The 223157-nt window shown below is 59.1% G+C and carries 224 protein-coding genes, 4 tRNA genes and 1 riboswitch (2 of these 229 only partly in view); of the genes, 118 read left to right on the forward strand and 110 right to left on the reverse strand.

Features of this window, described 5'->3' with window-relative positions; translation table 11 throughout:
- Positions 1–815 carry the 3' portion of an FAD-binding oxidoreductase gene (locus tag ACR0NF_RS00800; RefSeq protein ID WP_480777607.1) on the forward strand. It extends 601 nt beyond the left edge of the window, so only the last 815 of its 1416 coding nucleotides appear in the window; its start codon lies off the left edge, out of view; it ends in the stop codon at positions 813–815.
- 36 nt (positions 816–851) lie between these two features.
- Here ACR0NF_RS00800 and ACR0NF_RS00805 read toward each other — a convergent pair whose 3' ends face one another.
- Both ACR0NF_RS00805 and ACR0NF_RS00810 read right to left on the reverse strand, forming a co-directional pair.
- On the reverse strand, positions 852–1334 hold the full coding sequence (locus ACR0NF_RS00805) for a fasciclin domain-containing protein (RefSeq protein ID WP_480469173.1): 483 nt from the start codon (positions 1332–1334) through the stop codon (positions 852–854).
- A gap of 170 nt (positions 1335–1504) precedes the next feature.
- Positions 1505–2044 carry an adenine phosphoribosyltransferase gene (locus ACR0NF_RS00810; RefSeq protein WP_480469174.1) on the reverse strand — a complete coding sequence of 180 codons (540 nt, stop codon included), beginning with the start codon at positions 2042–2044 and terminating at the stop codon, positions 1505–1507.
- A 323-nt stretch (positions 2045–2367) separates the two neighbouring features.
- On the opposite strand from ACR0NF_RS00810, the gene ACR0NF_RS00815 reads away from it, so the two are divergent.
- Positions 2368–2541: a hypothetical protein gene (locus tag ACR0NF_RS00815; RefSeq protein ID WP_480469175.1), complete on the forward strand. Its 174-nt coding sequence runs from the start codon at positions 2368–2370 to the stop codon at positions 2539–2541.
- Positions 2542–2543: 2 nt separating this feature from the next.
- On the opposite strand, the gene ACR0NF_RS00820 is transcribed toward ACR0NF_RS00815, so the two are convergent.
- Entirely contained in the window at positions 2544–3173 is a 630-nt protein-coding gene (locus tag ACR0NF_RS00820; protein WP_480777608.1) for a LysE family translocator, read from the reverse strand.
- Between the two features lie 52 nt (positions 3174–3225).
- Positions 3226–4242 (reverse strand): DUF418 domain-containing protein, encoded by a 1017-nt coding sequence (locus tag ACR0NF_RS00825; RefSeq protein WP_480469177.1) that lies wholly within the window; start codon positions 4240–4242, stop codon positions 3226–3228.
- A 223-nt stretch (positions 4243–4465) separates the two neighbouring features.
- On the opposite strand from ACR0NF_RS00825, the gene ACR0NF_RS00830 reads away from it, so the two are divergent.
- Complete coding sequence (locus ACR0NF_RS00830; RefSeq protein WP_480469178.1) at positions 4466–5323, forward strand: alpha/beta hydrolase; 858 nt, start codon at positions 4466–4468, stop codon at positions 5321–5323.
- Between the two features lie 2 nt (positions 5324–5325).
- On the opposite strand, the gene ACR0NF_RS00835 is transcribed toward ACR0NF_RS00830, so the two are convergent.
- The gene (locus ACR0NF_RS00835; protein ID WP_480666618.1) at positions 5326–6198 is read right to left on the reverse strand and encodes an S-methyl-5'-thioadenosine phosphorylase; all 873 of its coding nucleotides are present in this window, start codon (positions 6196–6198) and stop codon (positions 5326–5328) included.
- A gap of 205 nt (positions 6199–6403) precedes the next feature.
- On the opposite strand from ACR0NF_RS00835, the gene ACR0NF_RS00840 reads away from it, so the two are divergent.
- Positions 6404–8038, forward strand: coding sequence for a SulP family inorganic anion transporter (locus ACR0NF_RS00840; protein ID WP_480469180.1), 1635 nt, complete (start codon positions 6404–6406; stop codon positions 8036–8038).
- A gap of 141 nt (positions 8039–8179) precedes the next feature.
- On the opposite strand, the gene ACR0NF_RS00845 is transcribed toward ACR0NF_RS00840, so the two are convergent.
- Positions 8180–8785 (reverse strand): flavin reductase family protein, encoded by a 606-nt coding sequence (locus ACR0NF_RS00845; RefSeq protein WP_480777609.1) that lies wholly within the window; start codon positions 8783–8785, stop codon positions 8180–8182.
- A gap of 73 nt (positions 8786–8858) precedes the next feature.
- On the opposite strand from ACR0NF_RS00845, the gene ACR0NF_RS00850 reads away from it, so the two are divergent.
- The 5 genes from ACR0NF_RS00850 (at position 8859) to ACR0NF_RS00870 (ending at position 11905) form a co-directional block, all read left to right on the forward strand.
- Positions 8859–9353 (forward strand): GNAT family N-acetyltransferase, encoded by a 495-nt coding sequence (locus ACR0NF_RS00850; protein WP_480469182.1) that lies wholly within the window; start codon positions 8859–8861, stop codon positions 9351–9353.
- Between the two features lie 53 nt (positions 9354–9406).
- Complete coding sequence (locus ACR0NF_RS00855) at positions 9407–10156, forward strand: EcsC family protein (protein ID WP_480469183.1); 750 nt, start codon at positions 9407–9409, stop codon at positions 10154–10156.
- Positions 10157–10252: 96 nt separating this feature from the next.
- Positions 10253–10738: an NUDIX hydrolase gene (locus ACR0NF_RS00860; RefSeq protein WP_480657117.1), complete on the forward strand. Its 486-nt coding sequence runs from the start codon at positions 10253–10255 to the stop codon at positions 10736–10738.
- Between the two features lie 69 nt (positions 10739–10807).
- A complete protein-coding gene (locus ACR0NF_RS00865; protein ID WP_480777610.1) occupies positions 10808–11263 on the forward strand; it encodes a DUF1178 family protein in 456 nt (151 codons plus the stop codon).
- A 3-nt stretch (positions 11264–11266) separates the two neighbouring features.
- On the forward strand, positions 11267–11905 hold the full coding sequence (locus ACR0NF_RS00870; protein WP_480777611.1) for an SDR family NAD(P)-dependent oxidoreductase: 639 nt from the start codon (positions 11267–11269) through the stop codon (positions 11903–11905).
- Here the strand turns inward: ACR0NF_RS00870 and ACR0NF_RS00875 are convergent.
- Entirely contained in the window at positions 11899–12255 is a 357-nt protein-coding gene (locus ACR0NF_RS00875) for a hypothetical protein (protein ID WP_480469187.1), read from the reverse strand. The genes ACR0NF_RS00870 and ACR0NF_RS00875 overlap by 7 nt on opposite strands.
- A gap of 165 nt (positions 12256–12420) precedes the next feature.
- Between ACR0NF_RS00875 and ACR0NF_RS00880 the strand changes: the two genes are divergently transcribed.
- The 6 genes from ACR0NF_RS00880 to ACR0NF_RS00905 all read left to right on the forward strand — a co-directional run bounded on the left by ACR0NF_RS00880 (position 12421) and on the right by ACR0NF_RS00905 (position 21250).
- Positions 12421–13659: an aspartate kinase gene (locus ACR0NF_RS00880; RefSeq protein WP_480469188.1), complete on the forward strand. Its 1239-nt coding sequence runs from the start codon at positions 12421–12423 to the stop codon at positions 13657–13659.
- Between the two features lie 46 nt (positions 13660–13705).
- A complete protein-coding gene (gene ptsP, locus ACR0NF_RS00885; protein ID WP_480469189.1) occupies positions 13706–15949 on the forward strand; it encodes a phosphoenolpyruvate--protein phosphotransferase in 2244 nt (747 codons plus the stop codon).
- A gap of 162 nt (positions 15950–16111) precedes the next feature.
- A complete protein-coding gene (gene zwf / locus ACR0NF_RS00890; RefSeq protein ID WP_480657121.1) occupies positions 16112–17557 on the forward strand; it encodes a glucose-6-phosphate dehydrogenase in 1446 nt (481 codons plus the stop codon).
- A 2-nt stretch (positions 17558–17559) separates the two neighbouring features.
- Complete coding sequence (edd, locus tag ACR0NF_RS00895) at positions 17560–19365, forward strand: phosphogluconate dehydratase (RefSeq protein WP_480777612.1); 1806 nt, start codon at positions 17560–17562, stop codon at positions 19363–19365.
- A gap of 4 nt (positions 19366–19369) precedes the next feature.
- Entirely contained in the window at positions 19370–20002 is a 633-nt protein-coding gene (locus ACR0NF_RS00900) for a bifunctional 4-hydroxy-2-oxoglutarate aldolase/2-dehydro-3-deoxy-phosphogluconate aldolase (protein WP_480469192.1), read from the forward strand.
- Positions 20003–20053: 51 nt separating this feature from the next.
- Positions 20054–21250 (forward strand): pyridoxal-phosphate-dependent aminotransferase family protein, encoded by a 1197-nt coding sequence (locus ACR0NF_RS00905; protein ID WP_480777613.1) that lies wholly within the window; start codon positions 20054–20056, stop codon positions 21248–21250.
- A gap of 73 nt (positions 21251–21323) precedes the next feature.
- Here the strand turns inward: ACR0NF_RS00905 and ACR0NF_RS00910 are convergent, their stop codons facing one another.
- Positions 21324–22433, reverse strand: coding sequence for a pyridoxal phosphate-dependent aminotransferase (locus ACR0NF_RS00910; RefSeq protein ID WP_480469194.1), 1110 nt, complete (start codon positions 22431–22433; stop codon positions 21324–21326).
- 93 nt (positions 22434–22526) lie between these two features.
- Between ACR0NF_RS00910 and ACR0NF_RS00915 the strand changes: the two genes are divergently transcribed.
- Positions 22527–23597 carry an SMP-30/gluconolactonase/LRE family protein gene (locus ACR0NF_RS00915; protein WP_480777614.1) on the forward strand — a complete coding sequence of 357 codons (1071 nt, stop codon included), beginning with the start codon at positions 22527–22529 and terminating at the stop codon, positions 23595–23597.
- Between the two features lie 67 nt (positions 23598–23664).
- Positions 23665–24447 (forward strand): crotonase/enoyl-CoA hydratase family protein, encoded by a 783-nt coding sequence (locus ACR0NF_RS00920; protein WP_480469196.1) that lies wholly within the window; start codon positions 23665–23667, stop codon positions 24445–24447.
- Here the strand turns inward: ACR0NF_RS00920 and ACR0NF_RS00925 are convergent, their stop codons facing one another.
- The 3 genes from ACR0NF_RS00925 to ACR0NF_RS00935 all read right to left on the reverse strand — a co-directional run bounded on the left by ACR0NF_RS00925 (position 24448) and on the right by ACR0NF_RS00935 (position 29289).
- On the reverse strand, positions 24448–24780 hold the full coding sequence (locus ACR0NF_RS00925; RefSeq protein WP_480469197.1) for a DnaJ family domain-containing protein: 333 nt from the start codon (positions 24778–24780) through the stop codon (positions 24448–24450).
- A gap of 39 nt (positions 24781–24819) precedes the next feature.
- Positions 24820–25983, reverse strand: coding sequence for a benzoate/H(+) symporter BenE family transporter (locus ACR0NF_RS00930; protein ID WP_480469198.1), 1164 nt, complete (start codon positions 25981–25983; stop codon positions 24820–24822).
- 144 nt (positions 25984–26127) lie between these two features.
- The gene (locus ACR0NF_RS00935) at positions 26128–29289 is read right to left on the reverse strand and encodes a valine--tRNA ligase (protein WP_480777615.1); all 3162 of its coding nucleotides are present in this window, start codon (positions 29287–29289) and stop codon (positions 26128–26130) included.
- Positions 29290–29428: 139 nt separating this feature from the next.
- Between ACR0NF_RS00935 and ACR0NF_RS00940 the strand changes: the two genes are divergently transcribed.
- The 3 genes from ACR0NF_RS00940 to ACR0NF_RS00950 all read left to right on the forward strand — a co-directional run bounded on the left by ACR0NF_RS00940 (position 29429) and on the right by ACR0NF_RS00950 (position 33963).
- Positions 29429–31720: a xanthine dehydrogenase family protein molybdopterin-binding subunit gene (locus ACR0NF_RS00940; protein ID WP_480777616.1), complete on the forward strand. Its 2292-nt coding sequence runs from the start codon at positions 29429–29431 to the stop codon at positions 31718–31720.
- Positions 31698–32774 (forward strand): DUF2235 domain-containing protein, encoded by a 1077-nt coding sequence (locus ACR0NF_RS00945; protein WP_480777617.1) that lies wholly within the window; start codon positions 31698–31700, stop codon positions 32772–32774. Before ACR0NF_RS00940 ends, ACR0NF_RS00945 begins: the two co-directional genes overlap by 23 nt.
- Before the next feature lie 97 nt (positions 32775–32871).
- Complete coding sequence (locus ACR0NF_RS00950; RefSeq protein ID WP_480777618.1) at positions 32872–33963, forward strand: Hint domain-containing protein; 1092 nt, start codon at positions 32872–32874, stop codon at positions 33961–33963.
- 43 nt (positions 33964–34006) lie between these two features.
- On the opposite strand, the gene ACR0NF_RS00955 is transcribed toward ACR0NF_RS00950, so the two are convergent.
- On the reverse strand, positions 34007–34576 hold the full coding sequence (locus tag ACR0NF_RS00955; RefSeq protein ID WP_480657132.1) for a GcrA family cell cycle regulator: 570 nt from the start codon (positions 34574–34576) through the stop codon (positions 34007–34009).
- A 126-nt stretch (positions 34577–34702) separates the two neighbouring features.
- Here ACR0NF_RS00955 and ACR0NF_RS00960 point away from each other — a divergent pair, with 126 nt between their 5' ends.
- On the forward strand, positions 34703–35506 hold the full coding sequence (locus ACR0NF_RS00960) for an ABC transporter permease (protein ID WP_480657133.1): 804 nt from the start codon (positions 34703–34705) through the stop codon (positions 35504–35506).
- On the opposite strand, the gene ACR0NF_RS00965 is transcribed toward ACR0NF_RS00960, so the two are convergent.
- Together ACR0NF_RS00965 and ACR0NF_RS00970 are read right to left on the reverse strand one after the other, a co-directional pair.
- Positions 35503–36738 carry an MFS transporter gene (locus ACR0NF_RS00965; protein WP_480777619.1) on the reverse strand — a complete coding sequence of 412 codons (1236 nt, stop codon included), beginning with the start codon at positions 36736–36738 and terminating at the stop codon, positions 35503–35505. The genes ACR0NF_RS00960 and ACR0NF_RS00965 overlap by 4 nt on opposite strands.
- 111 nt (positions 36739–36849) lie before the next feature.
- Positions 36850–37731, reverse strand: a complete 882-nt coding sequence (locus ACR0NF_RS00970) for a DMT family transporter (protein WP_480469206.1) — start codon at positions 37729–37731, stop codon at positions 36850–36852.
- 294 nt (positions 37732–38025) lie between these two features.
- On the opposite strand from ACR0NF_RS00970, the gene ACR0NF_RS00975 reads away from it, so the two are divergent.
- The 3 genes from ACR0NF_RS00975 to ACR0NF_RS00985 are packed head-to-tail and all read left to right on the forward strand — an operon-like array spanning position 38026 to position 40568.
- The gene (locus ACR0NF_RS00975) at positions 38026–39213 is read left to right on the forward strand and encodes an acetylornithine transaminase (RefSeq protein WP_480666628.1); all 1188 of its coding nucleotides are present in this window, start codon (positions 38026–38028) and stop codon (positions 39211–39213) included.
- A 27-nt stretch (positions 39214–39240) separates the two neighbouring features.
- Positions 39241–40167 carry an ornithine carbamoyltransferase gene (gene argF, locus ACR0NF_RS00980; RefSeq protein WP_480469207.1) on the forward strand — a complete coding sequence of 309 codons (927 nt, stop codon included), beginning with the start codon at positions 39241–39243 and terminating at the stop codon, positions 40165–40167.
- Positions 40168–40223: 56 nt separating this feature from the next.
- Positions 40224–40568: a 5-carboxymethyl-2-hydroxymuconate Delta-isomerase gene (locus ACR0NF_RS00985; protein WP_480777620.1), complete on the forward strand. Its 345-nt coding sequence runs from the start codon at positions 40224–40226 to the stop codon at positions 40566–40568.
- 27 nt (positions 40569–40595) lie between these two features.
- Here the strand turns inward: ACR0NF_RS00985 and ACR0NF_RS00990 are convergent, their stop codons facing one another.
- Both ACR0NF_RS00990 and ACR0NF_RS00995 read right to left on the reverse strand, forming a co-directional pair.
- Complete coding sequence (locus tag ACR0NF_RS00990; RefSeq protein WP_480777959.1) at positions 40596–41192, reverse strand: ferric reductase-like transmembrane domain-containing protein; 597 nt, start codon at positions 41190–41192, stop codon at positions 40596–40598.
- A gap of 6 nt (positions 41193–41198) precedes the next feature.
- Positions 41199–41678 carry a twin-arginine translocation pathway signal gene (locus tag ACR0NF_RS00995; protein WP_480666629.1) on the reverse strand — a complete coding sequence of 160 codons (480 nt, stop codon included), beginning with the start codon at positions 41676–41678 and terminating at the stop codon, positions 41199–41201.
- 153 nt (positions 41679–41831) lie between these two features.
- Between ACR0NF_RS00995 and ACR0NF_RS01000 the strand changes: the two genes are divergently transcribed.
- The 3 genes from ACR0NF_RS01000 (at position 41832) to ACR0NF_RS01010 (ending at position 44805) form a co-directional block, all read left to right on the forward strand.
- A complete protein-coding gene (locus tag ACR0NF_RS01000) occupies positions 41832–42671 on the forward strand; it encodes a phytanoyl-CoA dioxygenase family protein (RefSeq protein WP_480777621.1) in 840 nt (279 codons plus the stop codon).
- Between the two features lie 129 nt (positions 42672–42800).
- Positions 42801–43766: a pirin family protein gene (locus ACR0NF_RS01005; protein WP_480777622.1), complete on the forward strand. Its 966-nt coding sequence runs from the start codon at positions 42801–42803 to the stop codon at positions 43764–43766.
- A 64-nt stretch (positions 43767–43830) separates the two neighbouring features.
- Positions 43831–44805 (forward strand): 2-dehydropantoate 2-reductase, encoded by a 975-nt coding sequence (locus ACR0NF_RS01010; protein WP_480777623.1) that lies wholly within the window; start codon positions 43831–43833, stop codon positions 44803–44805.
- Between the two features lie 65 nt (positions 44806–44870).
- On the opposite strand, the gene ACR0NF_RS01015 is transcribed toward ACR0NF_RS01010, so the two are convergent.
- From ACR0NF_RS01015 to hrpB, 3 genes are all read right to left on the reverse strand, one after another.
- Positions 44871–46349, reverse strand: coding sequence for an inorganic phosphate transporter (locus tag ACR0NF_RS01015; RefSeq protein ID WP_480777624.1), 1479 nt, complete (start codon positions 46347–46349; stop codon positions 44871–44873).
- A gap of 90 nt (positions 46350–46439) precedes the next feature.
- Positions 46440–46898 (reverse strand): NUDIX hydrolase, encoded by a 459-nt coding sequence (locus ACR0NF_RS01020; RefSeq protein ID WP_480777625.1) that lies wholly within the window; start codon positions 46896–46898, stop codon positions 46440–46442.
- A gap of 183 nt (positions 46899–47081) precedes the next feature.
- Positions 47082–49520: an ATP-dependent helicase HrpB gene (gene hrpB / locus ACR0NF_RS01025; protein ID WP_480777626.1), complete on the reverse strand. Its 2439-nt coding sequence runs from the start codon at positions 49518–49520 to the stop codon at positions 47082–47084.
- Between the two features lie 120 nt (positions 49521–49640).
- On the opposite strand from hrpB, the gene meaB reads away from it, so the two are divergent.
- The 6 genes from meaB (at position 49641) to ACR0NF_RS01055 (ending at position 53594) form a co-directional block, all read left to right on the forward strand.
- Entirely contained in the window at positions 49641–50624 is a 984-nt protein-coding gene (gene meaB / locus ACR0NF_RS01030; RefSeq protein WP_480777627.1) for a methylmalonyl Co-A mutase-associated GTPase MeaB, read from the forward strand.
- A 127-nt stretch (positions 50625–50751) separates the two neighbouring features.
- The gene (locus ACR0NF_RS01035; RefSeq protein ID WP_480777628.1) at positions 50752–51894 is read left to right on the forward strand and encodes a Hint domain-containing protein; all 1143 of its coding nucleotides are present in this window, start codon (positions 50752–50754) and stop codon (positions 51892–51894) included.
- A gap of 169 nt (positions 51895–52063) precedes the next feature.
- Positions 52064–52351, forward strand: coding sequence for a 50S ribosomal protein L28 (gene rpmB, locus ACR0NF_RS01040; protein ID WP_008756960.1), 288 nt, complete (start codon positions 52064–52066; stop codon positions 52349–52351).
- A gap of 185 nt (positions 52352–52536) precedes the next feature.
- Entirely contained in the window at positions 52537–52680 is a 144-nt protein-coding gene (locus ACR0NF_RS01045) for a hypothetical protein (protein ID WP_480469218.1), read from the forward strand.
- 74 nt (positions 52681–52754) lie between these two features.
- The gene (locus tag ACR0NF_RS01050) at positions 52755–53105 is read left to right on the forward strand and encodes a hypothetical protein (protein ID WP_480657149.1); all 351 of its coding nucleotides are present in this window, start codon (positions 52755–52757) and stop codon (positions 53103–53105) included.
- A gap of 48 nt (positions 53106–53153) precedes the next feature.
- Positions 53154–53594: a copper chaperone PCu(A)C gene (locus ACR0NF_RS01055; RefSeq protein WP_480777629.1), complete on the forward strand. Its 441-nt coding sequence runs from the start codon at positions 53154–53156 to the stop codon at positions 53592–53594.
- Positions 53595–53686: 92 nt separating this feature from the next.
- On the opposite strand, the gene ACR0NF_RS01060 is transcribed toward ACR0NF_RS01055, so the two are convergent.
- Positions 53687–54295, reverse strand: a complete 609-nt coding sequence (locus tag ACR0NF_RS01060; RefSeq protein ID WP_480777630.1) for an HdeD family acid-resistance protein — start codon at positions 54293–54295, stop codon at positions 53687–53689.
- 64 nt (positions 54296–54359) lie between these two features.
- Complete coding sequence (locus ACR0NF_RS01065) at positions 54360–55061, reverse strand: NAD-dependent deacylase (protein ID WP_480777631.1); 702 nt, start codon at positions 55059–55061, stop codon at positions 54360–54362.
- Between the two features lie 27 nt (positions 55062–55088).
- Between ACR0NF_RS01065 and ACR0NF_RS01070 the strand changes: the two genes are divergently transcribed.
- Positions 55089–55538 carry a low molecular weight protein-tyrosine-phosphatase gene (locus tag ACR0NF_RS01070; RefSeq protein ID WP_480777632.1) on the forward strand — a complete coding sequence of 150 codons (450 nt, stop codon included), beginning with the start codon at positions 55089–55091 and terminating at the stop codon, positions 55536–55538.
- A gap of 241 nt (positions 55539–55779) precedes the next feature.
- The gene (locus ACR0NF_RS01075) at positions 55780–56571 is read left to right on the forward strand and encodes an inositol monophosphatase family protein (protein ID WP_480777633.1); all 792 of its coding nucleotides are present in this window, start codon (positions 55780–55782) and stop codon (positions 56569–56571) included.
- A 3-nt stretch (positions 56572–56574) separates the two neighbouring features.
- Here the strand turns inward: ACR0NF_RS01075 and ACR0NF_RS01080 are convergent, their stop codons facing one another.
- From ACR0NF_RS01080 to ACR0NF_RS01100, 5 genes are read right to left on the reverse strand one after another with little or no spacing between them, the layout of a single operon-like run.
- Entirely contained in the window at positions 56575–57141 is a 567-nt protein-coding gene (locus ACR0NF_RS01080; RefSeq protein ID WP_480666641.1) for a histidine phosphatase family protein, read from the reverse strand.
- Positions 57142–58212, reverse strand: a complete 1071-nt coding sequence (locus tag ACR0NF_RS01085) for an ABC transporter ATP-binding protein (protein ID WP_480469226.1) — start codon at positions 58210–58212, stop codon at positions 57142–57144.
- Positions 58209–60425 (reverse strand): ABC transporter permease, encoded by a 2217-nt coding sequence (locus tag ACR0NF_RS01090; protein ID WP_480469227.1) that lies wholly within the window; start codon positions 60423–60425, stop codon positions 58209–58211. Before ACR0NF_RS01090 ends, ACR0NF_RS01085 begins: the two co-directional genes overlap by 4 nt.
- Positions 60426–61451 carry an ABC transporter substrate-binding protein gene (locus ACR0NF_RS01095; RefSeq protein ID WP_480469228.1) on the reverse strand — a complete coding sequence of 342 codons (1026 nt, stop codon included), beginning with the start codon at positions 61449–61451 and terminating at the stop codon, positions 60426–60428.
- A gap of 57 nt (positions 61452–61508) precedes the next feature.
- Positions 61509–61973: an NUDIX hydrolase gene (locus ACR0NF_RS01100; protein ID WP_480469229.1), complete on the reverse strand. Its 465-nt coding sequence runs from the start codon at positions 61971–61973 to the stop codon at positions 61509–61511.
- Positions 61974–62301: 328 nt separating this feature from the next.
- On the opposite strand from ACR0NF_RS01100, the gene ACR0NF_RS01105 reads away from it, so the two are divergent.
- Genes ACR0NF_RS01105 through ACR0NF_RS01130 form a run of 6 tightly spaced genes read left to right on the forward strand, consistent with a single transcriptional unit; the run spans position 62302 to position 67446 of the window.
- Positions 62302–63027 (forward strand): DeoR/GlpR family DNA-binding transcription regulator, encoded by a 726-nt coding sequence (locus ACR0NF_RS01105; protein WP_480484991.1) that lies wholly within the window; start codon positions 62302–62304, stop codon positions 63025–63027.
- Between the two features lie 60 nt (positions 63028–63087).
- Complete coding sequence (phnD, locus tag ACR0NF_RS01110; RefSeq protein WP_480469231.1) at positions 63088–64062, forward strand: phosphate/phosphite/phosphonate ABC transporter substrate-binding protein; 975 nt, start codon at positions 63088–63090, stop codon at positions 64060–64062.
- Between the two features lie 60 nt (positions 64063–64122).
- Positions 64123–64917 carry a phosphonate ABC transporter ATP-binding protein gene (phnC, locus tag ACR0NF_RS01115; protein WP_170352080.1) on the forward strand — a complete coding sequence of 265 codons (795 nt, stop codon included), beginning with the start codon at positions 64123–64125 and terminating at the stop codon, positions 64915–64917.
- Positions 64914–65729 carry a phosphonate ABC transporter, permease protein PhnE gene (gene phnE, locus ACR0NF_RS01120; RefSeq protein ID WP_480469232.1) on the forward strand — a complete coding sequence of 272 codons (816 nt, stop codon included), beginning with the start codon at positions 64914–64916 and terminating at the stop codon, positions 65727–65729. Before phnC ends, phnE (ACR0NF_RS01120) begins: the two co-directional genes overlap by 4 nt.
- Positions 65729–66544: a phosphonate ABC transporter, permease protein PhnE gene (gene phnE / locus ACR0NF_RS01125; RefSeq protein ID WP_480660912.1), complete on the forward strand. Its 816-nt coding sequence runs from the start codon at positions 65729–65731 to the stop codon at positions 66542–66544. The genes phnE (ACR0NF_RS01120) and phnE (ACR0NF_RS01125) overlap by 1 nt, the downstream gene beginning before the upstream one ends.
- Positions 66508–67446: an HAD-IIA family hydrolase gene (locus ACR0NF_RS01130; protein ID WP_480666644.1), complete on the forward strand. Its 939-nt coding sequence runs from the start codon at positions 66508–66510 to the stop codon at positions 67444–67446. The genes phnE (ACR0NF_RS01125) and ACR0NF_RS01130 overlap by 37 nt, the downstream gene beginning before the upstream one ends.
- Positions 67447–67560: 114 nt before the next feature.
- Here the strand turns inward: ACR0NF_RS01130 and ACR0NF_RS01135 are convergent, their stop codons facing one another.
- The 3 genes from ACR0NF_RS01135 to ACR0NF_RS01145 form a co-directional block, all read right to left on the reverse strand.
- Positions 67561–68502, reverse strand: a complete 942-nt coding sequence (locus tag ACR0NF_RS01135) for a LysR family transcriptional regulator (protein WP_480471884.1) — start codon at positions 68500–68502, stop codon at positions 67561–67563.
- Between the two features lie 66 nt (positions 68503–68568).
- Entirely contained in the window at positions 68569–68877 is a 309-nt protein-coding gene (locus ACR0NF_RS01140) for a hypothetical protein (protein WP_480777634.1), read from the reverse strand.
- 164 nt (positions 68878–69041) lie between these two features.
- Positions 69042–70184, reverse strand: coding sequence for a hypothetical protein (locus ACR0NF_RS01145; protein WP_480777635.1), 1143 nt, complete (start codon positions 70182–70184; stop codon positions 69042–69044).
- An 87-nt stretch (positions 70185–70271) separates the two neighbouring features.
- Here ACR0NF_RS01145 and lepA point away from each other — a divergent pair, with 87 nt between their 5' ends.
- The 5 genes from lepA (at position 70272) to ACR0NF_RS01170 (ending at position 74490) form a co-directional block, all read left to right on the forward strand.
- Complete coding sequence (lepA, locus tag ACR0NF_RS01150) at positions 70272–72071, forward strand: translation elongation factor 4 (protein WP_170466104.1); 1800 nt, start codon at positions 70272–70274, stop codon at positions 72069–72071.
- A gap of 283 nt (positions 72072–72354) precedes the next feature.
- Positions 72355–72684 (forward strand): DUF4258 domain-containing protein, encoded by a 330-nt coding sequence (locus tag ACR0NF_RS01155; protein WP_480777636.1) that lies wholly within the window; start codon positions 72355–72357, stop codon positions 72682–72684.
- Between the two features lie 70 nt (positions 72685–72754).
- Positions 72755–73144, forward strand: a complete 390-nt coding sequence (locus ACR0NF_RS01160) for a helix-turn-helix domain-containing protein (protein WP_480666650.1) — start codon at positions 72755–72757, stop codon at positions 73142–73144.
- A gap of 445 nt (positions 73145–73589) precedes the next feature.
- A complete protein-coding gene (locus tag ACR0NF_RS01165) occupies positions 73590–73910 on the forward strand; it encodes a hypothetical protein (RefSeq protein ID WP_480666651.1) in 321 nt (106 codons plus the stop codon).
- 130 nt (positions 73911–74040) lie between these two features.
- Positions 74041–74490 carry a hypothetical protein gene (locus tag ACR0NF_RS01170; protein ID WP_480535918.1) on the forward strand — a complete coding sequence of 150 codons (450 nt, stop codon included), beginning with the start codon at positions 74041–74043 and terminating at the stop codon, positions 74488–74490.
- Positions 74491–74572: 82 nt separating this feature from the next.
- Here the strand turns inward: ACR0NF_RS01170 and ACR0NF_RS01175 are convergent, their stop codons facing one another.
- The 3 genes from ACR0NF_RS01175 to ACR0NF_RS01185 all read right to left on the reverse strand — a co-directional run bounded on the left by ACR0NF_RS01175 (position 74573) and on the right by ACR0NF_RS01185 (position 76481).
- A complete protein-coding gene (locus ACR0NF_RS01175) occupies positions 74573–75001 on the reverse strand; it encodes a type II toxin-antitoxin system prevent-host-death family antitoxin (RefSeq protein ID WP_480469241.1) in 429 nt (142 codons plus the stop codon).
- Between the two features lie 833 nt (positions 75002–75834).
- Entirely contained in the window at positions 75835–75972 is a 138-nt protein-coding gene (locus tag ACR0NF_RS01180) for an entericidin A/B family lipoprotein (RefSeq protein WP_480469242.1), read from the reverse strand.
- A gap of 167 nt (positions 75973–76139) precedes the next feature.
- On the reverse strand, positions 76140–76481 hold the full coding sequence (locus ACR0NF_RS01185) for an ArsR/SmtB family transcription factor (RefSeq protein ID WP_480469243.1): 342 nt from the start codon (positions 76479–76481) through the stop codon (positions 76140–76142).
- A 285-nt stretch (positions 76482–76766) separates the two neighbouring features.
- Between ACR0NF_RS01185 and ACR0NF_RS01190 the strand changes: the two genes are divergently transcribed.
- The 6 genes from ACR0NF_RS01190 (at position 76767) to ACR0NF_RS01215 (ending at position 80659) form a co-directional block, all read left to right on the forward strand.
- A complete protein-coding gene (locus ACR0NF_RS01190; protein WP_480469244.1) occupies positions 76767–77399 on the forward strand; it encodes an ATP-dependent Clp protease proteolytic subunit in 633 nt (210 codons plus the stop codon).
- A gap of 137 nt (positions 77400–77536) precedes the next feature.
- Positions 77537–78802: an ATP-dependent Clp protease ATP-binding subunit ClpX gene (gene clpX, locus ACR0NF_RS01195; RefSeq protein WP_480469245.1), complete on the forward strand. Its 1266-nt coding sequence runs from the start codon at positions 77537–77539 to the stop codon at positions 78800–78802.
- Positions 78803–79014: 212 nt separating this feature from the next.
- A complete protein-coding gene (locus ACR0NF_RS01200) occupies positions 79015–79377 on the forward strand; it encodes a RidA family protein (RefSeq protein ID WP_480469246.1) in 363 nt (120 codons plus the stop codon).
- Between the two features lie 79 nt (positions 79378–79456).
- Positions 79457–79840 carry an NADH:ubiquinone oxidoreductase subunit NDUFA12 gene (locus ACR0NF_RS01205; RefSeq protein ID WP_480469247.1) on the forward strand — a complete coding sequence of 128 codons (384 nt, stop codon included), beginning with the start codon at positions 79457–79459 and terminating at the stop codon, positions 79838–79840.
- A gap of 10 nt (positions 79841–79850) precedes the next feature.
- Complete coding sequence (gene mlaD, locus ACR0NF_RS01210; RefSeq protein ID WP_480469248.1) at positions 79851–80303, forward strand: outer membrane lipid asymmetry maintenance protein MlaD; 453 nt, start codon at positions 79851–79853, stop codon at positions 80301–80303.
- The gene (locus ACR0NF_RS01215; RefSeq protein ID WP_480469249.1) at positions 80300–80659 is read left to right on the forward strand and encodes a DUF2155 domain-containing protein; all 360 of its coding nucleotides are present in this window, start codon (positions 80300–80302) and stop codon (positions 80657–80659) included. Before mlaD ends, ACR0NF_RS01215 begins: the two co-directional genes overlap by 4 nt.
- Here ACR0NF_RS01215 and aat read toward each other — a convergent pair.
- The 4 genes from aat to ACR0NF_RS01235 form a co-directional block, all read right to left on the reverse strand.
- Positions 80623–81255 (reverse strand): leucyl/phenylalanyl-tRNA--protein transferase, encoded by a 633-nt coding sequence (gene aat, locus ACR0NF_RS01220; protein ID WP_480469250.1) that lies wholly within the window; start codon positions 81253–81255, stop codon positions 80623–80625. The genes ACR0NF_RS01215 and aat overlap by 37 nt on opposite strands.
- A gap of 48 nt (positions 81256–81303) precedes the next feature.
- Positions 81304–82653, reverse strand: a complete 1350-nt coding sequence (gene accC / locus ACR0NF_RS01225) for an acetyl-CoA carboxylase biotin carboxylase subunit (RefSeq protein WP_480469251.1) — start codon at positions 82651–82653, stop codon at positions 81304–81306.
- Between the two features lie 9 nt (positions 82654–82662).
- On the reverse strand, positions 82663–83160 hold the full coding sequence (gene accB / locus ACR0NF_RS01230) for an acetyl-CoA carboxylase biotin carboxyl carrier protein (protein WP_480469252.1): 498 nt from the start codon (positions 83158–83160) through the stop codon (positions 82663–82665).
- 150 nt (positions 83161–83310) lie between these two features.
- Complete coding sequence (locus ACR0NF_RS01235) at positions 83311–83847, reverse strand: helix-turn-helix transcriptional regulator (protein ID WP_480469253.1); 537 nt, start codon at positions 83845–83847, stop codon at positions 83311–83313.
- A 175-nt stretch (positions 83848–84022) separates the two neighbouring features.
- On the opposite strand from ACR0NF_RS01235, the gene ACR0NF_RS01240 reads away from it, so the two are divergent.
- From ACR0NF_RS01240 to ACR0NF_RS01260, 5 genes are all read left to right on the forward strand, one after another.
- Entirely contained in the window at positions 84023–85318 is a 1296-nt protein-coding gene (locus ACR0NF_RS01240; RefSeq protein WP_480777637.1) for a short-chain fatty acyl-CoA regulator family protein, read from the forward strand.
- Positions 85319–85396: 78 nt separating this feature from the next.
- Positions 85397–85777, forward strand: coding sequence for a response regulator transcription factor (locus ACR0NF_RS01245; protein ID WP_480469255.1), 381 nt, complete (start codon positions 85397–85399; stop codon positions 85775–85777).
- Positions 85774–86094, forward strand: coding sequence for a hypothetical protein (locus tag ACR0NF_RS01250; RefSeq protein WP_480777638.1), 321 nt, complete (start codon positions 85774–85776; stop codon positions 86092–86094). Before ACR0NF_RS01245 ends, ACR0NF_RS01250 begins: the two co-directional genes overlap by 4 nt.
- On the forward strand, positions 86082–88763 hold the full coding sequence (locus ACR0NF_RS01255; RefSeq protein ID WP_480657167.1) for an ATP-binding protein: 2682 nt from the start codon (positions 86082–86084) through the stop codon (positions 88761–88763). The genes ACR0NF_RS01250 and ACR0NF_RS01255 overlap by 13 nt, the downstream gene beginning before the upstream one ends.
- A gap of 77 nt (positions 88764–88840) precedes the next feature.
- Positions 88841–89935 carry a FliM/FliN family flagellar motor switch protein gene (locus ACR0NF_RS01260; protein WP_480777639.1) on the forward strand — a complete coding sequence of 365 codons (1095 nt, stop codon included), beginning with the start codon at positions 88841–88843 and terminating at the stop codon, positions 89933–89935.
- 13 nt (positions 89936–89948) lie between these two features.
- On the opposite strand, the gene ACR0NF_RS01265 is transcribed toward ACR0NF_RS01260, so the two are convergent.
- The 4 genes from ACR0NF_RS01265 to ACR0NF_RS01280 are packed head-to-tail and all read right to left on the reverse strand — an operon-like array spanning position 89949 to position 92135.
- Complete coding sequence (locus ACR0NF_RS01265) at positions 89949–90377, reverse strand: protein tyrosine phosphatase family protein (RefSeq protein WP_480657169.1); 429 nt, start codon at positions 90375–90377, stop codon at positions 89949–89951.
- Positions 90378–90386: 9 nt separating this feature from the next.
- The gene (locus ACR0NF_RS01270) at positions 90387–90818 is read right to left on the reverse strand and encodes a DUF6691 family protein (RefSeq protein WP_480657170.1); all 432 of its coding nucleotides are present in this window, start codon (positions 90816–90818) and stop codon (positions 90387–90389) included.
- Positions 90818–91246 carry a YeeE/YedE family protein gene (locus ACR0NF_RS01275; protein ID WP_480657171.1) on the reverse strand — a complete coding sequence of 143 codons (429 nt, stop codon included), beginning with the start codon at positions 91244–91246 and terminating at the stop codon, positions 90818–90820. The genes ACR0NF_RS01270 and ACR0NF_RS01275 overlap by 1 nt, the downstream gene beginning before the upstream one ends.
- 25 nt (positions 91247–91271) lie before the next feature.
- Entirely contained in the window at positions 91272–92135 is an 864-nt protein-coding gene (locus ACR0NF_RS01280) for an MBL fold metallo-hydrolase (RefSeq protein WP_480469262.1), read from the reverse strand.
- Positions 92136–92377: 242 nt separating this feature from the next.
- Here ACR0NF_RS01280 and ACR0NF_RS01285 point away from each other — a divergent pair, with 242 nt between their 5' ends.
- Complete coding sequence (locus ACR0NF_RS01285; RefSeq protein ID WP_480469263.1) at positions 92378–92593, forward strand: hypothetical protein; 216 nt, start codon at positions 92378–92380, stop codon at positions 92591–92593.
- Positions 92594–92602: 9 nt separating this feature from the next.
- Here the strand turns inward: ACR0NF_RS01285 and ACR0NF_RS01290 are convergent, their stop codons facing one another.
- Positions 92603–92821: a hypothetical protein gene (locus ACR0NF_RS01290; protein WP_480469264.1), complete on the reverse strand. Its 219-nt coding sequence runs from the start codon at positions 92819–92821 to the stop codon at positions 92603–92605.
- A gap of 163 nt (positions 92822–92984) precedes the next feature.
- On the opposite strand from ACR0NF_RS01290, the gene ACR0NF_RS01295 reads away from it, so the two are divergent.
- The gene (locus ACR0NF_RS01295; protein WP_480469265.1) at positions 92985–93251 is read left to right on the forward strand and encodes a DUF2312 domain-containing protein; all 267 of its coding nucleotides are present in this window, start codon (positions 92985–92987) and stop codon (positions 93249–93251) included.
- Positions 93252–93260: 9 nt separating this feature from the next.
- Here the strand turns inward: ACR0NF_RS01295 and ACR0NF_RS01300 are convergent, their stop codons facing one another.
- A complete protein-coding gene (locus ACR0NF_RS01300; protein WP_480469266.1) occupies positions 93261–94136 on the reverse strand; it encodes a hypothetical protein in 876 nt (291 codons plus the stop codon).
- Between the two features lie 181 nt (positions 94137–94317).
- On the opposite strand from ACR0NF_RS01300, the gene ACR0NF_RS01305 reads away from it, so the two are divergent.
- A tRNA-Thr gene (locus ACR0NF_RS01305) sits at positions 94318–94393 on the forward strand.
- Between the two features lie 1117 nt (positions 94394–95510).
- Here the strand turns inward: ACR0NF_RS01305 and ACR0NF_RS01310 are convergent.
- Positions 95511–96017, reverse strand: a complete 507-nt coding sequence (locus tag ACR0NF_RS01310; RefSeq protein ID WP_480469275.1) for a hypothetical protein — start codon at positions 96015–96017, stop codon at positions 95511–95513.
- The gene (locus ACR0NF_RS01315; protein WP_480469276.1) at positions 96001–96762 is read right to left on the reverse strand and encodes a helix-turn-helix transcriptional regulator; all 762 of its coding nucleotides are present in this window, start codon (positions 96760–96762) and stop codon (positions 96001–96003) included. The genes ACR0NF_RS01310 and ACR0NF_RS01315 overlap by 17 nt, the downstream gene beginning before the upstream one ends.
- Positions 96763–97373: 611 nt before the next feature.
- On the opposite strand from ACR0NF_RS01315, the gene ACR0NF_RS01320 reads away from it, so the two are divergent.
- From ACR0NF_RS01320 to ACR0NF_RS01345, 6 genes are all read left to right on the forward strand, one after another.
- The gene (locus ACR0NF_RS01320) at positions 97374–99770 is read left to right on the forward strand and encodes a beta strand repeat-containing protein (protein WP_480777640.1); all 2397 of its coding nucleotides are present in this window, start codon (positions 97374–97376) and stop codon (positions 99768–99770) included.
- A 131-nt stretch (positions 99771–99901) separates the two neighbouring features.
- Positions 99902–101842, forward strand: coding sequence for a type I secretion protein (locus ACR0NF_RS01325; RefSeq protein WP_480777641.1), 1941 nt, complete (start codon positions 99902–99904; stop codon positions 101840–101842).
- A gap of 40 nt (positions 101843–101882) precedes the next feature.
- Positions 101883–104189, forward strand: coding sequence for a type I secretion system permease/ATPase (locus tag ACR0NF_RS01330; RefSeq protein ID WP_480469279.1), 2307 nt, complete (start codon positions 101883–101885; stop codon positions 104187–104189).
- A 3-nt stretch (positions 104190–104192) separates the two neighbouring features.
- Positions 104193–105536, forward strand: coding sequence for an HlyD family type I secretion periplasmic adaptor subunit (locus tag ACR0NF_RS01335; protein ID WP_480666661.1), 1344 nt, complete (start codon positions 104193–104195; stop codon positions 105534–105536).
- Positions 105537–105622: 86 nt separating this feature from the next.
- On the forward strand, positions 105623–106015 hold the full coding sequence (locus ACR0NF_RS01340) for a rhodanese-like domain-containing protein (protein WP_480469281.1): 393 nt from the start codon (positions 105623–105625) through the stop codon (positions 106013–106015).
- Positions 106016–106100: 85 nt separating this feature from the next.
- Entirely contained in the window at positions 106101–106286 is a 186-nt protein-coding gene (locus ACR0NF_RS01345) for a hypothetical protein (RefSeq protein WP_480469282.1), read from the forward strand.
- Here the strand turns inward: ACR0NF_RS01345 and ACR0NF_RS01350 are convergent, their stop codons facing one another.
- Complete coding sequence (locus ACR0NF_RS01350) at positions 106287–107087, reverse strand: alpha/beta fold hydrolase (RefSeq protein ID WP_480777642.1); 801 nt, start codon at positions 107085–107087, stop codon at positions 106287–106289.
- A gap of 47 nt (positions 107088–107134) precedes the next feature.
- Between ACR0NF_RS01350 and ACR0NF_RS01355 the strand changes: the two genes are divergently transcribed.
- Positions 107135–107509, forward strand: a complete 375-nt coding sequence (locus ACR0NF_RS01355) for a hypothetical protein (protein ID WP_480777643.1) — start codon at positions 107135–107137, stop codon at positions 107507–107509.
- A gap of 69 nt (positions 107510–107578) precedes the next feature.
- On the opposite strand, the gene glyA is transcribed toward ACR0NF_RS01355, so the two are convergent.
- The gene (glyA, locus tag ACR0NF_RS01360; protein WP_480777644.1) at positions 107579–108874 is read right to left on the reverse strand and encodes a serine hydroxymethyltransferase; all 1296 of its coding nucleotides are present in this window, start codon (positions 108872–108874) and stop codon (positions 107579–107581) included.
- Between the two features lie 168 nt (positions 108875–109042).
- Between glyA and ACR0NF_RS01365 the strand changes: the two genes are divergently transcribed.
- Positions 109043–109804, forward strand: coding sequence for an NAD kinase (locus ACR0NF_RS01365; protein WP_480469286.1), 762 nt, complete (start codon positions 109043–109045; stop codon positions 109802–109804).
- A gap of 261 nt (positions 109805–110065) precedes the next feature.
- Here the strand turns inward: ACR0NF_RS01365 and ACR0NF_RS01370 are convergent, their stop codons facing one another.
- The 3 genes from ACR0NF_RS01370 to ACR0NF_RS01380 form a co-directional block, all read right to left on the reverse strand.
- Positions 110066–111505 carry an amidase family protein gene (locus tag ACR0NF_RS01370; RefSeq protein ID WP_480777645.1) on the reverse strand — a complete coding sequence of 480 codons (1440 nt, stop codon included), beginning with the start codon at positions 111503–111505 and terminating at the stop codon, positions 110066–110068.
- Positions 111506–111683: 178 nt separating this feature from the next.
- Positions 111684–113573, reverse strand: a complete 1890-nt coding sequence (prpE, locus tag ACR0NF_RS01375) for a propionate-CoA ligase PrpE (protein ID WP_480469288.1) — start codon at positions 113571–113573, stop codon at positions 111684–111686.
- 286 nt (positions 113574–113859) lie between these two features.
- Positions 113860–116133, reverse strand: coding sequence for an NADP-dependent malic enzyme (locus ACR0NF_RS01380; protein WP_480469289.1), 2274 nt, complete (start codon positions 116131–116133; stop codon positions 113860–113862).
- 176 nt (positions 116134–116309) lie between these two features.
- Here ACR0NF_RS01380 and ACR0NF_RS01385 point away from each other — a divergent pair, with 176 nt between their 5' ends.
- From ACR0NF_RS01385 to upp, 7 genes are all read left to right on the forward strand, one after another.
- The gene (locus tag ACR0NF_RS01385) at positions 116310–117008 is read left to right on the forward strand and encodes a hypothetical protein (RefSeq protein ID WP_480666669.1); all 699 of its coding nucleotides are present in this window, start codon (positions 116310–116312) and stop codon (positions 117006–117008) included.
- The gene (locus ACR0NF_RS01390) at positions 116977–118074 is read left to right on the forward strand and encodes a cupin domain-containing protein (protein WP_480657203.1); all 1098 of its coding nucleotides are present in this window, start codon (positions 116977–116979) and stop codon (positions 118072–118074) included. The genes ACR0NF_RS01385 and ACR0NF_RS01390 overlap by 32 nt, the downstream gene beginning before the upstream one ends.
- 99 nt (positions 118075–118173) lie before the next feature.
- Entirely contained in the window at positions 118174–118566 is a 393-nt protein-coding gene (locus tag ACR0NF_RS01395) for a cytidine deaminase (protein ID WP_480777646.1), read from the forward strand.
- Positions 118567–119874 (forward strand): thymidine phosphorylase, encoded by a 1308-nt coding sequence (locus ACR0NF_RS01400; RefSeq protein WP_480469293.1) that lies wholly within the window; start codon positions 118567–118569, stop codon positions 119872–119874.
- Entirely contained in the window at positions 119871–121082 is a 1212-nt protein-coding gene (locus ACR0NF_RS01405) for a phosphopentomutase (protein WP_480777647.1), read from the forward strand. The genes ACR0NF_RS01400 and ACR0NF_RS01405 overlap by 4 nt, the downstream gene beginning before the upstream one ends.
- Complete coding sequence (locus ACR0NF_RS01410; protein ID WP_480469295.1) at positions 121079–122065, forward strand: adenosine deaminase; 987 nt, start codon at positions 121079–121081, stop codon at positions 122063–122065. Before ACR0NF_RS01405 ends, ACR0NF_RS01410 begins: the two co-directional genes overlap by 4 nt.
- On the forward strand, positions 122062–122694 hold the full coding sequence (gene upp, locus ACR0NF_RS01415; RefSeq protein WP_480469296.1) for a uracil phosphoribosyltransferase: 633 nt from the start codon (positions 122062–122064) through the stop codon (positions 122692–122694). Before ACR0NF_RS01410 ends, upp begins: the two co-directional genes overlap by 4 nt.
- Before the next feature lie 3 nt (positions 122695–122697).
- On the opposite strand, the gene ACR0NF_RS01420 is transcribed toward upp, so the two are convergent.
- Positions 122698–123711 carry a hypothetical protein gene (locus ACR0NF_RS01420; protein WP_480469297.1) on the reverse strand — a complete coding sequence of 338 codons (1014 nt, stop codon included), beginning with the start codon at positions 123709–123711 and terminating at the stop codon, positions 122698–122700.
- Between the two features lie 142 nt (positions 123712–123853).
- On the opposite strand from ACR0NF_RS01420, the gene ACR0NF_RS01425 reads away from it, so the two are divergent.
- On the forward strand, positions 123854–124786 hold the full coding sequence (locus ACR0NF_RS01425) for a DMT family transporter (protein ID WP_480469298.1): 933 nt from the start codon (positions 123854–123856) through the stop codon (positions 124784–124786).
- A 286-nt stretch (positions 124787–125072) separates the two neighbouring features.
- Positions 125073–125768, forward strand: a complete 696-nt coding sequence (locus tag ACR0NF_RS01430) for a Hint domain-containing protein (protein ID WP_480469299.1) — start codon at positions 125073–125075, stop codon at positions 125766–125768.
- Between the two features lie 58 nt (positions 125769–125826).
- On the opposite strand, the gene ACR0NF_RS01435 is transcribed toward ACR0NF_RS01430, so the two are convergent.
- The 8 genes from ACR0NF_RS01435 to ACR0NF_RS01470 all read right to left on the reverse strand — a co-directional run bounded on the left by ACR0NF_RS01435 (position 125827) and on the right by ACR0NF_RS01470 (position 133458).
- The gene (locus ACR0NF_RS01435; RefSeq protein WP_480777648.1) at positions 125827–128028 is read right to left on the reverse strand and encodes a 3-hydroxyacyl-CoA dehydrogenase NAD-binding domain-containing protein; all 2202 of its coding nucleotides are present in this window, start codon (positions 128026–128028) and stop codon (positions 125827–125829) included.
- Complete coding sequence (locus ACR0NF_RS01440) at positions 128021–128509, reverse strand: cupin domain-containing protein (RefSeq protein ID WP_480666675.1); 489 nt, start codon at positions 128507–128509, stop codon at positions 128021–128023. Before ACR0NF_RS01440 ends, ACR0NF_RS01435 begins: the two co-directional genes overlap by 8 nt.
- Positions 128509–129720, reverse strand: coding sequence for an acetyl-CoA C-acetyltransferase (locus tag ACR0NF_RS01445; RefSeq protein ID WP_480469302.1), 1212 nt, complete (start codon positions 129718–129720; stop codon positions 128509–128511). The genes ACR0NF_RS01440 and ACR0NF_RS01445 overlap by 1 nt, the downstream gene beginning before the upstream one ends.
- A 12-nt stretch (positions 129721–129732) precedes the next feature.
- A complete protein-coding gene (locus ACR0NF_RS01450) occupies positions 129733–130371 on the reverse strand; it encodes a glutathione S-transferase family protein (protein ID WP_480657213.1) in 639 nt (212 codons plus the stop codon).
- Between the two features lie 60 nt (positions 130372–130431).
- The gene (locus ACR0NF_RS01455; protein ID WP_480657214.1) at positions 130432–130644 is read right to left on the reverse strand and encodes a hypothetical protein; all 213 of its coding nucleotides are present in this window, start codon (positions 130642–130644) and stop codon (positions 130432–130434) included.
- Between the two features lie 53 nt (positions 130645–130697).
- On the reverse strand, positions 130698–132479 hold the full coding sequence (locus ACR0NF_RS01460) for an acyl-CoA dehydrogenase C-terminal domain-containing protein (protein WP_480777649.1): 1782 nt from the start codon (positions 132477–132479) through the stop codon (positions 130698–130700).
- 36 nt (positions 132480–132515) lie between these two features.
- Entirely contained in the window at positions 132516–132917 is a 402-nt protein-coding gene (locus ACR0NF_RS01465; RefSeq protein WP_039536426.1) for a MerR family transcriptional regulator, read from the reverse strand.
- 172 nt (positions 132918–133089) lie between these two features.
- Positions 133090–133458: a MerR family transcriptional regulator gene (locus tag ACR0NF_RS01470; RefSeq protein WP_480469305.1), complete on the reverse strand. Its 369-nt coding sequence runs from the start codon at positions 133456–133458 to the stop codon at positions 133090–133092.
- 116 nt (positions 133459–133574) lie between these two features.
- Between ACR0NF_RS01470 and ACR0NF_RS01475 the strand changes: the two genes are divergently transcribed.
- The 3 genes from ACR0NF_RS01475 to ACR0NF_RS01485 are packed head-to-tail and all read left to right on the forward strand — an operon-like array spanning position 133575 to position 135830.
- The gene (locus ACR0NF_RS01475) at positions 133575–133994 is read left to right on the forward strand and encodes a PaaI family thioesterase (protein ID WP_480469306.1); all 420 of its coding nucleotides are present in this window, start codon (positions 133575–133577) and stop codon (positions 133992–133994) included.
- A 1-nt stretch (position 133995) separates the two neighbouring features.
- Positions 133996–134511: a PaaI family thioesterase gene (locus ACR0NF_RS01480; protein ID WP_480469307.1), complete on the forward strand. Its 516-nt coding sequence runs from the start codon at positions 133996–133998 to the stop codon at positions 134509–134511.
- Between the two features lie 2 nt (positions 134512–134513).
- Complete coding sequence (locus ACR0NF_RS01485) at positions 134514–135830, forward strand: MATE family efflux transporter (protein ID WP_480777650.1); 1317 nt, start codon at positions 134514–134516, stop codon at positions 135828–135830.
- Here the strand turns inward: ACR0NF_RS01485 and arsC are convergent.
- From arsC to ACR0NF_RS01505, 4 genes are read right to left on the reverse strand one after another with little or no spacing between them, the layout of a single operon-like run.
- Positions 135827–136168, reverse strand: coding sequence for an arsenate reductase (glutaredoxin) (arsC, locus tag ACR0NF_RS01490; protein WP_480777651.1), 342 nt, complete (start codon positions 136166–136168; stop codon positions 135827–135829). The two genes, ACR0NF_RS01485 and arsC, sit on opposite strands and share 4 nt — an antisense overlap.
- Entirely contained in the window at positions 136165–137223 is a 1059-nt protein-coding gene (locus ACR0NF_RS01495) for a quinone-dependent dihydroorotate dehydrogenase (RefSeq protein WP_480777652.1), read from the reverse strand. Before ACR0NF_RS01495 ends, arsC begins: the two co-directional genes overlap by 4 nt.
- Complete coding sequence (locus ACR0NF_RS01500; RefSeq protein WP_480777653.1) at positions 137220–137651, reverse strand: DUF1330 domain-containing protein; 432 nt, start codon at positions 137649–137651, stop codon at positions 137220–137222. Before ACR0NF_RS01500 ends, ACR0NF_RS01495 begins: the two co-directional genes overlap by 4 nt.
- Positions 137648–137986, reverse strand: a complete 339-nt coding sequence (locus tag ACR0NF_RS01505; protein ID WP_480777654.1) for a DUF952 domain-containing protein — start codon at positions 137984–137986, stop codon at positions 137648–137650. The genes ACR0NF_RS01500 and ACR0NF_RS01505 overlap by 4 nt, the downstream gene beginning before the upstream one ends.
- A gap of 107 nt (positions 137987–138093) precedes the next feature.
- Here ACR0NF_RS01505 and ACR0NF_RS01510 point away from each other — a divergent pair, with 107 nt between their 5' ends.
- On the forward strand, positions 138094–139677 hold the full coding sequence (locus ACR0NF_RS01510) for a bifunctional metallophosphatase/5'-nucleotidase (protein WP_480777655.1): 1584 nt from the start codon (positions 138094–138096) through the stop codon (positions 139675–139677).
- Between the two features lie 49 nt (positions 139678–139726).
- Here ACR0NF_RS01510 and ACR0NF_RS01515 read toward each other — a convergent pair whose 3' ends face one another.
- The gene (locus ACR0NF_RS01515; protein ID WP_480777656.1) at positions 139727–141379 is read right to left on the reverse strand and encodes a tetratricopeptide repeat-containing sulfotransferase family protein; all 1653 of its coding nucleotides are present in this window, start codon (positions 141377–141379) and stop codon (positions 139727–139729) included.
- 143 nt (positions 141380–141522) lie between these two features.
- Here ACR0NF_RS01515 and mnmH point away from each other — a divergent pair, with 143 nt between their 5' ends.
- Entirely contained in the window at positions 141523–142575 is a 1053-nt protein-coding gene (gene mnmH / locus ACR0NF_RS01520) for a tRNA 2-selenouridine(34) synthase MnmH (RefSeq protein WP_480469315.1), read from the forward strand.
- Here the strand turns inward: mnmH and selD are convergent.
- The 7 genes from selD to ACR0NF_RS01555 are packed head-to-tail and all read right to left on the reverse strand — an operon-like array spanning position 142566 to position 150655.
- On the reverse strand, positions 142566–144725 hold the full coding sequence (selD, locus tag ACR0NF_RS01525) for a selenide, water dikinase SelD (RefSeq protein WP_480777657.1): 2160 nt from the start codon (positions 144723–144725) through the stop codon (positions 142566–142568). The two genes, mnmH and selD, sit on opposite strands and share 10 nt — an antisense overlap.
- 5 nt (positions 144726–144730) lie before the next feature.
- Entirely contained in the window at positions 144731–145117 is a 387-nt protein-coding gene (locus ACR0NF_RS01530) for a Na+/H+ antiporter subunit G (protein WP_480469317.1), read from the reverse strand.
- Positions 145118–145124: 7 nt separating this feature from the next.
- On the reverse strand, positions 145125–145394 hold the full coding sequence (locus ACR0NF_RS01535; RefSeq protein ID WP_480469318.1) for a K+/H+ antiporter subunit F: 270 nt from the start codon (positions 145392–145394) through the stop codon (positions 145125–145127).
- Entirely contained in the window at positions 145391–145888 is a 498-nt protein-coding gene (locus ACR0NF_RS01540; RefSeq protein WP_480471885.1) for a Na+/H+ antiporter subunit E, read from the reverse strand. Before ACR0NF_RS01540 ends, ACR0NF_RS01535 begins: the two co-directional genes overlap by 4 nt.
- Positions 145888–147429, reverse strand: a complete 1542-nt coding sequence (locus tag ACR0NF_RS01545; protein ID WP_480469319.1) for a monovalent cation/H+ antiporter subunit D — start codon at positions 147427–147429, stop codon at positions 145888–145890. The genes ACR0NF_RS01540 and ACR0NF_RS01545 overlap by 1 nt, the downstream gene beginning before the upstream one ends.
- Positions 147426–147785: a Na+/H+ antiporter subunit C gene (locus ACR0NF_RS01550; RefSeq protein WP_480469320.1), complete on the reverse strand. Its 360-nt coding sequence runs from the start codon at positions 147783–147785 to the stop codon at positions 147426–147428. The genes ACR0NF_RS01545 and ACR0NF_RS01550 overlap by 4 nt, the downstream gene beginning before the upstream one ends.
- Positions 147785–150655 (reverse strand): monovalent cation/H+ antiporter subunit A, encoded by a 2871-nt coding sequence (locus ACR0NF_RS01555; RefSeq protein WP_480469321.1) that lies wholly within the window; start codon positions 150653–150655, stop codon positions 147785–147787. Before ACR0NF_RS01555 ends, ACR0NF_RS01550 begins: the two co-directional genes overlap by 1 nt.
- Positions 150656–150874: 219 nt before the next feature.
- On the opposite strand from ACR0NF_RS01555, the gene ACR0NF_RS01560 reads away from it, so the two are divergent.
- Positions 150875–151345 carry a rhodanese-like domain-containing protein gene (locus tag ACR0NF_RS01560; RefSeq protein ID WP_480777658.1) on the forward strand — a complete coding sequence of 157 codons (471 nt, stop codon included), beginning with the start codon at positions 150875–150877 and terminating at the stop codon, positions 151343–151345.
- A complete protein-coding gene (locus ACR0NF_RS01565) occupies positions 151345–152169 on the forward strand; it encodes a CE1 family esterase (RefSeq protein WP_480777659.1) in 825 nt (274 codons plus the stop codon). The genes ACR0NF_RS01560 and ACR0NF_RS01565 overlap by 1 nt, the downstream gene beginning before the upstream one ends.
- Here the strand turns inward: ACR0NF_RS01565 and mdoH are convergent, their stop codons facing one another.
- The 13 genes from mdoH to cbiE all read right to left on the reverse strand — a co-directional run bounded on the left by mdoH (position 152170) and on the right by cbiE (position 166885).
- Complete coding sequence (gene mdoH / locus ACR0NF_RS01570; RefSeq protein WP_480469324.1) at positions 152170–154041, reverse strand: glucans biosynthesis glucosyltransferase MdoH; 1872 nt, start codon at positions 154039–154041, stop codon at positions 152170–152172.
- Complete coding sequence (locus tag ACR0NF_RS01575) at positions 154038–155537, reverse strand: OpgD/OpgG family glucan biosynthesis protein (RefSeq protein WP_480469325.1); 1500 nt, start codon at positions 155535–155537, stop codon at positions 154038–154040. The genes mdoH and ACR0NF_RS01575 overlap by 4 nt, the downstream gene beginning before the upstream one ends.
- Positions 155534–156751 (reverse strand): OpgC family protein, encoded by a 1218-nt coding sequence (locus ACR0NF_RS01580; protein WP_480469326.1) that lies wholly within the window; start codon positions 156749–156751, stop codon positions 155534–155536. Before ACR0NF_RS01580 ends, ACR0NF_RS01575 begins: the two co-directional genes overlap by 4 nt.
- 32 nt (positions 156752–156783) lie before the next feature.
- Positions 156784–158154, reverse strand: coding sequence for a tetratricopeptide repeat protein (locus tag ACR0NF_RS01585; protein ID WP_480469327.1), 1371 nt, complete (start codon positions 158152–158154; stop codon positions 156784–156786).
- A gap of 179 nt (positions 158155–158333) precedes the next feature.
- Positions 158334–159518 carry a CaiB/BaiF CoA transferase family protein gene (locus tag ACR0NF_RS01590; RefSeq protein WP_480469328.1) on the reverse strand — a complete coding sequence of 395 codons (1185 nt, stop codon included), beginning with the start codon at positions 159516–159518 and terminating at the stop codon, positions 158334–158336.
- Complete coding sequence (locus ACR0NF_RS01595) at positions 159505–161124, reverse strand: thiamine pyrophosphate-binding protein (protein WP_480777660.1); 1620 nt, start codon at positions 161122–161124, stop codon at positions 159505–159507. The genes ACR0NF_RS01590 and ACR0NF_RS01595 overlap by 14 nt, the downstream gene beginning before the upstream one ends.
- Positions 161125–161203: 79 nt before the next feature.
- Positions 161204–161668 carry a DUF302 domain-containing protein gene (locus tag ACR0NF_RS01600; RefSeq protein ID WP_480666688.1) on the reverse strand — a complete coding sequence of 155 codons (465 nt, stop codon included), beginning with the start codon at positions 161666–161668 and terminating at the stop codon, positions 161204–161206.
- 91 nt (positions 161669–161759) lie between these two features.
- Positions 161760–162503, reverse strand: coding sequence for a precorrin-6A synthase (deacetylating) (gene cobF / locus ACR0NF_RS01605; protein WP_480777661.1), 744 nt, complete (start codon positions 162501–162503; stop codon positions 161760–161762).
- A complete protein-coding gene (gene cobA, locus ACR0NF_RS01610) occupies positions 162496–163224 on the reverse strand; it encodes a uroporphyrinogen-III C-methyltransferase (RefSeq protein ID WP_480777662.1) in 729 nt (242 codons plus the stop codon). The genes cobF and cobA overlap by 8 nt, the downstream gene beginning before the upstream one ends.
- A complete protein-coding gene (locus tag ACR0NF_RS01615) occupies positions 163221–164543 on the reverse strand; it encodes a cobyrinic acid a,c-diamide synthase CobB (RefSeq protein ID WP_480777663.1) in 1323 nt (440 codons plus the stop codon). Before ACR0NF_RS01615 ends, cobA begins: the two co-directional genes overlap by 4 nt.
- Complete coding sequence (gene cobM, locus ACR0NF_RS01620) at positions 164530–165324, reverse strand: precorrin-4 C(11)-methyltransferase (protein WP_480666693.1); 795 nt, start codon at positions 165322–165324, stop codon at positions 164530–164532. The genes ACR0NF_RS01615 and cobM overlap by 14 nt, the downstream gene beginning before the upstream one ends.
- On the reverse strand, positions 165321–165689 hold the full coding sequence (locus ACR0NF_RS01625; RefSeq protein WP_480471886.1) for a cobalamin biosynthesis protein: 369 nt from the start codon (positions 165687–165689) through the stop codon (positions 165321–165323). The genes cobM and ACR0NF_RS01625 overlap by 4 nt, the downstream gene beginning before the upstream one ends.
- Positions 165686–166885 (reverse strand): precorrin-6y C5,15-methyltransferase (decarboxylating) subunit CbiE, encoded by a 1200-nt coding sequence (cbiE, locus tag ACR0NF_RS01630; RefSeq protein WP_480469335.1) that lies wholly within the window; start codon positions 166883–166885, stop codon positions 165686–165688. Before cbiE ends, ACR0NF_RS01625 begins: the two co-directional genes overlap by 4 nt.
- Between cbiE and ACR0NF_RS01635 the strand changes: the two genes are divergently transcribed.
- A complete protein-coding gene (locus ACR0NF_RS01635) occupies positions 166884–167615 on the forward strand; it encodes a cobalt-precorrin-6A reductase (RefSeq protein WP_480469336.1) in 732 nt (243 codons plus the stop codon). The two genes, cbiE and ACR0NF_RS01635, sit on opposite strands and share 2 nt — an antisense overlap.
- Here the strand turns inward: ACR0NF_RS01635 and cobJ are convergent.
- The 7 genes from cobJ to ACR0NF_RS01670 are packed head-to-tail and all read right to left on the reverse strand — an operon-like array spanning position 167606 to position 175575.
- Positions 167606–168370, reverse strand: a complete 765-nt coding sequence (gene cobJ / locus ACR0NF_RS01640) for a precorrin-3B C(17)-methyltransferase (RefSeq protein ID WP_480666694.1) — start codon at positions 168368–168370, stop codon at positions 167606–167608. The two genes, ACR0NF_RS01635 and cobJ, sit on opposite strands and share 10 nt — an antisense overlap.
- Complete coding sequence (locus ACR0NF_RS01645) at positions 168367–169095, reverse strand: precorrin-2 C(20)-methyltransferase (protein ID WP_480469338.1); 729 nt, start codon at positions 169093–169095, stop codon at positions 168367–168369. The genes cobJ and ACR0NF_RS01645 overlap by 4 nt, the downstream gene beginning before the upstream one ends.
- Positions 169092–169721, reverse strand: a complete 630-nt coding sequence (locus tag ACR0NF_RS01650) for a precorrin-8X methylmutase (RefSeq protein ID WP_480469339.1) — start codon at positions 169719–169721, stop codon at positions 169092–169094. Before ACR0NF_RS01650 ends, ACR0NF_RS01645 begins: the two co-directional genes overlap by 4 nt.
- A complete protein-coding gene (gene cobG, locus ACR0NF_RS01655) occupies positions 169721–170848 on the reverse strand; it encodes a precorrin-3B synthase (RefSeq protein ID WP_480469340.1) in 1128 nt (375 codons plus the stop codon). The genes ACR0NF_RS01650 and cobG overlap by 1 nt, the downstream gene beginning before the upstream one ends.
- Positions 170848–174138: a cobaltochelatase subunit CobN gene (cobN, locus tag ACR0NF_RS01660; protein ID WP_480777664.1), complete on the reverse strand. Its 3291-nt coding sequence runs from the start codon at positions 174136–174138 to the stop codon at positions 170848–170850. Before cobN ends, cobG begins: the two co-directional genes overlap by 1 nt.
- Before the next feature lie 4 nt (positions 174139–174142).
- Complete coding sequence (cobW, locus tag ACR0NF_RS01665) at positions 174143–175198, reverse strand: cobalamin biosynthesis protein CobW (RefSeq protein ID WP_480469342.1); 1056 nt, start codon at positions 175196–175198, stop codon at positions 174143–174145.
- Positions 175195–175575 carry a DUF1636 family protein gene (locus ACR0NF_RS01670; RefSeq protein ID WP_480469343.1) on the reverse strand — a complete coding sequence of 127 codons (381 nt, stop codon included), beginning with the start codon at positions 175573–175575 and terminating at the stop codon, positions 175195–175197. Before ACR0NF_RS01670 ends, cobW begins: the two co-directional genes overlap by 4 nt.
- 85 nt (positions 175576–175660) lie before the next feature.
- A riboswitch (cobalamin riboswitch) is annotated at positions 175661–175866 on the reverse strand.
- Positions 175867–175897: 31 nt separating this feature from the next.
- Here ACR0NF_RS01670 and ACR0NF_RS01675 point away from each other — a divergent pair.
- Together ACR0NF_RS01675 and ACR0NF_RS01680 are read left to right on the forward strand one after the other, a co-directional pair.
- The gene (locus ACR0NF_RS01675) at positions 175898–176968 is read left to right on the forward strand and encodes an NAD(P)-dependent oxidoreductase (RefSeq protein WP_480469344.1); all 1071 of its coding nucleotides are present in this window, start codon (positions 175898–175900) and stop codon (positions 176966–176968) included.
- A gap of 123 nt (positions 176969–177091) precedes the next feature.
- Positions 177092–177889, forward strand: coding sequence for a DeoR/GlpR family DNA-binding transcription regulator (locus ACR0NF_RS01680; RefSeq protein WP_480469345.1), 798 nt, complete (start codon positions 177092–177094; stop codon positions 177887–177889).
- Between the two features lie 63 nt (positions 177890–177952).
- On the opposite strand, the gene ACR0NF_RS01685 is transcribed toward ACR0NF_RS01680, so the two are convergent.
- From ACR0NF_RS01685 to ACR0NF_RS01710, 6 genes are all read right to left on the reverse strand, one after another.
- Positions 177953–178027: transfer RNA gene (locus ACR0NF_RS01685), tRNA-Glu, on the reverse strand.
- Between the two features lie 21 nt (positions 178028–178048).
- A tRNA-Glu gene (locus ACR0NF_RS01690) sits at positions 178049–178123 on the reverse strand.
- Positions 178124–178232: 109 nt separating this feature from the next.
- Positions 178233–179975 (reverse strand): single-stranded-DNA-specific exonuclease RecJ, encoded by a 1743-nt coding sequence (gene recJ, locus ACR0NF_RS01695; RefSeq protein WP_480657249.1) that lies wholly within the window; start codon positions 179973–179975, stop codon positions 178233–178235.
- Between the two features lie 90 nt (positions 179976–180065).
- The gene (gene glpX, locus ACR0NF_RS01700; RefSeq protein ID WP_480469347.1) at positions 180066–181049 is read right to left on the reverse strand and encodes a class II fructose-bisphosphatase; all 984 of its coding nucleotides are present in this window, start codon (positions 181047–181049) and stop codon (positions 180066–180068) included.
- A gap of 69 nt (positions 181050–181118) precedes the next feature.
- Positions 181119–182405, reverse strand: coding sequence for a homoserine dehydrogenase (locus tag ACR0NF_RS01705; RefSeq protein ID WP_480666699.1), 1287 nt, complete (start codon positions 182403–182405; stop codon positions 181119–181121).
- Positions 182406–182511: 106 nt separating this feature from the next.
- Positions 182512–182760: a hypothetical protein gene (locus tag ACR0NF_RS01710; protein WP_480777665.1), complete on the reverse strand. Its 249-nt coding sequence runs from the start codon at positions 182758–182760 to the stop codon at positions 182512–182514.
- Positions 182761–182860: 100 nt separating this feature from the next.
- Here ACR0NF_RS01710 and ACR0NF_RS01715 point away from each other — a divergent pair, with 100 nt between their 5' ends.
- Complete coding sequence (locus ACR0NF_RS01715; RefSeq protein WP_480777960.1) at positions 182861–183448, forward strand: TetR/AcrR family transcriptional regulator; 588 nt, start codon at positions 182861–182863, stop codon at positions 183446–183448.
- A 2-nt stretch (positions 183449–183450) separates the two neighbouring features.
- On the opposite strand, the gene ACR0NF_RS01720 is transcribed toward ACR0NF_RS01715, so the two are convergent.
- On the reverse strand, positions 183451–184362 hold the full coding sequence (locus ACR0NF_RS01720) for a pirin family protein (RefSeq protein ID WP_480777666.1): 912 nt from the start codon (positions 184360–184362) through the stop codon (positions 183451–183453).
- A 159-nt stretch (positions 184363–184521) separates the two neighbouring features.
- Between ACR0NF_RS01720 and ACR0NF_RS01725 the strand changes: the two genes are divergently transcribed.
- Positions 184522–184992: a hypothetical protein gene (locus tag ACR0NF_RS01725; protein WP_480469352.1), complete on the forward strand. Its 471-nt coding sequence runs from the start codon at positions 184522–184524 to the stop codon at positions 184990–184992.
- 10 nt (positions 184993–185002) lie between these two features.
- On the opposite strand, the gene ACR0NF_RS01730 is transcribed toward ACR0NF_RS01725, so the two are convergent.
- The 3 genes from ACR0NF_RS01730 to ACR0NF_RS01740 are packed head-to-tail and all read right to left on the reverse strand — an operon-like array spanning position 185003 to position 187845.
- On the reverse strand, positions 185003–185629 hold the full coding sequence (locus ACR0NF_RS01730; RefSeq protein WP_480469353.1) for a TadE/TadG family type IV pilus assembly protein: 627 nt from the start codon (positions 185627–185629) through the stop codon (positions 185003–185005).
- A 3-nt stretch (positions 185630–185632) separates the two neighbouring features.
- Positions 185633–186163, reverse strand: coding sequence for a TadE/TadG family type IV pilus assembly protein (locus ACR0NF_RS01735; protein WP_480469354.1), 531 nt, complete (start codon positions 186161–186163; stop codon positions 185633–185635).
- Positions 186163–187845 (reverse strand): TadE/TadG family type IV pilus assembly protein, encoded by a 1683-nt coding sequence (locus ACR0NF_RS01740; RefSeq protein WP_480777667.1) that lies wholly within the window; start codon positions 187843–187845, stop codon positions 186163–186165. Before ACR0NF_RS01740 ends, ACR0NF_RS01735 begins: the two co-directional genes overlap by 1 nt.
- Before the next feature lie 353 nt (positions 187846–188198).
- Between ACR0NF_RS01740 and ACR0NF_RS01745 the strand changes: the two genes are divergently transcribed.
- The 8 genes from ACR0NF_RS01745 (at position 188199) to rpoD (ending at position 199516) form a co-directional block, all read left to right on the forward strand.
- On the forward strand, positions 188199–189629 hold the full coding sequence (locus tag ACR0NF_RS01745; protein WP_480469356.1) for a Glu/Leu/Phe/Val family dehydrogenase: 1431 nt from the start codon (positions 188199–188201) through the stop codon (positions 189627–189629).
- A gap of 382 nt (positions 189630–190011) precedes the next feature.
- Positions 190012–191265, forward strand: coding sequence for a sarcosine oxidase subunit beta family protein (locus ACR0NF_RS01750; protein WP_480777668.1), 1254 nt, complete (start codon positions 190012–190014; stop codon positions 191263–191265).
- A gap of 55 nt (positions 191266–191320) precedes the next feature.
- Positions 191321–191584, forward strand: a complete 264-nt coding sequence (locus ACR0NF_RS01755; RefSeq protein WP_480666701.1) for a sarcosine oxidase subunit delta — start codon at positions 191321–191323, stop codon at positions 191582–191584.
- Positions 191581–194514: a sarcosine oxidase subunit alpha family protein gene (locus tag ACR0NF_RS01760; protein ID WP_480777669.1), complete on the forward strand. Its 2934-nt coding sequence runs from the start codon at positions 191581–191583 to the stop codon at positions 194512–194514. The genes ACR0NF_RS01755 and ACR0NF_RS01760 overlap by 4 nt, the downstream gene beginning before the upstream one ends.
- A complete protein-coding gene (locus tag ACR0NF_RS01765; RefSeq protein ID WP_480777670.1) occupies positions 194507–195052 on the forward strand; it encodes a sarcosine oxidase subunit gamma in 546 nt (181 codons plus the stop codon). The genes ACR0NF_RS01760 and ACR0NF_RS01765 overlap by 8 nt, the downstream gene beginning before the upstream one ends.
- Positions 195053–195086: 34 nt before the next feature.
- Positions 195087–195383: a hypothetical protein gene (locus ACR0NF_RS01770; RefSeq protein ID WP_480657258.1), complete on the forward strand. Its 297-nt coding sequence runs from the start codon at positions 195087–195089 to the stop codon at positions 195381–195383.
- Between the two features lie 80 nt (positions 195384–195463).
- Entirely contained in the window at positions 195464–197413 is a 1950-nt protein-coding gene (dnaG, locus tag ACR0NF_RS01775) for a DNA primase (protein ID WP_480777671.1), read from the forward strand.
- A gap of 114 nt (positions 197414–197527) precedes the next feature.
- Positions 197528–199516: an RNA polymerase sigma factor RpoD gene (gene rpoD / locus ACR0NF_RS01780; protein ID WP_480469363.1), complete on the forward strand. Its 1989-nt coding sequence runs from the start codon at positions 197528–197530 to the stop codon at positions 199514–199516.
- 171 nt (positions 199517–199687) lie between these two features.
- Here rpoD and ACR0NF_RS01785 read toward each other — a convergent pair whose 3' ends face one another.
- Entirely contained in the window at positions 199688–200707 is a 1020-nt protein-coding gene (locus ACR0NF_RS01785; RefSeq protein WP_480777672.1) for a helix-turn-helix domain-containing protein, read from the reverse strand.
- 317 nt (positions 200708–201024) lie between these two features.
- On the opposite strand from ACR0NF_RS01785, the gene ACR0NF_RS01790 reads away from it, so the two are divergent.
- The 6 genes from ACR0NF_RS01790 to ribD all read left to right on the forward strand — a co-directional run bounded on the left by ACR0NF_RS01790 (position 201025) and on the right by ribD (position 204573).
- Entirely contained in the window at positions 201025–201450 is a 426-nt protein-coding gene (locus ACR0NF_RS01790) for a thiol-disulfide oxidoreductase DCC family protein (RefSeq protein WP_480469365.1), read from the forward strand.
- Entirely contained in the window at positions 201440–201994 is a 555-nt protein-coding gene (locus ACR0NF_RS01795; protein ID WP_480777673.1) for a DUF4166 domain-containing protein, read from the forward strand. Before ACR0NF_RS01790 ends, ACR0NF_RS01795 begins: the two co-directional genes overlap by 11 nt.
- A 78-nt stretch (positions 201995–202072) precedes the next feature.
- Positions 202073–202468: a hypothetical protein gene (locus ACR0NF_RS01800; RefSeq protein ID WP_480469367.1), complete on the forward strand. Its 396-nt coding sequence runs from the start codon at positions 202073–202075 to the stop codon at positions 202466–202468.
- Positions 202469–202471: 3 nt separating this feature from the next.
- Positions 202472–202885 (forward strand): secondary thiamine-phosphate synthase enzyme YjbQ, encoded by a 414-nt coding sequence (locus ACR0NF_RS01805; protein WP_480777674.1) that lies wholly within the window; start codon positions 202472–202474, stop codon positions 202883–202885.
- A gap of 120 nt (positions 202886–203005) precedes the next feature.
- On the forward strand, positions 203006–203476 hold the full coding sequence (gene nrdR, locus ACR0NF_RS01810; RefSeq protein ID WP_480469369.1) for a transcriptional regulator NrdR: 471 nt from the start codon (positions 203006–203008) through the stop codon (positions 203474–203476).
- The gene (ribD, locus tag ACR0NF_RS01815; protein WP_480777675.1) at positions 203473–204573 is read left to right on the forward strand and encodes a bifunctional diaminohydroxyphosphoribosylaminopyrimidine deaminase/5-amino-6-(5-phosphoribosylamino)uracil reductase RibD; all 1101 of its coding nucleotides are present in this window, start codon (positions 203473–203475) and stop codon (positions 204571–204573) included. Before nrdR ends, ribD begins: the two co-directional genes overlap by 4 nt.
- A 3-nt stretch (positions 204574–204576) precedes the next feature.
- On the opposite strand, the gene ACR0NF_RS01820 is transcribed toward ribD, so the two are convergent.
- The 3 genes from ACR0NF_RS01820 to ACR0NF_RS01830 form a co-directional block, all read right to left on the reverse strand.
- Positions 204577–206577: a capsular polysaccharide biosynthesis protein gene (locus ACR0NF_RS01820; RefSeq protein WP_480777676.1), complete on the reverse strand. Its 2001-nt coding sequence runs from the start codon at positions 206575–206577 to the stop codon at positions 204577–204579.
- 3 nt (positions 206578–206580) lie between these two features.
- On the reverse strand, positions 206581–207714 hold the full coding sequence (locus ACR0NF_RS01825; RefSeq protein WP_480657267.1) for a polysaccharide biosynthesis/export family protein: 1134 nt from the start codon (positions 207712–207714) through the stop codon (positions 206581–206583).
- 79 nt (positions 207715–207793) lie between these two features.
- The gene (locus ACR0NF_RS01830) at positions 207794–209092 is read right to left on the reverse strand and encodes a capsule biosynthesis protein (protein WP_480777677.1); all 1299 of its coding nucleotides are present in this window, start codon (positions 209090–209092) and stop codon (positions 207794–207796) included.
- 141 nt (positions 209093–209233) lie between these two features.
- Between ACR0NF_RS01830 and ACR0NF_RS01835 the strand changes: the two genes are divergently transcribed.
- The 5 genes from ACR0NF_RS01835 (at position 209234) to ACR0NF_RS01855 (ending at position 212441) form a co-directional block, all read left to right on the forward strand.
- Positions 209234–209821 carry a riboflavin synthase gene (locus tag ACR0NF_RS01835; protein WP_480469374.1) on the forward strand — a complete coding sequence of 196 codons (588 nt, stop codon included), beginning with the start codon at positions 209234–209236 and terminating at the stop codon, positions 209819–209821.
- A 100-nt stretch (positions 209822–209921) separates the two neighbouring features.
- The gene (gene ribB, locus ACR0NF_RS01840) at positions 209922–211043 is read left to right on the forward strand and encodes a 3,4-dihydroxy-2-butanone-4-phosphate synthase (protein ID WP_480666710.1); all 1122 of its coding nucleotides are present in this window, start codon (positions 209922–209924) and stop codon (positions 211041–211043) included.
- Positions 211044–211045: 2 nt separating this feature from the next.
- Positions 211046–211597 carry a 6,7-dimethyl-8-ribityllumazine synthase gene (locus ACR0NF_RS01845; protein WP_480469376.1) on the forward strand — a complete coding sequence of 184 codons (552 nt, stop codon included), beginning with the start codon at positions 211046–211048 and terminating at the stop codon, positions 211595–211597.
- On the forward strand, positions 211594–212076 hold the full coding sequence (gene nusB / locus ACR0NF_RS01850; RefSeq protein ID WP_480657272.1) for a transcription antitermination factor NusB: 483 nt from the start codon (positions 211594–211596) through the stop codon (positions 212074–212076). The genes ACR0NF_RS01845 and nusB overlap by 4 nt, the downstream gene beginning before the upstream one ends.
- Positions 212077–212135: 59 nt before the next feature.
- Positions 212136–212441: a hypothetical protein gene (locus ACR0NF_RS01855; RefSeq protein WP_480657273.1), complete on the forward strand. Its 306-nt coding sequence runs from the start codon at positions 212136–212138 to the stop codon at positions 212439–212441.
- A gap of 215 nt (positions 212442–212656) precedes the next feature.
- Here ACR0NF_RS01855 and ACR0NF_RS01860 read toward each other — a convergent pair whose 3' ends face one another.
- Entirely contained in the window at positions 212657–213082 is a 426-nt protein-coding gene (locus ACR0NF_RS01860) for an SRPBCC family protein (protein ID WP_480777678.1), read from the reverse strand.
- Positions 213079–213399, reverse strand: a complete 321-nt coding sequence (locus tag ACR0NF_RS01865) for an ArsR/SmtB family transcription factor (RefSeq protein ID WP_480469380.1) — start codon at positions 213397–213399, stop codon at positions 213079–213081. The genes ACR0NF_RS01860 and ACR0NF_RS01865 overlap by 4 nt, the downstream gene beginning before the upstream one ends.
- Positions 213400–213504: 105 nt before the next feature.
- On the opposite strand from ACR0NF_RS01865, the gene ACR0NF_RS01870 reads away from it, so the two are divergent.
- Positions 213505–213936 carry an MmcB family DNA repair protein gene (locus tag ACR0NF_RS01870; RefSeq protein WP_480657275.1) on the forward strand — a complete coding sequence of 144 codons (432 nt, stop codon included), beginning with the start codon at positions 213505–213507 and terminating at the stop codon, positions 213934–213936.
- Here the strand turns inward: ACR0NF_RS01870 and ACR0NF_RS01875 are convergent.
- The gene (locus ACR0NF_RS01875) at positions 213933–214121 is read right to left on the reverse strand and encodes a DUF6324 family protein (RefSeq protein WP_480657276.1); all 189 of its coding nucleotides are present in this window, start codon (positions 214119–214121) and stop codon (positions 213933–213935) included. The genes ACR0NF_RS01870 and ACR0NF_RS01875 overlap by 4 nt on opposite strands.
- A gap of 78 nt (positions 214122–214199) precedes the next feature.
- Between ACR0NF_RS01875 and ACR0NF_RS01880 the strand changes: the two genes are divergently transcribed.
- The 6 genes from ACR0NF_RS01880 (at position 214200) to ACR0NF_RS01905 (ending at position 218315) form a co-directional block, all read left to right on the forward strand.
- A complete protein-coding gene (locus tag ACR0NF_RS01880; protein ID WP_480657277.1) occupies positions 214200–214682 on the forward strand; it encodes an N-acetyltransferase family protein in 483 nt (160 codons plus the stop codon).
- A gap of 47 nt (positions 214683–214729) precedes the next feature.
- A tRNA-His gene (locus tag ACR0NF_RS01885) sits at positions 214730–214806 on the forward strand.
- A gap of 92 nt (positions 214807–214898) precedes the next feature.
- A complete protein-coding gene (gene dusA / locus ACR0NF_RS01890; protein WP_480777679.1) occupies positions 214899–215918 on the forward strand; it encodes a tRNA dihydrouridine(20/20a) synthase DusA in 1020 nt (339 codons plus the stop codon).
- 28 nt (positions 215919–215946) lie between these two features.
- The gene (locus tag ACR0NF_RS01895) at positions 215947–216771 is read left to right on the forward strand and encodes a sulfite exporter TauE/SafE family protein (RefSeq protein ID WP_480777680.1); all 825 of its coding nucleotides are present in this window, start codon (positions 215947–215949) and stop codon (positions 216769–216771) included.
- 23 nt (positions 216772–216794) lie between these two features.
- Positions 216795–217550, forward strand: coding sequence for a hypothetical protein (locus ACR0NF_RS01900; RefSeq protein ID WP_480469386.1), 756 nt, complete (start codon positions 216795–216797; stop codon positions 217548–217550).
- A 36-nt stretch (positions 217551–217586) separates the two neighbouring features.
- The gene (locus ACR0NF_RS01905) at positions 217587–218315 is read left to right on the forward strand and encodes a SpoIIAA family protein (RefSeq protein ID WP_480777681.1); all 729 of its coding nucleotides are present in this window, start codon (positions 217587–217589) and stop codon (positions 218313–218315) included.
- A gap of 492 nt (positions 218316–218807) precedes the next feature.
- Here ACR0NF_RS01905 and ACR0NF_RS01910 read toward each other — a convergent pair whose 3' ends face one another.
- From ACR0NF_RS01910 to ccmI, 3 genes are read right to left on the reverse strand one after another with little or no spacing between them, the layout of a single operon-like run.
- Positions 218808–219041: a DUF1289 domain-containing protein gene (locus ACR0NF_RS01910; protein WP_480469389.1), complete on the reverse strand. Its 234-nt coding sequence runs from the start codon at positions 219039–219041 to the stop codon at positions 218808–218810.
- Positions 219042–219058: 17 nt separating this feature from the next.
- Entirely contained in the window at positions 219059–219523 is a 465-nt protein-coding gene (gene ruvX / locus ACR0NF_RS01915) for a Holliday junction resolvase RuvX (RefSeq protein WP_480469390.1), read from the reverse strand.
- Positions 219520–220740: a c-type cytochrome biogenesis protein CcmI gene (ccmI, locus tag ACR0NF_RS01920; RefSeq protein WP_480469391.1), complete on the reverse strand. Its 1221-nt coding sequence runs from the start codon at positions 220738–220740 to the stop codon at positions 219520–219522. The genes ruvX and ccmI overlap by 4 nt, the downstream gene beginning before the upstream one ends.
- Positions 220741–220916: 176 nt before the next feature.
- Between ccmI and ACR0NF_RS01925 the strand changes: the two genes are divergently transcribed.
- The 3 genes from ACR0NF_RS01925 to ACR0NF_RS01935 all read left to right on the forward strand — a co-directional run.
- The gene (locus tag ACR0NF_RS01925; protein WP_480469392.1) at positions 220917–222161 is read left to right on the forward strand and encodes a sarcosine oxidase subunit beta family protein; all 1245 of its coding nucleotides are present in this window, start codon (positions 220917–220919) and stop codon (positions 222159–222161) included.
- Positions 222162–222249: 88 nt separating this feature from the next.
- Positions 222250–222579 (forward strand): sarcosine oxidase subunit delta, encoded by a 330-nt coding sequence (locus ACR0NF_RS01930; RefSeq protein WP_480469393.1) that lies wholly within the window; start codon positions 222250–222252, stop codon positions 222577–222579.
- Positions 222580–222622: 43 nt separating this feature from the next.
- A protein-coding gene (locus ACR0NF_RS01935; RefSeq protein WP_480777682.1) for a sarcosine oxidase subunit alpha family protein crosses the window boundary here: on the forward strand, positions 222623–223157 show its start. The gene runs 2480 nt beyond the window's last position; the window shows 535 of its 3015 coding nt (coding positions 1–535); its start codon is at positions 222623–222625; the stop codon falls past the right edge of the window.

Genomic DNA, 223157 nt, shown 5'->3' on the forward strand with positions numbered 1-223157 from the left:
GGTCCGAGGGAACGCTGGGCATCATAACCGCAGCGGCGTTGAAGCTGTTCCCGCGACCTAATGCGGTCGGAACGGCGATGTTTCAGGTGGCATCACCCGAAGCGGCGATTGATCTGCTGTCACTGTCGCGCGATCGGGTGGGCGAGGCCGTCAGTACCTTCGAGCTGATCCACCGGCAAGGTTTGCAATTTCTGACCGAGGTTCTGCCTGATATCCGGCAACCCTTTACGGAGCAGCCCGAATGGTCCGTTCTGATCGAACTCGGCCTGTCAGAGGGACAGGCCCCTTCTGAGATCCTTGAGATGCTCTATGTGAATGCCGAGACACGCGGATTGGTCAATGATGGCGTGATTGCCCAGAGCGAGGCGCAACGTGCCGAGCTTTGGGCCGTGCGCGAGAATATACCGGAAGCCAATCGGTTGATCGGGTCCGTGTCCAGCCACGATATTTCGGTTCCGATCTCTGACATCCCCGAGTTCATTCGGCAGGGTGAAAAGGTCGTCGCCGCGCTGGGGTCTTTTCGCCTGAATTGTTTTGGGCATCTGGGGGACGGTAATCTGCATTATAACGTCTTTCCTATGCCGGGGCATGACCGGGCGGAATACGTTGGGCAAAGGGCCGCAATCAAACGCGCCGTGCATGACCTTGTGCATGCGTTTGGCGGTTCGGTCAGCGCGGAACACGGTATCGGGCGTCTGAAGACGGAAGATCTGGCGCGGTATGGCGATCCGGTCAGGTTGAGCGCGATGCGGGCCATCAAGGATGCATTGGACCCGCTCGGGATCATGAACCCCGGCGCCGTATTGCCGGGGTGACCGCGGCCCGGGACAGGGCCAGGCCGCGATCCTGCGTTAGGACGCTGGCAAAATGACTTTGTCGATCACATGGATCACGCCATTTTCAGCCTCGATATCGGCCTGGACGACGTTGGCGTCATTGATCATCACGCCGTTATCCAGATCCACCGTGATATCTCCGCCCTGAACGGTTGCAGCGGTCATATCGTCGGACAGATCGCCCGACATCACCTTACCCGGCACCACGTGATAGGTCAGAATGGCGACCAGCTGATCCTTGTTTTCCGGCTTCAGCAGGTTTTCCACCGTACCTTCGGGCAGGGCAGCGAACGCTTCATCGGTGGGGGCAAAGACAGTGAAAGGGCCTTCACCCTTCAGCGTATCGACCAGCTCGGCGGCCTGGACCGCAGCAACAAGTGTTTCAAAGCTGCCCGCGTTCACCGCAGTGTCGACGATATCTTTGGAGTGGCCGTCCGCGAGGGCTGCGGTGGACAACAGAATGCCAGCTACTCCGGCAACAGCGTATTTGCGCAACATGATAAGGTTCCCTGGTTGAGAATGCCCTAAGTGGCATCAATCAAGCTACGCAGTCGGGTCGCTGGGGGATCACAGATTTTGAACGCTTTTGTTTCTTGAATAAGGCGGCCTGCGCGCTAAGCCATCGGGCCGCTCAAATTCCAATCACAAGTTTGTGAAAAGCGTGACGGTCAGAGCCCTTCGAACTCGCACAGAACATGCACGTCCATGCCCAGATCTTCCAGAACTTTGCGCCCGCCCAATTCGGGCAGGTCAATGATGAACGCGCAGGAAATGATTTCTCCGCCCAGCCGTTCGATCAGTTTGATCCCGGCTGCAGCTGTGCCGCCGGTGGCCAGAAGATCGTCGACGACCAGAATCTTCTCGCCCGGCTGGATGGCGTCGTCGTGGATTTCCACGATGGCCTCGCCATATTCCAGCTTATAATCCTGACTGATCGTGGTGCCCGGCAGTTTGCCTTTCTTGCGGATCGGCACGAAACCAACGCTCAGTTGGTGCGCTATGGCGCCGCCCAGGATGAAGCCTCTCGCCTCAAGGCCCACAACCTTGTCGATCCGCTCGCCCGCATAGGGGTGCAGCATCTGGTCAATCGCCATGCGGAACCCGCGCGGGTCGGCAAACAGGGTGGTGACATCGCGGAACATGATCCCCTCATGCGGGAAATCGACGATGGTCCGAATGTAATCCTTGACCGTTTTGTTTCTGGACATGGGTCACCCTTTTGGCATCAAACACGCGGGGGTGTTTGGCCCATAAGGGACGGTCATGCAAGAGAACTTTGGGCCCTGCGGCTACTTGCGGCGGCGGCTGATGACGTTTGGCAGGCCATAGTACCGATACAAAGCGTCCGGCAGCCATGACAGGTGCGGTTTACGCCAGTTGCGTTGATCCCGAAGAAGAAAAGCCTGCGCGACATGAAGGTTCATTGCTTTAATCTCACTTTTGTTGTTATGTGCCCGATATCTACATTTTCTATGCTATGTATATACATTGCATCGCGATATGAATCAAGGTCTGAACGGGGTCAGGGCGCGTGGCTAAGAAAGACGGAAAGAAATCCACAAAGAAAAACAGTCAGTTGGTCCTGCGTCTCGATAAGGATGAGCGGGACGCATTTGTAGAGCTGTGTAAGGAACTGGACACGTCAGCCGCCCGCGAAATCCGCCGGTTCATCCGGGGATTCATGAAGGAAAACGCGGAAGAATAAGTTCAGGCCGGGCGACGCAGGACTGCGGTGGCGACGCCCATTCCGATCAAGGTCAATCCTCCGAACCGGGTCATGGCGGTGATGACGCTTGCGCGCCCGATCATGCAGCGCAACCGGTCCGCCAGCAGCGCATAGGCCAGCGCGTTCAGCCCAGCTAGGCCAACAAAAGTGGCAATCAGGATCGCGAACTGCGGGCCGAGCGGGTCCGCCGGGCGCAGAAACTGCGGCACGAACGCGATGAAGAACGCGATGGATTTCGGGTTCAATGCGGTTACCGCCGCGGCGTGGCCAAAAACGCTGCGGGCGGTGACATCGCGTTTGGTCTCGACAGCCTGCAACCCGCCCGAAGGTGCACTGCGCAGCAGCTTGATGCCCAGCCAAACCAGATAAACAGCACCAACCCATTTCAGCACAGTGAACAAAGTGGCTGAGGCCAGCACCAGCGCGCCCAATCCCAATAGCGACGCAGTCATCGCCACCAGATCACCCAGAGCCACGCCGGTCGCCGAGGCAACGGCGACGCTGCGCCCTTTCGACAACGCATAGCTGAGTACCAGCAACACGGTGGGGCCGGGGATCAGCAGCAGCGCTGTCGATGCGGCCACAAAAGCCAGCCAGAGTTCTAACGACATGGGTTATCCTATCGGTGCGTTTCCGACACCAAGCCCCGTTGCGACGGCAACGTCAACCCTTTGCGCGCTCGGTCACACGCCGCATCACCGCCTCTAACGGGCCGCGCTTGAATCTAAGGGACCAAAGTCGTGCAAAAACTGAAGACAGCGCGCAAAAAAGCAGCGCGAGTAGCGCAATCTGCGGTGCGCTCAGCGACCCGTCGAGCAACCCTAACCCTTCCAACAGGCCCATCCCGATCAGAATATGCGCCATGTAAAGCGTCAGGCTCTGCCGCCCCGGTGCGGTCAGGAACGGACCGATCCGGCTGCGCTCGACCACTGGCCAGAGTTTCAGCAGCAGACCGATCACGACGCAGGCTGTGCCGGTCCCCGCCACGATATAGAACGGTCCGGGTGGGATGGATGCGGTTCCCAGATAGGCGACCAATTCAGGGTCTGATGTCATCATCTGTGGAAACAGCGCCAGCACCGCAGCGCCAAAGCCCCACATGATCAACCGATGCTGAATGCAAAGCGTCCGGATATCGGATCGCGCAATCGCCATCCCGATCAGCAGAAAAGCGGCCCAAGGCAGCACCGGGTGCCAGCCGTTGAACATTGTGTTGCGCAGAAAACCGGGCAGGGTCCAGAGGTCGGTATAAACCAGTGCCTGCCAATCCCAGCCCCGGTCATAGTCAAGAACCAGATTGGCGATCACCGCGAGCATAACGATCCCCAGCGCGCCCAGCCATAACCCGCGTTGCGAGGCTGTCAGAAACATCGCCCCCACCACAAAATAGAGCGCGTAGAAATGGAGGATATCGGCATCAAACACTGTCATGTTGATCAGGCCGATTACAAACAGAAACGCAGCACGGCACAGCAGCACTCCCGCCGGGATGCGCGACAACCCGATGCCGATCCCCGCCAGAACAACAAATAAAGCCGCTGCGCGCCCTTCAAGTGCATTGATCAGGATCGAGGCCCAATCTGTGCCTGGTGCAACCTCAGCGGCGATGCGGAAATTCACCAAAACCATGCCGCAAAAGGCCAAAAACCGGGCCGCGTCCAACGCCTCTAATCGTTTCATCAGACCTCGCAAATCTGGTGGTGGGCGGCTAAGTGCCTGCTCTTTCTCTGATATTCAGCATCAACATGGCAAGGCATGAGGCCAATTCAACCTTTTACGAGCGCAATAGCCGGGTGTTCTGACACCAGCGCAATAGGCTTAAGACTGGATGAAGCTTGATTCATATATCTTGAAACCTCCCTATGAGCCCCCAGACTCGCAGTGCAACCCAAAGGAAGAGGCGATGGCAGAGACGCAGTATTCAGATGCGAGATTGGGCAACGTCCATTTCGGTGTCGGGCGCGCGAAACGCGTTTTGCTTGGCCTCCTGCTGGCCGGGGCCGTTATCTATGCCTCTGTCCTTGGCTATATGTATTTCAACCAGCAATCGCTGCTATACAAGCCCGATGGCGAGTTGCCTGATCCGGCTTCTGTCGGGTTGGCGGATGTCGATGCGTTGTCGCTGCCAATGGCCGATGGCACCGTGCTGACTGTCTGGGCTGCTCCTGCTGCAATCGCTGATGCGCCGACGGTTCTGTTCTTCCACGGTCAAAGCGGCAATCTGGGCGACCGGGCCGACCGGCTGCGTGAGATCCTCAACTCAGGATACGGACTGCTTGCGCCCAGCTATCGCGGATTTCCGGGTAGCGAGGGCGAACCCTTTGAACTGGCTCTGATCTCTGACGGTATTCAGCTTTACGATAGGCTGATCGGAGAAGGCGAGAAAGTGGTCCTGCATGGTCAGAGCCTCGGCACCGGCATTGCTGCTGCCGTAGCCCAGCAACGGCCCGGCGCAGAATTGTTAATACTTGAGGCTCCGTTCACCGCAACCGTCGACGTCGCGGCTGAACGTTACCCGCTGCTGCCGGTCTCAGCGCTGATGAAAGATCAATTTGCAACGCGCAATCTGATCGAAAAGATCACAGTGCCAACGCTGATCTTCCATGGCACCATGGACGAGACCATCCCTCTGCACCACGGACAAGCCCTGGCCGAGATGTCCGACACCGCGCAGCTTTATGTGATCCCCGGCGGCACCCATAACGACCTCTGGTCACATGGCCTGTGGGATAACGTACAGCAAACCCTATCGCAAAACTGAGGTTAGAGCACCCGCCCAGCCACCGCATCCAGCTTGGCCAGCAAAGCCGGGTCGCGTTTTTCAGGGGCGGTCAGGATGGCATATTCCAATGCCCGGTCACAGCCATGCGGGCAGGGCTCACGCTTGGCCCCCAGTAAGGCGGGCAGGCCCTTGACCAGCGCCCGGCCTTTCTCGGCATTGCCGGTCAGCGTGGCGATGATGGCGGCCACGTCGACCTCGCCGTGATCCGGGTGCCAACTGTCATAGTCGGTGACCATGGCGATTGAGGCATAACAAAGCTCGGCTTCGCGGGCCAACTTCGCTTCGGGCATGTTCGTCATGCCGATCACGTCACACCCCCATTGCTCGCGATACATCTTGGATTCCGCCAGCGAGGAAAACTGCGGCCCCTCCATCGCCAGATAAGTGCCACCGCGATGGATGGTAATGCCGGCGGCCTTGCCTGCGGTTTCGCAGGCATCAGACAGGCGCGGGCAGGTGGGATGCGCCACACTGACATGGGCAACGCAGCCGGTTCCAAAAAAGCTCTTTTCCCGCGCAAAGGTCCGGTCGATGAACTGATCCACAATCACGAAGTCGCCCGGTGCCATATGTTCGCGAAACGATCCGCAGGCCGAGACCGAGATCACATCCGTCATCCCCAACCGCTTCAGCGCGTCGATATTGGCGCGATAGGGCACCTCGGTAGGGGAGTGCACATGGCCGCGCCCGTGTCGCGGCAGGAACGCCATCTCGACCCCGCCCAGCGATCCGGTCAGGATCTGATCTGACGGCGCGCCCCAAGGCGTTTCCACCATAACCCATTCGGCATTTTCCAGACCATCGATGTCATAAATGCCCGATCCTCCGATGACGGCGATTTTTGTTTGGGTCACGATCATTCTCCGTTGAAAATTCCTGCTGAGAGAGTTCTGCGGGCCACAGCCGTTTTTGACAAGTGGCTTCAACGGTTTGCGCGCATTTCGCGCAAGCTATGCGCGCGACGCATGTCTGGGTCCCACCAGGCGCAGTATCTCAAGATGCTTTTGACCGCTAGAAGGCCCCTTTCGCGCGAACATAACCGACCGACAGGACTGATCCATGCCCCGAGCCTTGCTGGCAAGCTTTGCCAATCGCCTAGCCATACCCGATCTGCGCTGGGTGCCCGACGAAGGGCTGACCTTCTCCCGCCTGCGGATCGAGCTGCTGTCAGGTCTTACCGTTGCTCTGGCGCTCGTACCCGAAGCCGTGGCCTTCGCCTTTGTTGCAGGGGTGCACCCGCTGGTCGGCCTGTATGCCGCCTTTCTGGTAGGCCTGATCACGGCGCTGATCGGTGGTCGTCCGGGCATGATCTCAGGCGCAACCGGCGCGCTGGCTGTGGTCATGGTAGCGCTGGTCGCACAGCACGGGGTCGAATATCTGTTCGCGACTGTAGTGCTGATGGGGATCATGCAGATCATCGCGGGGGCGATGCATTGGGGCCGCTTCATACGCCTTGTTCCGCATCCGGTGATGCTGGGCTTTGTGAACGGCCTGGCGATTGTAATCTTTCTGGCGCAGTTGGGTCAGTTCAAAGTCCCCGGCACCATGGAAAACACGGGCCACGGTATGGGCGGCGGAGAATGGCTCTCGGGCATGCAGCTTTATACCATGCTGGGTCTGGTCGCGCTGACCATGGCAGTGATCTGGGTCATGCCCCGCATCACCCGCATCATCCCAGCGCCTCTGGCTGGCATTGTGGTCGTGGCCGCATTGGTCATCGGCGTCGGGCTGGACGTTCCGCGCGTTGGCGATCTGGCCTCGATCGAGGGTGGCTTGCCAAGTTTCCACATCCCGATGGTGCCGCTGAACTGGGAAACTTTCGAAATCATCCTGCCCTATGCCCTGATCCTCGCTGCCATTGGCCTGATCGAATCCCTGCTGACCCTGAACCTCGTGGGTGAGATTACCAACAAACGCGGAGGTGCCTCGCAGGAGTGCATCGCGCAGGGCACCGCCAATGTGGTTACCGGCTTCTTCGGAGGCATGGGCGGCTGCGCGATGATCGGTCAGTCGATGATCAACGTGAAATCGGGCGGGCGCACGCGTATCGCAGGCATCGCTGCGGCGCTATTCCTGCTGCTGTTCATCCTCGTTGGGTCATCCCTGATCGAACAGATCCCGCTGGCCGCGCTGGTGGGTGTGATGTTCATGGTTGTGATCGGAACCTTCGCCTGGAACTCTCTGAATATCCTGCGCAAAGTGCCTCTGACAGACGCGTTCGTGATCGTACTGGTGACTGTGGTGACGGTGATGGAAGACCTTGCTGTCGCCGTTGTGGTTGGTGTGATTGTCTCGGCCCTGGCCTATGCATGGAACAACGCCAAACGCATCCACGCCGTCACTCGGGACTCCGCTACCGAAGAGGGCGCAAAGGTTTACGAAATCCAGGGTCCGCTGTTCTTTGGCTCGTCCGAAGGGTTTGTGGAACTGTTTGACGTACCCAATGACCCTGAAACCGTGATCATCGACTTTGCAGCCAGCCGCGTGGTCGACCAATCCGCCCTTCAGGCCATCGAGAATATTGCCGCCAAATACGAGGCGGCCGGTAAGCGCGTCATGCTGCGGCACCTGAGCCGCGACTGTCATAAGCTGCTGAACAAGGCCGGCCACCTGATGGTCGACAGCGATGACGACCCGGATTACGAACTGGCTGTTGATTATTCTGTCCGAACCGGCATTTTGGGCGGCCATTGATGATATTTTGCGAGGCTCTGCCTCGCGCTCCGAGATATTTTGGGGCCAGATGAAGAACGGATCCCCCGCTTCATCTGGCTATAAATATCTCGGGGGAGACGCCCGAGGGGCGGCGGGGGCAGAGCCCCCATTTCCAACCTTTCAATCGTCGGGACGGTTGAGCGAGAACAATTGCGTCACAACTGAATAATCCCGATAGCCCAATCTGGCGACGGGGTTGAACGAGGTGACATCAAACTTTCCATCGATGATGTGATCGTCGTGCAGATGCACGCCGGTGACCTCTCCGAACACCACCCGGTTGGCCTCACCGGGAAGTGTGACGATCTGCGTGAGCTTGCATTCCAACGCCGCGGGTGCCCCTGCAACCCGCACGCAACTGATGGTTTCACATTCAATAGGTGTCAGCCCTGCATGGGCGAACTCATCGATATGCTTCGGCAGACCTTCCGAGCTGGCATTCATGGCGTCGCGATGCGCGTGCGCCACGATGTTGACGCAGAATACGCCCGTGGCCTCGATATTGGCGATACTGTCCTTGCCGCCATTCTGATCGTGTTTCGTGCCGGTTGAGGCAAACATCACCTGCGGCGGTGTATAGGCGACCCCGTTGAAGAAGGAATAGGGGGCCAGATTATTGATCCCTTCAGCATCGCGCGTTGAAATCCAGCCGATCGGCCGGGGCGTTATGATGGCGTTGAAAGGGTTGTGCGGCAGGCCGTGGCCGTCTTCGGGGCGATAGAACATCAAGGTCTCCAAGCATTTGCCCAAGGCGTATCGAAGTGCTAGGGCGAATTCCAGCAAGGAAAAGAGGGCGCGCGTGCAGCAATTCAGGATCAGGCCGGAGGCGCCGGATGATTGGTGGGAGGTCGAGGCTCTTTATGACCTGTGCTTTGCGCCCGGGCGCGAGGCGCTGTCGTCCTACCGTTTGCGCGATGATGTGCCGCCTGTTGCGGGCCTTTCGCAGGTCGCACGCGACGGTCAGGGTATTCTGGCGGGCGCAATCCGGTTCTGGCCTGTGCATGTGGGTGAACACGATGCTTTGTTGCTGGGCCCTGTCGCCGTGCATCCGACCCATCAGGGAGAGGGGTTGGGTGGTTATTTGATCCATCAGGGGGTCGAGGCCGGGCGCGCCAAGGGCTGGGATCGCGTCATGCTGGTGGGCGATGCACCCTATTATGCGCGGTTTGGTTTCTCTCGGCTCACAGGCGTTGAGATGCCGCCGCCTACAAACCCGGAACGGGTACTAGGGCTGGAACTCAACCCCGGGGTTTGGTCCGGAATTCAAGGGCTTGTCACTCGTTGGAGCCATTGACCCATTGAAAAACCTCTGCAAAGTGCCGATGTTTTTAAGACAGGAGGGCACTGATGCAGGACGTAGTTCTTGTCGAAAAACTTGATCCCGAGGCCGAGCTTGACCGCTTGGCGCAGCTTTACGCCTCTGCTGGAGGCTCCGGGGTTACTTTATTGAACAAGCTGGGCGGATCGGCGGAGTCTTTGCTGGAACAGCTGCCCGAACCGGTGCGGCTTGGTCTGACCGAGGCCACCGAACAGGCGCTTTGGCTTGCGATGCATGCCGCCGAGGGATCGCGTCGTGCCGTGCCGGATCAAAAACCTTGGATCAATACGGCGTTGACTACGGCGATGGGTGCTGCCGGGGGCCTTGGGGGCGTGTCGACTGCCTTGATCGAGTTGCCCGCCACCACGGCGATGATCCTGCGTGCGATACAGGGCGCTGCGGCGCGGGAAGGATTTGATCCGACGGCCGAGAATGTGAAATTCGACTCGATCCGGGTGCTGTCCGCCGCTGGGCCGCTAGAGAAGGATGATGGCGCTGATCTGGGGTTCTTTTCAATGCGTCTGACGCTGACTGGCCCCGCAATGCAACGCCTGATTGCCATGGTGGCGCCGCGCCTGTCCGTTGTTCTTGGGCAGAAACTTGCGGCACAGTCCGTTCCGCTTTTGGGCGCGCTGGCCGGAGGGGGCACGAACTTCATTTATACGCGATATTATCAGCAGATCGCGCATGTCCATTTTGGGCTGCGGCGCTTGGCAATCGACGCGGATATCCCGCATGATGATCTGGTGAGACGTCTTTCGGGGCGCATGACTGCGTGAGGTAAGCCGCGCAAAGAGCTTGGCTTATGTCCCCGTATGTGGTATTTTTCACTGTATAAACCGCAACATAAGCGGAGCGAGCAGTGAGTATGGACCGTGTTTGATGGGCGCAGTCGCGCGACGACAGATGGGCTTTCGACCGAAAGCCTCTCGCTTTCCGGGGCGCTGCCGATCTACTCTCAAGCGGCGGCCTTGTGTTATCGGGTCGATGCGGGCCAGCCTCAGATATTGCTGGTAACGACACGCAGGGCGCGGCGTTGGATCATTCCCAAAGGGTGGTTGATCAACGGGATCAGCCCGTCACAGACAGCCGCCCGCGAGGCCTGGGAAGAGGCTGGTGTGCTGGGCGTTTGCGGCACCGAGAGGCTAGGGCGTTTCGCCTATGTCAAGAACAGGCCCAACAAGGCGTCGGCGTTGTGTCTGGTTGATGTGTTTCCGCTGCATGTGCGGCAGATGGCGACACATTTCCCCGAGGCCGGGGAACGCAGGCGCAAATGGCTGTCGCCCAAAAAGGCCGCACAGCGGGTGGCGTCGCCTGAACTGGCTTCACTCTTGCGTGGATTCGGACATCTCGCGCAATAGAGGCAAGATCAAGACTTGATATTGCCATGTTGGTCGGTATCTATTCGGCAACCGTATTCTGGACCTGTGATGATTCAATACGCATTGAAATGTAGCAACGGCCACAGCTTCGACAGCTGGTTTCAGTCCGCAGCCGCCTATGAGAAACTGTCGGCTGCCGGGATGGTCACCTGCGCCGTTTGCGGCTGCGAAAACGTGGAAAAGGCAATCATGACGCCGCGGGTCCGGCCTGCGCGCACAGCGGTTGCCGAACAGGTTCCGACCAGCCCGGACTCAGATCAGATCAGCATGTCTACCCCGTCGCCCGACGTCGAACAAGTTCTGTCCGAATTGCGCCGCAAGGTCGAAGAGAACTCGGATTACGTCGGTCAGGATTTCGCCAAGGAAGCCCGCAAGATACATCTGGGCGACGCGCCTGAACGTGCGATCTATGGCGAGGCCAAGCCCGAGGAAGCCCGCGCATTGGTCGAAGACGGCGTGCCGGTCGCACCCCTGCCTTTTGTCCCCTCGCGAAAGACCAACTGATCAATGCATATCGTGATAACAGGTGCAGGGCGTGGAATCGGAAAAACCCTTGCAGAACAATATCGTGCCAATGGTCATGCTGTTACCGGCACGGCCCGCGACGGCAGTGCCGAGGTTCGGCTGGATGTCTCTGACCCGGCGCAACAGCAGGCAATGTCCGAACAATTGCGGGACCAACCGGTCGACCTGCTAGTTTGCAACGCAGGCGTCTATCTGGACAAAGGCCATGATCTGGACGGCTACCCGGCAGAGATGTGGGACCAGACTTTTTCAGCCAATGTGACCGGCGTTTTTCTGACCATTCAGTCGTTGCTGCCAAATCTGCGTGCAGCAAAGGGCAGAATCGCGATTTTGTCGTCTCAGATGGCTTCGCACACCCACGCTCCGGGGGGCAGCTACATCTATCGGGCTTCCAAAGCCGCTGCGCTGAATCTGGGGCGCAATTTGGCGACCGACCTGCGCGGTGATGGCATCGCGGTCGGCATTTACCACCCTGGCTGGGTCCAGACAGATATGGGCACGAATGCCGCAGATATCACTGCCGATCAGTCCGTCAAGGGCCTGATCGAACGGTTTGATACGCTATCGATTGAGACCACGGGCTGTTTCGAAACCTGGGACGGTCGCGCGCATCCCTATTGATTGGCCAATGCTGCCTTGGGAATTTCGTAGACCTCACCGGGTTCGATGAAGATCACCATGATGTCATCCGGCGTCTCATAGGTCAGCTTCGCGGTCGAGCTGCTGGAATCAGGTATTCCGTTTGTAAAGTAGATCCGCCGTACCTCTCCGGTTTTCAACTGAACGGCCAGCGTCGCGGTTCCATCTTCACGCTTGCGCAATTCGGCGGGGCAGCTGCCCATCGGCTCGCCCGAAAGTGCGGCGCAGGGCACGGTACCCAGCGAATTCTCGCCATCGGTGCCCGACAGGGTCGCGACCTGCGCGTGGGCAGCGGTTGAGATCAGGGTCAGGGCGGCGGCAAAACGATACATGGAAATCCTCATGGTCGAACAGATGCCGGCAGGCTGGCACCGGCAGGCTGCAATGTAAAGCGGCCCTGCGCCGCAGGTGAAACTTCTTTGCGCCCTTGCCCTTGCGTCCCCCCTCGCATAAGAGGCACGGGATCAGAAATCCCTGGCGCGGAGACTTTTGCCCCCATGCCCGTACTTGTGATGAAATTCGGCGGCACCTCGGTCGCTAATCTTGACCGTATCCGCCGCGCTGCCAAGCGCGTGGGTGTTGAGGTTGCCAAGGGGTATGACGTCATCGTCATCGTCTCGGCCATGTCGGGTAAAACCAATGAGTTGGTCGGTTGGGTTGACGAGATCTCACCGCTTTATGACGCGCGTGAATATGATGCCGTGGTGTCCTCGGGCGAGAATGTCACCGCGGGTCTGATGGCATTGACCTTGCAGGAAATGGATATCCCGGCGCGCAGCTGGCAGGGCTGGCAAGTGCCGCTGATCACCAATGGCGCGCATTCGGCAGCCCGGATCGAAGAGATCCCGCCTGAAAACATCAATCAGAAGTTCGGCGAAGGCATGCGTGTCGCGGTGGTCGCAGGCTTTCAGGGCATCAGCCCCGAAGGACGCATCACCACGCTGGGCCGGGGTGGTTCGGACACCACGGCGGTGGCCTTTGCCGCCGCGTTTGAGGCCGAGCGCTGCGATATCTACACGGACGTAGACGGCGTCTATACCACTGACCCGCGCATCTGCGAAAAGGCGCGCAAGCTGGACCGGATTTCGTTCGAGGAAATGCTCGAACTGGCCTCGCTGGGGGCTAAGGTGCTGCAAACCCGCTCGGTCGAGCTGGCGATGCGTTATAAGGTGAAACTGCGCGTTCTCTCAAGTTTTGAAGAACAATCCGACGAGGCCGGTACACTGGTCTGCGACGAGGAGGATATCATGGAATCCAATGTTGTGGCCGGTGTGGCCTATTCCCGCGACGAAGCCAAGATGACCGTCGTATCCGTGGCCGACCGCCCGGGCATCGCCTCGATCATCTTTACCGCGCTCAGCGATGAAGGCGTCAACGTCGACATGATCGTCCAGAACATCTCGGACGAAGGGCGCACGGACATGACCTTCTCATGCCCCACCAATCAGGTGACCCGCGCTGAAAAAGCGTTGCTGGCGATCAAGGAACAGGGTGAGCTGAACTATGCCGAACTGGTTGCGGACGAAGACGTCTGCAAGGTCTCGGTCGTGGGGATCGGCATGCGCTCGCAATCCGGTGTTGCGGCGAAGATGTTCAAAATCCTCTCGGATGAAGGGATCAACATCAAGGTCATCACAACCTCCGAGATCAAAATTTCCGTGTTGATCGACAGGAAATACATGGAACTTGCGGTTCAGGCGCTGCATGATGCGTTTGAACTGGACAAGGCGGCCTGAGCGTTTCAGCCAAGGGTCACGCCTGACACCATAAAACGGTTGGGCCATGGCGGACGGTACGGAAACAGAATCCCGCAAGCTGCTCGGGCGGTTACGCGAGGAGATGGCCAGCGAGGCCGCCGGTCAGGAACGCCTTGACCGGATCACGCAGTTGATTGCCGACAGTATCCGGGCAGAGGTCTGCTCGATCTATCTGTTCCGGGATGAGGAGACGCTTGAACTTTGCGCCACCGAAGGTCTGTCGCCCGAAGCGGTGCACAAGACCCGGATGCGGATGGGCGAGGGGCTGGTGGGTCGCGTCGCCAAGTCCGGCAAGGTGGTGAATGCCGCCGATGCGCCCTCGGCCAAAGGTTTCCGCTACATGCCGGAAACCGGAGAAGAACGGTTCTCGTCGTTCCTTGGCGTGCCGGTGCAGCGGCTGGGTCAGAAACTGGGCGTTCTGGTGGTCCAGTCCCGCGAGGCGCGTGAGTTTTCGGCGGATGAGGTTTACGCTCTGGAAGTAGTCGCCATGGTTCTGGCCGAGATGGCCGAACTGGGCGCTTTCGTGGGCGAAGGCGCGGCCCTGTCGCCGCTACACCAGCAATCTGTACAGCTGGAAGGTGGCCCGGCGCAGGAAGGGTCTGCCGAAGGCCATGTCTGGCTGCATGAACCCCGCGTTGTCATTACCAACCCGATTGCGGACGATCCGCACCGCGAACGCGAGCGCCTATCCGAGGCGGTCGAAGAACTGCGCGTCGGTGTCGACAAGATGCTCGAAATATCTCAGGGCGGCGATACCGAGCAGCTGCAGGTGCTCGAAGCCTATCGGATGTTCGCCAATTCCAAAGGCTGGATGCGCCGGATGGAAGAGGATATTGCCCTGGGCCTCAGCGCTGAGGCTGCGGTTGAGAAAGAGCAATCCCAGGCCCGCGCCCGCATGGGGCAGGTGACCGATCCCTATTTGCGCGAACGGCTGGCGGATCTGGATGATCTCAGCAACCGTTTGCTGCGGATCCTGACCGGGCAGGGGGCCACCAATGGCGCAGACCTGCCGCCCGATCCGATTCTGATCGCCCGCAATATCGGTCCCGGTGACCTGCTGGAATATGGCCGCTCGCTCAAGGGTATCGTGCTTGAGGAAGGCTCGGTCGGCAGCCATGCCACCATCGTTGCCCGCGCATTGGCGATCCCGCTGGTGGTGCATGTGGGCCGGATCACGACCGAGGCGTTGAACGGTGACCATATTCTTGTGGATGGCGACAATGGCGTTGTTCATCTGCGCCCCGAAGATACGGTCGTCAGCGCCTTCCGCGACAAGATCGCGATGCAGGCCAAGGCGCAGGAGCGATATGCCTCGATCCGCGAAACGCCCACGGTCACGCAGGATGGCGCGCGTATCAACATGGTGATGAATGCGGGTCTAATGGCCGATCTGCCATCGCTTGGTAATTCCGGCGCCGAGGGTGTTGGTCTGTTCCGGACCGAACTGCAATTCCTGATCCGCAACCAGATGCCGAAACGGTCCGAACTTGTGACCCAGTATCAGCGCGTTCTGGATGCCGCGGGTGAGAAACGCGTAGTGTTCCGTACGCTGGACATCGGTTCGGACAAGGTGCTGCCCTATATGAAGCACGTGGCCGAGCCGAACCCGGCATTGGGCTGGCGTGCGATCCGGGTTGGCCTCGACAAGCGCGGCGTGATGCGGATGCAATTGCAGGCGCTGTTGCGCGCGGCCAACGGGCGTCCGTTGACGGTCATGTTCCCATTTGTGGCGCAGGCCGATGAGTTCCGCGAAGCCCGGTGGGAGGTCAACAAGACCATCGAGCGTGAAAAGCGGCTGGGCCATGCCTTGCCGGAATCGCTTGAGGTCGGTGCGATGCTGGAAACCCCATCGCTGGCATTTGCGCCGCAAAAGTTCTTTGACGAGGTCGATTTCATCTCGATCGGCGGCAACGATCTGAAGCAGTTTTTCTTCGCCGCCGACCGCGAAAACGAACTGGTGCGCCGCCGCTATGATACGCTGAATGTCAGCTTCCTCAGCTTCATCGAACGCATTGTTGAGCGTTGCAACATCTCGGACACGCCGCTCAGCTTCTGCGGCGAAGACGCCGGGCGTCCGGTCGAAGCACTGTGTCTGGCGGCGATGGGTATCCGAACCCTGTCGATGCGCCCGGCCTCAATCGGGCCGGTCAAAAGCCTGCTTTTGCGGTCGAACCTGCAGGATGTTCGCAAGATCATCGCCGATGCTCGGCACCGTGGCGAGCAATCCGTGCGCCCGTCGGTGATGGACTGGTTGCGGTCGCAATCGTGATGGCCCTGACAGCACAAGGACAATTCCGGGCTTGATTTTCGTGTCCGGTTTCCGTATCCAGCCGGTAAATGTTAGCGATAACATAGATTGGAGCGTATCCGCGCTTCACATCCCGGCTGAAGCCCTAGATAGCAGGGTGGGGAATTCGAAAGGAAGCGGACCATGGTTTCACGCGTAATTCCGGTAGATCCGTTTGACCTCGTGCTGTTCGGCGCGACGGGTGATCTGGCGCAACGCAAGATCCTGCCAGGGCTCTATCATCGGTTCGCGGTTGGGCAGATGCCCGAAGATGCGCGCATCATCGGTACCGCGCGATCCGAGGTCGACAGCGACGGGTTTCGCGCCCAACTGCGCGTGTCGATGGATGAATTCGCCCCGAAATACGACAAAGACACTCTGGATCGTTTCCTGTCGCGTGTTGAGTATGTTCCGGTGGATGCGTTGGGGGATGCGGGCTGGCCTGATCTGGCCAAGGCACTGCGCCCGGATGTCGTGCGCGCCTTTTACCTGTCCGTGGGGCCAAGCCTTTTTTCTGGCATCGCGCAACGGCTGAACGATCACGGGCTGGCCACGCCTGACAGCCGGATCGTGGTTGAAAAACCCTTCGGCCATGATCTGGCCTCGGCCAAGGCGCTGAATGGGGGCCTGCGCGCCTGTTTCGAAGAGCATCAAATCTATCGGATCGACCATTATCTGGGCAAGGAAACCGTGCAGAACCTGATGGCCCTGCGCTTTGCCAATTCGCTGTTCGAACCGCTCTGGAACGCGACCCATGTCGATCACGTTCAGATCACCGTGGCCGAGACCGTGGGTGTCGAAGGGCGCGGCGCGTACTACGATCAATCCGGTGCGATGCGCGACATGATCCAGAACCATCTGGTGCAATTGCTGTGCCTGACGGCGATGGAGCCGCCCTCGAAATTCTCGCCCAATGCGGTACGCGATGAGAAGGTGAAGGTCATCGAAGCGCTGGAGCCGGTGGAACCCAAGGATATCGCTCGTGGCCAGTACCGCACCGAAAAAGGGGGCGATGGCTATCTGGATCACGTCGGCAACCCCGCCAGCCGCACCGAAAGCTTCATCGCGCTGAAGGCGCATATCGGCAACTGGCGCTGGGCCGGGGTGCCGTTTTACCTGCGCACCGGTAAGCGCCTGCGGGCTCGGGAATCCGAGATCGCCGTGTTCTTCCGCGATCCGCCGCATACGATTTTTCCGAATGTCGGGCCTCTGCATGGCAATGTGCTGGTGATCCGCCTGCAACCAGACGAAGGCATCACCCTCCGCACGACCATCAAGGAACCGGGGCAGGGCGGCTTCCGCCTGTCCGACGTGGCGCTCGACATGAGCTTTGCTGATGCGCTGGGCGACCACTCACAATCGCCTGACGCCTATGAACGCCTGATCATGGATGTGATCCGGGGTGATCAGACCCTGTTCATGCGTGGTGACGAGGCCGAGGCCGCCTGGGCCTGGGTCGATCCCATCATTCATGGCTGGGAGGAGCGTGGCGACAAGCCCGCGAAATATGATCAGGGCAGTTCTGGCCCCGAAGAGGCATTGATGCTGATGCATCGCGATGGGCGCCGCTGGCGTCAGATCGGAGGGTAATCATGGTCAACATAGTCATATCCGACGTCACCAAACGCATCATCGACCGCAGCGCCGATCTGCGCGGCCCGCATCTTGAGCGGATGGAGCGGGCCAAATCCAAAGGCCCGGCGCGCGCGCATCTGTCCTGCAGCGGTCAGGCTCACGCCTTTGCGGGGGCTGGTGAGGATCAGGACTCCATGGCCACCGGCACGGCTGGCAATCTGGGGATTGTCACCGCCTATAATGACATGCTCTCGGCCCACCAGCCTTTCGAGCGCTATCCGGCCCTGATCCGCGATGCGATCCGTGCAGCAGGCGGCACTGCGCAGGTCGCGGGCGGAGTGCCTGCCATGTGCGACGGCGTCACCCAAGGCGAGGCAGGAATGGAGCTGTCTCTGTTCTCACGCGACGTGATTGCCTTGGCGACGGGTGTTGCGCTCAGCCACAACACCTATGACGCAGCGGTGTTTCTGGGCGTCTGCGACAAGATCGTCCCCGGCTTGATTATTGGCGCTCAGGCCTTTGGCCATCTGCCCGCCGTCTTCCTGCCAGCCGGCCCGATGACCAGCGGCTTGCCGAACGACGAAAAGGCAAAGGTCCGCCAGAAATTCGCTGCCGGTGAAGTGGGCCGCGAAGAGCTGATGAAGGCCGAAATGGCCGCCTATCATGGCCCCGGCACCTGCACCTTCTACGGCACTGCCAACACCAACCAGATGCTGATGGAATTCATGGGCCTGCACCTGCCAGGGTCCAGCTTTATTAACCCGAATACGCCTCTGCGCGACGCCCTGACCGAGGAAGGCGCCCGTCGCGCCCTGTCGCTCAGCGCGCTGGGCAATCACTACACGCCCGTCTGCCAGATCCTCGACGAGCGCGCTTTCGTCAACGGCATCGTCGGCCTGATGGCTACCGGAGGGTCCACCAACCTGCTGATCCACCTGATCGCCATGGCGCGGGCCGGGGGTATCGTGCTGGATTGGGAGGATTTTTCCGACATCTCCGCTGTGGTCCCTCTGGTCGCGCGGGTTTATCCGAACGGTCTGGCCGACGTAAACCACTTCCACGCTGCCGGGGGCTTGGGCTTTGCCATCGGCACGCTGCTTGAGGAAGGATTGCTGCACCCCGATACGCTCACCGTTGCGGGGCAGGGCCTGCACAACTACACCAAGGAACCCAAGCTTAAGAACGGCGAACTGGTCTGGGAAGACGGCGCAGGCCACAGCCTGAACGAAAAGATCGTCCGTCCCGCCAACGATCCGTTCCAAGCCACGGGCGGCCTCTCGCGCTTGACCGGTAATCTGGGCACCGGCGTCATGAAGGTCTCGGCCGTGGCGCCAGAACACCAAGTGGTCGAAGCACCCGTGCGTGTGTTCCATGATCAGAACGCCGTGAAGGCTGCCTTCAAAGCCGGAGAGTTCACCGATGACGTCATCGTCGTCGTTCGCTTCCAAGGCCCCAAGGCCAATGGCATGCCCGAATTACATTCCCTGACACCAATCCTGTCGATCCTGCAGGGCCGGGGCCAAAAGGTCGCGCTGGTCACCGATGGTCGTATGTCCGGCGCATCTGGCAAGGTGCCCGCCGCCATCCATGTCTGCCCCGAGGCGCTGGACGGCGGGGCCATCGCCTATCTGCAGGATGGAGATCTCCTGCGCGTCGATGCCGTCAAAGGCGAGCTTGAAATCCTCACCCCCGGCGTTCTCGACCGCACCCCGGCCACTGCAGATCTCACCGCAAACCAACACGGCGTTGGCCGTGACCTCTTCAGCGCCTTCCGTCAGAATGTCGGCTCAGCCGACACCGGCGCCAGCATTTTCGGAGTTTGAACCCATGTCCAAAACTCAACGCACCCGCGAGATCTGCGCGCTGGCCCCGATCGTCCCGGTTCTGGTCGTGGATGACGCCGCCCACGCCCGCCCGCTGGCCGAAGCTCTGGTCGCCGGAGGCCTTCCCGCGCTTGAAGTCACTTTGCGCACCCCCGCCGCGCTCGACGCGATCCGTGCTATGGCCGACGTCCCTGGCGGCGTTGTTGGTGCAGGCACGCTGATCACCCCCGAGGACGTCCGCGCCGCCAAAGAGGCCGGTGCACAATTCGGCGTTTCCCCCGGTGCAACTGATGCCCTGATCGCCGCCTGCGAAGCCGAAGGCTTGCCTCTTCTCCCCGGTGCGGCCACCGCAAGTGAAGCCATGGCTCTACTGGAAAAGGGCTATGACATGCTGAAATTCTTCCCCGCCGAAGCCTCCGGCGGGGCACCCGCCCTGAAAGCCATCGGCGCACCCCTGCCGCAGATCGCCTTCTGTCCCACAGGTGGCGTGTCGCCCTCAAACGCCCTCGATTACTTGTCGCTATCGAATGTTGTCTGCGCAGGCGGCAGCTGGGTTGCGCCCAAACAGATGGTTCAAAACGGCGATTGGGCCGGGATCGAAACACTTGCGCGCGAGGCGGCAAGCCTGACGGATTGACGCCACAGGGCGAAACGCTAGGGTAGGCCTCAATTCAAACAGGTTGCCCTCATGACAAACCAGCTCTCCCTCGCGCATGGGCGCGAGTATCTGGCCATTCCCGGCCCTTCGGTCATGCCCGACGCGGTGCTGCAAGCCATGCACCGCCCGTCGCCCAATATCTATGACGGCGAACTGATCGAGATGATGCCCGCGCTGACACGTGATCTGAAGCGTGTGGCCGGGACCCAACATAACGTCGCCATCTACATCGCCAACGGCCACGGCACGTGGGAGGCCGCGCTTTCCAACGTCATCGCCCCGGGCGAAACTGTGCTCGCTCCAGCCTCGGGCCGCTTCACCCATGGCTGGGCAGAGATGGCCGAGGGGATCGGCGCAAAGATCGAATTGATCGATTTCGGCATGTCCTCACCCTGGGATCTCGACCGTATCGCCGAAGCTCTGCGTGCTGATACCAGCCACAAAATCAAAGCGGTGCTCGCGGTTCATGTCGACACGTCCACGTCGATCCGGAACAATATCCCGGCTCTGCGCGCCTTGCTCGACGATCTTGATCACCCCGCTTTGCTGATGGCGGATTGCATCGCCTCGATGGGTTGCGACCGGTTCGAGATGGATGCCTGGGGCGTCGATGTCACGGTCACCGCCTGCCAAAAGGGGCTGATGACCCCGGCAGGTACCGGCTTTGTCTTTTTCAACGACAAAGCACAGGCCAAACGGGCCTCCATGCCCCGCGTCTCGCAATACTGGGACTGGCAGCCCCGCGCCAACCCCGATCTGTTCTACCAGTATTTCAACGGCACCGCGCCAACTCACCACCTCTATGGTTTGCGCGCAGCACTCGATCTGATCCATGGCGAAGGCTTGGAACATGTCTGGGCCCGCCACGAACACCTTGCCAAAGCCATCTGGGCCGCTTGCGAGATCTGGACGCAAGGCGGAGCGCTTCAATTCAATGTCACCGACCCAGCGCATCGCAGCCACGCGGTCACCGCCCTGCGCCTGACCGAAGGACGTGGTACGCTGCTGCGGAACTACACTGAAAACCAGCTCGGCCTGACTCTGGGCATCGGTCTGGGGATGGAGGATTGGGACGGCTGTTTCCGGCTCGGCCATATGGGCCATGTAAACGCGCAAATGATCATGGCCATGCTTGGTGGTATCGAAACCGCCATGGCCGCGCTCGATATTCCCCGCGGCAAAGGCGCCCTCGAAGCCGCTGCAGCAGCACTCGCCGACCAGAGCTGATCCGCATTTTCATCTGGCCATAAATATCTTCGGGGGGATCGCGCCATGGCGCGATGGGGGGCAGACAGCCCCCCTACACGGCCCGGGCCTTCGCCAAAGCCACAGGCAAAGCAGCTTCAAAGGCCGACATCTCAGTCTCCCCCCCGCAACTCACCCGAATACACCGGTTCTGAGGTGCCGCGAACGGCATCCGCACGAACACACGCTGTTCGACCAGCGAGTCCAGAACAGCCTTGGCAAACACCCCATCGCGCCCGCAATCGATCGCCACGAAATTCGTGGCAGAACTTATAGGCTCCAGCCCGTTCTCTCGCGCAATTTGTCCGATCCGGTCGCGCGCTTCGGCAATCTGCGTCTGAACTTGCACTAGCCAATCGCCATCTTCCAACGCCGCCAATGCTCCGGCCTGCGCGGCGCGATTCATGCCAAAGTGATTGCGCACTTTGTTAAAGCCCGCAATCAACTCCGGCGCACCGATGGCGTAACCCACCCGCGCCCCGGCCATGCCATAGACTTTGGAAAAGGTCCGCATCCGGATCACACGCGGATCGTCTGCAGCAACGGGCGCGGCGGTGCCTTCGGGCGCGCATTCCACATAAGCCTCGTCAAGGACCAGCAAGCAGCCGTCGGGCAGCGCCTCCATCGCGGCAACGATAGCCGCCCCTGAATGCCAGGTTCCCATCGGGTTATCCGGGTTGGCCAGATAAACCAGCTTTGCGCCCATCTCTGCCGCTTTGGCGAACAAGGCCGCCGGGTCCTCGTGATCGTCGCGATAGGGAACCGTGTGCAAAATCCCTCCGAACCCCGCCACGTGATAGTTGAATGTGGGATAAGCCCCGTCCGAGGTCACGACTGTATCGCCCGACCCGACCAGCAGCCGCACCAGATAGCCCAGCAACCCATCAATACCTTCCCCAACCACGATATTCTCGGGCGTGACGCCATGATGCGCCGCCAGTGCATGGCGTAGGTCAAAGTTCTCGGGATCGCCATACATCCAGACCTCTCCCGCCGCCCGTTGCATCGCCTCAATGGCACGAGGTGAGGGGCCAAACACGCTCTCATTCGCGCCGATCCGGGCAACGAAAGGCGCGCCACGCTGGCGCTCCTGCGTTTCGGGGCCGACAAAAGGCACGGTAGCGGGCAGGGATTGCGCAAGCGGGGTAAAACGAGGACCAGTCATGGCCGCAGATAAGCGCAACCTCTGCAGAGGGGCAAGCCTTGCACCCTGTCGCAATCACCGTCAGGGTGTCCGCAACCATGGTTCGGAGGTGGCATGCGTTTTCTACTGGGGCTTGTCCTGATCGGTCTTGCTTATCTGTCGTTCTGGCCGGTCCCTGTTGATCCCGTCGCGCATGAGATGCCCAAGCCGCCCGGTTTCACTGGTGATTTTGCTGAGAACACCCATCTCGATAAAGCGCAGCTGATCTCCCTCCCGGACGGAGAGATCGGCCCCGAAGATATTGCGATCCTGCCCGGTGGTGCGGTCTACACCACCAGCCTGTCTGGCGCTCTTTATCGCATCGGCGGGGATCAGCCGACCCAGGTCGATCAACTCGACGGTCGCCCTCTGGGTCTGCGTGCAGGACCGGATGGTGCGCTCTACATTGCTGACAGCTTTCGCGGTCTGATGCGCTGGTCCGGACCAGGAACGCTGGAGACGCTGGCCACCGAGATCGACGGAGCGCCCATGATTTATGCCAACAACCTCGATGTGGCGCAGGATGGCATGGTTTATTTTTCGAACTCTTCGGACCGCTTCGATCCTGAAACGATGGGCGGCACCAAACCCACCTCGGTCATGACCATTTGGGAGCAATCTCCGACCGGCTACGTCGCGCGATATTCTCCCGACGGCAGCGTCGAGAAGATCGCCGAGGGATTTGTTTATACCAACGGTATCGCCCTTTCGCCGGACGAAGATTTCCTGCTGATCGCCGAAACGGGACGGGCGCGGGTACACAAACTCTGGCTCTCCGGCCCGAAGGTCGGAACGCAGGAGGTTTTACTCGATAACCTGCCGGGCTATCCCGACAACATCAAAGCGCAGGGCGATGGCACCTATTGGATGGCCTTCGCCAGCCCGCGCGTGCCATCCGAGGCGCTGATGCCTTATCCCTTCCTGCGCAAGGTGATCTGGCGGCTGGGCCCGATGGTGCGCCCTGCGCCGATTCACCGCGGTATGTTGGTGCAGTTCGACGGCGACGGAACCATCCTGCGGACGCTGCAGGACCCGGACGGACGGTTGGGCATTACCACCAGCGGGCAAGTTGTCGACGACCAGTTCTATGTGATGACGCTGGATTCTCCGTGGTTTGGCCGGATGCCACTCTCCGATATGCCCTGACGTCGCAGTGGCGCCGACCGTCCCGAGCTGGCATGGTTGCCGCAACAAAGAACACCCCGGAGGTCCCATGTCCCGCGTATCCGTCGAATACAAAGACCACATCGCCCATGTCACGCTGACCCGCGGCGACAAGATGAACGCGCTGGATGATGCGATGATCAAGGCGATCCTTTCGGCAGGACAAGAGGTCGCCGCCGCCGATATCCGCGCCGTGGTGCTGTCGGGCGAAGGTAAAAGCTTCTGCGCCGGACTCGACATGGCCAGCTTTGCCAGCATGGCACATACCGATCCAACCGAATGGCTGATGACCCGCAGCCACGAGGACGCCAACGAGATGCAGGAGCTCGCCCTGACCTGGCGGCGCGTTCCGGTTCCGGTGATCTGTGCCATTCAGGGCGTCGCCTATGGCGGAGGTCTTCAGATCGCGCTGGGCGCAGATATCCGCATTGCGCATCCCGAAGCCAAGCTGGCGGTGATGGAGATGAAATGGGGCATCATCCCCGACATGGGTGGCATGGTTCTGCTGCCCCAGCTTGTGCGTTCAGACGTGCTGCGTCTGCTGACTTACACGGCCCGTCCCATCGGCGCGCCACAGGCGGCGGATTGGGGGCTGGTGACAAAACTTTCCGACGACCCTCTGACCGAAGCGCTTGCTCTGGCCGAGGATATTGCTGGTAAAAGCCCCTCGGCCATCCGCGCGGCCAAGCGCCTGATCGAAGTGGCCGAAAGCAAATCCCGCGCTGAGGTTCTGATCGAGGAATCCGCCGAACAGGTGGAGCTTATCGGAAAGCCGGATCAGATCGAGGTCATCACGGCCCAGATGCAGGGCCGCAAGCCCGAGTTCAAATAATCAGCGCATAAAACTGCGCCGCGCGTCGCGGGCCATATTGTACCGCATCTCCAGCTCGGCGATGCGGGCCATGGCGGCTTTTCTGTCCGCGGGATCGGTCAGCGCTGCATAGTCCTGCCGTGCCGCGTCCAGCTCTTTCTTGATGTTGAACTCCTCGGGCAACACCCCAGCCTGCGCCATGATCCGATGACCCGCTGCAATAGCGGGATCGCCCTGAGCTTCGGATGAGCGGTCGGGCAGGGGCTCACCTTCGCCTTCAAGACCCTGTAACTGGCCCTCGGCCTGCGCCTTTTTGATCTGGCGTTCCACCAGTTTTCCAAGCGACCCGAACATGTGCGCATCATACCGATTACGGCGACAAGGCGAAAGGGATCAACGCATTCTGCTTGTCACAAGATGCGCGATGCCACCGGCCAGAAGCCCCCAGACCGCAGCACCCAGCCCAAAGACCGTGATGCCGGACGCGGTGATGGCCAGCGTCAGAATGGCCGCTTCACGCTCAGCAGGCACATCCAGCGCGGCATGCATCGAATTGGCCATTACGCCGATCAGTGCAACCCCGGCCAGAGTGCCCATCAACATCGGATCAGCATGGGCGGCAAAGCTGGTGATCGCCACGGCAAAGACGCCAAACAGGCAGTAGAACACACCGCCCATGATCGCAGACCAGTATCGCTGCGCAGGGTCGGGATGGCTGTCCTCGTTGGAACACATCGCGGCCGTGATGGCGGCCAGACAGGTCGCGGGGGCGCCGAACGGGGCCGAAAGCAGGCTCGCGCCACCGACGGATGAAAACAGCTTGCCGGGAACGGGGGCAAAGCCAAAGCTGCGCATCACTGCGACGCCGGGGATATTCTGCGTTGCCATGGTGACGATGAACAGCGGAACGCCGATGCCGATGGCGGACGCGGCTGAGAAGGACGGCGTGGTCCAGATCGGAGCCGCGATCAGTCGGTCCGGCATCAGTTGCGTATCTCCTGCGTTCAGAGACACCACGACGGCCGCGGCGACCACGGCTGCCGGGACCGCGAACAACCGGTTGAAGCGACCCGCGATGAACCATGTCAGGATCACCGGCAGCGCCTGCCATGGAATTTCAACCGCAGCTTTGAAGGGCACAAGGCAGAGCGGCAACAACACCCCAGCCAGCATCGCCTGCGCCAGCGATGTTGGGATTGCTGCAGCCAGCCGCCCAAGGGGCTTCCACAGCCCCGCCAGCACGGTCAGAGCTCCGGCGCATAGGAACGCTCCGGTCGCGCCTGAAAACCCCTCGACCGGGGCGGCAGACACCGCCAGCAATGCGGCCCCTGGCGTAGACCACGCGACGCTGATTGGCATTTTATACCGCAGGCTGAGGACGATGGCCGCAAGCCCCATGGCAATTGCTGCGCTCATCAGGCCCGACGCTGCTTGCGTAGGCGAAGCCCCCATGGCGCCCAGCCCTTGCAGGACGATGGGGAACGAACTGAAGAACCCGACAATGGCCACAACCAACCCGGTTGAGACGGTCTGCATCGGAGGGAAAGGTCGCGCCATCGGGGCCTCGGAGGATTGTGTCGCCGAAGTGCTACCAAGCGCGGGTGGGCGCGAACAAGAGGGAAAGCCTTGAGGTTAAAGAAAAACCCCTCCGTCAGGTTTGGCGGAGGGGTTTGGATCTGAATATTTGTGAAAAGATGAAGATCAGGCGATTTCGGCCAGACGGGCGAGGGCCTCGTTCAGCTTGGCCTCTTCTTCTTCACGGGCGGCGAGGTTGGCCTTGGCTTCCTCAACCACCTCTTCCGGGGCCGAGGCCACGAATTTGGGGTTGTTCAGACGCCCGCGCAAGCCGCCCAGTTCCTTGGCCAGTTTGCCCTTAGCTTTCTCCAACCGTTCCTTCTCGGCGCCGATATCGATGATATCCGCCAGCGGCAGGCCGAAGCTCGCGCCGGGGGCGGCGATCGAGATCGTGCCTTTGGGCAGTTCATCCGCTTTGGTCAGGCTGTCGATCCGCGCCAAGCGCTTGATCAGCGCTTCGTTGCGGTCCCATGCAGCCTGTCCATTGGCGTCGATCTCGGTCACCAGCATAGGCACATAGAGGCCCGCCGGAACCCGCATCTGCGCACGGGCCGAGCGGGTGTTTTCGATCACCGAGATCACCCAGTTCATCTCGCGATCCGCCTCTGCGTCGATCAGATCGGCGACGGAATAGCTCGGCCAGTCGGCGTGGACGACCATCTTGGGCCGCGCGCCGGTCAGGCCCCAAAGCTCCTCGGTGATGAAGGGCATGATCGGGTGCAGCAGGACCATACACTGGTCCAGAACCCAGCGCATGGTGGCGCGGGTCTCGGCCTGTGCCTCGGCGTCGTCGCCTTGCAGCAGCGGTTTTGAAAGTTCCACATACCAGTCGCAGACCTTACCCCAGACAAAGGCGTAAAGCCCGTTGGCCGCGTCGTTGAAGCGATAGCTCTCCAGCGCCGCATCGACTTCTTCGCGCACGCGGGCGGTTTCGCCGATGATCCAGCGGTTTACAGCCGCTTTGGGCTTCAGGTCGGCCACGTCCAGTAACGGCACGGCGTCGGTGAAGACCTCGTTCATCTCGGCAAAGCGGACGGCGTTCCATAGCTTGGTGCCAAAGTTGCGGTAACCGGTGATGCGCTCGCGGGATAGTTTCAGCACCCCGCCGATGGCCGCCATCGAGGCGTTGGTGAACCGCAGCGCATCGGCGCCGAATTCGTCCACGATCTCCAACGGGTCGATGACGTTGCCGGTGGTCTTGGACATCTTCTTGCCCTTCTCGTCGCGGACGAGCTGGTGCAGGTAAACAGTGTGGAACGGGATCTGGTCGACCACGGCCAGCTGCATCATCATCATCCGGGCGACCCAGAAGAACAGGATGTCGAAACCGGTGACCAGAACGTCCGTGGGGAAGTAGCGCTCCAGTTCTTCTGTCTGTTCCGGCCAGCCCAGCGTGCCGATGGGCCAGAGGCCGGAGGAGAACCATGTGTCGAGGACATCGGGATCGCGCCAAACCGGGTAGACCAGCCTGGTCGGGTCTTGTTCGACCGCGTATTGAGCAAGGCTTTCAGCGAACTGATGGATCGCTTCCTGCTTGTCGGCAACTTCGACAACCGTCGCATGGCTCAGCGGGCTGGGAATGTTTGCATTGTCGTCGAGGAATTTCTCGGTAACGGCTTTAAGGCTCGCAGCGCATTCCATGACATTGCCACGGTGCAGCATGCCGCCTTCGTTCAGCAAACGGCCCAATTCGACCAAATCAAGGTCGCCGTCGTTTTCATCGTCCTTAAAGTTCTCAGCCGATAGATCGAGACCATACCAAACCGGTATCTGATGTCCCCACCACAGCTGGCGCGAGATGCACCAGGGCTCGATGTTTTCCAGCCAGTGGTAATAGGTTTTCTCGCCCGACTCGGGGATGATCTTGACCGTACCGTCCTTGACCGCATCCAGCGCGGGGCCGACGACCTTGGCTGCATCGACGAACCATTGGTCGGTGAACATCGGTTCGATGACCACTTTCGAGCGGTCGCCAAACGGCTGCATGATCGGTTTGCTCTCGACCAGCGGGACCAGCTTGTCCGCGCCTTCATGATCGGGCTTCAGGGCGGTTGATCCCAGACGGGGATCATCCGCGCGGGTCATCACGGCCAGACCGTCAGCGGTAATCTCTTCCACAACCTTCGCGCGCGCTTCGAACCGGTCGAGCCCGCGCAGGTGATCGGGGATCAGGTTGATCGCGTCGATCTCGTTCTCGGTGAACTCTTTGCCGCGTGCGTATTCCTGCGCCTTGTCAGCCTCTTCGGCATAAGGCGCCCCATCGGCCCGCATCGCGCCTTTGGTGTCCATGAGACGATACATCGGAATGCCGCCGCGCTTGGCGACCATGTTGTCGTTGAAGTCATGCGCGCCGGTGATCTTCACCGCGCCCGAGCCGAAATCGGGGTCCGGATACTCATCGGTGATAATCGGGATCTGACGGCGATGCTCTTTCGGGCCAACCGGGATTTCGCAGAGTTTGCCGACGATTGGCGCGTATCGTTCATCCGACGGATGAACCGCAACCGCGCCGTCGCCCAGCATGGTTTCGGGGCGGGTTGTGGCGATCGAGATATAGTCGCGCTCTTCCTCCAGCACGATATTCCCGTCCTCATCTTTCTCGACGTAGGTATAGGTCTCACCGCCCGCCAGCGGATACTTGAAGTGCCACATATGGCCCGCAACTTCGATATTCTCGACCTCAAGGTCCGAGATTGCGGTCTCGAAATGCGGGTCCCAGTTGACCAGACGCTTGCCGCGATAGATCAGGCTCTTTTCGTACATGTCGACGAAGACCTTGATCACCGCATCGTGAAAATTCGCAGAATTTTCGTGCCCCGTGCGCGGATCACCCGCCGCGCCGGCCATGGTAAACGCGTTGCGCGACCAGTCGCAGGAGGAGCCAAGACGCTTCAACTGCTCAATGATCGTACCGCCGTATTCACCTTTCCATTCCCAGACCTTCTCAAGGAATTTCTCACGCCCCAACTCACGGCGGCCGGGCTGCTGCGTGGCGGCCAACATCTTTTCCACCTGCATCTGCGTGGCGATACCAGCATGGTCCTGACCGGGTTGCCAAAGCGTGTCGAAACCGCGCATCCGGTGCCAGCGGATCAGGATGTCCTGCAGCGTGTTGTTGAACGCGTGGCCCACATGCAGCGCGCCCGTCACGTTGGGCGGTGGGATCATGATGGTAAAGCTTTCATCGCGCGATTTGTTCGCGCCTGCCTTGAAGGCTCCGGCCTGTTCCCAGGCCTGATAAATGCGGGCCTCGGCCTCGGCCGCGTTGAATGTCTTTTCCATCGCCATGGGGTGCGTCCTGCGTCATCAATCTCGGGTCAGCGCCTGCAATAACGAATGCGTGCGGGAAGGGGAAGGGTCTGCGCGCTCTGGACAACGAACCCGTTCAGCCTAATGTCGCCCCTGACGCAGCCCAAAGGATCGCCCCATGGAAAAGTTCGGCAAAAGCCAGCCCGTCAAACGGACCGAGGACCTGCGGTTTTTGACCGGGAACGGCCAATACATGGATGACGCGGTACCCGAAAACGCGCTGCACGTGGCGTTTTTCCGCAGCCCGGTGGCGCATGGCCAGATCACGGCGCTGGATCTGGAAGCCGCGCGCGCGGCAGAGGGCGTGCGGCTGGCGATGGCGCTCGACGATCTGCAGGCGACAGGCATCGACACCGTGATGAACGGGGCCACTGTGCCCAACCGCGACGGCACTCAGGCTGCATCCCCCGAGAGGCACATGCTGGCCAACAAACGCGTCCGCTTCGTGGGTGAGCCGGTGGCAGTCGTGGTGGCTGATACGCTGCTGCAGGCACGCGACGCGGCTGAGTTGATCTGGATGGAGACTGAAGACCTGCCCGTAAAGATGGACGTTGGCGCGGGCGGCGAAACACTGCACCCCGAGGCCCCCGACAACCACGCCTTTGACTGGGGCCTGGGCGATGAGGCCGCGACCGAGGCAGCCTTTGCCACCGCCGCCCACATCGTCTCGCTGAACGTCGAAGATAACCGTGTCATCATCACCTCACTTGAGCCGCGCGGGTGTCAGGCCAACTGGGAAGATGGGCGCCTGCATTTTTCCTATGGCGGGCAGGGTGTCTGGGCGATGCGGACGCAATTGGCGCAAAAGCTGAAGCTGGATGCGGAAGACGTCCGCGTCACCACCCCGGATGTGGGCGGCGGCTTCGGTATGAAGGTGATGCCTTACCCTGAATATTTCTGCACCGCCGTTGCCGCCAAGAAACTGGGCCAGCCGGTGCACTGGATGTCGGACCGGTCCGAGGCGATGCTATCCGATCACCATGGCCGCGACCTGACCTCGCTGGGTGAACTGGCCTTTGATGCCGATCACCGAATTACCGCCTATCGCGTGCACAGCAAGGTCAATCTGGGTGCCTATAACAGCCATTTCGGGCAGGCGATCCAGACCAGCCTTTTCAGCAAGGTGCTGATGGGCGTTTATGACGTGCAAACCACCTATCTGCGGGTCGAAGGGTTCTATACCAACACCACGCAGGTCGACGCTTATCGCGGCGCCGGACGGCCCGAGGCGATCTATGTGCTGGAACGGGTCATGGACCGCGCAGCGCGCGAGCTGGGCGTCGATCCGTGGGAGCTGCGGCGCAAGAACTTCATTCGTCCCGCCGATTTCCCTTATACCTCGGCCACCGGTGAAACCTATGACGTCGGCGATTTCGACATGGTCCTCAGCCGCGCGGCCAGCCAGACCAGCGGGTTTGCAACCCGCAAGGCGGCGGATGCCGAACGGGGCCTGATCCGCGGACAGGGCCTCTGTTACTATATCGAAAGTATTTTGGGTGACCCTTCCGAGAACTCGAAGGTCGAGTTTTGCGAGGATGGCGCGGTGAACCTATACGTCGGCACCCAATCGAACGGGCAGGGGCACGAGACTGTCTATGCCCATTTCCTGTCAGATCAGACCGGGATTCCGATGGACCGGATCACCGTCGTTCAGGGCGACACGGACAGGCTCGCCCATGGTGGCGGCACGGGCGGGTCGCGCTCGGTCACGGTGCAAAGCACGGCGACGCTGGCCACCATCGACATAATGATCGCCGCATTCACGCCTTATCTCGCGGATAAGATGGGGGTCGAGGAAGACGACGTGCATTTTGATCATGAAACATTCCGGGCACCCGGCTCGAACCTGACCCCAACCCTGATCGAAGCGGCCGAGATGGCGCGTGCAGACGGGCGCATGGATCTGCTGAAGCACGAGGCCCGCGCCAATCTGGATGCCCGCAGCTATCCCAATGGCGCACATGTTGCCGAAATCGTTATCGATTCTTACACGGGCGAGACATGGGTTGATCGCTATACGGTCGTCGATGATTTTGGCAACCTTATCAACCCGATGCTTGCCGAAGGACAGGTGCATGGGGGCGTGGTTCAGGGCATCGGTCAGGCCTTGACCGAACATGTAGTGCACGATGCCCATGGGCAACTGCTCACGGCTTCGTTGATGGATTACGCCTTGCCGCGCGCGGCTGAGATACCCATGATTAAGTTTACCTCGGTTCCGGTTCCGTCAACGTCCAACCCGATGGGGATGAAAGGATGTGGCGAGGCCGGAACGGTGGGCGCTCTGGCTGCGGTGGCAAACGCGGTTCAGGATGCGCTCTGGGATCATGGGGTGCGGCAGGCGGATATGCCTTTCACACCTCATAGAGTTTGGGAATTGTTGACGCATGGTTCTGTCGCGGCTGAGTAGAAAGGTACTGGGATGGCTCGGGCGGCCTCTGCGGTCCGAGCACTCGGCCGAGACGCGCCACCGCGAACCGATCAGCCATGTCATCATTCTGGACGGCACAATGTCGACCCTGGAACCGGGCCGCGAAACCCATGCGGGTCAGACCCTGCGCCTGTGCTGTGAGATGGGCAGCAAGGTCTCGGTCTTCTACGAATCCGGTGTGCAGTGGGAAAGCTGGAAATCCTCTCTGGACGTAATGATGGGGCGCGGCATCAACCGCCAGATCCGCCGCGCCTATGGCTATCTCGCCTCGCGCTACAAACCCGGCGACAAGATCTTTTTCATCGGCTATTCACGTGGCGCTTACGGGGTGCGCAGCCTTGCGGGCGTGATTGACGCGATCGGGTTGCTCAAGGCCGAACACGCCACTGTCCGCAATATCAAACAGGCCTACCGCCACTATGAATGCACTGCCAACGGCAAGGCGGCGGCTGAATTCCGGCAGGCCTTCTGTCACGAGGATGTGGCTATCGAAATGGTAGGCGTCTGGGACACAGTCAAGGCGTTGGGCCTGCGCCTGCCACTGCTGTGGCGCTGGGCCGAGGAACGTCACGCCTTCCACAACCACCAGCTGGGCCCTGCGACCCGCCACGGTTATCACGCCATGGCACTGGATGAGACCCGCGAGGTGTTCGAACCGGTGCTGTGGAAATGCACGCCCGATTTCAAGGGCCATATTGAGCAGGTCTGGTTCCGCGGTACCCACGGTGATGTGGGTGGCCAGTTGAACGGGTTCGAAGAGGCCCGCCCCCTCAGCAACATCTCTCTGATCTGGATGCTGGACAAGGCCGAGCTGCACGGCCTGCCATTGCCCGAAGGCTGGCGCGACCGCTTCCCCACCGACACCCATGCGCCATCGGTCGGCACATGGCGCGGCTGGGGCAAGATTTTCCTTCTGCGCAAGCATCGGAAAGTCGGGAAGGACCGGTCCGAGCGCCTGCATGTCTCGGTCTCACCAGACGAGCTGCCCGGCTGGGTGCCGATGCCAGATTTACCGTCGCATCCGGCGCAGTAGGCAACGCTGTATCTTATCGATTTACGTGTTTTATATATATGCTGTTTACGTTGGTGCCGGGTAGACATTTCGGTGCTATTGAAAGACACACGACCCCATGCCGGATCCATATTTTTCAGAATTGAAATACCTGGGCGGACCGACTCTCGATTTCATCGAGATCGCAGTCGACGCAGGCACCGATGTGTCCGGCCTGGTCGTGACCATCTACCAGAGCAGTGGTGAGATTCGATCCACCAACACACTGGCTGGTATTACGCCGACAACGGTGGCGGGGCGCGATATTTACGTCATCGATACGACCAGTTCCGGTACATTTACCGGACTTGGGAAAACGAATGGCATCTCGCTTTCCGAGGGGTCGACGGTTTACCAGTTCAACTCTTTCAGCGATCCGCCAAGCCCCGGGCCGATTACTGCAACGGCCGGACCCGCCAGCGGCATGCAATCGACTGTCATCGGTCAGGCCGGAGCGGGCGATTCTCTGATTTCCACGGACGATGGCGGCACCTACTCGGTAAATACCGATCCCACCCCGGGAAGCATCCCTTGCCTGACCGCAGGTACATTGGTTGCCACTGATGTAGGGCCGGTTCCGGTTGAGGATCTTGAACCCGACCAACCGATCCGTTTGGCATGCGGCGGCGCGCAACCGCTTCTGAAGGTCATGTGCCGCTCGGTTAACTCACGCGAGCTACGCCGTAACCCGAAGCTCTATCCAGTACGAATATGTGCAGGTGCATTGGGACAGGGCCTGCCCCGCCGGGATTTGCTTGTCTCGCGCCAACACCGCATGCTGGTGTCCTCTGCCATTGTGAAGCGTATGTTTGGCCGCCCCGAAGCTCTAGTTGCCGCCATACGGCTTGCCGGGCTGCCGGGCATCTATGTTGATGATACGGTTGACGGCATCACATACGTTCATCTGGTTCTTGCGACACACGAAGTGATATTCGCCGAAGGTGCCCCGACCGAGAGCATGCTGATTGCTGAGGAGGCACTGAAATCAATGCCCCCCGAGACGGTTGAAGAACTACACGCGCTGTTTCCCGAGTTGTCGATCAACGCGATGGCAACAACCAAGTATCTGGTGCCGGACAATGCGCGCCAGAAAAGACTGGCGGCGCGGCATGCCCAGAACGGGTTGCATCTGCTTTCGGAATACTCCGACAGCAGATATCACGCAGACTGACATAACGCAGCCTGCGCTTCGCACAGCTTGCAAAGTTGCAGATTTACCGCCGCCGGTCGCGGCGAGAGCTCATGGGCTGGAACGCCACGCCCACATGCGCCTCGCAATAGGGCTTGCCTGCCTCAACCGGCAGGCCGCAGAACCAGAAATCCTCGGTCGCGGGGTCGCCCACGGGCCATTTGCAGGTCTTCTCGGTCAACTCCATCAGCGTCAGCTTCTTGGCCTTCTTCTCGACCTCGTTGACCTTGGCCAGCGCCTCGGGGCTGATCTCGTTGGCCGAAGGTTGCGGCGGCAAAGGCTGACCGGCAGGGATGATCTGACGGCGGGCCGGAGTGGCCGGTTTTGCTTCCGTGGCAGGGGCCGGACGGGCCGGTTCGGTCTTGGGTGCTGGTTTGGGCTTGGCCTCGGCCTTGGGTGCGGGTGCCGGTTTCTCCTTAGCTTCGGCCTTGGCCGGGCTGGCACCGGTGGCGCGGTTTGACAGGCCCAGACGGTGGACCTTGCCGATCACCGCGTTGCGGGTCACGCCGCCCAGTTCCTTGGCGATCTGGCTGGCCGACTGGCCCTCGCCCCACATCTTTTTCAGCAGCTCTACACGCTCGTCAGTCCAGGACATCATTTGCCTTTCAAAAGCGGAAAGCGGCCCCGGATTCGGGCCGCCTTGGGAATTCGTCTCAGCCCCCTATTTTAATCACTGCGGGCCGAGTTACAAGCGGTCTTCGAATCAGGTATGGGGCAGATCATGCAGAATCTCATGGATCAGGACACACGCCGCTTTGGTACGGTAAACTGGATGGGCCTCTATACGCTGGCGCGGCGCGAAACACTGCGCTTTCTGGCCGTGTGGACGCAGACTCTGTTGGCCCCTCTGGTGACGGCGGGATTGTTCCTGCTGATCTTCACCATTGCCATTGGTCCAAGCCGGCCCGACGTGATGGGCGTTCCGTTCCTGATCTTTCTGGCGCCGGGTATCATGATGATGACGGTGATCCAGAATGCATTCGCCAACACCTCGTCGTCGATGGTGATTGCCAAGGTGCAGGGAAATATTGTCGACACACTGATGCCGCCCCTGTCGCCTTTGGAAATCCTGTTGGGGTATCTGGCCGGCGGTATTGCCCGAGGTGTCCTGATTGCATTTGTCGTGGCCGCTGCGTTTCTGATCTTTCTGTCGATCGTGCCCCAGAACCTGATGATCACGCTGATCTTCGTCATCCTCGGCGGGGCCTTCATGGGCGCGCTGGGCCTGTTTGCCGGGATATTTGCCAACAAGTTCGACCAGATGGCAGCGATCACCAACTTCATTGTTACGCCGTTGGCCTTCCTGTCTGGTACCTTTTATTCGGTTGAAGCACTTCCGCCGGTCCTGAACCGCCTGAGCCACATGAACCCGGTGTTCTATCTGATCGACGGGCTGCGCTATGGCATGATCGGGGTATCCGACAGCTCTCCTTGGTTGGGCATGGCGGTCTGTGGCGCAGCAACGCTATTGGTCGGAGCAGCGACATGGCAGATGCTGCGAACGGGTTACCGTCTCAAGGCTTAGGTCGCATCGGCCAGTGATCCGGGCTGTAGGGCCACGCGGGGTCGCCCGAGCCGTGGATGCAGCCGCGCCGCTACGGCCCAGGCTCCGAACAGGGCCAGGCCGCCAGCCGCGAACACGCCAGCGACCGGTGTGATCAGCAGCACCAGCGAGGCCACGCCGGGCGTCAAAATGCCTGACACGTCGCGATAGCTGGAATAGATCGCTGACATCTCGGTCCGTTCCGAGGGTTTCACTGCCATGAGAAATGGCAATCCTGCGCAGATATCCAGCACGATCAGCCAAACGGACCCCAGAACCAGCGCTACGACCGAAGCGACCGGCCAGCCGGAGATCGCTGCGGCGATCACGAAACAGGCCCCGCAGGCGGCAAAACCCGTGCGCACCGCCACCCGCAGCGACCGCCCCTGCACCCAGCGCAGGATCAGAGGTGCGCCGAACAGCATGGCATTGGTGCTCGACAACAGGATGCCCCCGAGTTGTTCACCCAGCCCGTTCTGAATGGCAAAGATCGGCAGGTAGACCACATAGATCCACCAGCCGCAGGACCGAATCATCGCAAACAGATACCCAGCCAGCAGCCGCGGCTGCGAAAAAAAGCGCGGCAGATAGGCCAGCGGATTGCTTGCCGGTCCGCGCGCCTTGGTGATCAGTTTGCCGTTGCCCAAACGCATGCTCCAGAACAGGATCAACATGGCGACTGAGGCGACTGCGCTGATGACGAATGGGGCAGGGGCCCAGCGTTCCATCAACAACACGCCGATCATGGGGCCTCCGGTCCAGCCAAGGGCGCTGTAGAACATGCGGCTGGTCTCGCATCGGCCAAGTTCGATCTTGCTGATGTAATCCAGCACATAAGCGTTGAAACAGACAAAAGTCGTGACCGTGGCCACCGTGTTCAGCGCCAGTGCCAGCACGATAGAACCGGGGCTGCCCTCGATCGCCAGAACGGCGCTGATCACGAACAGGACGCATCCGGCGGTATAGGCCCAGCGCCGGGGGACGTAGCGGATAACAAACGGTATCATCAGCCCGGCAACAAGCGAGACGATCCCCACCAGAAAGTACACAAACGACACAGAGGACGCGTCGCCCAGCGCGCGGTACATCACAAGCGGAAAGACCGAGATCAGGATGCCTCGGACAATGGCCTCGAACCCTGCCAGGATGCCGAAATCGCGGACCGATGGTGCAGGGGCATGGCGGACCCATTCAGGGATACGGCGTTCATGCATCTGACAATCTTTCTAATCAACTATGATCAGATTGCGCCCGGCTAAGATGATTTCATGGGGGTTTGCGACATGGGTGTCGCGCGCAGACATCGCCTTGAAAAAACTTTCCGCCTATGACCGACGCAGCCGCGCCTCGCGCCAGACCAGGATCAGACCTCCGGTCAGGATAATGGCTGACCCGATCAAGCTGACCCCATCCGGGATCACTTTGAACACCACGAAATCGTAGAAGGCGGCAAAGATCAGTGTGGCATAGCTGATGGGGGCCACAAAGGAAGCATCCGCCCGCGCCATTCCGTTGACGAAACAGGCCTGCGCACAAGCCATCAGCACGCCAATCCCCGCCAGCGCTGCCCATTGCTGGGGCGTCGGAATCTGAAACACGAAGCTGACCGCGACCGAGGCGATGGTCAGCCCCATCGCATTGTTGATCAGCAAAATCTGGATCGGAATTTCACGGCCAGAAAGTTTCTTGATGAAAATCAACTCCATCCCGATGATCGCCGCCGCCGTCAGCGCCAGCAACGCAGCGGGCTGAAAGCTGGCGGGCGTGGGGCGCAGCAGTACCAATGCGCCGATCAGCGCCACGATGGCGGCCAGCCAGCGCCAGGGGCCGACCCCTTCTTTCAGCAGCGGGATCGCCAGCATCATCGCAAAGACCGGGTTCAGGAACGAGATCGCCGTCGCATCTGCAATCGGGATGAACGCGACCGCAGCAAACATCAACGTGACCCCGAGCCAGCCAAAGCTTGTTCGCCCGATATGCAGGCCCCAATGCGGGCGGCTCAAGCGCGGGCGCAGGATACCCACGGCTGTGACGATCACTAGAAAGGCAAACAGAAACCGCCCGTGACTGATCTGCAAAGGATGCAGCGCCGGGCCCAACGTATCTGTCCCCAGCGCTTTGGCCAGCAACGTAGTCCCCGCGAGAAGGGCGCTCGCCGCAAGGATCAGCAGGGCCGCAAGGGCAGGGTTCTGGCGTATCGGGGTCATGGCTCACCCGTGCGCCAGCGTCGGGTAAATGACAAGCGGTAAATCCCGGTCTCAGAGTGATTTTTGCCCCGATCATAAAAACGGGGTTTTCAGATCGATTGCACCCCGTTATACGACCCGCCATGATCAAACCCGCACATATCCTGCGCCTCCGACGCCGACGCCTGACCGCGTAACCGGCCCGTTTGATCCATTTGCGCTGCTCAAATGCGCGCAATCTCCACCAAATCAGTTGACGACCATGGCCCCAGTGTATCACTCACAGGGCTCAACCTATTCGAAAAGGATGATCCGATGATCCCGTCCGTTCTGCCGACCTATAACCGTGCGCCCCTGACATTCGTAAAGGGCGAAGGCGCCTGGCTGACCGAGGCGGATGGCCGACGTTTTCTGGACCTCGGCGCGGGGATTGCGGTGAACGCGCTGGGCCATGCGCATCCGGCTTTGGTGGCTGCGCTGACTGAACAGGCGCATGCGTTGTGGCATGTCTCGAACCTCTACAACATCCCGCAACAGCAAGCGCTGGCCGACAGGCTAGTCGAGCACACCTTTGCCGATACGGTCTTCTTCACCAATTCCGGCACCGAGTCCTGCGAACTGGCCGTAAAAATGGCCCGCAAGTATTTCTATGACAAAGGTCAACCTGAGAAGGTCGAGATCATCACCTTCGATGGCTCATTCCATGGGCGGTCATCGGCGGGTATCGCCGCCGCCGGGTCCGAGAAAATGACCAAAGGCTTCGGCCCGCTGCTGCCCGGCTTTGTGCATCTGACGTTCGGAGACCTCGACGGCATCACCAACGCCATCACTGACAAAACCGCAGCCATCCTGATTGAACCGGTTCAGGGTGAAGGCGGCATTCGCCCCGTTCCGGATGCAGAACTCAAAGCCCTGCGCCAAATCTGCGACGACAATGGCCTTCTGCTGATCCTGGATGAGGTCCAGTGCGGCATGGGCCGCACCGGCAAGCTCTTCGCGCATGAATGGGCGGGCATCACTCCAGATATTATGATGGTCGCCAAAGGCATCGGCGGCGGCTTCCCCCTGGGCGCTGTGCTGGCCACAGAAGAGGCGGCCAGCGGTATGACCGCAGGCACCCATGGCTCCACCTATGGCGGCAACCCGCTGGGCTGCGCTGTGGGCTGTGCGGTGATCGATCAGGTCGCGACACCCGCTTTCCTTGAAGGCGTCAACCGCAAGGCGGGCCTGCTGCGTCAGAAGCTCGAAGGCCTGATCGCGGACCACCCCGATGTGTTCGAAGAGGTTCGCGGCTCAGGTCTGATGCTGGGCCTGAAATGCAAGCCCGCCAATATCGACGTGGTCAATGCAGGTTATGACAACGAGGTTATCACTGTCCCCGCCGCCGATAACGTGATCCGCCTGCTGCCACCGCTCACCTTGACCGAAGACGACATCGCGCAAGCCCTGATCCGTTTGGAAAAAGCCGCGACGCAAGTCGAAAACGCAATGGCTTCGGCCTGAACTCGCCTGATTGAAAAGTGAAATAAAATGAACCACTTCCTTGATATCCACAAAACGGACGCAGGTGATCTGCGGAACATGATCGATCAGGCCGGCGCGATGAAGCGGGCGCGCCTCGGTCGTCCCAAAGCCGCCCCGGACGACGAACAGCCTCTGGCAGGCCGCATGGTTGCGCTGATCTTTGAAAAGCCGTCAACACGGACCCGCGTGTCCTTCGACGTTGGCGTGCGCCAAATGGGTGGGCAGACCATGGTGCTGTCCGGCAAGGACATGCAGCTGGGCCATGGCGAGACCATCGCCGACACCGCTCGCGTCCTGTCGCGCTATGTCGATATGATCATGATCCGGACCTTTGACGAAACGATCCTGACGGAGATGGCAGAATACTCGGACGTGCCCGTCATTAACGGCCTGACCGATCGCACGCATCCCTGTCAGATCATGGCCGATGTGCTGACCTATGAAGAGCATCGCGGCCCCATCGCAGGCAAAAAGGTCGTCTGGACCGGCGACGGCAATAATGTCTGCGCTTCATTTCTGCATGCCGCCGGTCAATTCGGTTTCGACCTGACATTTACAGGCCCGGCGCAGCTGGACCCGGAAGAAGAATTCATGGGGCTTGCGCGCCAGAAGGGCTCGAAAATCGTGATCGAACGGGACCCGCACAAAGCGGTTGAGGGGGCGGATCTGGTGGTCGCCGATACCTGGGTCTCGATGCATGATTCCCAGTCCGCGAAGGAACGCCGCCACAACATGCTGCGCCCCTATCAGGTCAACGCCGAGCTGATGTCGCATGCCAAGCCAGACGCGTTGTTCATGCACTGCCTGCCCGCGCATCGCGAAGAAGAGGCCACATCCGAGGTCATGGACGGCCCGAACTCGGTGATCTTCGATGAGGCCGAGAACCGGCTACACGCGCAAAAAGCCATCATGCGCTGGTGTCTGGGCGTCTGAGGCCTGCAGCAATCTGGGAGAGCCATAAAGGGCTCTCATAAATCTCGGAGCATTCAATGCCACACGTCACCCTGGAATTCTCTGCCGGGCTCGAAAACTCTTATGATTTTCAAGCCATCTGTGAACAGCTCTATTCTGTGCTCGCCGCGCATGAAGAATTCGATGCCCCAACGCTTAAAATCCGTGCCACCTCGTTCCCGTATTTCCGCATCGGGACCGAACCGCAGACCTTCATCCATGCCACGCTCTTGTTGCTGCAGGGCCGGGATGAGGCAACGCGCGCCGAGTTGAACGCGATCATTCTGAATGTTCTGGCTGCGTCTGCGCCCACGGTCGGCAGCATCACCGTGCGGGATGTTGAAATTGATCGCGCGACCTATGCCAAACGCCTGTCAGTCTGACGCGGCCTTGGCTCGCGCATGGGACCTCTAAGCGCGCCGGGTCACATCCCAGATCCGCAATCTGGCGAGCGTAGCTACGCACGCTAGAACTACTAGCACACACAATGCGATCTTGGTCATGATCTCCATCGTGCCTTCAATCAGCAGGGCATGCACGACACTGCCCAGAATGGTCACCAGCGCCAGTCCGGCGTGACCCAGACGCCAGAGTCGAAATCGCAGGTTCAGGCGTAAGCGCAGAACGCCCATCGTTGCTGCAGCAAAACCCGTCCACATCGCGATCACACCCCAGACGGAAAAGGGCGTGGCCGACACGAACAGCAGCGCGTCCACAACATCCGGCGGGCTCGTGATCCACAAACCACCCACATGGATCAAAATCGCGGCGACAAGGGCCAGACCGCACCGCCTGTGCCACACGCGGCTGCGCACTGGTGAAAGCCCAGGCAACCAGCGTCCGGCGAGCAAAGGTTGCATCAGCAGAAGGCACATCCCGAAGATGCCCGCAAACCCAGCGAGGATATAGATCGGCTCACGCCACGCCAGATACGGGCTGAACGTCGCCGCGATGACCGGCACCAGAAGGGCGGCGGACAACGCCGCCCAGATCAATACACGCCTCAACACGTATCAAGCGGGCTGCAAGACGAAATGCGCGGCAAGCGTTTTGTCCTTCGCGCTCGACATCACCGGGCGCAGGAACACCGTCTCGAATTCGCCGCTGTCATAAGCCAGATGCCCGTGCGGTTGACCAAAGGCGGGCACAATCTGCGGCATCTCAAGCCGGAATTCTCCGTTGGCATCCGTCAGCGTCGCGCCATGGCTGCGTTGATCGCGCTCATGGCCTTCGGTCGTATGCGCCCAGATCTGGATTCGCTGGCCGGGCAGGGGGGCTCCGTCGCCCGCGCGCCGCACGGTGCCAGTCATCCAGAACCCGCCACCGCCGATGCGCTCCACGATCGGTGCGCCCGGACGATAGTTGTTCGACCCACCTCGCATCGACGGGGTGGGGGCCAAACCATTGGCCCGCGCGGGAACCATCAGCCCCGAAGCCAAAACCGCCCCGCCCGAGGCGATCAGAGAACGACGCGTGAGTAATGAACCGGTCATGGAACCCTCTTTTTGCGACCTCATCTGCCCCTGAAATATAGCACGCTTCTCGCGCATTCCGAGGTTGCGTTGCGAATTGTGATTTACTTTGACGCGGCAGGTGACCGCTGCAATCCTGACCACAGCTTGGTTTCCATCAGAAAGGCCGGTGTCATGAGCTTGACGGATCGCATCACACCAGACGAGATCGCCGCATTCCAGCGCGACGGAGCCGTGGTTCTGCGGTCCAAATTCTCGGATCATTGGCTGACCCAGCTGCGCAACGGCATCGACGCGGACCTTGCCAATCCAACCGAAAACCTGACGCGGCACACCAAAGACCCCGATGCGCCCGCATATTTCGAGGATTATTGGGCCTGGAACAAGATCCCCGAATTCAGGGATTTCGTCCACAACTCCCCCTGCGCACCGCTGGCTGCTCAGCTTCTCGACGCGCCTTCGATCAATCTGGTGATGGACAATTGGTTCCTGCGTGAGGCCGGATCAACCTCGCGCCCGCCCTTCCATCAGGACCTGTCCTATTTCGATTTCGACGGAACGATGTGCGTGCTGTGGTTGCCGCTTGAACCGGTAACCAAAGAAAACGGCATCGCCTTCGTCCGCGGCTCGCACCTTTGGGATAAGCTCTTCATGCGAGTGCGCTTTGCCGACGGGCATCCCAGCTATGACCCGACCGAGGTCGCGGGCCTCACCTATCATCCGCCCCCGGACGTAAACGCCGACCCCGCAGCGTATGACCTGCTGCAATGGGATATGCAGCCCGGCGATTGCATCTTTTTCGACATGCGCACTCTGCATGGCGGGCTGTCCTCGGTCACGCCGACCGAAACGGTGCGGCGTTTCACGCTGAGGATGACCGCGCCCGATGGCGTCATCCGCTATCGCGGGGATTGGGCCAAGGGTGAGCGCGCGCAGTTCGCAGCGGAAGGCTACAGCGAAGGCGACCGGATCGACGGCGCCTTCTTTCCGCAGCTTTGGCCACGCGATGCATGAGGTCGCTGGGGCTGGTCCATAACGGAAGAACTGCACGATTTATGTGCGATTATGCGAATTACTTTCTGAATTTCCGCCCTATATTCTGCATAAGTGAACCAAAACCCCTTGCCAATGGGAGATGCAGGAATGAGCTGGAACCCAACCCACAATCCCGAATGCCTGTCCGAGAACCCCGCGCTTGAGACATTGATCATCCCGCGCGCCCGCGATCTGGGCGGGTTCGAGGTGCGCCGCGCGCTGCCTTCCGTGAAACGGCAACTGGTTGGCCCGTTCATCTTCTTCGATCAGATGGGCCCGGCCGAGTTCATCACCGAAGGCGGCATCGATGTCCGCCCGCACCCCCATATCGGCCTGGGCACCGTGACTTATCTGTATCAGGGAGAGTTCGAACATCGCGACAGCCTCGGCACCCATCAGATGATCTATCCGGGCGAGGTCAACTGGATGGTCGCCGGGCGTGGCGTGACCCATTCCGAACGCACCAGCGATGAGACGCGCGGCAAGAAACACAGCCTGTTCGGTATCCAGACCTGGATCGCACTGCCCGAAGCGCATGAGGACATGGCCCCCGATTTCGAACATCACAAACAGGGCGCGCTGCCGCATATTCAGGATACCGGCGTCAGCGCCCGCCTGATCCTCGGCTCAGCCTATGGCGAGACCAGCCCGGTTACCATGCTGTCCGAGACCTTCTATCTCGACGTCCAGCTCGACCCGGGCGCGTCCTTCCCGTTGCCCGACAATCACGAGGACAGGGGTGTCTACGTCACCGAAGGTTCGGTCGAAATCGCGGGCGACAGCTTTGACGCAGGCCGCATGATAGTGTTCCGCCCCGGCGACCACCTCTCGGTCAAGGCCGGACCTTTGGGCGCGCGCCTGATGCTGCTGGGCGGCGCAACCCTGAACGAGGATCGCTATATCTGGTGGAATTTCGTGTCTTCTTCGAAAGAAAAAATCGATACCGCCACCCGCGAATGGAAAACCGCAGATTGGGCAAACGGGGCCTTCCACCTGCCGCCCGGAGATGATCAGGAGTTCATCCCGATCTCGGAAGAACTGGAACGCACGCGACCAAGGCTGGCACGGGTCTGACCTGACGTCACACTGGTCTACTTCGCCCGTCCCAGCGATCCTTCCCGATAACGGAGGGTGCATCATGAAGATCGTCATCGCAGGGGCGGGCAGCATCGGTTGCTATTGCGGCGCATTGCTGGCCGCTGCAGGTCATGGCGTGACGCTTTTGGGCCGCGCCCGCGTGCTTGACCCCATCCGTGTCCAGGGACTTACGGTGACGGATTTCTCTGGCCTGACCCGGACCGTTCCTGCCGACCAGCTGACTCTTACCCAGGAACCCGCCTGCCTCGCCGATGCGGATCTGATCATTGTCACGGTAAAATCCGGCGCAACTGTGCAGATGGCAGACTTGATCGCGGCTTATGCCCCGGCGAATACCACGGTTCTGTCCTGGCAAAACGGCATGGACAACATCCAAGCCTTGCGCGCCGCATTGCCTAAACATGATGTCCGCGCGGGCATGATCCCCTTTAATGTCGTCCCAACAAAGGAGGCCACTTATCACCGCGCCACCTCAGGCGAGATCATCATCGAAACCGGCCCCGGCGCTTTGGCCGATCACCTCAACTCCGCCGATCTGCCGGTTCAGGAAAGCGATCAAATCGAAGCAGTGCAATGGGGCAAACTGGTGATCAACCTCAACAACGCATTGAACGCGCTCTCGGGCCTGACCCTGCAGGCGCAACTGCGTGACCGCAACTGGCGCCGCCTGATGGCCGATCAGATGGCCGAGGCGCTTATGGTCCTCAAAACCTCCGGTATTCCCGTCGCCTCCACCACGCCGCTGCCCGCTTGGACGACCCCGTATATCCTGCGCCTGCCCACACCGCTTTTTACCCGCATCGCCGCAAAGATGCTGACCATCGATCCCAACGCGCGCACCTCGATGGCATATGACCTGATGGCTGGCCGCCCCACGGAAATCGACAGCCTGCAAGGCGAAATCATCCAGCTGGGGCGCAGTTGCAACCTCCCCACACCACTCAACAACCAAGTTGCCCGATTGATCAAAGAGGCTCCGAACACACCTCTCAAACCCCACCAGATCAGGCTCTGATCCGCTGCTTCATCTGGCCAAAAATATCCCGGAGCGCGAGGCAGAGCCTCGCAAAATCCTCAAACTCAGCCAAATGCCGTAAGTATCCAGAAAATCACCGCGGATATCACGGCCGCAGCCGGTACAGTCACGACCCAGGCCGCAATGATGGTCATGAAATGCGACCGCCGCACCAGCTTGCGTCGACGGTGTTCCTCCCGTGCCAGCCGCAACTCGGCCGGGCGCTGGCGGTTTGATAGTTTCCACCGCCGATCCGCCTGCCATTCGCGATAGAACCCCACGCCAAATACCGCGCCCACAGCGATATGGGTCGAGCTGACAGGCAGCCCCAGCCAGCTTGCCACGATTACGGTAATCGCCGCCGACAACGCTACGCAGAAGGCGCGCATCGGGTTCAGCTTAGTGATCTGGCTGCCCACCATGCGGATCAGCTTGGGGCCGAACAGGAACAGGCCAAAGGAAATCCCAAAGGCCCCGATCACCATGACCCAGCTCGGGATCGAGACCTTCGCAGCAAAATCCCCGAACTCTGCGGCATGTACAATCGCAGCCAGCGGACCCACCGCATTGGCCACGTCATTCGCACCATGGGCAAAGCTCAGAAATGTGGCCGAGATCACCAGCGGCAGGCCAAACAAGGTCTTCAGCGACCGGGTACGGTTTTCCATCCCCTCAGATTTACGCCGCACCCAGGGCACGGTCACGGCCCAGGCCAGCGCGCCAAATGTCAGCCCGATCAGCAGCGCCATCTGCAGGTCGATCTTGACGATCCGCTTCAACCCCTTGACCGCAAGATAGGTGGCAAAAGCCCCGGCCATCACCGCGACCAATATGGGAACCCAGCGCCGGGCCGCCGCGATCTTGTCGTCCTGATACTGGATTTTCGACTTGATCAGCGCCAGAAACCCGGCGGCAATCACCCCGCCCAAAACTGGAGAGATCACCCAACTGGCCGCAATCGCACTCATCGTGCCCCAGCTCACCGCGCTCAGCCCTGCCGCCGCGATGCCTGCCCCCATGACACCACCCACAACCGAATGTGTCGTCGAGACCGGCGCACCCACCCAGGTCGCCAGATTGACCCACAGCGCAGATGAGATCAGCGCCGCCATCATCGCCCAGATGAACACGTTGCTGTTTTGCACCGACATCGGGTCGATGATCCCCTTGGAAATGGTCGAGACCACGTCGCCCCCCGCCAGCAGCGCACCGGCGCTTTCGGCAATGGCTGCGATCAGAATGGCGCCGCCCATGGTCAGCGCATTGGCGCCCACCGCCGGACCCATGTTGTTGGCCACGTCATTGGCACCGATATTGATCGCCATATAAGCCCCGAACGCCGCCGCCGCCGCCACAAGCAGCCCGCCTTCCGCCTGGCCAAACAGCACCGCAGCGATCAGCCCGGCCAGGGCGATGAACGCCAGCGCGATGCCGGGGGCCAGCATGGGACGGGCCACATGCGCATTGGCGTATTCCACACGTGAAATGCGGTGAAGATCGCTGTCCAGCGCGTGCCAGCGGGATTTGGGGGTCATGTCAGACATCAGATTTTCAGGGCCTGTTTGAATTGGCCCACGCCGCTACTCCTTTCCTCAAGGGGCAGCAACCGGTGTCGTCAAAATTTTACAAAATTGTTACATTTGCCGTAGCAAATCCTGCAATTCGGGCTCCTGCACCCGTTCTGCCGCAACCTGAGGCGAGACCCAGCAGCGGGTGCGTTGATCGACCTCGGGATAGTCCTCGGCCAGCTCGGTCACCTCGACATGATAGACACTGGTTCGGACAGGTTGGGCCGAGCCATCTTTCAGGGTCTTATTGTACAAAAACTGACCAACCGGGTCTTTGCGAACACCTGCGGCGCGCACACCAGCCTCTTCCCACGCTTCCTGCAACGCAGTCTCAGCGCCATCCAGCCCGTCAATCGGCCAGCCCTTGGGGATGATCCAGCGCCCGGTGTCGCGGCTTGTGATCAGAAGAACCTCTTCGCGCGGCCCCGCACCACGGGTGCAAAGCGCCGCGACCTGTACCCGGTTTGGGCGCAGGATCATCGGTCGGGCAACTTCTTCCCAGATATTACGCAGCCATTTCGTCATATATCGCTTGCCTGAACAGGTTCATTCTTACTTTGAGACCTTAATTAATGATGTATAGCACATGAAACAATATTGCTGTTGGAAAATGGGTGATTTTGACCGAATTTAAAGGACATAAGTCATATATGTGACCTTTGAGTCAAAATTCGTGGCCGTTTTTTAGAAAAACCCACGCCGCCCGGCTCACGATTTCCGCCGTTTCGCCCTCAGGGTCGGGTCAGCCTGGGTGGGATCTTCGGGCCAGGGATGTTTGGGATATTCCGCCCGCATGTCCTTGCGTACATCCGCATATGACCCGGCCCAGAATCCGGGCAGGTCGCGGGTGATCTGAATAGGGCGCTGGGCGGGTGACAGCAGAGTGATCTTCAACGGCTCACGCCCAACCACCGGGTGCTGGGTCACACCGAACAGCTCTTGCAGCCGGACCGAGATTTCCGGCACCGCACCGCCATAATCAATCGGCACCTTGCGGCCCAAGGGCGTCACGAACGATCCCGGCGCGCGCCGGTCCAGTTCCTGAGTCTGCGCCCAATCCAGTCGGGCGCGCAGTGCGGGCAACAGATCAAAACGCTTCCAATCCTCGGCGCTGCGCACACCCGAGAGCATCGGAAGCAGCCAATCCTCCAACCCATCCAGCATCCCCTGATCCGAGAAGTCGGGCAGCTCGACCCCGCCCGCCCGCACCAGTTCCACCCGCGCCGCCAGCCGGGCCGAGGCTCCTTGCAGCCGAATACCCAGATCGCGCACCCCGTCCAGCATCGCCCGCGCCACCGCGTCCTCGGGCACATCCTTCCAGATGCGGTCGTCCAGAGTGATCGCCCCGAACCGCTCCTGTCGCCGGGCCACCACGCGGCGTTCCCGTTTGGACCACGCGCAGCCGTCGACCCACGCAATCTGGTCGCCAAACAGATCGCGGATTTCCCCCTCGGTAATCTGCGCCGCCATGCGGACCCGAGCCTCGCGCGGGTTTCCATCTGTATCCGTCACCACCAGATAAGGCGCACTTGCCAGCGTATCACCGCTCTCCAGCACCACACCTTTGCCACCCGAGAGCACATAGCGCGGGATATCGCCCTTGCGCCGCTGTCCGATCCGGTCGGGGTAAGCCAATGCGGCCATCGCTGCAGGGCTCAGATCGCCTGCGCCCTTGGCCTGCGCCTTCAAGCGCTTGGTTTCGCCCTTTATCCGATCCAAAGCCCCGAGATTGACCTGCCAGACCCGATTGCGCTGAAACGCCCGCACGTCACGCAGCGCCTCCAACCGCAGCGACAGATCAACCGGGGCACCCCGCAGCGGGTCCCGGTCCGCCATCAGCGCCGCCAAAGGCGCAGCCTCTGCCCCTGCGCGCACCAGCATATGCCCCAGACGGGGATGTAGCGGCAGCGCGGCAAGCGCGCGTCCATGATCGGTGATCCGCCCATTGCCATCCAATGCGCCCAGCATCCGCAACAAGGCCCGCGCCTCGGCCATCGTCCCGTCGGGCGGCGCGGTCAGAAACGCCAGATCATCGGGTTCTGCGCCCCACAGCGCCAGTTCCAAGGCCAGCCCGGTCAGGTCGGCCGCCTCGATCTCGGCTGGCGGGTAGGCGGCCAGCGCGCCTTCTTCACCCTTGGACCACAGGCGATAGCACACACCCTCTGCCACGCGGCCCGCGCGACCCGCACGCTGCGTGGCCTCGGCCCGCGTTACCCGTTCCGTCACCAGCCGCGACATGCCCGAGCCCGGATCAAACCGTGCCCGCCGCGCTTGCCCCATGTCGACCACAACGCGGATATCGGGAATGGTCAGCGAGGTCTCGGCAATCGACGTTGCCAGCACCACCTTGCGCCCCTCTTTGACCGGCGCAATCGCCGCGCGCTGCGCTGCGAAGGGCAGGGCACCGAACAAAGGTCGCACGGTGCAGGCATCGGGCAACCGGCTGTTCAGCGCGGTTTCGGCGCGGCGTATCTCTCCCTCGCCAGGCAGGAAGACCAGCATCCCCCCGCTCGTTTCCCGCTCGGCCCGTACCACCAGATCGATCAGCGCATCCAGCCGCCGGGCCTGCGCGCCCAGAGGTTTCTCAAGCCAGCGCGTTTCAACCGGATAGCTGCGCCCCTCGGACGTCACCAAAGGCGCATCCATCAGCCGGCCCACCGGTTCCTCATCCAGGGTGGCCGACATGGCCAACAATATCAGGTCATCGCGCAGCGCCCCGGTCACCTCAAGACACAGCGCAAGCCCCAGATCGGCATTCAGAGAGCGTTCGTGAAATTCATCGAAAATCACCGCGCCCACGCCCGGCAGGTCGGGCTCGGATTGCAGCATCCGGGTCAGAATGCCTTCGGTCACCACCTCGATCCGCGTGGCCTTCGACACCTTCACCTCGCCGCGGACGCGATAACCCACCGTCTGCCCCACCGGTTCGCCCAGCGTCTCGGCCATGCGCTCGGCGGCGGCGCGTGCAGCCAGTCGCCGGGGCTCCAACATCACGATCCGACCCTCGCACAGGTCTGCCTGCAACATCTCAAGCGGCACACGTGTCGTCTTACCCGCGCCCGGAGGCGCCTGGAGCACCGCGCGCCCGTGCGCATGCAAGGCGTTCAGAAGATCGGGAATGGCGTCATCGATGGGCAACCGGGTCATATCGCCTTATCGCCAAAGCCCCGGCCAAGGTCCAGCATCCCATGGCCGCGTCAGAGTAGGGGCTGGACAAACCGGTGCATCCCCCCTCATCTAAGGCAAATTCCAGCCGGGGGCTTACCCATGAACACTGCCGAGCTTGGCGACAGGATCTTGAACGGAGACCGCAGGGCACTGGCCCGCGCGATCACGCTGGTCGAAAGCGGGCGCGCCGACCATCGCGCGCAGGCCACCGCGTTGCTCGATCAACTGGCCAAAGCCCAACGTCAGGCGCTGCGCATCGGGCTGTCGGGCACGCCCGGTGTGGGCAAGTCCACCTTCATCGAAAGCTTCGGCATGATGCTGACGGATCAGGGGCTGCGCGTTGCCGTACTGGCCGTCGACCCCAGCTCGGCCCGGTCGGGCGGGTCCATTCTGGGCGACAAGACCCGGATGGAGCGGCTGAGCCGCGAGAAAAACGCCTTTATCCGCCCGTCGCCCAGCCAAAGCCACCTCGGCGGTGTGGCCCGGCGCACGCGCGAAGCCATCGCGCTGTGCGAGGCGGCCGGGTTCGACGTGGTGTTGATTGAAACCGTCGGTGTCGGCCAATCGGAAACCGTGGTGGCCGAGATGTCTGACCTGTTCCTGCTGCTGCTTGCGCCTGCGGGCGGGGATGAGTTGCAGGGCGTCAAGCGCGGTATCATGGAGATGGCCGACGTCATCCTGATCAACAAGGCCGATGGCGATCTGAAAGCCACCGCCACCCGCACCTGCGCCGACTATGCGGGCGCGCTGCGCCTGTTGCGGAAACGCCCGCAAGACCCCGAGGGCTTTCCCAAGGCCATGACCGTCTCGGCGGTCGAAGAACACGGGCTCGACCAGGCCTGGGCCGAGATGCAGGATCTGACCAAATGGCGGCGAGAGGCCGGTCACTGGGACAGCAACCGCGCCGCTCAGGCGCAATACTGGTTCGAGCAGGAGGTCCGCGCCGCGCTGTTGGCCCGCCTGTCGACCGCGCAGTCGCGCTCGGAGATGGAGCGTCTTGGGGCTGAGGTCAGCAGCGGGCATCTCAGCCCCTCTGCAGCCGCCGAACAAATGCTGAGCTCGCTGATGCCGGAACGGGCCTGACGCTTTATCCGGGCCTATTCGTGCGGCGAAATTCAGCTTTAGGTTGTGCTCTGGGCTGACCTGTGGTGAAAATGGTGATATCATCAGACTTTAGACCGTCAGGCTGAATGCTCAGGAGCCGCCGCCAATGCCCGATATCAACGGCACCAATGGCAATGATGATATCGATGTCACCAATGACAACGGTACCCTGAACGGGAATCCGGCCACGCCGCCAGTGACAGGTGTGCGGGGGCTTGGTGGCGATGACGATATCGACATCATCAACAGCACGATTACCGGCAATGTTCTAGGTAACGCTGGCATTGACACAATCACCGTCTCGGGCAGTACGATCGGCGGGCGCGTTGCGGGCGGGGCCGATGCTGACACCATCGATATCAATGGATCGACGGTTGGCAATATCCGGTTGGGCGGCGGCAACGACACGCTGAACTTCACCGCCACCACGGTCACCGGCGACATTCGCGGCGGCGGCGGCACAGATACGCTGAACCTACCGGTCGGAACCGTGATCAATGATGATGTATTCGGTACCATCACCGTTGAAGATGGGGTCGGCTACTCGATTTCCAGCGGCACCTTCACTCTGCCGTCGGGCATTACCGTCACCTATTCCGCCTTTGAAAATGGCAGCGGGATTCCCTGTTTTACCCGCGACACACGGATCACGACATTGCATGGGTCTGCCCCGATCCAGTCCCTGCGCACCGGTGATCTGATCCCCGCCTTGGGGCAAGGGCCTCAGCCCATCCGCTGGATCGGTCGCCGTCGCTTTGAAAGGGCGCACCTGCAAGCCAATCCCAAACTCTGGCCCGTGCGCATCCTTGCCGGCGCGCTGGGCGGTGGGTTGCCTGCGCGCGATCTTCTGGTTTCGCGCCAGCACCGTATGCTGGTGCAGTCCAGAATCGCGCAGCGCATGTTCGGTGAAACCGAGGTGCTGATCCCGGCCATCAAACTTACAACGCTGCCGGGCATCTATGTCGATGATAGCGTTGATAGCGTCGAGTATTTTCACCTGCTGTTTGACCGCCACCAAGTGATTTTCGCCGAGGATGCCCCGACCGAAAGCCTCTATACCGGACCCGAGGCGCTGAAATCGCTCAGCCTTGCATCACGGCATGAAATCTTCGGGATCTTCCCCGAACTGGCCGAGATGAACTACGTCACGGACCCGGCCCGTCTGATCCCGCGCGGGCGTTTGCAGGCGCAGCTGATCGCCCGGCATCTGAGGAACAACAAACCCCTGTTGCAGACCCCGGTGATGTAGCGGAAAAGGAATTCAGCGCCTGCGCAAAGATTTCGCTGCAGCCGTCTTGACCCTCCGCGCGATTCCCACTACACGCATCCAACCAGTTTTCGGGCGCGACTTCGGGTTGCGCCCCTTGTGATTTGGCCGCGGGTCTTGTACCCGGCCTCCAGAAACAAAGGAAGAAACCATGTCGCGCCGTTGCGAACTGACCGGAAAAGGCCCGATGACTGGCAACAATGTCAGCCACGCCAAAAACAGAACTCGTCGTCGTTTTCTGCCGAACCTGAACGACGTCACCTTGCAGTCGGAAACCCTGGGCCGCGGCGTCAAGCTGCGCATCTCGGCGGCTGCCCTGCGCTCGGTCGACCACCGTGGTGGTCTGGACGCGTTCCTGGCGAAAGCCAAGGATGACGAGCTGTCCGCGAACGCTCTGAAAGTGAAGAAAGAAATCGCCAAGGCGCAAGCTTCGGCCTGATCGCTTTCTCACGCGAGAATTCAGCCCTGCACCTCGCGGTGTGGGGCTTTTTCTTTTTTGTCTCTGCGTGCGCGCACGGGATTGTCCTCGAATTAGTGATAAAATTCCCCGTTTGGTGATGTTGTTCACAGAACGCCCGATGAATATTGCATATGTTTACGCCTATTCATGGTGAGGGGGGCCTCATGTCTTTTAAAGTAACGAATTTCCTGTTGTTGTTGCCAACCACGATCATAACCGCAGTGACGCGCTGCACCCGGATGCAACGCCGGGTGAACCGGCTACATACGGGTCTGAACACCGAGTCGGTCAAGCCGCCCAAAAACTGAACCGAGCCATACTGTCTCAACCCTCCCTTTCCGCTTGATGCGGTTCGGGAGGGAAGCCTATATCTTGGCCCGAGATGACGAGCTTTTTTCGCACATTGCTGCCTTATGCGCTGTCCCTGCTGGTGATCCTCACCGGGCAAGGGCTGGCTGGGTCGCGCGGTATGGATCGCGCGGTCGGGCAGATGGTGCTGTGCACCGGCTCGGGGCCTGTTGTCGTCTATATGGATGCCGAGGGCCAGCCGACCCAAGCTCCGCACTATTGTCCGGATTATGCGCTGGCGCTGCTTGGCGCGATCCACGAAGCGCCCATTGTTGTACCTCAGGCCCCGTCCCGGATGCAGGCCGCGCCTCTGTTGCGGTCGCATGACCTGATTTCCGCACCGCTGCCGCTGCACCCGGCACGTGCGCCTCCGTTCTTTGTCTGATTCCGATTCCCAAACCAAATTCAGACATTTACTTGAGGAGAGGTCAAAATGACTCTCAAATCCACCCTGCTTGCAACCCTGACCACGGTGGCCCTTGCGTCCGGCGCACTGGCCGCAGATGGGATCACGGTCGACGACCCCTATGCGCGGTCTTCGGGCAAGACAGCCAAGGCCGGCGCAGCCTTCATGATGATCCAGAATCAGAGCGATACCGACGACCGCCTGATCGGCGCAAGCTCGGACGTGGCGGCGCGGGTCGAGCTTCACACGCATGTGGTCGATGACAACGGTGTCGCCAAGATGATGCATGTCGAGGAGGGCTTTGCCATTCCGGCCGGTGAAACCCACATTCTGCAGCGCGGGGGCGATCACGTCATGTTCATGGGTATCAAGGCGCCGTTCGAACAGGGGGCGACCGTTCCTGTTACGCTGATTTTCGAACAGGCTGGAGAGGTCGAGATCGAGATCCCTGTCGATCTTGAGCGATAAGCCAAAGGCAGGCGCTGGTACCAACGCATGTCTTCGGGCCGCGCTGCGGCCGTCATCCATGCGTCAGGCCGGGCATTGCCCGGCCTGTTTCGCTACCGGTTGACGACTCGCATTTCCAACCGATCGCCAGCCTTTTTGAACCGTGCGGCCAGAAAGAACATCACTACGGCGGAGGTCAGCGCGAAGAATGCAATCGCCCAGCCCAGTGCAACCATCCCGCTGCCGGGCCAGAAGATCAGCACCAAACCAATGATCAGCGCGAAGATGCCTGAGTTGCGCACCGTCGCGCGTTCTGGGTCTTGGGGGTGCATCTGCGGCAGCGCCATGAGCGAGCCGATGGCCACGAACAGCGCCATTGTCCCCATCAGCGTGAATGCCAGCCAAGCCACACCCTGTGGCCAGATCAGCAGCACCAGTCCGATCAGCGCAGTGCCGATCCCGACGCCCCCGACCAGCCCGCGCCGCCCGAACCCCAGCCAGGTCAGCGCGCCATCCAAAATCAGCAGCGCCCCGACCAGCCGCAGCAGCAGCGATATGCTGCTGGTGGGCCAGAACAGCGCTGCGATGCCGATCAGACCAGCCAGAATTCCACGCAGCAGAAAAGTCCACCACAGGCTGGCCAGATTGGTGCTCAGCGTGTCACGGGCGTCGATGCTGCTCTCGTCAAGGATCTCTCCATCTTTGGGCGGTAGATCAGTCATGTCACTCACTCGGCTTCCTGTTTCCTGCACCATAGACGGGAGGATGCGCCATTGTCTGCCCTTATCACGTGCTGCCGCGGGCCAGCAGCCCGTCGACCCAGCGCGGGATCACCTCCGACGCGGGCCCCAGATGGGTTTCGTTAAAGATCGAGCCTCCGGCAGACGGCTCAAGGTTCAGCTCGACCGTTCGCGCGCCCACAGCCCGCGCCTCTTGCACGAAACCCGCCGCAGGATAGACCTGACCCGAGGTCCCGATTGAGGCAAACAGGGTGGCTTCGGTCAGGTGATCGTAAATTTCATCCATGAAATAAGGCATCTCGCCGAACCACACAACGTCCGGCCGGGCCGAGGGCTGCTGGCAGACGGGGCAGGGCTCGCCCACCTCCATCTCTGGCGGTGAGATCCAACGGTGCTCGCAAACTCCGCACAGAGCTCCCGCCAACGTGCCATGCATATGGATCACACGCTCGGCCCCTCCGGCCTCGTGCAGGCTGTCGACATTCTGGGTAACGATGACCACCTCTCCAGGCCAGTCCTTCTGCAGCCGCGCCAGCGCCTGATGGGCGGCGTTGGGCTGCGCCTTGGCGGCCTGAACGCGGCGGGCATTGTAGAACTGATGCACAAGCGCCGGGTTTCGGGCAAAACCTTCCGGCGTTGCCACATCCTCGATCCGGTGCTGCGCCCATAGCCCGCCTTCGTCGCGGAAGGTGCCCAACCCGCTTTCGGCCGATATCCCGGCCCCGGTCAGAATGACGATCTTTTCCATGCCCGCCTCTCGCGCTACACCAGTCCCATGACACAGCGTATCCTTTTCGTCTGCCTGGGCAATATATGCCGCTCGCCCGCTGCCGAGGGTGTTTTTCGCGCCCGCGCCCCGCAGTATCGGACCGACAGCGCCGGAACCTCGGGCTGGCATATTGGAGACCCGCCCTACGGTCCGATGCAACAGGCCGCCCGTGCCCGCGACATTGACCTCAGCGACCTGCGCGCCCGCCAGTTCGTGGCCGAGGATTTCCACCGCTTCGACCTGATCATTGGCATGGATGCCGACAACATCTCCAATATCGAAGCCCTGCGCCCCGACGGCAACGGAACCTCGGTCCGCCTTCTGACCGATTTCGCGCCTCACACCGATGCAAACCACGTGCCCGATCCGTACTACACCCGAGATTTTGACGGAGCATTGGATTTGATTGAGGCAGCGGTGGACGGGCTCGCGCTTCACCTGCGGGGCCAAATCTGATCGCTCTGGCAGTTTTCAGACGCGTCAAAAATGGGTTAATGGCGACGTCGAGCCCAATGCGGACAATAATCAGCAGAGTATCAAATGTGAGGATGATTGAGGAAGAGATCCTCAATACAAACCTTCCAGGCGGGCGGCATCGAATTAGCTCTGGAAAACAAGCGAAACAACTCTGTGATTGCCAAGCATTCGCTTGACCTGCAATGTTCAAGGGAATTCCCCAACCGGAAAAGGTCCGCGCATGTCTCTACTTTCAGAACGCAGAGATTTTGCCATCGCAGTCTGCGAGGAGGCTGGGGTAATTGCCCAAAAGTACTTCGCGGATCGAGGAAGTCTTGTTGTTGATCAAAAAGGCGCTCAGGACTGGGTCAGCGAGGCGGACAGGAATGTCGAAACTTTCATCCGCCAAAAGATAGCAGAGGCGTGGCCCAAAGATGGGGTTTTTGGTGAAGAGCACGGTGCGGCCACGGGAGAGAGCGGTTTTGACTGGGTGATTGACCCAATTGATGGGACAACGAATTTCGTCAACGGCATACCAGCATGGACTATTGTTCTTGCCGGTGTCACCCGAGGACACGCGGCGGTAGGTGTGATCCGCGATCCAAATATGGATGAAACTTTTGTGGCAACGCGCGGAGAAGCTTCGACACTTAACGGATCACCAATGCGCGTCGCATCAGGGGTAGCGCTGCGGGACGGAACAGTCGCCGTGGGGTATTCTAACCGGGTCGAGACCCGCCATGTTTTACCAGTTGTCGAGAAGCTGATCGAGCACGGAGCTATGTTCCACAGAAACGCTAGCGGAGCGCTTTCGTTGGCCTACGTCGCTGCTGGGCGACTTTTGGGTTACGTGGAAGAACACATGAACGCCTGGGATTGTCTGGCTGGGCAATTGCTGATCTCGGAAGCCGGGGGCGTTGTTGAGGATCAGAATGCCGATGCGATGATCCGAGAAGGCGGGCGCGTAATCGTGGGGACTCCGGAAGTGTTCGAGACGCTGCGCGAAATCGCAGAGAGCGCTTGGAACGCCTAACGTCTATGCCAAGGCGACCCAACATGAGTTAGGCCTAAGCGTCTTTAAATCTGCCTGCCAGAAATGGCCTTGTGAGGGCTGGTCGTGTTTACGGTCTATCGAACACTCCGACAGTGCGCACCATAGCAACGTGCCGACCGCTCCGTGCGTAACAATTGCAAGATCACCGGTGTCATGCGTCTGGATAATCTCGGTGACTGTTCGATGAATGCGTATCTGCGCCTCGATAGCTGTTTCCCAACCGCGATAGCTGACTTCCGGCTGAGCAAAGAAAGCATCAGCCGCTGCCTCGAATTCGTCCCGGGGCAAATAACCGGTAGCGCTGCGGTCGTTCTCGCCAAGACCCAAATGGTAATTCACGGGAAGCGTTCGTAGTGCAGCAAGAATTGTGCCTGTTTCATGGGCCTTTTGCTCGTTGCTTGCCCAGATTTGCGTGATATTCGACAAGATTTCACTGGTTGCAAATTCAGTGGCGCGTCTGCGGCCCGTCGCGCTCAGACCCCAATCTGTGATCGGGACGTCCGGATCGATTGAGACCTCGGGGTGTGTGATGACAATAAGTTTCGGCATTTAGTCTGGCAAAAGCACTGGCCCTTTTTCGGTAAAACCCATCCTGATTTCGGTGCCGGGTTCAAGCGGCGCATCAACATCGTCGTGGACGGCAAACACCTGTCCAAATTCACCTGTCAGCGTGTATTCCATCCGAACGCCCACATAAGTCGCCTTGGCCACCGTGGCCGGTATGCCCTGATTGGAACCGATCACCAGACGTGAGGGTCGCACCGCGATGGTCGCTGTCCCTTCGGACAATCCGCGGTGTGGCAGCGTATGGCGATAGCCTTCGATCTCGATGGTTGCCACGTCGCCATCGATATCAACAATCTGGCAATTCAAAAGGTTTGCCTCGCCTATGAAATCGGCAACAAACCGGTCATTGGGGGCATCGTAAAGCTGGCGTGGAGTGCCTATTTGAGCGATCGCTGCGTTACGCATAACAACAATCTCATCCGAGACCGCCAGTGCCTCTTCCTGATCGTGGGTCACGTAAACCACTGTCAGGCCAAGGTCTTGCTGGATTGCCCGAATGTCCTCACGCACCTGACGGCGAAGTTTGGCGTCGAGATTGGACAGCGGCTCGTCGAACAGCAACACTTGTGGTTCAAGAACCAGCGCGCGCGCGACGGCAACACGCTGTTGCTGGCCGCCGGATAGTTCCGAAGGAAGGCGATTGTCGAACCCCTGAAGACCAACCAACTCCAAACCATACAATGCGCGGCTGCGAGCCTCATCTTTTGCAAAGCCCGAGAATGTGAGGCCATACATCACGTTCTCCAGCACGCTCATATGAGGGAACAGAGCGTATGACTGAAATACCATGGATACGTCGCGGTCGGTGGCTGGCAGTTTGGTCACGTCCCGGTCACCAATCAGGATCTTGCCAGAGCTTGCCATCTCCAACCCTGCAATCATGCGCAGCGTTGTTGTTTTTCCGCAGCCCGACGGACCAAGTAGTGTGACGAGTTTTCCCGCCTCTACGTGCAGATTGATGTTATCGACGGCGACGACGTCCTTGCCGAACACTTTCGACACATCCTCAAAGCGTACCGGGGCGGCCTTGGAACCGATTTTGGTGTCGGTCATGGCGATGTCTCCGTTCCGTGCTGCGTGCGCCGGCCAATCTGGACCCGGCCGACGAGAAGTTGCAATAAGCCGACTGCCGCGAGCATCACGAAGATCAGCGTCGTCGAATAGGCGATCGCAAGGCCATAGTCGTTATTCTCGACCCGACCGATGATGTAGCTGGTTGCCATGTCATACTCCGCGCTGACCAGAAAGATGACGGCTGAGATTGCCGTCATGGCCCGAACAAAACTGTAGACAAGCGCAGCAAGTATCGCAGGGCGCAGCAGCGGAAGGATGACATTTCGGAACGTCTGCCATGAGTTCGCGCCAAGAGTCAGCGAGGATTCATCAAGACTGCGGTCCAGCTGTGACATGCTCGCGATTCCCGCACGAACGCCGACCGGCATGTTTCGGAAGATGAAGCTGACCACGAGGATGACGCCTGTGCCAGTGATTTCGATTGGCGGAACATTGAAGGCCAGAATGTAGCTAACGCCAATTACCGTGCCGGGGATGGCGAAGGACAGCATGGTGCCGAACTCAAAGGCGTTCTTGCCCGCAAAACTCTGTCTGGTCAGCAGATAGGCCGTTACCAGCCCAACGGCGGCAGTCAATGGCGCTGCAATGGCTGCGATTGTGATGGTGGTCCAGAAACTGTCCCACGCGGCGCCGGTCCAGCGTATGCCCTCTTCTTCGAAGCGAACTGAGAATGCGGTGATGTAGTGCTTGATTGTCAGTGAATTATCGACTCCCCACAGCTCGACCACACTGCCGTAGATGATCATCGCATAGACAATAATTGTGAACAGTGCCCAACCCAAAGCGATGAGCAGTACAGGAACCGAAAGGCCGGTTGGCATCAACGGATGCACTCCCGCATCGCCTTTGCCTGTGACGGTTGTGTAGCTCTTCTTTCCCAGCCAGACGCGCTGCGCATAAAAGGCCGAAAGAGTAAAGAATAGCAGAACCATGGCTAGAACCGCGGCTCGGCCCTGATCGTATTGAGCACCGACGATTGCGAAGAATATCTCGGTCGACAGCACGTCGAAATTCCCGCCCAATACAAGCGGGTTTCCGAAATCAGCCATGCTTTCGATGAAGCCCAGAAGAAATGCGTTCGCAAGACCCGGTCGCATCAGGGGCAAGGAAACCGTCTTGAACGTCTGCCATCTGCTGGCGCGGAGCGTTTGGGCTGCTTCCTCCATCGACGGAGAGACGCCTTCAACCACGCCTATGAGTACGAGAAACGCAATTGGCGTAAACGCGAGTGTCTGCGCGATCAGAATGCCTGGCATTCCGTAAAGCCAGCGCGTCGGTTGTGTGCCGAGAAGTTCGGCAAAAAAACGGGTGACAGAGCCGGACAGGCCAAAAAGCAGGATGAGCGCTAGGCCGATCACGAATGGCGGGGTGATTATTGGCAAAACCGTCAGGGCCCGCAGTGCGCGCTTGTAGCGAAAGCCCGAGCGCGTCACGACCAACGCGAAGCACAGACCCAGGACCGTGGTGATGACGCCGACAAGGATGGCGAGGAACAGTGAATTCCAGGCGGCACCGCAGCGCGCGCCCTGAAAACACCCCAGACCCCACAGTCGATCATCAAAAAACTTCGAGAAGAATACCGCGATGGAATACGCACCGTCTTCGGTGATGAAGGCTGCGAAAAGCATCTTGGCGATAGGGAAAAAGACAAACGCGGTGACAATTGTAATTACGCCGCCGATAGCGCTGACGACAAATACATCACCGTTAATGGCACCCCTTGCCGCGATCCCCTGAGTAAGCAGGAACAGAAAGCTCGAGGCACATATCATCGCGCCATAGCCCATGCCGAACTGACGATCGCCAAGTTCGCCAAACATCGCCTCCAACCAATCGAAGTTGAAGCCCCTGATACCGATGCTGAATCCCTGAGCGATCAGCCAGCCAAAGCCGAGCGCTCCGGACAGGATCAGCATGCGGGCGTAAAGCGGGTCAGATTTGGTGCGCTTCAACACCAGAAGCGGGAGGGCGAGGGCGATTAGAAGCGGAGCGAGCCAAAGTTTTTCGCCTTGTCCAATCAGAAACGCAGCGGGGGCATAATCCTCATCGAACGGGTAGCCATCCAAAAGCCACTCGAACGACCACAGGCCGCCGTCAACCATGTACCAGGGCAGCAGGCAGAATCCGACCCACCCGGCGATGATCCAAAAGATCAGGACCGGATGGGTCGTTTTTGAGTTCTGGTCAGTCATTTATTGCGGCAGAGTCGAAACCTCTTCGTCCCATTTTTGCAATAGACGCTTCCGTTCGTCTGAGGAGCCATACTTTTTAAAGTCGTAGTCAATCAGCTTGATCTGGCTCATGTCAGGCGCGCTTTCCGAAGTTTCCGCGCCCTTGTTCGATGGCACCTGAAACGCGTTGACTTGAAGGGCAAGGTTCTGAGCTTCGGGCGACAGGGCCCAGTCATAGAACTTCTTCGCCTCTTCTTCGTTGCGGGCTCCGTCAATAATCGACATGGAGCCAATTTCGTACCCGGTGCCTTCGCAGGGTGCGACGACCTTGATCGGGAACCCGGAAACGGCCTGTTTCACGGCGTCATGCATGAAGACGATACCAATTGTGTTCTCGCCACGACCGGCGGCCTTGATCGGCGCCGAGCCTGACTTGGTATATTGGTTGATGTTCGAATGCAGGCCCTTCATGAACTCAAAGCCTTCATCCTCACCGAAGATCTGCACCATTGAGGCCAGCGTCGTATAGGCCGTGCCCGACGAGTTCGGGTTGGCCATCTGAACGTGCCCTTTGTATTCGGGCTTCAGCAGGTCTTTCCAGCAGGCAGGTTCGGGCAGGTTGTTTGCCGCCACAAGATCGGCGTTGTAGCCATATCCAAGCGCGCCCGAATAGATGCCGATCGTCCTATTGCCAGCACTCTCGGCCTGAGAAATCGCCCAATCATGAAGCTGGTCGCGCATTGGCGATACATATTCCATTGTCAGACCTTCTTCAGCGGCTTGCAAATGCGGATCACCCGTGCCACCCCACCAGACGTCTCCTTTGGGGTTCGAACTTTCGGCGCGGATTTGCGCAAAGGTCTCGCCTGACGATTTTCGCGTCATATTGACGTCGATGCCGGTCGCATCTTCAAAGCTGCGCGCCATCAGTTGGCACCAATCTTCTTGCGCCGAACAATAGAGGGTCAGCTTCTCGGCCTGTGCTGCCGACAGTGACGCGGCAAGGGCAATCAGTGATCCGACTGCAGTGGATGTCAATTTTCTCATCTTTTCCTCCCTTTTGTGCTTAATGCATCCCGGCTTCCCGGTCTTTTATGTCTTTCCTCAAGCAGCTTTTCGAAGCTTCTTCACGACAGATTTAACTTCTTGATCGTCTGTTAGATTTTTCAGCAATTGTGACAGGTCTCTTTCTTCGACCAGCTTTGCGGCTTTTGCCGGTGAAAACCAGTGACGCGTCCGCTCACCTTCTTCCTTCCAGCGTCGCTTCAGCTTTTCAACGACCATTGGATAAAGGGTGACGCGGCAACGAACGCTGCTTCGACCTTCGTACCGCTTGTCGTAGAAAAAATGGCCGATTGACCGTTTCGAGATCGTACCGACTGCGCCCGCTTCTTCCTGAGCTTCTATTTCAGCGGCATGCCATGGCTTTTTGCCGTCCATCAGCCATCCCTTTGGGATAACCCACCGACCAGTATCTCGTGAAGTGACCATCAGAACACGCAACTTGCCAGCCTTGTCCCAGCGCATCGGAAGCGCCGCAATCTGATCTGCCGTTTCGCCGTCGCTCATACTGTCTCTCAATGCCATATGATCAAATCCCAAAAGGAAACTGCCTTACTAGCAAATTGGCTGGTTAAGACGTCCCTTCGATTTTCATTCTGAATTTGATCAGTCTGTGCATCTTTACTCTGTGCTTTGAAATATTTGGAACTTCTCGAATTCTCACAACCTTTCGAGGGTTATGCAACAAAAATTATTGCAAAATGTCCGAAAGCCCACAAAAGTAGATTTCGAAACCTAGTCGGGTCGTCGGATGTCCAAAACCAAAACGCGCGGTAAAGTGTCTGAGAAGAACCAGAGCAGGGTCAAGAAGTCCGACCGGCGCCAACAGATATTGTTGGAGTTGAAGCTGCGCCCGCACGTTCGCATCAACGAACTCGCACAACGGTTCAACGTCTCCAACGAGACGGTACGCAGGGATTTCGATGCCCTGTCGAATGACGGCTTGATCGCGCGCGCGCATGGGGGGGCATCAGCCCCTGCGCAAGGGCACTATCCAGGTTTGGATGAACGGACAAATGCGCAGGTTGAGGAACGCGAGCGGATAGGTGTTACGGCGGCAGAACTGATCCGGGCCGGTGAAACGGTCATGATCGATTCCGGCTCGACCACCATCGAGATGGCGCGTGCGCTGGCTTATCTCGGCACCCATTGCACGGTGATTACCAATTCAATTCCCGTTGCGATGACCCTCGGCCATGGGGCTGCGCAGGTGCTGTTGTGTCCGGGGGAATATCTGGCAACTGAATCTGCAACGATCGGAACCGAAACGCTGGAATTTCTGTCCCGTTTCAACGTCGACAGGTGCATGATCGGATCTTCGGGCTTCTCTACCGAAGGTCCGTCAGAGACAGTGCAGGGTTTTGCTGCAGTAAAGAGGATGATGCTGACGCGTGCCGAAAAGCGACATCTTCTTATTGATTCCGGGAAGTTCGGCCGCAAGGGTCTGTCCCAAGTGGGAGATATCAACGGCCTGGATTCTATAGTTACCGACAAAAAACCAACAGGAGAATTGCGTAACGCTATTGAGGGCGCCGAGGTCGATGTTCTCGTCGCCGGGTAGGCAAGACATGATTCATTAACAGCGGATCGATAGAGGACCGCGAATGACTGGGAGGAAAATATGAAGATCGATATCAAACTGTTGATTGGGGCATCCGCAATCGCGCTCATGTCGCTGAGCGGGACGGCGTCGGCGCAGGATTGTCCGCGCGGTGACCTGGACGAGCGTTTTTGTGACGCAGATGGGGATTTGATTGCGGATATCCCCACCGATCCCTCTGAACAAATTGATCCTGACACCCTGATTTTTGCATATACGCCGGTTGAAGATCCCGCCGTATACAAAACCGCCTGGTCTGATTTTCTTGACCACTTGAAAGCGGAAACCGGCAAGGACGTTGTCTTCTTTCCAGTTCAGAACAATGCGGCCCAGATCGAAGCGATGCGTTCTGGGCGTCTGCATATCGCGGGCTTCAACACCGGCTCTAACCCGTTGGCGGTAAACTGCGCCGGGTTCCGGCCATTCACGATCATGGCTTCGAAAGACGGTAATTTCGGTTATGAGATGGAAATCATCACTTATCCGGGTTCGGGCATCGAAAAGGTCGAGGACATCAAGGGCAAGCAACTGGCCTTTACCTCACCCACATCCAACTCAGGCTTCAAAGCGCCCTCGGCAATCCTGAAAAGCGACTTTGATCTTTTGCCCGAACGGGATTTCGAACCTGTCTACTCGGGCAAGCACGACAACTCGATCCTGGGTGTTGCCAACAAGGATTACCTGGCGGCGTCGATCGCGAACTCGGTAAAATCGCGGATGATCTTGCGCGATGTGATCAAGGAAGATGATGTTGTAACGATCTACAAGTCGCAGACCTTTCCAACCACCGGGTTTGGTACCGTCTACAACCTGACGCCCGAGTTACAAGAGAAGATCCGCAATGCCTTCTTCAACTTTGACTGGGACGGCACGACCCTGGAAGCTGAGTTCTCGAAATCGAACGAAGGCCAGTTCCTTGAGATGACCTATCAGGAATTCTGGGATGTCATCCGTAAGATTGACGCAGCAAATGGCGTCTCCTACGCCTGCCAGTGATCTTTGGCTAATTCGGCGGGCCTGAAAGGGCCCGCTATTCACCCTAATCTGGGGCATTTTATGCTGCGTCTTCAAAAGCTGACGAAAACATACAAAACCGGAGATCAGGCTCTGAAGGCCATTGATCTTGAGGTTCCAAAAGGACAGGTTCTTGCGTTGATTGGGCCCTCGGGGGCAGGCAAATCGACCATGATCCGCTGCATTAACCGGTTGGTTGAACCCACAAGCGGTGGCGTCCTTCTGGATGACGTGGACCTGACCAAACTCGGATCGGGCGCCTTGCGGAAAGCGCGCCGTGAAATGGGCATGATCTTTCAGGAATATGCCTTGGTCGAACGCCTCACGGTGATGGAAAACGTGTTGTCGGGACGGCTGGGATATGTGGGGTTCTGGCGCAGCTTTCTGCGGCGGTATCCGCAATCGGATGTCGACGAGGCCTTCCGCCTGCTTGATCGGGTAGGGCTTTTACATATGGCCGACAAACGTGCGGATGAACTGTCCGGTGGTCAACGCCAAAGGGTCGGCATCTGCCGCGCCTTGATTCAGAACCCGAAACTGTTGCTGGTTGATGAGCCGACTGCGTCGCTGGACCCAAAGACCAGTCGCCAGATTATGCGCCTGATCACCGAGCTGTGTCAGGAACGCGGACTGGCGGCCATTATCAATATCCATGATGTGGCGCTTGCCCAAATGTTCGTTCCGCGCGTCGTGGGCCTCCGCTTTGGCGAAATCGTTTATGACGGTCTTCCAACAGGCCTTACCCCCGAGAAGCTGACCGAAATCTATGGGGAAGAGGACTGGGAAGCGACCATCGAAAAAGTCGACGAAGATGAAGATGTCGAGGCTGCGGAATGAGCCATCGAGAACTAGACGACATGTTGGGAAAGGGTTGGCGTAAGCCTGCCTTTGTCAAAAACCCGTTGCTCCGCTGGGCATTGTTGTTGGGTTTTTTCGCCTACCTGATCGCGGCCTTTATGACCATCGAAGTTGATTGGGGTCGGGTCTATGAAGGACTGGACCGGGGGTGGGCATTTGTACTTGCGTTTACCAGCCCGGACTTCATTTCACGGTGGTCAGACATTTGGAGCGGCCTTCTGGAAAGTATCATAATGACCGTGGCTGCGTCGGTCGTGGGCATCCTGATTTCGATCCCGATTGGATTGGGTGCGGCCCGCAATATCGCTCCGCTGCCAATCTACATGATTTGCCGGGGCATCGTCGCGATAAGTCGAGCATTGCAAGAGATCATCGTCGCCATTTTGCTGGTGGCTATCTTCGGCTTTGGTCCACTGGCAGGGTTTCTTACGCTTTCCTTCGCGACCATTGGGTTTCTCTCTAAACTTCTGGCCGAAGATATCGAAGCCATGGACAAGGTTCAGGCCGAGGCGATCAAGGCCTCTGGCGCGCGCTGGCCACAATGGATCAACTATGGCGTTCAGCCTCAGGTGATGCCGCGGCTTGTGGGGCTTTCCATGTATCGGATCGACATCAATTTCCGAGAAAGCGCAATTCTTGGGCTCGTGGGCGCTGGCGGTATCGGTGCAACATTGAACACTGCGTTTGATCGCTATGAATACGACACGGCAGCAGCCATTCTTATACTCATCATCGGGATCGTCATGGCACTTGAATACCTTTCCGGAATTATCCGCGCGAGGGTTCAGTAATGCCGGTACTTGAACGCGACGACACACAAATCTGGCGCCGGCGAACGACGGGTCAAAGTCTGGTTCGATGGTTCGGCTGGCTGTTGGGCGTGGCAGTCTTTGTCTACTGCTGGCAGTTCATCTCGGAATCAACGACCTGGTTTTTCGTCTGGGACGCGCCCCGCATCGCCAACGATATCTGGACCCGTGCAACGCCTCCCAAATGGGACTACATCACCCAACTGGGCCGTCCGATTTGGGATACTCTGAACATCGCCACCCTGGGTACAATCATCGCTCTGTGCATGGCCGTTCCGGTTGCCTTTTTAGCGGCCCGCAACACCACACCATCGGCTTTGTTCATCCGACCCATTGCCCTGTTGATCATTGTCTCGACCCGCTCAATCAACTCGTTGATCTGGGCGCTTTTGCTAATCGCGATTATTGGTCCGGGTGTCTTTGCCGGTGTCATAGCAATCGCCATCCGTTCAATCGGGTTCTGTGCAAAGCTTCTTTATGAAGCAATCGAGGAAATTGATCACTCTCAGGTCGAGGCTATCACGGCAACCGGTGCATCGCGTTGGCAGGTCATGGCTTACGGAATCGTTCCGCAAATTCTACCCGCTTTTGCAGGCATTGCTGTCTTCCGTTGGGATATCAACATCCGCGAATCCACAGTGCTTGGGCTGGTCGGAGCCGGCGGCATCGGGTTGCAATTGTCAGCTTCACTCAACGTTCTGGCTTGGCCACAAGTCAGCCTGATCCTGATTGTAATTCTTGTCGCGGTCATGATCAGCGAATGGGTTTCGGCGAAAGTACGAGGGGCCATCATTTGACCGGTTTCTCTGCGCAAGAGGCTTTTGAAGCCTACGAGGCGGTACGACACCGCCTTCCGAAAACCTGCACAACTGAAGTGAGCTATCGTCAGGTCGAGACGCTAGAGGATATCGCTCATGAGTTCGACGTGTTTCTCCTCGACGCCTTCGGAGTTCTTAATATTGGCGACACGGCGATCCCGGAGACGCCGGATCGGGTCAGGTCACTGCAAGCCGCCGGCAAGCGTGTTCTGGTTGTGTCGAATGCCGCGGGGTTTCCCCACGCAACTCTTTTGGAGAAATATTCCAGGCTCGGCTATGACTTCGCACCGCAGGATGTGATCACTAGCCGGGCCACATTGTTGTCTGAGCTAAACGGCCAAAGTGAATTGCACTGGGGATTGATGGCAACCCCCAGCGCCGGTCTTCGAGATTTGGAGGGGCTGAAGCTATCCTACCTGGAAGATGACCCGACGCCCTACGAAACCGTCGACGGGTTTCTGATGATCGGGTCGGCAGTATGGACCGAAACGCGTCAGGCCATGTTGGAGGCCGCCTTGCTGGAGCGCCCCCGCCCGGTAATGGTCGGCAACCCCGACATTGTCGCTCCTCGTGAATACGGTTTTTCCCAAGAGCCCGGCCTTTTTGCGCACCGGCTGGCAGATCGGACAGGTGTCGTCCCTCAGTTCTTTGGCAAGCCTTTCGCCAACATCTATGACCTTGCGTTCCAACGCCTCGGGCACATCGACAAGTCCCGCGTTCTGATGGTTGGTGACAGCCTGCACACCGACGTTCTGGGCGCACGCAGTGCGGGCATAGCTTCGGCACTCATCTCAGGATTTGGGTTCTTTGCAGGGCATGATGTCGAAGCAGCGATCAGGCAGGCAGGGATAGTACCGAACTTTGTGGTAACCCGCCCCTGAGTTTAGGGCATTCTCTTTCGATGGATATTTAGTCCAACTCGAATAGCAGATCTCTCGGGCTTAGCCGCCCCTTATCTCCGCCGGGTACAAATTCGAACTCGTCTGTCCTCTGCTCTAACTCATCACCTTCAGCTGCCCGCTCAACCACGGCAGCTGCGCCACGGCAGGATCGACGATCTGGCTCTGCATCAGCCGCCGGATCATGTCCGCCACCTCCTGCGGCACCTGATCTGACCAGTCGGTACGGGTGAACAGCGAGATTGTGCGCGCGAATTCGCCAAAAGGGGCAGGGTGGGCCTCCATCCCGTCATGGAACCGGGCCGCGCGCATATAACCCAGCGGCGTGGTGATCGCCCAGCCCAGACCCCGCGCAACCATCGCCATCAACGCGAGGTGAGAACCGATCTCGAACCGTTCCTCGAACTCCAGCTGTTGCCGGGCCAGATGGCTTTCGATCTGACGGCTGATCAACTGCTCGCGGGCATAGCGCAAGAAGGGCAGCTCCAGCATCGGCTGTTCGACCCCCTTGGGTGCCACCAGAATGAACGGATCCTGCACCAGCGGGTATTCGACCACGCCCTCCAGCACCTCGCCTGAATGGGCCGAAACGGCCAGATGCAGGCGCTGGGCTTCCAGCTCCTCAAACAGGTCCAAACTGGGCAGCGTGATCAGCTTGAATTTCGAACGGGTCAAACTGTCGGCCAACAGTGTGGCCAGCCGCGGTGTCAGATCATTGTCGAAATCATCGATCAACCCGATGGACAGTGTGGTCAGATGCCCCAGATCCATCACCGCAAGCTCGCTCTGCGCCACCTGCAGCTCACCCAACACCGCCTGCGTGCGTGTCAGAAAGCTGCGCCCGGCCTGTGTCAGCCGCATCGGCCGCCGCCCGTGATCGACCAGATCGGTGCCCAGAGCCTTTTCCAGATTGCGCAACTGCTGGCTGACCGAGGGCTGGCTGAGCCCCGTGATCTCGGCCGCCTGCGCCACCGATCCCGTCCGTGCCAGCGCCTCGAACACCTCAAGGCCCCGCAGGGTCAGCCCTTTCATCACCATCGCACATACCTTTCGCTGCGCCATTTCTGGGGCGCAGCGTGCATCAGGTCAAGGATTGCGTCTGGCTTAGCTGCAGATCGCCTGCGCCATCTGGCCAAAGTTCTGATACCGATCCCACAGCGCATCATCGCGCGCGGTCTGCGACATCTTCAACTCCTGCGCCTGATGGGGGTCTTCGAACCACTTGGCCACGGTCTTCTGATCGCCACGCGTCAGCGCCTGATCAGCCACGCGCTGAATGCAAGAACACCGATCCCGCGTCGCCGCCTCACGGTCCGACGCCAAACACGCCCGCTTGATCTGTGCCGCGTCCGCGACCGGAGCCACCGATGTCAGCGATGCCGCACAAAATGCGATTAGGAGTAACTGTTTCATACTCGAGCCTCGTTTTTTGCCTGCCCGGACGGGTCTTCTGCCCCTCTCGGTCTGCGGCGGAGTATGAATCAAAGTGGATTCGGGATCAATCGGGTGGTTCGAAAAAGTGAATACACGAGTCAGAAATGCCCCACCCCGTAGGCTGGGTTTCAGCCCGGCACTGGTCAGCGCAGGAATGGCAACCAGCGCTCCAAGGCTTCGACCAACGCTTCGATTTTCTCAGGATGTTTAGCAATATAGGTATCCACCACTGCGGTCGTGACTTTCTTGGAGCCTATGACGACAACGGTTCCAACTGCCAATTTAACCGTCAGTGCACTCCATTTGAGCACGTCGCCCAAACCTGATTTGAGCTTGCTCAGGATAGTTTCAATCCACTCTGAAGGCGGACTTTCCTCTTCCAGAGCTGTTGAGAGTTCTTCGGTGGCTTCCCAGATCAAAGTTATTGAACCAACCAAAAGCTCATCTTGAATGCTTTCAGGAGGGTTGTTCCCTCCGATACCGTGGCGCGCAGAGGTTCTGGAATAAGGGTCGTCGTCTAAGCCCTTGAGGGCTGTTTCAACATCCCAGCGAGCCCGAATTTGTTCGATTTCAAGGGCGACGGCATCTAGCCCGGAGCTCCAGATATCTTCGCTAATTAATGCGATCCTTCTTTGAAGCTGCCAGTCTAGCGGCTTTCCAACTAAAAACCCGTGGTGCCACTCACGCCAGAATGCGAACCTCTGCTCATGAAAATACTCGCTGTAGTTGATGCGCTGATCCAAAGGCACTTTGAAATCGACAGTGTCATTCCAAAGTGGTCGATCGAATGCATCTCCCTTTGGGATACGTGAGTCGGCAAGGCTTGTGTTTAACAATAGTGCAAATGCAGCATCATAAGCATGCCGCGTCGAGAAATCTCTAGGAGTTTGACCAAACAGGAATTGCTCCTGATTAGCCTCTGACGCAAATGATATTGCTACACTTTCGATAGTCTCAATTGCAATTGTACTGTCACGGTTAATTGTGGCTATGGCTGCGAGGTACGCAGATGACTGCCCTATGAAACGTTCACGTGCGATTAGGTGTGCTATCGTTCGATTCAGCGCGTTCTTTGACTCAATACAATGAAACCGAGAGTGGACAACTGCCTGCAGCAACAGCCGCCCGTACGGAAATACATTTTTCTCACTTGCGTCGATGTTGCCGCTCTGGTTTGGCGGGGTGAAATTCCTAATGGCAGCTCGAAGCGCAACTTCGATGCACTTGTCTATTGAGTGGTGCTCAAGTGCCAATTTGAGCTGCTCCAAATTTTCCACTTCGACCATCGCCACCTCATCGCAGAGGATTAGTGTTCCCAGACACTAAACGTGCCACCTTGACCAACCCACGATTCCTCTACATATCCCCAACCCATGACAGACCTCGCTCATATCCGCAATTTCTCCATCGTCGCGCATATCGACCATGGCAAATCCACCCTTGCTGACCGGCTCATCCAAGAGACCGGAACGGTCAAGGATCGCGACATGAAGGAACAGCTGCTCGACAGCATGGATATCGAGCGTGAACGCGGCATCACCATCAAGGCCAACACGGTTCGCATCGACTATACCGCCGACAATGGCGAGGCTTACGTGCTGAACCTGATCGACACCCCCGGCCACGTGGACTTTGCCTATGAGGTCAGCCGCTCCATGCGCGCGGTCGAAGGCTCTCTGCTGGTCGTCGACTCCACCCAAGGGGTCGAGGCGCAGACGCTGGCCAACGTATACCAAGCCATCGACGCGGATCATGAGATCGTGCCGGTGCTGAACAAGATCGACTTGCCCGCGTCGGACTGTGACCGCGTCGCTGAACAGATCGAGGATGTGATCGGCATCGACGCGACTGACGCCATTCAGGTCTCGGCCAAAACGGGGCAGGGCATCCACGAGACGCTTGAGGCCATCGTCCAGCAACTGCCCGCACCGCAGGGCAATCTGGACGCGCCGCTCAAGGCGATGCTGGTGGATTCATGGTACGACGCCTATCTCGGCGTCATCGTTCTGGTCCGTATCATGGACGGTACGCTGAAAAAGGGCATGCGGGTCAAGTTCATGTCGAACAACACCCTGCACCATGTCGACCGCGTCGGCGTCTTCCGGCCTGAGATGGAGATGGTGGACTCGCTGGGCCCCGGTGAGATCGGCTTTCTGACCGCATCGATCAAACAGGTCCGCGACACCCGCGTCGGTGACACCATCACCAATGACCGCAACGGCACCGAAGAGGCGCTGACGGGCTTCAAACCCGCGCAGCCGGTGGTATTCTGCGGCCTCTTCCCCGTCGACAGTTCCGAATTCGAAGACCTGCGCGATGCGATCGACAAACTGGCGCTGAACGACGCCAGCTTCAGCTTTGAAATGGAAACCTCGGCCGCGCTTGGTTTTGGCTTCCGTTGCGGCTTCCTTGGCCTTCTGCACCTAGAGGTCATCCGCGACCGCATCGAACGCGAATATGATATCGAGCTCATCACCACCGCGCCGTCGGTGATCTATCACGTCTACATGAAAGACGGCGAAATGATCGAGCTGCACAACCCCGCCGACATGCCCGATCCGTCCAAGGTCGACCATATCGAGGAGCCGCGCATCAAGGCGACCATTCTTGTTCCGGATGAATACCTCGGCGACGTGCTGAAACTCTGCCAGGACCGCCGCGGCATCCAGCTGGACCTGACTTATGCGGGCAGCCGCGCGATGGTCGTCTATGACCTGCCGCTGAACGAGGTTGTCTTTGACTTCTACGACCGCCTGAAATCGGTGACCAAGGGCTATGCCTCGTTCGACTACCAGATGACCGGCTATACCGAGGACAATCTGGTCAAGATGTCGGTGCTGGTGAATGACGAACCGGTCGATGCGCTGTCAACCATGGTTCACCGCGACCGGGCCGAGATGCGGGGCCGGGCGATGTGCGAAAAGCTCAAGGACCTGATCCCGCGCCACATGTTCAAAATCCCGATCCAGGCCGCCATCGGAGGCAAGGTCATCGCCCGCGAGACCCTCTCGGCCCTGCGCAAGGACGTGACCGCCAAATGCTACGGAGGCGACGCCACGCGGAAACGCAAACTGCTGGACAAGCAGAAGGCGGGTAAGAAGAAAATGCGTCAGTTCGGGAAGGTCGATATCCCGCAGGAGGCGTTTATTAGCGCCTTAAAAATGGACAGCTAACAGCTGGCCATTTTTACGGCGGGTGGGCGAAAGCGGTTGGCGCAGCCAACTGCATCTGGACCATTTAACTCAAGCGGCAGTAACAAAAAAATTACACAATTTCTTGGTTGTGTGCCTATTGTGGGTAGCTACATTTCGTGTAAATTTTTCAACATACACAGTATGTTGTGGAACTGTTATCCGATTGCAACGCATGCTCAATAAACTATTTGTCAAGACACTTGCGCAAACTTATCAAAATGATAAATGATGAGTCGAGCAGCAAAACAAAACCGCGGCGAGAATGGCTGATCAACAACCTTGGACTACTGCAAACGCAACAAGCAACATCAACGCAATTGCGCGTGATCGAACATGCGATTTCGCGTATACTGCGCACTCTAGAGAAAGGATGAACGAACGTGGTCTAATTATGTCTGATGTTCTTTTCGTATTGAAGCATGGCTTCGTTTACGAGGAACCTGAACCTTCGACTGTACCTGGCCTTTATAAATATAAGGTTGATAGCCAGTCCCCGAATTCGGGCGCTAGATATCTAAGAGTCGTTGCAATTCCAGACAAAGAATCGTGCCAAATCAAAGTTGTAACAATAATGTGGCGCGACGAACCATGATGGAGAAAAAATGGGAGCTTACCACTATACTGAGTGTGGCTTGGACAATGTGTTCATAGAGGACATGAACATGGTTCAAGATCACGCAGGAGAAGCGACTGTTACTGTGCCGGCGATTGGCCTGCTGCATCAAGTAATCGCCGAGGGCATCGTGACATTGCCTTCGAAAATGAGCGGCAAAGAACTGCGCTTCCTGCGCACAGAAATGGGACTAACACAAGAAAAACTGGCAGATATCCTCAAAGTGACACTTCTCACCGTAAGTCGATGGGAACGTGAGGAAACACCAATTAAAGATACTGCGGAAATGCTTATTCGCCTAATGGCGGTCGAGCGACTGGAGTTAGATGTCGACATGGACATTGATGAGGTGTCGGCGAAGGTGACATTGGGTCCGAGAAAAGACCCGATAAGAATCGACGGTAGTGATCCCAAGCACTATCAGCTAATGGCCGCATGACTCGAACAAAGGCCCCCTCGGGGGCCTTTTTTTATTGCATTTATCCTTTCTGCAGGTTGCCAGATTCTTTGAGGTTGTTTCAAAGCTCAAATCCGCCCACCCGCCCGGCGGCACCGCCGGGCCGCGCCGACCCGCCCCCATGGGGCGGCGCGTTTGCGCCTCCCCTCGGGCCGGCGCTGCCCTCAGATCTTTTGATCGAACGGTATTCATAAACTGTAGGGCGGGCTTCAGCCCGCCACTCGCGCCTGACCCAAACTCAACGCGCGTGGAGCGGAAGGGTTTGACGGCGGGCTGAAGCCCGCCCTACGGGTGGATTGGTGGGTTGAAAACCCACCCTACGTAGGATGGGTTTTCAACCCATCACCCACACTGTGACCCACCTCACAGCCCCAAACCCTCACACCTGCTACACTTGACCCAACGGAACCCTCGGCAGGAGGCCCATATGTCCACATCCATGATCCCCATCATCGCCCTCGGATCGGCAGGTCTCTATTCCGTGGCCATGATCGCGATGAAATTCTGGTGGAAAATCCCCGGTATCGGCCTCAGCCTGCTGATCGTCGGGGCCCTGCTGGCCGCTGCAACGCTGGAACTCGCCGCGCTGCGCGAGGAACGGCTGGGTATCATCTATACTGGCATTCTGGGGGCCGAGGTCATCCTGATCGCCATCGCCTCTTATTTTCTGTTCGGCGAGAATTTTTCGCATCGCGAAGTCGCCGGGATCGGTCTGGTACTGATCGGCACCGCATTGGCATGGGCCTGAGGCGAACATTAAGCGATTATGAACTTTCCCTTAGGTAAGTTGTAACCGGCCCACACTCTCCCAATCTGTATCCCACAGCAAGGATGTTCGCATTTGAACTCCAAAGGGTCGCTTTCAGGAGGAGATCCCCATGACCAGATACATGACTGCCGGAGCAGCCGCTCTGGCCACGAGCCTCACCCTTGCCACCGCCGCGATGGCCGATACGCCGGACCTGCGCGGAACATGGGTGGGCAGCTATACCACCGTTGGCCCGAACCGGACCACAACCGGGGATGCGCCGCGTTTCAACAATGCCGAGTGGGTGCTGGACATCCAGAAGCAGCAGGACAACGTGTTCTGGGGGCCCAGCAAGTGGCGTCCGAATGCGGCTCAGGACTGGCGCGTCATGGATGCCACCGGGACCATCTCGCTGGATGATCCGACCCGGGTCAGCATCGTGGAAAGCTCGGCCAATCCCGAGATCGGCGTCAACGCCTTGATCGATGCCCGGTATCAGGATGGCAAGATTTATGCGGATTTCCGTAGCCTGCGTCGAGGAACGACCTACAGCACCGTTCTGGAACGTCAGGTGAACTGAAGCGTCTTCGGCCTGACCGGATGTTAAAGGGGGTATATGCCGCTGCGTATTGTGAGTGCGGCAGGAGTAGTAGGTACCCCGGTCAGGTTGGAGCGCTTCTCAGGAACATGCGCCTCCACAGGGAGGAGCAGGGCCGGGCGGCGATCTCGCCGCCCGCGACAGGATCCAGCCCCCCGCGTTTGAGGATGCGGCGTTCCTCGGCTCGGGTCATCTGGATCTCGCGGACCTTCAGCGCGGCGTCGCGCGCGGTGAGGTAAGAACCGTCCGGCCCAGGTTCCATCCCCGGAATACCACGCCCTTTCGACCACCACCCGCGCAGCCCGCTGAGCGGGTGTTTGCGTCCGATCCGGCCGTCATCCTGCAGCTGCCAGATCCGCTCGGCCTCGGCCATCGAGACCAGAGCGGCGAGCGGTTTGCCATAGCGGGTCAGCACGATCACCTGTCGGGGGTCTTGTGAGAGGGTGGTCAGCTCTCCCAGCCGGGCACGGGCTTCTGAGATGGTCAGGCGCATGGGCGAATCTCCGGTTGTACGATTCGAAAGATTGGGGGGCTGAGTGTTGTACAACTCGGACAATTCGCCCCTAACGCAGCGCGCGGAGGCTTTGCAGGTGCAGAAACTGGTGAAAATCGGGGTGGTTTCTTAAGTCTGGACTTATCCCCTCACAACCCCGCCGAGTTGTGTCGATTTCAGAGTTGTCCACATGGCTCTCCCGCTGGATATCAACAGTTTATCCCCGTCTAATTTTCATGCTGCAGTGCTATTTTCTTGCCGGTTCAGGGTGCTGATGCAACAGTCTGATCACTGCTTCAGTTCTTCGGAACAGGGGCGGGACGCAAAGGCCAAGGGGGTCGCGGCGGCGAGGGCAGGTTCTAGGATTTGTTCTTGGTTGCAATGGCTTACCGGTGGTGGATCAGGTGATCCGGGCTTCGTGTTCGGGTCAGGTGGTTAGCCTCTCAGAAGGTCGATGCGGGCTGCGGCGCGACATAGCGCGTGCGGCAGTCGCCAAGGTCCCTTCGGGGGCGGCGGCAACTGGATCGAGATGCCCCTCGGGCGGATCGGACCGGCAAGGCGTCAGGAGTGTCCGCAAGGATGCATGCAAAGACCGCGTCTGAGCACCTGACGCCTTTTCCTTTTTCAGAACCATCGGTTCATACAGGCTACCACGCACCACCACCCTTCAGATGAAAACGGGGTTCTTTCGCATGAACGAAAGAACCCCGTTGGTTCGTCAGAAATGCAATGCCGCGTCTATGCACCTGTCTTGTCAGATTAGCCGCCTGCAGGAACCAAGGCAACAACATATTGCGGCCTGTTGCATCGTTGCCGCAATATGCTGGAGAGGTTTAGATGTTCTCCTGAACATCCTCGGCAGCGTTCTGAATGGCGTCACCCGCCTTTTCGATGTCTTTGCCCGCGCCTTTTGCAGTTTCACATGCGGTCAATGTGAACAAGGCCAAGCCAATCATGAATGCACGGATCATCGGGAACTCCATCAGTGTTTGTTTGGTTTTGGTTAGCAGCTTTGAGAACAAACAGCTACCGGTTTTAGCGAGGAGCGAGCCACGATGCCGGCCTTCGGAAAAAACGCTCGATTAACAGACTCATCCGAATGTCAAAGCAAACCACAAAGATGAAATGACAGGAGTGATCAGGACGCTTTGGAACTGCAAAAGAGCTCATAAACCACTTCCAGCATGCGGACGGGTCGATCGTCTGCCAGCCGGTAGTATATGGCCTTACCCTCGCGCCGGGGCACAACCAGACCTTCGAGCCTGAGCCGCGATAGCTGTTGCGAAACGGCTGCCTGCCGGGCGGACAAAAGCCGCTCCAACTCGGTCACCGATTTCTCGCCAGAGACGAGATGGCACAGGATCATCAAGCGCCCTTCATGGCTGATTGCCTTTAGGAAATTTGACGCTCGCGTCGCGTTTTCAACCATCTGGTCCAGATCGTTGGGCGACATATCCTTGGTCAGCTGAGAAAGAGCCATTTTCGTGTTCCTTACAAGTCCCGCAGTGTAATTGAGGCAGCGCGCAGCAGCCGACGCGGTGGTGTATCTTGGTACAGATATCAGGCGTGTTTTTCTATATGCACGGATCAAAATGGCGTGATGTGTCGAACACGAATGCGCGGGGTCATTCTGAATGCTTGCTCGCAAAGCCACACGCGCCGATGAACGCGCGGCCCCCCTTGCAGCCCCTCTGTGGCGGCACTAAGACTCAGGTAACTCTTCTCCGGGTAATGTCCCGATCAACATCAAAGCAGGCAGGTTCCCATGTTCGATCCAGTTGACACATACATGAACACACTCGTCCCCATGGTCGTCGAACAGACCAGCCGGGGTGAGCGCGCATACGACATCTTCTCGCGCCTCCTTAAAGAGCGGATCATTTTCATCAATGGCCCGATCCATGATGGGATGAGCCATCTTGTGGTCGCGCAACTGCTGCATCTTGAAGCGGAAAACCCGAGCAAAGAGATCTCAATCTACATCAACTCGCCCGGTGGCGTGGTGACCAGTGGTTTGTCGATTTACGACACAATGCAGTATATCAAGCCGAAATGTTCCACTTTGGTGATCGGTCAGGCGGCCTCGATGGGTTCAGTTCTGCTGGCCGGTGGCGAGAAGGGGATGCGGTTTTCGCTGCCTAACAGCCGCATCATGGTGCACCAGCCCAGCGGCGGCTATCAAGGGCAGGCCAGTGATATCATGATCCACGCGGCTGAGACGCAAAAGCTGAAAGATCGCTTGTATGATATCTATGTGCGTCATACCGGACAGACCAAGAAGGCGGTTGAAAAGGCGCTGGATCGTGACAATTTCATGAGCCCGGAAGAGGCCAAGGACTGGGGTCACATCGACGAGATCGTCGAAAACCGCGCCAAGATGGACGGTGACGAGGACTAAGTTCAAAACCGCGCGCTTCCGGCGTGAGGGATGATTTTGAGATTGTAGCCGCCAGAACGCTGGCCTAAGCTGCAGGCATTGACGGCAAACGCGGCCCCTTGGGTGGGGTCGCCGAGACGGAGCCCGAGGGGTAAATCATGGCGACCAATTCTGGTGGTGACGGCAAAAACACGCTCTACTGCAGCTTCTGCGGCAAAAGCCAGCATGAGGTGCGCAAGCTGATCGCGGGCCCGACCGTGTTCATCTGTGATGAGTGTGTCGAGCTCTGCATGGATATCATCCGTGAAGAGACCAAGGCCAGCGGCCTGAAATCCTCGGACGGCGTGCCGACTCCCAAGGATATCTGTGAGGTGCTGGACGATTATGTGATCGGACAGGCCACCGCCAAGCGTGTTCTGTCGGTTGCGGTGCACAACCACTACAAGCGCCTGAATCACGCCCAGAAGGCGGGCAACGATATTGAGCTGGCCAAGTCCAACATCCTGCTGATCGGCCCGACCGGCTGCGGTAAGACGCTGCTGGCGCAGACACTGGCGCGGATTCTGGATGTGCCGTTCACCATGGCGGATGCAACCACGCTGACCGAAGCCGGATACGTGGGCGAGGATGTTGAGAACATCATTCTCAAGCTGTTGCAGGCGAGCGAATACAATGTCGAACGCGCGCAGCGCGGCATTGTCTATATCGACGAGGTCGACAAGATCACGCGCAAGTCCGAAAACCCCTCGATCACGCGCGACGTATCGGGTGAGGGCGTGCAGCAGGCTCTGCTGAAACTGATGGAAGGTACAGTGGCCTCGGTACCGCCGCAAGGCGGGCGCAAGCATCCGCAGCAGGAATTCCTGCAAGTGGATACCACGAACATCCTGTTCATCTGTGGCGGCGCGTTTGCTGGTCTGGATAAGATCATCGCACAGCGCGGCAAAGGCTCTGCTATGGGCTTCGGCGCGGATGTCCGCGACAATGATGAGCGTGGCGTTGGCGAGATCTTTAAGGATCTCGAGCCCGAAGATTTGCTGAAATTCGGCCTGATCCCGGAATTTGTTGGCCGCCTGCCGGTTCTGGCGACGCTGGAAGATCTGGACGAAGATGCGCTGGTCACCATTCTGACAAGCCCGAAAAACGCTCTGGTCAAGCAATACCAACGGTTGTTCGAGTTGGAAGACGCAGAGCTGGCTTTCACGGATGATGCGCTGAAAGCCATTGCGAAAAAAGCTATTGAGCGCAAAACCGGTGCGCGAGGTCTGCGGTCGATCCTCGAAGACATCCTGCTGGATACGATGTTCGAATTGCCGGGTATGAAGAATGTGACCGAAGTAGTGGTCAATGAAGAGGCGGTTACATCCGAGTCTCAGCCTTTGATCATCTATGCAGACACGGCAGAGTCGGCGTCCGCTGGCTAAGCACGTTCCTCAATTCACTTGGATCATATTCGGAGACGTGAGTAAGGGGCACTGCCCCCGCCGCGGCAAGCCGCGACACCCCCGAAGTATTTAATGCCAGATGAAGCAGGGGATCCGTCCTTCATCTGGCCGAATATATCCCGGAGCGCGAGGCAGAGCCTCGCATTTTCGACGATTATGCCAAACGGCAATTGGTTTCTGAGAGGGCTCGAATGACAATCAGGCGCATATCTTCAGGTGGTGAGTTCGAGGTTAAGGCAGGCTATTGCCGGGCAGTTGTCGCCGGTGGTTGGGTACATGTCGCAGGCACAGTCGGGCAGGGTGACACTGTTGTCGAACAATGCCGGTCCGCCCTTGATATCATCGGGAACGCCTTAGAGGAGGCGGGCACTTCATTCTCGAACGTGGTGCGTGTGACCTATATGCTGCCAGATCGCACCGAATTTGCGCCTTGTTGGCCTGTGTTGGCCGAGACGTTCGGTGCAAATCCGCCTGCAGCGACGATGATTGAATGCGGTTTGATCGACCCGAAGTACCGGATCGAAATCGAAGTGACCGCGATTTTGCCGGATTGACGCAGACAAGCTCCGTTGCACTGGACCTTGGCGAGCCTTTGGTCCATATCTGCGGAGACAGAAATGCCGGAGGCAGCCGATGGGAATCCTGAACAGTCTTTTGCGGGCCGTGACCTGGTGGAACGGGGCCACTCTGAACACGCAGATCTATACCTCGCGGAAAGGTGTCAAAGTCGGTGAAGACAACGAAGGCAACGTGTTCTATCGCACCGCTGATGACAGCAAGCGCTGGGTGATTTTCAATGGCGAGGCTGAGGCAAGCCGGATTGATCCCGACTGGCATGGCTGGCTGCACCGTACCTGGGATGAGCCACCAACGGACAAGCCGCTGGCGCATAAGTCCTGGGAAAAACCGCATCAGGAGAATCTGACCGGAACCGCGCTGGCTTACACCCCTGCGGGGTCTTTGCGTCGTCCTGACCCGGTTGAACGCAGCGATTACGAGGCGTGGAGCCCGGAATAGGCGAGGCCAGATGTCTACTCATACCAAGACCGAAGTTATTGTCGGCGGGGTCGTGCTCGCCTGTGCCATCGCGTTTGGCGTCTACGCAAGCCAGTCCACAGGCCTGTCTCAAACCCGCGTTGGTTATGAGTTGGGCGCGTCGTTCCGCTCGCTCGAGGGCGTGGGTGTCGGTACAGACGTGCGGCTTGCGGGCGTGAAGATCGGGACAGTAACCGACGTGACCCTGAACTCTGATACCTACCGGGCCGATACACGTTTCTCTGTGGCGGATGGAATTCTCATCCCCGATGACAGCGCGATTGTGATTTCCTCCGAGGGTTTGCTGGGCGGGAACTTTGTTGAAGTGATGCCCGGTGGGTCCCCGTTTTATTTCGAGGCGGGTGATGAGATTACGGATACGCAGGGTGCGGTCAGCCTGATCTCGTTGCTGGTGAAATTCGTGGCCGGGGACGGTAGCGAATGATGCGTATGGCTCTGATGGCTGTTCTGCTGTCGACCAGTGTCGCCTCGGCCCAGCAAAAGGTTGAGTCCGGACCGGGCGCGATGTTGCGCGGGCTTGATAAGGTCAGCGGTCAGACCGTGGATGTCGAGGTGCGGAACGGGCAGACAGAGAGTGTGTTCGGGTTGGACGTCGCTTTGGGCGATTGCCGTTATCCGGCCGAGAACCCGACCGGGGACGCGTTTGCCTATCTCACGATTTGGGAGCAGGGCAAGGCGCAGCAATTGTTTGATGGCTGGATGATCGCAACTTCACCGGCGCTGAATGCGCTGGATCATGCGCGTTACGATGTCTGGGTGATCCGCTGTATGACCCCCTGAGGTCGCTGCTTTAGATCAGCAGTGAAATCCGCGCTGACCTCAAGCGCTTGCTTTAATTCGCTATGATAGGCTGCGCGCGGTATTTCGATGGCGCCCAGCGAGGCGAGATGTGCGGTCAGAAACTGCGTGTCGAACAGGACAAATCCAGTTTGCCGCAAGCGGTCCACCAGATAGGCCAATGCGATCTTGGACGCATCGGTGCGACGCGAAAACATGCTTTCACCAAAGAAGGCCGCGCCTAAAACCACGCCATAGACACCGCCAACCAGGCGATCTGCGTCCCAGACTTCGAGAGAGTGGGCGTGGCCGGTCTTATGCAATTCGTCGTAAAGCCGACGCAGTTCCGGGTTGATCCAAGTGTCCGCCCGGTCAGCGCAACCCTCTACCACGCCTGCAAAGTCGCGATTGATGCTGATGGTGAATCCGCAGGTTCGCAGACGGCGGGCCAGACTGCGCGAGATGTGGAAACCGTCCAAAGGAAAAACGCCTCGGAACTTCGGGTCGACCCAGAAAAGTTCGGGGTCATCACGGTGTTCGGCCATCGGAAAGATACCGATGGAATAGCCGTGCAGCAGAAGTTCGGGGGAAAGGCTCATGCTGGATGCCCTGGGACCGGAAGGCCGTAACCTTCCGATCCCGTGTTCTTATTGGGCCATATTCTCCGCAAGCCAGTGCTCCAGCCAGTGGATGTTGTAGTCACCGCTGTGTAGATCGGGTTCCTGCAGCAGCGCGTGGAACAGGGGAACAGTGGTGTCGATGCCGTCGACGATCAGTTCGCCCAATGCGCGTTCCAAACGTGCCAGCGCCTCGGCCCGGTCACGGCCCTGCACGATCAGCTTGGCAATCAGCGAGTCGTAGTAGGGCGGGATCGAATAGCCGTCATAGAGTGCTGAATCCATCCGAACCCCCAGACCGCCCGGAGCGTGATACGCAGTGATCTTGCCGGGGCAGGGCGAGAAATTTGGCAGCTTCTCAGCGTTGATCCGTACTTCGATGGCGTGGCCATTGATCTCAAGATCGTCCTGACCAAACGACATATCCTCACCAGCGGCGACAAGGATTTGTTCGCGCACCAGATCGACGCCAAAGATGCCTTCGGTCACGGGGTGTTCCACCTGTAGGCGGGTGTTCATTTCGATGAAATAGAACTCGCCATTTTCGTACAGGAACTCGATGGTGCCCGCGCCGATATAGTTGATTTTGGCAACCGCATCCGCACAGACCTTACCGATCTTGGCGCGTTCTTCCGGGGTGATGCAGGGGCCAGGGGCCTCTTCGAACACCTTCTGGTGGCGGCGCTGCAGCGAACAGTCGCGTTCACCCAAGTGAACCGCCTTGCCTTTGCCATCGCCAAAGACCTGAATCTCGATATGGCGCGGCGTGGTGAGGTATTTCTCGATATAGACCTCGTCATTGCCAAAGGCAGCCTTGCCCTCGGCGCGCGCGGTCATGAAAGCGCTTTCCATCTCGTCGGCGCTCATCGCGACTTTCATGCCACGGCCGCCGCCACCGGCGGTGGCTTTGATGATAACGGGATAGCCGAATTCCTCACCGATGCGCTTGGCGTCTTCCAGAGTCGGAACGCCGCCATCGGAGCCGGGAACGCAGGGCACACCCAGTTCCTTCATGGTGTCCTTGGCGGTGATCTTGTCACCCATGACGCGAATATGTTCTGCGGTGGGGCCAATGAAGGTGATGCCGTGATCTTCGACGATCTGCACGAACTCGGCATTTTCGGACAGGAAGCCATAGCCCGGGTGGATCGCCTGCGCGCCGGTGATTTCACAGGCCGAGATGATCGCGGGCACGGACAGATAGCTTTGCGGGCTGGGCGGAGGGCCAATGCAGACCGATTCGTCCGCCATGCGCACATGCATCGCGTCGCTGTCGGCGGTCGAATGCACGGCAACCGTCTTGATCCCCATCTCGCGCGCGGCGCGGATCACGCGCAGGGCGATCTCGCCTCGGTTGGCAATCAGGATTTTGTCGAACATGGGCCCGCCTTACTCAACGATGACCAGAGGCGTGCCGAATTCCACAGCGTCGCCATCGCCCACCAGGATACGTTTGATGGTGCCGGATTTGGGCGCGTGGATGTGGTTCATGGTCTTCATTGCTTCGACGATCAGCAGCGTGTCGCCTTCGGACACTGAAGCGCCAACCGAGATAAACGAAGGCGCGCCCGGTTCGGGCTGCATATAGACCGTGCCGACCATGGGCGAGGTCACGGCGCCGGGGTGGCTGGCAGGATCATCCACAGCGGCAGGAGCTTCGGCAGCGGCAGGGGCGGCGACCGGAGCGGGCGCTGCGGGGGCGGCTGCTGGAACGGCGACCTGAACCGGAGCGGCAACAGTCTGCGACATACGGCTCACACGGACATTCAGGCTGTCTTCTTCGCCATATTCACGTTTGACCTGCAGTTCGGTCAGATCATTTTCGCGCAGCAATTCGGCCAGTGCCTTGATGAACGCCACATCCGCTTCGTGTTTGGTATCTGTCATGAGTGTCCTCGAAGGTTCCCCTATGGCCCGTCTGTTTCCTGCGGGCTTGGTCTGATTACGCTGGGTTATATGCTATGCGGGCGGTCATGAAAAGCGCCGTTTGGGCCTTCGATTATGGGGTTTTGCGTCGTATTTCGGACGTGGCGCCGCTCATAAGGGCATCCCTGACAGTTTGGCCACCAGCTCTGGCAGCTTTCGGGCTCCGAATTTTTCCAGCAGCCGGGCGCGATAGGCTTCGATGGTGCGATAGCTCAACCCAAGTTCGACGCCGATTTCCTTGGCCGAGAGACCCCGGCACGACAGGATCGCCACTTCACGCTCGCGCGTGGTCAGTTCAACCAGCGGACGTTCCTCAGAGATGTCGGAAAAGCTCCAGATGCCATGCCGGAAAGGATCATCTGGCGTGAGGGATCGCCCCCGTGCGCGGCACCAGAACAGGTCGCCATCACGGCGGCGCATAACCCGTTCATCGGTGTAATATCCGGTGTCGCGCATTACCTGAAGGCTGCGTGCGCCGATACGTTCCCAATCAGCAACCGATGGGTAAAGGTGCAGCAGAGGCATATTGCGATACTCGGCCTCATCCCCGCCGAAGGTCCGCGCGAACTGTAGATTGCAACGTCGGATGATCCGGTTTTCAAGCTCGACAAGGCCGATGGGGGCGTATTCGAAGGCGGGATCGCTCATATACCTATGGTGACGCGTATTGTGCTGAAAGAGAAGGGGAGGCAACAGGTTTCCCCGATTCTAGACATCTGGATTTGTTAAGCTTGTAAATTTGCTTTGAAAACACTTGGGCAACTGTTAAAAATTATAGACTAATTCTGAAAACCATAGCGACGATCCCAAAGGTCCAGCAGCGATGCGAGACACTCTGACAGGCAGCCGGATACGCGAAAGGCGGCAGATTTCGGGATTGCGGCAGGCCGAACTGGCGCGGCAGGTTGGAATTTCGGCCTCTTATCTGAACCTGATTGAACACAATCGCCGCCGGATCGGGGGCAAGCTGCTGGTCGATATTGCCTCGGCTCTGTCGGTTGAACCGTCGCTGCTGACACAGGGGATTGAGGCTACGCTGATCGCGGCGCTGCGCGAGGCTGCGGCGGACGCGCTGGGCCAGCAGGCGGAATTGGATGCGCTTGAGGAATTTGCCGGACGTTTTCCCGGCTGGTCCGGGGTTTTGGCGCAGATGCACCGCCGCGTGGTTTCGCTGGAGCGGACGGTGGAAACACTCTCGGACCGGCTGACCCATGACCCGCATCTGGCCGCTTCGATGCATGAGGTGCTGTCGACCGCTGCCGCGATCCGATCCACCGCCGCCATTCTGGCCGAACCCGGCGACATCGAGGCCGAGTGGCAGGACCGCTTTCACAGCAATCTCCATCAGGATGCGGAACGATTGGCCGAAAGCTCCAAGGCACTGGTGGCCTATCTGGATGACAGTCAGGAGCAGGGCGACTTAAGGGGTATTCCGCTAGACGCGGTCGAGGCTTTCTTTGCTGAGCGGGGCTTTAACTTTCCTGAGATTGAGACAGGAGGGAAAGGCGTTGATGTGGCGTTGGACAAGCTGGAGTCGTCCGCCGCCAGAACGGTGGCGACCAAGCTTCTGGACCTTTATGCCGCAGACGCGCGTGCCATGCCGCTTGATCAGGTTGAGGCCGCGTTGGATCCGACAAACCCTGATCCGCTGGCCCTTGCGGCGGCCTTTTCTGTTGATTTGCCTACGGCGCTACGACGGCTGGCGTCCTTGCCCGAAGGCGTGCTGGCACGCCCTGCCGGGCTGGTCATCTGCGATACTTCGGGCAGTGTTTTGTTTTACAAGCCCACCCAGGGGTTCGGGCTGCCGCGTCACGGCGAAGCGTGCCCGCTCTGGCCCTTGTTTAGCGCGTTGAATCGCCCTCTGGTCCCGATTCGCAGACGTGTAGTGCAACTGGGTCGAACGGCAGCTGAGTTTGAGTGCATCGCAATCGCCTGGCCCCAACCTGTCGCAGCGTTCGGGGATGAGCCCGTATATCGGTCAATCATGCTGGTTCTGCCGGTAGAAGGTTCTGTGCAACCCGCTGAAGGTGCGGCGCAAGTGGGGGCAAGTTGCCGAATTTGCCCGAAACGTGATTGCCATGCACGGCGTGAGCCTTCGATCCTGCGCGAAGGGTTTTGACAGTTTCCGGGCAGAACGCTTAAGCTGTTTTAGACAGGTGGCCGGACGTGCGACCGGTCATGGGGAGGAATTGCAAATATGAGCCGTAAGGTTCTGCTGATCGAGGATGAGCCCAACATCACCGAAGCGATCCGGTTTCTGCTGACGCGCGAGGGTTGGCAGGTCGAGACCCATGCCGAGGGCACGAATGCAGTGCAGGTCGTGCTGGCGGCCCGGCCCGATCTGGTCATTCTGGATGTGATGCTGCCGGGCAAAAACGGCATGGAGATATTGCGTGATCTGCGCGAGCACGATGAGATGCAGGGCCTGCCGGTTCTGATGCTGACCGCGCGCGGGCAATCCCGCGACCGCGAGATGGCAGAGCAGGCCGGGGTCAGCCGTTTCATGACCAAGCCGTTCTCGAATACCGAGGTTCTGACAGCTGTGCGTGATCTGCACGCGCAGGCCTCGCGATCATGAACCCCTCGGACGAGGGTGAGGACTCTGGCGGTCCGGTTCGACCGTCGCTTTTTCTGGAGCGTCAAAGCTATCGCCGCCGCAGACTGGCTGACGCGGCGCGCCTGTTGCCGTTTCTGGGGGCGGCATTGCTGGCCCTTCCGTTGCTCTGGCCTGACAGCAATGGTGAAACCGATGCGCTGTCGCTGTCGTCAGCGATGTTCTACATCTTTGCGTGCTGGGGTGTTCTGATCCTGATCAGCCTGATTTTCGGTTTTGCAGCCCGTCGTATGGCCGCGCGTGAGAAAGCCGAATCCGGGGCCGAGCTATGGCAACGCTGAACGTCCTGATACTGGTCTGTCTGGGCTATGTCGTGTTGTTGTTCGGCGTGGCCTTTGCCGCCGACCGGCTTGCTGCGCGCGGAGGCGGGAAGTGGTTGCGTTCACCACTGATCTACACGTTATCGCTGTCGATCTACTGCACGGCCTGGACGTTCTATGGAGCCGTCGGCAATGCCGCGCGGTCGGGGCTTGAGTTCGTCACCATCTATCTGGGTCCGACGCTGGTGATGGTGAGTTGGTGGTGGGGTCTGCGCAAGCTGGTGCGGATCGGACGCAGCCAGCGGGTGACCTCGATCGCTGACTTGATCTCGTCGCGCTATGGCAAGTCGAACACGCTGGCGGTTTGCGTGACCATTCTGGCGGTTCTGGGGGGCACTCCGTATATCGCGTTGCAGCTGCAGTCTATCACGCTGTCGTTTTCGATCTTTGCCGAGGCAGATCCGACCGGCCTCTATCGCGAAGGCTCCAGCGTGTTCTGGGTGGCCACTGGGCTTGCAGTGTTTGCGATCCTGTTCGGCACGCGAAACCTGGACGCCAACGAGCGGCACCACGGCGTTGTCACGGCCATCGCATTGGAGTCGGTGGTCAAACTGTTTGCCTTGCTGGCGGTTGGTATCTTCGTCGTGTGGGGTATCGCCGGTGGAATCGGCCCGATGATGGATCGAATTGATGCATCGGAAATCGGTCAGTGGAGAGTGGATGCCGGGCGGTGGACCACCTTCATCTTCCTGTCGGCTGCGGCCTTTGTCTGTCTGCCGCGGATGTTCCAGGTGATGGTTGTCGAAAACGATGACGAAAGCCATCTGCGCACCGCGGCCTGGGCCTTTCCGCTGTATCTGCTGTTGATGAGCCTCTTTGTGGTGCCGATTGCCGTGGTCGGTCTGGACTTGCTGCCGGAGGGGTCGAACCCGGACCTGTTCGTACTGACGGTGCCCCTGTCACAAGGCAATGACTGGCTGGCGATGCTCTCCTTTATCGGCGGCTTCTCATCTGCTACTTCGATGGTGATCGTGACCGCCATGGCGTTGTCGACGATGGTTTCGAACCATGTGGTCATGCCGATCTGGCTGAATACGCATGAGGGGGCGGGTTCGGTTTCAGGCGATGTGCGCACGATCGTGCTGATGGCCCGGCGGGTATCAATCGCAGCGATTATGGCGCTGGGTTATTTTTACTATCGCCTGTCCGGAGGCGGTGCGGCGCTGGCCTCAATCGGGTTGGTGGCTTTTGCCGGGATTTCGCAGATTTTGCCGGCCCTTGTGGGGGGATTGTTTTGGCGCGGGGCGACGCGAACAGGGGCTCTGGTCGGACTGAGCGTCGGCTTCTTCCTTTGGATTTACACGTTGCTGTTGCCGGGCATGGGCGGAGGAATCATCGCACCTTCGGTAATTGAGAACGGCCCCTTCGGCTGGGGTTGGCTGCGCCCGCAAGCCTTGTTCGGGATCGAGGGGATCGATCCGATGGTGCATACTGTGATGTGGTCCCTGTCGCTGAATACGATCGCCTTCTGCGTTGCCTCGATGCTGAGTTTTCCCAGTCCGCTCGAACGCCTTCAGGGGGCACAGTTCGTCAACGTCTTCGATCATTCCGCCGCACCGCGCGGATGGACCGGATCAGTGGCGCAGAGCGAAGATCTGATGATCATGACCCAGCGTATTCTGGGAACGTTGCCTGCGCAGGAGTTTTTTCAGGCCGAGGTTGCGCGGCAAAAGGGCCGCCCCGGTCGTTTGCCTGAACCTACGCCGCAATTTCTGGAGCGTCTTGAGCGCGAATTGAGCGGTTCGGTCGGTGCCGCAACCGCGCATGCCATGATCGGGCAGATTGTCGGCGGCGCGTCGGTTTCGGTCGAGGACCTGCTGGCCGTGGCCGACGAATCTGCGCAGTTGCTTGAGTATTCCGGCCAGCTCGAGGTGAAGTCGGCCGAGCTGAGCCGTACTGCACGGCAATTGCGCGAGGCGAACGCAAAGCTGACTCAAGTATCGATGCAGAAAGATGCGTTTCTCAGCCAGGTCAGTCACGAATTGCGAACCCCGATGACCTCGATCCGGGCGTTTTCTGAGATCATGCGCGACACTGATGGTTTGAGTGATGCCGAGCAGACCCGTTACGCGGCGATCATTCATGATGAAGCGCTGCGTCTGACACGCCTTTTGGATGACCTGCTGGACCTGAGCGTATTGGAAAGTGGTCAGGTCAGTCTGAACATGGGTGAGGCGACGCTGAGCCAGGTGCTGGATCGCGCTGTTTCGAGCGCGCTTACGGGTGGCGAACGGAAACTGGCGGTGAAACGTGTGCGCCCGTCCGAGCGGATTCAGCTCCACACGGATCTGGACCGTCTGGGGCAGGTGTTTATCAACCTGATCTCGAACGCGCAGAAATATTGCAACGCGGCCGAGCCGGTGCTGACCATTTCCGCTCATGATGTGGGCGGCCAAGTGGTGATCGATTTCATCGACAATGGCAGTGGTATCCCGTTCGAGGCGCAATCGATGGTGTTCGAGAAATTCGCCCGCGTCGGTTCCGACAAGGCAGGCGGGGCCGGGCTGGGCCTGGCGATTTGTCGCGAGATCATGCAGCGCCTTGGAGGCGAGGTGGCTTATCTGCCTGGGCAGGGCGGTGCAGCATTCCGGGTCAGCCTACCGCTGGCTTATCGGCAGGCGGCACAATGACGATGATATAAAGACATTCGTAACGCCCGCCGGGCTACACCAAGGGTCGCAACATCGACAAACGGTGGATTCGGGCGATGACAGTTCAGGCCAACCCAGCATTGGCGCGCAAGCTTTCGACAGGACAGGACAGCGTGGCTGAGCCGCCCCGTTCGATCCTGCGTGCCTTGCGGCTCGGGTTGGCGCGCGCTGCAGGCGATGGGCTGGGGCTGGGCTTGTCGGTGATCGGGGCAAAGCATGCCAAGCGCGCGCAGCCCGAGTTGGCCGAAAGACTGCAAGACAGCTGGCTGTTGTTGCTTTTTCTATCCGAGCAGGCAGGTGCGACAGCGGTGTGTCTGGATCCGGGATGTGTTTCGGCCATTGTCCAGCAGCAAACAATCGGGATGGTCACATCCGACCCTCCGTCTGAACGCGTCTTTACCGAGACCGATGCGGCAATGACCGCGCCATTGTTCGAGGATATGTTGGACCGTGCGCGCGGTCTTGTTGACGGGCCGGCGGATCGTATCAGTCTTTCGGGGTATGAATATGCCTCGCGGTCCGAGGATGTGCAGGCGCTGCTGCTTGCGATGACGTATGACAGATACCGTGTTGTAGAACTGACGGTCGAGCTTGCCGGTGGTGCGCGGCAGGGTGAGATTTGCATTCTGCTGCCTGACCCTCCGCAGTCTGAAAAGGAACAGGCTGAGCAGGAAAACACTCCGGGCCTGAGGCTACAGCAGGCCTCCGGCGTGATGCGGGCCGAGTTGAATGCCGTGCTCTGTCGCATGTCCCTACCGCTGACCAGCCTGTCTGAACTGGACGTGGGGGATGTTCTTCCGCTGAGCGTGGCAAAGCTGGATAAGGTTCAGATTACAACGATCGAGCGGGGGCGGATGGCGATAGGGCGGTTGGGGCAGTGCGGCGGAATGCGGGCAGTTCGAATCAACGAACACCGCGCCTCCACGGCCTTGACCTATTCAGAGCCGCAACCGTTTCTGCCCAGCCAGCCTCGAACTGACAACGCGGGTGGACAAGATATCTCGACGGCATCTGAAATCGGACTGACCGAGGGTTTGAGTAATCTCACGTCGATCGGCGTTGATGACGATGCCGGTGAATTGCTACTCACCGATTCCAAGCAAATGATCTCAGAGATTTCGCAGCTCGCAGGTCTTCCGAGGTCTGATTAAACGAGCTGAAGCGTCAGCTCTGGTCTCTCATCTGGTTCAGCGCGGGACGCAGGTTATCCAGCGCGTAGCCTGCCTTGCTGGTGGCATCGAGAATGTCATCCGTGCTCAGCCGGTCGCATTGCCCAAACGCCCAGACCACCGAACACCGCGTTCCCGAGGCGCAATACGCCAGGACAGGTCCGCTGCAATTCTCAGCCATATCGCGCTGACGGGCGACATTTTCGGGCGTCATTGTTTGGTGCGTCAATTCCAACACCTCGTACTCCAGCCCGGCGTCGCGCACGGCCTGACCGATTGCATCGGATTGCTGATCCGGCGGCACCTCGGAATTGGGTCGGTTGCAGATCACCTTGACAAATCCTGCAGCGGCGATGGCTGGCACGTCCTCAACCGTGATCTGAGGCGAGACGGCGTAGCGGGGGGTAATCGGTCGAATCTCCATGGCAATTGCTTAGGCCGCGTTTGCGATCCTGTCCAGTTGTGCCCCCACCTTCGGGGCCGCAAACATGCCTGCGATCATCGCAATCAGGAACACAATTCCGCCAGCACCGCCATAACTCAGCGACGCCATGGCTGGACCCGGGCACAAACCCGCTAGCCCCCAACCAACACCGAACAGTACCGAACCGACAACGAGACGGCGATCAAGCTCCACCCGCGGCGGGGCGGGGAAGGTGCCGCCAACCATCGGGGCCCCGCTTCGTGTCAGCCGCCACGCGACCAGCATTGGCAGGATCGCTCCGCCCATGACAAAGGCAAGCGTCGGGTCCCAATTGCCGAACACATCCAGCCAGCCCTGCACCTTGGTGGTGTCGGTCATGCCTGAAATCAAAAGACCCGTACCAAACAGAGACCCTGCGAGGAAAGCAAACAGTCCGCGCATCAGATAACCCCCAAAGTATGGCGAAACAGAACAACGGTCAGCCCGCCCGCCAGAATATAGAAAACGGTTGCCACGATACCCCGAAGCGAAAACCGAGAAATGCCGCAAACCCCGTGTCCCGACGTGCAGCCATTGGCGATGCGGGTGCCAACACCTACCAACAGGCCAGCCATGATTACGATGGCCATGTCACCCGTCAGATGGGTCTGCGACTGCGGCACGATCAGCGGGCGCAGCAGAAACGGCATCAGGATCAGCCCGGCCAGGAATGCCAGTCGCTCAGTGATCACGCTGCGGTCATTGCGTTCGAGCAACCCGCCAAGGATGCCGCTCGCGCCCATGATGCGACCGTTGCAAAGAAGATAAACGGCGGCGCCTAGTCCGATCAGAAGCCCTCCGACCAGACCCCAGACCCATTCAATCATCATGGTCGATTCCTCTTACTTTCATGTGTCAAAGTTTGTTGACCGGGATCTTCATGAAGACGTCGCCCTTTTCATCCGCTGGCGGCATCTGCCCAGCCCGCATATTCACCTGCAATGACGGCAGGATAAGGCGTGGCATCGCAAGTGTTGCGTCACGGGCGTCGCGCATCTCGACGAATTCCTCGACGCTGCGGCCCTGACCAATATGGATGTTCAGCGCCTTCTGCTCGCCCACCGTGGTCTCCCATGCATACTCATCCCGGCCTGGGGCCTTGTAGTCATGCCCGACATAGATGCGTGTTTCATCCGGTAAGGACAGGATCTTCTGGATCGAGGCATAAAGGTCGGCCGACGATCCGCCCGGAAAATCGCAGCGCGCGGTTCCGAAATCAGGCATGAATAGCGTGTCCCCCACGAAGGCGGCATCGCCGATGACGTAGGTCATGCAAGCAGGCGTATGCCCGGGCGTGTGCAGAACGTCCCCGCGCATCTGCCCGATGTGAAAGCTGTCGCCTTCGGAAAACAGCGCGTCGAACTGGCTGCCATCCCGCTGGAATTCGGTCCCTTCGTTGAACACTTTGCCAAATGTGTCCTGCACAACAACGATGTTCTCGCCAATCCCGATTTTCCCGCCCAATCTCTCCTGAAGGTAAGGTGCGGCCGAGAGATGGTCGGCGTGAACATGGCTCTCCAAGATCCACTCGACCTTCAGCCCGTTCTCTCGGACATACTCCACGATTTGATCCGCCGAGGCTGTATCGGTGCGCCCGGAAGCATGATCAAAATCCAACACGCTGTCGATAATGGCGCAGGCTTGACCTTCGGGTTCTTGCACGACGTATGACACGGTGAAGGTCTGAGGATCGAAAAAGGCTTTCACAATAGGCGTCATGAGTTCCTCCGAGGGTTTCAGTACATATAGTAATAGTGGAATATGATGCAAGTTCCAAATCACGATTTGATGTCTGTCAAGGCAAACCGTCTGTTGTTTGTATATCCTTTAAGCGACCTGCGGCGTATCGCCAATTTTTTGCAGGGTCTTGGCAAGAATTTGCGATACGTTGATCGAGTCTCATGCTGATCTTATTTCTGTTACGTAAATGAGGCAGACTGGCATTTAGTGGGAGGACGCAAATGACTGCTCAGGATCTCTACACCGAAGCGGAACGTCTTGAACAAAAGCTTCACGGTGCATGTCTGGACACGCGGCTGGAACTGCAACCTTGTGTCAGCGAAGTGTTGGACAAGATGCGCGCGCGGGGCGTTCAGATACCGTCGCGGCTGCGGCGGCTTGACGCGGCGCTGGTCGAGGATGCGCTGGAAGCGCGGTTTGACAATATGCCGGTCTGACCGGAGTGGTCACCCAAAGGAAATCCCGAGGATGACCAGCATCAAACCGATAACGGACAGGAATAATGACGCAAGGTTCCAGGGCAGAACTGCCTGAACCGCTGCGCGCAACTCGTCATCCGTAAGGCCGGATTTGCGCGCCTTCATCACACGCAGGATACACCAGACAAGGCCGAGCAACCCGGCCAGCGATAGGGCGGCTCCGCCCCAGACGATCATGTCGAACATGGTATCTTAACCACCCTTCTGAACTGAGACCGCGCTTAGCGGATCAAAGAACGCCAGACAAGCCTGCCATATAGAAAGCAAGCTTGCGGTCGGGCGGACGGCGATGTATCCGGCAAACTGCCCGGTGATCCGGTATCATTTTCAGCCCTTGGGAGACACACAGATGGAAGATATCACCGAAGATCAGGCCGCAGCCAACTACCGCGTGACAGCAGGTGAGCTGCGCCAGTTCGTCGAACGGTTCGAACGTCTGGAGGCTGAAAAGAAAGACATAGCGGATCAGCAGAAAGAGGTCATGGCCGAAGCCAAGGCGCGCGGCTACGACACTAAAGTGATGCGCAAGGTCATCGCACTACGCAAGCGTGACAAGGACGACATCGCTGAAGAGGAAGCGGTGCTTGAAATGTATAAAGAAGCGCTTGGCATGTAGCGCGCGCCTTCAGGGTTTAATGAACCGGATATCTGGCATGCTTTGCAATCGTGCCAGATCCTGTTCATAGAGCTCTGTAAAGGCGCTGACGATACCCTGATCCCAGCCGGTCAGCTCAACTTCTTCCTCGATCGCTTCGATTTGTGCGTGTTCCTGAAAGATCTTCGCCAGTTCGGCTTTCAGACCGGCGTCGTTGGGCAGTAGGCCCTGTCCTGTCAATTGCTGAAGTTCCTGTTTTCCAGCAGCGGACAAGAGAGACGACAAAAACTCATACTCCGATTCCAGTGGCGTATCTTCGGGCAATCCCGCCAGCATCCGAGCGAGATCACCCCAGATCAACGGGGAATCTTCATTGCTCCAAAGCGTTATCTTCACATCAGGCGCCAAGTCGCGCACATCTTCGATCATAGTGAGCCAGCTCAGGCAGCTCAGGTCGGTTGATCGTAGGATGCCTTCCCGTTCAGCTGGGGAGAGTGACATCAAAACCTTCGGAATATAGCTGCCGGGATTGCGCAATCCGACAAATAGCTCGACCGTATCTTCCGCAAAAAGCTGATCGAGCAGCGCCAACCGTTTCCCGGCCTGCGAATAGAACTGCCCGTCCATTAAGGCGGTTGTTCGTTCGCCGATATATTCTGTACTGGACAGCACGGCGCGGTTAATCTCACGCGCTTTCGGGACGATTTTCCGAAATCTTCCGAGCGTTATTTCGGCAGGCGGCCTGTCGCCAACCGGTCCCAAAGCCGGTTTGAACGTGTTTTTGTAAGCTCGGCCACCCCAATACGCCGCGCCATGCTGTCCTATGGCCTTTGCATTTGTCTGGAGCAGCTTGAGCAGAGTGCCCTGGTCAGTAAAGTGCGCTCCGGCGTGGATGGCCACTTGCATCGATTTGTTCCCTCCATCCGTCCGGTCGTGCCAGTTGGGTTACAGCCTGCCTTCGACGCAGTCAAATTGCTATTCTGAAGGTTGATTTTCTGATGAACCGGCAGAAAAGCAGTCGCGTATTAAGATCACGCAAAAATTCGCACTTGCAGTCGCTGGCCCAAGGCATTAATCGGCTCCCAGTGCCCCTATAGCTCAGCTGGTAGAGCAACTGATTTGTAATCAGTAGGTCCGCGGTTCGAGTCCGTGTGGGGGCACCACTTCTAGCCAAGTCCTCCCTTCTGCCCTTATTCCTTGGTTTGATGCGCTTTACGTATTGGACAAGACACGCGTAGACACGCACATCAGTAAGGCGCGAATGGCTCTCCATATTAAGATCAAGCACATCGATAACTCATAGTGAACACTACATCACAACCCGGGTCTGATCTGCGGTTTAAGCCGCTTGGATTTATATCCCCAGATTCAGTGGACAGACAAATGGATCAAGATGTGATATAATCACCACGTGCCCGAAATGGGTGCCCTAAGGGGAGAAACCCACCGTCTCACAAATGGTAGAGAGTGGAGGTGGTGTGAGGGGCTGGATGAGGGGGTCTTGGCCAGCCCCTCTCTCTTTGGGGAAGCGGAATGGTGATAGCTGCCCGTTGAAGGCCCATTAGCAACTACGATTGAATACTGAAATTGAGGTTGTCCTTATGGCAGTCTCTGGTCGAGGTTGGCAGATAGCCGCCGCTGCTTCGCGTATGGTGCAGTTTCTTGCTTACATGGCCCCAGAACTGCATGGCGGGCTTTGGTGCGCCAGAGGTCGGACTTAGGGTGAAATCGCCTTATTCCTGTCGCAGCCGGGTCAAAGTTCGATGGATACAATCAACAAAAGTGAACCATGCACCAAGATTGAGCAGTCAGATAAAATGCTGTCAGACCACATCATCGCTGGCTCCAAACTGGAGCGATGCTTCCGAACCTACGATCCCTGGGTCGTCGTCCTGCAGGCCGTATTCGTTACCTCTTTTAGTCTGATCGGGTTGGCCGTGAGCATGCTGGCTTATCGGACTCTGGAATTGCCCAGCCTGCCTTATCTTTGGCAGTTGATTATGTCCTTATGTGAGTAAGCGTCAGGTTATCCTGGCGGCTTTGCATCTGGCGTCATCCTAGAGTGCGATTTTCATTTTTGTGAGAAAATATGCCGTGGATGTGAACTGCATCACTGATCGGTTCAATAAAATCTTTCATAAACGAGATGTTAACGAGTGAACGTCTCTTTTGTTTCGGACGTTATGTTTTTCATAATCCTCCCTTTTTATTGGGCGCGCTGTACAAAAGCGCGCCCTTCTTTTTCGTGACGCCCATGGGGGATCTGATGGCCGGTAATGCTCAGACAGGGAACCCGAGTCGCTTGATCAGGTTCCAGATGTCATTGTTCGCTGTAGAGAGTTGTGCGACCACGTCCTCGATCTCTTTCATGGCCTCGTCATCCACCGTATCTTCGCGCCCCAGCTTGATATCGGTCTTGCGGTCGGCGATGCGCATCAGGATGGTCTTGGGGTTGCCGCTTTCCTGGTCGAACGAATAGATGCAGTGATTGTATTTGTTCCGGACCGACGACAGGCGCGACAGGCGCTGGGTATGTTTGAGGATCGGATCGCGTATTTCAGCGGGGCGGCCCTCCATCTTCGCTAGGCGCTCGACAAGATCGATGCGGGCGCGAGTCGTGTTCAGGGTCAGAAAGATGATGACGGCCACGTCCTTGTTGGATCCGGTCAACCCCGCGATCAGATGGATCAGCAGGCTTTCCGTGTTCGTCCACATATAGTTCAACCGGCCCACCAGAAGGATAAGCCGGTCAAACCGGGTTTCGAAGGCTTCATCCAACAGGGGCATTGCGCGCCTCATTGGGCGCGACCTCGAAATAAAAATGCGCCGCAGCTGTTCGGTTGCTGACGTCGATCTTGCCCGAGACGTTATGCATATGCAGCTTCACAGTATGCTCGGTTATACCCAGTTTGGCAGCGATGGCCTTGTTGCTTTTGCCCTGAGCGACCTGTCTCAGCACCTGTTTTTCCCGGCGGGTGAGTTTGGCATAGAGCAGCAGTTTCTCGGGTGATCGGGTCCGGGTAGCAGGCTGCTTTTCGATCGGCGCATTTGCCGCGTCTTGCAAGGCGGCCATGCTGTCGGCCAGGAAACAGGGCAGGTGTAACTCTTCATGCATCAGCAGACGTAAAATTGCGCGCCATACGTCTGGGGCGACATTCATCGGTAGATATCCGATATTGCCAAACCGCGCGCGGTCCCAGTGTTCGAACAGAAAGCGGGCCGGGCTTTTCTTGCGATAGGCGAAAGCCAGACACCCGGCCTCGGCCAGTTTTGTATATTCGGCGGGGCGGGATAAGAGATCCTCAATCATCATCTGGTCCACGACGATGATACGTTCGGCGGGCGAGTTCGCTTCGTTTTCCGCCAGGAGCGAATCCAGGTTCTCGTAGCGTGCTGCGCGCACGCCAAATTCGTTCTGAACACTTCTCAGGGTTTGGTTGGAATAAAACAGTTCCTTGCCAATAAATGCGATCGAAAGTTCTTCAGGGTATTCAATCTGACCACGTGAGTCATCTTGCAATGAGATATTCACTGTCCTTCCCCCACTAATAAAAGCGCCAGCCGCTGGAATTGAAATTGGGTGCAGGTTCAGCCGGCGCGAAACGGTAACGTAAATAGTCAAATTATCATTTGATCATAGCTGAAAGTACGAATTTCAGCAAGGGAACGCGGGAAATTGAGGCGCTGTTATAGAACTTTTGATCAGGTCGGAGTTTCGAAATTTGTCTGTAACTTTCTGAAATAAAACAGTGAATTCTTCAAAGCGCAAAAATGTTCTTCATTCCCCACAAGGTTTGCCCTTTCTAAAGGCAGTTTCTTAAAAAACCACTTTTTTAACAAAGAGTTGCCACATTTAATGCTTTCGGCCAGCTATGCACACCCTCGCATCGCTGCAAACATGACCCTGCTTCAATTGGCGAAGTTTCATTGAACCTGGCATGCCTGCGGCCCGTTTATTTCAACGACATCCCCGTGGACATGGAATCGGCTGGGCCGAGAAAGGGGGACTGACCAGACAGAAGACCAGAACTGCCGCATAAGCGTCCGTTGTGACGCTCTGTGCGTGAAATCTGTTTCAACCGCGCCTGTAGCCGCTTTGTAGATGAATGGCGGTCCGGTGCTTCAGTAAAAGTGGAATTTATTATGGAACGCAGACTAGCTCCTGTAGCGGACGTCCAAGAGATTATCGATGATCAGGACCCTGTTGTAGATGAACCATCGTCAGAAGAAGAAGTAGAACTGTCGGTTGAAGACATTAACGCTCAGCAGCAACAGCAGCAGCAGCAACAAGGTGATGACAGCAACACCAACGGTGGCGACGATAGCAACACCAACGGTGGTAACGACAGCAACACCAACGGTGGCAACGACAGTAACACCAACGGTGGTAACGACAGCAACTCGCAGTCAAATGGTGGTGACGACAGTAACACCAACAACAACAACGCATCGGTCGACATTGATTTCTCGGGCGGTGAGTGGATCCCGCGTGATGACGACAAAGTTGACGTCGACATCAAAGATGTAGAAGGCGATGTTGGTGACGTGATCACCGCGGGCGACGATGTGAATTATGATCCGGGCGACGATATCAACATCGATATCGATCTGAGCGGCCCCGGAAATGACTTCGCATCAATCAACAGCCAGTATGCGAGTCTGAACGACAATGACTCTCTGGGCAGCGCAAGCGTAGTGAACTCGGGTGACTTCACCCAGAGCGGCGACGCAAATGGCGGTGAGGCCTATGCCGAAGACGGTATCGACGTAAATACCGACGGCGGTGACTCGGGTGATGGCGGCATGAGCTATGGCGGTGACGCATATGGCGACACCAATGGCAGCCATTCACTGGCCCTTGGTGGTCATTCCGGACATGCCGATGGTACGGCATCCGGCGGTAATGGTGCCGCTTCTGGTAACGCCAATAATACCAGCGTTGGTCTTGGATTGTCAGGTGCGCATGCTGATGGCAACAGCGCGGGCGGAAACGGTGGAAACGCCGATAACGATTCCGGTGCAGTCAATCTTGGCGTAGCGGGTTCCAATGCAGAATCCACCGGTGGTGAAGGCGGTAACGCCGGATCGATTGGTCTGGGTCTGGGTCTGGGACTTGCCGGATCTAATGCCGAAGGCGACGCGGGCGGTGGTGACAACGCCTCTGGTTCGCTTGCAGCTGGTCTGGGACTGGCGGGAACCGACGCTTCGAACGGTAATGCTGATGGTGGAGATGGCGACGCGCAAACCAGCGGTAACGCCGACAACACCAGTGAAGGTACCAACGAAGCCAATGATTCATCGGCTGGCGGCAATATCGGCCTTGGTCTGGCAGGCGCAGGCGCGCTGGGTGCCAATGACGGGTCCGGTGGCAACGGCAATGGTGGCCAGGGTGATGGCGGCCAGGGCGACGGCGGTAACGGAAACGGTGGTTCTGGCGACGGTGGAAATGGGCCTGGTGGTGACGGATCAGGTGGTCCGGGTACCGGTGGGAACACGGGTGTAATTGAAGAAACCGTGCCATTCCTGCGTGTTGCGCCGTTGGTCGAAGAGCCCGGCGATGAAGAAGAAGAGGGCGAAGAAGAATCTGCCGCAGCTGGTGTTTCGACAGGTGATGCCAACGGTACAGGTGGAAACGGACCCGGCGGTGACGGATCTGGTGGTGCCGGTGACGGCGGTAACGGTCCTGGCGGCGACGGCGACGGTGGCAACGGTTCCGGTGGTTCCGGTGACGGTGGCCAAGGTGGCGGTCAGGCCGACGCGGATGCCGACGCAAGTGGCGTTGGTGACCAGACTGCAGCCGGACCAGTGATCGCGCAGACACCTGGCGATATCGACGGCATGACCTCGAACTGGCAAGCTCCGGACGGATCTGGTGGTGCTGGTGGCACCAACAATTCCAACGGTTCGGCTGATGCCGATGGTACCGGTACGTCAACCGCTGAAGGTACTGGTGGTGACGGCGGAACGGCCAACCCGGACGCAAGCTCGGCCGGTAGCGGTGCGGGATCTGCGGATGCGACCAACGAAGCCGGAAACGGTGGCGCGGCCGACTCCTGGGCAGATGCAGCCAATGACGGCTATGCAGAAAGCCTGGCCGAAGCGATTGCCGGATACGGTGGCGATGCTATGTCCGACAATGACGCGACATCGACTGGTACCGGTAGCGGAACAGGTACCGCGACATCTGGCGCAGGTGGCGCAGGTGGTGCTGCCGCTGCAACTGGCGGAACCAGCGGTGACGTCATGGGTACCTCGACCGGTGGTGCAACCACAGGTGCGACAAACACCGGTGGCGAAGCTTCGGGTGCCTATTCCGGCGCTGGCGGTGCAGGCGGTAACGCCGGCAGCTGGGGTTCGGACAATGGCGGTGACGGTATCGTCAACGGTGAGTCCTATGCTTCTGCAGCGGCCGTCGTCGACACATCGGCCTTCAACCAGTCGATCGTTCAGGGTGCCAACGTGCTTGGTAACTCGGTCGATACGACCATGGTTGGTGGTTCGATGACCTCGAGCTACTCGAGCGACGACACCGACGTGTAAGGCGCAAGTCTCGGGGGCCGCATTACTGGCCCCCGCACAAATGAAAACGCCGGGGCCGCATGATGCGGCCTCGGCCCAGCAAATCCAGAGCCGGAAATTTCCTGCCGGTGACGGAGTTAGGGGTCATCGAAATGTCATTCGATAGTGTTACCGAAAAGATTGCACACTTTATTGGAACTTTTGATCTTACGATTGAGCAAGCCCGCCTGAGGGATCAGTACGAAGAGTTCACCGCGATGCGCCGCAAGGCCGAGCTGGAAGAACTGGAAGACCCCATCAAAATCAGAGTCAAAGCGGAATTGGATCTGGATCCGGGTAAGTATGGCCCACTGTCCTATCTGATCAACACGCCTCCTCCTAATCCTGAGTTGCCACCTGACGTCGAGGGCCCGGCGCTTCAGACAGTGGTCGCTCTGCCACCACCGCCTGCGCCCGGCTCACCGTTGCCTGATGCCGCAATGGCCGAGGCTGCTCAGGCCGTTATCATTCTTGAACCCCAGCTTGTGACCGAGCTGATCGGATCGGCTGTGACCTATACGTTCCAGTCGATCTTTTTACGCGACAACGACGTCGTCGGTGAAGGCGACTTCCGCGATCCCGAGCAGCTGACGGCTTTGGCCGAAGCGGCAATGGAGATCGCGATGTCGATGCACGCCTTCTCGAGCCTCTCCTTTGCAATCTCGGATTACCTCTCTGTCGAATATGTCGAAGACATGGCCGAACAGATGCTGGCTCCGGTCCATGCCGAGGTCGAAGGTGCAGTTGTCTATCAATTCCACGGCGAAGACGCGATGGGCGTGATCGTCAACGGCGAGTACGTGGATGAAGCGCCGGTTTGGGAGGATCTTCTGCCCGCACATCATCAGCCAGAGGACGAGGAAGAAGATGCATCCCCCGATCCGTACCCGGTAGAGTGGGATCAGGATGCAAATCCGGAATTTTCCGACGGTCATGAAGTGATTGTAGGTGGCAATCTGGCCATCAATGCAGTTTCCGCCACAGTCGCCTGGGTCGATGCGCCCTACATTGCGGTTGGCGGTAAGTCGATTGAACTGACCATGGTCAGCCAGGTCGCCGTCGTTTCTGACATGGATGAAGGTACCAAGGGCGAATCCGGTACAAAAGTCGTGCAATCCTCATCGATTGAGGTCGAAGGAAACGCCGCCTATTGGGTTTCGGAAGGCGGCGAGGATGCACCGGGTCTTGTGCACGTCGATTGGATTCACGGTGATCTGATCGTGGCGAATTTCGTCAAACAGACGATCGATGCCACAGATATCGACCATATTGAAACTGAGATCTCTGCCTCGACCACGCTATACGCGATGGGCGACAATGAATTGGTCGACGTGACCAACATCCTGCAATTGGGCAGCTACTATGATCTGGTCATGATCGACGGAGACATGATCTCGGTCGATGCATTCGTTCAAACGCTGGTGCTGATGGACGATGACATTGTGACCGGCGGCCTGCCTGAACCGCTGGGCGGTTCGGATGAAAACCTCGTGATGAACGAAGTCTCACTGCTCACGGAAGGGGAAGACACCCATGAACTGATGCAGGCGCCGATGGCTGAGGCCATGGCGCTGAAGGAATCGGACATGGAAGCGTTGGAAGATGCGCTGATGAACGATCCGATGTTTGCGGGGATGGAACAGATGCGTGTCCTGAAGGTGGACGGTTCACTGGTTCAGCTGAACGTTGTGGAACAGTCGACCATGCTCGCGGATCAGGATGACGTACATCTGAGCGGCCCGAACGCCGATGAGACTGAGGTGATCGCGGGCAGCAATGCTCTGCTGAACGCGGCGAACATAACCAAGGCCGGGGTCGACTCGGTGGTGATGGCTCAGGACGGATCATATTCGGATCTGCTCTTGCATCAGGCCAGCCTGATGGACATGCCCACAAACGAGGAAATCTCTGAAATGACCAATGAGGCGATTGCCGCCCTGATGGATGAGATGGGGATGCCGGGCCATGGTGCTGAGATCGGGCCAAATGGCAATGATCTGACGCCAAGCGAGATGGCGAATGCTTCGGATGGCCTGCAAACCATGTTGGCCTGAGTTTTCTGTACATTACGAGTGACCCAAAGGTTTATTATATATGTCGATCGTTTTTTCGTCGCGACGAACCCGTTATGCCAGCCCGCTGGACCGACACGGAGGCGGCCGCCCATTTGCGCCTGAAAACTGTGAGCGGGTGACAAAGCCCTTGAAGGCCGATGCGCCTGCGGCAGAGGCCAAGTTGCGTCTGACCAAGGAGATGCGTTTGTCCGATTTCCGACCCAGTTCTGCAGCCATGACTGGTGATGTGGACGAACCAGATCCGCCCTCAGATCAGGTGCCTCAGGATGAGGCGCCCAACAATAGTTCGAAACCGGATGAAACCGGCCAGAGGCATGCGCAGCAGTCAGATTCAATGTCACAATCGCGCGTCGGCTCTCCCCTTCGGCGTGCGTCGTCGCGGCCCGCGCAAGATCAGGATCCGGTGGGCGGCGATACTGGGGTGGCCAAGCCGGAGGCCCCGGATCGTGAGAAAGCCGATCACTCGACTGCGCGCATGACCCCCTCTGCGCCATCGGACGGCAAAGACCGCATGGGCACCACGATCGAGGCGAAGGCGAACGAACCGTTGATGCGCACCAGCAAGGGCGGAGGAGACGGCAAGGGGCCACCCCAAACCTTCCACAAGCGAACCCCGCCTGAGGATTTCCAGAAAACCCTGCGCACCTCATTGAAGGCGATCTGGCGCAATCTGGCCTTTGTGCTGGTGCTGACCTGCGCCACCAACGTCCTGATCCTGGCGATCCCGATCTATCTGTTCCAGATCAGCGACCGGGTGCTGACCAGCCGCTCGTTGGACACGTTGATCATGTTGACCGCGATCGTCGCAGGGGCGGTGATTTTTCAGGCTGCCTTCGATGCGGTGCGTCGGTTCATGCTTATGCGCACTGCGGTCGAGGTGGCGGCACGGCTCGGCGCCCCGGTGCTGAGCGCGGCGGCGCATGCCTCGCTGCATGGCAACGGGCGCGAGTATCAGACGTTGGGTGACCTGCAGCAAGTGCGCGGATTTCTGGTTTCAGGCACACTGATCTCATTCCTCGATGTGCCTTTTGCACCGCTGTTCATCCTGATGATCTTTCTGGTGCATCCGCAGCTTGGCATGATTGTTGTGACCACTGCTCTGATCCTGATGGTTATTGCGCTGATCAACCAGAAAATGACGGCGAAACCTTTTGCCAAGGCAAATCAGGCGCAGTCGCTAGCCAACCAGCATCTGGATTCGATGTCGCGCAACAGCCAGATCATCAATGCATTGGCGATGATCCCCGAGGCGGTGCGCATCTGGGGCCGTGACACGGCGCAATCGCTGACCTGGCAGGTCAAGGCGCAGGATCGCAATGTGATCTTCGCTGCCATATCGCGGGCTGTGCGTCTGCTGACGCAGATCGGCATCCTGGGGTGGGGGGCGTTTCTGGCCCTGCAAGGCGAGATCACCGGTGGCATGGTCATCGCAGCCTCGATCATTGCAGGCCGTGCCTTTGCTCCGATCGAGGGCTCGATTGAAGGCTGGAACACTTTCCTGCTGACCCGTGGTGCCTTTGGCCGGATCAAGGCGTTGCTGTCCAGTTCTGCCCTGCAATACGAAAAACTGCGCCTGCCGCGTCCCGAAGGCCGACTGGATGTAGAACGTCTGCTTTACGTACCCGGCGGCACCAAGCGGGTGGTTTTGAATGGGATCACCTTTGCGCTGAACCCCGGAGAGACTCTGGCGATCATCGGCAATTCCGGCGCGGGTAAAACCACGCTTGGCAAGACGCTGGTGGGGTCGATTCTACCGACCTCGGGAAGTGTGAGGCTGGACCTGATGGACATCCGCAACTGGGACCCACGCCAGTTCGGTGAAAGCATCGGGTATCTGCCGCAGGACGTTCAACTGTTCCCCGGCACGATCAAGGACAATATCGGTCGCATGCGTGATGATGCCACGGATGAGCAGATCCATGACGCCGCGGTTCTGGCGGATGTACACAACATGATCGCGACGCTGCCGCAGGGGTATGAGACGGTCGTTGCCGCCGATGGTTCGCCGTTGTCGGGCGGTCAGAAACAGCGCATCGCGCTGGCGCGCGCGTTCTTTGGCAATCCGCGACTGGTGGTGCTGGACGAGCCGAACTCGAACCTGGACGTCGCGGGCGACAAGGCCCTGGCGCGTGCAATCGAGCAAGCCAAGGAAAGCAAGATCACTGTTGTCGTTATTACGCAAAAGCCGACGTTGTTGAGTGTGGTCGACAAGATCATGCTGCTGACAGACGGCCGTGTGGCGCTGTTTGGTCAGCGCGAACAGGTTCTGCAGCAGCTGAACAGCTCGCGACAGCAGCCGCCTGAAATTCAGGGCAATGGGGGATAAGTTATGAACGAGCTGGTAGTCCGCAAGGAAGACCCAAGCCTCTGGTATTCTGAGGTTCCGCGATCGATCACCAAGTTCATCGTGATTGGCCTGATCATGTTGGTTGTCTGCTTTGGCGGCTTTGGCGTGTGGTCCTTCCGGGCCCCACTTGCGGCGGCGGTCATCGCGCAGGGCAGCTTTGTCGCCACGGGACGCAACAAGATCGTGCAGCATCTTGAGGGCGGGATTATTGAAAACATCCTTGTCACCGAAGGCGAGGCGGTCGAGGCCGGTCAGATCATGATGACGCTGGACCAGACCTCGGCGGCGGCCAATGAGCGCGAGCTGTTCATCCGCAAAATCCGCCTGCAGGCCATGACAGAACGTCTGCTGGCCGAGCATAGCGAGCAGGAAAACCTGATTTTCTCCCCCGATCTGGTCAAAGCATCGGATGATGTCGAGGTCATGACCATCCTCGACAACCAAAAACTCAGTTTCAATGTCTCGCGCAAGACGTTGCTGAACGATATCGCGTTGCTGCAGCGGAACATGGAGGCGCTCAGGATTCGCGCCACCGGGTTCGAGGCGCAATTGACCAGCATGCAACGGCGCTCTGATATTCTTCAGGAAGAATACGACACGAAATATGCGCTGTTCGAAAAGGGATTGGTGCGCAAAGGCGACCTGAACACAATTCGCCGTGTGCAGGCTGAAGCAGAGGGGCAGTTGGCCCGCCTGCAGGCCGAAACGGCTGAGGTCAACCAAATGCTGCTGAAATACGAAGAGCAGATTCTACGCACTCGCTCGGCCTACCGCGAAGCGGCATTGGACGAGCTTGGCGTGATTGAAGCTGATCTTGAAAGTGTACGCGAAAAGGCGCGGCAGGCCCGCAGTGTTCTGGATCGCGCCGTCGTGCGGGCGCCGGTGACTGGGACTGTCGTACGTCTGCATCATCACACGCCCGGCGGTGTGATCGAAACCGGCGAGCAGATCGCGGAAATCCTGCCCGCCGATGCCCCGCTTATCATCGAGGCGCAAATCCCGCGCACCGAGATCGACAGTGTTGTAACCGGCCAAATCGCAACTGTGCGTCTGGTGGCGCTCAATCAGCGAACAACCCCGGTGCTCAACGGCGAGGTATTTTACGTCTCTGCCGACTCACTGGTCGAAGACTCAGCTGGTATGCCGCAAGAGGTCTATCTGGCACGCATCTCTCTGACTTCGGATGAGATGAGCCGCGTGCGGGGCTTTGTCCCGACACCTGGTATGCCTGCCGAGATCATGATCCAAACTGAAGAGCGTACGTTTGCCGCCTATATCGCCAAGCCGGTGGTCGACAGCATGTCGCGCGCCTTCCGCGAACATTAACGTGATCACTATCGCTGCATAACGGCTACATATTCCAGATTTTGCATGTTAGTTTCCTGCGAACTCAATTCGCAGGAGATGTAGCGATGCCTTTGACAGTCAAAGAGATGGTAGAGGCCGCGAATGCCGTGGTCGAACGCATTGATGCGGGCAGGGCGCAAGAGCTTCTGGCACAAGGTGCGCTGTTGTTGGACATCCGCGATGCGCCCGAATTGGAGAAGGTGGGTCGCGCCGCTGGCTCTCATCACATTCCGCGTGGAATGCTGGAATTTCGCGCTGACCTAGAACTGCCATCCTATGACCCTGAACTGCGCAAGGACCGCACCATTATCCTACATTGCGCCTCGGGCGGTCGAGCGTCGCTGGCTGGGAAGTTGCTGAAGGACATGGGGTACGAGCAGGTCTATAATCTGGGCGGGTTCACGGACTGGGTGAATGGCGGCGGCGATATTGTCGAGCCGATTGATCCGGGGATGTAGCACCCTGATCTGATACAGGTCAAAGTAGAACACATTCTGTCGCTATAATGTGAAACGCAGATATTCACAAACAGGACGACAGGCCATGCTACGCCTTGCAACCATGCTCTATTCTCTGATTGCCACTGCCCTTGCAGGCAGCGCCGTCATCGCCGTATTGGCGGCTGGAATGGTGACGGCGATGGCCATTATCTCTGCCGCAGTAGCGGGGGCGGTTGTGGCTGCGCCCGTGTCGTGGCTGGTGGCCAAGCGTCTTTACACGGGCGGTTGATCAGGCGTTCAGGAAGGTTCTGACGGCGGCTTCGAATTCGCGGGGTTTCTCGGCGTGCAGCCAGTGACCTGCGCCGGGAATTTTTGCGAACCGGGCAGCAGGGAACAGGGCGCGAATCCGGTCCCGGTGTTCGGGCAACACATAATCCGAGGCTGCGCCGGACAGGAACAGGGCAGGGCCGTTCCAGCTGCCTGATATCTCAGGAAAGCTCATGATCTTGGGCATTTCGCCGGCGAGAACGTCCAGGTTCAGCCGCCAGCGTCCGCCTTCGACATCCAAAGATTGCGTAAAGAAGCTCTGCAGGGACTTTTCCACGCCGAGATCGGCCAGCTGTGCTTCGGCGTCCGAGCGGCGTTGAACGCGGGACATGTCGACTGCTCGCATTGCCTCAATGAACTGGATTTGGCTGTGGCCGTATGTGACGGGCGCGATATCCGCAACGACCAGCTTGCGCACCAGTTCACCATGTTCCAGGGCAAGCACCATCGAGGCTTTCCCGCCCATGGAATGCCCGACAATGTCGGCGGTGCCTCCGACGCTGTCGATCACCTCGGCCAGATCCTGCGCCAGTTGAGGATAGCCATGTTGGGCATCCCAAAAGCTGTAGGCATGGTTGCGCATGTCCACCGCAATCACCTGCCGTTCGTCCGAGAGCCGCCGCGCAATTACCCCCCAGTTGCGCGCTGAGCCATATAGGCCATGCGCAATCAGCAGGGGCGGGTGATCGGTCGGGTCGCCATGGATGATCGTATTCAGCATGCCCCTGTGATACGCGTCGCCGGGCAGAACAACCAGCCCCATTGTCGCCCGCGTGGCACAAGGTTAAATTGCCCCGTCAGGAGGCGCAGATGACGCAGGAAACCGATATCCAGACCCAGATCGCGCAGACCATTCGTTTGCTGCGCAGAAAGCTTGGGGTGAAGGACAAGACCCTGATTGCCTCGGTTCGGCGGGCGAAGCGTCGTTTGCCGCGCAAGGTCTACAAGCAGGCGATGGTGCTGGCCCGCGCTGAACAGATGGCTGAACACCCGAAGCTTAGGATGGTTTTGGATATGCCAAAGCTCGAGAAAGCGTCGGATGACGTGCAGACCCATCTGAACGCGATCAATCTGGCGGATCGGCGTTGGGGCTGGTTTCTGAGTTTTCTGGGCTCGCTGGCGCTGGGCCTGATCGCATTGGCAGCGCTGACGATTGTCGTAATGCGCTGGCGCGGGTTCATCTGAACCAGTTCCAACTCAAAGAAAAACGGCGCCCATTGGGGCGCCGTTTTCTGTTTCAGAATCTGAGTGGGATCAGAGGTTCGGATAGATCGGGAAGCGCGCGCACAGTTCTGCGACTTCTGCCTTCACCTTGGCCTCGACAGCGGCGTTGCCGTCTTCACCGTTGGCGGCCAGACCGTCCACAACCTCGATGATCCAGTCCGCGATCTGGCGGAATTCCGTCTCACCAAAGCCGCGCGTGGTTCCGGCGGGCGAACCCAGACGGATGCCGCTGGTGATGGTCGGCTTTTCGGGGTCAAACGGCACGCCGTTCTTGTTGCAGGTGATATGCGCGCGACCCAGGGCTTTCTCGGTCGCATTGCCCTTGACGCCTTTGGGGCGCAGGTCGACCAGAACGACATGAGTGTCGGTGCCGTGGGTCACCGTATCCAGACCACCTTTGATCAGTTGATCCGACAATGCCTGCGAGTTGACGACAACCTGTTTGATGTAGTCTTTGAAGGCAGGCTGCAGCGCCTCGCCAAAAGCCACGGCCTTGGCCGCGATCACGTGCATCAGCGGGCCACCCTGAATGCCGGGGAAGATCGCCGAGTTCACTTTCTTGGCGATATCCTCATCGTTGGTCAGGATCATGCCGCCGCGCGGGCCGCGCAGGGTCTTGTGCGTTGTGGTGGTTGCCACATGTGCGTGCGGGAAGGGCGAGGGGTGCTCGCCTGCGGCAACCAGACCGGCAAAATGCGCCATGTCCACGTGCAGATACGCGCCGACCACATCCGCAATCTCACGCATGCGGGCAAAGTCGATCTGGCGCGGGATGGCCGAACCACCGGCGATGATCAGTTTGGGCTGATGCTCTTTCGCCAGCGCCTCAACTTGATCATAGTCCAGCATGTTGTCTTGCTGGCGCACACCATATTGCACGGCGTTGAACCACTTGCCCGACTGGTTCGGACGTGCACCGTGGGTCAGGTGACCGCCTGCGTCCAGTGACATGCCCAGAATGGTGTCGCCGGGTTTGATCAGCGCCTGAAACACGCCCTGGTTCGCTTGCGAACCCGAGTTTGGCTGGACATTGGCGAACTCACAACCAAACAGCTGCTTGGCGCGGTCGATGGCCAGGTTCTCGGCGATATCGACGAACTGGCAGCCGCCATAGTAGCGGCGGCCCGGATACCCTTCGGCATATTTGTTGGTCATCACCGAGCCCTGCGCCTCCATCACGGCGGCAGAGACGATGTTCTCGGACGCGATCAGCTCGATCTCGTCGCGCTGACGGCCCAGTTCGGATGTGATTGAGCCAAACAGCTCGGGGTCACGATCCGCAAGGGACTGGGTAAAGAAACCGGTATCACGAAGGTTGGCGTTCATAATGGCTCCACAGGGCTGGGGTTTATCTGGCGGATTTCCTATCGGAAACCGAACGGTCGAGAAAGGTTGTAAAGCGACGAATTGGCCCGCTATGGCGTCAACTCTGGCGTAACGCGGAAAGGTATGTTTGTTTCGGAACCAAATGTGCAGCACTGGAAACCGCAAACCATGACCAAAAGAATCGCCTTCCTGGCCAGCGACGCCAAAGTGGCGCAAACCGCCCGCGACGCTTTGGTGGCTCGGTATGGCAACGCGGCGCCCAGAGATGCAGATGTGGTCGTGGCGCTGGGCGGCGACGGGTTCATGCTGCATACACTGAATGGGATTCAGCACCTCGACACACCGGTTTACGGAATGAACCGCGGCACCATCGGATTCTTGATGAATGAATATGCCGAAACCGACCTGATGGCGCGCCTCGCCGAGGCCGAAGAAGAGGTGATCAATCCACTCAGCATGACCGCGATGGATCAGTCCGGTAAGCAACATGAGGCGCTCGCCATTAACGAGGTCTCTCTGCTGCGCGCCGGCCCGCAGGCGGCCCGCCTGAAGATCAGTGTCGATGGACGGGTGCGCATGGCCGAGCTTGTTTGCGACGGGGCGCTTTTGTCCACACCTGCCGGGTCCACAGCCTATAACTACTCGGCCCATGGACCAATTGTTCCGATTGGCGCGGATGTATTGGCGCTGACGCCGATCGCTGCATTTCGTCCTCGTCGCTGGCGCGGGGCACTTCTGCCAAAAATGGCACGGGTCAGATTCGAAGTGATCGAGGCTGACAAGCGCCCGGTCATTGTCGCGGCTGATTCGATAGCCTTCCCCGATATTGACTGGGTCGAGATCAGCTCCGAACCCAGCGTCCAGCACCGTATCCTGTTCGACCCGGGGCACGGTCTGGAAGAGCGATTGATCTCAGAGCAGTTCACGTAATCGTGATCGATATTCTCGATTTCCTCTCTGTTGTGTGAACCAGTTCACATGCGAGGGGCTTATCCTTTGTTAATTTTAATTTACTCGGAGATCACGCCAAGGTGGAAGTGAGTGGCCACCTAACGGTGTTTTCGAATGATTGCGTGTTTTATGCGCTGGCGAGGGTGGGTGGTGCTACGCTCGTCATCAGATCTCCGGGCATATTTTAGTATGCGGACCCCGGGCACAAAACCCCGGGGTCTATTTACTTCGAGAACTCCCTCAGACATGCGCTGCCATCCTGTCCCACAGAATCGGAGCCATTTGCCCAACACGCTCTTCGATGGCAGCAGCGGCGTCGACGGCCATATCCTCGCGCCAACGTTGCGCGGTGACTTGTACGTTGATCGGCTGTGGTCCGTTTGGTAGCTCTGCCAGTCGCGCAGGCACGCTCGCGGCAGGCAGGCCGAGGAAGTTCATCGCATAGGAATAAACCGCGCAGCCCAACACCTCATGCACTCCTTCTGCTCCTTCGGTGTCCCGGTCGGGTTTGAAGAAGGGCTGCGGCAGGAACGGGGACAGTATCAGCGGATAATCCTGCATGAACAGCGACCATTCGCGCGCGTAGTGGGTGCGTTGCGCCAGCGCATGTATCAGCTCGGTTCCGACAATCGGCGGAAATTCCTGAAAATAGACCTCAAAAATCTCACGAATGGTCTCTGAGCCCGCAGCCTCTATGTCACCCTTCATCAGGGTCAGCACTTCGCCCATCAGGGCGCGATAACCCAAACGCCCGCATTCAAACACATCGGGCGGATCAATCTCGGTCACTGCATAGCCCGCATCGCTCAGGGCCTCCCGTGCGGTGTCCAGCGCCTTTGCCACCTCGGGATGCAAGTCGTAGCCAAATGTGTTCTTGGTATAGGCAACCTTTATTGGCTCTTCGAGCCGCGCCCCGTGCCAGGGCATCGGCACATGGAAGGGATCGCGAGGATCCGCTGCGATCAGAGAAGGCATCGACAAATGCAGATCTGCCGCCGATCGCGTGATCACCCCCTGCACCGACATGGACTGAGCAAGCAATCCACGTTCCACTTTCTGGCTCGGGTTCCACGCAGGCACACGTCCGAGGCCGGGTTTGACGGTGACGGCACCATTGGCCGCGGCAGGGAATCGCAGGCTGCCACCGATGTCATTGCCATGTCCCAGCGCCCCTATCCCGGCCATAACAGCAGCCCCGGCGCCGCCTGATGAGCCGCCCGGCGAGATATGGCTTCCCCAAGGATTATGCGTCCGCCCATAAAGAGGGTTGTCCGTGTCGGCGCGAAAGGAAAACTCGGGTGTATTGGTCCGTCCAATCACGACGGCTCCGGCGTTTTGAAGGTTCGAGACCACAGGCGCGTCATCAGGGGCGATTACGTCCTTCAGGGCAGTTACCCCGTTGTTGGTAGAGTGCCCCTTCTGATCGACATTGACCTTGATGGTAACCGGAACACCATGCAAAGGCCCAACCGGAGCGCCGCCATCTCGCGCCTGATCAAGCGCGCGCGCGCGCTCCAAGGCTTCCGTACCAAGATCTTCCACCACCGCATTCAGTGCAGGATTTACCTGATGCATCCGCGCCAAGGCGTCCTGAATGACCTCTTCCGCGCTCAGATCGCCCGTTCGCGTCAGCGCAGTCAGCTCGGTTGCACCAAGACGCCAGATGTTGCCATTTGCCATGCTCGTCCTCCTCGCTTCAACCTGAGGCGAGGAACAACCAATGACAAGACCCGCTCCTGTAAAATGGATCCGCCCTTCATCTGGCCCCAAATATCTCGGAGCGCGAGGCAGAGCCTCGCACTGGCGCGTCAGCGCAAACAGGGCGCGCCGTAAGGCGCACCTTTGGTTTGCTGATTATTTACGGCGCGTAGCCAATGGTCCGCAGGGCCGAGGTGATTTCGTCCAGGATAGCCGGATCATCGATCGTGGCCGGCATCTTGTAGTCCTTGCCATCCGCGATCGACACCATCGTCCCACGCAAGATCTTGCCGGAACGTGTCTTGGGCAGACGATCCACCACCACCGCTTTCTTGAACGCTGCGACGGGGCCAATCTTGTCACGGACCATCTTGACCACATCGGCCACCACGTCATCGTGGTTCCGGTCCGAACCTGCGTTGAGGCACAGGAACCCAACCGGCATTTGCCCTTTCAACTGGTCTGAAACCCCGATCACGGCGCATTCAGCAACATCGGGATGGGCAGCCAGAACCTCTTCCATCCCGCCCGTCGACAGACGATGGCCCGCGACGTTGATCACGTCATCGGTCCGGGCCATGATGTAGAGGTATCCATCCTCATCAATCATCCCTGCATCGCCGGTTTCATAATAACCTGGGAAATGCTCCAGATAGGATTTCTTGAACCGCGCCTCCGCGTTCCAAAGCGTCGGCAACGTACCCGGAGGCAAGGGCAGTTTGACAGCGATTGCGCCCAACTCACCGGGTTTCATCGGATGGCCGCCTTCGTCCAGAATTTGGACGTCATAGCCCGGCATCGGTTTCGCGGGCGAGCCGAGCTTGACCGGCAATTCCTCGATCCCCAGCGGGTTTCCGGCAATGGCCCAACCGGTCTCGGTCTGCCACCAGTGATCGATAACCGGAACCTTCAATGCATCCTGTGCCCAGATGATCGTGTCGGGATCGGCACGTTCGCCCGCAAGATATAGGGCTTTCAGACACGACAGATCGTATTGCGCCATCATCTCGGCCTTGGGATCCTCGCGCTTGACGGCGCGGATCGCGGTGGGTGCGGTGAAGAAGCTTTTGACCTTATGTTCGGAAATCACGCGCCAGAACGTGCCGGCGTCGGGTGTGCCGACGGGTTTGCCTTCGAACACGATGGTGGTGTTTCCGTGGATCAGCGGGGCGTAGCAGATATAGGAATGCCCAACGACCCAACCCACATCCGAGGCCGCCCAGAAAACATCACCGGGGTCGACATTATAGATGTTCTTCATCGTCCAGTTCAGCGCAACCAGGTGGCCCGCTGTTGGACGCACCACGCCTTTGGGGGCTCCGGTCGTGCCAGAGGTATAGAGGATATAGGCCGGATCGTTGCCGCTGACGGGTACACATTCTGCAGGCTCGGTTCCGTATTGGAACCCGTGCCAGTTCACATCGCGCCCCTCGATCAGCTGCGCAACCTCCTGTTCGCGCTGGAAGATCACGCAGAAGTCGGGCTTGTGGCTGGCAAGATCGATGGCGCCGTCCAGCAGGGGTTTATAGTGCACAACGCGACCCGGCTCCATCCCGCAGGAGGCTGCGATGATCGCTTTGGGTTTCGCGTCGTCGATGCGCACCGCCAGTTCGTTGCTGGCAAAACCGCCAAACACAACCGAATGCACCGCACCCAGACGGGCGCAGGCCAACATCGCCTCCAGCGCTTCGGGGATCATCGGCATATAGATGATGACCCGGTCACCTTTCTCAACACCCTTGGCCCGCAATGCACCGGCGAGGTTGGCGACACGGTTACGCAGCTCGACATATGAGATTTCGCGTTTGGTGTGGGTGATCGGACTGTCATAGATGATGGCTGTCTGTTCGCCCCGGCCATTCTCGACATGCCGGTCTACCGCGTTCCAACAGGTGTTCACCTTGGCGTCGCTGAACCATTCGTACAAAGGCGCATTGTCGTCAAACAGGGCCTTGCTGGGGGCCTGAACCCAGTCGATCCCTTTTGCGGCTTCCATCCAGAAAGCGTCGGGGTCGGATTTCCAACTCTCGTAAACGTCTTTGTACGCCATGATGGCCTCCTCCAAATCTCCTTGCGCTTTGTGTAAGGGGTTCGATGCAAAGGCGACAAGCGATGCAAACAACGGCGCGTCAGTTTATCGCAAAATCTTTGCAGAATCTTTCTGTTTTGGCTGCAAACTTTTGCAAATACACTGGTGGAAGGGTTGTTTGCAGCATCTGATGCGGGATTTTGCAAAGCTGCAAATCTTTGAGTGCAAAAAACCATCGCGCCTACAGAATCGCGCCGAGCGCCTGTATGGGCGCCCGGGGTTATCTTAGAGTTATGCCGATGCTGCTCTACCCATAATGGGCCACTGGCGTTCCCGCAATCGCAGCCATGTTCAGCAATCCGCGAGCGGTGATTGATGGGGTCACGATATGCGCTTTATTCCCCATCCCCATCAGGATCGGCCCAACCTCAAGCCCGTCCGCTTTCATCTTCAGGATATTGCGCACGCCGCTCGCCGCATCCGCGTGGGCAAAGATCAAAACGTTTGCAGGTCCTTCCAATCGCGAACTGGGGAATATCCGCGAACGCAATTCGGGGTCCAACGCCACATCCAGGTTCATTTCGCCTTCATAGGTGAAATCACGCGGTTCGGAATCGAGGATTTCCAGTGCCGCCCGCAGTCGCTTGCCCGAGCCTTCGGCCTGATTGCCGAATTGCGATTGCGAACAGAACGCGATCTTTGGTTCCAATCCAAAACGTCGGACGTGACGCGCTGCGCCCAATGTTGTTTCGGCCAATTCTTCAGGAGTTGGTAGTTGCCGAACATGCGTATCCGCGATGAACAGAGGACCGTCTTCGAGGATCATCAGCGACAGCGCCCCGTGTGGGCGCAGGTCCCCTTCATCCAGGACCTGTTGGACATAATTCAGATGCCAACGATACTCGCCGAATGTGCCGCAGATCATGCTGTCAGCTTCTCCGCGATGCACCATGATCGCCGCGATGGCTGTGTTGTTGGTGCGCATGATGGCCTTGGCCAGATCGGGCGTCACGCCCCGTCGCTGCATGATCTGATGGTATGAATTCCAATAGTCGTAGTATCTCGGGTCATCTTGCGGGTTCACAATCTGGAAATCCTGGCCAGGACGCACGGTCAAACCCAATCGCTCGCAGCGTGCGTTGATCACATCCGGACGGCCGATCAGGATCGGGGTTTCAGTGGTCTCCTCAAGAATAGCCTGGGCTGCACGCAGCACGCGCTCGTCCTCGCCCTCGGCAAAGACGATCCGGCGCGAGGCGGCAGCAGCAGCTTCGAACACCGGTCGCATCAGCAGAGCCGATTTGAAGACGGTTTGGTTCAGACGCTCTTTATAAGTCTCAAGGTCGTCGATGGGGCGTTTGGCAACACCGCTCTCCATCGCCGCCTTTGCGACAGATGAAGACACAACGCCCACCAAACGCGGGTCAAAGGGCTTTGGAATCAGATAATCTGGTCCGAAAGTCAGTTGTTCGCCTTTGTAGGCCGCAGCGGCTTCGGCACTGGTGGTCGCCCGCGCCATCTCAGCGATGCCGTCGACACAGGCGATCTGCATGGCGTCATTGATCTCGGTCGCGCCAACATCCAACGCGCCACGGAAGATGAACGGAAAACACAGGACATTGTTCACCTGGTTCGGGAAGTCGCTGCGGCCCGTCGCGATGATCGCATCGGGTGCGACCTCTCGCGCGGCTTGCGGCAGGATTTCGGGCGTTGGGTTGGCCAGCGCAAAGATGATCGGCGTCTTCGCCATCTTCTCGACCATCTCGGGTTTGAGCACATTCGGCCCGCTGAGCCCAAGAAACAGGTCGGCCCCTCCGATCACATCGTCCAGTGTACGCAGATCGGTTTTCTGCGCGAACTGGTCCTTATGCGGGTTCATATCCTCGGTGCGGCCTTCATAGACCAGCCCATGAATGTCACACAGCCAGATATTCTCGCGCTTAACACCCAGCTTGACCAGCATGCTGAGGCAGGCAATCCCGGCAGCACCACCCCCGGTCGAGACGATCTTGATATCCTCGAACCTCTTGCCTGCGACATGCAGGGCGTTCTTCGCCGCAGCGCCGACAACGATGGCGGTGCCGTGTTGATCGTCGTGGAAAACGGGGATGTTCATCCGTTCGCGGCAGAGTTTTTCGACGATGAAGCAATCGGGGGCCTTGATGTCTTCAAGGTTGATGGCACCGAAGGTGGGCTCGAGCGCGCAGACGATATCGGCCAGTTTCTCGGGGTCGGGTTGGTCCACTTCGATGTCGAAGCAATCGATCCCGGCGAACTTTTTGAACAGAACCGCCTTGCCTTCCATCACCGGTTTCGAAGCCAGCGCGCCGATATTGCCCAATCCCAGAACCGCTGTGCCATTGGACACCACAGCGACGAGGTTGCCGCGCGCGGTGTACTTCTCGGCATTTGCCGCATCGTCCTTAATTTCAAGGCTGGCCTCAGCCACACCCGGCGAGTAGGCGCGCGCAAGATCGCGGCCATTCGCCATAGGTTTGGTGGCTTTGATCTCAAGCTTTCCGGGCTTTGGATGGGCGTGATAGTCAAGGGCGGCCTGCCGCAGGCTGGGTGTGTCAGACATCGGCGATTTAACTCCGTTCCAGAATTTGTTTGATCGTTAAACTATTTTTTCGGGCTTGGCTACGTTGCGTCACTTCCACACCTCACAGAGACGTTTGTTGTACTTTGTCACAAATCCTTTACATACGGCCAATTCGCCAGAATATTACTAGTTTCGCAGGCGGCAGGGCTTCGAGCATGAGCTACAAAGACGATCACCGCAGCGTGCCGGTTGGCACTCACACCTATTCCACGTCTGGCACAGGCTGGTTTCCACTTGGCTTGGCGCTGTCTGTGGCTGCCGTGTTCCTGTGTGCAGTCGCGATCTGGCCACAGCAGGCCGCCACTTTCAACCAGGAAGGCGGTTTGATTGAGACCCTTTCGGCGGCGGCCTTGTTCATGGCGGGACCGGTGGCGTTGATCCGGTATCGCGGACTGACGCGGATGTATATCGGGCTCGTCTGTCTGCTTTTGGCGGAACGAGAGCTTGAGGCTGATATCTATGCCGAAAGCAGCCTGCCTTTCATGGTGCTAAACAGTTTTGATACGCTACTGGACCTGACCGCAGTGCGGGTCGCGCTGGCGTTGGTGGTCATAGGCGGAGCCGTATGGCATGGCATCCCCAACGCCTGGAGGGCGATCAAGCTCCGCGCTCCGTTCATGCTGGTGTTTTTGGGGGCCGGAAGCGTGGCCGTGATCGCGCAGCTTCTGGAGGAAGTAAGTGGTTTTTTCGAGGCCAGCCTTTCGGTCACGATGGCCGCGCGGTTGTTTGCTCTCGAAGAAACGCTCGAGATGTACTTTTCGGTTGGCATTTTGGCCGCTGTTCTGATCGGATGGCCAAAATCGAAGACTGAAGAGACAACAAATGACCTCCACCGAAAGCCAGACGCGCGCTGAAATTCGCCTACCGACCCAGGAATTACGGAACGATATCCCGTTTTACACCAAAGTTCTTGGGATGCGGATGGATATGATCTATCCGGCCGATGACCCACGGATCGCGGTTTTTTCGGGTCATGGGCTGCGGCTGCGGGTTGAAAAGGACGCGCCAGAGGCCGCAGGTACTCTGCGCATTCTCACAGACGACCCGGACGGCTTTGCCGATGGTCAGCGCAGTCTTATCGCTCCGAATGGCACGCGGGTTGAGATTGAGGAATTGAACCCTCCGATGGTGATGCCCGACACGGTACACTCCTTCGTGGTGCGCAGGCTGAAGGATCAGGCACCCTGGATCATCGGACGCGCCGGGATGCACTACCGCGATCTGGTGCCGGATCGGTTGGGCGGGTCGATCATCGCCAGCCATATCCGCATTCCCGATGGCGGCCCGGTGCCGGATATGGTGCATTTCCATAAGGTCGGATTTCAGCTGATCTTCTGCATCCATGGCTGGGTCGATGTGGTTTACGAGGATCAGGGCGACAAGATGCGTCTGACCGCCGGAGATTGCTTTATCCAGCCGCCGGAAATTCGCCACCGGGTGCTTGAGGCGTCTGACAATGTTCAGGTGATCGAGATCGGCGTGCCCGCCGAACACGTGACCGAAATCGACCATCAGATGGAGCTTCCGACGTCGCAGTATCGCCCAGATCGAGAATGGCAAGGACAGCGTTTCGTCTACAATCAGGCCAAAGACGCCGAATGGGGTCCCTTCCGCCTGCAGGGCTATATTTGTCGCGACACGACAATTGCCGAGAACACCAAGGGGGTGGCCGGTGTGCAGGTCGTACGCCTGGGACAGGGCACGCCGGAATGGGCCAGCCATGATACGGATATTCACTTTACCTTCGTCATGAATGGCGAGGTCACGTTGGAGGGCGAGGGGCGCGAACCCTATCGGTTGGAACAGGGTGATGCTTTCGTGATCCCGCCCGGTATGCGCACTCGCCTGGCCGAACCTTCCGACGATGTCGAACTGCTCGAGGTCACGTTGCCCGGAACGTTCAATACCACGATTGGCTAGAAGGCTGTGGAAATCAGCGCTTGAAGGGCTTCAAATTCTGCTACGCTTTCCGTTAGAGTGGGGTTTTCTGACCAGATGATCAAAAATCGGGAATTGCCCATGTCTCTGAAAGATGCCGCGCTCGCCGTTCGGGAAAACGCCCATGCGCCTTATTCCAATTTCAAGGTTGGGGCCGCGATCCGGTCAGGCTCGGGTACGGTATATTCCGGATGTAATGTCGAGAACGTAGCTTATCCCGAAGGCACTTGCGCCGAGGCCGGGGCAATCGCGGCAATGGTGGCCGCCGGCGAGAAAGAACTGACCGAAGTCTATGTGGTCGCCAGCAGCCCGCAGCCTGTGCCGCCTTGCGGCGGGTGCCGCCAGAAGCTGGCCGAGTTCGGAAAAGGAGACGTCGTGGTCACGATGGCGACGGTTGACGGTCTGGAAACCAGTACGACAATTGCCGACCTGTTGCCGGGTGCTTTTGACGCTTCGCATATGGAAGACAGCTGAATGGACGCGCGTTCGATCATCGCCAAGCTGCGCCGTCATGAGGTGCCTACAGGCGAAGAGTTGCGCTGGTTCGCGCAGGGTCTGGCCGATGGTGGCGTCAGCGACGCGCAGGCCGGGGCCTTTGCCATGGCCGTCTGCATGGGCGGGCTAGGCGCGCAGGGTCGGGCCGATCTGACCATTGCCATGCGCGACAGCGGCGAGGTGCTGCACTGGGATTTGGATGGCCCGGTGATCGATAAGCATTCAACCGGTGGGGTGGGGGATTGCGTCAGCCTCGTGCTGGCCCCGGCGCTGGCGGAATGCGGGGCCTATGTGCCGATGATCTCAGGGCGTGGACTAGGTCATACCGGCGGCACGCTGGACAAGCTTGAGGCGATCCCGGGTGTGGCCACACAAATCGGACAGGGCCGTCTGGCGCAGGTCCTGAAAGAAACCGGTGCCGCGATTGTTGGCGCGACGGGACAGATCGCACCAGCGGACAAAAGGCTCTATGCAATACGCGATGTGACGGCAACGGTGGAAAGCCTCGATCTGATCACGGCGTCGATCCTGTCCAAGAAACTGGCGGCCAGCCCCGATGCGCTGGTGCTGGACGTCAAGGTGGGAAGCGGTGCGTTCATGAAAACGCTGGATGATGCACGCAAGCTGGCAAAGGCGCTAACCGAGACGGCGAATACGGCGGGGTGTAAAACCTCGGCTGTGATTACCGACATGAACCAACCGCTGGCCCCGGCGCTGGGCAACGCGCTGGAAGTGGCTGAGGTGATGAAGGTTATGACCAGCGGACAAGACTCGCCCCTGGCCCATATCTCTGCTGAATTGGGCGGCGTTTTGATGGCCGATGCGGGAATGTGCGCCTCGGCTGAAGAGGGCACGGCGCAGGTCACCGAAGTGATCCGCGATGGTCGTGCTGCCGAACGGTTTGGCCGCATGATGGCTGCCATGGGCGGGCCGGTGCATTTCGTCGACACCTGGGCGCGCTTCCTGCCCGAGGCAAATGTGATTCAGGAGGTGCCCGCTCCGCGCGATGGCTATGTCTCGACCATTGATGGTGAGGCGCTTGGCCTGGCCGTGGTCGCGCTGGGCGGCGGACGTCAGGTCGAAAGCGACGAGATTGATCCGGCGGTCGGGTTGTCGGGCATCTTGCGGCTGGGCGAGAAGGTCCAGAAAGGCGCACCATTGGCCGTGGTCCACGCGGCGCGCGAAGACGCGGCGCGGCAGGCGTCTGAGGCGGTGTTGAACGCAATGACGCTCAGCGATGCACCCGCCGACCAACCACCCCATGTGCACGAGAGGATCAGCGCATGAGCCGCGCTTTCCTTGTGGTCATGGACTCGGTTGGGATCGGTGGTGCGCCGGATGCCGATCAGTTCTTCAACGGCACCGCGCCGGATACTGGCGCGAACACCTTGGCCCATATCGCGCAGGCGTGTGCGGAAGGGCGCGCTGAAGATGGACGCTCAGGCCCTTTACACCTGCCCAATCTTGATGCGTTGGGGCTGGGCGCGGCAGTGCGGCTGGCCTCGGGTGATGACGCGCCGGGGTTGGAAGCCGCGCCAACAGGGCTTTGGGGCTGCGCGCGCGAGTATTCACCGGGGAAGGATACGCCCTCGGGCCATTGGGAACTGGCGGGATTGCCCGTCCCGTGGGACTGGCACTATTTCCCGGATACCAAACCTGCGTTTCCCGTCGATCTTAGCCGCGCTGCTGCCGATGCCGCAGGCACCGAAGGTATCCTTGGCAATTGCCACGCATCGGGCACAGCCATCATCGCCGATCTTGGGGCCGAGCATATGCGTACTGGCTGGCCCATCTGCTATACCTCTGCTGACAGCGTGTTCCAGATTACCGCGCATGAGGAGAGCTTTGGCCTCGACCGTTTGCTGGACATGTGCCGCACGCTTGCACCGCAATTGCATGAGATGAAGGTGGGCCGCGTGATCGCGCGGCCTTTCGTTGGAACGGTTGAGGACGGTTTCACCCGCACCACCAATCGCAAAGACTTTGCCATCCTCCCGCCCGCGCCGGTGCTGACGAACTGGGTGCAGGACGCAGGCCGTCGTGTTCATGCGGTGGGCAAGATCGGTGATATCTTCTCGATGCAGGGGATCGATACGCTGCGCAAAGGATCGGACGCCGAACTGATGGGCCACCTGTCCGATCTGGTACACGTGGCCGAAGAGGGCAGCCTGACATTCGCCAATTTCGTCGAGTTCGACAGCCTCTATGGTCATCGCCGGGATATCGGTGGCTATGCCCGTGCGTTGGAATGGTTCGACCGCGAAATCGGGGCGGTGCTGAAAAAGCTGCGCCCCGGCGACCTAATGCTGCTGACTGCCGATCACGGTAATGATCCCAGTTGGACAGGTACCGATCACACGCGAGAGCAGGTTCCGGTACTGGTGGCCGGGCAGGGCGCGGGTGAAATCGGACAGATCAATTTCGCCGATGTTGCTGCCAGCGTCGCGCACCATCTGGACATCCCGGCACAAGGGCCGGGGCGGAGTTTTCTATGACCGTTGCCGACTTGCCCAAGATCGAATTGCACCTGCATCACGAAGGCGCGGCTCCACCCGCGTTCATCCGCCAGTTGGCGCATGAAAAGCGCATCGATCTGAGCGGTATTTTCAAAACCGACGGAACCTATGATTTCCGTGACTTTACTCATTTCCTCAGCGTCTACGAGGCCGCCTGCGAAGTGCTGAAATCGCCTGAAGATTTTCGCCGCCTGACGCTGGCGATCCTCGAAGAAAGCGCTGCGAATGGTGTAGTCTATTCCGAGACCTTCCTTAGCCCGGATTTCTGCGGTGGTGGCGATCTGCACGCGTGGAGAGATTATCTGACCGCCATTCAGGATGCAGCGGACGAAGCCGAACGTAAATTCAACATCACCCTGCGTGGGGTTGTTACCTGCGTTCGCCATTTTGGCCCCGAACAAGCCAAGCACAGCGCCTTTTGTGCGGCAGAGACAGCAGGCGACTGGATCACCGGCTTTGGCATGGGCGGTAATGAAGGCGTTCATACGCAGGGCGATTTCGCGTGGGCTTTTGATTGCGCCTGCGAGGCAGGATTGCGGCTGACCACCCATGCAGGAGAATTTGGCGGACCGGAAAGCGTGCGCGATGCCATTCGTGATCTGGGGGTCGAACGGGTCGGACACGGCGTGCGTGCGATCGAGGACCCGGACCTGATCCGCGAACTCGTTGACAGAGACGTGACGCTTGAAGTTTGCCCAGGCTCGAACGTGGTGCTGGGTCTGTTTCCCGATTTCGCTGCCCACCCGATTGCCAGATTGCGCGATGCGGGTGTGAAGGTCACGGTTTCAACTGATGATCCGCCGTTTTTTCACACCACAATGCGGCGCGAATATGAGATGCTGGCCGCAGCCTTTGGCTGGGATGCCGAAGATTTCGCCGCGTTGAATCAGAATGCCCTGAATGCGGCCTTTTGCGATGAAGACACCCGTGCGCGGGTCAAGAAAAGACTGGAGAACTCATGAGCGAACATCTGACCGTCGTCGACCACCCGTTGGTGCAACACAAGCTGACGCTCATGCGGGACAAAGGCACCTCGACCGCAGTGTTCCGGCAGTTGCTGCGCGAGATCACGCTGCTGCTGGCCTATGAGGTTACGCGAGAGATGTCGCTGACCACTCGCCACATCGAAACCCCTATGGAGGAGATGGATGCCCCCATTCTGGCGGGCAAGAAACTGGCTCTGGTCTCGATCCTGCGGGCCGGGAACGGCATGCTGGACGGGGTGCTGGAACTCATCCCTTCGGCCCGTGTGGGCTTTGTCGGACTCTATCGGGATGAAGAGACGTTGAAGCCAGTGCAGTATTACTTCAAGGCGCCGGAAGGGCTGAAGGACCGTTTGGTGATTGCGGTTGATCCGATGTTGGCCACGGGCAACAGCTCGGCTGCAGCGATCGACCTGCTGAAAGAGCAGGGCGCCACGGATATTCGCTTCCTCTGCCTGCTGGCCGCCCCCGAAGGCGTGGCACGTATGAAAGAGGCGCATCCCGATGTGAAAATCGTTACGGCTGCGCTGGATCGCGAGTTGAACTCGAAGGGCTATATCATGCCCGGGCTGGGTGATGCCGGCGACCGGATGTTTGGCACCAAATAGGCACTATTGTCCGCAAATATTCTGCAGCCGGACCCAATCGCGGTCCGGCAGTACCTGTTCAAGTGTCCGTCCTGCCATCGGGTCGGCTTCGATCAGGCTCAGAACCGTTTCTCCGGTAATATCATGCGCGTAAGCGTATGGGGTTGAGGGCAGGGCGGCTTGCGCGAAGACTGCTAGCAGCGCATCGTCGGTGATCACAGGGCGCGGTTCTGACAGCACTTCCTCGGTGTAGGTGTCTATGATCTCGGGCGTCAGCCCGCCTGTGGTTAGCAACCGGAATGCCGCGGCGGGGCCGGTTCGGTCCAACAACTCATCCAACGGATCCTGCTGCGCTGCGCGTGCCCGCGCTGCAATCACGTAGCCTGCTGCGACGGCGGGATCCTCGTGATCCTCGACCAATGCCCGGTTCAACAGGACCGTCCCACCCGGAAGGCTGAGGCTGTCCGACAAGCCTGCTGGCAGGATCACGATCTGTCGTACACCTGTTCGGCGGGCCAACTGGTCCAGCGAGGCTTGCGCGTCCGGCGAGGCGCAGGCCTTGCCCGAGACGCGTTCGATCCGGTGCAGGATCGTATCGCCGATCTCCTGCCGCTTGATCTCGGGCACAACGGCGACCACATGGCGCTGTAGCGCACCGGGCAGCCAGAACAGCAGCAGTGCAGTAACCGCCAGCACCACGCCTGCCACACTGAGCCAGCGCAGCCGACCGGGATGTGGTCGGGCACGATCAATGGCGCGTTGCAGGCGATCAATGGCCTCGATCATGGTGGTCTCGGTCTCAGGCAGCTCCAGCGTTTCGCCCGGATCGCCATCGGGATTGAAAATCGCCGGATAGGCACCGGGGTTTTGACGTTCCAATGCAGCCAGCGACCAGTGGGTCAGAGCCCGGTCATTGAAATCCGAGATTGTCAAAGTTGCTTCCCCAATGGACACAACAACCTCACGCCGTTGCTCATCGGGCGTAGGGCGCCACAGACCGGTAGCTTCGATCCGCTGGTACTGTTTGAGTGCCGTCATCGGGTAATGCTGCTCGAGTAATATTTTCCTCTGAGTCTAGCATGTTGAAAACCAACGGCGCAAACCTGTTGCGCATGGTTCCGAAAATATGCTGACTGTGCCGGACCGGGCAGGCGAATTTGAGGCTAGGGTGGAGGCACGGGTGGAACAAGACAGATCCTCGGTACTGGCATCGCTTCTGATGGTCTGCTCGATGATGATCATCGGGGTTATCGACAATTTTGTGATTCGTCTGGCAGAGACCATTGGGCTTTGGCAGTTTCACCTGAGCCGCGCCCTGTTGATGCTGCCTTTGATCGGTTGCCTGTCTCTGCTGGGGCTGGGCAGCCTCAGGCCACAGCGATACGGTATCGTGGCTTTGCGCAGCATTCTGATTACTGTGGCAATGCTATTTTATTTTAGTGCACTTGCTTTGATGCCAATTGCACAGGCGCTTGCAGGTTTGTTCACATCGCCGATCTTTGTGCTGCTCATTTCTGCCCTGGTCCTGAAGCAAAACATCGGCCCGTGGAGGATTACCGCAGTCCTGCTGGGCTTTGCAGGCATCCTTTGTGTGTTGCAACCCGATCCGAATGCTTTTGATTTCAAAACGCTGCTTCCGGTCGCCGGTGGATTCTTCTATGCCCTGAGCGCGGTCGTGACACGGACGCATTGTTCGAACGAGAGCACGGTCGCTCTGCTGGCCGCGATGGTGGTGACACTCGGTCTGGCTGGCGGCGTAGGTTTGGTATGGCTGGCGTTGTTCCCGCTTGAGGCCACGCCGGGCCCAGATGGCTTTGCAATGCGCGGCTGGGTTTGGCCAATATACGAAGCAGCCCCCTGGCTCGCGATACAAGCCGTCTGCTCGACGATCGCGGTGTTCATGCTGATCAAGGCCTATCAGTTGGGCGAGCCGTCATATGTCGCGGTATTCGAATACTCGGTCATGATCTTCGGCCCGCTGTTCGCGTGGGTGGCCTTTGGGCAGTCGGTTGGCCCCATGCAGATTCTGGGTATCGGTATGATCGCCACGACCGGAGTGTTACTGGGCTGGAGAGAGCGTCAGCTGCTGTTAAGGCAATCTCAGGCAAGCTGATCGGCAATCCGGATTCGGGTCTGGCTGTCTGCTTTCGTTTCCTCAAACTGCCTAAATCTACTTTCGTGCGTGGGTTTGTTCATGGAATCCCGGTGAAAAACGCCGAAATTAGGCCAAATTAGCCATAAATATGGCGAAACTAAGATGCTTTGAGGCACAAAGATCTCACCCTTCTGAATTTGTTTGAAGGTGCCAAAAGGGGGGAAGGCACGTGTTAGAAGTAGTGAGTGTTTCGGGGTATTCGAAACAAGAAGACAGAGGCCGAGAGGCCTTTTCGGGGAAAGCCGTGTCAGTACGTCGTGGGGGCCTGCTGCACGGAACCAAGGTGGCAACGACCAGTGGCTGGAAGCTGGTTGAAACGCTGGTTGCGGGTGATCTGGTGCGCACATTGGATCATGGCTTTCGCGAGCTCAGGCGCATTTGCGTCGACCGCATCGTTGTCCCCGGCGATGAGAGACGGGCCGAGCATCTGCCAGTGCTCGTTCCGTCCCGCGCCGCCTATAACGGGCGGCCTGTCTGGCTGATGCCTGAACAGGGCATGGCGTTGGATCAGGGCAAGCTGGGGCTGGGGATAGAGGGCATCTCAATCGTGCCTGCACGTATGCTCAGCGGGGTGGGGCGGTTGCAGTCGCAAACACCGGCCCAGACCTTTGATGTAACGTCATTATTTTTCGATCAGGATGAGGTTGTCTTTATCGAAGGTGGTTTTCAGGCTTATTGCCCATCGGGACGCATGGTCGCCTCTGCGGGGATATCAAACGCCTATGAAGTCGCTGACGCCGAAGATGCCGAACTGCTGGTCGAAGCGGTTGCAACCAAGGGCGATATATCCGCCTTTGCAAACCCGTTGGGTGCGCTGCCTGCACCCATCCCGCAAGAACCAATATTCCCGATCCGGCCTCCCCTGGGGATACGCCGACCGGGGCGTCCGGGTCGGCCAAATGTGCCGCCCCTGTTTCTGCGGCCTGAATGGCAGACCTAACTTAACACTTCAAAAGAAAGATGCAGGCGCATGACCTCATGCGCCTGCATCACCTTGTTTAGGCGGCCTGAGCCTCGGGGTTGAAGCGGCCATAGAAGCTCTGACCTTTTTCCGCCATCTCGCGCAGCAGAGGCGGACAGGCGAAACGCTCGCCATAGGCCTCGGCCAGCTGGTCGCAGCGTTCGGCGGCGTAAGGCGTGCCGATGATGTCCAGCCAGCTGAGTGGACCACCGGACCACGGCGCAAAGCCCCAACCCAGAATAGCGCCTACGTCGCCTTCGCGGATGTCTTCCAGAACACCTTCTTCCAGCGCACGGACCGCTTCCAGAACTTGCGCGAACATCAGACGTTCCTGCACTTCGATCAAGTCGGGCTGCGTCTCGGCCAAGGGGTACTTGTCTTGCAGGCCCTTCCAGTATTCGACGCGCTTGCCCTTGTCGTCATAGTCAAAGAAACCTGCGTTGGCCTTGCGGCCCAGACGACCCTGTTCTTCCATCCAGAAGATCAGATCGTCTGACGGGCTTTCAGGATATGCATTGCCCATCGCCGCCTTGGTCGCGCGTGCGATCTTGGCACCCAGATCAATTGAGGTTTCATCCGTCAACTGAATGGGCCCCACCGGGAAGCCCAGTTGACGCGCGGCATTGTCGATCAGGATGGGGCTGACGCCCTCGGTGATCATGCGCGCACCTTCGTTGATATACGGTATGATGCAGCGGTTGGCGTAGAAGAAGCGGGCATCGTTGACCACGATCGGCGTCTTTCTGATCTGGCGCACATAGTCCAGAGCCTTGGCGACCGCGCGATCACCGGTTTCCTTGCCCTTGATGATCTCGACCAGGAACATCTTTTCGACCGGTGAGAAGAAGTGGATGCCGACGAACTGATCCGGACGAACACTCGCCTTCGCCAAGTCAGAGATCGGCAGGGTCGAGGTGTTCGAGGCAAAGATGCAATCCTCGGGGATGATCGCCTCGACCTTTTGGGTCATCTCGGCCTTGACGCCGGGATCTTCGAACACCGCCTCGATGATCAGGTCGCAGCCTTTCAGATGCTCCAGATCAGGGGTCGCTGTGATGCGGGCCAGCAGGGCTTCTTTCTTCTCAGCCGTCGCTTTGCCGCGTTTGATGCCCTTGTCCATATAGCTTTCGCTATAGGCCTTGCCCTTGTCGGCGGCCTCCTGATCGCGGTCGATCAGCACGACCTCCATCCCGGCCTGTGCCGAGACCAGAGCGATACCGGCCCCCATCATGCCCGCGCCCAGAACGCCGATCTTCTTGACCCGCTGATCGGGCACATCCTTGGGCCGCACCGCGCCTTTCTCCAACGCTTCCTTGTTCAGGAACAGCGACCGGATCATCGCCGAAGACGAAGGGTTCATCAGCACATTGGTAAACCAGCGCGCCTCGATCTTCAGGGCGGTGTCGAAATCGACCAGCGCGCCTTCGTAGATCGAACTCAGCAGAGCTTTAGCTGCCGGGAAGGCGCCTTGGGTCTTGCCGTTTACCATAGCGTTTGCGCCGACGAAGGTCATGAAGCCAGCGGGATGGTAGGGCGCACCGCCGGGCATTTTGTAGCCCTTCGCGTCCCACGGTTTGACCAGATCGGCATCCTTGGCGTTCAGAACCCATTCTTTCGCCGCTGCGACCGGATCATCTGCAACCGCGTCGATCAGTTGTGCGCCTTTGGCTTTTTTCGGATCCATCATCTTGCCTTCCAGCAAGACGGGGGCTGCCGCCATCGCGCCGACCATACGGCTGAAACGCATGGTGCCGCCGCCGCCGGGGAAGATACCCAGCAGAATCTCGGGTAGGCCGATCTTGGCCTTTGGATTTGAAGTCATGACGCGGTGATGACAGGCCAACGCGATCTCGGTTCCGATCCCGGCGCATGTGCCGTTGATCGCGCACGCGACCGGTTTGCCGCCTTTTTTCGACTTGGGGTCCATGCCCGCCAGCTCCAGCCGACGCAGGATGTTGTGACCGCTCATGACGAAATCGAACAGAGCCTGCGCGGGTTCGTCACCAGCTTCCTGGCGGATCGTGGCCAGTGTGCTGAGGTCCATGCCGCCCGCAAACGAGCCTTCCTTGCCGCTGGTGATGACGATGCCTTTGATCTCATCATCCGCCAGCGCTTGATCGATCAGTTCGCCGACCAGAGCGAACGCCTCGCGCGACAGAACGTTCATGGATTTGCCCGGAACGTCCCAGGTGATGAAGGCGACGCCGTCTGCGTCTTTGCTGAGGGTGAAATCAGTCATTGTCATCTCCAATCTGGTCAGCCGTCAGCGGGCTGCCGTCTTTCCGGGTGAAGGAGAATCCGTTCTCATCATCCTTCACCATCATGTCTATGTCGCTGTAATAGCCGGTCTCGGTCGGGGTCCGTGTGCCCACCACCAGAAAGGTCGCGGGCGCATCGGTCTTGTTCACAAGGTGATGGCCATTGGCCTCACCCGCGGGCCAGGCGGCACAGTCACCGGGCAGCATCTCATGCTCGCCATCATCGTCGATCAGCACGCATTGGCCGCTGAGCATGATGGCGAACTCGTCCTGTTCCATGTGGTAATGGCGCAGCGAGGACAGGGCCCCGGGTTCAAGCCGCACGATGTTGACTCCGTATTGGGTCAGACCTCCAGCATCTCCGACGCCTTGATTGAAACGGCCTCCGACCGCTTCGGCCAGTTTGCCGGGATAGGAGGAACCACCCCGAAACGGGATTTGGGAAAGGTCAAGCTTGGGCATCAGACACGCTCGATTATGGTTGCCGCACCCATGCCTGACGCAATGCAGAGCGTAGCCAAACCGGTTTCCTTGTCCTGACGTTCCAGCTCATCCAGCAGGGTGCCGATGATCATCGCACCGGTTGCACCCAGCGGGTGGCCCATCGCGATGGAGCCGCCGTTCACGTTGACCAACGCAGGGTCCACATCGAACGCCTGCTGGAAACGCAGCACGACCGATGCGAAGGCTTCGTTCACTTCGAACAGGTCCAGATCGCTGATCTTCATGCCGTTGTCGGCAAGGATCTTCTCGGTCACCGGAACTGGGCCGGTTAGCATGATTGTCGGGTCGGTGCCGATCTTGGCGGTCGCCTTGATGCGGGCGCGCGGCTTGAGGCCGTATTTCTCACCGAATTCCTTGTTGCCGATCAGAACAGCGGCAGAGCCGTCCACGATGCCCGAGCTGTTGCCTGCGTGGTGGATGTGGTTGATCCGCTCCAGATGCGGGTATTTCAGCATCGCGACTTTGTCGAAGCCGGGCATCTGCTCACCCATCATCTGGAAAGATGGGTTCAACGCGCCGAGGCTCTGCATGTCGGTGCCGGGGCGCATGTATTCGTCACGGTCCAGAATGGTCAGGCCGTTCTGGTCCTTGATGGTGATCACCGACTTTTCAAACCGGTTATCTTCCCAAGCCGCAGCTGCGCGTTTCTGAGATTCAACGGCCAGCGCATCGGCGTCGTCGCGGCTGAAACCATACTCGGTGGCGATAATGTCAGCCGAGATGCCTTGTGGTACGAAGTAGGTATCCATTGCCAGCGTCGGATCTACGGCAATCGCGGCACCATCGCTGCCCATGGCCACGCGGCCCATCATTTCAACGCCGCCCGCGATATAGGCTTCGCCTGCGCCGCCTTTGACTTGGTTCGCGGCCAGGTTCACGGCTTCCATTCCGCTCGCGCAGAACCGGTTGATCGCCAGACCGGGGATCGATTGGTCGAGGTCAGAAGCCAAAACCGCCGAGCGTGCCAGACAGCCGCCTTGCTCCATCACCTGCGTGACGTTGCCCCAGATCACATCCTCAACGGCGTGACCTTCCAGGTTGTTGCGCTCTTTCATCGCGTTCAGGGTCAGGGCGGACAGGCGCACCGAGGTTACCTCGTGCAGGCTGCCATCCTTGCGGCCCTTGCCGCGCGGAGTGCGCAGGGCGTCATAGATATAGGCTTCGGTCATGGGGTCTTCTCCTTAAGCTCGATCCGACGGGTTGCCGGGCATCAGGTCGTAGGGGTGTTTCCAGCCGGGCTGTTCGCTGAGGCGCGTCAGCCAGGCGTCGATGTTGGGCCAGTCGGCACGGTCAAAGCCGAATGGTTCGGGGTAGTAGAGGTAGCCGCAGCAGCTGAGATCGGCGTTGGTCACGCCGTCCCCAACGATCCAGTCGCGGCCCTCAAGGTGGGTATTCAGAACATCATAGGCCGCTTTCAGGCGGCCTTGGTTGAAGGCAATCACATCCGCATTGCGGTGTTCTTCGGGCAGGAAGTTGCACAAGAATCGGGTCATCCCCGCGTTTGAGCTGAGCTTGTGATTGTCCCACAGCACCCAGCGCAGGATGTCGTAGTTTTCTTCCCGTGTCTTACCGCCGAACTTACCCGACTTCTCGGTGACATAAGCCTGAATGGCGCCAGATTGGGAGGTCTTGAAATCACCATCGATCAGGAAAGGCGCTTCGCCCATCACGTTGACGTCCGAGCGGAACTCGGGGCTGCGGGTGACGCCCTTGAAGAAATCCACGAAGACTGGCTCCCAATCAAGTCCCGACATTTCGAGCGCCAGAGCAGCTTTGTACGAATTGCCGCTTTCACCGAAGCAGTGCAGTTTAATAGTCATGCGATCGCCCCTCCCGTGGCGCATTGTGCATTGTCCGCCCAAGCTTACCGGCCTTGGTGCCTAGCGCTTGCGTGCCTCCAACTCGGAATTGAAGAGGCGCAACCGATGGATCAGGTTGTCCTCATCAATGACGCTGTTGAAGTTCTCGAACAGAAAAGACAGCGCTTCGCCTTCATCCAACCCTGCCTCGCGGGCGAAGCCGCGGAGTTTGCGATAGCCGTCCTCGGTCATGGCGACGGGAAATCGGCGGGTCAGGCGAAAGCGTTTTGGCATCTTGTCTCCTCCGGGATTGGGCTCGGGCAATATCGCCCGAACCCAGACTGAGATCAGAAGTTCGCCGCGTCCAGTGCCATCACCGTGTCTGCGCCGGTCTGAATGCGGGCCAGATGCATCGCTGTCGCGGGCAGGCGGCGCGCCATGTAGAAACGGCCAGTGGTGATCTTGGTCTCGTAGAACTCTTTGTCCGAGGCCCCATCGTCCAGCGCTTCTTGTGCGGCTTTTGCCATCTGCGCCCACATCAGGCCCAGGCAAACATGGCCGAACATGTGCATGAAGTCATAGGACCCGGACAGAGCGTTGTTCGGGTTCTTCATGCCTTCTTGCATGAAGTACATGCCAGCTGCTTGCAGGTCTTTCGACGCAGCTTTCAGCGGTTCGATGAAGGCTTTGTCATACGCTTCGTTCTGGCCCGCGTTTTCCTTGCAGAAGGATTTGACCATTTCGAAGAACGCCATGACGTGCTTGCCGCCATCCTGCGCCAGCTTGCGGCCGACAAGGTCCAGCGCCTGAACACCGTTTGCACCTTCGTAGATCATCGCGATACGAGCATCGCGTGTGTATTGCGACATACCCCACTCTTCGATGTAGCCATGGCCGCCGTAGACCTGCTGCGCCTGAACGGTCATGTCGTAACCTTCGTCCGTCAGGAAGCCCTTGATGACCGGTGTCAGCAGCGAGATCAGCCCGTCTGCGTCTTTGTCACCCGAGCGGTGCGCCTTGTCGATCATGGTCGCACCCCACAAGATGAACGCGCGTGCGCCCTCGGTGAAGCTTTTCTGATCCATCAGGTTGCGGCGGATATCCGGGTGAACGATCAGCGGGTCGGCGGGGCCATCCGGGTTCTTCACACCTGTTACGTCGCGGCCCTGTAGGCGATCCTTGGCGTATTCAACAGCGTTCTGATACGCAGCTTCGGCCTGTGACAGGCCTTGCATGCCGACACCCAGACGCGCTTCGTTCATCATGGTGAACATGGCGCGCATGCCTTTGTGCTCGTCGCCCAGCAGCCAGCCGGTTGCCTCGTCATAGTTCATGACGCAGGTTGAGTTGCCGTGGATGCCCATCTTCTCTTCGATCTTGCCGACCGAAACACCGTTACGCTCACCCGGGGTGCCGTCTTCGTTCACGATGAACTTGGGTACGATGAACAGCGACACGCCCTTGATGCCTTCGGGGCCACCTGGGATTTTCGCCAGCACCAAGTGGATGATGTTGTCGGCCATGTCGTGATCGCCAGCCGAGATGAAGATCTTCTGGCCCGAGATTTTGTAGCTGCCGTCGCCCTGCGGTTCAGCCTTGGTGCGCATCAGGCCCAGATCGGTGCCACAATGCGGCTCGGTCAGGTTCATAGTGCCGGTCCATTCACAGCTGACCATGTTGGGCAGGTAAGTGTTCTTCTGCTCGTCGGTGCCGTGCGCCAGGATCGCCGAGGCCGCGCCGTGGGTCAGGCCCTGATACATGGTGAAGGCCTGATTGGAGCCCGAGAACATCTCACCCACTGCAGTACCGATCACGTAGGGCATGTTCTGGCCGCCATACTCTTCCGGCATGTCGAGGCCAGTCCAGCCGCCTTCCTTCATCTGCTCGAAGGCGTCTTTGAACCCGGTAGGGGTGTACACAATCCCGTTTTCCAACCGGCACCCTTCGGTGTCGCCGACGACGTTCAGCGGGTGCAGTACATTGGTGGCCACTTTGCCAGCCTCTTCCAGAACCGCGCCGGTAAACTCGGCCTCCAGTTCGTCATAGCCGGGGATGTCCGACTGCGAGACTTTCAGAACGTCGTGCAGGATGAACTGCATATCTTTGGTTGGCGCGTTGTAGACGGGCATGTGAAGCTCCCTTAATTCATATGTCCGGAGGCGGGTTTATTCGGCCGCCTTCTTTTCCTGTTTCATCGAGGCGATAACCTTTTCGCCCCAGCGCAACTGCTCTTTCAGTTCGTCGATGGCCTGTGTCAGCTCTTCGCGACGCGATTCCATGTCGGCCAGACGCTCGCACGCGATTTCATAGGTGCGGGACATCTGGGTCAGCTGCTGGTCACCCACGTGATACAGGTCCAGAAGCTGGCGGATTTCTTCGAGGCTGAAGCCAAAGCGCTTGCCGCGCAGGATCAGTTTCAGGCGCGCACGGTCCCGTTTGGTGAACAGGCGTTTTTGGCCTTCGCGGATCGGAAACAAAAGTTCTTTGGCCTCGTAGAACCGCAAAGTGCGGGGCGTGACATCATAGGTCTCGCACATTTCGCGGATGGTCAGTAGATCTTCGGTCATGGTTCAAACTCTCATCACTGGCGTCATGCATTCTGAGTTGCGCAGTCGATGGGCGTTTTACAACACACAAGTGACGTTTACGTAATGCGGACGCTGCGTCACAAAAAGGTTGACGTAACATCCGGTCGCGTAAACGCAGATTTCGGCAATTATCTTGCCGTAAGGGAAGGGGCTATTTCAGTAGTTCTACGGTCTGATCGCGCAACTGTTTCAGCGCATCCATCGCCTCATCCAGTTGCGCGCGTTGCTGACGCAGCTCTTCCATCTGCCGATCCGCCATCTCGATAAAGGTAGCCATCTGCGCCTGATTGCCCTGATCTTCATAGATCAGCAGCCACTGACGAATCTCTTCCAAAGGAAATCCAAACTTGCGACCACGCATGATCAGTTTCATCCGGGCACATTCACGAGGACCATAAAATCGCGATCTGCCTTCGCGGTCAGGTTGCAGCAATTCAATGTATTCGTAATAGCGCAGGGTGCGCGGGGTCACGTCGAACTCGGCGCACATTTCTTTGAATGACAAACGGGTGTCGGACATTCCGGGTCTCCTTGGCTGCAACCTAGGGCGTCGTTGCCGTAAGCGCAACAGGCGGGCTTGCCCTTGGCGCAAACGCAGGCCCATAAAGGGTCAACACAAGGACAGGACCGAACCCCATGGTCGACAAGACAGTTTTAGCGCGCCAGTTCATCGAGGCGATCCCGCACGCCAAGGCCCTTGGGCTTGATCTGACCCATATCGGAGAAGGTGAGGCCGAAATCTCGATGCCTTATAACGAGCAACTGATCGGCGACCCGCGGACCGGCGTGATCCATGGCGGGGCTGTGTCGGCCATGCTGGATACCTGTTGCGGTGCCGCAGTGATGAGCCACCCCTCGGCCCCCGGCGGGACGGCGACCATCGATTTGCGCATCGACTACATGCGGGCCGCAACACCGGGGCAAAATATCCGAACCCGCGCCACCTGCTACCACATCACACGCAACGTCGCCTTTGTCCGGGCAACGGCGACGGATGACGATAACGAACGCCCCGTTGCAACCGCCTCGGGTGCCTTCACCGTGGAGGGGCGCTGAGATGGCACGACCTCGTCCCGAACCCGTACAGGTGGTCAAACAACGCCGCGATGCCGCTTTGACGGCGCTGGTTGAGGGAGTGCCGTATATCCGGTTCCTCAACATCACCTTTGATCGGCGCGGCGATGAACTGACAGGTGTGCTGAATTTCGATGAAAAGCTGATCGGCAATCCCTTTCTGCCCGCCATCCATGGCGGCGTGACCGCGGCCTTTCTGGAAGTCACCGCCGTGATAACGCTGAGTTGGGAGCATATGTTTCCTAGGATCGAAAGCGGTGAAATCGGTGCAGAGGATATTCTGACCGACGAAAACATCCGCTTTCCCAAAACCATAGATTTCACCGTCGATTATCTGCGCTCGGGCCTGCCGCGAGACGCCTATGCGCGTGCGTTCATCAACCGCTCGGGGCGGCGCTATGCCTCGGTCCGGGTTGAGGCCTGGCAGGACAACCATGCCAAGCTGTTTGCACAAGGCACAGGGCATTTCCTGATGCCACAGCCTTCGACAAAGGCATAAGCGTGGAGGACGCGACCGCGCCCATCACCCATCGGCGCGTTCTGAAGATTGCGTTGCCGATCGTGCTGTCGAATGCGACAGTGCCGATCCTCGGGGCGGTCGATACAGGCGTTGTTGGCCAGATGGGGCAGGCGGCTCCGATCGGGGCGGTCGGTATGGGCGCGGTGATCCTGTCCACCATCTACTGGATTTTCGGGTTCCTGCGCATGGGCACCACAGGGCTGGCCGCGCAAGCGCGCGGGGCCGGAGATACTGCCGAAACCGGAGCGTTGCTGATGCGCGGCCTGTTGCTGGGCGGCACGGCAGGCCTGTTCTTCATTGCAACTCAGGTCTGGGTGTTTCTTGGGGCCTTTGCATTGTCCCCCGCCAGCGCCGAGGTCGAGGCGCTGACCCGTGCCTATCTTGAAATCCGCATCTGGGGTGCGCCCGCCACGATTGCCCTTTACGCGGTAACTGGCTGGCTGATCGCGGTCGAGCGGACACGCGGAGTGTTCCTCCTGCAGATCTGGATGAACGGGCTGAACATCGTCCTTGATCTGTGGTTCGTGCTTGGCCTCGGTTGGGGCGTCGAGGGCGTCGCCATTGCAACCCTGATCGCGGAATGGACGGGCCTCGCGCTGGGTTTGTGGCTGTGTGGTGAGGCATTTGGCGGCAAGCAGTGGCGGGACTGGCCGCGCATTTTTGACGCCAGCCGCTTGCGGCGGATGATGCAGGTGAATGGCGATATCATGGTGCGCTCGGTTCTACTGACCGGAGCCTTCACAACGTTTCTGTTCGTTGGCTCAGATCTTGGGGATGTAAATCTGGCGGCCAACCAAGTGCTGCTGCAGTTTCTGGAAATCACTGCCTTTGCGTTGGACGGTTTTGCTTTCTCCGCCGAGGCGCTGGTCGGGGGGGCCGTCGGTGCGCGGGATCGCCTCCGGGTCAGGCGCGCCTCGGTCATGGCCTCGCAATGGGGCGTTGGCGGAGCTGTTGCGCTGGGGTTGGTGTTCTATCTGGCAGGGCCTGCACTGATTGACCTGATGTCGACCTCGCCCGAAGTGCGGAGCGCCGCGCGCGAGTTCCTGTTCTGGGCTGCGCTCGCCCCTGTGATCGGGGTAGCAAGCTGGATGTTCGACGGCATCTATATCGGTGCCACATGGACTCGCGACATGCGCAACGCAATGATCCAGTCAGTCGCGCTTTACGTGGTGGCGTTGTTTGTACTCGTGCCGACGATGGGCAATCACGGGCTCTGGGCCGCGCTGATGATTTTGAACATCGCACGCGGCATCACGCTTGGATGGCGCTATCCCAGACTAGAGGCACAGATCGCCTAGAGCAGGTCCAACAGGTTTTCGGGCGGACGTCCGATCGCTGCTTTGTCACCCGCGATGGCCAGAGGGCGCTCAATCAGGATCGGGTGGTTGGCCATGGCCTGGATCAGCGCCTCATCGGGTGAGGTTCTGGTCAGGCCCAGCTCTTTAAATGCCTTCTCACCGGTCCGCATCATGTTGATCGCCGGAACACCCAGTTTCGACAGAACCGCCCGGATTTCATCGGCCGAGGGCGCATCTTCAAGATACTTACGCACCTCAGGCTGGGCGCCGTTTTCCTGCAGCAACGCCAATCCGGCGCGCGATTTGGAACATCGTGGATTGTGCCAATATTCTATCATAGCCAGTCCTCTCGTTTGCTGCCCACGGCCTGCGCGACCGAAGTGAACCCGTCGCGTGCCAGCAATGCGTCCAGACCTTCCGGGATATCAGAGGCCAGAGAGATGCCGCCATAGACCATCGCGGTGTAGAACTGCACCGCAGAAGCTCCTGAGCAGATTTTGGCATAGGCTTGCTCGGGTGTACCGATGCCGCCAACCCCGATCAGAGGGATTTCTCCGTTGGTCAACTGGCTAAGCTGCGCCAGCACGCGGGTTGATTTCTCGAACAAGGGCGCGCCGGATAAACCTCCTGCCTGATCCCTGTGCGCGCTGCGCAACCCGTCGCGCGACAGTGTGGTGTTGGTGGCAATCACCGCGTCTACACCGGTTTCTCGGGCGACATCGGCAATGTCCTGCAACTCGACCTCGGTCAGGTCCGGCGCGATCTTCAGGAAGATCGGGATCGGACGGAGCAAGGCATCGCGCGTTTCGATTACACCGCTCAGCAAAGCGCTCAACGCCGCTTTGCCCTGCAGATCCCTCAGCTTCTCGGTGTTGGGCGATGACACGTTGACGGTGGCAAAATCCAGATGCGCCGCGCAATGGGCGAGTACCTTGGCAAAGTCTCCGGGACGATCGTCACTGTCTTTGTTCGCACCGAGGTTCAATCCGATCACTGCGTTCTTGGGACGGCGAGCCAGACGCTCGGCCATGACTTCCATCCCGTCGTTGTTGAAGCCAAAGCGGTTGATGGCTGCACGATCTTCTGACAGGCGGAACAGGCGTGGTTTCGGGTTGCCGGGCTGGGGCCGCGGGGTCACTGCTCCCACTTCGATAAACCCGAAACCGGCATGCGAGAGCGGCTCCAGCGCCTCACCGTTCTTGTCGAACCCTGCGGCCAGACCGACCGGATTCGGCAATTCCAGACCTGCGACTTGGGTTTTCAGCCTGTCTGATGTGACAGGCCCAGGTGTTGGCGCAAGCCCCGACGTCAGGGCCTTGATCGAAAGCCCATGTGCGGTTTCTGGGTCAAGGCGATGCAGGGCTGCCAGCCCCAGTTTCTCGGTCAGTTTCATCCGAAGGAAGCTCCACCTTCTGTTGGCGCGCAGCGGATCAGGCGCGAGGTTTCAACAGCGGCCTGCCGGTGTATCACCGCAGCGCGATAGATGGGGTCCGTCACCATTTCCAGAAACGCGTGGGCGGTGGGATAGCGGGCGAGGAATACTTCGTCCCACGCCTCATCCTTCGGTCCGATCAGGGTTGTCTGAAACGCACCGCGCCAGAGTATCGAAGCACCAATGCGTGCAATGATGGGCGCGGTCTCGGACCCATAGTTGCGATAGGCCTGTGCGCCGGTCAGGCCGGCGTTGGCCAGCGGGTGATCGGATGGGTAATCTGCCGTTTCACGGAATTTCACCAGATTGAGCATCTCGATCGGATGGTCCCGGTCGAGGTTCTTGAAGGCGTCGAATTGTTCGCGCTCGGGGTCGATGAAGCGGGTCATACCATCTCCTCCGGAAACTGATGAGCCGTTCCATCGAAGGGCAGGTCACGCGACCAGATCACGTCGGACAGGCGAATCTGACGGTAGAGATGGGGAAACAGCGCGCCGCCACGCGAAACCTCCCACTTCAGATCATCGCCCATTGCGTCCGCATCACAAGCCAGAAGGGTCAGGCCTTCGACACCGGCAAAGTGCTTGGTTGCCGTCTTAGCCGCCTGCGCGGCGGTCGAGAAATGGACGAACCCATCCGTCACATCAATCGGTGCGCCATCCGAGGCTCCTTGTGCCTGCAAGGTCGCCCATTCATCAGCGCGGAAAATCTTGTAAATCAGCATGAGGTCCTGATGCCTCGCGTGACGGGCAGAATCAAGCCGGATTTCCCCCTTTGACTCTCTTGGCTTCGCGGCGCACGATCTATGCAATCACTAATAGGGAGTTTCAGATGTTTACCCGATTTCTTGCATCGGCTGCAGTGCTCGGCCTGACCGCAGGTATGGCGGCGGCTGAATATAAGCTGACCATTCTGCACACCAACGACATTCACAGTCGCATCGAATCCATCAACAAGTATGATTCCACTTGCGACGCGGAAGGCGAAGCCGAGGGGAAGTGCTTTGGCGGCGTTGCGCGCCTTAAAACGATGGTGGATGGCAAACGCGATGAGCTTGCAGGCCAGAATGTGCTGCTGCTCGACGCAGGCGACCCGTTCCAGGGTTCGCTGTTCTACACCACCTACAAAGGTGCTGCTGAGGCCGAGTTTATGGAAGCCATCGGTTATGATGTGATGGCCGTTGGAAACCACGAATTCGACGACGGCCCCGCAGGCTTGGCGGCTTTCATTGATACGGTCAGTTTCCCCGTGATCTCGGGCAACTTGGACCTGTCATCGTCGACTGAGTTGAAAGGCAAGGTGGATAACCACGTTGTTTTGGATGTTGGTGGCCAAAAAATAGGCATCATTTCAGCACTGGCTACAGATACGGTCGAAACCTCCAGCCCGGGCAAAGATGTCGTTTTCCAGGATGAGATCGACAGCCTTTCGGCCGATGTCGCAGCGCTGCAGGACGAGGGTGTGAACATCATCATTGCCCTCAACCACGTTGGTCTGGCCAAAGATATCGAGATCGCAGAGAAAGTACCGGGTCTGGATCTGGTGGTTGGCGGGCACTCGCACACGTTGCTGTCGAACACGGATGAGGACGCAGCAGGCGCTTATCCGACGATGGTCGGCGATGTCCCGGTTGTTCAGGCCTATGCCTATTCGAAGTATCTGGGCGAAATCACGCTGACCTTTGACGACGACGGCAACCTGATTTCGGCAGAAGGTGAGCCGATCCTGCTGGATGCCTCGGTCACCCCGGACGCAGATATCGCGGCGCGTGTCGCGGAGATGGGTGCCCCCATTGAAGAGATGAAGCAGCGCGTCGTGGCCAATTCTGCCGCTGCGATCGAGGGCTCTCGCGATATCTGCCGCGTGCAGGAATGTGAGATGGGCAATCTGGTTGCGGACGCGATGCTCGCGCGTGTGGCGGATCAGGGTGCACAGATTGCGATTGCAAATGCGGGCGGCCTGCGTGCCTCGATCGACGAAGGCGAGGTGACCATGGGCGAGGTGCTGACGGTTCTGCCGTTCCAGAACACGCTCTCGACCTTCGAGATCAGCGGCCAGGGTGTCATTGACGCGTTGGAAAACGGTGTGAGCCAGGTTGAAGAGGTCAAAGGCCGCTTCCCTCAGGTGGCGGGCATGTCCTTCACGTGGGACCCCTCGGTCGCTCCGAATGAGGGTCGCATAACCGAAGTCATGGTTGCCAAGGACGGTGGCTTTGAACCGATTGATCCGGCTGCGACCTATCTGGTGGTGACCAACAACTATGTCCGCAATGGTGGGGACGGATATTCCGTGTTCTCGGGCGACGACAAGAACGCCTATGATTTCGGACCCGATCTGGCGGATGTTACCGCTGAGTATCTGGCTGAGAATGCGCCTTACCAGCCTTATGTGGATGGACGCATCAAACAGAAATAATCTGTTTCCCCAGAAAACAGAGGCCGCCTGAATCGGCGGCCTTTGTCGTTTAGCTGAACTCGTATTCCGGCCAGAGATCGGGGGCGAACCCGTCCAGCATCGGTTGAATGTGTTCTGCAACCTCGCGCCATCCCCCGATGGAACTGGTCGAGATTTTCTTGCGCACTTGATCAGCGCTGGCCGTGCGGACCTGCTTCTCGCTTTCTTCGGGATGCATCATCCGCTCATCCCATTCGATGTCACAGAACGCGGCGACCTTTTGGCTGTTGGTATGGGGGTCAGACACAAGCTCTTCATACGAGATGGTGAGGATACGATCCCCGAATACCTTGTCCCAATGCGCCATGTACCGCCGGTAGAGATTGGCGGAATGTGCGATTGCCTCAAAGTTTGACGCATAGCGCATGCCCGGAGCTGGGAAACGCCTGATCCATTTTGACAGCCCCACATCTCTGGGGTCGCGCAATATATTGATCACGCGGGCATTGGGAAACGCGGATAGCAGGAAGCCAACGCGCTGATAGTTATGTGGCATCTTGTCGACAAATGCAGCAGGCTCACGCGGGAGCGGCGGCATCAGTCGGAGATACTCCCGGGCAAACTCCGCTGCCGCATCTGCATCAAATGGTTTCTGGTCTTCAACGAATGGCCGAGAAAGGTCGATGGCTAACGTGAGCTCACCGCAGCCGACAACACCCGGAGACGTGCTGAGCATCACTTCCATCAACGTTGTGCCGGACCTGGGCTGACCGACCACGAAGATCGGCTTGGGCGTGTCAGAATCCTCGGCGGCCGCTACGGCCTCACGGTTCGGAAAGACTTCGCAGGTATTCTGATATTTGTTTTCTTCATGGGCAGAGCGATATCGGTCCGCTTCGTGCTGTATCTGATTGGCTCGTGCGAACTGCGATAGGGCTGCAGGCAAACCTTCGCTGCGCCTGATGACCTGAGCCTTGGCAAATTCAAGCATCGAATCGTCGTGGTCACTTTTCGCGATGGCAAAGTCGATGCTTTCGGAAAGGCGCACGGCCTCTTCTTTTGTGACTGATCTGGACAGTTGATAAAGTGCCGGGGCGCATAGAGGGTTGGCCTCGAACACCGTCTGAACAATGGTAGTCGCGGCTTCTGTCGCTCCACAGCGGTATAGGTCATCCGCTTTTCCAAGTGCGATTTCTTCATTGCGCGGTTCCAGCTCATAGGCTCGCGAAATGTCGTTGGAGCATTGATCGACAAAACCGATATGCCCATAGGCACGGGCGCGAGCTGACAACAGACCGGCATTGTCTGGATCTTTCTCCAACCGTTGCGTGGCGTGCTCAACGATCGACCGCCAGTTCTGGCCTTTCAGCTGAATTTCGTCGATGACGCGGTTCAATTCCTTGTTGTTTGGAAATTGCTTAAGCTTTTTTTCGGCATAGAGCAGCGCGCGCAGCGTCTGGCCTGTTTGCATCAGTGCGTTTGCCAGATTTTCGACGAACTGCGGATCGTCGGGCTTTTTCCGCGAGGCCTCTGCAAAATGTGGGATGGCTTGGGCATATCGCTTCATTTCGGTCAAAACGAAACCCGCAATTGCGTGATAGGCTGGGTCTTTGGGGAATTTCTTGATCCCCAACTGCGCCTTCTTCAGGGCTTGTGGCAGCTTGCCCGCTTCAATATCGCTCAGCGCTTTGCTCTTGAGGGTTTTTACATTTTGTTGTGCCATCTGAGCGCGCCTGCCCTGTGTCATTACGAAACCAGTTCTACTGGTTCATTATCGATGCATGGTCGGTTTGCAATATCCCTTCCACAGACATGCAATCGGCTCGCCGTCTTTCCTTTCGCCCATGCTCAGGCTAGACCACTGACATGGCGTTGAATTTCTCTGATCTGCCGCAGCTTTACGACCATGCGTTCGACGACATTATCGACGTACGCAGTCCGGCGGAATTTGCCGAGGATCATTTGCCCGGTGCCATCAACCTGCCGGTTCTCGACAATGAAGAACGTGCTCAGGTCGGCACGATCTATGTGCAGCAAAGCCCGTTTCTGGCGCGCAAGCTTGGTGCTGCGCTGGTCTTTCGAAATGCCGCAGCGCATGTTGAAAACAGCCTGAGCCACCACGAAGGCGACTGGCGGCCTCTGGTCTATTGCTGGCGCGGCGGACAGCGTTCGGGCTCGTTTACCTGGATGCTGCAACAGATCGGCTGGCGAGCTGAGGTGGTCGAAGGTGGCTATCGCACCTATCGCCGGTTAGTGAAACGGTATCTCTACGACGATCCATTGCCGCACCAATTTGTGGCGCTGGATGGCTATACCGGCACCGCCAAAACCGAACTTCTGGCGCATCTGCAGGCCCGGGGTGTGCAGGTGCTGGACCTCGAAGGGTTGGCCAATCATCGGGGTTCTCTGCTCGGTGAAATGCCGGGTGGCCAGCCTGGCCAGAAGGCTTTCGAATCCGCGTTGGCTGCGGCCTTGTGCAAGCTGGATGCAAGCCGGCCTGTGGTGGTTGAGGCAGAATCGTCCAAGATCGGTACTCTGATTCTGCCACCCTCAGTCTGGGCGGCGTTGCTTGCCGCGCCTCGGGTTCAGGTTACTGCTTCCATCGTGGCCCGGACCGCGTATTTGGTTCGCGCTTATGACGACATCCTGTCTGATACTGAGCGATTGCGGGATCGCCTTTCACCCTTGCGTTTTCATCGTGGTCACGAAGTCGTCGATGGGTGGATGGCCCTGATCAATGCAGACGACAAGCCGGGGCTGACCCGGGCTTTGATGGAGCAGCACTATGACCCGGCTTATGCCAAATCCCGCCGGACTCGGTCGGCTGATCTTCTTGCCGAGGTCGAAGCTCCGACACTGGATGACAAGGGCCTTTCGGCTACGGCTGAAAGGATCGCGGTGATGCTGGATCAGCTTTGAAGTCGTAACCCGCATTCCCGATCCAAGCGCCCGATGATCACTGCCGGATAGCCTGCGGCTTTCAAATCAGAGCAAAGGCATTCAGCCTGATCGGCTGGGACGGTCGCCAGAAGGCCCCCGGCGGTTTGCGGGTCATACAGCAGATCGGCTTTACCACCGCTGGGCAGATCCGGAGTGATCATGCGATTGTCGGGATAGAGGGTCGAACGGGCGCCTCGTTCGCTCAGCTGCAGCGCACCCTGCATCACCGGGATCGCGTCGAGATACAACGTCGCCCCGCAGCCGGATGCCTCGCACATGCCGTGCAAATGGCCGGCCAGACCAAAGCCGGTGATATCTGTCATCGCATGTGCATTACGCAACAAGCGCGAGGCATCCCCTTGCGGCTGGACCATTTGTGCGAAGGCTGCAGCGACCCAAGCACCATCGGCCTGACCGGCCATTTCGGCGGCCATCAGAACACCGCTGCCGAGAGGTTTGGTCAGAATCATCGCGTCGCCGGGCTTCGCGCCGTTCAGGGTGATCGGATCGGCGTCACACAGGCCGGTCAAAGTGAACCCGATGGTCATCTCATCACCCATCGAGCTGTGGCCGCCGACGATCTCGGCCCCGGCTTCGCGCATAACCTCGGTGGCGGTTGTCATGATTTCGGCCATCGTCCGCTGTTGCAGCTCTGCCGACATGCGGGGCAGGATGATCGTTGCGGTTGTGGCCTGTGGTTGCGCGCCCATAGCCCATATGTCGCCAAGCGCATGGACGGCGGCAATCCGGGTCATCAGCGCGGGGTCTTCGGTGAAGCTGCGCAGATGGTCCGAAGTCATGACCTGCCGCGCACCGCCCGTGGTGATCAACGCTGCGTCGTCACCGGGCAGAGGGGCTATGTCTGGCCGATCAGGCGCTGGCAGGTTCTGAAGCACGGTTTGCAATGCGCCGCGTCCCACCTTGGCTCCACAGCCACCGCACATAGGTTTTTCACCTAAGGCTTCTTGCATTCCCGCGGTATGAAGCCGAGGCAGGGCGGAGGGCTGCATCTGTGGCAAATCACGGAAACGGTTCATAAAACTCTGATCGATGTGGTTTTTCCATTTCCACATCAGCGGGCCGCTGAATGAGGTGCCCAAACGCTCGGCCAGTGCCGACTTGCCGCCCAGTGAGATCAGCTTCAGATAATCTTTCTGCGGCGTGTACTTGCGCATCCGACCAGCGCCCAGGGCCGCCCTGAGATTGTCAAACAGCACCGGCGCCTCGCGCACGGCGTAAACCCCGGCTTTGGGGCGCGGGTTGTCAGAGAGGTGCGCGCAATCGCCAGCGGCGAAGATCACCGGATCGCTGGACTGCAGATAGCCGTTGACGCGAATGTAACCTTCGTGAAGGTCCAGACCGCTCTCGGCCATCCATTCATAGGGCCGCGCACCAGCGGCCCCGGTTATGAAATCAGCGGGTATTTCCCGGCCATCGGTTAGCTCGACCTGTCCAGCTGATATCTGCTTGATTGCGCTGTGCTCCAGAACCTCGATACCCAGTTGCGCCATCGCTTGTCGGATCGTCGCAGCAGCTTTCGGGACCGTTGCGGTCAGGGCGGTGGCATTGTCGATCAGTGTCACCTGCGCGATGCGTCCTTTGCTGCGTAGCGCATGCGCCATGGCCATTACGAGTTCGACACCCGCGACCCCTCCGCCAATCACTGCGACCGATGCAGGGCCGGAGCCTGCCAGATACGCGGCCCATTGCGCAGCGAACGGCCCCAGCGGTTTGGCCGGAACCGCGTGTTCCGCAAAACCGGGCAGGGCGGGCATGTCGGATGTGATCCCCACATTCACCGATGCGACGTCAAAGGCGACCGGCGCGCGCCCGGGCACGTGAACTTTCTGCATGACGGGATCAATACCGTTGACCGCGCCCAGAATGACACGCGCACCAGCGAAACGCGCGAGCCTGACCAGATCGATATCCAATTCCCCACGCTCATAGTGACCGGCGACAAAGCCGGGCAGCATCCCGGAGTAGGGCGCGGTGGGGCCAGGATTGATCACCGTGACCCGCGCGCCGGGCAGCGGGTTCATGCCCCATTTTCGCAGCAGCAGCGCATGCGTGTGGCCTCCGCCTATCAGAACCAGATCGCGGGTCAGGGGCAGCGGAGGTGTGTGCATGGGTCTCAGTTCGTGCTGTGGTCAGGGACGTCCTCGACCTGTTCGACCGCGTGGGTGGCCCAAAGCTCATCCTCGCCCGCGTCCGGCAGATCGCTGGGCTTTTCATGACGATGAATGTGCCATTTGGCAATGAACAGCGCCGTGATCGGAGCAGTCAGGAACAAGAACAGCGTGATCAGAAGCTCGTGCATGGACAGCTTGCCCTCAAGCAGAACCGAATGCGCGATCGAGGCCAGCAGGACGCCGCCGACACCCAACGTCGTTGCCTTGGTGGGGGCGTGCAGACGGGACATGGGGTCTTTCAGCTTGATCATGCCGAAGGAGCCGACAAAGCCGAAAATACCCGAAATGACCAGAAAGAAGGTGATGAGCAGTTCGTAGAAAAATGTCATACTGCCCTCACTCGATGATATTGCCGCGCAGCATGAAGCGCGCATAGGCCACGGTCGAGACAAAGCCCAGCATGGCGATGATCATGGCGGATTCGAAGAAGATTTCGGTTTCGACACTCAGACCGTAAAGGATCAGCAGAGCGATAGTGTTGATCACCATGGTATCCAGCGCCAGAACGCGGGTACCGACGCCGTCGGCGGTGATGATACGCCACAAACACATCATGATCGCGGTGCCGAAACAGGCGAAAGCAAAGTAAATCGCATAGGTGATCATTCGAAAATCTCCTTCAAGCGCCGCTCGTAACGTTGTTTTATCTGATCGCGCACCTCCTCGGGGTTGGGCGCGTCAAGGCAATGGACCAGCAGACAGTGCCCTTGTGCGGACAGATCGCAGCTGACTGTGCCGGGGGTCATGGTGATGGTTCCCGCCAGCACGGTGATGGCCTCGGGCGTCCGCAGTTCCAGCGGAACGTTCACAAAGGCGGGCTGGCGATCCGCGTCGCGTTTGAACAGGATGATCCGGGCCACCGCGATATTGGCCATCACGATATCCCAAAGAACCACCAACATGTACTCGGTAATCATCGGCCAATTGCGCAGCTTGGGGCGATCCGGCCAGTAGGGTTGCGTGATGAAGGGAATGATAATCCCCAACAACAGGCCAAAGACCAATGAGTTCAATGACCCGTTATTGGCCAACAGGACCCATACGAGCGTCAGCAAAGCGGTCAGATGGGGGTGCGGAAATATCCGGCGCAGAAGCTTCATCATTCTTCCCCTCCCAGCACGGCCGAGATGTAGTCATCCGGTGTAAAAAGCTGCGCGGCAGTGTTGCTGGAGTATTCCAATGCCGGACCCGCAAAAAGCGTCAGCAGGATGAGACCCAGAACCGCTCCGAACACCGAAGTGAAGGCAAGGCCCGGATAGGGCTCGGGCGCGGTTGAGGCGCTGATGTCTTCCTCTGTTGGATCAGGCGGAACACTATATTGCGCATCATAGCATTTCCAGAAGATCATTGTGCCCGCCCGGGCCAGTCCGACGATGGTGACGAAGGATCCGATCAAGATCACGGCCCAAACCGCGTTGGCATCCGGCGCCCCGCGTGAGGCATCCAGAACCAGCAGCTTGCCGATAAAGCCTGACAAGGGGGGCATCCCCGCCATTGCAATAGCTCCAACAAAGAACAGGGCCGAGATCAGCCCGGTTTGCGGCATAGGTGCTTTGGGCGCGATGGCTCCGCCGCGGCGCTCCATCACCAAATCCGCGACCAGGAACATCAGGGCCGTCGCCAGCGTGGAATGGAAGATGTAATAAAGTGCCGCTGCTGTCGCGGCCTCGCTGAACAGCGAGATAGCGATCAGCAATGTGCCCATCGAGGCAATGGCACAGAAAGCCACCATGCGGGCGATATGTTGCGAGCCCAGAATGCCGATGGCACCAACGGCCAAGGTGAGCAGTGCCGCGGGCTGCAACCACGTGCCGACCAGCCCGTCGGTTACGGCAACATCCGGGCCGAAGACCAAGGTATAGACCCGCAGGATCGAATAGGCACCCACTTTGGTCATGATCGCGAACAGGGCCGCAACGGGCAGCGGTGCGTTTGCATAGCTGGCAGGCAACCAGAAATGCAGTGGCAGGACTGCGGCCTTGATGCAGAACACCAGCAAGAGCAGAACCGCCCCGACCCGTAGCAAGGCGGTGTCTTCGGGTGGAATCTCGGCCACGCGCACGGCCAGATCGGCCATGTTAAGCGTGCCGGTTACGGCATAGATCGTGCCCAACGCAAACAGAAACAGGGTCGAGCCGAGCAGGTTGTAGGCAACATACTGTACCCCGGCTTTTAGCCGCACTGAGCCGCCCGCATGCGTCATCAGACCGTAGGACGCGATCAGAAGCACCTCGAAAAATACGAATAGGTTGAATGCGTCGCCGGTCAGGAATGCTCCGCAGACACCCATAAGCTGGAAATGGAACAGCGCGTGGAAGTGCTTGCCCCGCTCATCCCAGCCAGAACCTATGGCGTAAAGGACGATCGGCAGGGCCAGCAGGGCGGTCAGCAGCACCATCATGGCCGACAGTTTATCCAGCACCATGACGATGCCGAACGGTGCGGGCCAGTTGCCCAGCTCATAAACCTGTATATCCCCACCCGAGGCCTGAGCGGTGATGGTCAGCGCAATCCCCAGCAAACCCACCACGCCCGCGACCGAGAAGATGCGTTGCAGGTCCAGGTGATAACGCAGGACCATGATGATGAATGGGGCCAGGATCGCGGGCAGGACGATCGGCGCAACGATCCAGTGGTTCATGCGTCTTCTCCCGTCGCGTCCACGCTGTCGCTTGCGCTCATGTCGATATGGTCATCCTTCGAGGACAGATAGGCGCTGAGTGCGATCATCACGATCACCGCAGTCATCCCGAAAGAGATCACGATGGCTGTCAGCACCAGCGCCTGCGGTAGCGGGTCGGTATAGGGGACGTCCTTGTATTTGTTCAGCACGGCAGGTGCGTTCAACGCAAGCCGCCCGGTGGCAAATAGGAATACGTTTACCGCATAGGTGATCAGGGACAGGCCCAAAATTACAGGGAATGTACGGCGGCGCAGGATCAGGAAAATCCCGGCTGCGGTCATGACGCCGACTGCAGAGGCTACGAGCGCTTCCATCAGGCCTGCTCCTTCTCATTATCTTTTTCCTGAGGATGATCCCGCAGCGGGTTGATATCCATCGGGAATTCTTGCGCCATACCCGGCTGCCAGGCAAATCGCGACAGACTGTCGAGCGCCAGCATCACTGCACCCAATACTGCCAGGAACACGCCCGTATCAAACAGGATTGCAGTGGCCCATTCGAACTCTTCCAGCGGTGGCCAGTTGATATAGCCGAAGTCGCTGGTCAGGAAGGGACGCTCGTTGAACCAGGCGCCCAGCCCTGTGGCCGCAGCGATCAGGACACCCCAGCCGATGGTGCCGTGGTAGTAGAACCTTTGCCGCTCAATCGCCCAGGTATAGCCGCTCGCCATGTATTGCATCAGGAAGGCGATGGCGACGATCAGGCCCGCAATAAAGCCGCCTCCGGGCTGATTGTGGCCGCGGAAGAAGATGTAAGCGCCGACCATCAATGCGATGGGCATCATAACGCGAGTGACGACCACCATCATCAGAGGATGCGAATCTCCTGATTGCGGCCAGTGCGGTTTGCGGTTCAGAAGATAACCACGCACGTTTGTGCTCAAGACCGCCTCGGTCAGGGCATAGATGATCAGCGCGGCAATACCCAGAACGATAATCTCGCCAAAGGTATCAAAGCCCCGGAAGTCGACGAGGATGACGTTCACGACGTTGGTGCCGCCACCGCCTTTGTAGGAATTCGCCAGATGGAATTCCGAGATTGTCGGGAAAGCAAAATCCCGCATCATCAACGCATAGATCAATGCACCCGTGCCGATCCCCGCAATCACCGAGATTGCTGCATCGCGCCAACGCCGCGCGGCGCTGCTGTCCCATGGTGTCTCGGTGGGCAGGAAGTTCAGTGACAACAGCAGCAGGATCATAGTCACCACCTCGACCGAGATCTGGGTCAGGGCGAGGTCCGGGGCTGAGAGGTAGTTGAACGCCATCGATACGATCAGGCCAACAACGCCGATCAGCACCAGTGAGAGCAAGCGATTGCGATGGAACCACATGATTGCCAGTGTCGCGCCCACCAGACAGATCCAGCCGATGATCGGGATAATCTGCGCCGGAACAGGCATCCGAGTTTCAACACCGATGGTCCCCGTTGTGTACGCGTAGTAGCCAAGCCCGACAGTGAAGGCGACGAAGATGATCGCGTAACGGCTGAGGACACCGTTATGCAGCTCATCGGTGATCCAGCGACTAAGACGCGTGAACGCTTCGATGATCGCCTCAAAGATCACTTTAGCTTCAGGGCGAGGCAGAGCGTTCCAGAGCTGGTCGCCGCGTTTATGCAGTGACAGCAGGAACAGACCGCCCAGCGTTGCCACTACGGACATATAAAGCGCGGGCGTAAATCCGTGCCAGAGCTTCAGCGAGTAGTAGGGTAACTTCTCGCCTCCGATCACCGCGCTGGACACAACCGCCACCAAAGGACCGACGATTGCCGCCGAATAGAGGCCAATCAGAACAACCAACACCACAAGGAACGCCGGAGCCAGCCACAGGCCCACGGGCGGGTCATGAGGATGCGCGGGATAGTCCTCCCGTTCGGGACCCAGGAACACATGGCTGACGAAGCGGAAAGAGTAGGCCGCCGAGAACAGCGCCGCCAGCAACGCCAGACCAGGCACAAGATAATGCGAGTTCAGCCAGGTGGTGTGGACTGTCTCTTCCAGCATCATCTCTTTCGACAGGAACCCGTTCAGCGGAGGTAAACCCGCCATTGATAGGGCTGCGATGGTGCCAATCGTGAAAGTGATCGGCATCAAGTGTCGCAAACCGCCCAGCCGTTTGACATCACGCGTTCCGGTCTCGTGATCGATGATCCCGGCGGTCATAAAGAGGGCTGCTTTGAATGTCGCGTGGTTGATAATGTGGAAGATGGCAGCGACGGCGGCGAACTTGGTGCCAAAGCCCAAGAGCATGGTCACCAGCCCAAGATGAGATACCGTTGAAAACGCCAGCAGCGCTTTGAGGTCATCCTTGAACAGAGCAATCACCGCACCCAGCAGCATGGTGATCAGACCGGTGGTGGCAACGATATAGAACCACGCGTCGGTGCCCGCGAGAACGGGCCACATCCGTGCCATCAGGAACAGGCCAGCCTTCACCATCGTGGCCGAGTGCAGATAGGCTGATACGGGCGTTGGTGCGGCCATCGCGTGCGGCAGCCAGAAGTGGAACGGGAATTGAGCCGACTTGGTGAAACAGCCCAGCAGGATCAGGATCAGTGCAGGCATATAATAAGGCGAGCTCTGGATCAGTTCCTTGTTCTGAAGGATCACGCTCAGGTCGTAAGATCCCACGATATTGCCCAGGATCAGCATCCCGGCGATCATTGCCAGACCACCCGAACCGGTCACGGCCAGCGCCATACGCGCACCCTGCCGCCCCTCGGGTAGGTGTTTCCAATAGCCGATCAGCAAGAATGAGCTGAGCGATGTAAGTTCCCAGAAAATAAGCAGAAGAAGGATGTTATCCGACAGAACGATCCCAACCATCGCGCCCTGAAACAACAGCAGATAGGTATAGAACTGCCCCATCGGGTCTTCGCGTGACAGGTAGAACCGGGCGTAGAGGATGATCAGCAGGCCAATGCCGAGGATAAGAAGCGCAAAAAGAAAGCCCAGCCCATCCAGCATGAAGTTTGCATTCAGACCCAAACCCGGCATCCAGTCGAACCTTGCGGTAACAACCTCGCCGCGCATCACGGACGGAATGTGGATGAGGAGCCCCATCAGGGCAAGGAAAGTGGTCAACCCTGCGGCTGAAGCAGCTGCATTTCGTCCCGCCCGGATCAGGAGGGCTGGGAATACAGCTCCGATGAAGGGAAGGGCCGCGATGAGGAATAGGGACAAGTGCGATACTCCGGTCTTGGCGGTCGATATGACTGAATTGCTAAGGATAATTTATTGGCTGCATGGAAAATGCAAGGTTTCGAAAGGCTCTAAAGATACATTCTGGATTTGAATTGCGTGCGCAACAATGACGCGAACTTGATCTGGTGGCCCGATTTGCCGAGAGCGTCGCCATTTTCGGTATGATAGAAACAGGCAGAAAGTTCAGGAGGATGCCGCATGGCAGACGTGAAGAACCGAACCCGAAGGTGGGTTTTGCTGGGCGGAAGCGCTGCGATCGCCTCGGGATTCGCGATACGTGAATACCTTCTGATCCCGCAGGATTATGCGGGCGGGCAGTTGCAAGTGGCGCAGGCCCATCAGAAAGCTGTGTCAGGTGAGGTGCTGCTGGTCGATATTCGCACGCCGCGTGAATGGCGATCAACGGGTATTGGGGAAGGCGCTCGGCCACTCGATATGCGTCGTGAGGATTTTGTACCGGCGTTGATAGAACTGACGGGTGGCGACGTCTCGGCTCCTGTTGCTTTGATCTGCGCCCGTGGGGTCCGATCCGCGCGGCTGAGCAATCGGCTGACCGAGGCGGGATTTACCAATATCATTGACGTGCCCGAGGGGATGCTTGGCTCTGCCGCCGGGCCGGGTTGGGTGCGCGCCGGATTGCCGGTTGAAGCTTTCTCTGAGGGGACGTGATGAAAACACAGTATTGGGTGTCATTCTGTCTGGCGTTTGCAGCGCCACAGGCCTTCGCCGCCTGTGGCCCGGTCGAGGGCACCTGTGAGTCCGCGTCGGGCGCGTATCACATCGAACTGCCCGACGCAGAAAACCCGCCTTTGGTCGTGTTTCTGCACGGGTATGGCGGCAGCGGCGCTGGGACCATGAAAAACCGAAGCATGGTCGATCCGTTGCTCGACCGCGGTTATGCGGTGATGGCACCCGAAGGTCTAGAGCGGCCTGACCGCGGTGGCACCAAAAGCTGGAACTTCTATCCGGGTTTCGGCGATCGTGATGAGACTGCGTTTCTGAGCGAAGCGGTTGAAGATGCAGCCGAACGATTTGGCATCGACAGTGATCGTGTGGTTTTGGGCGGATTTTCGGCCGGTGCCTTCATGGTCAACTATCTCGCCTGCGAAGCACCCGAGACCTTTTCGGCCTATGTGCCTGTTTCAGGCGGCTTCTGGCGTCCGCATCCTGAAGCCTGCGAAGGGCCCGTTCGGATGTTCCACACCCATGGCTGGACGGACAATGTGGTTCCATTGGAAGGTCGCCTTCTGGGTGGGGGTCGCTTTCATCAGGGTGATATCTTCGCCGGGCTGGAAATCTGGCGCATTGCTAATGGCTGTGTCGACACTAAGCCCAGTGGGTTTTTGACCACGGGCCAGTTCATGCGTAGGAACTGGATGGGATGCGCTGAAGGCAGCGCGCTGGAATTCGCGCTGTTTCCCGGCGGGCATACGGTGCCCAAGGGTTGGGCCGATATGATGCTGGATTGGTACGAAGGATTGCCCGGCAGCTGATTACTCCGCCGGAGTGACGATACCCTTACCCTCGATCAGGCGCTTCAACTCATCGCGATAGCGCCGTGCCGAGCGTGTGATGGCGGGCTCGCTGACGTCTTCACGCATCCCGACCATGCGGCGCGCAGCGCCTGCCGATACGCCGCTAAGCGCTGATAGCGGGATCGCCAACGCCAGGCTGATCGCTATGGGGGCCAGCCAAACCGAGACCAGACCGGCGAGGATACCCACGCTCAGCGCAATGCCGCTGACAGTTTCCAGCGTGTGGCACAGCACCAGCGTGCGCAGCCCGTAGCTGCCGCCGTCGCGTGCCTGCGGGGACCAGCCCTTTTGAATGCCTAAGGCGGTGCGGAACACTGCGATCATCTGCTGCACCATCAAGATCGGAGCATAGAGGATGGACAGGACGACTTCGGACAGGAACGAGGTGAAGAACTTCCGCGTGCCGCCGAAATCCGAATAGCGCACACCGCTGAGGGGCAGGGCAGCCACGCCCAGCACCTTGGGGGCCAGCAGCATGGCGTACATCACCAGAATGATAAGTACGTGTCGCGTCTCGGACATCTCGGGCCATTGCGGGAACAGTGGATTGTCCGGGCTGAAGTAGTGCAGGACCGAGGCTTCTTTTCCCTGACCGATCAGCGCCCACATCACCAGCAGAGCAAACCAGAGCGGGGACATCAGATAACCGACCGCACCGTGGAACATATGGAACCGCGACACCGCACGGAACCCGGTCGAGCCCAATAGCTTCAGGTGCTGCAGGTTACCCTGACACCAGCGACGATCCCGCATGGCGTGGTCGATGAGGGTGGGCGGAGTTTCTTCATATGAACCGCGAATGCGTGGCAGAAAGCGCACGGCCCAACCGGCACGACGCAGCAGACCGGCCTCGACGAAATCGTGGCTCATGATCAGCTTGTCCTGGCCATTGAACGACCGCAGCTTTGGCAGACCCGCGCTTGAGGCAAACGCACAGGTGCGAATGATGGCGTTGTGCCCCCAATAATTGCCCTCTTGCCCGCACCAGCGTGCAAGCCCTTCGGCGAATGCAATGCCATAGACGCCGTTAGCAAACTGCTGCATCCGGGCAAAGACCGATTGCGCGCCGATCAGTTGCGGATAGCTCTGGATCAAACCTGCGCCCGGATCACGCGCCAGCGCATCGGTCAAGCGGGCAATTGCGCGACCAGTCATCAGGCTGTCAGCGTCCAGCACCAGCATCGCATCCCAGTCCGCACCCCAGCGGCTGACCCAATCTGCGATATTGCCGACCTTCCTATCCGTATTCTGGGGGCGGCGGCGGTAATAGAGCTCCAACCCCGGTGCAAGCGTGGTCCGCAGCGCCTCGACACTGGCCTGCTCCTGCGCCGCAATCTCGGGATCGCGCGTGTCGGACAGGATGAACATGGCATAGTGGTGCTGACCGCCACGCTTTTGCAGGTCTTCCAGCATCGTACGAGCGTTGCCCAGCACGTTCCACGGCACCTCGTTATAGACGGGCGTCAAAAGCGCCACGCGCAGTGGTTGGGGGCGGCCCTCACGCTTTGGCTGCTCTTGCCGGGACAGCGAGACCATGCCCAGCAGCACAGTGCAGACGGTGAAAGAGATCCAGAAGAAGTTGAACGAGATCAGGGTCAGCAGGATTGCTTCGACCAGATTGATCCCCTCGGCGCTGAACCAATCGGACATGACCCAGAGCAAACCCAGCGTCGCCGCCATGGCCGGCGAAAATGCGAGCGCACGCCAGAACCCGGCAGAGGGTTTCTGCCCTCCCGCAGGCACCTGCGCATCACGGAAGCCCCGCGCAAAGTTCTGCGCAGGCATCGCCAGAGGAGCCTCAGGCGGCATGATATGAAGATCGCGACTCATGTGGTCCAACGGTAGAGCCAGACCTCGGAGGCCGGCTGTTTGTCTTTCAGCAATTGCGCGCGCAGTTCGACGTGGTTGCGTTCGCCTGGTTCGAACGAAAACGCCAGCCGCAGACCGCCAGTGTCCGGGTTTCGCTGTAGAACGCCGTCTGAGGTCTCGGCATGGGGCGAGTCCACGAACACGGTGATGGCCTCGGGGTCGTCGAACAGCTCGCTGTCTTCGAAATCGATCACGGCCAGGCGACCCTCGCCAAATGTATTGTCACCCATTGCAGTATTGATCACGCGCGGCATTGGCGTGCGCTGGGGTTCCTCACCCCAGATCAGGCGATAGGACAGGTCGATCTGGCTGCCTGCCGCGTAGGGCTCCATCGGACGCCAATAGGCGACGATGTTGTCATAAATCTCCTGATCCGCGGGGATTTCCACCAGCGTGACAGTACCTTTGCCCCAATCGCCATTCGGCTCGACCCACAGGCCGGGGCGCTTGTGATAATTGGCCTCAAGGTCAGCGTAATCCGAGAATTCGCGCTTACGCTGCATCAGGCCAAAGCCGCGCGGGTTCATATCCACGAAGGACGAGATTTGCAGGCGCGTCGGGTTGGCCAGCGGTCGCCACAGGACTTCTCCGGCGCCGTTACGGATCAACAACCCGTCGCTGTCGTGGACGGCGGGGCGGAAGTCGTCAAACCGGCTGTGGTTGGTCTGATCGAACAGGAACATCGAGGTGCCGGGCGCGATGCCCACGTGAGGCAGCTCGGTGCGCGGGAAAAGCGTCGCTTCGACTTCCATGACGCAATCGGCCCCGGCAGTGACATTGAAGCGATAGGCCCCGGTGACACTGGGGCTGTCCATCAGGGCGTGCACAACCATGTCGCGCTGGCCGGGTTTTGGACGTTCAAGCCAGAACCGGATGAATTCAGGAAACTCCTCGCCATCCGGATCGCCGGTTTTCAGCGCCAGTCCACGGGCGGACAGGCCATAGACCTCGTGCAGGCCGATGGCGCGGAAATAGCTGGCACCCTGCCAGACGCAGAATTCGTCGGTCTTGCCGGGCCGGTGCATTTCGGTGCGCAGGCGCAGGCCCGAAAAGCCCAGCGTGTCGTCGATGGGCAGCTGCGGCACGTCTTCGGATTTGTCAAACATCGCCAGATCGAAGGCGACCGGCTTGGTCATGCCGTCTTCAACAGTTGAAACCTTGACGGTGCGCGGGAAGTACAGGCCCGGGGTGAAGAAATCGACGTTGAAGGGGGTCTCGGTCTGGTACCACAGCGCGCGATCCAGCCGGAATCGGATCGAACGGTATTGCTGATAGGTCAGGTCCTGCCATTCCTGCGGAACCATCTCACGCTCGGCATAGTCACGGCTGGCCAGATCGCGGGCCATGGCGATGACATCATCACGGCTGAATGGGGTCTCTCCGCCCGTTGCGTATGCGGCAGGGGCGAAAGCCAATGCCGTTGATGAAGCAAGAAATGCGCGACGTGTAAAATTCATTTCTTCGATTTCCAGGGATGAGACTTAAACCACGCGGCCAGATAGGCCACGCCGATGATCATGGCAAAGCCAATCATGTTAGCGACAAAGACACTGGCAACATCCCGCCCACTCAGGTCCAGTCCGACGCCGATAAGCCGTGCTGCCGCCATGGAAAATACGAAAACCGCGAGCGATTGCTGGCCCACTTTGGTGATGACCATCAGCAGGAATTGCCAGACCTTAGCGGCGGCACCTTGGCCGGTTGCGATCAGGCGGTGGCCGTGTTCTCCGGCGACAACCCAGCCCAGATAGGCCAGTGACAGGAAGTGCATATAACGGAACAGGCCAAAGTCGGTCTTGTCACGGAATTCCTTCGTCACAGGCCAGACCTTGCGGATTTCGTCAGCCAGATCAGGTGCTGCTGCATTGATCCATGTGAACACCTTCCACGAGCCGAACGGCATCGAGAAGATCAGGAACAGTGCCGCCGCCCAGATCAGGGTTTTTGACACCGGCGGCGCGGGAATCCAGCCCCGCATGAAGGCAAAGCCGGTGAAGAACAGCAATTGCCAGCCGAACGGGTTGAAGAACCATTGCCGCTCGGACCACGGCTCGGCTGGAAGGTCGAGGTAGTCGAATTGCGCGATGAACCAGATCGCGACCGAGGCCACAGCCACCGCCCAGAACCCGATCCGGTGCAATCCCATGAACAGGGGCATCATCGCCAGAACCACCAGATACATCGGCAGAATGTCGAAGTAGTTCGGCACGTAGGTTAGGGTAAACAGCCCGACCATCTGCGATGCAGGATCATTGAAGAAATGCTGCAGGTTCAGAGAGGAGATATAGTTCTTCTCGAACAACCCACTCTGATTCAGGGCTGCCATCGTCATTGCGACGAAGAAGAACAGGCAGATATGCGCCCAATAAACCTGCCAGATGCGGAAGGTCACGCGGGCGGTGCCCATCCACCAGCCCTTGCGCATGAATGCCCCGCCAAAGGCAATGGCCGAGGCCATGCCCGAGCAAAAAACAAAGATCTCGGTTGCGTCCGAGAACCCGAACCGGGCGGGGATCCACTTGGCCCACGGGTCGTTGGGAATGTGGGCAATCAGGATGATGAACATCGCGATACCACGATAGAAATCCAGTCGCGGATCGCGCGTGCGGGCAGGGGCAGCGGTCTGAGACGCCACCGGAGCAAAATCAGAAGCGGGCGAAGCAGTCGCCATACAGTTCTGTCCTTCTTGGTCTTTTCTTGTTGTTATTCGGCTGGGACGCTTTGTGCGTCGTCGCTGTCGCGTGCGGCCTCGATCAGTGCACGGCGGGCGAGTGCATAGTTGTCCTCTCCCCCGGCGCGCTTGGCGCGGCGATCGTCCAGGATGTGCTCGACCTCATCCAGACGGCCCGCGCGCAGGCCGGAATCAATTGTGATGCGCTCGAATACATCACGTTGGGCGTGGCTGCCACCCGCCAGTTGCATCCCGGCGCGGGCATTCGACAAGAAATCAAAGGCTTGACCGTACAAACCGTCGCCGAAGGCCTCAAGCCCCTTGGCGGCAGCGATGCCCGGATCGGACATGCGGATCGGAGTGTCACCCTGATTGCGCTGGGCGTCCTTCTGGATACGCTGCAACATCTTGCCAGTCGCATCCGAACGATTGTCCCCGGTCAGCGCCAGCAAGTAGTGCAGATCGGCGAAGATCAGGCACCCGTCTTCGGTACGGGCGGCGCTGAGGTCGGCCAGTTCTTCCCAACGGTTGCCGACATCAATGCCCTCAAGCTCCATCCGTGAAAGCAGCGAGGTTGCGTTCGAGATATCACGGTAATCGTCCGTTTTGTCCTGGCGAATATGGTGATCGTAAAGTTCCATCACCTGATCGACCTGACCCAAATCCAGATGCATCAGCGCCTTGTGCCACCAGACGTGGTAGCGGAAGTTGTTGCAATGCGCCCAGGCATCCTCGCGCCCCGCAAGCCAGTCGAGCCCCAGCTGTGCGTTGCCTGTCATTTCATGAACATGCGCCACGGCGTGCAGACCCCAGGCATCATCTGACACCATCCACAGAGCCTGACGGCCAGCGATCTCGGCCTTTTCATAAGCGCCGGTTTCCTCAAGCGCAAAAGAATGGCATCCCAGCAGATAACCACGGCCTGCATGATCAGGTTCGTAAGCTGGCATGATGCGCTCGATCGACCGGCGCATGCCTTTCGCATCGCCCAGAACAAAACGGGTCGCGTGGCTGAGTTTCATAGCCAGAGTATCCGTGGGGTGCGCCCGCAGAATCTCTTCGAACTTTTGTACTGCCTGCGAGGGCAGGTCGGCCATGTATAGCGCCAAGGCTTCAACATAGAGCCGTTCGCGGGCTGAGACTGGCTGACGTTCCATCGCCGCATTGGCCGCGTTCAGCGCTTCGGCTGCAACGGCGATCATCTCGCGCCGACCCAGCAGAACCATGAACAGACCCTTGACCGCATGACCCAGCGCAAAATCCGGCTCAAGTTCCAGCACTTTGCCCAAGTGCTGGGGGGTGACAGCCGCATGCGCCATGAACCCGAGCAGAACACCATTCCATGCCTCGACACTGGCGGGCTGGCTCAGGGTGTTCATCTGTCCAAAAACGTCTTGTTTCATACTCGGGTCCAATCTGGTTTCGATTTGTACACTTTACGACTTAGCAGAGTGTGCAAGCGGGTCGTAACAGTATCGACCATGCTCTCGAATTGGTGAAAACCCGTGTGTGTAAAACGCGAAAAAAACCGCCGATTCAACGGCATGTTTCAGCAACTTGCCGCCGAATTAGGCACAGTGTTTCAATCTTCAAAGGGGTTTTTGGCGCTCAGAACCGCATCTGTATCGGCCCCGCATACCGGCGGCGCACTGCGATATGTTACAGGCGTGCGCGACAGGTTGAGCGGATTCCCGATCAGTTTGACTTCTCCGGGGTCGGCCTGCATCGAAATCTGCATTCGGCGCGCGGCGACCTGTTCAGTGTCAAAGACCTGATCCAATGTCTGCACCGGCCCAACCGGAACTTTCAACGCCTCAAGCCCGGCAATGACGGTATTGGTCTCCAGCCCCCGCATGGCAGGGCGCAGGACGGCATTCAGGGCGTCGCGGTGTTCCAGACGTGCGGGGTTGGTGGCAAAGCGGGGATCGTCGGCAAGGTCGGTCTTTTCGATGAAACTGCAAAATCTTCTGAACTGACTGTCATTTCCGACCGCCAGAATCACGTGTCCATCGGCGGTCTGATAGACCTCATATGGCACGATATTCGGATGCCCGTTGCCGCGCCGCTGGGGCACGTCACCCGAGGTCAGATAGTTCACGCCCTCATTGATCAACCACGCGATCTGAGCATCTACAAGCGCCAGATCGATCTGCTGACCTTCACCGGTCAGGTCGCGATGGCGCAGAGCGGCGAGGATACCCACACAGGCATACATTCCGCACATGACATCGGCGATACCCACGCCAACTTTCATCGGGGCACCTTCAGGATCACCCGTCAGCGACATGATCCCACCATAGCCTTGCGCCATCAGGTCATAGCCGGGCTTCGATGCATTCGGGCCGGTCTGCCCATATCCTGAGATCGAGCAATAGACGAGGTTGGGAAACTCTTGCGACAGGGTGGCATAATCCAGGCCGTATTTCGCCAAACCGCCTGGTTTGAAGTTCTCGATCAGGATGTCCGCATGCGCTGCCAAGCGCCGGATTTCCGCCTGACCTTCGGGGCTGGCAATGTCCAGTGCAACAGATTTCTTATTGCGATTGGAAGACATGAAATAGGCGCTCAGGTCGGATCGGTTGCCCTTGGCATCTTCGACATAGGGAGGGCCCCACTGCCGTGTGTCATCACCGCCGGTGGCAGGGTTTTCGATCTTGATGACTGTTGCACCCAGATCGCCCAGCAACTGCGTGCAGGTCGGTCCGGCAAGAATGCGTGACAGATCCAGAACCTTGACGCCCTTCAGCGGTCCCTCAGATGCGGCCATCATATCCTCCACGCTCGATCTCTGCTGCAATCACGGTAAATTTGTCCGCTTTTACAGCATCCTCCAGCGCGGAACGCAACTCGGAACGGTTGCGCACGGTATGGCCGTACCCACCAAAGGCCCGGCCCATGGCGGCAAAGTCGTGACGGTCGAAATCAACACCACGATTGCCCATCTGCCTTTGACGTTGCTTCAACTCGATCAGAGCGAGGCTTGCATCGACAAAGACCAGAAAGATCGGGTTGCCGCCCATCTCGGCGGCGGTCGACAGCTCTCCGGCGACCATGAGGAACCCGGCATCGCCTGAGAAACTGATCACCGGACGGTCCGGCTCGGCCAGTTTCAGACCGATTGCCATCGGTACGGCGCAGCCCATAGTGCACAGCGCCGAAGACTGGATCAGGCCACGTTCTTCCGCGCATTCCCACATCTGGCTGAGCAGAATACGGTGCGCGCCACTGTCTGCAGTGGCCAGCGTCTCGGGCGGCAGCGCGGCACGCGTTTCAGCAATGATGGCCGCTGGCCCCCAATCTTCATCCGAGGGAAAAGCCTGTGCCAACGTAGCTTTGACCTGTTCTGGCTCTCCATTCGGCCACGTCTTGCGGGCAGGGTTGCCCTTGGCGATGGCCTCAAGCGTTGCGCCCGTGTCCGCCACGAGATGCAATCCGGCCTGATGCATATAGTGGTCATTCACCACCGCCGAGATATCGATAACCCGCTTGTCCTCGGGGTCCCAAATCTCGCGCCAGCCGGGGCGCATTTCGATTGGGTCATAGCCCAGACACAATATCAGATCGGCCTGTTCAACCAGCGGGACCAGATGCTTGTCGGCTAACGGGGACAAACCCGCGCCGCCCAGACACAAAGCATGATCTTCGGGTACCACCCCCTTGGCCTTGTAGGTGGTGACGAACGGAATGCCGAAATGCTCCAGAAACGCCCGCACGACGCAACGCGAGTCGTCATAGAGAACATCCAGACCGATAATCGCGAGGGGCCGTTCGGCCTGTGCCACCCAGCGGCGGGCCTTTTCCAGACATTCACCCTCGGGGGCGACGGGGGCGACCTTGACGAGACGACGGCGTTTCACGTTCGACACGCGGATATCGGCCACCGAGATCGGAACGTCGATATGCACCGGGCCGGGGCGTGGTTGATTGGCCAGCGAAACGGCTTTGTCAGCGATGATGTCAGCTCCTTCGGCGGTCAGCATGAAGGTGCCTTTGGTGATCGAGCGATAGACCTGCGCGTGATCCATCACTTGATGCGTATAGGTCAGCGCCTCGTCCGCATCGACGCAGCCGGTCAATACGATCATCGGTACCCGGTCCTGCAAGGCGTTCGCGACCACGTTGATCCCGTTCATCGCTCCAGGACCCAATGTCGCCACCAGGATCGCAGGCGCGCCATCGCGGTGGTGCACGGCCTCGGCCATGAAACCGGCGGAATTTTCGTGTTTGGCTAGGTGAAAGGTGATCCCTGCCTGTTCCAGCGCATCGACCAGTGTCAGCACCTCGCCGCCGGGCATGCCGAAAGCGTGGCGGCATCCGGCCTCATAGAGGCGTTGTGCCAATAGATCCGCGGCGCGGGGGGACAGGTCCTGCATCAATCAAGCTCCGATCATCGTGTTATGCTGCAGATTGCGGAGGACTCACCCAGACGCAAGCAGGTTCACGCCACTGTGACTATTTGACGGCGCTTTCAGCAACCGCCTGAAACTTCGTATCCAGCTCCGCAGCAATTTCGCGCAATGTTTCGCCGCCCTCGTAGACATAGGGGGCAAAAACGAAACCGGGTGTTTTGTAGGACAAGGTCGCAGTCCCGTCCTCGTTTTCTGTCACATAGAAGCGAATGGGGGCTTCGATCATCGCGTTGGTCGAAGTCTCAAGCACCCGCACCGCGTAATCGTTGTTGAATGCACCGATCACCCGATTGCCGGGAATGGTGATGCCACGCGCGGCTGCGGCTTTGGTCGGACCGGCCTGCGTGACCACGATCAGCCCGTTTTCCTTAACGGCGGCTTTGGTGTCTTCGACCAGTTGCTCGTAGCTTTTGTCGCTGGGGTAGACCGCCCAGCCAGAGAGCGGTTCGGTACTGTCTGCCCAGGCTGGCGAGGCCAGCAGAGCAAATGCGATCCAGAATGCCTTCATGTGCCGACCCTCCTTCGGTGATCCCACGACTGATGGCAGAAAACCGATGAAACCGGGCTCACAATCTCGTGGGTCGCGCGAGAATGGCCGCTCAGTCCGCACGCTTTCTCAGCAAATAGATATCCATGATCCAACCATGATCTTCACGAGCGCGGGCGCGCGTGTCGATAATTTGCTGCGCCACTTCGATCAGGGGACCCTTGATCAGGATTTCCTCCTTCATGCCGACATATGCTCCCCACCAGATGTCAAAATCGGCCATCTCAAGACTCTGGAACGAACATTCTCCGTCCAGCATCACCGCGACGGTCGAAGTCGTGTTAGGCCAGCCCTCATCCCGGATGCGCCGCCCAGTAGTGACTATGTAAGGCGCGCCCAGTTCATTGATCGGTATTGCATGCGCCGCCGTCAGCGCCTGCAGGGCGGTGATGCCGGGGATCACCTTTGTCGTTGGTTGCGGTTCTAGCCGTGCCGCAATGCGCAGCGAACTGTCATAAAGCGAGGGATCCCCCCAAATCAGCAGCGCCACGCGGCGTGCATCGGGGTGCGCGCCCATTGCCTCATGCCAGCGCAATGCGATGGCATCATGCCACTCGTCCACCCCGCGCAGATATCCGTCATCCGAGCGTCGCTTGGGGATGTCGAAATAGGCAATACACGGTTCGGTTTCGGTGACTTGAGCGATGATCTCTTCGCGTATCCCGGCCAGATCGGCCTTGTTTTCACCCTTGCGCGGGATCAGGATCAGATCCGCCGCCTGAATCGCCTGCGCCCCCTGAAAGGTCACATGATCCGGGTTTCCGGTGCCGATCCCGATCAGGCTCAGCTCAATCATCCTCGAACTCCGCCAGCGGCCCATACAGAATTAACGCCGGAGCCGTTCCAATTTCAGAACGCAGCGTCTCGGCCAAAGCACCGATGGTTGATCGGTGCAATTTCTGTTCGGGGGTCGAGACAGACTCGGCCATGAGCGCAGGTGTGTCCAGAGGCAGGCCATGCGATTGTAATGCCTCGACCAATAGCGGGAAGGTGCGCTTGCCCATGAACACGACGGTTGTCGCCCCGGCATCGGCCAAAGCGGGCAGGTTCAGATCGGTGGGAAGTTTGCCGCTGACATCGTGGCCGGTGACAAACTGAACTCGCCGCGCCGTTAATCGCCGGGTCAACGGGATGCCCGCCGCTGCCGCCGCCGCGATGGCCGATGGGATGCCCGGAATGATCTCATAGTCTATCCCGGCCTCGCGCAGAGCGATGAGTTCTTCTTCAAGGCGCCCGAACATACCGCCATCGCCGGATTTCAACCGTACAACATGCTGCCCGGTCTGCGCATATTCGACCAGCAACCGGCTGACATGATCCTGCTTGGGCGAGGGGCGTCCAGCGCGTTTGCCGACGCCCACCAGATCGGCGTCGTCGCGTACGTGGGTCAGGATAGGGCCGCTGCTGAGGTCGTCAAACAACACTGCATCGGCTTTTTGCATCCGATCGACCGCCTTCAGTGTCAACAGTTCGGGGTCACCGGGGCCTGATCCGATGAAAGACACAAACCCGCTCATGCCGACGCCTCCGCGATCAGGTGAAAGAATGTGCCGGTAACAGTGCCACGGACCGACCCGGTCTGAGGCCCTTCCGCGCCTTCTGCGTCAAACACTCGTGCCAGAGGGGCATCGGGCTGTTCAACGATCGAAGAATAGTGGAACTCGTGCCCCCGAAGAGCGGTTCCCGCTGGCAAGCCCGGCATCGGGGCAAGTAATTCGGCCTTGCGATAACCCAGATTGAACTTGCGCTTTTGGTAGGAGGTCACCAACCCCAATAGGCCCGCCATCTCGTGCTGCACGCCGTCCTTGTCGATCAGGGCCTGACCCAAAGCCATATACCCTCCGCATTCACCATGCACAGGCTTGGTCTCGGCATGCTTGCGCAAACCGCTCTGGAAGGTCTGGGCCGCAGCCAGAGTGCCTGCATGCAATTCCGGATACCCGCCGGGTAACCATACCAGATCCGCGTTCCTCGCCGGAGCCTCATCGGCCAGCGGTGAAAATGGTACAATCTCAGCCCCTGCCGTGCGCCACCCTTCCAGCAAATGCGGGTAGGTAAACGAAAATGCAGCGTCTCGCGCCAGTGCGATCCGCTGTGCCGGGGGCCGCGGCAGCGCGGCTGACGATGGCCCTGCTGGGCCTGAGGAAGCCGCCCGCTTGATCGCCTCAAGATCGACATGCTCCCGCAGGAACGCGGCATACCCGACGATCGCGCTTTCCAGATCAGGATGTTCGACCGCTTGTATCAAGCCCAGATGTCGCTCGGGCAGGGTCAGATCACCCCTCCTCGGTAATACGCCCAGAACCGGCAGGCCTGCGCGCTCCATGCCCAGTCGCGTCAGGCGCTCGTGGCGCGGGCTGGCGCAGCGGTTCAGGATTACGCCGGCAAAGGGCAGATCAGGATTGTACATCTTGAAGCCCAGTGCCGTGGCCGCAGCTGATTGAGCCTGACCGCCCACATCCAGTACCAGCACGACCGGCCAGCCCATCCGCTGTGCGGTCTCGGCGCTTGATCCATGACCTAACTCGCCGGGTTTGGCGACACCGTCAAACAGCCCCATCGACCCCTCGGCCACGACGATATCAGCCCCTTCGGCCTGTATAGATATCGCATTCAGCAACGGTTCTCCCATCGCCCAGCTGTCCAGATTGAACGAGGCGCGCCCCGCAGCTGCCCGGTGAAAAGCTGGATCGATGTAATCCGGTCCGCTTTTGAAAGGCTGCACAGCAAGCCCATCCTCGGCCAGTGCACGTAACAGGCCCAGCATGACCGTGGTTTTGCCGGTGCCCGAAGACGGTGCGGAAATCAAAACGCCGGGAGGGTTAGTCATCACCATGACTCCAGCTTGACCAGGGGCTATCTGCGTTTTGCGGGCGATAGCGGCGGTCATAGTCTTTGGAATAGAGGCAGCTTTCGTCGAACCCTTCACCCGCAAGCGCAGGTCCAACTATGATCAGCGCCGTACGCGAGATGCTTTCATCCAGCGACTCTTTCAACGTTTTCAGTGTCGCACGGATGATCCGCTCATCCGGCCAGCTGGCGCGGTAGACTACGGCCACGGGACAATCGGCGCCGTAGGCCGGAGTCAGGTCGGCGACCACTTGATCAAGATTGCCGATCGACAAGTGAATGGCCAGCGTCGCTCCGGTTCGTGCGAAATTCTCCAGTGTCTCGCCTTCGGGCATCGAGGATGCACGTCCGGGTGTCCGCGTCAGAACCACCGATTGCGCCAAACCGGGCAGAGTCAGTTCGGTGCCTAAAGCGGCGGCCGCCGCTGCAAAGGACGGCACGCCGGGTGTTACGCTGACCGGAATCCCCATCTCTTTCAGGCGACGAATTTGTTCCCCCATGGCGGACCAGACTGACAGATCACCTGAATGCAGGCGTGCTACGTCCTGACCCGCCTTATGGGCGGCCTCGATCTCGGCCATGATCTGATCCAGATTCATCGGCGCAGTGTTGATGATCTTCGCGCCCTCGGGGCAATGGCTCAGGATTTCTTCGGGCACCAGCGATCCCGCATAGAGGCACACAGGGCACGAGGCGATGATATCGCGCCCGCGCAGGGTCAGCAGGTCGGCAGCGCCCGGTCCGGCGCCGATGAAATGAACGGTCATGTTTGTCCTCCGATGGCGATGGCGCAGGTGGCCAGCCGGTCGTCTGATATCTGTCTAGGTGAGAGCAGTCGCGCGCCCGGTCCGGCGGCGGCCAAGGCGGATGCTTCGGCGACGCTGCCGGTGCCATAGGTGGCCCGGCTGCGGTTCGAGCATGTCAGAGTGCGTTGCCCGGTCAGATCGGCAGCCGCAACGAAATGCAGGGGCAGGGCGAGGTCTTCGGCGAAAGCCGACAGCGCCGGGTGCCCCTCTTTGTCGGCAACTGTCGCCAACGCTTCGACAATTTGCCCGGACACTGCCGCTTCATAGGCGGTGCGCAGGCTGTCAGCAGTAGCTTTTGATGAGAAGCCCAGGCCAGCGACGATCATAGCGTCACGCTCCATTGAACCACCGGATAGGCCGATTTCCAACCGCGGCGCGGCCCCAGCGGGGCGGAATGCGCCAGCTCTACGCGCAGAAGCTCTCCGCCCAAGTCTTCATGCCACCGAGCTAACAGTGCCTCGCTTTCCAGCGTTACCGCGTTGGCGACCAACCGAGTTCCAGCGGGCAGCGCATCACGCAGCCAGATCAGCAGGTCAGGGCTCAGGCCTCCGCCGATGAAGACCACATCAGGCAACGGCAGGCCGGTCAACGCATCCGGTGCGGCACCATGCACGACGTTCAGGCGATCCTGCCCCAGCATATCTGCGTTGCGGCGGATGCGCTCGGCGCGATCTTCGCGCGGCTCGATCGTCGTCGCGGTCAGGGTCGGGTCACACATCAGCCACTCGATACTGATTGAGCCGGTGCCTCCACCGATATCCCACAAGTGCTCGCCCCTTTGAGGGGCCAATGCAGACAGGGTCAGCGCACGGATCGGGCGTTTGGTGATCTGGCCGTCGGTTTCGAAAATCTCGTCTGGTTTTCCTGTTGCCTTGGGCAGGGCGCGGCCTTGGCCAGCGACCTCGAGCGCAACGCAGACAGGGTGATCGAAGGTGCCCAGCAGCGCTTCGGTCAATGATACAGCCCGGGCGCGTTCGCGTGGGCCGCCCAACGCCTCCATCACGTGCAGCCGGGTATCCGCGAAGCGTGTCTCGGTCAGATACTGGGCCAATTCTGCAACCGCCGCACCATTGCGCAACAGGATGATGGCGCGCAGGCCGGGCGACAAATGCGGGCGCAGGCGGGTCAGCGGGGCCGCGTGCAGGCCAAAGGTTTGCGTGCTCTCCAGCGGCCAGCCCAGACGCGCCGCGGCGAGCGAGAATGTCGACTGGCCGGGCAGAGCGATCCATTCCCCGGCCTCAAAATTGCGTGCGATCACCGAACCCGCACCGAACCAGAACGGATCGCCTGATGCCAGAACCACGGTCGCGCGCCCGCGTTCCTGCTGCAGCAATGGCAAACCGTCCGAGAAGGGTACAGGCCATTCGATCCGTCGGGCGCCGGTTTCGGGCAACAGCGAAAGATGCCGGGGAGGGCCCATGATAACTTCGGCCCGGTCCAGCACTTGACGGCTTGCGGGCGACAGGCCATCAAGCCCATCTTCGCCCAAGCCCAGAACGGTCAGCCACGGAGATTCAGACATGCCAAACCTCCTGATTCTTGGTGGTACGACCGAGGCCAACGCTCTGGCCAAAGCTGTATCCGAACAGGGGATTACGGCGATCTATTCTTACGCCGGACGGGTGGAGAAACCTCGCCCTCAGCCGTTGCCGACCCGTGTTGGCGGGTATGGTGGGGTTGACGGGCTGGCCAGTTATATCCGCGAAAACGGCGTTACTCACGTCGTGGATGCCACTCATCCGTTTGCCGCTCAGATGAGCCGGAACGCGATCGCGGCCTGCAATGAGACGCAAATTCCGCTTGCTGCTCTGACGCGCGGGGCATGGGTGCCGCAACCCGGTGACAGATGGCATCATGTGCCCGATATCGCCGCCGCGGTTGAGGCGCTTTCCGGAGTGCCACAGCGCGTGTTTCTGGCAGTTGGACGTATGCATCTTGAAGACTTCGCGGCGAAACCTCAGCACCATTACCTTCTGCGGCTGGTGGATGAACCCGAAGACCTGCCGCTGCCGAATGCAGATGTGATCGTGGCCCGAGGGCCCTTCACCGAGGCCGATGACCGCGCACTGATGCAAGATCACGGCACGCAGCTTGTTGTGTCCAAGAACGCTGGCGGCTCTGGCGCGCGCGCGAAGCTCGACGCGGCGCGGGCGCTGGGCTTGCCGGTGCTGATGATCGATCGTCCGGCCCTGCCGCAGCGGATCGAACTGAGCCATGTCACACAGATTTTGGACTGGTTGACTCATCCCTGACCCTCATCGAGCGTAAATCGTGGTGTATAGACGATGGGCGCGCCATTCCGTTCGATCAAACGCGTGCGAGATGAGCCGACGATGACCACGGTCTGCATATCCGCCATTTCGGGTGTCGCCTCGGCCAGTGTGGAAATTCGGATCGCCTCATCCGCGCGCGATACAGCACGGGCAAACAGGATCAGCCGTTCGGGTTCGCATTCCTCACGCAGGATTTCCAGCGTCTTCACAAAGCCTTCTGGTCGAGACTTCGAGCGTGGATTGTAGAACGCCATTGAAAAGTCCGCCTGCGCGGCCAGCCGCAATCGTTTTTCGATCAGTGACCATGGTTTGAGGTTGTCACTGAGGTTGATGGCGCAAAAATCGTGCCCCATCGGCGCGCCTGCCCGTGCAGAGGCCGCCAACATCGCAGTAATTCCGGGCAGAACGTCGATCTGAATATCGCGCCATACAGCAGGGCCGTTCTCCAGCGCTTCAAACACCGCGGCAGCCATTGCAAATACGCCGGGATCTCCGGACGAGACGACCACAACCTTTTTGCCCTCGGCCGCCATTTGCAGCGCGTGCTGAGATCGGTCGATCTCGACTCGGTTATCGCTGGCGTGCAGGGTCAGCCCTTCGCGTTCTGCCACGCGGGCGACGTAGGGGATGTAGCCGACCACATCGGTCGCATCGGCCAAGGCCGCCGTGACTTCGGGTGTCACGAGGGCCTCGTCGCCCGGTCCAAGCCCTGCGATCTTGACCCAACCACTCATGGTCGCCGTCCCTGTCCATGAACGATGATGATCGAGAAATAGGGGGTGATCTTATCGCAGGCCTCGGACAGTTTCGTCACGGTCTGGTTTGGCATCTGGGCGAATTCAACGATCCAGGCACGGTCATACAGACCGGCCGTCTTCAGAGCACGCTTCACCTTGTCGATATTGCGCCCGATCTTCATCACCACCAACGCATCGGTTTGTCCCATGCGTTCTGCCAGAGATTCCTCGGGCAGAGTGCCAACCAGCACGGTCAGAACGTCATCGCCCCAGGTGATCGGGTCGCCCGTCGCTGTCCAGGCGCCGGACATGCCCGTGATTGCAGGGACGACTTCTACATCGGCATCGTCTCTTAAGCGGCTGTAAAGATGCATGAAAGATCCATAGAAAAACGGATCTCCCTCACACAGGACCACAACGTCCTCTCCTTGCTCGGACAGTGCTTTCAGATGCGCTGCGCAGTCTTTGTAGAAGGCGGATAGAAGCTCATTATAGCGCGGATCGGTCACCGGTATTTCGGTTGTGACCGGGTATTCCATCGGGAATTCGACCGCATCTCCCGGGATCATCCCGTTGACGATCTTGCGCGCCTGACCGCTGCGGCCCGGCTTGCGAAAGAAAGCCACGTGGCGTGCATTGCGCAGCAAGCGGTCGGCCCGAACGCTCATCAGGTCCGGGTCGCCGGGGCCGAGGCCCACGCCATATATTTTGCCCCCGCTCATTCCGCGCGGCTCGCGATGGCGTTGATGGCTGCCACGGTAATGGCGCTGCCGCCCAGACGTCCCTTGACGATACAGGACGGGACCGGCTGTGCCTCCCACAGGGCATCCTTGGATTCGACGGCGCCGACAAAGCCCACCGGGCAACCGATGATGGCGGCGGGGCGCGGGCATTCGGGGTCTTCCAACATATTCAGCAGATGGAACAGCGCGGTGGGCGCATTGCCGATGGCGACCAGCGCGCCCTCCAGATGCGGACGCCAAAGCTCCAGCGCGGCGGCTGAGCGGGTGTTGCTCATCTCGGCGGCCAGAGGGCGCACACGGTCGTCATGCAGGGTGCAGATGACCTCGTTATCGGCAGGCAGGCGGAAGCGAGTTACGCCCTCGCTAACCATGCGGGCGTCACACAGGATCGGCGCGCCATTTTCCAGCGCGGCGCGTGCTGCGGTTACGAAACCGGGAGAGAAGTGCACGAACTCTTCCAGACCGACCATACCGGCGGCGTGGATCATGCGAACGGCGACCTGTTCCTCGTCGGCGTCGAACCGAGTCAGATCGGATTCGGACCGGATGGTGGCGAAGCTTTCCTTATAGATCGCCGCGCCATCGGTTTCATACGTGTAGGGCATCAGGTGAAGTCCATGTTCATTAGTGTTTCTTCGGTCAAGCCACGCTGGCAGGGCTCATCCCCCGCGCGGCCTTGTTTGACAAGATCGAATCGTCCCTCACGGCCCACCAAAGTGACATCGGCGGCACTCATGCGGGCACAACCCTTGGCACAGCCCGATACGTGCAGGTTGCCGGGAATGCGCGCGGCTAGGGCGCGTGCGATCCCGCGGGTTTCCACCTGGGCCTGCGGGCAGAATGGAGCGCCGGGGCAGGCGTCAGTGGTCATTAGCGGGTCGGTTTCGTTTGTGACAAATGCCGGAGCAGGTATCGCTGCCCCGCCTTCCAGCAGGATCAGCCGCCACGGCGTGACCCGAAGGGCAGAGGCGCCACTCTTCTCGATCAAATCACAGAGTTCGCGCGCAGGCAGTTGGCCGAAAGTCGCGCCATAAATGGTGCCTTGCGGTCGGACACCGGGTTGAAGCGGCGTGCCAACTGGACCGGGCAAGGTGCCTTGCCAGTCGTCGGGCAAACCAATTGAAGCTACAACCCGCGTCATGCGTCGCGTCTCGGGTGTGTGATGTTCTGCAAACCAGTTCGCCAACGCGATCAACTGATCGATGGCTTGGGTTTCAGACACACAACGTCCGGTATCAGCCCCGTCAGCGCGTAGGACCAGACCATCAGGGCTGGTTTCAAGCCTGATATCCGCTGAATTCGCCGCCAGCAGACGCTCGGGTCCGGTGTCGATGGCAAAGCCGAATTTGGCAGGCAAGGCGGGCAACTCGGCCAGTCGGTCGATCAACTCCTGTGTCAGACGTGCGGTCAGGTCGAGGGGTTCATAGAGCGGCGAGACCAGAATGTTGCGCCGAACCTCAATGCCGGGCTCCGCGTCCAAAAGATTCAGCGCCGAAAGCTCCGCAAGCAACGGCTGATGGTCCGCTTCGGCAACGCCGCGCAATTGAAGGTTGGCTCGGTTGGTCAGGTCTATGGTGCCGTTGCCGAACCGCTCGGCCAGAGTGCACAGACCCATCGCTTGTTGGGCGTCCAGACGTGCCAGTCGGGGGCGGACCCGGACCACCAAGCCATCACCCGACATCATCGGTCGATGGGCGCCCGGGCACCAGCCCTGTACGATTGGGGCGCTCATCATAACCCCTCCAAATCGGCCCGGATCGAGTTCCGGCGCGTATTCCAAAGACCAGCCTCCAGCAGAGCGCGGAAACGGTCCTGCATGGCCTGATGCGCCTGAGGGTTGGCCTCTTGCAGGAAGGCATCTACGTCGGAGTCCCCCAGCGTCGCATCATGATAAAGATCGAACAGATGAGGTGCGACCGTGCCGGACAGATGGGCAAAGGAGGCCATATGGTCCAGAGTTGCCGCAATTTCGGCTGCACCCCGGAACCCATGCCGTTGCATTCCGGCGATCCAGCCCGGATTTGCCGCGCGGGCATGCACGACACGGCTGATTTCCTCGGGCAAGGTGCGGGCGCGTGGGTTGTCCGGGTTAGTATTGTCCAGATGATAAAGCTGCGCGCTTCCGCCGGAGATCTTCTTGGCGGCGGCAAACCCTGCCTCATGCGTGGCATAGTCGCTGGCCAGCAGCAGATCGGTTTCAGTCAGGTCCTGAAGATGGACGAAGCTGTCGGCATTGGCGACGCGCTGCGAGATGCCGTCCTTATCTTGGGCGATATGTTCCCCCTCCAGCGCGAAAGAACTGGCCTCGAGCCACGCCTCGCCGGCCTGAACGCGAGCTTCGTCCGTATAGGTCTCGGAAAGATGGGTCATGTTCAACCCATAGCTGCCCGGGGCAGGGCCAAAGACGCGCGCCGCCAGTTCCTGACCGGCATAGGGGTTCCAGTCAGACGCCTCATCACGCGTCGAAAGGGCTCGTACCGCCTGACCATAGAGCGCTGACAGGGTCGGGAATACATCGCGGAACAAGCCGGAGACCCGTAGCGTGACATCCAGACGTGGACGACTGAGATCGGTGATCGGCAAGACCTCGATTCCCGATACCCGTTCTGAGCCCTTATCCCAGACAGGTTTGACGCCCAGCAGGTGCAACGCCATGGCGAATTCCTCGCCCGCTGTGCGCATGGTGGCCGAGCCCCACAGATCGACGATTAGGCCCTTGGGATAATCGCCTTCTTCTTGCAAATGCCGTCGCACCAGTTCTTCGGCCAGCTTGACGCCTTGGGTATAGGCCGCACGCGTCGGTACTGAACGCGGATCAGTGGTGTACAGGTTCCGTCCGGTTGGCAACACGTCCGAGCGACCGCGATAGGGGGAACCAGACGGGCCAGCCTCAATCCGTTTACCCGCCAGTGCGTCGATCAGGGCACTGCGTTCGGCATGGGCCGAGGGCGCGGGGTCGAAATTGCCGGTCACCTCTGGCACGCGGCCAAAGATATGCAACCCGTCGCCGAACTGGCTTTCCTTGATATCGCAGACAAACCGGTCGATGCGGGTGATCGCCTCGGCGGTGCAGGTGGCCTGATCAAGGCCAAGATCGCTTTCAAGCCCGATGGCTTGCGCCTCGTCCCGGATGTTTTCCTGCAGCCGGTCGCGGCGCTTGGGGTCCAATCCGTCGGCGTTCGAGAATTCGTCGAGCAGCGATTCCAGCCGCACCATCCGATCGGGCGTACCGCTTTCCTTCAAGGGTGGCGGTATGTGACCCAGCGTAACGGCCCCGATCCGGCGTTTTGCCTGTGCGGCCTCGCCGGGGTCGTTGACGATGAAGGGATAGATCACCGGCAGATCGCGGATCAGCGCTTCGGGCCAGCAATCGGCGGACAAGGCGACCGATTTGCCCGGCAGCCATTCCAGTGTGCCATGCGCACCGATATGGATCAGCGCATCCGCGCCCAATCCTTTACGGAGCCACAGGTAGAAGGCGACATAGCTGTGACGCGGGGTGCGCGACAGGTCGTGGTAGTCGTCATCCCGCAGTTCGGGCGTGCCGCGTTCCGGTTGCAACGCGATCAGAGCTTTGCCCCGTCGCAGGGCAGTGAAATGGAACGCGCCATCGGTGAAGGTTGGGTCGTCCTCGGGCTTGCCCCAGACGGTTTGCAGATCGGTGCGCAGTTGGTCGGGCAGGTCCGCCAGCGTGGTTTGATAGTCAGTCAGCGGCCACGAAATCCGAGCTTCCAACAGTGTTTCGCCAATCGGTTCGGCAGGCGCGGTATCATAACCCTCGGCCTGCAAGTCGGACAGCATCGCCTCGGCAGAGGCCAGCGCGTCCAACCCAACCGCATGGGCCATTTGCCAATCCTTGCCGGGATAAGTGGACAGCACCAGCGCGGGCACTTGATCCGCCTTGGGTTTATCGTCGAGGTTCAGCCAACCAATCACACGATCAATGATTGCTTCGATCCGTTCAGGTTCAGCCCGGTGGGCAAAACGGGAATACTCAAGGTGCGGGTCGCGCTTTCCCGGTTCTTTAAACGAGGCGATGCCTGCCGAGATACGCCCGTCTACCTCAGGCAGAACCACATGCATGGCGAGGTCGGCGGGCGAAAGCCCACGTTCGGCTTCGGCCCACGCCTTGCGGCGCGAGGTGGCCAGCGCGACCTGAAATACCGGCACACCCGCTGCATCGAGCGGAGAGGTGCCCGACGCGCCTTTGCCCGAGAACGAAGTGGCGTTGATGATCGCGGATGGGCTTAACGCAACGACCTGATCCCGCAGCCAGTCGGCGGCAGCGGGTGCTTTCAGAGATGGAGCGAACAGACCAACAGCGTCATATCCGCGGGCACGCAGGCTGCGGATCAAGGTTGCGACCGGGGCGGTATCCGCCGAGGTCAGGTAAGCGCGGTAAAAGGTGACGAGGATGCGTTTCGCGTCACCTGTGAACGCTTTTTCCGCCGGGAGCACACCGCGATCCGGGCACCATGCGCCACACTCGGGCAAGGTCTTGGCCCCCATCACCGGCCCAGCATAAAGACCTGCCGCCAGTGCCATTTGCGCCAAGGCCGCCTGTGCCGCGACCTCACCGCCGGTGTCGCACAGATGCGCCAGCCGCCGCAGGGTCGAGACGGGTAAGGTGGAGTAGTCGTCCAGCCGGGTATCTTCGCGCCCATCCGCAGGCAGGACGGCCAGTGCAATGCCCTTGGCCTGCGCCAGCGCCAGAACCTGCTGCAAGCCGTACGCCCAATAGGGCACTCCACCGATCAGACGGATCAGTATGCCCTTGGCCCCCTCCAACGTCTGTTCGACATAGGTGTCGACGGACAGAGGGTGTTTCAGCGCCGTCAGATTGGCCAGCCGCATCGTCGGCATCCGCCCGTCGGGTCCGCCTCCACGGTGCCATCCCGCCGCGAAAGCGCCGAGGTCGCTGTCGGAAAAGGACAGCACCACCAAATCCGCCGGGCTTTGGCCCAGATCGGTCGGGGTTTCCGTTTCCTCTAACCCGTGGCTTTCGCGGAAGACGACGTGCATGGCTTTACTCGGCTGCCTCGGTCACACCCACGAGGATATCGCGGATTTCGGCCTCTTTGATATCGTCATGCTCGGCAATGACGACTAGACGCGAGCGGCGCTCCTCGCCGGGTTCCCAAGGGCGGTCATACTGATGGCGCACGCGCGCACCGACGGCCTGAACCAGCAGGCGCATGGGCTTGCCTTGAACGGCGGCATAGCCTTTGACGCGCAGGATGTTCAGTTCTTTGGCCAGACGTTCGATTTTCGTCACCAGATCGAGCGGATCGCTCTGTTCGGGCAACTCGACGATGATGCTTTCGAAATCGTCATGTTCGTGATCGTGATGGCCGTCGTGATGCGATGGGCGTGCGTCCATGTCATCCTCGGCGGCGGCTTCCAGACCCAACACGACGCGGACGTCAACGACGCCCTCGGCCACTTCAACAACGGGCAGGGGGCGCGGGGCCTCTGCAGCGATGACCTCTTTGGCCTTGGCGACACCTTCGGGACCGGCCAGATCAGGCTTGGTCAGCAGGATGATATCGGCGCAGGAAATCTGATCTTCGAACACTTCGGACAGCGGCGTTTCATGATCAATCGAGTCATCGGCCATGCGCTGGGCATCCACCGCCTCGACATTCGGGGCAAAGCGACCGGCAGCGACCGCCTCGGCATCGGCCAGCGCGATGACACCATCGACGGTGATTTTCGAACGGATATCAGGCCAGTCGAAGGCCTTTAGCAGCGGTTTCGGCAGCGCCAGACCGCTGGTTTCGATCAGGATGTGATCAGGGCGCGGCTCCAGCGCCATCAGCACTTCGATGGTCGGGATGAAATCGTCCGCCACGGTGCAGCAGATGCAGCCATTGGCCAGTTCCATGATGTTTTCCGCCGGGCAATCGGGGATCGCGCAGGATTTCAGGATATCGCCATCAACGCCAACATCGCCGAATTCATTGACCACAACGGCCAGACGCTTGCCCTGCGGGTTCTGCATCAGGTGGCGCACCAGCGTTGTCTTGCCCGAGCCCAGAAAGCCGGTGATCACAGTGACGGGAAGTTTCTCAAGGTTGCTCATTTCAGGGCTCCAATCGGGGGAATGCGGGCTGCGCAGTTCTTGCGGAAATGTTCGGGGCGCTCGCGCCATTTGACCAGACCATCCTCGGTCGCGAGGTATTTGGTGGCACCCTCCACGATCATGTCGACGTGGTCGGTTTCGTTGAGGTGTTCATACACGAAGGTCCAGCGATCCGGCCCCCCGCGCAAGACGATGGAACAGCCCTCATCGCAGTTCGACAAGCATTCCACGGCTTTCAAGGTGATCCCTTCGGGCAGATCGGCCTGCTCAAGCGCCTTGTGCAGAAGTGCACCGGGGCGCTGCGCATCATCTTCGACAGGCAGCCCGCGACGGCAGGTGGTGCAAACCAGCAGCTCGACCGGAGCGGTCTCGGTCATGTCTCTCATCCCCCCAAATCCTCTTCGTGGGGGACGGGGTTTCATGCGGGTCGCTTTTGACCCGACACCGGAACACCCCGTCCGGTTTAAATCTCGGGCGTTGGCAGGTCTCCCGGCTTGCGGATGTCAGAGGCGGGCCTCTGTCGGATGTCCCGCCTTCCCGGCCTTGCGGCCAGTGGCTTGGGCACCCTCTCCGTTCACGGTCGCGGGGGCGGCTGCGTTTGACGGAAAACCCGCTGACGCATTCCCTTTTCATCTGCGCACGCAGACACCAACGAAAGGGACATGCGGCACGCTTGGGCTGCTTGTCAAGCGAGTCGCGATGATCAGCGAAGAAGCAGGTAAAAAGCGACCTGTCGAGGTCGCTGGGCGGCATGATCCATCTGTGGTGACGTGTTGGCATGGATCACAAGACGCGAACAGGAGGATGCGGCGCATGAAAGTAGGGTTTATCGGGCTGGGAAATGTTGGGGGCAAGCTCTCGGGATCGCTGCTGCGTAACGGAATCGATTTGACGGTTCATGACCTGAACCCGGATCAGGTGACCCGATTTGTCACCGAGGGTGCCAAAGCCGCTGAAAGTCCGGCGCAGTTGATGCGTGATTGCGACGCGGTGATCACTTGCTTGCCTTCACCCGCCGCCTCGGACGCCGTGATGCAAGAGATGTTGCCCGAGGTCGGCCCCGGCAAAATCTGGATGGAGATGTCGACCACCGATGAGGCTGAGGTCAAACGCCTTGGTGCCATGGTCATCGAACAAGGCGGCGCAGCGGTGGATTGTCCGGTTTCAGGCGGATGTCACCGGGCTGCGACGGGCAATATCTCGATCTTCGCTGGCTGTGACCGCGAAACGTTCGAGCGTATTATGCCCTTCCTGACGACCATGGGGCGGCGCATTCTGCACACAGGTGAACTGGGGTCGGCCTCGGTGCTGAAAGTGCTGACCAACTATCTGGCCACCGCTAACCTGATCACCTGCGCCGAGGCTTTGGTGACCGCCAAAGCAGCTGGAATGGATCTTGGAACCACCTATGAGGCGATCAAGATTTCGTCGGGCACCTCGTTCGTGCACGAAACCGAAAGCCAGGTCATCTTGAACGGTTCACGCGATATCTCGTTCACCATGGACCTGGTGAAAAAGGATATCGGCCTGTTTCAGGAGGTTGCCGACCGCGCCGGTGTCCCCCTTGAGGTGAATCCGGTGATGATCAAGATATTCGAAGACGGCATCGCACGCTACGGCGAGCGCGAGTTGTCCCCGAACATCATCAAACGCCTCGAAGATGCGACCGGACTTGAGATTCAAGCACCGGGCTTTCCACCCGAAATGCTGGATGATGAACCCGAAGAGCCCGGCTATGAGGTCATTCCGCAAAACCGCGCTGCGCCGTAAGCCTGTCTGTTGTCATTGAGCCAAACCAAGTCGGCCGCTTGCAGCGGTCGGCCTGTTTCGGGTTGATCACTGACCGCATTCCGTGTCTTTGTTTGGGTAAATTTGGGAAATACGGAGCGTCCAGTGAAAACCCGCAGCCCGCACACCCATCGTGAGCTTGAACTTCTGGATGTTCTCCGTCGTCTGGGCGGGACAGCCCGAAACTCGGAACTGGCCAAAACACTAGGGGTCTCTGAAGAAACCGTGCGGCGCACGATCAAGTCGCTCTCAGCCTCGGGCGCGGTCGAACGTGTGCATGGCGGCGCTTATCTCGCCGGCACCCAAGGCGACCCCAGTTTTTTTCGCCGTATAGCGCAACACTCTGAAGAAAAGCGGTTGATCGCGGGGCATGTGGCGAGCCTGATACGGGACGGGATGACCGTCTTTCTGGATGTCGGCTCGACCACCGCTTATGTGGCCGAAGAGCTGCGGCAGTCGGGAAACCTGACCGTCGTGACCAACTCGATCGGGGTGGGGCAGACCCTGGCCGGAACCAATGGCAATCGTGTGCATTTGCTTGGGGGCGAACTGCAAAGCGATGAGCGCGGCGCATTCGGTCACGTCACGCATCGGCAGGTACAGCGTTATGCGTTTGACATCGCAGTGCTCAGCATCGATGCGATTTCGGCACGTCGAGGTTTCTTGTACCACAGTTCAGTTGAGGCAGACCTTGCGACTGTTGTCGCCAGCAACACCGACCGACTGTTTGTGGCTGCGGCGCATTTTAAGTTTGGTGAAACCGCGCCTTATGTCGGACCCGAGCCGCGTATGATCGATCTACTGGTCACGGACCAAGCACCTACCGGGGATGTTGCCAAGGCATTGAAGCAATGGGGTATTCGGATCGAGATTGCAGAAACCAATCACCGGCAAGCTGGCTAGTCGTTGCGCTTAAGCGTAGCCACAATCATTCAATCAGAGATCACGATGAGTGGATTGGAAAAATGGCAGCCCGTAGGGGAATCGAACCCCTCTTTCCAGGTTGAAAACCTGGCGTCCTAACCGATAGACGAACGGGCCACTTGGTCCAGACAAGCAAAGTGGCAGCCCGTAGGGGAATCGAACCCCTCTTTCCAGGTTGAAAACCTGGCGTCCTAACCGATAGACGAACGGGCCACGCTGGCTTGTGGAGGGCCTTTTACGGTTTACCTTCCCCCCCCGCAAGACGAAAAACGCAAGCCTGCGAAACTTTTTTGACCGTTTTCGAGGTGCGTTGAAACAGGTGTCAGACGGCCTCTGCCGCGTCTTCCAGCCGCAGCTGTACGCTCTGTCGGCCACCCCAGGTATTCACCTCAAGCCGACCCGCAAAATGGAACCGAGCGCCGCCGTGATTGGAAAGGCGATCCCCCAACGGACCCTCGAATGCGCCAAAGGCGATAGCGTCCAGCCCACCGGACATGCCGTCGGACAGGGACAGTTTCAGATGTGTCTCACCTACGCGTTTGGCAAAGCGCACCTGCAGGTCGGGCAGGGCATAGCGCGGGGCAGGAGCCGCAGCCCCGAATGGTCCTGCTTTTTCAATCTGTTCGATCAGATCGACCGTCGCGGCCCCGGGCATCAGCGCCCCGTCCAGTTTCAGGTCGGCTGGGCCACCTTGGCCCGCGCCCTGTTTGGCCAGAAGTTCCGATAGCCGCTCCATGGCAGGCTCCAGCTGATCGCGCATCACTGTCAGACCCGCCGCCATCTTGTGGCCACCGCCCTTGACCAGCAGCCCCTCAGCCGTGAGGCGCTGGATTGACGCGCCTAGGTCAACGCCCGAGACCGACCGGCCAGAGCCCTTGCCCTCATCCCCGTCAAACCCGATCACGATGGCGGGTCGGTTTGCGGTCTCTTTCAACCGCGATGCGACGATGCCAACGACGCCGGGATGCCAACCGTTGCCCGCAGCCCAAACCAGCGGCGCATCCAGCCCGCGCTCTTCGGCCTGCGTCATGGCTGCCGCGCGCACCGCGTTCTCGATTTCGCGCCGTTCGGTGTTCAGAGCATCCAGCCGCTCGGACAGGGCTTCGGCCTCGGAAACCGAGTCGGTGCTTAGCAAACGTGCGCCCAGATCGGCCTGCCCAATGCGCCCACCCGCATTCACACGCGGCCCCAGCAGAAACCCCAGGTGATAGCTATTGGGCGCGGTATCCATGCGCGCCACGTCCGACAGCGCGACCAGCCCCGGTCTTTGCCTCTGGGCCATAACTTTCAATCCCTGCCGGACCAATGCTCTATTGGCCTCGATCAGCGGCGCAACATCCGCCACCGTGGCCAGCGCCACCAGATCCAGCATCGCCATCAGATCCGGCCCTTTAGCCCCCGCCTCGCGCAATTGGCGCCCTGCTTCGACCAGCATCAGGAACACCACGGCAGCGGCGCAGAAATACCCCAGATCGCCGCTTTCATCCTGCCGGTTCGGGTTCACCACGGCCACGCAATCCGGCAGTGTTTCTCCACCCAAATGGTGGTCCAGAACGATCACATCCGCGCCCTTCGCTGCCGCGATAGGTTCGTGGCTAAGCGTTCCGCAATCCACGCAGATGATCAGATCATGGCTGGCCGCTAGTTCCTGCATGGCAGGCACGTTTGGGCCATAACCTTCGTCGATCCGGTCGGGCACATAGAGCGTTGCAGCAATCCCCATCTGACGCAACCAAACCAGCAACAGCGCCGCTGAGCTGCCCCCGTCCACATCATAATCTGCGAAGACCGCGATCTTCTGGCGCTTGCGCACGGCTTCCAGAAACCGGGTCGCGGCGCGCTCCATGTCTTTCATCGAACGCGGATCAGGCAGCAATTCCTTCAGCTTGGGCTCCAGAAATCCAGAGGCTTCCATGGCCGGCACTCCGCGGCGGGCCAGAACCTGACATAGGGCACGCGGCAGATCAGTCTGTTGCGCCATCATCTCAGCCGACCGCTCGACCTCGATCGCCGGTCCAACCCAACGCCGTCCTGTCAACGATTGCTCAACACCCAGAAACGCCACGTCTCACCTCATGCACCAAGGCCGGACCCTATCGGACCCGGCCTTTAATCTTTTTACCAATACGCTCGACGAAGGCAGCGGCGCAAGTCGCTAAGCGTCGTTATGCGACCACATCGGCGTGCGGTAGGACATACGGCGCACCGAGCCCGTCTTGGACCGCATCAGCAGTGTTGTTGTCTCAACCCAGCCCGGCTCGCGCTTGATGCGCGGCAGCAGCGAGCCGCCGGTTACGCCGGTGGCGGCAAAGATCACATCGGCTGTCACCATCTCGTCGCGCGCGTACACGCGGTCCAGATCGGTGATGCCTGCCTTGGCGGCGCGGCCTCGCTCGTCATCGTTACGGAACAACAGGCGACCAAAGATCTGACCGCCCATGCATTTCAGCGCTGCAGCGGCCAGCACACCCTCAGGCGCGCCGCCTTGACCCATATACATATCGATGCCGGTCGCTTCGCTCTCGGCACAATGCATGACACCGGCCACGTCACCATCAGTGATCAGACGGATCGAGGCCCCTGTCTCGCGCACTTCGGCGATCATCGCCTCATGGCGTGGACGTTCAAGAATGCAAACAGTGATATCGGCGGGTTCACACCCCTTGGCCTTGGCCAGAGCTTCGACCCGCTCCCGTGGGGTCATGTCTAGATTGACCACGTTCTCAGGATAGCCGGGGCCAACCGCCAGCTTGTCCATATACACATCCGGTGCGTGCAACATCGAGCCGCGCGGGCCCATGGCGATGACGGTCAGCGCGTTGGGCATGTCCTTGGCGGTCAGGGTGGTGCCTTCCAGCGGGTCCAGCGCGATATCCACGCCCGGACCGTTGCCCGTGCCGACCTCTTCGCCGATATAGAGCATCGGCGCTTCGTCGCGTTCACCTTCGCCGATGACGACAACGCCCGCGATATCCAGCAGGTTCAACTGCTCGCGCATGGCGTTCACCGCAGCCTGATCGGCGGCTTTTTCATCACCCCGTCCAACCAGCGAGGCCGAGGCCAGCGCGGCCTGTTCCGCGACCCTTGCCAGCCCCAAAGACAGCAGGCGGTCGTTAAAATCGATCTTGGCAGCACTCATATTTTGGTATCCTCAGGTCAATAAAGCCGTAATGTCCGGCATAGCTTGCGTTTCATGCAGGCCGCAAGCTCAAACCTCTTCTATCCGCAGGGCAACAGGCTCGCCCGCGATGACATCGGTGTCGCGCAAGCCCTCTAGCGCGACGTCCAGTGTTGCGCGGGTGGTCTTGTGCGTGACGATCAGTACGGGCGCGGTGCTTTCGGCATGACCATACTGGCGCATCCGATCGATTGAGACACCGGCATCCCCCAAAATGGCGGCCACTTTGGCCAGCGCACCGGGTTTATCCAACAGGCCCAGCCGCAGATAGTAGGGCGCGGGCAGCCCTGTGACGGCAGGCTTTGCCTCTTCCAGCGATGTGGCAGGCCGTCCGAATGTCGGGATGTGCAGCCCGCGCGCCAGATCACAGACATCGCCCATCACGGCGCTGGCCGTTGGTCCTTCGCCTGCGCCAGGGCCACGCAGAATGATCTGTTCGACCGCGTCACCATCCAACACAACCATATTGGTGCCGCCTTCCAGTTGACCCAGCGGCGAGTCACTGGGAACCAGACAGGGCTGCATCCGTTGCTCCAACCCCCGCGCGGTGCGTTGCGCCACGCCCAGCAGCTTGATCCGATAGCCCATGTCATCAGCCTGATCGATATCATCCAGGCTGATCTGCTGTATGCCTTCAATTTCGATTCCGTCGAAATTTGGCTTGGTGCCGAATGCAATCGATGACAGCAGCGCCAGTTTGTGCGCCGCGTCGATGCCGCCCACATCCAGATTTGGATCTGCTTCGAGATAGCCCAGCTGCGCACATTCCTCGAACAGCGCGTTATAGCCCAGTTGCTGCGACTGCATCCGCGTCAGGATGTAATTGCAGGTGCCATTCATCACCCCCATGACGCGCGTGATATCGTTACCTGCCAATCCTTCGGTCAGAGATTTGATGACCGGGATGCCACCTGCCACTGCGGCTTCAAACCGGATCACACGACCTGCAGCCTCGGCCTTCTCAGCAAGCTCCTGCCCGTGGATCGCCAGCAGCGCCTTGTTGGCTGTAACCACATCCTTGCCGCTGGCCAGCGCAGCCTCGACCGAGGCCTTGGCCGGGCCGTTTTCGCCGCCCATCAGTTCCACAAACACATCGATATCGTCGCGCTTGGCCAAAGCAACGGGATCGGTCTCCCATGCGTAGTCCGACAGGTTCACGCCACGATCCTTGCTGGCGTCACGGGCCGACACCGCGGTAATTTCAATGGGGCGTCCGGTGCGCGCCTGCAGCAGGTCCGCATGGCGACGCACAATCTTGACGACGCCCACACCGACGGTTCCCAAACCCGCAATTCCAAGCCGCAGCGCCTGTGTCATTCCCTTGGGTCCTTTCGCTCGAAATTCCGCCGCTGGCGGGCCATCCTTTGCGCGCTGCCTTAGCGGGTTCAGGGCAGGGGTGCAATCCGTCAGAGCGTCCTGCGTGCTAGTTTATCTGGGCGTTTTGAAGGGCCTCGGCCCGTTTCGCCAGTGCCTCGCTGCGGGCGGTCAGGTCCTCTTCGACCTCGGCCGCCTCGTTGACCGGATCAACGGGCGCGCCCAAAGTGGCATCCAAAGGAAGCAGCTTGGGGTAGGGGGACTTTCGCAACGCTTCGGTTTCGCTGCCTTCTAGCTCGGGGATATCGGCGCAGCCTGCGGCGGTGAGCAGCAGGAATATCAGTGGCAAAGGCTTCATGACGATCCAATTGGTTGCGGCATAGCCCCCGTGATGCACCTTTTGTCAACGCTGTTCAAGCGGGCTTCTATCTGAACAAATGTTCAGATACTGTATCGCTATGGCGCGCACGCAAGGTTCACATTCTGATATCACCGGTCCCCGTATTCGCAAGGCAGCGTTGGGCCTGTTTGCCCGCCATGGCTATGCCGCCGTGTCCATGCGGCAGATCGCGGGTGAGGTCGGCGTGCAGGCCGGTGCGCTCTACAACTACACGCCAGACAAGCAAAGCCTGCTTTATCGCTTGATGCGAGAGCATATGCAGGACCTGCTATCTGCCTATGACGATCTCACCCGATTTGATGATCCACAGGATGCGCTGCGCCAGTTCGTAGGCTTCCACATCCGTTTTCATCTGGAGCGCCCGGATGAGGTTTTCATCGCCTATATGGAACTTCGCAACCTGACGCCCGAGAACTTCTCCGAGATCGAAACCTTGCGCCGCCAGTACGAGGACTCACTCGAGAGCATCTTGCAGCGTGGACATCAGACCGGGCAGTTTGCCGTCAGTGATACCAAGATCGCCACCTTGGCGGTCATTGCCATGCTGAACGGTGTGATCACCTGGTATCGCAGCGGCGGGCGGTTGTCTCTGGATGAGGTCGAACAGGTTTATTGGGACATGGTGCGCAAGGCCGTGTCCGCCTGACCCTAATGGGCCGGGCGGATGAAGGTGCCGTTGCGCAGCTCTCGAAACGCCTGTTGCAACTCAGCCTGAGTGTTCATGACAATCGGACCGTGCCACGCCACGGGTTCGTTGATCGGAGCCCCCGAGATCAGCAGAAACCGCACGCCGTTAGGACCGGCCTGAACCGTCACCTCATCGCCTGAGCCAAAGCGGATGAGTGTTCTGTCCCCGGACATATCGCGGATATTGACCTCTTGCCCCGCGATCTCCTTTTCCAGCAGCACGCCAGTCGGTTGCGACGCATCGGCAAAAGCGGCCTCACCTTCGAACACATAGGCGAAGGCCCGGCGATACGTGTCGATGCGAAAGGTCTTCTTCACACCTGCCGGTATGCTGATGTCAAGATATTGCGGATCGGCTGCGATCCCGTCGACCGGCCCGGTGCGCCCCCAGAACTCGCCCACGATCACGCGCACAATGGTGCCATCATCGTCAGTGATTTCGGGAATATCGCGGCTTTGAACATCCTGATAGCGCGGCGCGGTCATCTTTTGATCCGATGGCAGATTGCCCCACAACTGGAACCCGTGCATCTGACCGCTGGCCGCGCCTTTCGGCATCTCCTGATGCAGAATGCCCGATCCGGCGGTCATCCATTGCACGTCACCCGCCCCCAGCGTTCCGCTGTTGCCCAGCGAGTCACTGTGACCGACGGTTCCTGATAAAACATAGGTGATCGTCTCGATCCCGCGATGTGGATGCCACGGGAAACCGGCCATGTAGTCCCGAGGGTGTTCGTTCCGGAAATCGTCAAACAGCAGAAACGGGTCCAGCTCCGACGGATCCTGAAATCCAAACGCCCGGTGCAGTTTAACGCCTGCGCCTTCCATCGTCGGCACGGCCTTGCGGGTTTCCACAGTAGGTCTGAGTGACATCGAAGCCTCCATCATAACTGGACGCAATCTAAGCCGGGGGCCTGTGCAATCAATTCGCGCAGATACACGCGCTCTGTGCAGGGGTGCTCAGACCCAAGACGGAGCACTGTCCTTTGCCCTTCAAAGCGGCTAAAGCAGGCAAGAACGCAGGAGAGACACATGCAAGAAGACGTGCTGGCCACGGTCGCGGCCTCGGCCCCGCGCCGCTGGATGGGGGTAGGGATGCTGACCACGGTAGGAGCGCTGGTGATCTATGTCGCACTGGCCACGCCGCCTCAACTGGGCTGGCAGGTATTCCTGCTTTTGGTCGGATCAGCTTCATTCTGGCTGTCTCGCCGCATGTGGGTTGCAACCGCAGATACAATCGAACTGACCCGATCATCACTGCGAACGGGATCAGGGCAGGTGATATGCAATCTGGATGAGATCGAAGCGGTCGACCGTGGCGTCTTTGCCTTCAAACCATCGAACGGTTTTCTGATCAAAACCCGCAACTCGGGGGCAAACGCCTGGGCCCCCGGTCTCTGGTGGCGCCTGGGCCGCCGCGTCGGCATCGGCGGCATGACAGCCGCCGCCGAAACCAAGTTCATGTCAGAGATGCTGACAGCGATGCTAGTAGAGCAGGGTTAACCCGCTCTGCTCATGCTCCGCTACCCTCTTGCGCGTCATCAATGTCGTTACCGACATCTTCAAGGTCAATAATCAGGGTTCTGAAGTCGGCCGAGATTTCATTTGTGAAACGCGGACGAGTGAATATGAAATTATCGAAAGAAATATCTTTCACCAGGATTTCGTTAAAGATTGGCACATATTCATTCGAGGTCTCGACCAGGATCAAAGTGTCTCGGTTTGGCATCGGAGGTAGCGCTGCGCGTATGTCTTCGACATTGTCGTCCGTCCATATCCAACTGTAACCGCGCGCAGTCGACCACTGTACGTAGTGGCGATCATCGTCCTCATCAAAGACCAGCAGGGAAACACGCATAGACATTGGTGATCCATTGTTCACCATGCGTATCATCAATTCGTAAAGCGAGTTAATATAAGTATCGTTGATGGTCTCGGTTTCGCGCGAGATGAGGTCGCCGATCGTGTAGGCGGCCTTCAAGTTGGATGCGCTTTGGCGAAATCCCTCAAACCAAGTGTAAGTGGCCGTGGCAGTCCAGAGCAGCATTGGGAAAATCAGGACAGCATCAACTGTCATTGTCCCCACTTCATTCCGCTTGAAAAGCCTAAAGCTCTTTAGGAGTTTCTTTATCTGTTTCATGACTTAGATCGGCTCCTGAACAAATGCGGTGGTGGCCGTCAGAGAGTATTGCCCCGTCCCATCCGGTATCTTTTTGCCAATCGCAGAGGTTGGAAAAACCGGATCAATCCGCGCACAGGCTCGTAAGATCATCAACTCGTTCGATTGGCCATTGACGAAGTTTCTTACTGGCCTGATCTCTTCGGAATTGTCCGTGCAATCCGGTTGCGCGTCGAGGACGATGCCCTCAAATGCGCTTTGCTGGATCATCTCAAGGCGCAGATTCACCGAGCAGTTTTTGATGAAATGGGCGCGATCACAGATAACATCCTTGATGTCATCATGCTCTCTTATGGTTCCCGTTCCCAGTCGAATGTCACGAACGGTCAAGTCGACCGCTCTTTCAAGCATAGATTGATGCATCGTGACAAGTGCCAGTTCCACAGCCGACAAGATGAAGAACATGAAAGCGGGAAATATCAATACGAACTCGATCGTCGCCGTACCATTTTCCGAACGGCGAAAGCGCCGTGCAAGAGAAGCCAATTTACCCATCATTGTGTCAGTCTCAGTTTGCGGATTGACGAGGCGATCGATGCGAACGCGTCTTCGAGGTCCAACCCTTTTACATTGTACACGTGGCTATCCGAGCTCGCGCAATCCTGCAGCAATTTGTAACCACTGCGCGGAGCTTCGAATGCGATGCCATAAACGACGATTCCTTGGTCCTTGGCAGAGTTACAGATGTGTTTTGTGCGCTGGTTTTTTGCAGAGGTTTCCACCTTCGAGAAAGCCTTGCTGTACCACTCGGCCCACGCGCTGGATTGCCAGTAGTAGTTATACCGGGCGTTCCAAGCCAGCGAAACGCGATTGAAGAGTTCTGGGTAGGTTAGACGCACTGCCTCGCCGGGCTCTTCATTGGCCGCGGTCTCAGGGTCGGGTGTGCCATAGGGGTGATCCGCCCATTCGTTGCGCTGAGGCCAAAAGAAGTTTGGTTTACCCTGAGAATGATAGATGGTGTAGTCGCCTTCGACGGTGTTACTCCGGCCCCAGTTGGTAAGGTTCCCAGAATCCGGATTGTACCAGACATCAGAATATCCTTGGCGAAGCGAGGGGTTCAACATGTATTGATCGGTGTTCTTGCCATCAGTCATGACAATAGCGATTTTCAACACATCCGAGTTATAGTTTGTCGGGCGTTCGCGGAAGTTCGTCGGAACAATATTTAAGGGCGCAAATTGAGGATCTGGATCGGTTTGTGTCGCCAGTATTCCTACAATGTCGCGCATGCTGGGATCCAGTAAGGCGACACCCCATTTCATGCCAATATCGATAGATGTATTTCCGTTCGGGCTCAATTGGCTGATATGCTTCAACAATTTAGCCCGATTATTGGTGACGGGAGTAATGGCACTACCCGCGCGAACCGGACAGACCGGTATACTGATCCCGTTCTCGGAATAAGTGAACGGATCGAAATGTGCTGTACGTTCGAGCGTGTCACCACGGTGTAAATCTGCATCGCTGTACTGTTCAGGAATGAAGTTCACGCAATGGGAGTAGTTATGCTCATTGGTGACGTTCGTGAACTTGTTCAACAGCTCTTCGCCAGCATTCACCTGGGTTGCGTAGGGGATGATTGAAATCGAAATTTCGTTCTGCCCTGGCTTATCCAACATTAGGTTCACAAAGTCAGACGCAGCGTCTCTTAGGACCGCCATTTTCGAAAAACTGGGGTCAGCAGACCGTTCGCTCATCGATCCGGAAATATCCAAGATAAGGGAAATCTCGACTGCGCCGATAGATTCTTCCGCGGTGCTTGCAGCCGGCGCAATCATGGATTCAATGCCAGAAAGGCGCATGAAGTTTGTCCGCACAACTGTTTCTGCAGTCGCCGACACCGTGCGCGAGCCAAAGCTCTCTGTAACATCGATAGATTTGAGCCTGTCGCCAAGACCTGCCTTGTCGAGATAAGCTTCTACCACATCTCGCGGTGCTGCGGTTTGGTCGAGGTCTGCGGCCGCGAGAACAGCGCGGTCAAGCGTCGATTGCAGCGTTGCGCGGTCTCGCTCATAGTTCATCATGTCCACGCCAATACCTGTAGCAGCGAGCATCGCGAGGAAAACAAACACTACAAAAAGGGTAAACGCGCCCTCCTCATTTTTGGCGAATTGCCGGAGGATCGTAAATTTGTTCTTTGGCTTGGCAGAGCCAAAACTAGTTAGATTCTTCTTCATATTGGTGACTCCGCTGAGCAGGCCGATAAAGCCCCCAAGGAAAAAATTACTGTACAACTTTAGTGTTCAAACGTGGCGGGAATTGGGCGAAAAGGGCTTGCTTTTGGCCGGTTTGCGGGCATTTCGAAGATAATCCGGCGGTTGCGCGTGGCTCTGTTGTCGCCCTGTGGACAATTTGGTTCAGAGACAGCTTGAGAGCGACTCAGATCGTTCTGATTTGCGCAGACTTAATGAATTGTTCAAAAGTAGACTTAATGAATTGATCAAAAAATGTGCAGATGGCGATTGCGGCTTAGCGTCAGTGATGCGACAAAACGTCATGACGTTTGCCAGTTACCGGTACGGAGGATTATATGACCGGCATCAAAGAACCCAGCTTTCGTGAGAGTGTTGACCTGATGTTCAACAGGGCCGCGTCCCTGATGGATTTGCCGCCGGGTTTGGAAGAAAAGATACGGGTCTGTAACGCCACCTATACCGTGCGGTTTGGTGTTCGCCTTCGAGGTAAGATCCAGACCTTCACCGGATACCGCTCGGTCCATTCGGAGCACATGGAGCCGGTAAAAGGCGGAATCCGTTATGCGCTGGCTGTGAACCAGGATGAGGTTGAGGCGCTTGCCGCGCTGATGACCTATAAATGTGCGTTGGTTGAAACACCGTTTGGCGGCTCGAAAGGCGGATTGTGCATTGATCCGCGTCAGTATGAAGAACACGAACTGGAGCAGATCACCCGCCGTTTCGCCTATGAACTGGCTAAACGTGACCTAATCAACCCGTCTCAGAACGTGCCTGCCCCGGATATGGGAACGGGTGAGCGTGAGATGGCATGGATGGCTGACCAGTATGCGCGGATGAACACTACAGATATCAACGCGCGGGCCTGTGTGACCGGCAAACCGTTGAATGCGGGCGGTATCTCGGGGCGGGTCGAAGCGACCGGTCGTGGCGTTCAGTATGCGTTGCGTGAATTCTTCCGTCATCCCGAAGACGCCAAGAAAGCGGGGTTGTCCGGGAAACTGGATGGCAAGCGCGTGATCGTGCAGGGTCTGGGGAACGTGGGTTATCACGCGGCCAAGTTCTTGAGCGAAGAGGACGGGGCGCGGATTATCGGCATCATCGAGTGGGATGGGGCTCTGTTCAATCCCGATGGCATCGATGTCGAGGCGGTGCGCCAGTGGATCGTCAAGCATGGAGGCGTCAAGGACTATCCGGACGCAACACATACCGCAGAAGGTGCGGCTGTTCTGGAAGAGGATTGCGATATCCTTATTCCGGCGGCTCTGGAAGGCGTGATCAACCTGACGAATGCCGAGCGCATCAAGGCCCCGTTGATCATCGAGGCCGCGAATGGCCCCGTGACGGCAGGTGCGGACGAGATTCTGCGCAAAAAAGGCACCGTCATTATTCCTGACATGTACGCAAACGCCGGGGGTGTGACGGTATCCTATTTCGAATGGGTCAAGAACCTCAGCCATATCCGGTTCGGACGCATGCAGCGCCGTCAGGAAGAAGCGCGGCATGAGCTTATTGTCAGCGAATTGGAACGGCTGGATCGCTATCTGGGTGATGCATGGTCGATGTCGCCAGACTTCAAAGCCAAGTACCTCAAGGGTGCGGATGAGCTGGAGCTGGTTCGTTCGGGCCTCGATGACACGATGCGGATTGCCTATCAGTCGATGAGTGAGGTCTGGCACAGCCGCGCGGATGTCGAAGATCTGCGGACGGCCGCATATATCGTTGCGATCGACCGCGTTTCGAAGAGCTATCGCGCCAAAGGGCTCTGAGCTCAGCGTATTTAAGAGATATGCCGGACCAACTTTGTTGGTCCGGTTATTGTTGCTGGATGATGTCCACGACAATTGAATAACGACCCCGATGCCTTTGATGGTTTCATTTAGGGTGCCTTCGCTGGTGCCGGGTTTGATGGCGCGTTGACGTTGGAAGACGTCAATGAGCGAAAGATCAGCCAGCAAAGATGGGTACGGCTCAGATTGCAGGCGCTGCATTTCGGCTTCGGCATTGAAGAGGCCCCCGATATCGCATTTCGCCCAGGTTTCGTCGCCCACAGACAAGTCCATGTCGAAAACGGGGGCGGCGCGCTCTGGAGGCGTTGATACTGCTGGTCAGAGTTGGTTTGATGCCGACCAGAACCGCAGGGAGGTCTGAATGCGTTTTTCCGGCTTGAGAGTTCTCAAGGAAGGGTTGACCGGCAACAAGGGTTGGACGCCGCATTGGCGCGACCCTGAGCCGAAGGCCGAATATGACATCGTTATCATAGGCGGCGGCGGTCATGGTCTTAGCACGGCTTATTACCTGGCCAAAGAGCACGGCTTAACCAATGTAGCTGTACTGGAAAAAGGTTATATCGGCGGTGGCAATGTGGGGCGAAACACGACGATCGTCCGGGCGAACTATTTCCTGCAGGGTAATTCCGAGTTCTATTCGCATTCCCTGAAGCTGTGGGAGCGTCTGGAGGAAGACCTGAACTACAACGTCATGCATTCTCAGCGTGGGATCATCAATCTGTTCCACTCGGATGGGCAGCGCGATGCAGCGGCGCGACGTGGGAACATGATGATCAGTCAGGGCGACGACGCGATCCTGTTGAGCCGCGACGAGTTGCGCGAAATGGTGCCCTATCTGAATTTCGACGATCTGCGCTTTCCTCTTTATGGGGCGCTCTATCACCCGCGCGGGGGAACGGCGCGCCATGATGCGGTCGCGTGGGGGTATGCGCGCGGCGCGGATCAGCGTGGTGTTGACCTGATTCAGAACTGCGAAGTGACCGGGGTTGATATCGAAAACGGTACTGTGCGCGGCGTGCAGACCACCCGCGGGCCGATCCGCGCGAAGAAAGTGGCGATGGTCGCAGCAGGCCGGTCGGGACAGGTGGCGGCGATGGCCGGGATGCGGCTACCGATAGAGAGTCATGTTTTGCAGGCCTTTGTGACCGAAGGGCTCAAGCCCTGCATTGATCATGTCGTGACCTTTGGCATGGGGCATTTCTATATCAGCCAGTCCGATAAGGGCGGGCTGGTCTTTGGCGGTGATCTGGATTTCTACGCCTCTTACGCGGCGCGGGGTAATTTGCCGACCGTTGAAAGTGTGATGGAGGCCGGGGTTGCCCTGATGCCGATGATTGGTAAGGCGCGCGTGCTGCGGTCCTGGGGCGGTATCATGGATATGTCGCCCGACGGCTCTCCGATCATTGATCGGACGGATATCGACGGGCTCTATCTGAACTGCGGCTGGAACTACGGCGGGTTCAAGGCGGTTCCGGGCTCGGGCAATGTATTTGCGCATCTGATCGCGACGGATCGGTATCATGAGAACGCCACCGGTTTCCAGATCGATCGCTTCCGCACCGGGCGCGGGATCATTGATGAAGAGGGCAAGGGCTCTCAACACAATCTGCATTGAGGGTGGCGATGTCGGATTTGAGTATTTCTGAAAAGATGAAGCAGGGGGCGTGGTCATGAGGATCGCATGTCCGTATTGCGGTGAGCGGGATCGTCGCGAGTTCTATTACCGCGGCGCTGCTGTCGATCTGGGACGTCCGGTCCCGGATGCCGGTGAGGCCGCTTGGGATGATTTCGTTTATTTGCGAGACAATCCGGCGGGTCCAACCCGAGAGCTTTGGTATCACGAAGGTGGCTGCGGCGCGTGGATCGTCGTCACCCGCGATACGACCACCCATGAGATGTTGGGAGCGCAATTGGCGTCCGAGGTGAATACATGAGGATCGCGGGCAAGGGGCTGATTGATCGTACGCAAACGGTGCCGTTTGTTTTTGATGGCGTCGGTTATGAGGGGTTTCAGGGCGACACGCTGGCCTCGGCCTTGTTGGCCAATGGCGTCCGCCTCATGGGGCGGTCGTTCAAGTACCACCGCCCGCGCGGTGTTCTGACGGCGGGGAGCGAGGAACCCAACGCCTTGATGACAGTCGGACAGGGCGCAGCGCAAGAGCCCAATGTGCGCGCCACCATGCAGGAGATCTATCCCGGGCTCGAAGCGCGCAGCCAGAACCGCTGGCCCAGCCTTGGTTTCGATATCATGGCGGTCAACGATTTGGCGGCTCCGTTTCTGGGGGCGGGGTTTTATTACAAGACCTTCATGTGGCCGAAGAGCTTTTGGGAAAAGCTCTATGAGCCCGTGATCCGCCGCGCGGCGGGGCTTGGTGCATTGTCTGGTGAGGATAATGTCGACAAGTACGAAAGCGCCTATGCCTTCTGTGATCTGCTTGTCATTGGTGCGGGGCCTGCCGGATTGATGGCCGCGCTGACGGCCGCACGCGCCGGGGCGGATGTTATCTTAGCAGATGAGAATGCGCGGATGGGCGGACGGCTGCTGGCTGAGACCTATGAAGTCGATGACAAGCCGGGTCATGACTGGGCGGGTGAGGTTCTGGCCGAACTCAGCAGCATGGATAATGTGCGCCTGATGACCCGCACCACGGTTGCGGGGGCGTACGATCAGGGCACCTTTGCGGCGTTGGAGAAAGTGCTGCACCACACAGATCGCCGCCCGAACGGCGCTCCGCTGGAGACCTATTGGCGGATCGTGGCAAAACGCTCGGTTCTGGCCGCAGGCGCGTTGGAGCGTCCGGTGGCGTTCCGCGACAATGACCGCCCAGGGATCATGACTGCCGGAGCGGTGCGGGCCTATCTGAACCGCTGGGGTGTCAGCCCGGGAAAGAACGTGACGATCTTTGGCAATACCGACGACATTCATCGTACGGCACGCGACTTGCTACAGGCCGGTGTCCACGTGGCCGCCGTGATCGACAGCCGCCACGATGCGCCCTTATCGGATGACTATGAGGTGCTGCGTGGCGCGCAGGTCTGTGGCAGTTCAGGCCGCAAAGGTCTGGAATCGATCACCGTCCGACGAGCCAGTGGCGAAGATCGCATCCATACGGATTGTCTGGCGATGACCGGAGGATGGAACCCCTCGGTACATCTGACCTGCCACATGAATAGTCGTCCAACATGGAAGCGCGAGATTGAAGGCTTTATGCCAACACCGGGGGCAGTGCCGGGCATGGTGACTGCGGGGGCGTGCAATGGCTCGTTCTCGACTGCGGCCTGCCTGCGCGAAGGCGTTGAGGCGGCTGAAGGCCTACTTGGTGATCTGGGTTTCAAAGTGCCCAAGATCACTTTGCCGCAGGCCGAGGATACGCCTTACGAGATCGCTCAGCTCTGGGCCGTACCCGGCAAAGGGCGCGCGTGGCTGGATTTCCAGAACGATGTGACAGTGAAAGACGTCAATCAGGCGGCGACTGAGAACTTCCGGTCGGTCGAGCATATGAAGCGTTACACCACGCAAGGCATGGCGACGGATCAGGGCAAGAACTCGAACGTGGCGGCGCTGGCCATTTTGGCCGATGCAACCGGGCGCGGGATACCCGAGACCGGGACCACGACGTTCCGCCCGCCCTATTCTCCGATTGCCATCGCGGCGCTGGGCGCAGGGGCCGAAGGTGAAGGGTTCAAACCGCAGCGCTTTACAACCTCGCACAAGACGACCGTGGCGCGGAAGGCCCCTCTGATCGAGGCTGGGCTTTGGTATCGGCCCAGCTATTTCCCGAAAGATGGAGAAACCAATTGGCGGCAATCCTGCGACCGCGAGGTCAATATGGTGCGTCAGGCAGTTGGGGTGTGCGATGTGTCGACCCTCGGCAAGATCGACATACAGGGGCCGGATGCGGGCGCGTTTCTGGATTTTGTCTATACGAATATGTTCTCGACCCTGAAAGTCGGTCGTGCGCGCTATGGTCTGATGCTGCGCGAAGACGGGTTTGTCATGGATGACGGCACCACTGCGCGGCTGGGCGAGACGCACTATCTGATGACCACCACCACCGCTGCGGCGGGCGAGGTGATGAAACATCTGGAGTTCGTACATCAGGGTCTGCGGCCCGATCTGGATGTGTCGTTCACTTCCGTTACCGAGCAATGGGCGCAGTTCGCGGTGGCCGGACCGAATTCGCGCGAGTTGTTGAACGGGCTACTGGATGAACCTCTCGATGATGAAAACTGGCCATTCATGGCTTGCGGCCCGGTCTCGGTTCTGGGCGTTCAGGGGCGTTTGTTCCGCATCTCGTTCTCGGGCGAGCATGCCTATGAGATCGCCGTGCCTGCACGCTATGGAACGAGCCTATTCGACATTCTGACGGAACGGGCCGAGGCGCTGGGCGGCGGTCTGTACGGGATGGAGGCTCTGAACGTTCTTCGGATTGAAAAGGGCTTTATCACGCATGCCGAGATCCACGGGCGAACGACTGCCTATGACATCGGCATGGGCCGGATGGTGTCGCAGAAGAAAGACTGTATCGGCAAAACCATGTCTGAACGTGCCGGTCTGGAAGAGCCGGGTCGCGAGCGGTTGGTCGGTTTGAAGCCGATCGGTGAAAGCAGGGAACTGCTGGCCGGCGCGCATCTTTACAACGAAGAGGCTGAACCGGTGCGGACAAATGACCAAGGATATCTGACCTCGGTCTGTTACTCTCCTACGCTGGAGACGATGTTGGGCTTGGGCTTTCTTGCGGATGGGCCCGAGAGGTATGGGGAAATCGTGAAAATGGTCGATCATCTGCGCGGCGTTACGACTCTGTGCGAAGTGGTGAACCCGGTCTTCTTTGACCCTGAAGGAGGACGCGTCCGTGGATAAGCTGATCGCCAAAACGCCTTGCGACGGGATGCTGCCTCTGACTGTTGGCTCGGTCACGCTCAGCGAAGAAGAAGCGGGGGCGATCCATTCGATTTCGCCTTTCAAGGGAAAGCAAAAGGCGCTGTCGGAAGCTCTGAAAACAGCGCATGGGATGACCTATCCGTCGGCCAACCGCGCAACGGGTAAAGCGGGTGCGCGGGCAATCTGGTTCGGCCCGGCGCATGCGATGCTGATGGGACCTGTACCTGACGCGACCTTGACCAAGAATGCAGCTATCGTGGACCAATCAGATGCTTGGGCTGTGGTCCGATTAGAGGGCGCTGACGTCGAAGACGTACTGGCGCGCGTGGTGCCAGTCGATCTGCGCGGCACACAATTCAAGCGTGGGCACACTGCGAGGACCTTGCTGTTTCATATGACCGCATCGATCACGCGCGTTGGTGAGAACGCGTTTCAGATCATGGTCTTCCGATCCATGGCCGAGACACTGGTTCACGATTTGAAAAGGGCGATGGAAGGCGTCGCCGCGCGCGGGTAAGCTGCACTGAAAGAAACGAATCCGGGAGATCCCCATGTTGCGTATCGCCATCGTTGCGGCCCTGCTGGCCACCCCAGTGGTTGCTCAGGAAACCAAGGAACAAAGCTGTAAGTATCAGGCTGATGTGGTTGCAGCGATACAGAAGGCACGCCTTGACCGGGTCAAGGAACGCGACGTCGCGCAGGCCGTAGCTGATAGCGGCCCGACATGGCCCGAGAACTATAATGCGGCGGTTCCTCTGATTGCGCCTTGGGTATATGAGCAAAAGATGCGCGACGTGCGTAAGAAGGATCTCGGTGCGGCATGGCTGGAGCTATGTTTGCAGCAATAATCCACAGTCCGGACATTTCCCTGTGGACAACCGCGCGCCATGCCCTTGGCGCGCGTTTCGATTTCTGGCAGGTTTGAAAGATGTCTTTGCCCCCCGGATTTCTGGATGAACTACGCACACGCCTCAGCCTGTCGCAGGTCGTCGGGCGCAAGGTCATGTGGGATCAGCGCAAGTCCAATCAGGGTAAGGGCGACATGTGGGCGCCGTGCCCGTTTCATCATGAAAAGACTGCCTCGTTCCACGTCGATGATCAGAAGGGATTCTATTACTGTTTCGGCTGCCACGCCAAAGGGGATGCGATCAGTTTCGTGAAAGAGACCGAAAATGTCTCGTTCATTGAAGCGGTCGAGATTCTGGCGCGCGAGGCCGGGGTGCCGATGCCAGCGCGCGATCCTAAAGCTCAGGAGAAACAGGATCGGCGCTCGCAACTGGCTGAGGTGATGGAGCAGGCGGTCCAGTTCTTCCGCCTACAGCTCAAGACCGGGGCTGGAGCCGCAGCGCGCGACTACCTGACCCGTCGGGGACTGGACGCACAGGCTTTGGATCGGTGGGAGATCGGGTTTGCCCCTGACGCTTGGCAGGCGTTGTGGGATCATCTGACCGGCAAGAACGTGGCCGAGGACTTGATCCTAGGAGCCGGTCTGGCCAAGCCATCGAACAAGGGCAAGAAACCCTATGACACCTTCCGTAACCGGATCATGTACCCGATCCGCGACCCGCGCGGACGCTGCATCGCCTTTGGCGGTCGGGCCATGGACCCCAATGACAACGCCAAATATTTGAACTCGCCTGAGACCGATTTGTTCGACAAAGGGCGCAGCCTCTACAATCACGGCCCTGCGCGGCAGGCGGCGGGGAAGGGGCAGTCTCTGATTGTGGCCGAGGGCTACATGGACGTGATCGCTCTGGCCGAGGCCGGATTTGGCGCGTCGGTTGCGCCTTTAGGGACGGCGATCACCGAGCATCAGTTGCAATTGCTTTGGCGTATCTCAGACGAGCCCATTATCGCTCTGGACGGTGACACCGCTGGTCTGCGTGCGGCGATGCGGGCGGTCGATTTGGCATTGCCGTTGCTGGAGGCGGGCAAATCCTTGCGCTTTGCTTTGATGCCCGAAGGTAAAGACCCCGACGACCTGCTGCGCGCCGAAGGGGCGGGGGCGGTTCAGGCTGTGCTGGATGCTGCAATCCCGATGGTCAAACTGCTGTGGCAACGCGAGACTGACGGCAAGGTCTTCGACAGTCCCGAGCGTAAGGCGGCGCTGGATAAATCCCTGCGTGAGAAGATCAAGCTGATCCGCGACCCCTCGATCCGGTCGCATTACGGGCAGGAAATTAAGGACCTGCGCTGGCAATTGTTTCGCCCCCAGAGACAATCGCAAAATCGTGCGTGGCAACCGCGCGGAAAATGGCAGCCGCAGGCGCAGCCTGCCACGCCCGGTGCACGCGCGTCGTTTCTGGCGTCGTCCGAGAATGCGGATATCCAGCTACGTGAAGCGGCCATTCTGGCAATTGCCATCCTAAATCCGCAGGTTGTCGTACAATTTGAGCATCAGCTTGAGGAAATGGATTGCCACGATCCCGATCACGCCGCCTTGCGCGAAGCGATCCTGCGCCATGCCATCGACGATCCTGACAACCTGAAAGACCACATCGTTCAAACTTTGGGGCCGGAACCCCTTGAAAACCTGCTGGCCCTTCGCCATGTCGCAGTGATCCCCTGTGTGTACAAACCGGGCGACGTTGAAAAGGCCGAGATGACGCTGGCCGAGGAACTCGCAAAGATCAAAGCGCTCCGGGGTTTGGATGCTGAGATTGCCGAAGCGGCGGAGGAACTGTCCGATCTGGCCGATGAGGCGCTGACATATCGGCTGGCGCAAGCCGCCGAAGAGCGCAACCGCACAAGCCGTAGCCAGAACGAAGACAGGGCCGTATTCGACATCGCCGACAATGGTGCGCGAATCAACCGCGACGAGAAAGACGCGTTTGAGGCCATCATGTCGGGTATCAATTTCGAGCGGAAACGCCGGTAATGTGGTGTTTTCGTAAGGCACTGGAAAAGAAAAACGGGTAAACGGGTGGCCGAATCACTTCTACGCGCTAATGATTCGGACCAAACGAATCACCCATCCCTGCAGGAGCATTGAATGGCCGCCAAGGATACGAACGAAGACCGCAAATCCGACGAGCAGGAACAGGAAATCTCGCTGGACATGAGCCAGGCCCAGGTCAAGAAGATGATCGCCGAGGCTCGCGAGAAAGGTTACATCACCTACGACCAGCTCAATCAGGTGCTGCCGCCTGATCAGGTCAGCTCGGAACAGATCGAAGATGTCATGTCGATGCTGTCCGAGATGGGCATCAACATCATCGAAGATGAAGAGGCCGAGGAAGAAGAAAACAAAGGCTCGACCGAACTGGTTACCACCGAAGGCCCGCGCGAGGTTGCGCTGGCTGGTGCCGCGACCGAAAAGTTGGACCGCACCGACGATCCCGTGCGCATGTATCTGCGCGAGATGGGTTCGGTCGAATTGCTGAGCCGCGAGGGCGAGATTGCCATCGCCAAGCGGATCGAGGCCGGTCGAAACACCATGATTGCCGGTCTGTGCGAAAGCCCGTTGACCTTCCAAGCGATCACCATCTGGCATGACGAATTGCTGAGCGAAGACATTCTGTTGCGTGATGTCATTGATCTTGAGACGACTTTCGGCAATCAGCTGGACGAAGATGGTGAGGTTGAGGAACCGGTCGTAGACACATCCACAGTTCAGGCAGCCAAACCTGAAAAGGATACGGGTCCGGAGCTGGATGCTGACGGCAACCCGATCGCCAGCGACGACGATGACGACGAAGACGATCAGGCCAACATGTCACTTGCCGCGATGGAAGCGGCACTGAAGGATCAGGTTCTGACTACGTTGGAACGAATCTCGACCGACTTCGCAATGCTGTCCGAAATGCAGGACAGCCGGATTTCTGCGACGCTGAATGAGGATGGCACTTTCAGCGCGAAGGACGAAGAAACCTATCAGAAGCTGCGCGCTGAGATTGTTGAACTGGTGAATGGTCTTCACCTGCACAACAACCGGATCGAAGCTCTGATCGACCAGCTTTATGGCATCAATCGCCGGATCATGTCACTGGACAGCTCGATGGTGAAACTGGCTGACCAGGCTCGCATCAACCGTCGCGAGTTCATCGATGCCTATCGTGGCCGCGAGTTGGACCCGAACTGGCTGGCCGAAATGGCCGAGAAGCCGGGGCGGGGTTGGCAGATGTTCATCGAACGCTCGACCGAAAAGGTTGAGGAACTGCGCAACGACATGGCTCAGGTTGGCCAATATGTTGGTCTGGATATCCCTGAATTCCGCCGCATCGTGCAGCAGGTTCAAAAGGGTGAGAAAGAGGCGCGGCAAGCCAAGAAGGAAATGGTCGAAGCCAACCTGCGTCTGGTGATCTCGATTGCCAAAAAGTACACGAACCGTGGCCTGCAGTTCCTTGATCTTATTCAAGAAGGTAACATCGGCCTGATGAAGGCGGTGGACAAGTTCGAATACCGCCGCGGCTACAAGTTCTCGACCTATGCGACCTGGTGGATCAGGCAGGCAATCACGCGCTCGATCGCGGATCAGGCGCGCACGATCCGTATTCCGGTGCATATGATCGAGACGATCAACAAGCTGGTTCGGACCGGTCGTCAGATGCTGCACGAAATCGGCCGCGAGCCGACGCCGGAAGAGCTGGCCGAGAAGCTGCAGATGCCGCTTGAGAAGGTTCGCAAGGTAATGAAGATCGCCAAGGAGCCGATCAGCCTTGAGACGCCCATCGGCGACGAAGAAGACAGCCAACTGGGCGATTTCATCGAGGACAAGAATGCCGTGCTGCCGCTGGACAGCGCCATTCAGGAGAACCTCAAGGAAACCACGACACGGGTTCTGGCCTCGCTTACACCGCGTGAAGAACGTGTTCTGCGGATGCGCTTTGGCATCGGTATGAACACCGACCATACGCTGGAAGAGGTTGGTCAGCAGTTCAGCGTGACCCGCGAACGTATCCGTCAGATCGAGGCGAAAGCGCTGCGGAAGCTGAAACATCCCAGTCGGTCGCGGAAACTTCGGTCGTTCCTGGACCAGTAAGTCAAAGGCGCCCTGGGGCGCCTTTTTCTTTGTGTCGTTCACGATGGCCGAACTTCACTTCAATTTGGCGAGAACGCGCAAGGATCGCGTGGTGGCACGCTCTATATCGCGGGTGTCCACTCATGGGACAGGCCGGGGCGAGGTGGTGACGCTGATGACCCTCGGCCACCCTCAACTGCGGTTCAGAGGATGGTCGACGCGTTTGCGGAATGCGCTAGGGGCTTGTCCGGTCCAGCGCTTGAAGGCAGTGGAAAAGGCGGCCTGGTCAGAATAGCCCAGGCAATAGGAAATCTCGGACAGGTTCATGCCGTTCTTGATGAACGTCTGCGCCAGATCGCAGCGCAAATCCTCGACGATTTCACGATAGCTGGTCCCCTCATCCGACAACCGGCGCGCCAAGGTGCGCGGGCTAAGACCAAGCTGCGCTGCGGCTTCTTCGGCTTGAATGATGCTACCCGGCATTGACCCGGTGATCAGACCTTCGATCTTTGCCCGCGTCTTTTGCTGAGGTGAGCGACGCTCGGCCAGCAGGCGCTCGGCATATTCCAGCAAATGGGCGCGTAGACTGGGGTCATAGGTCGGAACCGGGGTGTCCAGAGATGGCAGCGACAGGATGATCTCAAGCCGTTCCGCCCCGAATGCCACGGGGAACCCTCCGATTTTCGCGAATGCGTCCGTGTGCTGACCAACTTCGTGTTGAAAGCGAATTTCAATCGGTTGCAGCTGGGTTTGTGTTAACGCGCGCATCCTGGCAATAGCCGCGAACAACAGGAACTCGGTGCGGCGGTGATAGCGATGGAATCCGGGGTCCTTCCAGTTCGCCTCGAGCGAGGCGGAGTTGCCTGACACACGCAGGCGGAAGGCCAGAGCCGGGTCGATGATGCCATGAAAACGTGCGGTGTTTTCCATCACCTGTTTCAGATCGCGTGAATATTTACTGATATAGGCCGTGACGCTTGATGAAGCGCTGAACTGTAGCCCTGCGCTTGCGCCAAAGGTGATATCGCCGACCGCGTCGCAGGCATGGCGCACAAACAGCGCCTCTTTATGCGCGCTGTACTGAGTGGCGGGTAGAGCGATATCTGACCGTTGCAAATCGCTGTACCCGAGTACGCGATCAACGACCATTGCATTTGCGCGGGCCTCAAGTGCGTGGGACAACAACTGAATTCTAGAGATATCAACGTCCATCTATCTTGCCTGAAATGCATGCGAATATATTTGTACAGCCTAGCGGCAATACTGCAGGTAACGCCAGCTTTTGGGATGATGACCTGAACTCGCAAGGAATTGACCGGAATTGCCAAGACAGGCGATCTGACCCGAAGTATCTTGAAATTGTTGTCGGGTTTGCACCTTTATCGGGGATAAGGTCAGAGCCTGGGCGAGCGGTCTACCAAACCGTCTCGACGGGTTCCCCGGCACCTCCCGTTCCATTCATGTCGCATTGCAGCGATCCGATGAGCGTGCGAGCATTCCGCAATTCTGCGGCAACTCTTTTAAACATCATGCCAGACCTGACCATGCCGGAAACTGATCTGATCGTCTTTGACGGTGAATGCGTGCTGTGTTCCGGTTTCTTTCGGTTCATGTTGCATCACGACAAGAAACACCGGTTCCTCTTTGCCACTGCGCAGTCTCGGCTTGGGCAAAGACTTTATGCGCAGCTGGGTCTGCCGGTCACGGATTTTGAAACCAATCTGGTCATCGTCAACGGGCGGGTTCACCAAAGGCTGGATGCCTTTGCGGCGGCGATGCGGGCTTTGCCGGGGCTGTGGCGGGTTCTTGCACTTTGCCGATACCTGCCGCGCATCGTAAAAGACCCGCTTTATCATGCGATTGCCCGAAATCGATACGCGTTGTTTGGGCGGCGTCAGACCTGTCTAATTCCTGATCCGTCGCTAACCGAGCGGTTTGCAATCGATGGATTCTGACGACGATCCGTTTTTGCAAGCGCTCGCTGGAGGGCGGGGTCTGTCGCCAGCCGTCCGAGCCTTGCATCGGCGCGAAGGGCGGTATCTCGGGCGTTGCGATGTCACGCGGGGCAGGGGGCCGTTTGTGGCGATGGCTCTGCGTGCCGGTCGGTTCCCGCCCTCGGGCCAGGACCTGCCCGTATCGCTCAATATTCAGCGCGATGGTGGCAGATGGATTTGGACGCGTGATTTCGCGGGTCACAAGACCCGTTCATTGCTCAGCTTTGATCAATCCCGGTACTGCGTCCGCGAGCAAATCGGAGCGCTGACGATTTGGATGCGGCCCAGCCCTGCCGAAACAGGATTAAGCATCGCGATCCATCGGCTCTGCCTGTTCGGCATTCCGTGCCCGGGGTTTCTGCTGCCCCGATCGGCTTCGACCGAAGGCGAGGATGATCAATCGCGGTTTTGTTTCGACATCTCAGCATATTTGCCCGGAGGTGGTCTGTTGATCCGGTATCAGGGTTGGATGGCACCCGATAACGAAAATCAGGGTGTCGCCTGAAATGATTGTGAGGCACACTGTTCTGACGAGCGCGCCGGGCTAAGCTATACCTCAGGTGGAAACAGGAAGATGGTAACGATGAAACAGTTTATCTCATTGGTGATTGCGGCTCTGATGGCGCTGAGCGTACCTGTCACCGCAAACGCGTCCCGTAATGGTTTTCAGACCGCGGCGATCAACAATACCGAATTCGAAGTTATTCCGCGCGGGCGCCAGGACATTGACGGTTATTGGTGCGCGGCTGCTGACTTTGCGCGCCGAAATCTGGGGGCAGGTTGGCAGGACAGGATCTATGTGCTGCGCGGCTATGGTCCAAGTGTGACGACAGGGCGTAAGACAGCTGTTCAGTTTGCGCTGAAGATGCCCGCCAACGTCGATCAGCAAGGCAGTATCTCTGTCGGGTTCAAAGCCGGTGACAGCATGTCGGTACAAGGTGCGAATGGCCGCTGTAGTCGCCGGTTGCTGCGCAATTGATACATGGCGCAGTCTGAATTCACGATCCAGACGCAGGGCGCGGGACTCTATGAGATTACCGCGCCCGTGCGTACGTGGCTGCAGCCGTTTTCAGATGGTTTGCTGACGCTCTTTGTGCGGCATACGTCGTGCTCATTGCTGATCCAGGAAAATGCCGACCCCGAGGTTCAGACCGACTTGCGCGCCTTCTTCGACCGACTGGTGCCGCCTTCGGATCATCCTACGATGTCCTATCTGCGCCACACTTATGAGGGACCGGACGACATGCCTGCTCATATCAAGGCGGCGATGATGCCGGTTTCGCTGTCGATTCCGGTCACAGCCGGGCAGCCTGTTCTGGGCACATGGCAAGGCATCTATCTGTTTGAACACCGTAACGCCCCGCATTTGCGAAAGGTTGCAGCGCACTTCTCGTGACCCTTTATTTAGCGGTGAAAAATTCCGACTACCCAAATCCTAGCGGCTGTCCTATAGTTGTGGATAAGTAGGCCGTAGTGCTTACAACAAGAGGCGGAACTAGGGACGAGGAGACGGCGGATGCGCTGCCCGTTTTGCGGAAATATCGATACTCAGGTCAAGGATTCACGCCCGGCAGAGGATCACGTGGCGATCCGCAGGCGCCGGTTTTGTCCGGCCTGTGGCGGCCGGTTCACCACCTACGAGCGCGTGCAACTGCGCGATCTGGTTGTCATCAAGACCAACGGAAAACGCGAGGATTTCGACCGCGACAAGCTTGAGCGTTCGATCCGCATTTCGATGCAGAAACGCCCGATTGAGCCGGACCGGATCGACCAGATGATCTCGGGCATCGTGCGCCGACTTGAGAGCATGGGCGAGACGGATATTCCGTCCAATAAAATCGGTGAAATCGTCATGGAGGCGCTGGCCCGGATTGACACTGTTGCGTATGTTCGCTTTGCAAGTGTCTACAAGAATTTCCAGGCGGCCGATGATTTCGAGGAGTTCGTCCACGAGTTGCGCCCGCCGCAGCCCACGACGGATGAGTGAGCGAAACAGATAAGCGATTTATGGCGCTGGCCCTGTCACTAGGGCGGCGCGGTCAGGGCCAATGCTGGCCTAATCCAGCCGTCGGGTGCGTTGTCGTGCGTAACGGGCGGATTGTCGGGCGCGGCTGGACGCAGCCCGGTGGACGTCCGCATGCAGAAACCGAAGCCTTGGCACAGGCCGGATCTGCGGCGGAGGGCGCGACGGCTTATGTCTCGCTTGAGCCATGCGCGCACCACGGAAAGACACCGCCCTGCGCACAGGCATTAATCGACGCCAAGGTCGCACGCGTCGTCTGCGCAATTGAGGACAGCGATCCGCGGGTGGCCGGGCAGGGCTTTGACATGTTGCGCGCTGCCGGGATCGACGTGCAGACCGGCGTCATGGCTTATGAGGCCGAGCAGGACCATGTGGGGTTCTTCCTGAAAACGGAACAAGGCCGCCCGTTTGTGACGCTCAAACTGGCCAGCAGCTTTGATGGGCGGATCGCAACGGAGAGCGGCCACAGCCAGTGGATCACGGGCCCCGAGGCGCGGCGGGCAGTCCATGCGATGCGTGCCCGGCATGATGCGGTTATGGTCGGGGCAGGGACGGCGCGGGCGGATGATCCGTCGCTGACAGTGCGCGATCTGGGCGTGACGCAGCAGCCCGTACGTGTGATCGTGTCACGCCATCTCGACCTGCCCTTGATGGGGCAACTGGCTCGGACTGCGAAAGATATTCCAGTCTGGCTCTGCCATGGTCCGCACCCCGATGCCGAACGTGCCCGCACGTGGGAGGGGCTGGGCGCAAGGCTAATCCCCTGCGCGCTTCAGGGGCATCACGTCGACGCCGCCGACCTTTTACAACAGCTTGGTCAGGCTGGTCTGACACGCATATTCTGCGAGGGAGGGTCGGCTTTGGCAGGCTCTCTGCTCAAGGCTGATCTGGTGGACGAGCTGGTGGGCTTCACCGCAGGGTTGATGATCGGGGCCGAGGGGCTGTCTGCAATTGGCGCGCTTGGTCTTGAGACGCTCGAAGCCGCCCCCCGATTCGATTTGATCGAGACGCGGGTTTTGGGCGGTGACCTCCTGCATCGCTGGGCGCGGACGACGCGCTGAAGGTCAACGCCACAGATGCGCGTAGGTCGCCAATGCGCCCTGGAGTTTCGACAGAATGCGATTGATCGGTCCCCGAGGGTATGACCCCTCTTGCGCCAGTCGCTCAACGGCGATTTCGACCGGGCAGGGTTGTCCGGTCTCTGGATCGAAATAGCGCGGATAGTCGATCAGCGCAGCGTGCACCAGGCCCAGCAAGGACGGCCGTGCCCCCCTGCGCGCCGGAACCGCCCCTAAATCAACCGTTAGGCCCCAGCCTGCGTAAAAGGGTGCTCCCAGAGTGGTGACCTTCACATCGCGTAGTAGCGCCTCGAAACCCATCAGAGATGTCATAGTCCAAAGCTCATCCACCTGCGTCAGCAGCGTCGCGGGATCGGCCTGGTAAGCGATCACGTCAGCCAGACCCTCGGCATCGATCTGCCCATCGCGCAATCCGGCTTCGACATCAGGATGGGGTTTGTAGATCAGGACCGCATCCGGGTTGGCCTTACGTGCCGCACGCAGTAGCTCCAGATTGGTGCGGACGGTGCTGGTGCCCAACCTGATCGAGGCGTCATCTTCGACCTGCCCGGGCACCAGTATGCGGCGGCCTTCCGGAAGCAGCGGCGCGGGATTGCCTGTGTTGTACTTGCTCAGCCCGTCTGCCAAAAGCTGCGCCACCAGTCGTTCGGCCCGGAGCCGTTGGTCCGGTCGTAGTGTTTCGCGCGCGGCGATCCATTCCTCCAGCCGACTTGGGCGTGTGGGGTCGTAGTAGATGCCCAGATCATCCGTCACGAGCGAGAGGGGAGGAACGAGCTCTGCCCCCAGCCCGCGCGAACGCAAGAAGCCATCCTCAACGTGAATAACATCTGCTGATTCTCCGGCCCGGCTGGCCCAGCACATATGCGGCCCAGATGGTGTCTTTGGTGGCTCGGCCACAAATCGGAGCTTGCCATGTTGGCCGAACATCTGCTGCAGATGGCGGCGCTTCCACACTCGCATTCCCGATGCTGTCCAGCCCTTATGATCCTCGCGCCACGCGCGGGTGGAAGCTTCGAGCGTATCCAGCACGGATTCAAGCTCGCACAGCCTGTCATGAAACGGGTCATACCAGCGTGGATAAAGGATCATGGCTGCCGCGAACAATTGCGCGCGTGTCAGGTTGCGCTGGCGACGCTGCACGGGAAACTCGTCCTGCGTCAACCCCCAGCCAGCATAGAAGGGCTGACCGAATACACGAGGTTTATGCCCCGTCAATATCGCCTCGAACCCCAGTTGCGAGGACACAGTGTAAACGCCTACCGCCCCTTCGAGCAGGGATAACGGGCTGATCCGGGTGTTGAGGAACGAGATCCTCTCATTCAGGTCTTCCTGCAGGAAATATCCATCCCGATGGCCGGTGGCAGTCTCCGGATGGGTTTTGATCAGGATACGCGCGCCCGGGTTTTCCTCTTGCGCGACGAACAGCATTTCCAGAAATCGTGCACGGCCCGCGCCGCTTGCGGTAACGGCCGCATCACCCTGTGTCTGGTCGATGACAAGAACGTAGCCCGGATCGGGGAGCGGCTGATTCAGATCGAAGGCGGAATACTTGCTCAGATGCAGTTCGTGCATGCGTGCGATACTGTCGCGTGCACGGTTCAGCAGTGCAGTGTTGTCCAGCGGGTGGGTGGCGAGAAGCGTTTCCAGATCGGACGGGGTGCTTGGATCGAAATGCAAGCCCGATCGATCCAGTAGCAGGCCAATCGGCGGTTCGCCCTCACGACCGGGGTGGAGCGAACGCAGGAACGCATCCTCGACCCGCAGAACCGCTGCGTCGCGCTTTTCAGCGATCGACAGCCCGCGATGCGCCGTCGGACTGTTGCCCCAGACGCCAACCAGATCTCGGGCCTGCGGCAGGCCGAGCTTTATGTCATAACCTGCTAGCGACAGAATGCGCCGCACCCGTCGCTGTGTCAGGAACCCCCCGTTGTAAACAAAAAGCCGAGAGCGTTCGCCCTCGGCTGGCTGTTCCGGCTCAACACGCATGTATCAGCCACCCGTTAGGGTTGCCACATTCGCGATCGGTGTCAGGCCTCCTGCGATGAGCGAGATGGATTTGGTCCACTGCGCATACGGGGCCTCGGTCACATAGATCGTGTCATCGTCGCGGATGACGAAATCGCGGGCGATGAACAAACCGTTGGGGGCGGTAAGGTTCAGCAGATAGATCATGCGCTGGTCGCCCTGAAGATCGGCTCGACCCACGACGTTTCGTGCGATGTCCTGACGTTCTTTGCGCAGTACGAAGATACCGGTCGGATCTGAAGAGAGCGATTGAAGGCCGCCGACCTGGGCCAGCGCTTCGAGCGCCGAGAGGTCCTGACTTTCAAAGGCCACGCGGGATTGCCCGCCAGTGGAACCCAGTGCGATATAGGACCGGCTGTCCTGTTCGACCAGAATACGGTCACCGCCACGCAGGGCGATGTCTGTTTCAGGGTTGCGGAACAGGTCGTCATACCAGATCGTACCGCGCTGATTGCCGCGAATGACGGTCACCAACGCGATGTCTGAGGCGACAGCCACACCACCCGCACTGGCCAACATGGTCGACAAGGTGCCAGTGGGGCGTTCGATCGGGTAAATCCCCGGCGCACCGATGGTGCCGGTCAGCGAAACCGTCGAGCCATCTCCGGGCGTGCGGCTGACCTGAACCTGCGGATCGGGGGTCTGCTCTTCCAGTTTTGAGGAAATCAGAGCGCGCAGTTGTTCGGGGGTATTGCCCGCGGCGCGAAGACGTCCGGCATAGGGCACGAAGATATAGCCGTCGCTGTCGACCTGCAATTCGGTCAGGCTGGCGGCGCCTCCTGCGGCAGAGGTCAGCAGACCATCCTCGACGTTCTCCCAGACTGTCAGGTTCAGGGTATCGCCGGGGCGAACGGTATCAGAGGCTACGCTCTGCGCGCTGCGGAAGGATTGTGAAAACCCGAATTGTGGAACGGCCGCAGCGGCGCGGGCGACGCGATCATCGACCTCGACAACAAAAGCGTTGCCGCCGTTTTCAACCGATCCGGCCAGGATTTCAGTTTTGTTCGGGCCGGATTTCGGAAGCTGGCACGCTGCCAGCAGGCCGAGAGCTGCCACAAGGACGGCCCCCCGTGTCCATCGGGTTGGAAAGCGCTGCACTGCCGATTTACCTCAGTCGTCTTTGTTTTGGGAAGGTTACCCGGTAGGTTGTGAAACTTCCAGCACCACTTGATCGGGGTCAGCGAACAAGCTGCAACTGTGGCGCGGGGGCCGCGTTGCGGCCAAGAACGACTTGATAGGGGTCCTGAGGCCGCAGCATCATGTCAACGGTCCGCCGCAACAATTGGCGTCGTCCGCGACGCGAATAAAACCCGCCCGGAACCTGGCTGGTTTCCAGCAAGAACCGTCGATAGGTGCGATAGGCCGCGCTGTCAGGTGCGGTTGGTGCGGCAAAAAACGCCTCGATGGATTGGCCGGATACGAATTCTGGCTTGTCATAGACAGACCGCCCGAAAAGCATAAGGGGGATACCGCGCCACAGCGCTTGCTGCCCCGCCGTAGAGTTTACGGTCACCGCTGATCGCGCTTCGGCCAGCAGCTTGGCCAGTTTGCCTCCAGGTACGTAATGCACACGTCCGGCAAGGCCGTGCTCGCGTGCGAACTCCTTAGCAAGCCGTCGCAGCGGCTCACGATGGTTCTCAAGCGGGTGTTCCTTGATGACCAGATGGTGATGCGCGTGCGCCCCTTTGGCGAAGCCTGCGATCACCTGCTCAAGAAAGCTGCTCATACAGCTGAAATCAGAATGCGACTGGACCGAGCTATCATGGCCCAGTTGCAGCAACACCAGATGATAGGGGAACCCGCCCCATTTGACTTTTGCCGTGGCGATCCCGCGTTGAATGCGATGAAACGGCATCAGGGATAACCGTTTGAAATATAGCCGGAACTCTGTCGAAACCGGTAAGCTTCGATGGGGTCTGAAATTGCGATAGCGGTGATTCAGGAACAAGACGAACCAATGGTAAAGAGCGCCATAAAAGATGTGCTGACGCATATCTCCCCAATGCGATGGCGGTGGTGGGGTTGGTCCTTCAGATTGCGCAAGCGCCGCGCGCATGTCGGCCACGCCTAGCTTCATCAGTCGAGAGTTTCCGTTCGAACCTTTGCGTTCGTAGGTCACCCACCAGGGGCGCAGATATCCTTCCTCAAACACATGGACGGTCAGGCCACGCTCTTTCGCGATGCGCACTGCCTGCGCGTGTACCGGTCGGGTATCGCCATAGAGCACGATGTCAGTCACGCTGTGGTCGCAGATCAGATCGCTGAACGCTTGCGGCCAGCATTCGGGTGTGTCGAGATAAGGAATATAGCTGCCCCGGTCAGACCAGAACGCCTGATCACCAGCATTGAAACCAACGCGCCAGACCCGAGCCCCCGCCGCGCGCAGCATTCGACCCAGTGAATTGAAGAACGGGCCATGTGGTCCCTGTAGAAACAGGAACACGCGCCTGTCTGGGCAGGGGGGGCTGAGTGTCATAGGGTCTGCTCTTGCCGTGGTGTTGTGGTGCGTATTGCTAAAATTATGCCTCTTTGACACTTTGACGGCAAGGCAGGGCTTGCCGGGTGGGTCATCGATCTTTACCTGCGAAGGCGAAGCTATGCTCCGAGGGTTACCAAAATGTTTACAGGCATCGTCACCGACATCGGCACCGTCACCGAACTTGACCAGCAGGGTGATCTGCGCGCCCGGATTGAAACTGCTTATGACACGGCAGGCATCGACATCGGCGCCTCGATCGCAAGCGATGGGGTGTGCCTGACCGTTATCGCGCTTGGTGACAACTGGTATGACGTTCAGATCAGTGCCGAGACGGTTTCGAAAACCAATCTGGACAGCTGGCGAGTCGGTAAACAGATCAATCTGGAGCGCGCCCTGAAAGTGGGTGATGAACTGGGGGGGCACATCGTCTCGGGTCACGTGGATGGCGTGGCCGAGGTCGTGGCCCTCAAGGATGAGGGCGATAGTACGCGGGTCACCCTGCGCGCGCCCGCCGATCTTGCACGGTTCATTGCGCCAAAAGGGTCTGTTGCGCTGAACGGAACCTCGCTGACGGTGAATGATGTAGAGGGTTGCGATTTTGGGATTAATTTCATCCCGCACACCAAAGAAGTCACAACTTGGGGCGATGTATCGGTCGGGGATCGGGTGAACCTCGAGATCGACACGCTGGCGCGGTACGTGGCGCGTTTGGCGGAAATGTCCTGAAACAGGCGCGTTGCTTGAGGTGTGCAGGCTTTGAGGACTGGTCTTTGCACCCTCACTGGTCTATTCCGCCCTGCAAACATGCCATCTGAAAGGCTGCCCCATGAGCTTTGAAACCCCCGGACCGGTCGAGGCCCAATTGCGCGAGGCGATCAGCCCGATCGAAGAGATCATCGAAGAGGCCCGCAGTGGCCGGATGTATATTCTGGTCGACCACGAAGATCGTGAGAACGAGGGTGATCTGGTTATCCCAGCGGAATTTGCTGATGCCGAGGCGATCAACTTCATGGCCACCTATGGGCGCGGCCTGATCTGTCTGCCCATGACGGCAGAGCGTGTCGAGCGTCTGGGTCTGCCGATGATGGCCGTGAACAACTCTTCCCGGCACGAGACAGCGTTCACCGTTTCGATCGAAGCACGTGAGGGAGTATCAACCGGGATATCCGCCGCTGATCGCGCGTTGACGGTGGCAACTGCGATCAACGAGCAGAACACCATGGCGCATATCGCGACCCCCGGTCATATCTTTCCACTGCGTGCCAAGCGGGGCGGGGTGTTGGTGCGCGCGGGCCATACCGAGGCCGCCGTTGATATCTCGCGTCTGGCGGGGCTGAATCCGGCGGGTGTGATTTGCGAGATCATGAAACAGGATGGCACCATGGCCCGCCTGCCTGATCTGGTCACGTTCGCCAAAGAGCATGGCATGAAGATCGGCACGATCAGTGATCTGATCAGTTATCGCTCGCGCAATGACAATCTGGTTGTGGAAACCTCGCGTGAGATGGTGAATTCAGAATATGGCGGCGAGTGGGAGATGCGGATTTTCACCGACCAGACCCATGGCATTGAACACGTTGTCATGATCAAGGGTGATATTACCACGCCAGAGCCGGTCCTGACACGAACCCATGCCTTGCATGAAGCGCCCGATATTCTGGGCCTCGGCCCAAAATCCTCGCGCGAACTGCCGCGGGCGATGGATAAGATTGCCGAAGAAGGGCGGGGCGTCGTTTGCCTGTTCCGTCAACCACGCAATTCGCTCTATGCGGCGGACGATGAGGGGCCGCGCACCATCAAGCAAACCGGTCTGGGCGCTCAGATCCTGTCTAAGATGGGTGTTCAGGAACTGGTGTTGCTGACGGATTCGCCGGAAACCGTGTATCTGGGGCTTGACGCGTTTGGCCTGTCCATCGTCGGCACCCGTTCGATCCTGAAGGAAGACTGATCATGGCTGAACAAGACAAGCACGGCATTCTGCCGACGCCGGCATTCGACAAACCGGTGAAGCTGCTGATCGTAGCCGCTCCGTTCTATCGCGCTATCGCTGACAATCTGATTGCGGGTGCCAAGGCTGAGATCGAGGCCGCTGGCGGTACCTGCGAGGTTGTCGAGGTGCCCGGCGCGCTGGAGATTCCCACCGCCATCGCCATGGCGGACCGTCAGTGCAATTTTGACGGCTATGTCGCGCTGGGCTGCGTCATTCGCGGTGAAACCACGCACTACGAAACCGTCTGCAATGACTCGAGCCGCGCCATCCAGCTGATGGGCCTGCAGGGGCTGTGCATCGGTAACGGCATCCTGACTGTCGAGAATGACGATCAGGCCGAGGTCCGCGCCAACCCCGAAAAGATGAATAAAGGCGGTGGCGCAGCTGCTGCGGCCTTGCATCTGATCGCGCTCAGCCGTAAGTGGGGCTCTTCCAAAAAGGGCGTGGGCTTCAAGCCGCCGTCCGAGTCCATCCTTGTGGCGGGCGACAGCAACGGATCCACGACAGCATGACCCAGACAGACGCGCCGAAACCGGCCAAACAGAAACGCCTGATGAAATCCGCCGCCCGGCTTTATGCCGTGCAGGCGCTGTTCCAGATGGAGCAGTCAGGCCAGACGACCGAACAGGTTGTGAATGAGTTTCTGGATCACCGGTTTGGCGCTGTCTATGAAGGCGAAGAAATGCTGGATGGCGATATCAGCGTCTTCCGCAAGCTGGTTGATGACGCTGTGAACTATCAGGCGCCCATCGACCAGATGACCGACCGGGCTTTGGTGGCAAAATGGCCCATCGCGCGCATCGATCCGACACTGCGCGCTGTGTTCCGTGCGGCTGGTGCAGAGCTGACCCAAAGCGATACACCGCCGAAAGTCGTCATCACCGAATTCGTTGACGTGGCGCGTGCGTTCTTCCCCGAGGGTAAAGAGCCCAAATTCGTCAACGCCGTACTCGACCACATGGCGCGCGAGGCCCAGCCCGAGGCGTTCTGACGCCTTTACCGCGACCAGACATGCGCTAAACTGAATGTCAGAGCGCAAGGAGGTTCGCCATGCCCAAACTGGTCCGTCTCTATATCACGCAGGTTGCTTGGGGTTTTGTCATCTCGGCTGTGTTTGTCGGGGTGCTGCTGGCACTCAACGTGGCTAATCTGCGCCACCTCATTACCAGTTCGGAAATCGGTCTGATCGCGCTTGCGATGATCTGGTTCATGAACGGGATTGTCTTTGCGGGTGTGCAGTTCGCCTATGCGATCATGAGCATGGCGGAAAAGCCCAACAAGCCACGCGGCGGAACACCTGTTGCACATGGGCTGAAGCCTGCGCCCATAAAGCAGGAAGCCCACGCAGGGCGCTGAATTTTTTGGAAAATATGTGGCGGGACCACCAGTCAACCGTGCGGTTTGATTCCCGAGGACCTGTATGTACAGGTGGGCGCCAGGTAATCAGGCCAGGACCTGAACAGAGCCAGCCCCCTCGGAATTGCTTAAGGCCACCAGAATGCTACCTGTCACAAGAAGGGCAGAACCCGCCACAGGCCTAACTAGGGCGTCTGACGGGTTCGCACAAGGGGTCAGGCGTCAACAGTTTCGTGCAAGGCTGTGCGCATCTTGCCGAAATGTTCGTCCCAACCATTGTCCAGCGCAAGGATCAGACCGAAAGCGTCGGCACCCTGTGGCAGACCTTCGTGAACCAGCGCGAGGCGGGTGCCGCCCGCAACAGGCTCCAGCGTCCATTTCACAACGCTGACGGCATCACCCATCGGTTTCACTGTGAATGTGTATTCCAGGTAATGCGGTTCACGGGCTTCGCGCACTTCACCCCAGATCAGAAGGTCTCCGCTCGTGGTGCCGAACATCTCGAGCTTTTCTCCTGCCGCAAGAGGGCGCTGTGGTTTATGGAACCATTCGGCCAGACGCTCGGGTTGGGTGAGGTAGGCCCAGACGGTTTCAGGCTCGGCACGCAGGAAGATGGTTTTCTGCAATACGGCGTTCGTCATTTCTTATTCCTTTCAATGGCTTCTTTCAGATTGGCAAGGCGGTCGTCCCAGAACCGGTCGAAGAAACTGAGCCAGTCCAAGACCGGAGCCATCCCTTTGGGTTCAAGGCGATTGATACGTTCACGCCCGCGAGCCTCGACGGTGATCAACCCGCCGTCCGATAGTACGGTCAGGTGCTTTTTGACGGCGGCGCGGGTCATGTCGAAGCGCTCGGTCAATTGCGCGATCGTCATATCCTGCGCCGCCAGCATCTGAACGATGTCGCGGCGGGTCGGGTCCGCCAGTGCGCGGAACGCGTTTTGGGTCTGTGTGTTCATCGGGCACCTCAGATTAGATACCATTTGGTTTCATATTATTGCGATACCAAATGGTACTGTGTCAAGTTGCTTGATTTTTGTTCACGAATTGTTCACATTTGAAGCATGACACTCGACCTGCAACCCGGACAGAAACTTGCGCGCGGCGTATCGCGTCACTTGGCGACCCATGGCTATGTTTCGATTGAAGAATTCGTCCCATCCCGCGGGCTGCGAGTGGATGTGATGGGCCTGGGCCCCAAGGGTGAATTGTGGGTGGTCGAATGCAAGTCCAGCCGCGCCGATTATCAGTCGGATTCCAAGTGGCAGGGCTATCTGGAATGGTGCGACCGATTCTTCTGGGCGGTTGATACGGATTTCCCGACCGAGCTTTTGCCAGCGGAAACAGGTCTGATCATCGCCGATGCTTACGACGCGGAAATAATCCGCATGGGGCCCGAAAGCAAATTGGCCCCTGCGCGACGCAAGAAGATGGTGCAGAAATTCGCAGTGGATGCGGCCCGTCGTCTGCAGACCCTGCGCGACCCTCGGATTTAATCTTTGACCGCCCGAGCTGCCTGCGCGGCCGCGCGGATTTCCTCGGCGATTTCTTCGGCTTCTTCAGGATCGAAATCCATTGGTATCTCGACACCGGGGCCTTCGATGAACAGGCGTACCATGCCATGATCGGTCGGGCCGATCTGCAGGTTCGCTTCGATATCGCGTTCGGTGTTAATACCCATGTTCGCCTCCGGGAAATGCGTCTTGGTGCTAACGTGCGATGGGTTGAGAATCAAGCGGACTATGAGGTCAGATAAAGCATGGAGACGATCACTCTCAGACCATTCCGCGCCGGGGATGCGCCGTGGTTGGTTGAACAACATGATGCGCTGTATACCCGCGACGAAGGATTTGATGACAGTTTTGGCCCTCTGGTGGCGCGCATCTTAGAGGATTTCATCGCGAACAATGATCCGGCTTGCGAACAAGGTTGGATCGCCGAGCGAGAGGGCCAAAGATTAGGCAGTATTTTCTGCGTCAAGCAGGATGATCAAACAGCCAAGCTGCGCCTGTTTCTGTTGGTGCCGGAAGCGCGCGGGAAGGGGCTGGGAAAACGATTGCTGACCACTTGTATGGGCTTTGCGCGTGACGTTAGATATCACGAGATGGTGCTTTGGACGCATGAAAGCCACGCGGCCGCCTGCGGGCTTTACCGCGCTTACGGATGGGAGCTGATTGACAGCAAGCCGGTGCATTCTTTCGGAGTCGATCTGGTCGAACAAAGCTGGCGAATTCGGCTTTAATCCCCTTGCAATCCCCGCACGCCTTCGCTAAATCGCCCTTCACGAGTGCCGCCTTAGCTCAGTTGGTTAGAGCGCTGGATTGTGGATCCAGAGGTCCCCTGTTCAAGCCAGGGAGGCGGTACCATTTCCCAAAACCTCAGAACGGTTTGCCCTATGCAAGTCTTTCGGTATATCCGGTGCTTGGCAAAATCCGCATCCTGAAGACATGAGCATGACATGCCGGAAAAACATTCCATAGACATCCGCAGAAGCGCACGCCTGAGCGTGGCACCCATGATGGATTGGACTGACAAGAATTGCCGGTATCTGCATCGTTTGCTCAGTGCTGAGACCCTGCTTTATACTGAAATGGTCACGGCACCCGCTCTGGTGCGCGGCGGCGCGCTGCATCTGCTGGACTATAACCCGCAGGAGCATCCGGTTGCGCTGCAGCTAGGAGGTTCGGACCCGCAGGAACTCGCGCAAGCGGCACAAATGGGGGCCGAGGCCGGATATGACGAGATCAACCTGAACTGTGGTTGCCCCTCGGACCGGGTCCAGTCCGGGACCTTCGGCGCGGTGCTGATGCGTGAGCCCGAAAGGGTTGCAGACTGCGTTGCGGCGATGCGTGAAGTGGTGGACATCGAGGTCACTGTGAAATGCCGCATCGGCGTGGACGAACAGGAACCCGCGGAGGTTCTGCCTGCATTCCTTGACCAAATCCGCTCGGCGGGATGTGATCGGGTCACGATCCATGCGCGCAAAGCCTGGTTGCAGGGGCTAAGCCCAAAAGAAAACAGGGATATTCCGCCTCTGGATTATGAGCTGGTGCACCGGATGAAGGCGGAATTTCCGGATATGCATATCTCGATTAACGGCGGTATCACGTCGCTGACGCAGGCGCAGGAGCATCTGAAGGCCGGGTTGGATGGCGTCATGATCGGGCGCGCGGCCTATCACCAGCCGACGGATATTCTGGCTGCGGCTGATCCGCTGATTTTCGGAACTGGGAAGGTTGCCGACCCCATCGAGGTGGTGCAAGACATGCTGCCCTATGTCGAGGCGCATCTTGCCAAAGGTGGAAGACTGCACCAGATCACCCGGCATATGCTGGGGCTGTTCGCAGGACGTCCGGGTGCGCGGGTCTGGCGGCGGATGCTGTCCGAGGGTGCCGTGCGTGAAAACGCGGGACCGGAAGTGATCTTGCAGTCTCTGGACTCCGTCGCGGGGGTGTCACAGGTGGAACGGGTGGTTTGAGACGGCCCTGGGCCGGTATGGGGGAATAATGCCCGAGACGATGTTGCTGGCCCAGATGCTGGGCCTTTTGCTTGTGATCGGCGCCTTTGCCGGGGTGCTTGCCGGGCTGCTGGGCGTGGGTGGCGGAATCGTTCTGGTTCCAGCTTTTTTCTATGCCTTTCAAACGCTTGGATATGGCGGGCCGCAGTTGATGCAATTGTGTCTGGCAACATCTTTGGCGACGATCATTGTGACCTCAATCCGGTCGGTATTGAGCCACAACAAAAAAGGTGCTGTCGACTGGAGCATCTTGCGCGGTTGGGGACCGGGAATCGCGGTGGGGGCGGTGATTGGTGTTCTGGTGGCGTCAGCACTACGTACGGAACTGCTGCAGGCGCTGTTTGGTGTGCTTGGTATGGTAATCGGCATCTATCTTGGCCTGGGGAAATCCGAATGGCGGTTGGGGGATGCTATGCCAAAGGGGGTGCGCCGGGCCGCACTCTCACCCTCGGTCGGGTTTCTCTCGGTTTTGATGGGCATTGGTGGGGGCAGCTTCGGCGTCCCGCTGATGAGCCTCTATAACATCCCCATCCACCGCGCGGTGGCTACCGCTGCCGGATTCGGTGTGATCATCGCGGTGCCCTCGGTGATTGGATTTATGTTTCTGAACATCGCGCCGGAACACCGGCCACCATTGACCATCGGAGCGGTCAATCTGGTGGCCTTCGGCATCATCGTCGCCATGACCATGATCACCACGCCCTGGGGCGTGAAACTGGCCCACGCGATGGATCCGAAACCGCTGAGGCGGGTCTTCGCAGTGTTCCTGACTCTGGTTGCGCTGAACATGTTGAGAAAGGCATTGGGGTGGTAGAGGCCTTTCACCACCGGGGATGGGTGAAGTTCCCTTACGAACAGGCTTTGGCGGATTGGGTCGAGCATGCTCTGCCTGTGGCACGAACCTCCGTCACTGATCCGGCGCATGCTGAATGGCATGATTGCGAGGGGACGTGGTTCATCGGGGTCGATGCGTTGGAAAATGACGTGCAGGGCAGGGTGGCTGGCTCTCCGGCTCTGGCTGGGTCGGCGATTGCGCTGGCGCATCAGCAATATGGGCCGATTGATCTGCACAAGGGGCAGGTCTCGGTGATTTATCCGGGTTACCCGCGGCCCCGGCGCGGCGAAAGTGAAGGCGCTGCGCGATATCGCGCTCGGCGGGATGCGGCACATGTGGACGGATTGAAGCCGATGGGGCCTGACCGGCGGCGGCGAGTCGATGAACCGCATGCGTGGATATTGGGAATCCCGCTGACTGAGGCCAGTGCTGATGCAGCTCCAATGGTGGTTTGGGATGGCAGTCACAAAATTCTTGGTGAGGCGTTTCGCGCGGCGCTGAAGAGTATTCCGCAGGATCAATTGGCAAGCGACGATATCACCGACATCTATCAGGCTGCTCGGCGTGAAGTGTTCGAGACCTGCCCGCGAATCGAACTGCCTGCGCGCCCGGGTGAGGCTTATCTGCTGCACCGCCATTGCCTTCATGGCGTCGCGCCCTGGGCCGAAGGGGCGCAGGCCGGGCCCGATGGCCGGATGATCGCCTATTTCCGCCCCGAGCTTCCCGGTGGAGTGGCGCAATGGCTCGAATCCCCGTAACTTCCTGCCATTCTTTGGTTTTGGAGGGTTGGTTCGATGATTACGGTTCACACAAACGCCGATGGCACCCTGATCGAGGTTGAACTGTCGGGCGAAGTCACCAGCACCGATTATGCGACAACGCTTGTCCCCGCGATCGAGGCTGCACTGGAAGAGCATGACGCCATTCGCCTTCTGGTAATCGTGACATCCGAGTTCAAGGGATACGATCTAGGTGCGGCCTGGTCAGATACGAAGCTGGGGCTCAGCCACTGGCGCGGGTTCGACCGGATTGGAGTTGTGGCCGATCAGGGGTGGGTACAAACCAGCGTCCGTCTGGCCGCGCCGATCCTGCCTTGTCCGGTGCATGTGTTCGACATATCCGAACTGGAAGGAGCCCGCCGTTGGATTCGCGAATCCCTGGGCGCGATCCATGTGACCGATCTGGGCGGTCCCTGTATTCAGATCAGCCTGATGGGAAAACTCGATTCCGAAGAATACAAGCAGGCGCAGATTGATCTGGACGCGTTGTTGCAAAACCGCGAAGGATTTCGGCTGCTGATTGATCTGCGGGAATTCGACGGCTGGCAGGGATTGACGGCGATGGGCGCGCATTTCCGCCTTGCCGCCGGGCATATCGGGCAACTGGATCGCGCCGCGATTGTCGGCGACAAGACCTGGCAGAAGATGGCGCAACGTATGGCGAGCCACGTTCTGGGCACCCGCACCGAGTATTTCCCTGCGGAGGATTATGAGCACGCCAAATCCTGGTTGGCTGCCGGCTGATCCTTCAAGGCTTTAAAGGTACGATCAAAGTGACGCGGCGTTACAAATCACGCAGCGTTTATCCGTGTGATTTCGGCAAGGCATTGAAGTGTCATAAGGAAACTTGGGCGACGAAGTTTTCTGCTAAATTATCGCAGCTTTTCCCCCTTATTCCCCCTCCGCGGTTCACTACATGCGCCGCATTGCTGCTAACAACCCAGATTTGCAGGTGCGCTGTATTGTTGACCTCATGAGGTGAGCAACCGCTGGCATTTGTCTGGACTCGGTGGGAGGAAAAAGATGCTTTTGAAGAAGTTGCTTTCCAGTGTTTTTGACGGAAGTTCTGTGTCCGCGTCACCACGCAATCGGTCGGGGCACGATCTGTCCCAGCAGATCAATGACAGGAATCGGATGGAAAAGACCGAGATTATGGAGCTGTTTCAGCGTGATCTGTCGCCAACGCCTGAGTTCTACAAAGCCCGAGAAAAGCAACGACCTGAAATACGCAGATGATCAGTCACGATTCAGTCGCGCGGCACGTCCGCCGCGGCGCTTTGCCAGACGCGGTTTGCGGTCCGGCAATTCCTGCATGATTTCTGCACGTTCGGAACTGTCCATCTTGGACCAGCGGGTGATCTCATCAATAGTACGATAACACCCGGTGCAGATGCGTTCGGTCGGATGAACAACGCAGATCTGGATGCAAGGGCTTTCGACCTCGTCCCGTTTCCAAACCATGTTTGTCATCTGCGTTCCCTCATCCGTCAAAGAAAGCGCAACCTATCCAGCGCCCCTTGCAAGATATAACCAGCTGCGACGTGATCAATAACCTGTCCGCGACGCTTTCGTGTCGTATCCGCCTCAAGCAGGGCCTTTTCTGCGGCAACGGTGCTCAGACGTTCGTCCCAGAAACCGATGGGAAGGTTCGTCAGGCGGGTCATATTTCGCGCAAATGCACGGGTGGACTGGCACCGGGGTCCTTCGCTGCCATCCATATTGCGGGGCAGGCCGAGGACGATTCCGCCGATCTCACGCTCGGTCACGATTTCGATCAGCCGTGCGGAATCCAGGGTGAACTTTTTGCGCCGGACCGTCTCAAGCGGGGTGGCCACGCCGCGCATCCGGTCCGAGACGGCAACGCCGATGGTCTTCTCACCCAGGTCCAGCCCCATCAGGGCGGACATCGGAGCCAGAGACGCAGCGAAATCTTCGAACGCGTCATGGATCATTGCGCGATTCCGGCTTGCAGCGCGGCAGCGTCAATCATCTGCAGCGCCTCGGCGTCGCCAGCGAACACCTCCATGGCCTCGTTTCTGATGTCTATGGCGCGCTGACCCTCGCCCAACACACCCAGAGCGGCAATCAGGCGTGCCCATTCTTCAGGCGTTCCGCCTTCGGTCGCCAGACGATCCGAGAGGCCATCAACCATGCCCCGTATCATCTCCTGTCGTTCTTCCGGCGACATCTCGGCGGCAGCACTTACGTCGTCCTGACTGGGGCCGGATGCTGCGGAAAAGTCGGGCGCGTTGAACACCCCGGCGCGGAAGGCCAACTCATCGATCTGTGCGCGGATCGCGCTCGCCCAGGGCGCGCCAGCTGGGGCGTCGTTCAAGGTCTCAAGCCAAACGCGATAGGCCATGTCAGGCCGCCCGGTTTGCGCCAGCATCTGACCCCAGTAGTACCGGGCCGGGCCGAGGGTCGGGTCACGCTCCAGCGCCTGACGCAATGCGGTTTCAGCTTCGGGAGAGACATATCCTCCGGCAGCCAGAATCATCATTTCAGCCAGATCAGAATAAGCTTCGGCCGGAGCGTTCGCGCCAGACAGCTCAATGACTCGCGATTGCGCTTCGTAGCCTGCCTTGAAATTTCCGGCGTTGGTTTCGTGCTGCGCCAGAAGGATATGCCCCTGCAGATCATCCGGGCGTTCGGCCACAGTTTCACGCAGGCGGTTCAGCAAGGTGGCATAGTTTTCTTCCAGTGGAGGCACCTGAACCGGCGGTGCCAATTCCTCGGATTCAAGCTGGCTGAGACGGTTGGTGCGCAGATCGTCGGCCATCTCCAATCGGGCGGTCAACGGCATGTCAGGGAAACCTGCAGCCCCCATCTGGCGATACATCGCCAATGCGCCACCCACCAGTATGATTGCTATCAAGATCAAGGCGATGACGGAAACTGCGCGCGATGGCCCCGCAGCCGAGGCCTCGCCCCGCATCTGTGCATCCGCGGCCAGAATGCGGCGTGAGATTTCGGTGCGCACGCGTTCGGCGTCTGCGTCAGCGATCACGCCACGCGCCAAATCCCGATCAACGCCCGCAAGCTGTTCGCGGTACACCCTGAGGTCATAGGCAGCTGCCGGCTCTTCCAAACGGCGGCCGCGCAACAGAGCGAACCCCAGAAATCCGGCGATCAGCAGGGCGATGAGGAATATGAGAACCCAGAACGGCATGGTCCCTCCGAAAATGTTGCCCTGATTTAGACCTCTGAGCCCGCCGACAAAAGGGACAAATGGCCGCGAGGTGCGCTCATGTCGCAATAGTGCATTATTGCGACGTTGTGCGGCGTGGGTAAACTGTCCGGGCACGGCATATCTGCGCCCAATCACCGAACCGGATGGATTCGCTTATGAAACACTACTCAGCCTTTGCTGTGGCGCGTGAAGCGCTGCGCTATCACACCGGGTGGGAACGCGCCTGGCGTTCGCCCGAGCCGAAGAAGCGTTATGACGTCATCATCGTTGGTGCCGGCGGGCATGGCCTGGCGACGGCCTATTACCTGGGCAAGAACTACGGCATCCAGAATGTTGCCGTGATCGAGAAAGGCTGGCTGGGCGGTGGCAACACCGGTCGGAACACGACTATCATCCGGTCGAACTACCTGCAGGACCCGTCGGCGGCGATCTACGAAAAGGCGCGTAGCCTGTATGAAGATTTGAGCCAGGAGCTGAACTATAACGTCATGTTCAGCCCACGCGGCGTGATCATGCTGGCGCAGACTCAGCATGAGATCCGTGGTTATCAGCGTACGGCGCATGCGAACGCACTGCAGGGTGTGAAAACCGAGTGGATCGGCCCCGAACGTGTCAAAGAACTGGTGCCGATCATCAATCTGGAAGGCCCGCGCTATCCGGTTCTGGGCGGGCTCTGGCAGGAACGTGGCGGCACCGCGCGGCACGATGCCGTGGCATGGGGCTATGCCCGCGCCTGTTCAGCCATGGGCATGGACATCATCCAGAAATGCGAAGTCACTGGCGTACGGTCCGAGAACGGTCGTGTTGTTGGGGTCGACACCACAAAAGGGGCCATCGACTGTGACAAGCTGGGCGTTGTAGTTGCTGGACACTCGGGTCAGTTGGCCGAGATGGCTGGCTTCCGTCTGCCGCTGGAAGCCGTTGCGCTGCAGGCGCTGGTCTCTGAGCCGATCAAACCCTGCATGGATGTGGTCGTGATGGCCAATACCGTTCACGGCTATATGTCTCAGTCCGACAAGGGCGAGATGGTGATTGGCGGCGGTACGGACGGGTTCAACAACTACACCCAGCGGGGCTCGTTCCATCACATCGAGGAAACCGTCCGCGCATTGGTCGAAACCTTTCCGATGATCTCGCGTCTGAAAATGCTACGCCAGTGGGGTGGGATTGTGGATATGACCGGCGACCGTTCGCCCATTCTGTCGAAAACACCGCTGCAAGGCTGCTTTATCAATGCGGGTTGGGGCACCGGTGGTTTCAAGGCCATTCCGGGGTCGGGTTGGGGCATGGCACAGCTGATGGCTACGGGTCATTCGCCGCTGACCGAAGCCTTCTCGTTGGACCGCTTCAAAGAGGGCCGTTTCATCGACGAAAGCGTCGCGGCCGGGGTGGCGCACTGATGAAGATTTTTCGTCGAAAAATCTCGCACGCCCGTCATGCAGATTTCGCAGGCAGCCTCGTCTCGCCTGCTGCCAAGAGGATGATCACATGCTGATCCTGAATTGCCCTTATTGCGGCGTCGATGCCGAAGAAACTGAGCTGGCCGCTGGCGGCGAGGCGCATCTGAAGCGTTATGGCCCGGGCTCGTCGGATGATGAGTTCCACGACTATCTGTTCATGCGCGAAAACCCAAAAGGCGTCCATTTCGAACGCTGGCGTCATGCCAATGGATGCGGCAAGTGGTTCCACGCCGCGCGCTGCACGAATACGCTTGAGGTCTTTGGCACCTATCCGGCGCAGACCACCGAACCGCCGCAAGAGATCAAGGACGCCATCACCGCCAAACGTCCCGGCTGGACGTGGAGAGAATACGAATGATCCACACAGCCATCCGTAATACCGCCTGCGAAAGGTCCGCATCATGAGCACCCGTCTCGCAAAACAAGGCCGCCTGATCGATCGGTCTAAAAAGGTTTCTTTCACCTTCAACGGCACCTCTATGCAGGGCTTCGAGGGTGACACGCTCGCGTCTGCCCTGTTGGCCAATGATCAGATGATGATGGGCCGTTCGTTCAAGTACCACCGCCCGCGCGGCGTTGTCGCCAGCGGTGCGGAAGAGCCGAACGCTCTGGTCGGTCTCGGTGAGGGCAACCGGTTCGAGCCGAACCAGCGCGCCACCACGACCGAGTTGTTCAACGGCCTGACATCCGTGTCGCAGAACCACTGGCCAAACCTCGAGTTCGACATCGGGTCAATCAATACCCATTTGTCGCGCTTTCTGCCGGCTGGCTTCTACTACAAGATGTTCATCCATCCGAAGCCATTCTGGAAGCACGTCTACGAGCCGTTTATCCGTCAGTCTGCAGGTCTGGGCAAAGCGCCGGACAAGGACAACCGAGATGCGGACACCTATGAGCATTTTTACCACTTTACCGATGTTCTGGTGATTGGTGGCG

The sequence above is a fragment of the Ruegeria sp. CF4 genome (genome assembly GCF_056537345.1).

Coding starts and splice junctions, on each gene's coding strand:
- ACR0NF_RS00805 (WP_480469173.1), bottom strand. CDS start 1,334: ATGTTGCGCAAATACGCTGTTGCCGGAGTAGCTGGCATTCTGTTGTCC.
- ACR0NF_RS00810 (WP_480469174.1), bottom strand. CDS start 2,044: ATGTCCAGAAACAAAACGGTCAAGGATTACATTCGGACCATCGTCGAT.
- ACR0NF_RS00820 (WP_480777608.1), bottom strand. CDS start 3,173: ATGTCGTTAGAACTCTGGCTGGCTTTTGTGGCCGCATCGACAGCGCTG.
- ACR0NF_RS00825 (WP_480469177.1), bottom strand. CDS start 4,242: ATGAAACGATTAGAGGCGTTGGACGCGGCCCGGTTTTTGGCCTTTTGC.
- ACR0NF_RS00830 (WP_480469178.1), top strand. CDS start 4,466: ATGGCAGAGACGCAGTATTCAGATGCGAGATTGGGCAACGTCCATTTC.
- ACR0NF_RS00840 (WP_480469180.1), top strand. CDS start 6,404: ATGCCCCGAGCCTTGCTGGCAAGCTTTGCCAATCGCCTAGCCATACCC.
- ACR0NF_RS00845 (WP_480777609.1), bottom strand. CDS start 8,785: ATGTTCTATCGCCCCGAAGACGGCCACGGCCTGCCGCACAACCCTTTC.
- ACR0NF_RS00855 (WP_480469183.1), top strand. CDS start 9,407: ATGCAGGACGTAGTTCTTGTCGAAAAACTTGATCCCGAGGCCGAGCTT.
- ACR0NF_RS00865 (WP_480777610.1), top strand. CDS start 10,808: ATGATTCAATACGCATTGAAATGTAGCAACGGCCACAGCTTCGACAGC.
- ACR0NF_RS00870 (WP_480777611.1), top strand. CDS start 11,267: ATGCATATCGTGATAACAGGTGCAGGGCGTGGAATCGGAAAAACCCTT.
- ACR0NF_RS00875 (WP_480469187.1), bottom strand. CDS start 12,255: ATGTATCGTTTTGCCGCCGCCCTGACCCTGATCTCAACCGCTGCCCAC.
- ACR0NF_RS00880 (WP_480469188.1), top strand. CDS start 12,421: ATGCCCGTACTTGTGATGAAATTCGGCGGCACCTCGGTCGCTAATCTT.
- ptsP (WP_480469189.1), top strand. CDS start 13,706: ATGGCGGACGGTACGGAAACAGAATCCCGCAAGCTGCTCGGGCGGTTA.
- zwf (WP_480657121.1), top strand. CDS start 16,112: ATGGTTTCACGCGTAATTCCGGTAGATCCGTTTGACCTCGTGCTGTTC.
- edd (WP_480777612.1), top strand. CDS start 17,560: ATGGTCAACATAGTCATATCCGACGTCACCAAACGCATCATCGACCGC.
- ACR0NF_RS00900 (WP_480469192.1), top strand. CDS start 19,370: ATGTCCAAAACTCAACGCACCCGCGAGATCTGCGCGCTGGCCCCGATC.
- ACR0NF_RS00905 (WP_480777613.1), top strand. CDS start 20,054: ATGACAAACCAGCTCTCCCTCGCGCATGGGCGCGAGTATCTGGCCATT.
- ACR0NF_RS00910 (WP_480469194.1), bottom strand. CDS start 22,433: ATGACTGGTCCTCGTTTTACCCCGCTTGCGCAATCCCTGCCCGCTACC.
- ACR0NF_RS00915 (WP_480777614.1), top strand. CDS start 22,527: ATGCGTTTTCTACTGGGGCTTGTCCTGATCGGTCTTGCTTATCTGTCG.
- ACR0NF_RS00920 (WP_480469196.1), top strand. CDS start 23,665: ATGTCCCGCGTATCCGTCGAATACAAAGACCACATCGCCCATGTCACG.
- ACR0NF_RS00925 (WP_480469197.1), bottom strand. CDS start 24,780: ATGTTCGGGTCGCTTGGAAAACTGGTGGAACGCCAGATCAAAAAGGCG.
- ACR0NF_RS00930 (WP_480469198.1), bottom strand. CDS start 25,983: ATGGCGCGACCTTTCCCTCCGATGCAGACCGTCTCAACCGGGTTGGTT.
- ACR0NF_RS00935 (WP_480777615.1), bottom strand. CDS start 29,289: ATGGCGATGGAAAAGACATTCAACGCGGCCGAGGCCGAGGCCCGCATT.
- ACR0NF_RS00940 (WP_480777616.1), top strand. CDS start 29,429: ATGGAAAAGTTCGGCAAAAGCCAGCCCGTCAAACGGACCGAGGACCTG.
- ACR0NF_RS00945 (WP_480777617.1), top strand. CDS start 31,698: ATGGTTCTGTCGCGGCTGAGTAGAAAGGTACTGGGATGGCTCGGGCGG.
- ACR0NF_RS00950 (WP_480777618.1), top strand. CDS start 32,872: ATGCCGGATCCATATTTTTCAGAATTGAAATACCTGGGCGGACCGACT.
- ACR0NF_RS00955 (WP_480657132.1), bottom strand. CDS start 34,576: ATGTCCTGGACTGACGAGCGTGTAGAGCTGCTGAAAAAGATGTGGGGC.
- ACR0NF_RS00960 (WP_480657133.1), top strand. CDS start 34,703: ATGCAGAATCTCATGGATCAGGACACACGCCGCTTTGGTACGGTAAAC.
- ACR0NF_RS00965 (WP_480777619.1), bottom strand. CDS start 36,738: ATGCATGAACGCCGTATCCCTGAATGGGTCCGCCATGCCCCTGCACCA.
- ACR0NF_RS00970 (WP_480469206.1), bottom strand. CDS start 37,731: ATGACCCCGATACGCCAGAACCCTGCCCTTGCGGCCCTGCTGATCCTT.
- ACR0NF_RS00975 (WP_480666628.1), top strand. CDS start 38,026: ATGATCCCGTCCGTTCTGCCGACCTATAACCGTGCGCCCCTGACATTC.
- argF (WP_480469207.1), top strand. CDS start 39,241: ATGAACCACTTCCTTGATATCCACAAAACGGACGCAGGTGATCTGCGG.
- ACR0NF_RS00985 (WP_480777620.1), top strand. CDS start 40,224: ATGCCACACGTCACCCTGGAATTCTCTGCCGGGCTCGAAAACTCTTAT.
- ACR0NF_RS00995 (WP_480666629.1), bottom strand. CDS start 41,678: ATGACCGGTTCATTACTCACGCGTCGTTCTCTGATCGCCTCGGGCGGG.
- ACR0NF_RS01000 (WP_480777621.1), top strand. CDS start 41,832: ATGAGCTTGACGGATCGCATCACACCAGACGAGATCGCCGCATTCCAG.
- ACR0NF_RS01005 (WP_480777622.1), top strand. CDS start 42,801: ATGAGCTGGAACCCAACCCACAATCCCGAATGCCTGTCCGAGAACCCC.
- ACR0NF_RS01010 (WP_480777623.1), top strand. CDS start 43,831: ATGAAGATCGTCATCGCAGGGGCGGGCAGCATCGGTTGCTATTGCGGC.
- ACR0NF_RS01015 (WP_480777624.1), bottom strand. CDS start 46,349: ATGTCTGACATGACCCCCAAATCCCGCTGGCACGCGCTGGACAGCGAT.
- ACR0NF_RS01020 (WP_480777625.1), bottom strand. CDS start 46,898: ATGACGAAATGGCTGCGTAATATCTGGGAAGAAGTTGCCCGACCGATG.
- hrpB (WP_480777626.1), bottom strand. CDS start 49,520: ATGACCCGGTTGCCCATCGATGACGCCATTCCCGATCTTCTGAACGCC.
- meaB (WP_480777627.1), top strand. CDS start 49,641: ATGAACACTGCCGAGCTTGGCGACAGGATCTTGAACGGAGACCGCAGG.
- ACR0NF_RS01035 (WP_480777628.1), top strand. CDS start 50,752: ATGCCCGATATCAACGGCACCAATGGCAATGATGATATCGATGTCACC.
- rpmB (WP_008756960.1), top strand. CDS start 52,064: ATGTCGCGCCGTTGCGAACTGACCGGAAAAGGCCCGATGACTGGCAAC.
- ACR0NF_RS01045 (WP_480469218.1), top strand. CDS start 52,537: ATGTCTTTTAAAGTAACGAATTTCCTGTTGTTGTTGCCAACCACGATC.
- ACR0NF_RS01050 (WP_480657149.1), top strand. CDS start 52,755: ATGACGAGCTTTTTTCGCACATTGCTGCCTTATGCGCTGTCCCTGCTG.
- ACR0NF_RS01055 (WP_480777629.1), top strand. CDS start 53,154: ATGACTCTCAAATCCACCCTGCTTGCAACCCTGACCACGGTGGCCCTT.
- ACR0NF_RS01060 (WP_480777630.1), bottom strand. CDS start 54,295: ATGACTGATCTACCGCCCAAAGATGGAGAGATCCTTGACGAGAGCAGC.
- ACR0NF_RS01065 (WP_480777631.1), bottom strand. CDS start 55,061: ATGGAAAAGATCGTCATTCTGACCGGGGCCGGGATATCGGCCGAAAGC.
- ACR0NF_RS01070 (WP_480777632.1), top strand. CDS start 55,089: ATGACACAGCGTATCCTTTTCGTCTGCCTGGGCAATATATGCCGCTCG.
- ACR0NF_RS01075 (WP_480777633.1), top strand. CDS start 55,780: ATGTCTCTACTTTCAGAACGCAGAGATTTTGCCATCGCAGTCTGCGAG.
- ACR0NF_RS01080 (WP_480666641.1), bottom strand. CDS start 57,141: ATGCCGAAACTTATTGTCATCACACACCCCGAGGTCTCAATCGATCCG.
- ACR0NF_RS01085 (WP_480469226.1), bottom strand. CDS start 58,212: ATGACCGACACCAAAATCGGTTCCAAGGCCGCCCCGGTACGCTTTGAG.
- ACR0NF_RS01090 (WP_480469227.1), bottom strand. CDS start 60,425: ATGACTGACCAGAACTCAAAAACGACCCATCCGGTCCTGATCTTTTGG.
- ACR0NF_RS01095 (WP_480469228.1), bottom strand. CDS start 61,451: ATGAGAAAATTGACATCCACTGCAGTCGGATCACTGATTGCCCTTGCC.
- ACR0NF_RS01100 (WP_480469229.1), bottom strand. CDS start 61,973: ATGAGCGACGGCGAAACGGCAGATCAGATTGCGGCGCTTCCGATGCGC.
- phnD (WP_480469231.1), top strand. CDS start 63,088: ATGAAGATCGATATCAAACTGTTGATTGGGGCATCCGCAATCGCGCTC.
- phnC (WP_170352080.1), top strand. CDS start 64,123: ATGCTGCGTCTTCAAAAGCTGACGAAAACATACAAAACCGGAGATCAG.
- phnE (WP_480469232.1), top strand. CDS start 64,914: ATGAGCCATCGAGAACTAGACGACATGTTGGGAAAGGGTTGGCGTAAG.
- phnE (WP_480660912.1), top strand. CDS start 65,729: ATGCCGGTACTTGAACGCGACGACACACAAATCTGGCGCCGGCGAACG.
- ACR0NF_RS01130 (WP_480666644.1), top strand. CDS start 66,508: ATGGGTTTCGGCGAAAGTACGAGGGGCCATCATTTGACCGGTTTCTCT.
- ACR0NF_RS01135 (WP_480471884.1), bottom strand. CDS start 68,502: ATGGTGATGAAAGGGCTGACCCTGCGGGGCCTTGAGGTGTTCGAGGCG.
- ACR0NF_RS01140 (WP_480777634.1), bottom strand. CDS start 68,877: ATGAAACAGTTACTCCTAATCGCATTTTGTGCGGCATCGCTGACATCG.
- ACR0NF_RS01145 (WP_480777635.1), bottom strand. CDS start 70,184: ATGGTCGAAGTGGAAAATTTGGAGCAGCTCAAATTGGCACTTGAGCAC.
- lepA (WP_170466104.1), top strand. CDS start 70,272: ATGACAGACCTCGCTCATATCCGCAATTTCTCCATCGTCGCGCATATC.
- ACR0NF_RS01155 (WP_480777636.1), top strand. CDS start 72,355: ATGGCTGATCAACAACCTTGGACTACTGCAAACGCAACAAGCAACATC.
- ACR0NF_RS01160 (WP_480666650.1), top strand. CDS start 72,755: ATGGTTCAAGATCACGCAGGAGAAGCGACTGTTACTGTGCCGGCGATT.
- ACR0NF_RS01165 (WP_480666651.1), top strand. CDS start 73,590: ATGTCCACATCCATGATCCCCATCATCGCCCTCGGATCGGCAGGTCTC.
- ACR0NF_RS01170 (WP_480535918.1), top strand. CDS start 74,041: ATGACCAGATACATGACTGCCGGAGCAGCCGCTCTGGCCACGAGCCTC.
- ACR0NF_RS01175 (WP_480469241.1), bottom strand. CDS start 75,001: ATGCGCCTGACCATCTCAGAAGCCCGTGCCCGGCTGGGAGAGCTGACC.
- ACR0NF_RS01180 (WP_480469242.1), bottom strand. CDS start 75,972: ATGATCCGTGCATTCATGATTGGCTTGGCCTTGTTCACATTGACCGCA.
- ACR0NF_RS01185 (WP_480469243.1), bottom strand. CDS start 76,481: ATGGCTCTTTCTCAGCTGACCAAGGATATGTCGCCCAACGATCTGGAC.
- ACR0NF_RS01190 (WP_480469244.1), top strand. CDS start 76,767: ATGTTCGATCCAGTTGACACATACATGAACACACTCGTCCCCATGGTC.
- clpX (WP_480469245.1), top strand. CDS start 77,537: ATGGCGACCAATTCTGGTGGTGACGGCAAAAACACGCTCTACTGCAGC.
- ACR0NF_RS01200 (WP_480469246.1), top strand. CDS start 79,015: ATGACAATCAGGCGCATATCTTCAGGTGGTGAGTTCGAGGTTAAGGCA.
- ACR0NF_RS01205 (WP_480469247.1), top strand. CDS start 79,457: ATGGGAATCCTGAACAGTCTTTTGCGGGCCGTGACCTGGTGGAACGGG.
- mlaD (WP_480469248.1), top strand. CDS start 79,851: ATGTCTACTCATACCAAGACCGAAGTTATTGTCGGCGGGGTCGTGCTC.
- ACR0NF_RS01215 (WP_480469249.1), top strand. CDS start 80,300: ATGATGCGTATGGCTCTGATGGCTGTTCTGCTGTCGACCAGTGTCGCC.
- aat (WP_480469250.1), bottom strand. CDS start 81,255: ATGAGCCTTTCCCCCGAACTTCTGCTGCACGGCTATTCCATCGGTATC.
- accC (WP_480469251.1), bottom strand. CDS start 82,653: ATGTTCGACAAAATCCTGATTGCCAACCGAGGCGAGATCGCCCTGCGC.
- accB (WP_480469252.1), bottom strand. CDS start 83,160: ATGACAGATACCAAACACGAAGCGGATGTGGCGTTCATCAAGGCACTG.
- ACR0NF_RS01235 (WP_480469253.1), bottom strand. CDS start 83,847: ATGAGCGATCCCGCCTTCGAATACGCCCCCATCGGCCTTGTCGAGCTT.
- ACR0NF_RS01240 (WP_480777637.1), top strand. CDS start 84,023: ATGCGAGACACTCTGACAGGCAGCCGGATACGCGAAAGGCGGCAGATT.
- ACR0NF_RS01245 (WP_480469255.1), top strand. CDS start 85,397: ATGAGCCGTAAGGTTCTGCTGATCGAGGATGAGCCCAACATCACCGAA.
- ACR0NF_RS01250 (WP_480777638.1), top strand. CDS start 85,774: ATGAACCCCTCGGACGAGGGTGAGGACTCTGGCGGTCCGGTTCGACCG.
- ACR0NF_RS01255 (WP_480657167.1), top strand. CDS start 86,082: ATGGCAACGCTGAACGTCCTGATACTGGTCTGTCTGGGCTATGTCGTG.
- ACR0NF_RS01260 (WP_480777639.1), top strand. CDS start 88,841: ATGACAGTTCAGGCCAACCCAGCATTGGCGCGCAAGCTTTCGACAGGA.
- ACR0NF_RS01265 (WP_480657169.1), bottom strand. CDS start 90,377: ATGGAGATTCGACCGATTACCCCCCGCTACGCCGTCTCGCCTCAGATC.
- ACR0NF_RS01270 (WP_480657170.1), bottom strand. CDS start 90,818: ATGCGCGGACTGTTTGCTTTCCTCGCAGGGTCTCTGTTTGGTACGGGT.
- ACR0NF_RS01275 (WP_480657171.1), bottom strand. CDS start 91,246: ATGATGATTGAATGGGTCTGGGGTCTGGTCGGAGGGCTTCTGATCGGA.
- ACR0NF_RS01280 (WP_480469262.1), bottom strand. CDS start 92,135: ATGACGCCTATTGTGAAAGCCTTTTTCGATCCTCAGACCTTCACCGTG.
- ACR0NF_RS01285 (WP_480469263.1), top strand. CDS start 92,378: ATGACTGCTCAGGATCTCTACACCGAAGCGGAACGTCTTGAACAAAAG.
- ACR0NF_RS01290 (WP_480469264.1), bottom strand. CDS start 92,821: ATGTTCGACATGATCGTCTGGGGCGGAGCCGCCCTATCGCTGGCCGGG.
- ACR0NF_RS01295 (WP_480469265.1), top strand. CDS start 92,985: ATGGAAGATATCACCGAAGATCAGGCCGCAGCCAACTACCGCGTGACA.
- ACR0NF_RS01300 (WP_480469266.1), bottom strand. CDS start 94,136: ATGCAAGTGGCCATCCACGCCGGAGCGCACTTTACTGACCAGGGCACT.
- ACR0NF_RS01310 (WP_480469275.1), bottom strand. CDS start 96,017: ATGCCCCTGTTGGATGAAGCCTTCGAAACCCGGTTTGACCGGCTTATC.
- ACR0NF_RS01320 (WP_480777640.1), top strand. CDS start 97,374: ATGGAACGCAGACTAGCTCCTGTAGCGGACGTCCAAGAGATTATCGAT.
- ACR0NF_RS01325 (WP_480777641.1), top strand. CDS start 99,902: ATGTCATTCGATAGTGTTACCGAAAAGATTGCACACTTTATTGGAACT.
- ACR0NF_RS01330 (WP_480469279.1), top strand. CDS start 101,883: ATGTCGATCGTTTTTTCGTCGCGACGAACCCGTTATGCCAGCCCGCTG.
- ACR0NF_RS01335 (WP_480666661.1), top strand. CDS start 104,193: ATGAACGAGCTGGTAGTCCGCAAGGAAGACCCAAGCCTCTGGTATTCT.
- ACR0NF_RS01340 (WP_480469281.1), top strand. CDS start 105,623: ATGCCTTTGACAGTCAAAGAGATGGTAGAGGCCGCGAATGCCGTGGTC.
- ACR0NF_RS01345 (WP_480469282.1), top strand. CDS start 106,101: ATGCTACGCCTTGCAACCATGCTCTATTCTCTGATTGCCACTGCCCTT.
- ACR0NF_RS01350 (WP_480777642.1), bottom strand. CDS start 107,087: ATGGGGCTGGTTGTTCTGCCCGGCGACGCGTATCACAGGGGCATGCTG.
- ACR0NF_RS01355 (WP_480777643.1), top strand. CDS start 107,135: ATGACGCAGGAAACCGATATCCAGACCCAGATCGCGCAGACCATTCGT.
- glyA (WP_480777644.1), bottom strand. CDS start 108,874: ATGAACGCCAACCTTCGTGATACCGGTTTCTTTACCCAGTCCCTTGCG.
- ACR0NF_RS01365 (WP_480469286.1), top strand. CDS start 109,043: ATGACCAAAAGAATCGCCTTCCTGGCCAGCGACGCCAAAGTGGCGCAA.
- ACR0NF_RS01370 (WP_480777645.1), bottom strand. CDS start 111,505: ATGGCAAATGGCAACATCTGGCGTCTTGGTGCAACCGAGCTGACTGCG.
- prpE (WP_480469288.1), bottom strand. CDS start 113,573: ATGGCGTACAAAGACGTTTACGAGAGTTGGAAATCCGACCCCGACGCT.
- ACR0NF_RS01380 (WP_480469289.1), bottom strand. CDS start 116,133: ATGTCTGACACACCCAGCCTGCGGCAGGCCGCCCTTGACTATCACGCC.
- ACR0NF_RS01385 (WP_480666669.1), top strand. CDS start 116,310: ATGAGCTACAAAGACGATCACCGCAGCGTGCCGGTTGGCACTCACACC.
- ACR0NF_RS01390 (WP_480657203.1), top strand. CDS start 116,977: ATGACCTCCACCGAAAGCCAGACGCGCGCTGAAATTCGCCTACCGACC.
- ACR0NF_RS01395 (WP_480777646.1), top strand. CDS start 118,174: ATGTCTCTGAAAGATGCCGCGCTCGCCGTTCGGGAAAACGCCCATGCG.
- ACR0NF_RS01400 (WP_480469293.1), top strand. CDS start 118,567: ATGGACGCGCGTTCGATCATCGCCAAGCTGCGCCGTCATGAGGTGCCT.
- ACR0NF_RS01405 (WP_480777647.1), top strand. CDS start 119,871: ATGAGCCGCGCTTTCCTTGTGGTCATGGACTCGGTTGGGATCGGTGGT.
- ACR0NF_RS01410 (WP_480469295.1), top strand. CDS start 121,079: ATGACCGTTGCCGACTTGCCCAAGATCGAATTGCACCTGCATCACGAA.
- upp (WP_480469296.1), top strand. CDS start 122,062: ATGAGCGAACATCTGACCGTCGTCGACCACCCGTTGGTGCAACACAAG.
- ACR0NF_RS01420 (WP_480469297.1), bottom strand. CDS start 123,711: ATGACGGCACTCAAACAGTACCAGCGGATCGAAGCTACCGGTCTGTGG.
- ACR0NF_RS01435 (WP_480777648.1), bottom strand. CDS start 128,028: ATGACTGATTTCACCCTCAGCAAAGACGCAGACGGCGTCGCCTTCATC.
- ACR0NF_RS01440 (WP_480666675.1), bottom strand. CDS start 128,509: ATGCCCAAGCTTGACCTTTCCCAAATCCCGTTTCGGGGTGGTTCCTCC.
- ACR0NF_RS01445 (WP_480469302.1), bottom strand. CDS start 129,720: ATGACCGAAGCCTATATCTATGACGCCCTGCGCACTCCGCGCGGCAAG.
- ACR0NF_RS01450 (WP_480657213.1), bottom strand. CDS start 130,371: ATGACTATTAAACTGCACTGCTTCGGTGAAAGCGGCAATTCGTACAAA.
- ACR0NF_RS01455 (WP_480657214.1), bottom strand. CDS start 130,644: ATGCCAAAACGCTTTCGCCTGACCCGCCGATTTCCCGTCGCCATGACC.
- ACR0NF_RS01460 (WP_480777649.1), bottom strand. CDS start 132,479: ATGCCCGTCTACAACGCGCCAACCAAAGATATGCAGTTCATCCTGCAC.
- ACR0NF_RS01465 (WP_039536426.1), bottom strand. CDS start 132,917: ATGACCGAAGATCTACTGACCATCCGCGAAATGTGCGAGACCTATGAT.
- ACR0NF_RS01470 (WP_480469305.1), bottom strand. CDS start 133,458: ATGTCCGACACCCGTTTGTCATTCAAAGAAATGTGCGCCGAGTTCGAC.
- ACR0NF_RS01475 (WP_480469306.1), top strand. CDS start 133,575: ATGGTCGACAAGACAGTTTTAGCGCGCCAGTTCATCGAGGCGATCCCG.
- ACR0NF_RS01480 (WP_480469307.1), top strand. CDS start 133,996: ATGGCACGACCTCGTCCCGAACCCGTACAGGTGGTCAAACAACGCCGC.
- arsC (WP_480777651.1), bottom strand. CDS start 136,168: ATGATAGAATATTGGCACAATCCACGATGTTCCAAATCGCGCGCCGGA.
- ACR0NF_RS01495 (WP_480777652.1), bottom strand. CDS start 137,223: ATGAAACTGACCGAGAAACTGGGGCTGGCAGCCCTGCATCGCCTTGAC.
- ACR0NF_RS01500 (WP_480777653.1), bottom strand. CDS start 137,651: ATGACCCGCTTCATCGACCCCGAGCGCGAACAATTCGACGCCTTCAAG.
- ACR0NF_RS01505 (WP_480777654.1), bottom strand. CDS start 137,986: ATGCTGATTTACAAGATTTTCCGCGCTGATGAATGGGCGACCTTGCAG.
- ACR0NF_RS01510 (WP_480777655.1), top strand. CDS start 138,094: ATGTTTACCCGATTTCTTGCATCGGCTGCAGTGCTCGGCCTGACCGCA.
- ACR0NF_RS01515 (WP_480777656.1), bottom strand. CDS start 141,379: ATGGCACAACAAAATGTAAAAACCCTCAAGAGCAAAGCGCTGAGCGAT.
- mnmH (WP_480469315.1), top strand. CDS start 141,523: ATGGCGTTGAATTTCTCTGATCTGCCGCAGCTTTACGACCATGCGTTC.
- selD (WP_480777657.1), bottom strand. CDS start 144,725: ATGCACACACCTCCGCTGCCCCTGACCCGCGATCTGGTTCTGATAGGC.
- ACR0NF_RS01530 (WP_480469317.1), bottom strand. CDS start 145,117: ATGACATTTTTCTACGAACTGCTCATCACCTTCTTTCTGGTCATTTCG.
- ACR0NF_RS01535 (WP_480469318.1), bottom strand. CDS start 145,394: ATGATCACCTATGCGATTTACTTTGCTTTCGCCTGTTTCGGCACCGCG.
- ACR0NF_RS01540 (WP_480471885.1), bottom strand. CDS start 145,888: ATGAAGCTTCTGCGCCGGATATTTCCGCACCCCCATCTGACCGCTTTG.
- ACR0NF_RS01545 (WP_480469319.1), bottom strand. CDS start 147,429: ATGAACCACTGGATCGTTGCGCCGATCGTCCTGCCCGCGATCCTGGCC.
- ACR0NF_RS01550 (WP_480469320.1), bottom strand. CDS start 147,785: ATGGAAGCGCTCGTAGCCTCTGCAGTCGGCGTCATGACCGCAGCCGGG.
- ACR0NF_RS01560 (WP_480777658.1), top strand. CDS start 150,875: ATGGCAGACGTGAAGAACCGAACCCGAAGGTGGGTTTTGCTGGGCGGA.
- ACR0NF_RS01565 (WP_480777659.1), top strand. CDS start 151,345: ATGAAAACACAGTATTGGGTGTCATTCTGTCTGGCGTTTGCAGCGCCA.
- mdoH (WP_480469324.1), bottom strand. CDS start 154,041: ATGAGTCGCGATCTTCATATCATGCCGCCTGAGGCTCCTCTGGCGATG.
- ACR0NF_RS01575 (WP_480469325.1), bottom strand. CDS start 155,537: ATGAATTTTACACGTCGCGCATTTCTTGCTTCATCAACGGCATTGGCT.
- ACR0NF_RS01580 (WP_480469326.1), bottom strand. CDS start 156,751: ATGGCGACTGCTTCGCCCGCTTCTGATTTTGCTCCGGTGGCGTCTCAG.
- ACR0NF_RS01585 (WP_480469327.1), bottom strand. CDS start 158,154: ATGAAACAAGACGTTTTTGGACAGATGAACACCCTGAGCCAGCCCGCC.
- ACR0NF_RS01590 (WP_480469328.1), bottom strand. CDS start 159,518: ATGGCCGCATCTGAGGGACCGCTGAAGGGCGTCAAGGTTCTGGATCTG.
- ACR0NF_RS01595 (WP_480777660.1), bottom strand. CDS start 161,124: ATGCAGGACCTGTCCCCCCGCGCCGCGGATCTATTGGCACAACGCCTC.
- ACR0NF_RS01600 (WP_480666688.1), bottom strand. CDS start 161,668: ATGAAGGCATTCTGGATCGCATTTGCTCTGCTGGCCTCGCCAGCCTGG.
- cobF (WP_480777661.1), bottom strand. CDS start 162,503: ATGATTGAGCTGAGCCTGATCGGGATCGGCACCGGAAACCCGGATCAT.
- cobA (WP_480777662.1), bottom strand. CDS start 163,224: ATGAGCGGGTTTGTGTCTTTCATCGGATCAGGCCCCGGTGACCCCGAA.
- ACR0NF_RS01615 (WP_480777663.1), bottom strand. CDS start 164,543: ATGGTGATGACTAACCCTCCCGGCGTTTTGATTTCCGCACCGTCTTCG.
- cobM (WP_480666693.1), bottom strand. CDS start 165,324: ATGACCGTTCATTTCATCGGCGCCGGACCGGGCGCTGCCGACCTGCTG.
- ACR0NF_RS01625 (WP_480471886.1), bottom strand. CDS start 165,689: ATGATCGTCGCTGGCCTGGGCTTCTCATCAAAAGCTACTGCTGACAGC.
- ACR0NF_RS01635 (WP_480469336.1), top strand. CDS start 166,884: ATGCCAAACCTCCTGATTCTTGGTGGTACGACCGAGGCCAACGCTCTG.
- cbiE (WP_480469335.1), bottom strand. CDS start 166,885: ATGTCTGAATCTCCGTGGCTGACCGTTCTGGGCTTGGGCGAAGATGGG.
- cobJ (WP_480666694.1), bottom strand. CDS start 168,370: ATGAGTGGTTGGGTCAAGATCGCAGGGCTTGGACCGGGCGACGAGGCC.
- ACR0NF_RS01645 (WP_480469338.1), bottom strand. CDS start 169,095: ATGAGCGGGGGCAAAATATATGGCGTGGGCCTCGGCCCCGGCGACCCG.
- ACR0NF_RS01650 (WP_480469339.1), bottom strand. CDS start 169,721: ATGCCCTACACGTATGAAACCGATGGCGCGGCGATCTATAAGGAAAGC.
- cobG (WP_480469340.1), bottom strand. CDS start 170,848: ATGAGCGCCCCAATCGTACAGGGCTGGTGCCCGGGCGCCCATCGACCG.
- cobN (WP_480777664.1), bottom strand. CDS start 174,138: ATGCACGTCGTCTTCCGCGAAAGCCACGGGTTAGAGGAAACGGAAACC.
- cobW (WP_480469342.1), bottom strand. CDS start 175,198: ATGAGCAACCTTGAGAAACTTCCCGTCACTGTGATCACCGGCTTTCTG.
- ACR0NF_RS01670 (WP_480469343.1), bottom strand. CDS start 175,575: ATGACCGAGACCGCTCCGGTCGAGCTGCTGGTTTGCACCACCTGCCGT.
- ACR0NF_RS01675 (WP_480469344.1), top strand. CDS start 175,898: ATGATCAGCGAAGAAGCAGGTAAAAAGCGACCTGTCGAGGTCGCTGGG.
- glpX (WP_480469347.1), bottom strand. CDS start 181,049: ATGAGTGCTGCCAAGATCGATTTTAACGACCGCCTGCTGTCTTTGGGG.
- ACR0NF_RS01705 (WP_480666699.1), bottom strand. CDS start 182,405: ATGACACAGGCGCTGCGGCTTGGAATTGCGGGTTTGGGAACCGTCGGT.
- ACR0NF_RS01710 (WP_480777665.1), bottom strand. CDS start 182,760: ATGAAGCCTTTGCCACTGATATTCCTGCTGCTCACCGCCGCAGGCTGC.
- ACR0NF_RS01715 (WP_480777960.1), top strand. CDS start 182,861: ATGGCGCGCACGCAAGGTTCACATTCTGATATCACCGGTCCCCGTATT.
- ACR0NF_RS01720 (WP_480777666.1), bottom strand. CDS start 184,362: ATGTCACTCAGACCTACTGTGGAAACCCGCAAGGCCGTGCCGACGATG.
- ACR0NF_RS01725 (WP_480469352.1), top strand. CDS start 184,522: ATGCAAGAAGACGTGCTGGCCACGGTCGCGGCCTCGGCCCCGCGCCGC.
- ACR0NF_RS01730 (WP_480469353.1), bottom strand. CDS start 185,629: ATGAAACAGATAAAGAAACTCCTAAAGAGCTTTAGGCTTTTCAAGCGG.
- ACR0NF_RS01735 (WP_480469354.1), bottom strand. CDS start 186,163: ATGGGTAAATTGGCTTCTCTTGCACGGCGCTTTCGCCGTTCGGAAAAT.
- ACR0NF_RS01740 (WP_480777667.1), bottom strand. CDS start 187,845: ATGAAGAAGAATCTAACTAGTTTTGGCTCTGCCAAGCCAAAGAACAAA.
- ACR0NF_RS01745 (WP_480469356.1), top strand. CDS start 188,199: ATGACCGGCATCAAAGAACCCAGCTTTCGTGAGAGTGTTGACCTGATG.
- ACR0NF_RS01750 (WP_480777668.1), top strand. CDS start 190,012: ATGCGTTTTTCCGGCTTGAGAGTTCTCAAGGAAGGGTTGACCGGCAAC.
- ACR0NF_RS01755 (WP_480666701.1), top strand. CDS start 191,321: ATGAGGATCGCATGTCCGTATTGCGGTGAGCGGGATCGTCGCGAGTTC.
- ACR0NF_RS01760 (WP_480777669.1), top strand. CDS start 191,581: ATGAGGATCGCGGGCAAGGGGCTGATTGATCGTACGCAAACGGTGCCG.
- ACR0NF_RS01770 (WP_480657258.1), top strand. CDS start 195,087: ATGTTGCGTATCGCCATCGTTGCGGCCCTGCTGGCCACCCCAGTGGTT.
- dnaG (WP_480777671.1), top strand. CDS start 195,464: ATGTCTTTGCCCCCCGGATTTCTGGATGAACTACGCACACGCCTCAGC.
- rpoD (WP_480469363.1), top strand. CDS start 197,528: ATGGCCGCCAAGGATACGAACGAAGACCGCAAATCCGACGAGCAGGAA.
- ACR0NF_RS01785 (WP_480777672.1), bottom strand. CDS start 200,707: ATGGACGTTGATATCTCTAGAATTCAGTTGTTGTCCCACGCACTTGAG.
- ACR0NF_RS01790 (WP_480469365.1), top strand. CDS start 201,025: ATGCCAGACCTGACCATGCCGGAAACTGATCTGATCGTCTTTGACGGT.
- ACR0NF_RS01795 (WP_480777673.1), top strand. CDS start 201,440: ATGGATTCTGACGACGATCCGTTTTTGCAAGCGCTCGCTGGAGGGCGG.
- ACR0NF_RS01800 (WP_480469367.1), top strand. CDS start 202,073: ATGAAACAGTTTATCTCATTGGTGATTGCGGCTCTGATGGCGCTGAGC.
- ACR0NF_RS01805 (WP_480777674.1), top strand. CDS start 202,472: ATGGCGCAGTCTGAATTCACGATCCAGACGCAGGGCGCGGGACTCTAT.
- nrdR (WP_480469369.1), top strand. CDS start 203,006: ATGCGCTGCCCGTTTTGCGGAAATATCGATACTCAGGTCAAGGATTCA.
- ACR0NF_RS01820 (WP_480777676.1), bottom strand. CDS start 206,577: ATGCGTGTTGAGCCGGAACAGCCAGCCGAGGGCGAACGCTCTCGGCTT.
- ACR0NF_RS01830 (WP_480777677.1), bottom strand. CDS start 209,092: ATGACACTCAGCCCCCCCTGCCCAGACAGGCGCGTGTTCCTGTTTCTA.
- ACR0NF_RS01835 (WP_480469374.1), top strand. CDS start 209,234: ATGTTTACAGGCATCGTCACCGACATCGGCACCGTCACCGAACTTGAC.
- ribB (WP_480666710.1), top strand. CDS start 209,922: ATGAGCTTTGAAACCCCCGGACCGGTCGAGGCCCAATTGCGCGAGGCG.
- ACR0NF_RS01845 (WP_480469376.1), top strand. CDS start 211,046: ATGGCTGAACAAGACAAGCACGGCATTCTGCCGACGCCGGCATTCGAC.
- nusB (WP_480657272.1), top strand. CDS start 211,594: ATGACCCAGACAGACGCGCCGAAACCGGCCAAACAGAAACGCCTGATG.
- ACR0NF_RS01855 (WP_480657273.1), top strand. CDS start 212,136: ATGCCCAAACTGGTCCGTCTCTATATCACGCAGGTTGCTTGGGGTTTT.
- ACR0NF_RS01860 (WP_480777678.1), bottom strand. CDS start 213,082: ATGACGAACGCCGTATTGCAGAAAACCATCTTCCTGCGTGCCGAGCCT.
- ACR0NF_RS01865 (WP_480469380.1), bottom strand. CDS start 213,399: ATGAACACACAGACCCAAAACGCGTTCCGCGCACTGGCGGACCCGACC.
- ACR0NF_RS01870 (WP_480657275.1), top strand. CDS start 213,505: ATGACACTCGACCTGCAACCCGGACAGAAACTTGCGCGCGGCGTATCG.
- ACR0NF_RS01875 (WP_480657276.1), bottom strand. CDS start 214,121: ATGGGTATTAACACCGAACGCGATATCGAAGCGAACCTGCAGATCGGC.
- ACR0NF_RS01880 (WP_480657277.1), top strand. CDS start 214,200: ATGGAGACGATCACTCTCAGACCATTCCGCGCCGGGGATGCGCCGTGG.
- dusA (WP_480777679.1), top strand. CDS start 214,899: ATGCCGGAAAAACATTCCATAGACATCCGCAGAAGCGCACGCCTGAGC.
- ACR0NF_RS01895 (WP_480777680.1), top strand. CDS start 215,947: ATGCCCGAGACGATGTTGCTGGCCCAGATGCTGGGCCTTTTGCTTGTG.
- ACR0NF_RS01905 (WP_480777681.1), top strand. CDS start 217,587: ATGATTACGGTTCACACAAACGCCGATGGCACCCTGATCGAGGTTGAA.
- ACR0NF_RS01910 (WP_480469389.1), bottom strand. CDS start 219,041: ATGACAAACATGGTTTGGAAACGGGACGAGGTCGAAAGCCCTTGCATC.
- ruvX (WP_480469390.1), bottom strand. CDS start 219,523: ATGATCCATGACGCGTTCGAAGATTTCGCTGCGTCTCTGGCTCCGATG.
- ccmI (WP_480469391.1), bottom strand. CDS start 220,740: ATGCCGTTCTGGGTTCTCATATTCCTCATCGCCCTGCTGATCGCCGGA.
- ACR0NF_RS01925 (WP_480469392.1), top strand. CDS start 220,917: ATGAAACACTACTCAGCCTTTGCTGTGGCGCGTGAAGCGCTGCGCTAT.
- ACR0NF_RS01930 (WP_480469393.1), top strand. CDS start 222,250: ATGCTGATCCTGAATTGCCCTTATTGCGGCGTCGATGCCGAAGAAACT.